This is a genomic window from Rhodobacter maris, from assembly GCF_900217815.1.
Taxonomy (GTDB): domain Bacteria; phylum Pseudomonadota; class Alphaproteobacteria; order Rhodobacterales; family Rhodobacteraceae; genus Rhodobacter; species Rhodobacter maris.
In genome coordinates this window covers 55508-218956 of sequence record NZ_OBMT01000004.1, presented here as the reverse complement: position 1 = coordinate 218956, position 163449 = coordinate 55508, and the positions used below count along the sequence as shown (strand labels likewise).

Here is a 163449-nt window from a genome sequence, read left to right as displayed (position 1 = left end):
GCTTGCCATGGCTCTTCGGAAAGAACGGTTTCAGACGCTCCATCTGCGCCTCGGTCAGCCAGTAAAGATTGCTCATAGATCAGGTCTCCTTGCGGAGCCTGAAACACGCCAGAAGCCTGAAACCAATGGGTCTGCAGCCTAGCCACCTGGCCGGGTTTTGACACAGCCGGCCCTTTCCGGTCATTCGCACATTAGCGATCCGTTCTGCGAAGCCGCCTTTCAAGACCTGCGCAGCGAAATACCTCAGGCGCGCTGAACAATCTCTCTGGTCCATGTGAGCGGCATGCCCGAGAGGCCCGCCCAGCAGTTGGCAAGGCGGAGTGTTCGCCTTACCCTCTCCCCATGCGACGTGATCTTGCTCTTCCTTTCCCCCTTCGCCCCGCGCGTGTCCATGAGGTTTGCGGGCCTGTGGCCTCAAGCTTCGCGGCTTGCCTTGCGGCCGCAGTTCAGGGCCCCGTTCTGTGGCTGCGCGAAAGCTGGCAGGGTGACACGCTCAACCCTGTCGGGTTTTTGCCGGTGTTAGATCCGGTGCGCGTGCTGCTGGCCCACCCAGCCAACCAAACCGATGCGCTCGCCGTTGCGGAAGAGGCGCTGAAGGATGGGGCTGTGGCTCTGGTGGTGCTCGAAATCACCCGCCCACTTGATCTGCGCGAGGGGCGGCGGCTGCAATTGGCGGCGGGGACCGGGGGCACCATAGGGCTGTGCCTGATCCCCGAGGGGATGGGCTCGAATGCTGCCGAAACCCGCTGGCGCGCCACGCCTGTGTTCGATCCAAAGCACGAAGACTCGACTCTGATGCGCTGGGAAATTATTAAGAACAAAATGGGAACATTTGGCGCGTGGAATGTTTGCTGGAACGCACAGGCGCATCGTCTCGATCTGGTTTCCCCGGCTGGCGAGTGACCGGGTTTTACGCGCGCGCCCGGTCGAGGGGCCCTTTGCTCTGTCCCAACGCATCGGCTCCAGCGAAACGATTTATTGCCTGAATGGGGCCGCCGAACGGACCGGGCTGCACCGCGGCATGCGCATGGCCGATGCGCGCAGCTTTTGCCCAAACCTAATTAGCCAGCCCGCAAGGCCCGACCAAGAGGCTCGTTTCCTGCGCCTGTTGCGCCGTTGGGCGGAGCGGTATTGCCCTTGGGTGGGTCTTGAAGGTGCGGATGGGCTGGTGCTGGACATCACCGGAGCCGCGCATTTGTTTGGGGGCGAGGCGGCGATGCTGGCCGATATGCAGGCCCGGCTTGCCCGCGCGGGCGTCACCGCGCAGCTTGGCCTTGCGGCGTCACGCGGGGCGGCCTGGGCGGTGGCGCATTTTGGCGGCAGCGCGGAAACGCTTCTGTCTTTGCCCGTTGCTGCGCTGCGCCTGCCGACGGATACGGTGGTCGCGTTGCAACGGTTGGGCTTGCGCAAGATCGGCGATCTGGCGGCCAGCCCGCGCGCGCCGCTTGCGCGGCGGTTCGGCCAAGACCTGCTGACCCGGCTGGATCAATGCCTTGGCCATGCGCCCGAACCCGTGACGCCAGAGGCTGAGCCGCCGCAATTTGCCACCCGGATGACATTGCCCGAGCCGATCGGCTTGCAGGCGGATGTGCAAGCGGCGCTGGAACGCTTGCTCACCCCGCTGTGCCAAAAGCTCGCCACGCAAGAAATGGGGGCGCGGCGGCTGTGCCTCACCCTGCGCCGGGTCGATCAGGCGAGCCAACAGGTCGAATTGCGCTTGGCTGCGCCGATGCGGGAGCCCGCACGTATCTTGCCGCTTTTTGCCCGCGGGCTCGAAGATGTGGATGCCGGCTTTGGCATTGATCAGATGCGGCTGGAGGCGGTGCAGGTGGAAAGGCTCGCCCCGCCGCAAAGCAATGCCTTGCAAAGCGCCGCACCGGGTCATGCGCCGCCAGAACAACTGGCCGATCTGATCACCCGGATCGGCACGCGGATCGGGCTGGAAAATGTGCTGCGGTTTTTGCCCGCCGAAAGCCATATCCCCGAGCGCGCCTTTTTGCTGGCACCTGCGGCCTTTAGTACCCCGCAGAGCGGCTTCACCGCGCCGCGCCCACGCCCGCTGCGCTTGTTTGCGCCCGAGCCCCTTGCCGCACAGGGGGCGGAGCCGCCGCAGAGTTTCCGCTGGCGGGGGATGCGGCTCACCTTGGGGCGCGCCACCGGGCCCGAACGCATCGCGCCGGAATGGTGGATTGAGGATGAGAATTGGCGCCGGGGCCTGCGCGATTACTGGCGGGTGGAAACGCGCGAGGGGCGGCGGTTGTGGATGTTTTACACCCCGCAAGATCCGGGCTGGTTTGTGCAGGGAGAATTTGCATGAGCTATGCAGAACTTTGCGTGACCTCGAACTTCACCTTCCTCACCGGGGCCTCACACCCCGAGGAATTGGTGGCGCGCGCGGCGGAATTGGGGCTGACGGCGCTTGCCATCACCGATCGCAACAGTTTGGCGGGTGTGGTGCGGGCCTTCTCCGCGCTGAAAACCCTGCGCGAAGAGGCGGCGGGGCTACGCATTCGCTCCAGCGCGCAAATGGACCCATCCTCACGCCAAGAGATGGGCACGCCGCAGGATCTGGCGCGCCCCGAGGTGCTGGGGTTGCCGCGGTTGATTGTGGGGGCGCGGCTGGTGTTGCGCGATTGTCCGCTCGACTGGCTTGCTTTGCCCATGGACCGCGCCGCCTATGAGCGGCTCTCGCGGCTCCTGACCTTAGGCAAGCGCCGTGCCGCCAAGGGGGAGTGCCATCTTGATCTGAGCGATCTGGCGGTGGGCTGCACGGGCATGCTCTTGATCGCTTTGCCGCCAATCGGTGCGCCTGAAACGCTGCAAACTGGGGCGATCCGCGCGCCCCTTCAAACACTCCAGCGCCCCTTTCCCGGCCATGTCTTTCTGGGTGCCGCGCCGCGTTATGATGGCTCCGATCAGGCGTGGTTTCGCGCCTGCGCCAATCTCGCTTTGCGCGCCAATACACCGATGGTGGCGGTGGGTGATGTTCTGATGCACCGCGCCCATCGCCGCCCTTTGGCCGATGTGCTGACCTGCCTGCGCGAGGGGCTGACGATTGATACCATTGGCACCCGCGCGCTGCCCAATGGGGAGCGGCGGTTGAAAAGTGCGGGGGAGATGGCGCGGCTTTTCCGCCACCACCCCGCCGCGATCCGGCGCACGTTGGAAATCGCCGCGCGGTGCAGCTTTGATCTCTCGGAACTCAGCTATGAATACCCTGATGAGGCCAGCGATGGCGAACCCGCTCAAATCCGGCTGGATCGGCTTGCGCGGGAAGGGCTTGCGCGGCGCTACCCCGAGGGGGCCTCGGAACGCGTTTATAAGCTGATGGCCAAGGAATTGGGGCTGGTGGCCGAGCTTGGCTATGCGCCCTATTTCCTCACCGTGCATGACATCGTAACCGAGGCGCGCAGGCGCGGGATTTTGTGCCAAGGGCGCGGCTCGGCGGCCAATTCGATCCTGTGCTACCTGCTCGGCATCACCGATGTCGCGCCCGAGATGATCGGCATGGTGTTTGAGCGTTTCATCTCCCGCCATCGCGGCGAACCGCCCGATATTGATGTGGATTTTGAACATGAGCGGCGCGAGGAAATCATTCAGTGGATTTATGACCGCTATGGCCGCAACCGCGCCGGGCTTTGCGCCACGGTGATCCATTTCCGCTCCCGCGCCGCGATCCGTGAGGTCGGCAAGGTGATGGGGCTGTCTGCCGATGTCACGGCAGCCCTTTCGGGCCAGATCTGGGGCATGTCCAACCAAGGGGCAGACCCGGCGCGGCTGCGCGAAGTGGGGCTTAACCCCGAAGACCGGCGCTTGGCGCTGACCATCCGGCTCATTGGAGAGATCATCGGCTTTCCGCGCCACCTCAGCCAACATGTTGGCGGTTTTATCATCACGCGGGGGCGGCTGGATGACCTCTGCCCGATTGAAAACGCCGCGATGGCGGGGCGCAGCTGCATCGAATGGGACAAAGACGATATCGACGCGCTTGGCATCCTCAAGGTCGATATCCTGAGCCTTGGGATGCTGACCTGCCTGCGCAAAAGTTTCGATCTGCTCGACGCCCACAAGGGCGAGCGGCTCAGCCTCGCCACCGTGCCGCAAGAAGACCGCGCCACCTATGCGATGCTCACCCGCGCCGATGCGGTGGGGGTGTTTCAGGTCGAAAGCCGCGCGCAGATGAACTTTTTGCCGCGGATGAAGCCTGAAACCTTCTATGATCTCGTGATCGAGGTGGCGATTGTCCGCCCCGGCCCGATTCAGGGCGGTATGGTCAAACCCTATATCCGCCGCCGTCAGAAGCTCGAAGCCCCTGAACCTTTCGGCCCCGCACTCGCGGCCGTCACGGCCAAAACCCTCGGCGTGCCGCTGTTTCAGGAACAGGCGATGCAAATTGCCGTTGTCGGCGCGGGCTATTCGGCAGAAGAGGCGGATCAATTGCGCCGCTCGCTCGCCTCCTTCCGGCGCATGGGCACGATCGAGCAGCACCGCGAACGGTTTATCGGCGGGATGCGCGCCAATGGCTATGCGCAAGAGATTGCCGAGGCCTGTTTTGCGCAGATCGAAGGCTTTGCCGATTACGGCTTTCCCGAAAGCCATGCGGCGGCCTTTGCGATGCTGACCTATGTCTCCTCCTGGCTCAAATGCCACCACCCCGAGGTCTTTGCCTGCGCGTTGCTCAATGCCCAGCCGATGGGCTTTTACGCGCCCGCGCAAATTGTGCGCGATGTCCGGGAACATGGGGTAGAGGTGCGCCCCGTTTGCGTGAACCATTCGACTTGGGACAACAGCCTTGAACGCTGCGCCGATGGGCGGCTCGCGCTCCGACTTGGCTTTCGGCAAATCAAGGGCTTGCGGGCCGAGGATGCGGGCTGGCTCGTGGCCGCGCGCGGCAATGGCTACCCCGATATTGAAAGCCTCTGGCTGCGCGCCGGGCTTGCGCCGGCCACGCTGGAACGTCTGGCCGAGGCAGATGCCTTTGCCGGCATGGGGCTCACACGGCGCGATGCGCTCTGGGCGGTGCGCGCGATCCGCGCGCCTGCGCCGCTGCCGCTCTTTGCAAATCCGCTGGATGGCGAGGGGCTGGCCGAGCCTTCTGTGCCGCTGCCCCCGATGCATCTGGGCGAGGAAGTGGTGGAAGATTACATCGCGTTGCGCCTCACGCTCCGGGCCCATCCGATGGAGCTTTTGCGCCCCGGCCTGCCGGGTCTGACATGCCATGACCAATTGGCAACCGCGCCATTGCAGCGCACCACCGTCTGCGGCCTCGTGATCACCCGCCAGCGCCCCGGCACCGCCTCGGGGGTGATTTTCCTCACGCTGGAAGATGAGACCGGGGTCGCCAATGTCGTGGTCTGGCCCAAACTTTACGAACGCTTTCGCCGCGCGGTGATGGGCGGGCGGCTTTTGCGCGTGACCGGGCGGCTGGAGCGCGAGGGGATCGTGGTGCATTTGATTGCCGAGCGTATAGAGGATCTCTCGCATCGGCTCTCAGACCTTGGCCACCCCATGCCCGAACGGATTGGAGGCACGCTGCCCCAAGCCGACGACGCCCCGCGCCCCCCTCGCACAACATCGCGCGCCCGCCACCCGCGCGAGCAGGCCAAGCGGTTGTTTCCAAGCCGGGACTTTCATTGAGCCAAAATAAGGATTGGGGCCCAAGAAGCAAAGGCCGCTATCCTGGGTTCCAGCGAAGAGTGCGCCGCATGTCCGGAATCCGCCCTTGCCGTTGATCGTGTGTCCTGAGCGCCCTCAAAGGTCGTCCCGGAGGTTTTCTTCAGGCTCTGAATCTCTGACATGATGTGATGCGGCTAGAGCTTCGATCTCATCGCCTACCCGAACCTTCGGTGCGTCTCGGCGGCGGCGCGCAGTACATCGCGCAACGCAGCATCATCCAGGCGCCGGTGCCGATACCGCTGACGAGGAAAGGCTCCGACGACGGGGCGAAAACCTGGACCCGCATCGCCGCGCCGATCGGTACCTGCCGCCTCAATGGCATCAACCCCGAGGCCTATATCGCCGCCACGCTCCGCAAGATCCTCGACCCGCACATGCAAAGCGATATCGCCGCGCTCATGCCCTGGAACTTCCGTGAATAGTCAAGCCGCAAGGCAAAGGGCGATGGGCGGGCGGTATGCCAATGGTCCTTGAGATGTGAGGGGCAAATCATTTACCTTCCTGGTGTCAGTGCAAGAAAACTCACCGAGAGTGCTTATTTAATTTAAACGAGATTTGCGATGATCACTTTGGCGCGACAAGCCCTCCTCGTGGCGATTTCTTCCCTTCTCATAACGACCTGCGCGGCGTTGCCGCTTCGCGCCGATCCCCTGGATCAATCCTTCGATCCCGCGGGTCTTGGCCCCAATGATATCCGCCTGATCGAGGCGGCGCTGACGCAGGCGGGCGCTTACGACAGGATGTTCACGGGAGAATGGGGGCCGGGTCTCGATGCCGGCTTCGCTGCTGTAATGGGGTGCTCAAGTGTCGGGTGTAGGCCTGACCTGCGTGCCGTTGCGGGCTTTCTGGACCGCGCGCTTGACCGTTTCGACACCGGGCAATGGGATCTTGTCTATGACCCCGGGATAAACCTCTCCTTCCTAGCGCCTCTGCCGTTCAAAGTGGGTGCGGTCTCGCAAAATGACCATTTCACCCTGCTCTATGATGACGGCACGGTGACGATTGGCGCGATGCAGGGCACAAAGCGCGCGCTCGAGCGCTGGTTCAACCAACTTCGTGAGGCGGCGCTCAAGGACGCGCCGGCGCTTGAGTTGCGCCAGGATGATTACCTGATCTGGTCTGGAGAGGCCCGGATCGATGGTCTTTTCGGGCTGCGCCGGAGTGGTCATGCTCCGGTTCACGCGACTCTCGCGCGCCGCGAGGACAACAGTTGGACCCTCTTTGCGGTCGCCGCCGCCACTTCCGCGGATCGTGCGGCAATGGCGCTTGTGGCGAACAGCATCCAGGGGGGCGAGCAATTTTCGCTGCTCGACCCGCGCGGCACGGAAAATGTTTCGGACTGGTTGAAGGCCCTTCATCTTGAAACGCTCGGGCCCGCTCGAGCTGCGCTGCCCGCGCCAACTCCCGGCGAAGAAAGCCGCTGGATGCTGATGCGGGCCGAGGACGAGCCGCGGCTGGTCTTCGGTCTGCCTGAATCCTCCCAGATGGCCGGGATTGCCGTTGGTTGCCTGGGGTACAAGGACTACACTGTCCAGCTCGTCGCCGCTGACAATAGGCTCGACCCGCAGTTTCGTTTTCCTGATGGTACTGTCATCCGAATGGGGAATCCGGGCTTTCGCAGCACGACAGTGAGCCAGATCGGGCCAGAGTTGCGCCCAGAGAGCGCACGCGCTTTTATCGCCGCTTACAGGCGCGCTGCGGAACGCGCGGAAGGCTCGGTCCGAGTGACGGCCGAGATGCCGGACGGGCGGCGCGAGGTGCTCGAGATCGGCGGGCTCGAGGCGCGGCTTGTTGCCCTGAATGGTATTTGCGAACGCCCGAAGCCGATCAATTTCGAAACTGTCGCGGGTGCGCCGCTTCTGGCGGCACTGCGGCAGCGCGATCTGGCGCGAATGATGCAGCAGATCGAGACGCTTTCGAAGGGTGATATCCGCTGTATGCGCATCGGGCAGACGGGCAGCGTCGAATGTGCCACCGGCAGTGCTTTTCTGGCGGCGATGGGCGACAGCACCTCCGTCTTGGTGCTGTTCGACATGCCTGCACAGACCGTCCACGTCAATCTGACACTGGCGGGCGGGGTGGGGCAAGGGCCGACCGGGCGTCGCTACCTGCAGCATGTCTACCGGTTCTTTTCGGGTCTTGGCTTTCACCCCGAGGAGATCGACGCCTGCCTTGGCGATCTCGCCTTCAAGGCTCTCAAATATGATCACAAGCCGATCACGCAAACTCTGAGCGGCGGGTTCACGCGGCGCTGCAAGGGTGGCTATTTCGGATACCAGACTTATACGGTCGGACTCGGGATGGAGCCGACGCGGCGTTGAGGAGGCCCCTCCGTCACATCGAACTGTCGCAAGTGAGCCGCGCTTCCACCGGATCAATGCTGACGATCGGATCCCATTCGTTAACGCTCTGCTGGCGCGCACGCGCTACCGCGGCGCCAAACCGCAAGACCACCTGTGTGCGCGGCGCGTCAAACTGCACCGACCAGTAATTGATGCCGCTTTCAAGACCCCAAGTGAAAGAGAGCGCGCGCACCGGCACCCCTTGATAGGTGCCCTGAACCGTCATCTCATAGGTGATCACCCGCTCGACCCAGCGGATGTCGACGGCTTCGGGCAGAACCGGAAGCCGCGCTTGCGCGGCGAGCCGAGTGAAGCTTTCAGGCGCCGCGCGATAGCCGCCATTGAAGCTCTCATCGGCAGGATAAATCTCGGCGAGCGCGTCGATCAAAGCGTTGAACCGACGCGAGGGGTGGCAAACTTCGGTGCCGACAAGGATTGGATCGAGCGTTGGCGGATTGGCGGCGACAAGGCCGGGCGCGATCAGGCTGGCAACGAGGGCAAGCAGAAAAGAGCGCATGGCTATGGACTATCTCCGGGGCAGAGGGATCTGGGTTCCGTTCCTCAGGGGGAATACGTGGTTCAAGACGGGTGGTCCGTTACGGTGAGAAACTGCACATGATGAGGGCACGCGAGGAAGGAATCATCGCCAGAACCGGGGGCCGGTAACGGTTGCTGTTCGCGCGGGTCCAGTCGACCGAAGGCCCGAAGACCGAGGCGATCTGCGCCCGGGTCTCGAGGAACTCGACCCCGAAACCGTAAAACTGCATTCCCGGCGCGCCATGCCAGAGTTCGATGTCTTTCACGCGCTGGCCGCGATAAGTGCCTTCGATCTCGAATTTCATCTGCATATGGCCGCTGTCTTCGGTCACAGATGCGGCGCGCAAGCGGCCGGGCAGCAACGCGTCGATGCGGCGCAGCGTCTGGGTGTCGAGCGGGTAGCTCATCACGCCATCGACATTGCGGACCGGGAACATGCGGCTGAGCTTGCGCCGTGCCTCTTTCAACGGGCCAGGTTCGATGCAGAATTCGATCTGATCGAGAAACGCGTCGAGCGAAGCCGCCCTGACAGGCGGAGCGATGACGGGGATCATCAGTGCGACGGCGAGCAGTGAGCGGGCGAGGCGAACAGCAAAGAGCATGACAGCGATCTCCTGCGGGGCGTGAACGGGTTAGTCGATACGGTTGCCCAGCATCACCTCGGTATGGTGATGCCCGGTATGGCCCAGAAACGGCATGCCGGTGACGGTGACCGGCTCGCTAGAGGCCGGGATCGGCGAGACAAGTTGCATCTCGGTGATCTTGCGCACCGCAATCTCCTCCGGGTCGCCCGGAGTCGCATTCAGACAGAAGGGCTCATCAAGCGTGAGGATCGTCGCAACTTCCTCTGCGTCGCCAAGCGCGATATTTTCGTAATTCGGCGGCCCCGGAAAGATCTGTTTGCGCACTGGCCCGGAGACGGTCACCTCCTCCCCCCAGGACCGGCACGGCCCATCCAGTAGGGCGGGCGCCTGCGCACCAGGAAGGGGCATAAGGTTGCCGTTTGCATCAAATCTGCCAAAGAGCCCCGCCGCTGTGCCCGCGCGGATCCCTTGCACGATCTCGCCTGTCTCGGGCAGTTCGATCGGCGCCCCCTCCCCGGGAACGACACTGCCCGCCACCATGGCCATGAGCCCGCGGTTCTCCGCCCCGGTCATCAGCAACAGAGTGTTCCAACCGCGCGGGCTTCGCTCCGAACGCAGATAGAAGATCGTTTCGGAGACATCGCCACTGAGTCCGAGCCCCCTGTCATTTCGAGCAAGAACGGCTGTCACCTTACGGTCGGCCCGGCGCAGGCGATAGCTCGGCGTGCCCGGCTTTGCGCTGGCAAGAAGCTGGTCATGCGTGCCCACGAGTTGGCTCCGGTCGCTCTGCTCGAACGTATAGACGATCGGATAAAACTTGGCGGAAAAACCGAAGCTTGGCCCGCGCAGTTCGATCGGCGTAATCTGCATTGGCGTCAGCAATGAAAAGCCGTACGCATCAAGATAGGTTTCGTGCCAGCCGTCATTTTCAAAGCGGATCTGGTGCTCGGCCGCGCGCAAAAGTACCATAGCGGTCATTGGGACACCCGGCAGGCCCATGTTTGCCATGAACTTTTCGAGTGCAGCCTGACTTGCGGGCCCCCATTTGCCGTCGATCATGCCGTCGTAGCTGCCCTCAAAGGCGATCATGGATTGCAAAAAGCGCAATTCGGTGGCGGACAGACGGCCCGCATCAAACGGATCGGCCAATTCGCTCATATCGAAGGCAAGCGCGGGCGCGGAAAAGACCGCGGCAGCAAGGCAGCCAGCATAAAGAAAAGATCGAAACATGTTTGCACCCAGTAATCTTCGGGATCTGGACAGGCTGCCTCACGGCACTTCGAAGTCAAGGCGGCAAATCGGCGCGGTTGCGCGCCATTGAGATCGTCAGTCTACGGGAGGCATTTTCCGTGCAAGTCGGGCATTCAGATCCTTGACTGCCTCCCAAAGGCGCGTGAAATTACGCGCATTGACTGCGACTTTGCTGATTCTCACACCTGATTTGACCAAACCGGTCTGGAGCGCATTGCCATGAGCATTATCGAAGGTACTTCTGGTTACGATACCCTGACGGGCACTTCCGGCAATGATATTCTCTATGGCTATGGCAGCAGTGACTTGCTCTATGGCGGTGCGGGAAATGACACGCTTAACGGCGGCACCGGGTACGATACGCTCTATGGCGAAGCGGGCAACGACCTTTTCATGGTCTCCGAGCGTATTGGCGGATATTATTATTACAATCAGCAGGTTATTACAATCGCTGATTTCGCGAGCGGCGACCGGATCGATGTATCTGCTTGGGGAATTTCAAGTTTCGACCAGATTCAGAGCATACTTGAGGTCGTGGACGGCACTGACGCATATTTCAATGCCTGGTACGACGCTGTCAACTATTCGATACAGATCAGAGACTTTGCCGCCTCGACCCTCACCGCGTCGAATTTTGTTTTCAGCACTGCAGGGGCGAGCGAGATTACCGGCACGACCGACAATGATCGGTTGTTCGGCACAACTGGCTCGGACCTGATCACTGGCGGGGCAGGCAATGACGCGTTGCGCGGCGGCGACGGCAATGACACACTCAACGGCGGAACCGGTGAAAATACTCTCTATGGACAAGCCGGGGTTGATCTGTTCGTAGTTTCCGAACGCCTCGGCGGGTATTATTATTCCAACCAGCAGATCATCACGATTAAAGACTTTTCGCCCGGTGAACGGATCGATGTCTCTGCCTGGGGAATTTCCAGCTTCGATCAGATCCAAAATATACTCCAGATCGCCGATGGTACCGATGCTTATTTCAATGCCCGATATGATGGTGTCAGTTATTCCATCCAGCTCAGTGGCATCGCGGCCTCGACGCTGACGGCGGCGGATTTCATCTTCAGCACAGCAGGTGCCAGTACGATCATCGGCACGAGTGACAGTGATCGGCTCTTTGGCAGCACGGGCGATGACTCCATTCGCGGCGGTTCTGGCGATGACCGTCTTCTTGGCGGGAGCGGCAATGACACGCTGCGCGGCGACAGCGGGAACGACCTGCTCTACGGTCAATCCGGCAACGATGTTTTTGTCGTCTCGGCGCGCGGCACATCCTACTCAAGCACTCAGAATGTTACGATTGGTGATTTCACCACAGGCGACCGGATCGACGTTTCCGCATGGGGGATTTCGAGTTTCGACCAGATTCAGGAGATTCTCGAAACCGTCGACAGCACCGACGCCTATCTACGGGCCTATTTTTCCGGTTATCTGTATTCGATCCGGATCAACAATGTCGATGCCGCAGCACTTACCGCAAACGATTTCATTTTCGATACTGCGGGCACTCCGATAGACATGGTCGGTAACACCTCGACAGATTATCTCTTCGGCAGCCTTGTCGGGGATACAATCAACGGTGCGGGCGGTGATGACACAATTTTCGGTGGCGATGGGGATGATCGCCTCAGTGGCGGCACCGGCACCAACGTGCTTTACGGGCAATCTGGCAATGACGTTTTCTTTGTCTTTGCGCGTAGCAGCAGCACAAGCGACACTACCACGATCGCCGATTTCACCGCGGGCGACAAAATCGACATTTCCGCCTGGGGGATCTCAAGTTTCGAGATGCTTCAGGAAATCCTCACCACTGTCGATGGCACCGATGCTTACTTCAATGCGTGGTACGGGAGTGAATATCACGCGCTGCGCATCAGCAATGTCACCGCTTCGGCCCTGAGCGCCTCCGATTTCATCTTCGGCCCCTCGACCGCGCTCGACATGGTCGGCACAAGCTGGCGAGACCGGCTCTTTGGCAGCGAGGTGGCCGATACGATCAATGGCGGCAACGGCGACGATCAGATCTTTGGCGGCGGCGGTGGCGACCGGCTTCTGGGCGGCAGCGGCAATGACACGCTCATCGGCGGCGCCGGGACGAACACGCTTTACGGCCATGACGGCTATGACGTCTTCTGCATGTCTTTGCTTGCGGGGAGTTCTGTGAGCACCGATACGGTCGCCGATTTCACGGCTGGATATGACCGGATCGACCTCTCCGCCTGGGGCATCACGAGCGTTGCACAGGTTGCACAGATCCTCGACACGGAGAATGGCACCGATGCGGTGCTCGCCACCACCTGGGGCGGGCTGCAACACAAGATCTTTCTCACCGGCGTCGATGCCGACACGCTCGACGCCTCGGATTTCATCTTCGACACGTCGGGCGCGCGCACGCTTGCCGGCACCGGTTCGGCAGACCGGCTGTTTGGGAGTGCGCTGGGTGACAGCCTCGCGGGCGGCGCTGGAAATGACACGGTGATGGGCGGCGGCGGCGAAGATACGCTTGACGGCGGCGCGGGCACCGACCTTGCCATTCTCGAAGGGAATTTCAATGCTGCCCTGCTCTCGGCGCCCACGTCGAGCTCGCTGCTCTACAACGGCACGCTGCTGAGCGGGTTCGAATATGTGCAGTTTGCCGATGTCTCTTACTCCTGGACAACGCTTGCCGGGCTTGTGGTCAACAGCGCGCCGGTGTCGAACCTGCCCGCCACCCTCTCGAGCTATGAGGGATCGGTCTCCCTTGATTTGGCGGATTATTTCTCCGATCCAGAGGGCGATACGCTGAGCTATTCCGTCAGCGGCCTCGCCTCCGGCCTGAGCCTTTCCGGGCATGTGATTTCCGGTACGATCTCGGCGGTGGCCGGGGGCGCGCCGATGCAAGTGACCGTCACAGCCTCGGACGGCGCGATCACCATTACCGACAGTTTCTCCTGGACGATTACCAACGTGAATGCGGCGCCGACAGGCTCTGTAACGCTTTCGGGCGCGGCGCAGGTGGGTTCCGTGCTCGGTGCGATTTCGACGGTCGCCGATGCGGATGGTATCAATACCGCCACGCGCAGCTGGCAATGGCTGCGCGACGGCGTGGTGATCTCGGGCGCGACCGCGGCCACCTACACGCTTACCTCCGCCGATCAGGGCCATGTGATCGCGGCGCGACTGAGCTACACCGACTTCTTCGGCACGCATGAGAGCGTTACCTCTGCCGTTTCCGCCACCGTCACCCCGGCCGCGCTCGACGTGAACGGCACCACGGGCGCCGACATGATCGCGGGCAGCGACGGAAATGACACGATCAGTGGCTTGGGCGGCAATGACACGCTTTCAGGCGGCAGCGGTGACGATCTGCTCTCGGGCGACAGTGGCAATGACCTGCTCTATGGCGGCGCGGGCGACGACGGGCTTCGCGGCAATGACGGCAACGACACGATCCACGGCGACACCGGCGCGGACAACATTTCCGGCGCGGAGGGTAATGATTCCCTCGATGGCGGCGATGACGATGACCTGATGGGCGGCGGCCTCGACAACGACAGCATGGATGGCGGTGCGGGCAACGATTTCATGGGGGGCGGTATGGGCGATGACACGCTCCTCGGCTCTGCGGGCAATGACACCGTGAACGGCGGCGCGGGCGACGATTCCATGAGCGGTGGGCTCGGCAAAGACGTGATGGGCGCGAGCTTCGGCAATGACACGCTCTTCGGTGGCGATGGCAATGACGCAATGGGCGGCGGCTCGGGCCGAGACAGTCTCTCGGGAGACGCCGGGAATGACACGATTGGAGGCGGCGAGGGCGACGACACGATCCGCGGCGGCACCGGCAACGATTTCCTCGCGGGCGGAGATCGGGACGACCTGATCTATGGCGATGCGGGCGACGACATGATCAATGGTGGCGCTGGCAATGACACGATGTCGGGCGGTGCCGGTCGGGATGTGTTCCTTTTCAACGAAATGATTTCCGGCGACACCGATGTGATCCTCGATTTCGAGGGCGGGCTGGATCTTTTGCGGCTCTCGGGCATCGAAAATGCGCCGGGCTCTGGCCTCAACGGTTATTTCGATGCGCTTGATATCACCAATACTGTCGTCGGCGGCACGCTGGGGGTGTCGCTGAATTACGAGGGGCAGACGATTTACCTTCTTGGTATCAGCGCGGGTGAGCTCACAAAAAATGATTTCCTCTTCATGTGAGCCTGTCACACCTTGAGCCGCTCGCAGGAAGAGGCTTGCTCGTGACGATTTCTTCTTCGATGCTGATTGAGCGGATCTGCACTTCTTGTTGGTCCGCTTGATCAGCCATGCCACACAACCGGCCGTAGCACTGACAAAGGCCGCCAGATCGAACCGATGCTCACGTCGGGCGGTGCTTTCGAGAAGATATCCAACTTTTCTTGGTTTCAGCGGCCTACGCCGAGATCATAATGCATTTCTGTCTCGACCCATCTGAGGGCACCTCGATTTTTCACCGTTCCCGCGGCTCAAAGCCTGTTTGACCGCCTGAAAACTGCCGGAAACGGCTTGCTGTGATGTTTGGGGACGTGATCAGCGACCCTTCCGCCCGGTCCCGGCGCGCTTTGCCCCCCTCGGCCTGAGGTCCACGCCCGGATGGGGGCAGGCGGCGCAGTTGCGTCAGCCGTCGCATGTTGTAGGCAAGGTTCTTCATCCCGATCTTCGCCTTCACCCGCACCAGTCCGATAGTGCGCACCAAAGTGCAGCCCATATCGTTCGCCTGCGCGCCGAAGACACCCGCCTTGATGACTTTCGCCTTGGAACTGGTCCCAGCTTCCCGAAACGCGACCCGAGGCCGCCTGATGGCCGCCATCACTCATGTCTGCACCATCGACTACGTCGCCAACATGCTGGGCGCAGCCCCCGAGCTTCTCGAAGAAATCGTCTGCAATGGCGACAACCCAAGCTGCGGAACGATCATCCGCGTCGACATCGAACCCGACGACACTATCACCGCCCCGACCGATGATGGCATCGATGAGCGAAAAGACATGCTCAGAGGCGCACGTATCAACACCAAAACCTGGCACGCCTTCCTCGACGACTTTGTCAATGACGCGGAACGCGTCGCCCGCATCAAGGCCCAATCCCTGCGGTAACAACCGGTCAGTTACGAATGATCTCGATAACGAGCGCCGTCTTCCGCTTCGCTGTCCAACGTTTGATGCTGTCGTCCATCGTCATACTGATTGCCACGTTCTCCTTTGTCGCATGCGCAGGACTTCACTGGTTCAATACAATCGGACGCGGCTAATGCGCGGATTCGCAATCCTCACTTCGCGGATTGCGCTTCCCAAATACCCAAGATTCCCTGAAACCTTCAGAGCTCCCCCGGTCTTGCGGAACACGAATTCCGGCAGGATCGTTTCCCATTCGTCGCGCTTGACAGAAGTCTGATACCGGTCCTTGTTGTCCGCCTTCGGCCGACATGACACCATGGCCCAGCGCCGTTCCTATTGTACTTCGCTCAATGCTTGCGCTTCCTTTTTGACCTGGGCGCGGCGCTGGTGCAGCACCGGCTCGGTATAGCCAGAGGACTGGATCCGTGCGAGGAACACCAGATCGCAGGCGGCCTGAAAGGCGAGCCCGTCGAAATTGGGCGCCATCGGGCGGTAGGCGGGGTCATGGGCGTTTTGCCGGTCCACCACCTTCGCCATCTTGCGCATCGCCTCCATCACCCGGCCCTCGCTCACCACCCCATGATGGAGCCAGTTTGCGAGCGCCTGCGCGCTGATGCGCAAGGTGGCGCGGTCTTCCATCAGGCCGACATCATGAATGTCGGGCACCTTGGAGCAGCCGATCCCCTGATCGACCCAGCGCACCACATAGCCCAGAATGCCCTGGGCGTTGTTCTCGATCTCGGCGGCGATCTCGGCCTCGGAATAGTTGCGCCCGGCGGCAAGCGGGATCGTGAGCAGGTCGTCAAGCCGTTCGGGCCGGGCCAAGGCCGCGATCTCGCGCTGGCGCGCCTTCACGTCGATGCGGTGGTAATGTGTGGCGTGCAGCGTCGCCGCGGTGGGCGAGGGCACCCAGGCGCAATTTGCCCCGGCCATCGGATGCGCGATCTTCTGGCTCAGCATCTCGGCCATGTTGTCGGGCGCGGCCCACATGCCCTTGCCGATCTGGGCGCGCCCGGCGAGCCCGCATCTGAGGCCAATATCGACATTGCGGTCCTCGTAAGCCGCAATCCAGGGCTGCGATTTCATCTCGCCCTTGCGCAGCATCGGCCCGGCTTCCATCGAGGTGTAGATCTCGTCGCCGGTGCGGTCGAGAAAGCCCGTGTTGATGAAGGCAACCCGGTGCCTGGCGGCGCGGATGCACTCTTTGAGATTGACCGAGGTGCGCCGCTCCTCATCCATGATGCCAAGCTTGACGGTATATTGCGGCAGGCCCAGCACCTCTTCAACATGGGTGAAGACGGCATCGGCAAAGGCCACCTCTTCGGGGCCGTGCATCTTCGGCTTCACCACATAAATCGCGCCGGTCTCGGAATTGCGCGGCCCTTCGGCCTTTTTTAGATCATGGAGCGCGCAGAGCGTGGTGACCATGGCATCAAGAAGCCCTTCGCAGACCTCGCGCCCGTCGCGGCAGCGCACCGCCGGGGTGGACATCAGATGGCCGACGTTGCGCACCAGCATCAGCGCGCGGCCCTTGAGGGTGAGCGTGCCGCCATCGGGCGCGGTGAAGCTGAGGTCGGGGGCGAGCGCGCGGGTGAAGGTTTTCTCGCCCTTGGTGACGGTTTCGGTCAGCGTGCCCTGCATCAGGCCGAGCCAGTTGCGATAGGCAAGCGTCTTGTCCTCGGCATCGACGGTGGCGACGGAATCCTCACAATCCATGATCGAGGAGAGGGCCGATTCCAGCACCATATCGGCAATGCCTGCGGGGTCCGAGGCGCCGATCCGGTGCGCGGGGTCAATCTTCAGAATGATATGCAAGCCATTGTGCTTGAGCAGAATTTCCGTGGGCGCCTCAGGCGCTCCGCGGTAGCCTGCACATTGCGCGGGGCTCGCGAGCCCGGTTTCCTCGCCTGCCACCTCGGCAAAGAGCCCACCGTCCTGGATGCGCAGCTTCGAGGCCCCCGCCCAGGAGCCCGCAACCAGCGGGCAGGCCTCGTCGAGGAACTTTTTCGCCCAGGCGATCACCTTGGCGCCGCGCGCGGGGTCATAGCCCGGCGATTTTGGCGCCTCCCCCAGTGCATCGGTGCCGTAAAGCGCATCGTAAAGGCTGCCCCAGCGCGCATTCGCGGCGTTGAGCGCATAACGTGCATTGGTGATCGGCACGACGAGTTGCGGGCCGCAGAGGCTGGCGATCTCGGGGTCGGTCCCGGCGGTCTCGATGGTGAAACCGGGGCCTTCGGGCACGAGATAACCGATCTCGCTCAAAAAGGCGCGATAGGCGCTCGCGTCATGGCCCTGGCCGCGGTGATGCAGATGCCAGTCGTCGATCCGCGCGCCGAGCGCCTCGCGCTTGTCGAGAAGCGCGCGGTTCTTCGGCCCGAAATCGTGGATCAGCGCGGAAAGCCCGGCCCAGAACCGCCCCGGAGCCACGCCGGAGCCCGGCAATGCCTCGGTTTCGAGGAAGGCGGCCAGCTCTTCGGCCACCTGCAAGCCTTCGCGCTCAACGCGGTTCGTCATACTGCCCTCCCTGTTCTGGGGCGGTATCTTGTGCTTCCAACCGCCCCTGTCCAGCGAAAAGCGAAACCGGGCCTGCGTCCCGCGGTGGCAGGAGGGCATCTTGCCGAAGGCGCGCGCGGCGCCTAGCTTGAGGGCAACATTTGCGCGAGGATGATATGGACGGCGTGACGCTTCTTTCCGAATACAAACCCTATCCTTTTGAGATCGAGAGTATTTCCATGACTTTCCGGTTGGCGCCGGAGGCAACGGTAGTGCGCGCGGAGCTGAAGCTCGCGCCGCGGGCGGGGCGCGCCGATCTGCATCTTGACGGTGAAGAACTGACGTTGCGCGAGATCCTGCTCGGCGGTGCGCCGCTGCCACCGGGGGCTTATACTCTCACCAAGACCGGGCTCACGATCCTGGCGGAACAGCTTCCCGAAGGCCCCTTCACGCTGGAGACCGAGGTTGAAATCGCCCCGGCCAGGAACACGGCGCTCGAAGGGCTTTACATGTCCAACGGCCTTTATTGCACGCAATGCGAGGCGGAGGGGTTCCGCAAGATCACCTTCTACCCCGACCGTCCCGATGTGATGGCGCGCTTCCATGTCCGCATTGAATCGGACCTGCCGGTGCTGTTGTCGAACGGCAACCCGGTCGGGCTCGGCAAGGGCTGGGCGGAATGGGACGACCCCTGGCCGAAGCCCGCCTATCTCTTCGCGCTCGTCGCGGGCGATTTGCGCGCCACCTCGGGAGAGTTCACCACCGCCTCGGGGCGCAAGGTCGATCTCAACATCTGGGTGCGCCCGGGCGACGAGACCCGCTGCGATTTTGCGCTGGCCTCGCTGCAACGCGCGATGAAATGGGACGAAGAGGCCTACGGGCGTGAATACGATCTCGATCTCTTCAACATCGTCGCGGTTGACGATTTCAACATGGGGGCGATGGAGAACAAGGGCCTCAACATCTTCAACTCGAAGCTGGTTCTGGCCTCGCCCGAAACCGCGACCGATACCGATTACGAGCGCATCGAGGCGGTGATCGCGCATGAATATTTCCATAACTGGACCGGCAACCGCATCACCTGCCGCGACTGGTTCCAGCTTTGCCTGAAAGAGGGGCTGACGGTCTTCCGCGACCAGAGCTTCACCCGCGACGTGCGGCTCGGGGCGCTCAAGCGCATCGAGGATGTGGCGGCGCTGCGTGCGCGCCAGTTTCGCGAGGACGCCGGCCCCTTGGCGCATCCGCCGCGCCCCTCAAGCTACAAGGAAATCAACAACTTCTACACCACCACTGTTTACGAGAAGGGCGCCGAGGTGGTGGGCATGCTGGCGCGGCTTCTGGGCCCGGAGGGCTACCGCGCCGCGCTTGACCTCTATTTCGAACGCCACGACGGGCAGGCCTGCACGATCGAGGACTGGATCACGGTGTTCGAGGATGCCTCGGGGCGCGATCTGAGCCAGTTCAAGCTCTGGTATGTGCAGGCGGGCACGCCGCGGCTGCGGGTGGCCGAGCGCTTTGAGAACGGCACCTACACGCTTGACTTTGTGCAGGAAACGCCTCCCACCCCGGGCGAGGCGGAAAAGCCTCCGCGGCATATTCCGATTGCGGTGGGGCTGCTTGGTCCCAATGGCAACGAGCTGCGGCCCACCGAGATGCTGGAGATGACGCAGGCCCGGCAGAGCTTCCGTTTCGAGGGGCTGGCAGTGCGCCCCGTCCCCTCGATCCTGCGCGGCTTTTCGGCGCCGGTGCTGCTTGAGCGCGCCACCACCCCCGCCGAGCAGGCTTTCCTGCTCGCTCATGACACCGATCCGTTCAACCGCTGGGAGGCGGGGCGCAGCCTTGCACGCGAGACGCTGATGGCGATGGCGGAAGGCGGCGCGCCCGCGCCCGATTACCTTGAGGCCGTGGGGCAGATGCTCGCGGATGAGAGCGCCGATCCGGGCTTCCGCGCCGCGTGCCTGCGGCTGCCGGGCGAAGATGAGATCGCTGCGGCGATCGCCTCGAAGGGCGTGGCCGCAGATCCCGATGCAATCCATGCCGCGCGCCGCAAGCTGATGGAAACGCTCGCCCAAAAGCATGAGGCGGCGTTTGTCGCCGCCTATGAGGGGGCGGCGGTGCCCGGTCCCTACAGCCCCGATGCGGGCCCGGCCGGAAAACGCAGCCTGCGTCTGGCAACGCTCGCCTTCCTCGCCACGCGCGATAGCGGCGCGCGCGCCCAGGCGCTCTTCGAGGCGGCGGAAAACATGACCGAGAGCCTCGGCGCGCTCTCGGTTCTCGTGGCCGAGGGCGGGGCGGCCGCGGCGCTCGCGCGCTTTGCCGCGCGCTGGGGCGCCGAGCCGCTTGTGATGGACAAATGGCGCTCCGTGCAGGCCGTGTTGACGCCGCCCGAGGCGGCGGCCGGGCTGGTGGCGCGGCTTGCCGCCGATCCGGGGTTCGAGTGGAAGAACCCGAACCGCTTCCGCAGCCTGCTGGGCGGGTTTGCGGCCAACCACGCGGGCTTCCACCGCGCCGACGGGGCGGGCTATGCGCTTTATACCGATTGGCTGATCCGGCTCGATCCGCTCAACCCGCAGACCGCGGCGCGGATGTCGACGGCCTTTGAAACCTGGCGGCGTTATGACGCCACGCGACAGGCCCATGCGCAGGCCGCGCTCGCCCGCATTGCTGCCACCCCGGGCCTCAGCCGCGATTTGGCCGAGATGGTCGGGCGGCTCGCGGGCTGAAAGCGCCGGGGCGCTGCCCCGGACCCCGGGATATTTGAAGCAAGATGAAACCCGCCCTTTCATCTTGCCATAAATATCCCGGGGGTGTGGGGGCAGCGCCCCCACGCGAGCTTTTCCCAGCGCGCCCCCCGGTGCGCCCGCATCTTGCCCCGCGCCTGCGGCTGTCCTAGAAGGGCTCAAGCCAGATAGGGAACATGCAATGCTCGATCACCTTGCCTTTACCGCCCCCGAGCCGAAAGTCATTGCCGGTGCGAAAAGCGACTGGGAGCTTGTCATCGGCATGGAGGTGCATGCGCAGGTGGCCTCAAACGCCAAGCTTTTCTCGGGCGCTTCGACCACTTTCGGCGCCGAGCCGAATTCGAACGTCGCTTTCGTCGATGCGGCGATGCCGGGCATGCTGCCGGTGATCAACGAGTTCTGCGTCGCCCAGGCCGTGCGCACCGGGCTTGCGCTCAAAGCGGGGATCAACCTGCGCTCGGCCTTTGACCGCAAGAACTACTTTTACCCCGACCTGCCGCAGGGCTACCAGATCTCGCAGCTCTATCACCCGATTGTGGGCGAGGGCGAGATCATCGTCGACATGGGGCCGGGCGTGGCGCGCAAGGTACGTATCGAGCGCATCCACCTTGAACAGGATGCGGGCAAGTCGATCCATGACATGGATCCCAACATGTCCTTTGTCGATCTCAACCGCACCGGCGTGGCGCTGATGGAGATCGTTTCCCGCCCCGACATTCGCGGCCCGGAGGAGGCGGCGGCCTATGTGGCCAAGCTGCGCCAGATCCTGCGCTATATCGGCACCTGCGACGGCAACATGCAAAACGGCAACCTGCGCGCCGATGTGAACGTGTCAGTCTGCCGCTCCGGCCAATATGAGAAATATCAGCAAACGCAGGATTTCTCGCATCTGGGCACGCGCTGCGAGATCAAGAACATGAACTCGATGCGCTTCATTCAGGCCGCCATCGACTATGAGGCGCGCCGCCAGATCGCCATTTTGGAAGACGGTGGCAGCATCGTGCAGGAAACCCGCCTTTACGACCCTGACAAGGGCGAGACGCGGAGCATGCGCTCGAAGGAAGAGGCGCATGACTACCGCTATTTCCCCTGCCCGGATCTGCTGCCGCTCGAGATCGAGCAGGCCTGGGTCGATGACATCGGCGCCTCCATGCCGGAACTGCCCGACGAGAAAAAGGCCCGTTTTGTCAAGGATCTGGGCCTGAGCGAATATGATGCCGCGGTGCTCACCGCCGAGGTCGAGAATGCCGATTACTTCGAGGCCGTGGTCGCGGTCGCCGAAGATGGCAAGCTCGCCGCGAACTGGGTGATCAACGAACTGTTCGGGCGGCTGAAAAAGGACGGGCTCGAGATCGGGCAAAGCCCGGTCGCCCCGGCGCAACTTGGCGCGATCATCCGGCTGATCAAATCCGACAAGATCTCGGGCAAGATCGGCAAGGATCTGTTCGAGATCGTCTTCACCGAGGGGGGCGAGCCCGAAAAGATCGTGGAAGAACGCGGCATGATTCAGGTCACCGATACCGGCGCGATTGAAGCGGCGGTGGACGCGGTGATTGCGGCCAATCCCGATCAAGTGGAAAAGGCGAAGGCCAACCCGAAACTCGCGGGCTGGTTTGTGGGGCAGGTGATCAAGGCCTCGGGCGGCAAGGCCAACCCGAAGGCGGTGAACGAGATCGTGGCGAAGAAGCTGGGATTGTAAAAGAAAAGGCGCTCCTGCGGGGGCGCCTTTTTGTTTGGGGAGAGGCTATTCATTATTGGCCTTTCTCAGTATGAAATCATATGTGAGTGACAGGCCTATGATGGCGGTTATGTTGCCGCGTTTTTGCAGAATCTTGTTTATTGAAATGACGCGCTTGTCAAAATCTGATCTCTTTGTGATAGGGTTTGATAGAAATTCTGCGGAGTTGAAGTCAAAAAATGCAAGATTGTAAAACTCACTTCGTTCCTCGGCTGTCTTTGAATATTTTTTTATTTCATCAGATGTTCTCGTGATCTTGCTGTAGAAGTAGAAATCTGGAAACCCAATTCTGTAATACTCGCGGATTCCGCCAAGAAATGTCGGCAAATTTTCTCTGGATGAAAATGATGCCCCGATTTCTTTAATGCACTCTCTGTTTAGACCGCCGTATATCCTCTCGCGTCCGTCGAAGTCTTCCTCTAGTTCCAACATGTCGTTGCCTTCGATCGTTCCCGAGCAGGATGCGGAAAGCGAGTTTGGTCGGTTTGCCACATTCTTGCTACGCTGTTGCAATATTAATTTATTGTCGGCGGTTTCGATTATGCCCACTACACCCATGTGCCACGTAAGTTCTAGAGAGCCTAAATCCGGCAGCTTCTGATTTTCCGACGCTAGTTTTCTTCGAAGTGTTGTTCCATTTAAAATTACGTCGGCGGAGAAATGCGTTCTAAGGGAATCGAAATAACTGCACCGGGCAATGCAAATTTCTATCTTATTCTTTGATTTTTGGATGGACTTAATGCAGAATGGTTCGCCGTCGAAGATATGTTTTTTCTTCTTGATAGTGGCCTTGCTGAGCTCGTCCAAGAGTGGCGCGGTGAAGTCTGATGTATCTTGTGATAATTTCCTTTTCTCGGCGCTCCAGCGAAGCTTGATAATTCGAGTTTCAAGCTCTTGAGGCTTGATAAAATAGCAGGCGGGAAGAAAATCTGTTTTTCCGGATGCGTGGGAAATTATGTGATCCTCCTTGCCATAAAATTTAAAAAGGTCAGAATCGGATATAAGCTCGGATTTCTTTTTAAATATTTCGTTCCTGTCTCGGAAGGAGCGAAGGCTATGCAAATTTACTCCGCCAGAAAATAATTTATCGAGCGTCTTAGTTATCAGCCATCTTATGGGTGTTTCAATGAGTATTTCATACATCTTTGAGCTTCGCGTTTGTGCGGGTTCGGAATGATCGCGGATGAGGGCTACTGCTGAAAGCGAAACTGAGTGCTTCAAATCGACATGTCAATAAACAACTTAATTGTTGCAGATTCGAATTTGCAGAACAATCGCGGCGGCGTGCGAAGATCAGGCCTTCCCATTGTGGATCCTTATGCGATCTCGTAAGGAAGCAAAAACCTGATTGTAAATCCGGAGCCTCCCATGAGCGGCCTTCTTGCCCTTCTGGATGACGTGGCGGGCATCGCCAAGATCGCCGCCGCCTCGGTCGATGACGTGGCGGGACAGGCGGCCAAGGCCGGCGCCAAGGCCGCGGGTGCGGTGATCGATGACGCTGCGGTGACGCCCAAATATGTGCATGGCTTTGCTGCGGCGCGCGAGTTGCCGATCGTGGGCAAGATCGCGCTCGGCTCGATCCGCAACAAGCTCGTGTTCCTCCTGCCCGCGGCCCTGATCCTCTCGGCTTTTGCGCCCGGCGCGATCACGCCGCTTCTGATGCTCGGGGGGGCTTATCTCAGTTTTGAGGGCGCCGAGAAAGTGCTCCACGCTTTGCGCCCCGCGCATGGTTCTGCCGCGCTTGCGCCCGAGCCCCCCACCGATCCCGCGCATCTGGAGGAGGCAAAAGTCTCTGGCGCGGTGAAGACCGATTTCATCCTCTCGGCCGAAATCATGACGATCGCGCTGGCCGCGCTGCCTGCAGGCGGGTCGGTCAGGACACAGGCGCTGGCGCTCGCGCTCGTGGGCATCGGCATCACCGCCGTCGTTTATGGCGGGGTGGCGCTGATCGTGAAGGCCGATGACATCGGCCTCTTTTTCGCGCGCAGGGGGCGGTGGTCACTGACCCGGGCGCTGGGCCGCGGGCTCGTGGGCGTGATGCCGGGCTTCCTGCAGGCCCTCATGATTGTGGGCACGGCGGCAATGCTCTGGGTCGGCGGCTCGATCCTCACCCATGGGGCATCCGAACTCGGGCTTGGCGCGCCCTATGACGCGATCCATCACCTGGCCGAAGCGGTGGCGCATATGGGGCCCGAGGGGGCTGCTGCGGGGGTTGCCTGGACCGTGACGGCGCTGTGCGACGGGATCGTCGCGCTTTTGCTCGGCGCGGGGCTGGTGGCGGGGATGAACGGTCTCGTGGCACCGCTTCTGCGGCTTTTGAAACGGAGATGAGCGACGCGGTTGCTGTCGTGCTTGGCGCGCGGGTCGCGCCCGATGGCACCCCCTCGGCGGCGGTTTTGCGCCGCACGCGCCATGCGGTGGCGCTTTATCGGGTGGGTGAGGTGTCGGGCCTCGTGCTGACCGGGGCGGCCTTTCCCCCCGCGCCGAGCGAGGCCGAGGCGATGGCGCGGATCTGCCGTGCCGCGGACGTGCCCGAGGCGGCGCTGACGCTTGAGCCTCGCGCGCGCACGACACGCGAAAACCTCGCCTTTTCGGCGGCTCTCGCGCCCGGGGCGCGGCTCGTGATTGTCACCGACACCTATCACGCGGCGCGCGCCGGCCTTGCCGCACGCCAGCTCGGGCTTGCCGTCACGCTTTCCTGTCCGTCCGCACCAGATCTGCCCCTGCGCAAGCGGTTCACGCTTGCGTTGCGCGAAGCGCTGGCGCGGCTCTGGTATCGGCTGCGTTACGGATTTGTCAGCGCGAAACGCTGACGCGGACAAAATCGCCGCGTGCGCCCTTGAAGATCCGCACAAAGACCGTTGCGCCGCCCGCCATGATATTGCGCGCGGCGGCCGGTTCGATCGAGCCGTTCATCACCATGCGCTCCATCAGGGCGCGGTTGTCGACATCGCCGAAGACCGGATCCCATTCGTCGCCGCGCTGGGCGATGCCGAATTCATGGAAATTCGCCCGGTCCTGACGCAGCACCTGCCAGGGGGCGGAGAGGCGCGCGCCCTTCGAGTTGTAAAGATCGTCAGCACCGATATAGGCGGTATAAGCGCCGATCAGCTCCTGTGCCGCAAGTGGCGTGGCCCATGGGAGAGCGACGAGCCCGGCCAGAACAGCGCCGAGCATGCCGGAACGAAGAGGACGCAGGATCATGACAACCTCCTTTGGACTTCAACCGATGGCGCAAGCCTAGGCCCGGAAAGCGCGAAACCCAAGCTGAAAGCGGCCGCCGAGCCGCCGCGCGCCCTAGTCGAGCACGGCGATCTGCCGGGCGAGCTTTTGCAGCGCCTGCCCCTGTGCCGTTGCCACCGCCGCCGGATCGGGGCTTGCGAGCGGCACGGTGATCTCGAAGCGCCGCGCGATGTCGCGCCCCGGCCCGGCGAGCGGGGCGACGAAATACTGGCCGTCCAGATGGAAGACCCCGTCCGCCCCGGCAAGGATTTGCGACACCCGCACCTCGAGGCGACGATCGGGCGGTGTGCTGAGCGGCCAAGGTTCGGCGATGGCCGTGGCTCCGCTCATCGCCGAGATCTGGCGCGCAAGCACGCCAGTGATCGCCGCGCCCGGCGCATCCGCCCAGAGCGCATCCTTTTGCGCGCGCAGCGCGCCGCCCGGCTCCTGCGCCGTCACCTCGGGGGCGGTGGCATATTGCGGCAGCACCACCTCGCGCAGCTCGACCCGGCCGAGCCGGTCGGGCAAGTGTTCGGCGGGCGGGGGCAATTCGATCAGGTAGAGCGCATCATCGTCGCCGCAGGCCGCGAGCGTCGCGCAGAGCACGAGCGGGAGGAGCGCCGGACGGATCAGAGAGGGAAGGGGGCGCATGAAATCTCCTATCGGCCGAGAATGAGCGATTGCGGATTGCGTTGCAGCATCCGCACGAGCGTATCGAATGAGGCGGCGGTGGTGCGGAGCTGGCGCAGGGTCGCCACGGTTTCGGTGTTGAAATCGGAGCGCGCGCCGTAGCTTGCAAGCACCCCGTCGAGATCGCGGATCGTCGCCTCGAGCTTTTCGCTGAGCTGGGGCAGCCTTGCGCTCGCCTCGGCCACGGCATCGGCGGCCTTGCGCGCCGAGCCGAGCGTCTCGTTCAGGTTTCCGGTGGCGCCCCCCGCCTGGAGATCCTTCAGCATGACGCTCAGAGCGTCGAGCGACTGGCTGAGCGCGGCGGGCAACGCGGCCATTTCCTCCGAGCCTGCGAGCCGGTTCAGCGTGGCGGTCAGATCGGCGGCATTGCGGGTGATCTCGTCGAGCGGCAGCGCATTCGCCTTCTCGCCAAGACCGGTGAGCGTTTCGACGAGCCTTGGTACCCCTTCGACGCTCGCGGTCACGGCATCGGCCGCCGCACTCGCGCGGTCCATCGCCCCGCCAACGCTGCCGACGGTGCCGGCGCTGTTCAGATCGGCCATGAATTTCTGCGTTTCCTCAAGCGCCCCGCGCAGCGCCGCCGGGGCGGCCTGCAGATCGGGCGCCGCAATCACGCCGCGCGCATCGGCGATCAGCGCAAGAAGCGCGCCGGGCGCTTTTTGTGTATCGTCCTGACCGATCAGTTTCGTTGTCGAGTCGAGCAGCGAGATCGCAGAGTCCATCACCTGCTCGATGGGCAGCGCATTGAGCCGCGTGATCACCCCCTCCGCAGAGGCCGTGAAATCGGAGATCTCGGGCGCGGTCGAGGGGATCACCGGATTGGGCTTGGCGTCGATCTCGAGAAGCGCGGGGGGCGCATTCTCGACCGAGACGAGGTCCACGACGAGCGAGCCGCCCAGAAGCCCCGCGCTTGCCACCCGTGCGCGCAGGTTCTTTTGCGCCACCTCGTCAGAGAGGAAGGCCAGCACATCGGCGCGGTCCGCCCCTGCGGCAAGTCCGAGCCGCTCGGGCGTGACCGCGAAATCGACTCGCTGCACGACGCTCTGACTGCCCCCCGGCGCGGGCAGGGTGTCGATGCCGATGCTGGTGATCTCTCCCACTTTCACACCGCTGAGGTTGACCGGATCGCCGGTTTTCAGCCCGCGCACCGAACCGTCGAGATAGATCGACAAGGCAACCCGGGTCTCGGTCGTGTCGGCAAAGATGGAGTCGCGCGCGGTGGTCTCGTCGTCGAAAAGCGCGAAGGCCTCTCCGCGGCGGACCGGCTGGCCGCCCGAGACCGGCGTGTCGAATTCCACGCCGCCCTGAATGAGCGACGAGAGGCTGCGCACATTGAGCTTCACCCCCGAGGGGCCGAGCGAGACGGAAAAGCCCGAGGTGTTCCAGAACAGGCTGGAGGTGGTGAGGCGCTTGTCGTAGGGCGCCTTGATGAAGGCGTCGATCACCACGCCATCGCCTGTTTCGTTCACGCGCAGATCGCGCAGCTGGCCCACGGTGATACCGCGGTAAAGCACCGGCGCGCCCTCGATCAGCGAGCCGCCATCGGGCGCGGTGAGCCGCACCCAGCTTCCCGAGCCGGGCGGTGCGCCCAGCGGCTCGCGATTGAGCCCGGTGAATACGGCCGGCGCCGGCCCGGTGAAGGTCTTGTCCCAGAGCCCCTCGATGAAGACGCCCGAAAGCACCGTGTCGAGCCCGGAAATCCCGCTGAAGCCGATCTGCGGCTGTACCACCCAGAAACGCGCGTCCTTGTCGATATAGGGCGCCATCTCCTTGTCGAGGCGCACGGTGACGAGGGTCGCGGTGAGGTCATTGGTGAAGCCCACCTTTTCGACCTTGCCCACCACCACCTGACGATATTTCAGCACCGATTGGCCCGGCACCAGCCCGGCGGCATCGGAGAACGCGATCTGGATCGGCACGCCCCGGTCCTGAAAGGTTTTCCACGCCACGCCAAGCGAGACGACCAGCGCCACCAGCGGCACCACCCAGACCACCGAGATCCTGCTCATGAGCCCCGGCGCGGACACGGTTTGATCCGGGCGGGCCGGGGTGAGGGGAAGATCGGGGTCGTCGTTCATGCCTGCGGGCCTTGATCTTTCTCCCAGATCAGCCTGGGGTCGAAGCTTTGCGCCGCCAGCATGGTGAAGGCGACCGAGAGGGCAAAGAGGGCCGCAGCGGGCCCGGGGTGAATTTGCACGACAAAGCCGAGCTGCACCAGAGAGGAGAGGATGGCGACCACGAAAACGTCAACCATCGACCAGCGGCCGATGAATTCCATGATCTCCAGCAGACGGTGACGGCGGTGGCTTGAGAGTGTCGCATGCGCGCGCAGGCTCAGCGCCAGTACCGCGATGGCGATGAATTTGCCGATCGGCACCAGCACCGAGGCGGAAAAGACGATCAGCGCGATCGCCCATTCGCCCGCATGAACCAGTTCAACCACGCCGCCGAGGATGGTGTTCTCGGCGGGCGTGCTCCCGACGGTGGCGGTGCGCAGCATCGGATAGAGATTGGCGGGAATGTAGCAGATCAGCCCCGCGAGCATCCAGGCCCAGACCCGCTGCAGGCTGAGCGCATGGACCGGGTCGAGCCGCGCGCCGCAGCGCCGGCAGGTCGCGGTGCCGACGGGCGAGACGCAGCCGCAGGCGCGGCAGCCCACGAGCCCCGCGGCGCGCGCAGTCAGCGCTTCTTCTGAGTGTCGAGCACGGTCCATATCGTCCAGTCGTTGAGCAGGTTGTTTTGCAATGTCACGACCGCCACCAGCAGCGCGAAGGCCCAGAAGGCAGGGCCGAGCGTGACGGTGGCGAGCCCGGCGATTTTCACCAGTGCCACCACTGCGCCGACGACGAAAATCTCTGCCATCGACCAGGGCTGTACCGCCTCGGCGAGGCGAAAGGCGCGGCGCGCCAGTGGCCATGCCGGGCGCCCCTGTGCGAGCGGCCAGAGCGTGTAGACCAGAAGCGCGACCCGCAACAGCGGCAGCACCACGATAAGCGCCATCACGGCAAAGGAGAGCGGCAGCAGGATACCGTCGGAAAAGGCCATCGCCGCATCGAAAACCGAGCTTTCGTGGCTGATGCCGCCGGCCGAGATTTCCAGAAACGGAAAAAACACCGCACCGATCATCAGGATCGCCACGGTGAGCGAGAGCGCGATCACCTGTACCACGGTCCGCGCGCGCGGCGCGTAAAGGAGGTGATGGCAGCGCGGGCAGCTTTGCCGGATCCCCTCTTCGAGCGGTGCGCGCAGCAGGAGCAGATCGCAGGCCGGGCAGGCGATCAGCGCATCGAGCGGCGGCAAATCCGCGGGCGCCGGTGCGGCAGGGGGGGAGGCGGGCGAAGACATGGGGCCATGCTAACGGCGCGGAACCTGCGCGAAAAGACCGAAATCCGGGGTCGGCGCGGGCACGGTCTTGCGAGGGGGGCAGGGATGGGACGGGCGACGGCAGCAGGTTTGGGAGACCGTCGAAATCCTGCGCCCACCCGATCCGCTTTCGGGGGCTTTGTGGCCCCCTTGGGCCAAGGCCCCCCTCACGGTCGCCCTGGATCTCGATGCCCGCCACTTTTGCCTTGAAGGCCGTTTTCCATGGTCTTCTCGTCGCCTGCAGCATCATGCCGCTGCAAGAAAATCCACTTGTCCCGGCCGTGCAGATTCTGCAGCCAAAGTTCCTGACGCGGGGGCGTCAATCGCCGTCGCAGCCGGCCGGGACCGTCGTTCTCCACAGCCAGTTCTGCAGATAATAGTCCTCGCTCTCGGCCTCGGGGAGCGTGAGCGAGGACCGGATCGAGATATAGCTTTGCATCGCTTCGGTATCGGCCAGGCGCACCAGCGTGTCGACCCAAAGCTGATCAAGCTCCGCAATCTGCTCCGGACCCGCCATGGCGTAAGACTGGCGCACCATCGCCTCCACCCGACCCGGCGTGCCCGCCGCGGCGACCAGGGCCAGCAAATCCTCGTCCAGCGACGGGCCGCTTTCGGCCTTTTCCAGGCGCGCCCGCAGATCTGACCAGCCCGATTTCACCGAAGCGGGGGGCTGGGACAGCATCGGTGACAGGGCCGCGGCCACGGCCTGCGAGCAAAAGGCGACCCCGGAGAGTGCCAGAACAAAAACGCGCGTCCAGCGCCGATGGTTATTGCTGTGCGACATGGATCAGATCCTTCCGCGTGACGAATCCCGCGACTGAAAAGTCGTTCGACGAATCGAAGGGAGAAAAGAAAACGATCTTGTCCGTCGGGGCGTCTTCCTTGATTGCAACGCCGAGTTCGCCATTGGACCAATCGCCGACGGACCGATCGCGCACCGCGTCCTGCCGCAACACGTTCCAAGCGGACGGCGTTGCGGCAAGTCGTTGAACGGCATCGAAATTATGTGTGCCCTGCAGGAACATGATCGTGCCGCGAAATCCGGCCAGAATGCTCGAAAGATCAATCTCGACGGTTTCAACGCCGTCGAAAATGCCGCGTTTGGCCTGATCAACTTCCCCGAGGGCGGTACTGATCGCGATCGCATTCGCGCCGGTCCCCCGGCCGGCAGAGAGCACCGTGATGATGTCATTGTTGAGCAACAGCCGGCGCCGCAGGTCGCCATCTTCAAGGAAGGTGCCCGAAACATGCTGGTTAAACGGATCCTCGGGCAGCACGTCCTTGCCGGTCACGATGAACCGGGCCTGTTCCTTTTGCCCGGACCAGAGTGCGATCCCGGCGACCTCGACATCGTCTGGCACGCCTTCGATCTTGTCGTTGCCGAGTGCCCCGTAGCGCTTCTCTTCGCCCAGAAACAGATCGCTGAGCCAGATCCTTCCCAGAGAGGTCAGGGCCGTGTCGCTCTGCACGGTCAGACGCTCGTCAATGTCGATCTCGTCGTTTTGTGCGCCGTCCAGAATGCCGATCCCGTCGATCGGGTCCCAGTACAGGGCGGCGGGTTGCCAGCCCAGGCCATCGACGGTTTCCCGTTCCGCGCTCAGCGTCAAGCCGTCCACGGTGCAGGAGGGCAGCCCCATGCAGCGGGCGAAAGCATTGCTGCGCAGGTCGATTCCATGCGCAAGTTCCCGGTCGATCAGGCTCGGATCGGCGTCTTGAGCGCAGAGCGGGTCAGCCAGAAGACATAGCCCGGCAAGGGCAATCGGAAGAACGGAAAGGGAGGGATGGGAAGGCTTCATCTTTTTGGCCTGATTGCAGAAAAACTTCGTGCTCCGGATGATGACAAGCTTACCAAGATGATTAATGTTAACGATAGTCAACACCTCTTGTCAGCCTCTAGCCAAAAGACTTATTCGCAATTCAGAAGCAAAGTGCCTTATTTGGCACGGTAAGGTAGAAACTGGGGACAATGTCGGGTTTCAAGGCAGTGGCGCAATGCGCCTTGGTGCGGTTTGGAGTGGCCCTTGCTCTGGTCGCCCCGTGTGCTGCGCCTGTTGTGGCGCAGGCGCAGGATGTGCTTGCCGGAGAGCAAGCGCGCTATGAAGAGGCCGAAAGCTACCGCAGCGGCAGCAACGGTCCGGTTGATCTGGGCCGGGCGCGGGTGCTGCACGAGGCGCTTGTCGCCGAAGGCTATGCGCCGTCGCTGGTCCGGCTCGCCGATATCTATGAACAGCTTGGTCGGTCAGGCGATGCGATCGCCACCTATGACAAGGCGATCGACGCGGGCAGCGCCTATGCCCGGGTCCGGCTGGCGACGGGCCATCTGCAGGGCCGGTTCGGGACCCTGTCCGACCCGGTGGCCGGGGTTGCGCAATTGCGAGACATCGTCAACCGAAGCGGCGACGAACTGGCGGCGTTGAGCCTCGCCGATGCCTATGTGGCGGGCACGGGGACGCCCCCCGACATCGCGCAAGCAGTGGCGATTTACGAGAAGCTCTCGCAACGGGGCTATGCACTTGCCGATCTGCGCCTCGGCAAACTTTACGCCGAGCCCACGGTGCTGCCGCAGGATCTGCCGCGCGCCATCGACCATTTCACCCGCGCGGTCTCCGAAGGCAGTGATGCGGCACGAGTCGAGTTGAGCAAGGCGCTGATCGCCGCCCACCGCGGCGAGGAGGCGCTGCGGGTGATCGATGCCGCCGTGGCGCGGGGCCTGCCCCGAGCCGAGGCGCTGCGCGCGGTCTGGCACCATCAAGGCGCCTTTGGTCCCCTGTCCGATCCGGCGTTCGGTGCGCGGGAGATGCGTCGTCTGGCCGAGTCGGGCGATGTCTATGCCGCGCGCAATGCGCTGATTGCCCATGAACGGCGTTCCCGGCGCATCCGGGATCTGGATCTGGAAAAAGTGCTGGCGACGCTTCAGGGCGCTGCCGATGCGGGGGACCGGCAGGCGCTGATCTCGCTGGCGCGGGCCTATCGCAAATTGGCCTGGACGATCCCCGGGGCCCGCGAAAAGCAGCGCGCGCTGGTCGAAAACCATGGCGCCGAGCTGGGCGATGAATACGAATCTGCCGAGCGGCTGGAGGTGCTTTATGATCGCGCCCATCCGGTGCGCTCGCGCGAGGCCGCTTATGCCTATCTCGAAACGCTTGACGGTCAGGCCTTTGGCCGCGGCCTGATGCGGCTGCGCGCGATCGAAATGCAAGCTTATGTCTATGTTCTCGAACGTGAACTCGCCGCACACGGCTATGTCACCGGAACCGCAGACGGGATTCTGGATCGGGTGACGCTCACGGCAGCGCAAAAATTCTGCCGTGACGAGGGCATCTGGGATGTCTGCCAGCACGGCCCGCTGACCTATGATTCCTCGACGCGGATTGTCGGTGTTTTGGCCAACGAGCGCCGCCCCCGCTGATTACCCCGTTTCGGGCCGGGCGGGGCCGGTCTCTCAGCGCTGCGCCAGTTGCGTTGTTGGCGCGATGTTCAAAGCTGCGTTCAGATCCTCGCGGCCCCTGCCGGTCGCTGCCAGACAGGCGAGGCCACGCTCGGGCAGCGCCACCAAGATCGACCAGGTGGCGGCATCCGGAGTGGCATAGACCTCCAGCACTGCCCCATCCCCCCGGGAACTCGCGGCATTCGCGATCAGGCTTTCGCCGAACATGCTTTTCAGCTTGCTGACCACGTGATCGCGATCGGCGCAGGTCTCTGCCTGGCAGATGCCTGCCGTGAGAAGGAGTGTGAAGACCGAGGCAAATGCCTGTCCCTTGGTATTCATCCGGCGTGCTCCATCTGGTGCAAGAAGATCCGCAAATGGGGAGCTTCTCGATCTGTTTCATTCGGTAACGCGGAACCTGTCGGACCGATTTGACGTCATCGCGTTGAAAAGATGTCAAAATGATGAGAGAGAGCGCAAAAATCAAGTATTAACGCATTCCGGCCAGAGTTTGTTCCCTCCAAAGAGGTCGACAATCTGCAAACAGCCATAACGGGCCGCAATCCGGCCGCAGAGTCTTGTCACCTCCAGCGGGCCCACGAATTCGTTCGCAAAACCATAGCGCCCCAGAAAGGGTACCGGTCGCAGGCTGGCGCAGAGAAAGACCGGGCGGGCAAAAGGCGCGGTTGCGTGCTGTTTCATCAGATCGCGAAAGCCGTCGCGCCAGTTTTCGGGGCGGTCAGAGACATGGATCGCGATCACCGGCAGGGATTTCGGATCTTCGACCCAGGCGATCTTGCCGAGCGGAACCTCAAGCGGTGGCAGCCGACGCCCGAGCGGGGTGGTCTGGGTGTCAGGCCAGAACGGCTCGGCGTGCGGCAGCCGGGTGCCGAAATCGATTCGCAGATCGAACAGCGCCGGATTCTCCAGATCCGCAAGCAATTCGCGGAATTCAAGTTGCGCCAGCCGCTGTCCCATCCGCTTGTTCTCACGGGCGAGTCGGTTCAACAGGCTGACTTCGGGACGCCGGCCCATCGGGCTTCTCCTTGTTGCAAATTAGCGGTAGCGCGCGGCCAGGGTTGCAATCGCCCGGGCCATTTCATCGGCGCCATACTGTGGATCGGGACGCCCTGCGACACGGGCCCCGCGCCGCACATCGGCCATGAAGCGGGCGACAATCTCTTCTTGCGGCTGCGGGGTGTCGACACGGTAAAGCTCTGCCCATCCGCGCTCGGCGGCATAGCTCGCGCGGGCCACCTGATCGTCCAGCCGGTCCTGATTGGTGGGGGCAAGCAAGACTGGCCCGTCATAGGCAAGCATCAATTCATGGAAGGAATTGTAGCCGGTTGCCGAGATCACCCCGTCGAAAGCCGCCAGGTAGCTGCCAAGCGGATAGAGCTGGCGAATGTCGGTCTGCGCCGAGGTTCCCTTTGGGGCGGGGGCGAGCGGAGAACGCGCCCAGATCAGCCGGACCCGCTGTTGGGCGGCGTGTTTTTCGATCAGTCCCCGCAGCTCTTCCCAGTTTCCGAACGCCCCCCCCAGAGACACCAGACAATGCCGCCCCATGCCAAGGCTGAGCAACCGCTTCGCGCGGCGCCGGTCATAGCTCTGCAGATAAGGCTTGAGCGTCACCGGAGGCACGTAATGATAGCGCGAAAATCCCTTGAACTGGGCTTCGCGGGTGCGCGTCGGCCCCGCGTCGCAGCTGATCGCGACATCGCCCGGCTCCAGCACGAGATCACAATATTCCTCGGCTTCGAGGAGCTGTGCATCCGAGCCCCGCTGCAACATGCCCCTGCGGATCCAGGCCACGCCACAGCGGCCGCAACCGGGCTGGTTCAGCGCATCGATCATGAACGGGTCGAAAGTCGCCCCGTCATAAGTGATGGCGCCGGGGCGGAACTGGCGCAGCGCAGCGGCGAATTCAAGCGTTTCCCATTGCCGCCAGTCTGGCGGATGCGCATCGAGATGGGCCGCGGTCTGGCGCAGGAAAACCTCGAAACCCGCGGCGCGGATGATCTCGGCGGCGCGGGAGAAACTCCAGAAGATCACCCGGGCCCCGCACTCGCGCTGCAGCGCCTTGCCCACGGCCATCATCCGTGTGACATGCCCGAGCCCGACCCCGTTGGGCACCACAGAAATCACGCAGGGCGGGGACGCGGGGCGCGCCGCCGGACCTGCGGCAGCGGTGCCATTGGCATAGGCCACCAGATCGCTCAGATCACGGTCCTGCGCATCGGCGGCGTGCAGCACCGCAAGACGGCGCAACCGGACCCAGTTATACTGATCGATCCGGGTGCGCCGGGTCTCGCGCGGCCCGGAGCCGGTGCCGAAGGCGAAGGTCTGCATCTCCTTGCGCCGGTCGAGCGGAAGGACGGGCCGGTCTGCGGAGATTTTCGGCAAGCCGGGAAGGGGCGTGACCGGATGCCCCATCAGCCCCGATATCTCTTCCGCCGCGGCGGCGCTGAGCGCGGCCAGGCGCCAGCCCGTGGGCAGGCGCGGCCCGAGCGCGGCGGCGAGCCAGTCGAGCCCGCGTTGAAACACGAGCTGATCGGCCGCGGCGCGGGGGCGGCGTAACAACAAAGTACAGGGCAGGCCCGCGCGCAACAGCGCCTCGAAATGCGCCAGCGCCAGATCCTGCGTGCACAGGATCAGATGATCAACGCCCCCGGCATCGGCGATCGGATCGGTGATCTGGATCAGATCCGCTTCGGGATAGGCATCCTCCAGCAACTGCAGGGCAGGATCCCCCCAGGCGCCCATCACTCCCAGTCGTTGCGGCCTTCCCGTCATGGTTCCTCCGCCGTGCCGCAGTAAAGCGCCATCGCCCGGGTGGCGAGCGCTGTGCGCCCGAAACGGCGCTGCGCAAAGGCCACGCGCCGGGCCGGATCGGTGGTCAAGGCCGCGGGCAACCAGGCGGCGAGCGCCGCGGCGGCCGCTTCCGGCGCGGGATCGGCGGGCAGCAGCAGCCCGCTGTCATGCATCGCCTCGCGCACCCCGCCCACATCGCAGGCCGCCACGGGAATTCCGCAGGCCTGTGCCTCGATCAGGATGTTGGGCACCCCCTCGACGCGCGACATCAGCAGCACCAGATCGGCCGATCCGTAGAGGTCTTCGGGCGCGGTGCTGCCGCTGTGGATCTCTATCCCGTCAAGCCCGAGGGCACGCGCCTCGGTGACGATCTCCGGGCCGAGCGGCCCGCTGCCATGGATCACCGGGCAGAGAGGTCGGCCGCATTGGCGGGCAAGCGCCGCCACCGTGCGCAGCCACAGGAGCGGCCGCTTGTTCGGCGCCAGACGAAAGATCCCGACAATGCGCAGGGGCGCCGTGCCCGCCGCGCCGGGGGCGCGCAGCGCCGGGGAAAACCGGCTGTCGTCAACAGCGTTGCGCAGCAGCGTCAACCGCTCCGGAGCGCAACCGATCCAGCCTGCATAATCCGCGATTGCCGCCTCGGCATTGGCGGTCAACCGGAAATGGCCGGTCGCGGCGAAATCGCCGTAAAGGGCGCGCAGCCGGACCAGATCCGGGTCGCGGCGGGTTTCCGGGCTCATGTTGCGCAGGCTCAGCACCACACGCCCGAGCCCCAGCAGATGGCCGACCAGCCCGCAGGCCAGCGCGGACTTGTCCTGCCAGCCGTGCAGGACATCCGGACGCAGCTCGTTGACCAGGTGCCAGATCGCGCGGGTGTCGTCGCGCAGCGGCAGAGGCAGCGCCGAGATCAGCCGCTCGGCCTCGGGCGGCAGCGTGCGGTTGGCGATGCGCCGGGTCATCAGGTTATGCACCGATACCCCAAGGGCCTGAAGTTCTGGCAGAAAACGGTCGTGGCCGCGGTCCCGCGCCAGCGTGAAACAGGCGACATCGATCTGGTCGGGGGTGAGGCGGTCTGCCAGAAGCGCCTTGACCAGCTCGAGCAATTGCCGCTCCGCACCGCCCGCCGCGAGCGAGAAATTCACCAAAAGCAGCTTCTCCGGCGTGCGGCCCTCGCCCGGCCAGCCCGCAGGTTTCGGCGGAAGCTGCAGGAATTCTGCGATCGGCACCATGAAATCGGGGCTGCGCAGCGTGACCGACGTCGCAAAACTGCGCCGCGGCGCGCGTTCGGCCTGCAGCCCCAGCCCGACGGCTTCCAGCACCGTCTTGGCGCGCTCGCTGACGCCAAGCTTCTGGCGGCGCAACCAGTGCACGAGGCCGATGTAGCCGGCGTCGAGCAGCATATCGCCGATTTCCGCCGCCTCGATGGCGCCAAGCGGGTCGGCCGGGTCACCGCCCTGCGAGGCCTGATCGGTCAGGGCCTCGACCATGCCGTGCTGCCCCATCAACAATGCCAGCCGGATCCGTTCGGCCAACGACAGGCGCTCGCGCAAAAGCGCCCCGGCCTCGGCGGTGACGGCATCGCTCCGGCCAAGCCGCGCCTGCGCCGCGATCTGACGAAACAGCGCCTCCTTGCGCGTTGGCCCGGGCTGCCGGGTCACCTCCTGCCACAACGCCAGCGCCGCCGCGATGTCGCCGCGTTGTTCCTGGATCGATGCGGCGCGCATGGTGAGCCGGGGATCGCCGCCGAACCGGTCGGCCGCAGCGGCGAGCTGCGCCAGGGCCGCATCGAACTCACCGGCAAAGCGCAGCAGATCGACGAGCAAAAGCAGATCGTCGGCCGTTTCCGGCGCGATCCCGTCGCTCAGTTGCTGCGCCGCTTCCGCATCGGTTCTGGTCGGGCCCTCCGCCCCGCGCGCGCGCGCCGTTTCCAGATGACAGCGCGCCAGCAGCAGGCGGGCCGCCGGATCTTCGGGCAGCTTGCCGAAGACATGCTCGATCAGGAAGACGGCGGTGACATGATCGCCCGCATCGAGGAAGTGCCGGGCCTCGCTCAGCGCCACATCGGCCGTGCGCCAGCCAGCCTCCCACAGCAGGCGCCGCGCGGCATGGGCCACGGCGGCAACACCCGCTGCCGCGCTTTGTCGTGCCAGATATTCCCAAAGCGCAGGATGGGTTTGCGCGTTGCATCCCGCACCGGCGAGCATAAACTGCGCGGAAGCGTAACGCCCACGTTCACAGAGGTCGATGAGTTGACTGCGGATATTACCGACGTCGCGCAAAAAGACGTTTTTGGACATGCAGTCTGTATCGCTCCCGAGAACAGCGGAAGTATGGATAGCCCCGTGATGGAAGACAAGATCAAACCCGGCGATCTGCCCCGGATGATGGGGGCCGCCGATATGGCGCTGATTTGCCAGATTGCCTCTGCTTTGCCCCCGCGGGCGCGGCTTCTGGAGGTCGGCCCCTGGCTCGGCGGGGTGAGCCGCGTGCTGGCCGAGCGGGGCGAGCTGCATGTGATCGACCGGTTTCTCTGGTCCGAGAAAAACGCGCTGAACCATCCCGGACTGGCCGAACCGGGGGCGTCGTTCCGCCCGATCTTCGAGGCCAATCTGGCGCAGGCGCCACATCCGGTGCAGGTGCACGAGGCCGATTTTCGCAACTTCGTCTGGCGCAACGGCCAGATTGACCTCTGTCTGATCGATGCACCACGCTCCGCGGCGGATCTGTTGGCCTGCCTGCGCGGTCTGCAGTCCGGGCTGACAGTCGAAAGCCGCGTGCTGATCAAGAACGGGCTCAGCCCCGCACATGAGGAACTGCCCGCCATTCTCGAAATCCTGCTCGGGCGGGGCATCCTGAGACCGGTGCCGAGCCGACAGGAAGCCTGGTGCACTATCCTCGTGGTGGCGCCGGGGCCGGACTGGGCGCGGCTCGAAGAGCTTGGCGATGGCGCCGCCGCGCTGCGCGAGGAGCCTTTGGCGGCGGCGGTGCGCGACCCTTGGGGCGGGCTGACGCTGGCCTTCGCGCGCCTTGCCGAGCGGCTGCGCCGCGACGACATGCCGCAGGTGCTCGCGCGTCTGGGTGAGCTTCCGGCCCATCCGCAGGCGCTGCTGACCTGGGATGGGTTCGAGCGGGCGCTGGCAGCGGCCGGGGGGAATGCCACGGACCTTGCGCTTCTGTCCGAGATCCTCGCGGTGCAGACCGATCCCGCAGTGCAGTTGCACCTGCCGCTTCCGGTAAACCGCGGGCCGGTTTCGGCGTTGCGTGGCTATTGGGCGAATGCGGCTGCGCAGCCGTGGCGCGGTGCCGATTTCGATGCCGATCTGTTGATCAAGGCCGCGCAACAGGGCGCAATGGAGGCGCCCGCGGCGCTGCGGGCGCGGCTGTTCGGGCGCCGGGTGCTCGAGATTGCCCCCGAGACCGACCTTTCTGGCGTGGGTTTTCTGGCGGCCGGGGCCGCGGCCTATCTTGGGATTTCCCGGCGCGAGATCAACCGGGTGATGTTGGCAGCCGAAATGCGGATGCGTGCGCTGCGCACCGTGCCGCTGGGGGCCTTCGGCGCGCAGGATCTGAGCGACATGGATCTGGTGGTGCTGCGTGCCGAGACGCGCACCGATCCGGCGGTCGCACAGGTTCTGGCACAATTGCCCCGGTCCCTGCCGCAGCTGGTGCTGCGGCGCAGCCGGAATGGAGCGGGCTTCGAAAGCCTCTGATTTGGGACGCTTCCGACGGTGCGGCCCGCGCATTCGGAGCGTGGGATCAGAACGGCTTGCGGGCGAGGCCCCAATGCGCCTGCGGATATTCGCGCACCTGCTCATAGCCCAGATGCCGCAGGATCGTGTCCCAGACAAGGCGCACCGGCATGGCGTCGATTTCGTCCGCATCGAACTTTTTCGTCAGTTCTGGCGTGGACTGGTAATGCTTCGAGCGGCGCATCGTCCAGTCCATGTCGTCGAGCAGGATCAAGCCGCCCGGACGCAGCAGCATATCGATCAGCAGCACGCCAAAGCCGGTCGAATCCCAGGTATGGCCGCCATCGAAATAGCAAAAATCGAACTGCGGCCGCGCGGGGGCGTTGATCAGGCGTTGCAGCTCCCAAGTATAAGAGCGCTTGCACCAGATCGGTGTGACCCGATGCCCGAGCCCGGCCTTTTCCAGCAACATGTCGATGTTGGGCCGACGTTGCCGCGCATTGGCCATGTCGAGGGTGATCAGATGCCCGTCGCCACCGGCATCTTCGAGCATCGCCCCGATGAAGGCGCTGCTTTTGCCTTGGTAGAAGCCCACTTCGATCACCTTCTGCGGGCGTTCTTCGGCAAAGATACTGCGCAGAATTTCGGCCTCGAACCGCCGCATATACGGGATTTCACCGAACAGCTCGTCAACCAGATCAAATTTGGACATGGCTCGATTGGGTCCGGAATTGGTACTATGGGTCAAGGCCGCTCCGGTCAGAGACGTTGCTTGCGGCGCAGCGCACCGATGGTGCCCAGGCCGCCGAGCAACAACAGAAGGCTTGCCGGCAGCGGCACCGCCGTTGCCGTGATCAGGCTCTGGCTGGCGATGTCTCCGGATTGGTGACCATCATAATAGGTGAGGCGATAATGACCGGTCGCGGCGCCGCCGAGGCCATCGAGATAGGACTGGGCGAGCTCCGCCACGCCATTCGTGCTTGTGACGCTGAAATAGCCGTTCGTAACATCATAGCTGCTGGCGGTTTCAGTCACGATCTCCCAGAGCGCGACCTGGAACGCGGCCGAAGCGATCCGGTCGGTGATCGTGCTGTAGAAAACCGAGAACAGCCGGGAGAGGTTTTCGCGTACCGTCGCGCTGAACGGCGTAACCCCCTGCTCGTAGACGTAAAGGAAGCCGTCCTGATTGAGGTCGGTCATGACATCGGCGCAAAATGCAACGAATTTCTCGCCCAGAACCGACACACCATCCCGTTCCGTCACATCGAAGGCGAGCTCTCCGGCCGCGACTCGGCTGTTGGGGATGTTGGCGGGGGAGACGATGGTGACTGTCGCTTTGCCCTGGCTGAAACCGGTATAGTCCAGCCCGATGGTAGCGGCCGAGGCGCAAGAAACGCTCGCTGTGAGCGCTAGACCTGCAAGCCCGAATAAATGTCGACGCATTCTCAAACTACCTATTCTGAGACAGCGGAATACGACTGCCTGACTTTCATTTTATATCAATGCTCTGTTAACCGCAACTCATGTTCGGGGCGAGACAGGCCGTTGCGCAGCCGCGCGGGCGCACTCAACGAATAGAGGTGCCCCGAGGAGCCGACACGATCACTGGAGCGGCGCTGATCCGTTTCGGGATCGAAGCGAAGGTGGTCGCGCGCCTCCATGGCACCGCATTCGGCCTCGCCTTTTAGTGCACGCGATCTCTCGTGGTGTTCCGGGGATGGGGGCTCGCTTTCGGGGGGGGGGGGTACACCAGCAGGCTGGGGCGCGACATCATGCTGTTCCAGGCAGCGCCACCGATCTCGGGCTCCGGGCGGCAGGACGGCGCCGCTGCATCCAGGAATTCACCATCCAGAAATTCCCCGCGCGTCCCCACCAGATGAGGGGCGGAGACTTTGGTTTCCGGCTCGCGGCGTAATCCTGTTGTGACTCTGCCGGCCGGTTTGCCGGGTGCTGTGCGCGCGGCAAGAGCCGTGCGGTGATCGTCGCGGTTCCGTCGGCGGCACCCGCAAAACGAAGCCGAAATGCCAGTCGCTCGCGCTGCATTGCGCGATTGGCCTCCGGAAGAAACGAATATTGCATAGCGGGCTTGCGGTGGACAATAATCTTGTTTCTTTATATGGAGCGGCTTGGAGCATCGGGAGGTGCATCGAACCAGGGCCGCAGGGCCCGAAGCACGGGTGGAGACTCATGACATTTGGAAAATTTGGCGGGAGCGTTGGAAAGACGGCGCTGGCCGGGCTGCTTGCCGGCGCGATGATGGTCGGCACCGCCGCGGCGGAAACCCTGCGTCTTTCGCAAAACACCGGCGATACGACGACCTGGCAGAAGGGGGCCGAAAAATTCGGCGCGTTGATCTCCGAGGCGACGGGCGGCGATATCAAGGTGCGCGTGTTCCCCAATGCCCAACTCGCCGGCGGCGACCAGATGAAACAGGCCGAGATGGTCGGGCGTGGTGCGCTTGATCTTGTCGTGACTTCCGCGATCAACGTCACGCCCCTCGTGCCCGAGATGGCGGCGTTCTCGCTGCCCTATCTCTATGCCGATTACGCGCAGGTCGATGCCACGACCCAGGGCGAGCCGGGCAAGATTCTGGCCGGGATTCTCAAGGAAAAAGGCATCATCGTTCTGGCCTGGGGCGAGAACGGGTTCCGGGAAGTGACCAACAACACCCGTCCGATCAAGAGCCCCGACGACATGAAGGGCCTGCGCATGCGCGTGGCGGGGCCGATGTATATCGACGTGATGAATGCGCTCGGCGCCAACCCGCAGCAGATGCAATGGAGCGAAACCCTCACCGCGCTGCAACAGGGCGTGGTCGATGGTCAGGAAAACCCGATCGGCGCGGTGATCATCCCGCAGCAGGTCTACGAGATGCAGAAATACCTGACCACCTGGCATTACTCCTATGATCCGATTTTCCTCGGGATCAGTCAGGCGAAATGGGACAGCTTCGACGACGAGATGAAGGCCAAGTTCCAGGCCGCGGCCGACGAGGCGATGGCCTACCAGCGCGAGATCTCGCGCGAGGCCACGGCGACGGGCATCGATTTCCTGCGCGAGAAGGGTATCGATGTCTATGAGCCCTCTGCGGAGGAACTTGCCGCCTTCAAGGCGGCCACCAAACCGGCCTTCGACAAATGGGCCGAGAAGGTTGGCCCCGACCTGGTGGAAACGTTCCAGAGTGCCATCGCCTCCGCTCAGTAATCCACCCAGCGATGCGGATCTGCGGGGCGCTCCGAACCGGGGCGCCCCGCGACCGTCGACAGCCCCGGGAGACCCCATGTCCTTCTTCATACTGCTTCTGCGTGATGCAGAGAAAATCATCTGCGCGGTGATCTTTCTCGCCATGACGCTGCTTGGCTTTGTCAATGTGGTGGTGCGCTATGGCACGCATTATTCGCTGGCCGCCACGGAAGAACTGCTGACCAACGGGTTCCTGCTGCTGACGATTTTCGGCGCAGCCATCGCGGCGCGGCGTGGCGAGCATCTGGCGGTCGAGCTCGTGCACGATCTGCTGCCGCGCCCCTTGCAACGCATGGTGCTGGTGCTCTCGGTGCTGGCCTCCGCCGCGCTTTTGCTGCTCTCGGCCTATTTTTCCTGGACGGCCCTGCAAAATCTCATGACCAACGGCATGCGCTCTTATGCGCTGGGCATTCCGGCCTGGTATTATCAGGCGGCGGTGCCCTTTGGTTTCGCGCTGGTGCTGATCCGCTATCTTCAGCACGCCTGGGAGGAATGGCGCAGCGGGCATGCCTTCGGAGCGATCGGCGATGTTTGATCTGATCCCGGGCCTGTCCACCGGCACCGAAATGGTGCTGTTCTTTTTCATCCTCATGGCCTTGCGGGTGCCGGTCGCGTTTTCGCTTGGGCTCTCGGCGATCTATGCGATGTGGCAGATGGGTTTCGGGCTCGATCTCGTCGGCGACCTGCTGTCCGCCGGGATCACAAAGTTCTCGCTTCTCGCGATCCCGTTCTTCATTCTTGCGGGCACGCTTCTGGGCACGCTCGGGATCGCCGAGCGCATGATCCGGTTTTTCCGTGTGCTGATCGGGAAGGTGCCGGGCGGCATGGGGCTCGTGGGCACGGTGGTCTGCCTCTTTTGGGGGGCGGTGAGCGGCTCGGGGCCCGCCTCGGTCGCGGCAATCGGCCCGATGATCATCAAGGGGATGGAGGAAGACGGCTATCCGCGCGCCTATGCGGCCGGGCTCGTCTGCACCGGTGCCGCGCTCTCGATCGTCATCCCGCCCTCGATCGGGCTGGTGATCTATGGCGTGATCGCCGAAACCTCGATCTCGAGCCTGTTCCTCGCCGCCATCCTGCCCGGCATCTTCATGGGTCTGCTGATGCTGCTCACGCTGCCTTTTGCCAAAGGCAAGGGCGCGGGGGCGTCGTCCGCGCTCGCCGCGCTCAGCCCGATGCCCTATGCGGAGCATGCCTACCCACGCCGGCTCCTGCTCGCGTTCAAGGACAGCTTCTGGGGGCTGATGACGCCGGTGGTGATTCTGGGCGGCATCTATTCGGGCGTTTTCACCCCCACCGAGGCGGCTCTGGTGGCCACCGTTTACGCCCTTCTGGTGGGCGGGCTCGCCTATGGCACGCTGACGCTCGGCGGGCTTTATGCGGCGCTCACCAATGCGGCGGCCTCCTCTGCCATGGTGATGCTGGTGGTCGCCTATGCGAGCCTCTTCGGCTGGGTGGTGTCCGTCGAGGATCTGGTCGGTTCCTATTCCGGCGCGCTCCTTGGGCTTTCCGACAACGAGGGGGTGATCCTCCTTGTGATCATGGTGATCCTGCTGATCGCCGGGATGTTCATGGATGCGATCACGGTGATGTTCATCTGCCTGCCGATCTTCCTGCCGGTGGCGCGGGAGCTGGGCTGGGATCCGGTCTGGTTTGGCGTGCTCGTCATGGTGAACCTCGCCATCGGGCTGATCACGCCGCCGGTTGGGATCAACCTCTATGTTGCGGCCAATGTCGCGCGCCTGCCGATCGAGCGGATCGCCCGGGGCGCGCTGCCCTTCCTGCTGGTGTGCTTGGTGGGTCTGGCGCTGATCGCCGCATTCCCCGTGCTCACCCTGCTTGGGTCGGGGAACCATTGAGCGGGGTCGCAAGCGATTGATCGAGCCTTTGTGACGCGGGCAGGGCGCCGCAGCTTCTCCCTGCGCTCCGGCTTGGGGCGCTTCGCGCCGCGCCGCCCGGTCCGACGCTTCCCAAAATGAGGCCTCGGCCCCTCGGACAGGTGGCTCCTATGTCGAAGCGGCGCGGGCTTTGGGTTCCGCCCGCCCCGCGCAGAAGGTTTCGATCTCGATTGCCGGCAGCGGGCGCGCATACAGGAAGCCCTGAAAGGCGTCGCAGCCAAGCGCCATCAGAGCGGTATGCTGATCGTCGGTTTCAACGCCTTCTGCGATGACACGCAGGCCAAGTCCCTTGGCCATCCGCGTAATCGCCTCGATCAGCGCGTTGCGGCGCGGATTGTCGGGGGGCAGGGTCAGGAAGCTGCGATCGATCTTGAGCGTGTCCCAGGGCAGCACGGGCAGGTAGGACATGGAGGAATAACCGGTCCCGAAATCATCAATGGCAAGCTTCACCCCAAGCGCCTTCAGGCTCTCGAATATCGGCAAAACCTCGCTTTCACGGCCTAAAAACGCACTCTCCGTCAGTTCGAGTTCGAGCTTTTCGGCCGGAAATCCGGTGTCTTCAAGCGATTGCGAGACCTGTTTTACAAAGCCCGGGCTCCGGATCTGCAAGCCGGAGACGTTGACGGCCATGCCGCCGATCGGCACGCCCGCGGCAATCCAGGCGGCCCCGTCATGGCAAGCGCGTCGCAAAACGAATTGGCCGAGCTTGCCGATGAGCCCCTGTTCTTCGGCAAGCGAAACGAATTCTCCCGGAGCGATCTGACCCAGGTCCGGATCAGTCCAGCGGGCCAGGGCCTCCAGCCCGAAGAGCGTTCCGTCCCGGTCTATCTGCGGTTGGTACGCCAGCGTGATCGCTCCATCCTGAGGCGTTCCCTGCGGGCTTGTCTGGGCCTCAAGCGCCCGACGCAGCCTGAGGCTCAAGGCAAGACGGCGCTGCGAGGCGAGGGTGAGCCGATCCTGATAGATCCCGAGCGATCCCTTTTGCCGATGCTTGACATCATAAAGCGCCGCGTCGGCTTCGGCGAACAGGTCATTGCGCGACCGGGCTGTGCCAAGGCTGGCCCCCCAGGTTGCCATCACCGCCACCTCCGCACCGTTCTGCAGTGTGAAGGGGGGGGCCAAAACCTGTTCCAGGCGCGCGACTCTCGTGCGCAACTCCGGTTCCCCGACATCTCGCAGGAGCAGGGCGAATTCGTCCCCCCCGATGCGAAAGAGCGAGCTTGCCTCCTTGGGAGGCAAGGCCGCGTGCAGCCTTTGAGTCACTTTGCGCAGCAGATCGTCGCCCGCAAGATGCCCGTAGCTGTCGTTGACATCCTTGAAGCGATCCAGATCGAGAATGACGAGGGCGACCGGACCGGACGCCTCCGCGAGGGCAGCATCGAGAGCGCGCCGGTTGGGCAGATCGGTGAGGGCGTCGTGCATCGCCATATGATCGAGTTCGGCCTGAACCCGCTTTTGATCGGTAATATCGGCGAGGGTGCAGACGAAGGTCTGCTCGGCGGTTCCGGCGGCGGCAACGGGGGTGATCGAGAAGATGCCCTGTTGCTGCCGTCGCGGGCCAAAGCTCACCTCGCCGCGCCAGGGTTCACCCGTCTCGGGCGGCAGGGTGAGCGCCTTGCCGCGATGCTCGAACCATCGCGCGGCGGGAGTATCCGGGCCCCCGGTCAACCGGACGAACGCGGCGTTGGCGCGCACGAACTTTCCATCCGCGCCCAGCACCGCGAGACCGTCGTTTGCGTCGCGAAACACGGCTTCGGCCTGCCGCAATGCGCGGTCATTTTCTGTCAGCTCGCGGATGAGTTCACTCGACGTGGCAACAAATACCCGCCAGGTGAACACATCCGTCTCGAGGTAATCGACAAAGCGGCGGCGCCAGAACACCATGAACAACAGAAGCGGCACAGAATAGGCTGTGGCGGTCAGAACCTTGCCGTCCAACCCGCCCCAGACGATGGCAACGATCTCGGGAGAAACACCAAAGGCGATGAGCGGGAACATGATCCCGTCAAGGCAGAGTATCGCCACAAAGCCCAAAAGGTAGGCCAGACCCACCAGCGGGGCTGCCACCCGCAAGCGCTTGACCTGTTCAAACCAGAAGAAAAGCGCGAACAACTCCGAGACGATCAACACCCCTCCCAGGATGATCAAGGGCACAGATTGCTCGAAGAGTGCCGCAGGGGTGCCGTGAAGATTGCTTACGCCCGGGTCGGAAAGCGCGGTTGTCGCAAGGAGCGAGAAGGCGATGTTGAACAGATCGACCATCACGACCAGCCGGATCACCCTGCGCAGAATGAAAATGTCGCGCTCGATCAGGACGAACAGAACGGAGGTCATCATGAAGGCGCCGTAACACAGGTTTCCCCCGGAGACCGAAAGCCCCTCGGCCAGTTGCAGGGAATAGGCGTTGCCAAGAAAGCCGCCGATCAACAGGATCAGCGCGAGGTAGAGGTAAAAATACACTCTGCGGGTCAGGGGTTCTATCGTCGCGAAGTAGATCGGAAAGGCGGAAAAAAGTGCTACATGCCCAAGAAACAACGCCAGCATTCACATGCACCTGAAATGTCGAAACAGAATTGGACGCAACCGCCCATGAAGGAACCCGGCGAAGCCGACGCGAATGGCGCCACCGGAGGTCAGGGTATCGCTGCCGATTTCTCGCGTCTACAGGATTGTTTCCCAAAGGGAAGCTTGGTCGGCATCCCTCCGCTTGTCGCGCCGCGCCGGTCCATCGTCTGCCGATCGGCCTTCAGCCCCCCGGCGCCACGGGCAGCGCCGGCCAGGCCAGCCGCCTTGCGGCCCACCAGCTGGCCGCCGCCATCGCGCCTGCCGTGGCAAGGCACAGCGCCAGCCCGCCGATCTGGTAACTAACGCCCGACAAAAGCGTGCCGATCAGCCGCCCCGCCGCATTGGCCATGTAATAAAAGCCCACGTCGCGGGTGATCCGGGTGGCGTCGCCGAAGGCGAGGATCAGGTAGGAATGCACGGAGGAATTGATCGCGAAGACGAAGCCGAAGAGCATCAGCCCGACGAGGATCGTTGCCGTCAGCCAGGGCGCGGGAGTTCCCGCCATGAAGACGGCCACTGCGAGCGCGAAGGGGATCGGGACAAGATAAAGCGCCCAGCGGATCGCCCTTGCCGTGATCGCGGCTTCGGGCTGGGATTTCGCACCGAGGAGACGTGGCGCAAGCGCTTGCACCGCGCCATAACCGATGATCCAGAGCGCCATGAAGCCCCCGGTGAGGAAGAACGCCTCGCGCCGACCCTCAAGAGTGCCATCGGACAGAACAGCCTGAAAATAAACCGGTATCCCGACGACGAACCAGACATCGCGGGCGCCGAACAGGAACATCCGGGCGAGCGAAAGCCGGTTCACGCGCGGGTCCTGCGACCGCCAGCCCCCCCAAGCCTCCGAGGATTTCATCCGCCCCGGCAGGCCCGCGGGCAGGAACGCCACCACCGCGATCAGGATCGCCGCCAGCAGCCCCGCCATGCCCCAGATCGCCGGTTTGAACCCCGCGAGCGCCAGCAGTGCCGCACCAAGGAAGAAGCCCAGCCCCTTCACCGCGTTCTTCGAGCCGGTGAGCGCCGCGACCCAGCGAAAAAGCCCGCCGTCCCCGGCGGGGGCGAGCAGTTTCACCGCCGATTTCGACGACATTTTCGCCAGATCCTTGGCCACGCCCGAAACGCCCTGCACCGCCATCACGAAGGCGACCGAGGCGGGGATCGACCAGCCCGGATCAAGCTGCGCGAGCGCGACCAGCGCCGCCACTTGCAGCCCGAGCCCGCCGTAGAGCGTGGCGGCCAGGCCGAAGCGCGCAGCCAGCCACCCTGCGCCTAGGTTGGTGGCGATGCCGGCGACCTCGTAAAGCAGGAAGAGCCAGGCCAGCGCCACCGGGCTGAAGCCGAGGCCGTTGAACTGCAACAGCACCAGCATCCTGAGCGCGCCATCGGTGAGCATGAAGGCCCAATAGGCGGCGGTGACGGCAGCATAGGCGCGGATCGGGTTTGCGCTCACAGCGACCTCGCAACCATCCGGGCGATATCGGCCAGACGGCAGACATAGCCCCATTCGTTGTCATACCAGGCGTAAAGCTTCAACTGCGTGCCGTTCACCACCATCGTCGAGGGCGCGTCGATGATGGCCGAGCGCGAGTCGTTGGTGAAATCCGACGACACGAGCGGGCGCGTCTCGAAGCCGAGAATGCCCTTCAACGCTCCTTCGGCAGCGGCTTGCAAGAGGTCGTTCACCTCGGCCACGGTGGTCGGGCGGTCGAGTTCGAAGACGCAGTCGGTGAGCGAGGCATTCATGAGCGGCACCCGCACCGCATGGCCATTGAGCCGGCCCTTCAGCTCGGGATAGATCAACGTGATCGCCGTGGCCGAACCGGTGGTGGTGGGAATGAGGTTCATCAGCGCCGAGCGCGCCCGGCGCATGTCCTTGGCGGGGCGGTCCACGATCGTTTGCGTATTCGTCACGTCATGCAGCGTGGTGATCGATCCGTGTTTGATCCCAAGGGCTTCGTGGATCACCTTCACGACCGGGGCGAGGCAGTTCGTGGTGCAGGACGCTGCGGTGATGAGCCGCTGGCTGCCGTCGTAAAGCGCGTGATTGATGCCGTAGACGAGGTTCAGCGCGCCTGCGTCCTTGACCGGGGCAGAGACCACGACCTTGCGCACGCCCGCGTCGAAATAGGGGGCAAGCGTAGCGGCGCTTTTGAAATGGCCGGTGCAATCGAGCACCAGCTCGACCCCCAGCGCGGCCAGGGGCAGGGCCTCAAGCGTCTTTTCCCGCGTCAGGGGGATGCGCTGCCCCGCGATCTCCAGCCCGCCTTCGGTGGCCGCAACGGGGGGAGCCCAGCGGCCATGCACTGTGTCGAATTCCAGAAGCAGCGCATGGGTTTCGGCATCGCCCACCGCGTCATTCAAAAGCACGATCTCGGAGGCATGGCCCAGATCGACCAGCCGCCGCAGCACGAGTTTGCCCATCCGGCCAAGGCCGTTGATCGCAATTCTGGCCATGGTCAGTCCTTTTCAAGCGTTGTGCCGATCGTATCGACGCGGGTTTGCAGGGCAAGACGGTCGAGCGTGTCGAAGGGCAGTTCGACAAAGGCCGCGATGCGGGCCCGCAGCGCGCCATAGGTCTGCGCGAAGACGAGCGCCTTTTCCGCTTCGGTGCCGGTGGCCTTCACCGGGTCGGGCAGGCCCCAATGGCCGGTGATCGGCTGGCCGGGCCAGGGCGGGCAGTCCTCGGCGGCTGCCGTATCGCAAACGGTGAAGACGAAATTCATGTGCGGCGCGGCAGGGCCTTGAAACTCGGACAGATGCTTGGCGCGCAGGCCGGCGGTGTCATGTCCATTGCGCGCGAGCACCTCGAGCGCAAAGGGGTTGATCGTGGTGCCGGGCCTTGTGCCCGCCGAATGGGCGATGAACCTTGCCCCGCCAAGATCGCGCAGAAGCGCCTCGGCAAAGATTGAGCGGGCAGAATTTCCCGAACAGATGAACAGCACGTTAAAGGCGGTGTCGGGCATGAGATTTGCCTTTTGGCTGAGGGCTTTGGGCATCAGGTCGGGGCGGGCACGGCCCAGATCGAGCGCGAGGTAGCCGATCAGCGCTTCGGTTTTGTGCAGATCGACGGCGTAGAACAGCGAGCGCCCCTCGCGGCGCACCTGCACCAGAGAGCAGGCGGTGAGGTCAGCCAGATGATGCGAGAGCGTGTTCTGCTTCAGCCCCAGCGCGGCGGCGATTTCGGTGGGCCGCACGCCCTGCGGCGCAAAGCGCATGAGAAGCCGAAACACGGCAAGGCGGCCGGGATGGCCAAGGCAGGCAAAGGCGGGGGCGATCGTATGTTCCATAATTTAGGAATAATGGATTTTTTACTAGGTGTCGCGTGAAGCTTTCATGACAGGTTCGCTCTGCGCGGACCGTGACGCAGGTCTACGCCGTCCCCCAAGCCTGAGCGCTAGGCCCATTGATTTCAGGTATCCGGCGTGATTCAGGCACCGCAGGGAGACCTGATCATGAGCAATCTTTATTGGCTAGCCGAAGTGCAGATCGAGCGTCTGAAGCCGTTCGTCGGGGCGACGGTCCACTGGACTGTCGTCTGGTCCTGCCAAGACACTCTACAACCGGCGGGAGCGTTGGAGCGAGAACGGGGGGCTTCTCAAAGTCGCTGGCGAGGTCTTTGCCGCTTCGGGTTCGAAAGAGATGCACGGGGTGTCGAGTAACCCTTTGTGCAAACTGCCCCCAGAATGCCCGGGCCGCAAGGGCAAGGGATCTGTTCTTCAACGCTGATCCGGGAGAGTTGGCTGGGGTGCCAGGATTCGAACCTGGGAATGGCGGTACCAAAAACCGCTGCCTTACCACTTGGCGACACCCCAACTCTGTGCGGCGGTGTTTAGCCAAGGCCGATGGGGCGCGCAAGAGGAAAATGCGCGAAATTCGTTGCCTTTTCGCGCGCGCGCAGGCAGGCACGGGGAATGAGTACATTCGATGCAATCATCCTGGGCGCCGGTGCGGCGGGGCTCTTTTGCGGCGTTGAAGCCGCGGCGCGCGGGCGGCGTGTTGTCGTGCTCGACCATGCCGCGCGGCCGGGGGAAAAGATCCGCATTTCCGGCGGCGGGCGATGCAACTTCACCAACCAGTCGCTGACACGTCAAAACGCGCCAGAGCGATTCCTGTCGGAAAATCCGCGCTTTGCGCTTTCGGCCCTGTCGCGCTTCACGGCGCGGGACATGATCGCGCGGATCGAGGCGGCGGGCATCCCCTGGCATGAGAAACACTCGGGCCAGCTCTTCTTTGATGGCAAGGCGCACCGGCTTGTCGAGCATTTCTGTGCCGCCCTGCCGGAGGGGGCGCTGCGCCTTGGCGTGGCGGTCGAGGCGGTGGACCGCGCGGCGGAGGGCTTCGTGGTGAGGACCTCCGAGGGGGAGTTGCGCGCGCCGCGGGTGATCGTGGCCACGGGTGGCAAATCGATCCCGAAAATCGGCGCGAGCGGGCTTGGTTACAAGATTGCCGAAAGCTTTGGGCTCCGCGTCACCGAAACCCGCCCCGGCCTCGTGCCGCTCACCTTTGCCGAGCAGGATCTGGCGCGCACGGCGCCGCTGGCGGGCATCAGCTTGCCCGCACGCGTGCGCGTGGCCAAGCGCGTTTTTGACGAGGCGCTGCTCTTCACCCATCGCGGCCTCTCCGGCCCGGCGATCCTGCAGGCCTCGAGCTACTGGCAGCCGGGGGAGGGGCTCACCATCGACCTCGCGCCGGGTCGCGACCTTGTGGCCGAACTCGCCGCGATCCGCGCCGAGACCGGCCGGATCGCGGTGCAGACGGCGCTGGCGCGGCTCCTGCCGGAAAAGCTCGCGCAGGTTCTGGTGGCCGAGTCGGGGGTTTCCGGGCGGCTCGCCGATCTCTCCAACCGCGCGCTCGGCCCGCTCGTCTCCCGCGCACAGGACTGGCAGATCCGCCCGGTCGGCAGCGAGGGCTACCGCACCGCCGAGGTGACGGTGGGCGGCGTGGCGACCGAGGCGCTCGACGCGAAGACGCTGGAAGCGAAGGCGATCCCGGGGCTCCATTTCATCGGCGAGGTGGTCGATGTGACGGGCTGGCTCGGCGGCTATAATTTCCAGTGGGCCTGGTCTTCCGCCTGGGCGGCGGCGCAAGTGATCTGAGCGGGCAGCGCCCCCGCAGACTTGGTTAGAGGCGGATCGGGTCTTCTTTCGCGAGCCGATCAAAGGCCATCAGCGAGGCCATCAGCTTCGGCATCTGATCCAGCGCGATCATGTTCGGCCCGTCCGAGGGGGCCGTGTCGGGGGCCTCATGTGTTTCTATGAAGACCCCGGCGATGCCAAGGCTCACCGCGGCGCGCGCCATCACCGGCGCCATCTCGCGCTGCCCGCCCGAGGCGCCGCCGAGCCCGCCGGGTTGCTGCACCGAATGGGTTGCATCCATGATCACCGGATAGCCGGTCTTCATCATCGTCGGCAGGCCGCGCATGTCGGCCACGAGCGTGTTGTAGCCGAAAGAACTCCCGCGCTCGGTGAGCAGGATCCGCTCATTGCCGGTCGAGGCGACCTTTTCGGCCACATTCGGCATGTCCCAGGGCGCGAGGAACTGGCCCTTCTTGATGTTCACCACCCGCCCGGTATCGCCCGCGGCGAGCAAAAGGTCGGTCTGGCGGCAGAGAAAGGCCGGGATCTGGATCACATCGACCACTTGCGCCACCACGCGCGCCTGTTCCGCATCGTGGATGTCGGTCAGCACCGGGCAGCCGAGCTTGGCGCGCACCGTCTCCAGCACCGCAAGCCCGGCATCCAGCCCGAGCCCGCGCTTGCCTTTGAGGCTGGTGCGGTTGGCCTTGTCATAGCTGCCCTTGAAGATGAACTGCGCCCCGTTGGCGGCGCAGATCTCTGCCATCCGCTCCGCGATCATCATCGCATGGGCGAGGCTTTCGAGCTGGCAGGGCCCCGCGATCACGGTGAGCGGCTGGTCGTTGCCGATGCGCAGCCGGTCGAGGGCTATCGTCTTCATGGGGCCTCCTGAGGGTCTAGGGCCGGCCGTTCAGCTCGAAACCTGTTCGCGCAGGATCGAGGCGGTCAGCGACAGCATCAGGTAAATACCCGAAAAGATCAGAAAGGCCAGCAGCGTATCCTCGAAAGCGCGCGGATAGGTGGGTTCATCCGGCGCCACCGGCCGCACGCCTGTCTCAAGGTAGCGCACCTGCTTGTTCGCCTCGATCCGCGCCACCTCCATCTGTTGTGCGGCGGCCGCGAGCAATTGCTGGCGCGTGGCCAGCTCCGCTTCGGCGATGCGCAACTGCCCGGTGACGGCTGCGAGCGATTCGGTCGAGCCGGTGCGTTCGGTGAGCTGCTTGCGCAGATCGACAATCAGCCCCTCAAGCCGGGCGATATCGCCTTTCACCCCGGCCACGCGCGCCTGGCTCGGGCTGGCGTTATCCAGAAGCTGGCCGAGTTCGAGCCGTTTCTTCTGCAATTCGGTCTCGAAAGCCGTCACCTGGCTCATCACCGCGCTGCTCTCGGCCAGCGGGTCGAGGATGCCCACCTTCTCTTGCAGATCGAGCACTTTTGCCTGGGCGGCAAAGACTTTTGCCTCGGCATCGGCATAGCTTTCCCGGGCGCCGCGCATCTGGTCTTCGCGCAGCCGCGAGGTGAGTTTGTCGACCTGTTCCTCGGCATAGGAGATCAGCGCTTCGGAAAACGCCTTCGACACGGCCGGATCAGCGGCAACAACCTCCATCCGCACCACCCCCTCGGACGGATCGTAACCGATTTTCACATTGCGTTTGAAGACCTTGTAGGCCGCCTCGTTGGTGGCATCGGTGTCGAGCCGTTGCAGCGGGTCGATGCCGGGCTGCGCGAAATGCTCCTTGAAATGCTTGTCAGCCTCGAGCCGCATCATCGCGTCGCGTGATTGCAGGAAGCTCTGCACCGTCACCGAATCCTGGTTGGTGGCGAGCTGGGTGCCGGAGAAGAGCGAGCCGAGCCCCGAAGCGCCCGACATGCCATCGGCTTTCTGGATCACGAATTCGGTTTTCGTCGCATACATCGGCGTGGCGATGACAAAGTAGTACCAGCCCGCGATCAGCGTCGGCAAAAACACGAAGAAGGCCAGTCGCGCGGCCAGAAGGGCCAGCCGGTGGCGGCGGCGTTTGGCGATGTCGCGCTGGATGCGGATGATTTCGCGGGCCCGTGCGCCCTCGTCGAGAGGTGCGCCCTGCGGCGCGGGAAGCGGTGCGCCCGATGTGGTCTGCGGCAGTTGCACGCGAGAATCGGCCCCCGCACTCTCGATCCGGGCAAGCGCCTGCGAGCCGGTGGAGCCCTGCGTCGCGAGAGCGGGGATCGCGCGCGCGGTCGCCTCTGCCACCGCCACCTCGTTCGCCTTTTCTAGCGCGAGCAGCGCGCCGCGGTCGAACGGATCGATGCCGCGCCGACGCAGGATCCGCACCGCCTCAAAATCAGACGTGGCCTCGATTCCATGTTTTTGCGCGGTGCGGCGCGCGAGCCGCAATTGCCGCCCCGTCAGCCCCTCGGCGCGGATCGCCTCGATCTCCTCTTCGGAGGTTTGCTCCTTCGGCGCGAGGATCTGCGGTTCCGCCGCGTCTTGCGGCTTCACCCCGGCTGCGGCGCCGTCTTCCGTGCCGGTCTCATCGGCCTTGCGCGGCGCGGCGGTGGGAAAGACCTGATCGCCGAAGCCATCGTCTTGCGGCTCGAACAGGCGCATCGGATCGACCGAGGGGGCGGGCTGGTTCGCGGCAGGGAGCGTGGCCGCGTTCGGCCCGGCGGCCTCGGCCCGGCGGCGCAACATGGTTTCGAGCGCATTTCGCCGGATCGCCGGCTCCGGAGCGGCGAGGGGGGCCGGATCCTCGGCACTGGCGATGCGGATGCGGTAACGTGCGGCCTTAGGCATGGTAATCATACATCCGTTTTGCTTCTTCGAGCGTGTCGAACAGGTAAAGCTGGCCGTCGCGCAGCACCGCCGCGCTGCGGCAGAATTTCTCCAGCGTGCTGGCCTGGTGCGAGACGACGACGACAGTGGCATCCTGGAGCCGGTCGCGCAGGATCGAGCCTGCCTTGCGATTGAACTCCACATCGGTGGTCGAGGGCATGCCCTCGTCGATCAGATAAATGTCGAATTCGAGCGCGAGCAGCAGCGAAAACGTCAGCCGCGATCGCATGCCCTGGCTGTAGGTGCCGACCGGCATGTCGAAATATTCCTCGATGCCGCAAAGCCAGCGGCAGAAAGCCTCGACATAATCGGGGTCGAGCTCATAGAGCCTTGCGATATACCGCACATTCTCGCGCGCGGTGTGGCGGTTCACCACCCCGCCCATGAAGCCGAGCGGAAACGACACCCGGCAACTCTTGCGGATCTCCCCCTCATCGGGTTTTTCGAGCCCGGCCATCATGTTGATGATCGTGGTCTTGCCCGCGCCGTTGGGCGCAAGGATGCCAAGCGAATTCCCCAGTTCGACCCGGAACGAGGCCTGATCGAGGATCACCTTCCGTTGTTTTCCGGTCCAGAAGGACTTGCTGACGTTGTTAAACTCGAGCATTGCCCCGGTCCGGTTCCTTGCTGCCTGCGACGCCTTTGCACGGCGCATTGCGCGTAATTTTTCACGCGCTATCGTGGTGATTGTGATCGCAACTGGTGGAGAATTTCTTAGGAAGGGTTTTGGGCGACATTATGTCCGAAACGGAGCGGGCGCGGTACGCCGCGGTATTCTGTTGCGGCTTGCGAAACGAAGCCGGGCAATGAACGGGACGGGAAAAGCGCCGGATCTGGCGCGCGAGATCGAGGGCTGCCGCCTTTGCGCGGCGCGTTTTGCGGCGACGGCCAGCGCGCATACGCCGCGTCCGGTGGTGTGGTTTCGGCCCGGCGCGCGGCTCCTGATCGTCGGGCAGGCGCCGGGGGCGCGGGTGCATCAATCTGGGCGGCCCTTCACCGACCCTTCGGGCGTGCGGCTGCGGGACTGGATGGGGATCGACGCAGACACTTTTTATGATCTCGACCGCATTGCCATTGTGCCGATGGCCTTCTGCTTTCCGGGCTATGATGCGAAGGGCGCCGATCTGCCGCCCCCCAAGCTCTGCGCCGAGACGTGGCGCGCGCGGGTGCTTGCGGCGCTTGGGCCCTTTGAGACAACGCTCTTGGTCGGTGGGGCGGCGATCCGGTGGCATCTGGGCGAGAGGGGGCTGACGCAGGCGGTGGCGGGCTGGAAAACGCATGCGCCCCGCGTCTTTCCCTTGCCGCATCCCTCCTGGCGCAATACGGGATGGCTTAAACGCAATCCCTGGTTTGCCGCGGAGGTGCTGCCCGCCTTGCGCGCCCGGGTGAAGGAGGTGCTCGATGACGCCCTATGACCGCGCCCATGCGGCGATGGAGAACGACCCCGAAAACGAGGCCTTGCGGCTCGCCGTCTATGACCGGCTCGCGGATGCCGAATTGTTCGTCCTGCTGGAAGAAGAACCCGAGGGCGAGGATATCACGCCGCAGGTCTTTGCCACCGAGGATGGCGATTTCATCCTTGCCTTCGACCTTGAGGAGCGGCTCGCGGCCTTTGTCGGCGCGCCCGCGCCCTATGCGGCGCTGCCCGGCCGGGTGATTGCGCAAAACCTCGCAGGCGAGGCGGTGGGGCTCGGCATCAATCTGGGCGTGGCCGATTCTGCGATGCTGCTTCCGCCCGAGGCGCTGGAATGGCTCACCCACACGCTCACCCATGCGCCCGAGGCCACCTCGGCCCGGCCCGTGTCCTTTGAGGCGCCAAGCCTTCCGCCCGCGGTGCTCGGTCTGCTGCTTCCCGCGTTCGAGGCGAAATTCGAGCAGATCGCCGGGCTTGCCACCGATGCGCTTCTGGGCGGCGTGACCTATGAAGGCGGCGGGCGCGGCCATGTGCTCGCCTTTCTTGGGGCGCCCGAACCTGCGCAGCCCGGCATTGCCAAGGCGATGGCCGAGGCTCTGGTGTTTTCGGGGCTTGAGGCCGGGGCGATCGACGTGACCTTTCTGGCCGAGGATGATCCCGCCACGGACGTGCTTCTGGAGAAGGCGTTGGTGCTGCATCTGCCTGAGCGCGTTGAAGAAGAGGTGCAGGAGCTTGGCCGCACGCCCCCCGGCATGGACCCGGATAAACCGCCGATTCTGCGGTGATCCTGCGCTGATCTGCCCCGCCGCCCGGTGACGTTTCAGTTGCGCGAATCCCTTCAATTGGTCATCAAGTTTGACCAGAGTGGGAGGAGAGCTCATGGAAATGCCGGTTCCCAGCGCCAAGGTGCTGGCCGATAAGGCGCGCATCGTCAAACGCCTGCGCAAGGTGCTGCCGCGCGATGCGGTGATCGACGATCCCGCCGAGACGCGCGCCTATGAATGTGATGCGCTTTCCGCCTATCGCTGCGCGCCGCTCGCGGTGGTGCTGCCGCGCACCACTGAGGAAGTCGCCGCCTGTCTCAAGCTTCTCCACGAGTTGCGGGTGCCGGTGGTGCCGCGCGGCGCGGGCACCTCGCTTGCGGGCGGCTCCATGCCCTCCGCCGATGCGGTGGTGCTTGGCCTTGCACGGATGAACCGGGTGCTCGAGATCGACACCGAAAACCGCTTCATCCGGGTTGAGGCGGGGCGCACCAACCTCTCCGTCACCGGCGCCATCGAGGGGCAGGGCTGGTTTTATGCGCCCGACCCCTCCAGCCAGCTTGCCTGCGCGATTGCGGGCAATATCGGCATGAATTCGGGCGGCGCACATTGCCTGAAATACGGGGTGACGACGAACAATCTGATGGGCGTCACGCTGGTCACCATGCAGGGCGAAGTGGTGACGATCGGCGGCCCCTGGTGCGATGCGGGCGGGCTCGACCTTCTGGGCGTGATCTGCGGCTCGGAGGGGCAGCTAGGCGTGGTGACCGAGGCGACCTTGCGGATCTTGCGCCAGCCCGAGGGGGCGCGCCCGGTGCTGATCGGGTTCGGGTCAAACGAAGTGGCGGGCGCCTGTGTCGCGGACATCATCCGCGCGGGCATCCTGCCCGTGGCGATCGAATTCATGGACCGCCCCTGCATCGAGGCGACGGAAGCCTTTTGCCATGCCGGCTACCCCGATTGCGAGGCGCTCTTGATCGTCGAATGCGAGGGCTCAGAGGCGGAGATCGCCGAGCAGCTTGGCCTCATTCGCCAGATCGCCACGCGCCACGATCCGGTCGAGTTTCGCGAGGCGCAAAGCCCGGATGAGGCGAAGCGGATCTGGCTCGGGCGCAAATCGGCCTTTGGCGCGATGGGGCAGAAGGGCGATTACATGTGCCTTGACGGCACGATTCCGGTCTCGGCCCTGCCCGAAGTGCTGCGGCGGATCTCCGAGATCTCGCGCGCCTTCGGGCTCGAGGTCGGCAATGTGTTTCATGCGGGCGATGGCAACATGCACCCGCTGATCCTTTACAACGCCAATGAACCGGGCCAGCAGGAGTTGTGCGAGCGGATGGGCGCGGAAATCCTGAAGCTTTGCGTCGAGGCGGGGGGGTGCCTCACCGGCGAACATGGCGTGGGGCTCGAAAAGCGCGATCTGATGGAGGTGCAGTTTGCGCCCGAGGATCTGGAGGCGCAGATGCGGGTGAAGGATGTGTTCGACCCGGCCTGGCTTCTGAACGCAGCGAAAGTCTTTCCGCTCCGGGTCAGCGCAGCGCGGCGCGGGGGGTAAGGGGGCGCTGCCCCCTCGCCCCCGGGATATTTAAGCAAAGTCGAAGGCGAAACGGCATGAGAGTGACGCGCGAGAGCGAACTGGTCGAAGTGGTGCGGGCGGCGACCGCGCCGCTGCACATCACCGGCGGCGGCACGCGGCCGGTGGGGCGGGGGGAGGGGGCGGCCCTTCAGGTCGCAATCTCGGGCATTACGCTTTACGAGCCGGGCGCGTTGACGCTGATTGCCGGCGCGGGCACGCCTTTGCGGGTTGTCGAGGAAGCAGTCGCGGCCGAGGGGCAGCGGCTCCCGTTCGAGCCGGTGCGCTGGGGCGCCTTGCTCGGCGCCGCGGGGGAGAGCACGATTGGCGGCGTGGTGGCAGCCAATGTCTCCGGGCCGCGGCGCATTCAGGCCGGGGCCTGCCGTGACAGCCTGATCGGGGTGCGGTTCGTCGATGGCACCGGGGCGGCGGTGAAAAACGGCGGGCGCGTGATGAAGAATGTAACGGGCTATGATCTCGTGAAGCTGATGGCGGGCTCCTGGGGCACGCTGGGCGTGCTGAGCGAGGTGGCGTTCAAGCTTTTGCCCGCGGCCCCCGCGCAGGCGAGTTTGGTGATGGATGTGCCCTTGGCCGTGGCGGCAAAGGTGCTGGCGGCGGCGCTGGGATCGCCGTTTGATGTTTCAGGCGCGGGCTGGATGCCGGGTGTGGGCGCGATGGTGCGGCTCGAGGGGCTTGCGGAGTCGGTCGCCTACCGGGCCGGGCGGCTGGCCGAGGTTCTCGCGCCCCATGCGCCGAAGATCTTGCGCGACGAGGGCGCGGGGCTTTGGCGCGATCTGGGCGAGGGAAAGCCCTTGCAGGGGCGCAGGGGCGATCTGTGGCGCTTCTCGGTCAAGCCTTCGGAGGGGCCTCTTGTCGCGGCGCGGCTCGGGGGCGAGGTCGTGCTCGACTGGGGCGGCGGGCTCGTCTGGGCGCTTGTGACGGAGGGCACGGATGCGCGCGCCCTTGCCGCGCCCTATAGCGGCCATGCCACCTGCCTGCGGGGGCCTTTTGCGGCCTTTGAACCCGAACCGGCGCCGCTGGCCGCGCTTGCGCGCGGGCTGCGCGCGCGCTTCGACCCCAAGGGCCTTTTCAACCCCGGAAAGATGGGCTGATGCAGACGTCATTTACCCCCGAGCAACTCGCAGATCCCGGGATTGCGCGCGCCAACGAGATCCTGCGGGCCTGCGTGCATTGCGGCTTTTGCACCGCCACTTGTCCGAGCTATCAGGTGCTGGGCGACGAGCTCGACAGCCCGCGCGGGCGCATTTACCTGATCAAGGAGATGCTGGAGACGGGCCGGCCCGCCGATGCCCGCACCGCCAAGCATATCGACCGCTGCCTCGGGTGCCTTGCCTGCATGACCACCTGCCCCTCGGGCGTGGATTACATGCATCTGATCGACCATGCCCGCGCCCATGTGGAGCGCACCTACAAGCGCCCCGCGGGCGAGCGTTTGTTGCGCTTTTTGCTTGCAAAGATTGTGCCCTATCCGCGCCGGTTCCGCCTTGCGATGAAGGGCGCACGGCTCGCGCGCCCGCTCGCCTTCGTGATGCCGGACAAACGCCTCAAAGCGATGCTCGCACTTGCGCCCGCGCAGCTTCCCAAGCCCTCGAAGAATGACCGCCCGCAGGTCTTTGCTCCGACAGGGCCGCGCCGTTACCGGGTGGCGCTGCAAACGGGCTGCGCGCAAAAGGCGCTCGACACCGATATTAATGATGCGACGATCCGGCTTTTGCGGCGGCTCGGTTGCGAGGTGGTGATCCTGAAGCTTGGCTGCTGCGGTGCGCTGTCCCATCACATGGGGCGCGAGGGCGAGGCCCATGCGCAGGCGGCGGCGAATATCCGCGCCTATGCCGCCGCGGGGCCGCTTGATGCGATCCTCATCAACACCTCGGGCTGTGGCACCACGGTGAAGGATTACGGGGGGATCTTTGAGGGCGATCCGCTGGAAGGGCAGGCGGCACAGGTGGCGGCCCTGGCGAAGGATATCACCGAGTTTCTCGAAACGATTGGCCTGCCGCAAGGCGCGCCCAAAGGCCTGCGCGTGGCCTATCATTCCGCCTGTTCGCTCCAGCATGGCCAGAAGGTGAAAACCGCGCCCAAGGCGCTGCTTGCGGCGGCGGGCTTCGAGGTGGTGGAACCGGCTGACCCGCATCTGTGCTGCGGTTCGGCTGGCACCTACAACCTGCTGCAGCCCGAAATCGCGGGGGAATTGAAGCGCCGCAAGATCGCCACGCTCGAGGCGACGGCGCCGCAGATCATTGCCGCGGGCAATATCGGCTGCATGATGCAGATCGGCTCGGGCATCGGTGTGCCCGTGGTGCATACGGTGCAATTGCTCGACTGGGCGACCGGCGGGCCGAAACCACACGGGCTTGCGGCCTTGCCATAATCTCGCCAAGGCCGCAGGCTAGGCGGAGGACCGGACCGCCCGGAGAGACCCATGCCCCGCCCTGCCTCTACCCTTGTTGCCGCGCTTCTCGGCCTTGCCCTTTGGGCGCCCCTTCCCGGATGGGCCTTCGAGAGCGGGCTGAAGTTGCTCTCCACCGGCACCGACAGCCGCGGCTGGGAGGCGGTGGGGCGGCTTGAGTTGGGCCATGACAGCTTTTGCACCGGCACGCTGATTGCCCCCGATCTGGTGCTGACGGCCGCGCATTGCCTTTACGATCCGGCGAGCGGCCAGATGATCGATGTGGCCGGGATCGAGTTTCGCGCGGGCTGGCGCAATGGCCGCGCCGTGGCCTATCGCCATGCGCGCCGTGCGCTCGCCCATCCGGATTACGTCTATCAGGGGCGCGCGCAATTTGACCGCGTCGCTTGGGATCTGGCGTTGATCGAGCTTGACCAGCCGGTCCACCTGCCGCAGGTGCGCCCCTTCGCCACCGATGCTGCGCCCGAGGAAGGGGCGACCGTGGGCGTGGTCTCCTATGCTCATGACCGTGCCGAGGCGCCCGCGCTGCAAAGCATGTGCAATGTGCTCAAGCGTTCGGGCGAGGTGGTGTTGATGAATTGCGCCGCCGATTTTGGCGCCTCGGGCGCGCCGGTCTTTGCGATGCGGGGCGGGGTGCCAAAAATCGTCTCGGTGGTCTCGGCCAAGGCGGAGCTGCGCGGCGCGCCCGTTTCTCTCGGCACGATGGTCGAAAAAGTCGCCGATCTGCGCGCCGAGATGGAGACGGCAGGGCCCGGCACGCAGGAGATCCGCCGTACGGGCGGGGCGAAATTCGTCCGCCCCTGAGCCTGCGGCGATGGTCCTGAAATTTGAAATTCTCCGCCGCGACAGGTCTTGAAACGCGCCCCGGCGCTTCCCAGATTTTTCTCACCGGGGTGCCACAGAGGGCCCCGGCGCAAATGGCCCGGCCCCGCACGGGGCGGGTCGTGACCCGGAACCTGACATCGCTCAAGAGAGGATGACCCCAATGCGTGCTTTCGACTTTTCGCCCCTCTACCGTGCCACCATCGGCTTCGACCGCGTCGCCGACATGATGGACCGTGTGCTTGCCACCGACATGGCGCAGCCGACCTATCCGCCCTACAATATCGAAAAGACCGATGAGAACGCCTATCGCATCACCATTGCCGTTGCGGGCTTCGGCTCGGATGAACTGGCGGTCGAGCTGCGCGAAGGCGCGCTGATCGTCACCGGCCGCAAGGCCGAGGAGACCGAAGACCGGACCTATCTGCATCGTGGCATCGCCACCCGGGCCTTCGAGCGCCGTTTCGCGCTCGCCGACCACATGAAGGTCACCGGCGCGTCGCACAGCGATGGCATGCTCAATATCGACCTTGTGCGCGAAGTGCCTGAAGCGCTGAAGCCGCGCCGGATCGAGATTGCCGGGCCCGCGCGCCCGCGCGTGAAAACGGTCGAAACCATTCCGGCCCCCGAGGCGCTTGACGCCTGATCGGGGAGCAACCTCCGCGTCTGGGGCGGCCTTCGGGCCGCCCCTTTCGTTTGGCCCATGCACATGCCCCCTTGCACCCGAAGGCCGCCCAAGGCAGCGTGGCACGGCTGCGGGGAGGCGGCGGGTCGGGGAGGGCCGGAGTTTGTATCTGTCGATCGCATTTCTGGTGGCGGGCTATGTGCTCAGCCAGTTTTATCGCGCCTGTCTGGCGGTGCTGACCCCGGTGTTGAAGGCCGAACTGGGCGCCAGCGCCGAAGATCTCGCCATCTCGCTCGGGCTCTGGTATCTCGCCTTCGCGGTGATGCAGATCCCGGTGGGCGAGGCGCTCGACCGGATCGGGCCGCGCCGCACCGTTGGTGTGCTGCTCGCGCTGGGCGGTGGCGGCGGGGCCGCGGCCTTTGCCCTGGCCTCGGGGCCGATGGGCATTCACCTTGCGATGGTGCTGATCGGCATCGGCTGCTCGCCGGTGCTGATGGGCTCTTACTACATCTTCGCGCGCAGTTTTGCGCCTGCGCTTTTCGGCACGCTCGCCGCCGCGGTGATCGGCGTGGGCTCGCTTGGCAACCTTGCCGGCGCCGCCCCCCTGGCTGCCGCGCTCGATGCTTTTGGCTGGCGCCCGACACTCTGGGCGCTCGCGGGGATCACTTTGGCGGTGGCAACCGCGATCTTCACCTTCACCCGCGATCCCGAGCGCATCCTCTCCCGCTCCGGCCCGAAGGGCTCGGTGCTCGACATTTTCCGGCTGCCCGGGTTCTGGCTGATCCTGCCGCTGATCTTTGCCAATTACACCGCCGCCGCCGCAATTCGCGGGCTCTGGGCCGGGCCGTGGCTCAGTGCGCTCCATGGCGCGGATGCGGCGCTGATCGGCACGGTGACGCTCGCAATGGGCGTCGCGATGGTGCTCGGCAATTTCGCCTATGGCCCGGCAGACAAGCTTTTGGGCAGTCACAAGCGTGTGGCGCTTTTGGGCAATACCGTGCTTTGCGTGGCGCTGGGCGCGCTTGCCCTCGCCCCCGATGCGGGGCTGGTGCAGGCAACGGCACTTCTGGCTGCCGTGGGCTTTTTTGGCGCCTCCTTCCCGGTCCTGATGGCGCATGGTCGCGCCTTCCTGCCGCCGCATCTTGTGGGCCGTGGTGTCACCGCGCTCAACCTTGTCTCCATTGCGGGGGCCGGGATCGGGCTCTTCCTCTCCCGCCCGGTCTTTGCCATGGCTTCTGAGGCGGGCGATCCGGTCGCCGCTTACCGCGCGCTTTTCCTCTTTTTCCTCGTGCCGGTGGTGGGGGGGCTCGCGGTCTATCTCTTCGCCCGCGACAGCCGCGATCTTGCACGCTGAGCGCACCGCGCGTTTCCTGCATCACTGACGCGAAATTGGTGCGAATCCCTTTCCAAATCGTGCCATTTCCGTTAGGGGGCAGCGTTCTTTCGAGAAGGAGGCCTAGATGGGCTACAAGGTCGTCGTCGTCGGTGCCACGGGCAACGTTGGCAAGGAAATGCTGAACATTCTCGCCGAGCGCGAGTTTCCGGTCGATGAAATCGCGGCGCTCGCGTCGCGCAAGTCGCTCGGCACGGAAGTCAGCTTCGGCGACCGAACTTTGAAGACCCAGGATCTGGAGCAGTTCGATTTCACCGGCTGGGACATCGCGCTCTTCGCGATCGGCTCGGATGCGACCAAGGTCTATGCGCCGAAGGCGGCATCGCAGGGCTGCGTGGTGATCGACAACTCCTCGCTCTATCGCTACGACCCGGAGATCCCGCTGATCGTGCCGGAAGTGAACGCCGACGATATCGTGCGCTACAAAAACAAGAACATCATCGCGAACCCGAACTGTTCGACCGCGCAGATGGTGGTGGCGCTCAAGCCGCTGCATGACCGCGCGAAGATCAAGCGCGTCGTGGTGGCGACCTATCAATCCGTTTCCGGCACCGGCAAGGAAGCGATTGACGAGCTTTGGGAACAGACCAAGGGCATCTACGTGCCCGGGCAGGAAGTGGCGCCCAAAGTCTACCCCAAACAGATCGCCTTCAACGTGATCCCGCATATCGACGTGTTCCTCGACAGCGGCGAGACCAAGGAAGAGTGGAAGATGGTCGCGGAGACGAAAAAGATCGTCGACCCGTCGATCAAGGTCACCGCAACCTGCGTGCGGGTGCCGGTGTTCGTGGGCCACTCCGAGGCGATCAACATCGAGTTCGAGGACTTCCTTGACTGGGAAGAAGCGACCGAGATCCTGCGCGAGGCGCCCGGTGTGATGGTCGTCGATAAACGCGAGGCGGGGGGCTACATCACGCCGATCGAATGCGTCGGCGAATATGCCACCTATGTCTCGCGCATCCGGCAAGACAGCACGATCGAGAACGGGCTGAACCTGTGGTGCGTGTCGGACAACCTGCGCAAGGGCGCGGCGCTCAACGCGGTGCAGATCGCCGAAGTGCTGGGCCAGCGCTGCCTGAAAAAAGGCTGAGCCGTTCACGGTCGGCTGAGCGAAACGTGAGGGCGCCCGCCGGGGCGCCCTCTTGCTTTTGGCCCGGGCCAAGCGGAACCTGCAGGCATCATTCCCGGGAGGATGCCATGCCCAGACTGCCTTTCGTTTCCGCCATGATGCTGGCCTGTTGCCCTGCGGCGCTTTTCGCCGCGCCCACGGAAGTTTCCGCCCGGATCGAGGCTGTTACGCTCTTTCCCTGGGGGGCACAGGTCACCCGCACGGTGCGCGTGCCCGAGGGCGCAAGCGAGGTGCTAGTGCCGAACCTTCCCGACCACACCGACCCGGCCGCCCTGCGCGTCGCCGCGGATCCGGGGCTGAGCCTTGGCGCGGTGACGCTGATCGATGAGCGACAGCCCGCCGCGGCGGATGTGCCGACACAGGAATTGAAGGCGGCACGCGCCGCGCTGGACGCTGCCGCGGAAGCCTTGGCGGGGCAGCAAGATGACGTCGCGCGACTCAAGGCGGCCGCGACCGCCGCCGCCGCGCAGGTCGATTTTTTCAAAACGATCGACACATCCAGCACCCCGCCCGAGAAGCTGGCCGCGCTTGCGCAAACGGTGGGGGCGGGGGTGCTGGCCGCGCAGCAGGCGCGGGTCGGGGCGCTGGCGCAGGTGCGCCGGGCCGAGGCGGGGCTGAAGCCGGCCCGCGACGCGGTCGAAAAGGCGCGCCGGGCGGTTGAGGCGCTCGAACATCCCGTCACCGGAAGCGATTCGCTCCTGCTCGCGGTTTCCGGCGCCGGGACGTTGACGATCACCACCTATACCGATGCCGCGGGATGGACGCCGAGCTACGATGTGCGGCTCGACAGTGCGGCGGGTCGCCTTGCCTTCGATCGCTTCGTCTCGGTGCACCAGGCCTCGGGTGAGGACTGGTCGGATGTGAGGCTCACGCTTTCGACGGCGCGCCCCTCGGACCGCTCCGAGCCGGGCGAACTCTGGCCCGATCTGCGCCGGATCGCGCCCCCCGAGCTGCCGATGGACCGGAGGGTCAGCATGGCCGCGCCAAAGGTGGCGATGGACGCTTATGAGGCGCCGGTGGTGGAGGCGGCCCCGGTGGCTGAAAACATGGGGGTCGGGATGCAGGGTGAGACGGTTGTCTACACCTATCCGGGCGCGGTCGACATCCGCGATGGAGTGGAGGATCTGCGCCTCAAGCTCGACCGGGTGGACGCGTCTGTCACCGTGCTGGCCGAGGCGGTGCCGATGCTTGAGGAAACGGCCTACCGCGTGGCCGAAGGGGTGAATGGTTCCGAACCGCTTTTGCCTGGCGCGGCCGCGCTCTGGCTCGATGGGGCGATGGTCGGCACGGCGAATCTGCCCTTCACGGCGGCAGGCGACACGCTCCGGCTCGGGTTCGGCGCGATCGACGGGCTGAAACTCAAACGGGTGATCCCGCAGACCAACGAGGGCGACCGCGGCCTGATCTCCAAATCGAACGAGCGCACGGAGCGGGCCGAGATTACCGTGGAGAACCTGACCGGCAAGGCCTGGCCGGTGCGGCTGATCGACCGCGTGCCCTATTCGGAACAGGAAGATCTGCAGATCACGCACAGCGCCACCCCGCCCGAAACGGCATCCGACTGGGATGACAAGCGCGGCCTCCTCGCCTGGGAATTCGATCTCGCCCCGGGCAAGACGCAGGTGGTCACGCTCGAAACGAAAATGCGCTGGCCCGCCGATCAGGATTTGCGCTGAGCGTTCTGCGGCGGCACATGCCGCCGCTTATGGCTTGCGCGGCGGGGGCTTGCCGGGCAGGGGCGGATAGGACGGGGGGGTCTTGAGCCGCTCCAGCATTTGCCGCAAGGTGCCGGGCTGGGGCGGTGCCTCCTCCGGACCGGGCTTGCGGGCCCGCTTGCGCTTGCCTTCCTTGAGCGCAGCGATCTTCTGCGCTGCTTGGCTATAAGGCACCTGAGCGCGGACGTTCTGCGCCTCGCTCAGGTCCTGGCCCCGGACTTTGCGAGGCCGCATGACGCCGCCATTCTGGCGGTGTGGCGGAGTGCCTTCAGGCAGCCCGCCCCGGTCGTCGCCCCAAGCTCGATTGGCTCACCCCGCTAGCGACAAGCCCCGCTTTGCGGGAGAGTGCGCCGGGGAAGGGGGCGCGGAATTGCAACATCAGTTCGGCCAGCGACTGGCCAATCTCTTCGACCCAGAGCACGAAATGGTCGGAGGGCCATTCGTGCAGGCCGAGCCGCTCGCCATCAAGGCGCAGAACGAACCCGCTCTTGCGCAGCTTGGCTTGCAGGTCAAGCCAGCCCTGGGCGCTTTCGAAGGCCGCGGAAATCACGGCCATCTGGCTTTTCTGTACCACGCTCGGCACATCCTGCAACGCTTCGGAAAGCGCGCTGCGGATCAACTCGGCGGGCGTTTCTTCATGCAGCCGTGCCGCGGATTCGATCTTCGCGATGAGGTCGACGGGCAGGCGGAGAGTGACGAGTCGGTGTTGGGTCATGCGCCCAATCTCGCCCGTTAAGCTTAAGAAGCGGTAAAGCGGTTAAGGCTATTTCGCGCCCCCGCTTTTCGCTTTCCCGCCGCGTTCAGAGCACCTCAAAAATCTCGGTTTCCGGGTTGAATTGCCACAGCAGGCCCTCGCCGATATCGTTCCAGAGCCCGTGCAGGCTCATGTCGCCCGCCGCCACGGCATCGCGCACGAAGGGGAAGGTGATCAGGTTCTCGAGGCTGATCACCACCGATTCCCGTTCCAGCGCCGTGACCCGTTCGGGCTCGGGAATGTGCTGGACGCGCTCGAAGCCGGGGCGCAGCAGGCTCAGCCAGGTGCCGACGAAGGAAGTTTTCTGCTCAAGTTCGGGCGCGTGGCCGGTGCACATCGCATGGCAGCCCGCCACACCGCCGCATTGCGAATGACCCAGCACGATCACATGCGCGACCTTGAGCGTGGTGACGGCATATTCGATCGCCGCCGAAGTGCCGTGGTGGTCGCCGTCGGGCGTATAGGGCGGCACGAGGTTGGCAATGTTGCGGTGGATGAAGAACTCGCCCTCGTCGGCGCCGAAGATCGAGGTCACATGCACCCGCGAGTCGCAGCAGGAAATCACCATCGCGCGGGGGTGTTGCCCCTTCTCGGCAAGGTGACGATACCAGGGGCGGTTTTCGGTATAGGCGGTGGCACGCCAGCCCTGGTAGCGGTTGACCAGATAGGAGGGCAAGGGCCGCACATGTGCTTTCATCGTCATCCTCTTTCGAAGCTGGCCCTGAGATAGGCCGCAAGTGCCGCAAATGCGAGGGCTTTTTCGTCGCCTCTCAACCTTTTCTTGAAACTTGCCGGTCAATCTGGCGCTGGCCGTGGGGGCCGGGGATCAAGAAAAGCGGAGGCTCAGGGGTGAGCGCGATCGAGAATTTGCGGGTAGATGAGCCGGTGCGGCTCGACCCGGACCGTCTGGTGGTGATCTATGCGGAGCTGGGCGAGATCGGCGCCGAGCGGGTGATTGCTGCGGCGATGGAGGATCTGGCGGTGCATCTGGTGGCGGCGCAGCTCGCGGCGCGTGATGGCCAGACCGATACGCTGGAGCGCGCGGTGCGCGAGATGGTGACCCTGGCTACCCAGGTCGGTATGGTGCTGCTCACACGGGTGGCGGAAGATCTGCTGGCCTGCATCGCGCGGCGCGATTTTGTCGCGCAGGCGGCAGTGATGGCGCGGCTCGTGCGCATCGCCGAGCGGTCGCTGACCGCAGTGTGGGACATCCAGGACATGCGGATCTAGGGGCCGCCCCAGATCGGGGCTTGCGGGTGGCGGGCGGCGCGTTAGGCTGGCGCGAAATGCCCGGAGAGCCTGATGACCGATCTGTTTCGTTTCCGTTCCGAAATGCGTTTTGCCGACTCGGCTGCAGCGGCTTTGCCGCTTTGGACGGTGGCTGCAGGCGCGGACCTGCCCACGGCGCTGAGCCCGGCACAACGCGCCTTTGCTGCGGCGCAGGGCTTTTCCGGTGCGACCGGCAGCCTGTGTCTGCTTCCCGATGAAACCGGTGCCCTCGCGGGCGCGCTGTTTGGTATGGGAACGGCGCAAAGCCGGGCGCGGATGCGGTTCAGCCTCGCTGGCGCGGCGGCAAAACTGCCCGCAGGCGCGTGGCGGCTGGCTGTCGATCTTCCCGAGGCGGAATGCGCGCGCGAAGCGCTTGGCTGGCTTCTTGAAGGCTATCGGTTCGAGACCTACGCGAAAAACCCGGTCCCGGGGGCGCGGCTTGTTGCGCCGGACGGCGTGGAAGCGCGTCGCCTTGAGGTGATGGCGGAGGCCGAGGCGCTCGCCCGCGATCTTGTCAACACGCCCGCCAATGACATGGGGCCGGAGGAGCTTGAGGCGGCGGTGCGGGCGCTTGGCGCGATTCATGGCGCCGAGGTCAGCGCCATCGTTGGCGAAGATCTCTTGGCCGAGGGCTATCCGCTGATCCATGCAGTGGGCCGCGCCTCGCCCCGCGCGCCGCGGCTCATCGAGCTGCGCTGGGGCAAGGAAGGGCCGGAGGTGGCGCTCGTGGGCAAGGGCGTTTGCTTCGATACAGGTGGGCTCGACCTCAAACCGGCCGCCAGCATGGGACTGATGAAAAAGGACATGGGCGGCGCGGCCAATGTGCTGGCCTGCGCACATATGATCATGGCGCTGGGCGCGCCGGTGCGGCTGCGCGTGCTGATCCCGGCGGTGGAAAATGCCGTCTCCGGCAATGCCTTCCGCCCGCAGGACATTCTCATCTCCCGCAAGGGGCTGAGCGTCGAGATCAATAACACCGATGCCGAGGGGCGGCTGGTGCTGGCCGATGCGCTCGCCGCCGCCGATGAGGAAGCTCCCGATCTGATCGTTTCCATGGCGACGCTGACAGGCGCGGCGCGGGTGGCGCTTGGCCCCGACCTGCCGCCCTTCTATACGGATGATGAAGACCTTGCCGAAGCGCTTGCCGAGGCTGCCGAAGAGGGCGCCGATCCGCTCTGGCGGATGCCGTTCTGGGCGCCCTACGAGACGATGATCGAGCCGGGCATTGCCGATCTCGACAATGCACCCTCGGGCGGCATGGCGGGTTCGATCACCGCAGCGCTGTTTCTGCGCCGCTTCGTCACCGAGACCGACCGTTTCGCCCATCTCGACCTCTACGCCTGGCAACAGGTGGCGGCGCCCGGCCGCGCCAAAGGTGCTTTCGGGCAGGGCGGCCGCGCGGTGCTGGGCGCGCTCACAAAGCTCTTTGCGCTATGAGCGACGCGCGGCTGACCCCGTTTTCGGGAAAGATTGCGCGGGAAAGCCTGCGCGGTCAGGTGGCTGCCGAAGTCTTCGTGCCGGGGGAGGCCGCGCGGGTCATCACTCCCGTCGCCGATCTGGCGCTTGATCCCGCAGGCGGGCGTGACCGGCAGTTGATCCTTGGCGCCGAAGTGGTGGTGATCGAACGGCGTGCGGCGCGCGCTTTCGTGCAGGCCGATCTCGATGGCTATTGCGGCTGGGTCGATGCCGAAACGCTGGGTGCGCCGCAGACGGCCACCCATGTCGTTGCCTCGCGCGGCACGCATCTTTACCGCGCGGCCTCGATCAAGCGCGGCGAGATCTGCGCCCTTTCGATGGGGTCGCGGCTTGCTGTGCTGGGCTTCGAGGGGGAGCTTGCCCGCACGCCCGAGGGATTCGTGCCTGCCACGCATCTGCGCGCGCTCGATGACCCCGAGCCCGACCCGGTCTCGGTGGCCGAGCGACTTGTTGGCACGCCCTACCTCTGGGGCGCGAATGGCGCTTTTGGTATCGACTGCTCGGGGCTGGTACAGCTCGCCTTCACGCTTTGCGGCCGCGCCTGCCCGGGCGACAGCGACCTGCAACGCGCCGCCTTCGGGGATTTCCTGCCTGAGGGCTCCCCGTTTGCGCGCGGTGATCTGTTGTTCTGGCAGGGCCATATCGCGATGGCGCTGAGCGGCGAGGCGATGATCCACGCCACCGGCCACACCATGCGGGTGCTGATCGAGCCGATCGCTCCGGCGCTTGCGCGGATCGAAGCCACGGGCACCGCCCCCTATTTCGGGGCGAAGCGGCCGGATTAATCCACGGCGCGAATGAGCTTGCGCTCGATCACGCGCAGCACGGGCGGCAACTCCTGCCCGCGCTTGAGCACCTGCCCCTCCGGGCCGATCAGCGCATATTGTCCCTGCCGGTTGCGCAGGGCCGGGCGCTTTTCGATCCGGTAGAGCGGTGTTTCCGCGGTGCGCCGGAAAATCGCGAACACGGCATGGTCCCGCAGAAAGCTCATCGCGTAGTCGCGCGCTTCCGCCATCGCCACCATGCGCCCGTAAACCGCGAGGATCGCCCCCAGTTCCGCACGGTCAAAGGTCACCTGCGCGGCGGCAGACGAGAGCGGAAAGGGCGGCGGGGGCTGCAGCGTCATGACGGAATGGTGACATTGCCGGGCGCACAAATCAATGCCCGGGATGGCGGGGGCCGAAACGATTCACCCTGCCCGGGAATTGCCCGAAATTTGTCGGCAAAATACCCCGGCGGCTGCGCAGTTGCGCCCGCTTTGCAAGCGAAAAGGAAAGCAGCGGAAAACGCTGAAGCCCCGGGGAGCGGTCAACAGCCCCCACCCAGTTCGCTCGCCGGGGCGGCTTCCACCAGACTTGACCCTCGCCCTTCAAAGGCGGGGGTTTCTGTTTCGTGATCGCAAGGCCGCGGTTCGGCAGTTGCCAGCGCCCGCCAATCCCCGCATCTTCCGCGCGAAGGAGACCCCGATGCAGCGATTCACCCCCGTTCTTTCTCTTTTCATGGCGCTGGCCCTCGGTGGTGGTGCCGCGCTGGCCGAGGAGGTGAAAGACCCCGATGTGAAGGCCCGCATCGCGCTGATGCAGGATTTCAAGACGCAGATGAAGGTTCTGGGCGAGGCCGGATCGGGCAAGGTGCCCTTCGATGCGGCGCGGGTCGCAGCGGCGATTGACGCGCTCACGGCCGGGGCGGGTGAGATCGCGCCGCGGTTCCGTCCGCAAGCCGATGACCCGGCCTCCGAGGCGTTGCCCGAGATTTGGGCGGCGCCGTCGGAATTCCGTCAGAAAACGAACCGGATGATCCGCGCGACCGGGGCGCTGGACGGGGAGAGCGCCGGGGCGCTCGCCAAGACGCTCGATCCGGTTCAGGCCGCCTGCAAGGATTGCCACGGTCGCTTCAAGATGTGAGCGGAGGAGACGGGCTTCAGCCGCAGTCGATGTTGAAGATGTTGCCCGCGGCATCGAGGCGGAACACGATCCGCTGCGGGTTGTATTCCTGCGGCTCGATCCCGCGCCATTCCACGACGTTGATCGGCCGGGTGATGCCGAGCGTCGGGATCACCGAAGAAGGCTGACCGAGCGCCGAGGTGTATTCGACGGCATGGCAGGTGTCGGGCTCACGCGCCTCGAGCGCGCCGTCCTGCGAGACGGCGGGGGTCATATGCGGCACCGGCAGCGGCTGCTCGGGCAGGGACTCTTCTTGCGAGGAGGCGCAGGCGCCAAGCGCGAGCAGCGCGGCGACGGGAAGCGGGGCGAAACGCGAAACGGTCAAAATCATGGTCGGGTCATCCGTCTGGGGGCCGCGGCATCAGGGCCGGGGCGATCAGTTTGAGCGCTTATACAGTGCTCGCAAGAGCTTGCAAAGCCACGCCTCGGTGAGGGGCGGCTAGGGCCCGAGATAGGCCGCAAGCGCGGGCGGCGGGTTGGCGAGCAGCGCGGCGGTGGGGCGGGGCGGATAGGCCGTTCCTTCGGCCACCAGGACGGTTTCCGGGCAAAGCGCGGTCGCATCTGTCGGATCGTGGCTCACCATCAGAACCGTCGTGCCTTGCTCGCGGGCGATTTCGGCCACAAGTGCCAACATCTCGGCTTTCAGCGCCGGGCCAAGGGCGGCGAAGGGCTCGTCGAGCAAAAGCAAAGGCTTGGCGCGCAAAAGGCAGCGTGCCAATGCGACCCGTCCCTGCTCGCCGCCCGACAGCGCCACGGGTTTGCGCGCGCCAAGCCCCGCAAGCCCGACCCTTTCGAGCGCGGCTTCGATGCGGCGGCTGTCCCCGGTGCTCAGCCGTGGTCGGGGCGAGATGCCAAGCCCGATATTTTGCGACACCGTCAGATGCGGAAACAGGTTCTGGTCCTGAAACAGGATCGAGAGCGGGCGCATTCCGGGAGCGGTGCCGGTGATGTCCGTACCCGCCCAGAGTACCCGGCCGGCGCTCGGTGCAAGAAAGCCCGCGATCGTGGTGAGCAGCGTCGATTTTCCCGCCCCCGAGGGGCCGAGCACCGCCACGCGCGCACCGGGCGCGATGCTGAAATCGGCCTCAAGCGCAAAATCATCCTGCGTGATCCGCAGTCTATCGAGGGTCAGCATGGGCTCCGATCCGGTCGAAGAGGGCATAAAGGCCGAAGGTCAGCGCCATCAGCAGGCAGGCGGCGCCCGCGGCCGCCTCCATCCTGTAACTTCCCATCAGGCTGTAAAGGGCGAGCGGCAGGGTCTGGCTGCGCCCATCGGAAAATAGCGTGATCGCGCCCAGATCGCCCATCGAGAAGGCCGCCGCGATCCCGGCGGAAAAGCCCAGAGGGCGGGCGAGGCGCGGCAGGGTGAGGAGGCGCAGCCTTGCAAGGCCCGAGAGCCCGAGGCTGGCCGCGAGCCGGTCGTAATCGGCCTGCAGGCTGCGGACTTCGGGCAGCAGGAGCCGCAGCGCGAAGGGCAGGGTGAGGGTCGCGTTGACAAGCAGCGTCACCGGCAGAGCGAGGGATGTCGGGGCGAGCCAGGGCCGCACAATCAAAAAGAGCCCGGTGCCAAGGACGAGCGCCGAGGCCGTCATCGGCAGCATCGCCACCGGTTCGGCCCAGCGCGCGCGCGGGGCTGCAAGCGAAAGGGGGAGCGCGAGGGTGAGCGTCAGCACCGTGGCGCCAAGCGCGAGCATGAGCGAATTGGCGGCCGCGCGCCAGACCGAAGCCGGCAGCGCCGGGATCTCGGTTATTCCCCTCAGGGCAATGGCGAGAAGCGGGGCGAGCAGGAAGGCCGCGGCGAGCGTGAGCGTGGCGCCGTCCTTGATCCGGTGCCACCGGTCGGGGGCGAGGGCGGCGGGCGCGGCGCGGTCGAGCCCGGCGCCAAAGCTGCTCGGTAACGTGAGGCGCGCGGCCGCCCCGAGCGCCGCGAGCGCCAGCGCGATCTGCACAAGCGAGAGCGTGGCCGCGCGCCCCAGATCGGCATCAAAGCGGAAGGCCTGATAGATCGCCACTTCGATCGTCGAGGCGCGGGGGCCGCCGCCAAGGGTGAGCGCCACGGCAAAAGAGCTGACACAGACAAGGAAGATCGCGAGGAAGGCGCCGGGCAGCACCGCGCGCAGCATCGGCCGCTCCAGATGGCGCGCCTGCGCGGCGGGCGGCAGACCGAGCGCGAGCGCGAGCCGGAGCCGTTCGGCCGGGATCGCCTGCCAGCCCTGAAGCAGCATCCGCGCCGCCAAGGGCAGGTTCAGGAAGATATGGGCAACGACAACGCCCTGTGCCCCGTAAAGGGAGAACTCCGGCAGGCCGAGCCCCGCGAGCAGCCCGTTCACCACACCCCTGCGGCCAAGGATCGCCAAAAGGCCCATCACCGCCACGATGGTGGGCAACAGGAACGGCGCCCCCAGAAGCGCGATGAAAGCGCCGCGCCCCGGAAAGCGGCGGCGATGCAAGGCGCGGGCGAGCGGGATCGCCAGCGCGCAACTGAGCCCGGCGGAGAGGGCGGCCTGCCAGAGCGTGAAGATCAGCGCGTCAAGGTCAGAGGGGGTGAGCGCCGACACGCCCCCGGCACGGAGGATGACCGCGCCGAGGGGGGCAAGCACGAGGGCTGCAACGAGGGTTGCGGCCAGCGCTGCCGGGATCATTTGCCGAAATTCGCCCGCCATTCCTCAAGCGCCGGTCCGCGCAAGGCCTCGGCCTCCGCCTCCGGGTAGAAATAGGAGGTTTGAGGCCGCGGCAGGGCGGCGAAGCCTTCGGGCAGGAAACCCGGCTTTTCGATGACCGGATAGGACCAGTTCGCCGTCGCGATCATGCCCTGGAAGTCATCCGAGAGGATGTAATCCATGAAGGCCTGCGCGAGTTCGGGGTGTTTCGACCCCTTCAATTGTGCGGCGAGTTCGGCATAGAAGTAATGCCCCTCGGGGAAGATCGCGGCGACCTTGGTGTCATCCCCCTCGGCGATCAGGTGATAGGCGGGCGAGGTGGTGAAGCTCAGCACCATATCGGCCTCGCCATCGGTGAAAAGCCCGTAGCTTTGCGACCAGTCCTGCGTCACGGTGAGCACCTTGGGGGCGAGCTTCGCCCAGGCTTCGCCCGCCTTGTCGCCATAGATATGCTTCACCCACAGAAGCAGCGCGAGCCCCGAGGTCGAGGCGCGCGGATCCTGAATTGCGATCTTGTAGGCATCGGCGGGGGCGTCGAGCAGCTCGGCAAAGGAGCGCGGCGGGGTGGCAAGCCTGGTGCGGTCATAGACGAAGGCGACCTCAGACCAGTCAAACGGCAGGAAGGTCTCGTCCTCCCATGTCACAGGCATGGTGAGGCGGGAAAGATCCTCGCCATGGGGCGCGAAAAGCCCGCTTGCCCGCGCGCGCGCCGAGACATCGGTGTTGAGCCCGATCGCCACATCGGCTTCGGTCGCCTCGCCCTCGAGCAGGATCCGCGGCAGCACATCGCCCGCAACGAAGCGCAGATCGCAGCCACATTGCGCTTCAAAGCCCGCCTCGATCGCCGGACCGGGCCCCCATTCGGAGGTGAAATAGTCGGGCGCGTAGACGGTGAGCACGGGTTTGTCGGCGGCGAAAGCAGTGTTCGCAGCGACAAGGCAACCCGCAAGCATCAGAGTTTTCTTCATCTTTCTCTCCAATGGCTTGACGAGCGGAGTCAGTCCGGGAGAGCCGGCACCTTCCCTCCGCCGGTCTTAACCGGTTCAGGCTCGACGGGTTCGCGCAAGCGCATCTCAGCCTTTGGGGCACCCCGAGGTGGAACCGGACCATAGGCGAAACGCGCAGGCGCGCAAGTGAAAAGGTGATTTGCGCTCGATCACGGCGCGGGGCTAGCGGTGGTGCGAAGATGGCGCAAAGGGAGGGGATGATGCGTGCTCACATGACGGTTTTTGCCCTGACGCTGGCGGGACTTGCGGCCTGTGCGCCGCTTGTTCACGGCCTGCCGCCCGCGGCGCAGGATTATCAGGATTATTGCGCAGGCTGCCACGGGACGGGCGGGGAGCCCGGCCCGATTGCGACGGAGTTGCACCTGCGCCCGGTTTCGCTCGCGGATCTCACCATGATGAACGACGGGAATTTCCCCGAGGCGCGGGTGATGTCGAAGATCGTCGGCCACAAGGAGCATGGCGAGATGATGGGGGCCGAGGCCGGGCAGATGCCGCCTTTCGAGCCGATGCTGGAAGGCCCGACAGTGCTTTACGACAGTGGCGACGGCGTGCCCACGCCCACGCCGCTCCGGCTCGTGCGGCTGATGGAATATGTGAAGGGGATGCAGAAATAGCGAGGTGTTGCTTCGCGAGAAGCAGAGGCCATATACTTCATCATGCAGCTTGAGGACTCGGAAATGGCTCAAAAGGGACAACATGTCGTGCCTTCGGGCGGAAAATGGGCGGTTCGGCGCTCGGGAGCCGAGCGTGCATCAGGGGTGTTTTCTACCCAGGAAGAGGCCGTGAGCCGAGCGCGTGAACTCGCGAAGACCCAAGGGACCGAGCTTTATATCCATGGGCGGGATGGCCGTATCCGTGAACGGAGCAGCTATGGGAAAGACCCCTACCCACCAAAGGGGTGAGGATCCTTCGTGGCTTTCGAAGACGAAGTTTTTATCAATTGCCCATTTGACGAAGACTTTGCTCCGCTGCTGGAGGCGATGCTTTTTTGTATCGTTTCATTCGGCCTCACTCCGCGGCTCGCGACGGAGCGTCTGGAGAGCGGCGAGAACCGTTTCGACAAGATTTATGCGCTGGCCAGAGGTGCCAAATATTCCATCCACGACCTCTCCCGCTGTCGCGCGAAAGAGGCAGGTGAATATGCGCGCATGAACATGCCGTTCGAGTTCGGAGTCGATGTGGGTATCCGGCGGGCTGCGGCGGATCTTCCGAGCGAGAAAAAGTTCCTAGTTTTTGAACGCGAACCCTATGAAATCAAACGAGCACTCTCTGATATTGCCGGGCAGGACATTGAGTTCCATCGCGGAGATTTCCAGCTCGTCATCGAAAAGGTGCGGGACTTTTTCAGAGTGGAAGCTGGTTTGCCAGTGTCTGGCGCTGCGAGGATAGAGGCGGATTATGCGACATGTCTTGCGTGGATGCTGGAAAAGAAGATTCATGAGGGGCATTCCGAGCGCAGGGCACTGAAGCTGCCAACGCAGGAACGGCTCGAAGAGATGAGGAACTGGATCGCGGCGGGCAGACCGGAAACTTTCTCCCCATCTTGACCGCTACACATCCAGTTCCATATCTTCCACGAACTTCGCGTTCTCGGTGATATACTGGAACCGCAGTTCCGGCTTCTTGCCCATCAGGCGCTCCACCAGATCGTCGGTCTCGCCCGCAAACTCGTCGTCGATCGTCACCCGGATGAGCTTGCGCGTCGCCGGGTTCATCGTCGTGTCCTTGAGATCCTTCGCGTCCATCTCGCCCAGACCCTTGAACCGCTGCACGTCGATCTTGCCCTTGCCGCCCAGACCCTTCTTCAGCCAGGTCTCCTTTTCGGCATCATCGGCCACGTAGATCCGCTTGGCGCCCTGCGTGAGGCGGTAAAGCGGCGGGCAGGCGAGGTAGAGGTGACCTTTGTCGATCAGCGGGCGCATCTGCGTGAAGAAAAAAGTCATCAGGAGGCTCGCGATATGCGCGCCGTCAACATCGGCGTCGGTCATGATGATGACCTTGTCATAGCGCAGGTCATCGACGCGGAACTTCGCGCCCAGCCCGACGCCGAGCGCCTGCGCGAGATCGTTGATTTCCTGGTTCTGCCCGAGTTTCGAGCTGGCCGCGCCGAGCACGTTCAGGATCTTGCCGCGCAAGGGCAAAAGCGCCTGGGTGGTGCGCTCGCGCGCCATTTTCGCCGAGCCGCCCGCCGAGTCGCCCTCAACGAGGAAAAGCTCGGTGCCCGCGCGGTTGGAGGCCGAGCAGTCGACGAGCTTGCCGGGCAGGCGCAGCTTTTTCGTGGCGGATTTGCGCGAAGTTTCCTTTTCGGCGCGGCGCCTGAGCCGCTCCTCGGCGCGCAGCACGAGAAAGTCGAGGATCGCGCCCGCGGATTTTGGATCCGCCGCCAGCCAGTTGTCGAAATGGTCGCGCACCGCGCTTTCGACCCATTTTGCCGCCTCTTCCGTGCTCAGCCGGTCTTTGGTCTGGCCGACGAAAGAGGGCTCGCGGATAAAAATCGAAATCAGCGCGCAGCCGCCCGTGAGCATGTCTTCGCGGGTGATCTGCGCGGCCTTCTTGTTGTTGGAAAGCTCGCCGTAAGCGCGGATGCCCTTCAGGATCGCGGCCCAGAACCCGGCCTCATGCGTGCCGCCCTCGGGCGTCGGCACCGTGTTGCAATAGCTGTGAATGAAGCCGTCGCGCGCGGGCGTCCAGTTGATCGCCCATTCGACCGAGCCGGGCACGCCGAATTTTTCCTCGAAACTCACGCGCCCGGCAAAGGGTTTGTCGGCATAGGTCGAGGCGCCGGTGAGGGTTTCGCCCAGAAAATCGGCGAGCCCGTTGGGGAAGTGGAACGTCGCCTCCATCGGCATGTCGCCGTCGGGCAGTTCGCTTTTCCAGCGGATTTCGACGCCCGAAAACAGATAGGCCTTGGAGCGCGCCATCCGGAAGATCCGGGCCGGTTTGAGCGCGAGCGAGCCGAAGATTTCTGGGTCGGGGTGGAAGGTGACCATTGTGCCGCGCCGGTTCGGCGCCGCGCCGATCATCGCAATCGGCCCCTGCGGCACCCCGCGCGAGAAGCGTTGTTCGTAAAGCTCCTTGTTGCGCGCCACCTGCACCACCATCAGGTCGGAAAGCGCATTGACCACTGAAGAGCCCACGCCGTTCAGACCGCCCGAGGTGGAATAGGCCTTGTTGGAGAACTTGCCGCCCGCATGCAGCACCGTCAGGATCACCTCGAGCGCGGATTTGCCGGGAAATTTCGGATGCGGATCAACCGGCATGCCGCGGCCGTTGTCGGTGATCGTCACCGAGCCGTCGGCGTGCATCTCCACCCCGATCCGGGTGGCATGGCCCGCCACCGCCTCGTCCATCGCATTGTCGAGGATTTCCGCCACAAGGTGATGAAGCGCGCGCTCGTCGGTGCCGCCGATATACATGCCCGGGCGCTTGCGCACCGGTTCGAGCCCCTCGAGCACCTCGATCGAGGAGGCGTCATAGGTTTCGGTCGGGGACGAGGACAGAAGATCGCCGGCCATGCTGCTCGCTTTCATTGGTGATTGTAGAGGGAAGAGATACAGCAGCTTGGGGGGGTGGGGCAAGAAGGGCCGGCCCTTGCGCCCCGCCGCGACGGAGCGGGGCAATGCGCTCCTTTCAAGCTTTGCCATTCTGTCGCATCGGTGCCATAAGCTGCCTGCCGCTGCGACCCATTCCGCGGCGCCATCTACCCGAAAGGCCCCCGATGACCCGTATCCTCCGTGCGCTCGACGATATTTCCGACCTGTATGACGCGGTCTTCTGCGATCTCTGGGGCTGCCTTCATAACGGGGTGCGCCCTTTCCCTGCCGCAGTCGAGGCGCTCACCGCCTTCCGGGCCCGCGGCGGCAAGGTCGTGCTGATCACCAATGCGCCGCGGCCGGCGCGCTTCGTGGGCGAGCAACTTGACCGGATGGGCGTGCCGCGGGAAGCCTATGACGTGATCGTGACCTCGGGCGATGCGGCGCAGGATGCGATGTTTGCGGGCGCCGTCGGGCGCAAGGTCTGGCATCTGGGGCCGTCGAAGGACGATGGGTTCTTCACCGAAGTGCCCGCTGCCTGGGCGGGCCGCGCCGAGATCGAGCGCGTGCCGTTCGAGGAGGCGGAAGGGATCGTCTGCACCGGCCCCTTTGATGAGGTGAACGAAGTGCCGGAGGATTACCGGCCGCGCTTCCTTGCCGCCAAGACCCGCGGTCTGCCGATGCTGTGCGCCAATCCCGATGTGGTCGTCGACATGGGCGAAAAGCGGATCTATTGCGCAGGTGCGCTGGCCGCGCTTTACGAAGACATGGGCGCGCGCGCGCTCTATTTCGGCAAGCCGCATCCGCCGATCTACGACATGGCGCGCCGCCGGCTTCTTGAAATCCATGATACCGACGACAGCCGCATCCTTGCCATTGGCGATGGCATCAATACCGATGTGGCGGGCGCGATGGGCGAGGGGCTCGATGTGCTTTTCGTCACCGGCGGGCTCGCCGTTGACCAGTTTGGCCCCGATGCCGAGGAGCCCGATCCCGATCTGCTGGCCGCCTGGCTCGGCGCGCGTCAGCAATCGCCGCAGTATTCGATCGGCAAATTGCGCTGAAATGTGGCGCGTGGGGTAACTATATTGCGCGTATTTCACAGTTTTTGGTCATAAGTTTCGCTGCGCTTGCATTGTTGTGGTCTGCATGCTATGCCGCGCCGCAACATGACCCTTGGCCCGGAGCGCCCCATGACCGACACGATCCACCGCGGCACGATCTGCATCGACGAGCTTGAAATCGGCATGTGCCGCGCGCTCACGAAGGAAATCACCGATCGCGACATCGAGATGTTCGCCGAGGTGTCGACCGATCACAACCCCGTGCATTTGGACGAGGATTTCGCCAAGGGGACAATGTTCAAGGGCCGGATCGCCCATGGCATGCTCTCTGCCGGGCTGATTTCGGCGGTGATCGGCGAGCAATTGCCCGGCCATGGCACGATCTACCTTGGCCAGTCGCTCAAATTCCGCGCTCCGGTGCGCCCGGGCGATGTGGTCACGGCCGAAGTCACCGTTGCCGCGATCGACCCGGTGAAGCGTCGCGTGACCCTTGAAACCCGCTGCCGCGTGGGCGATACGGTGGTGATCGAGGGCGAGGCGCAGGTTCTGGCGCCCGCCTGCAAGGCGGACTGACACGGCAAGGGCTCCGGGCCGCGCCGGAGGCGGGGACGGATGCGAGTTTACAGCACCTGGACGGGGCTTGCGGCCGAGGCGAAGGGCGCCTCGGTGGCGATGGGCAATTTCGACGGCGTGCATCTGGGCCACCAGTCGGTGATCGATCTTGCCCGCGGGCGCGGGCCGCTCGGCCTCATCACTTTCGAACCGCATCCGCGCGAGGTGTTTTCCCCCGAGGCCCCCGCCTTCCGGCTGATGAATGCCGAGGCGCGCAGCCACCGGCTGGAAAAGCTCGGCGTCGAGCGGCTTTACGAGCTTCCGTTCACGATGGAACTGGCCGGGCTTGCGCCCGAGGCCTTTGCGCGTGAGGTGCTCGCCGAGGGGCTTGGCGTTTCTCACGTTGCGGTGGGGGGCGATTTCCGCTTTGGCAAGAAGCGGGCGGGCGGCACGGCAGAATTGATCGCCTTTGGCCGCCGCTTCGGCTACGACGTCACCGTTGCGCCGCTTCTGCATATCGAGGGGGTCGAGGTCTCGTCGACCAATATCCGCCACGCGCTGAGCGAGGGCCGCCCCGAGGATGCCGCGAAGATGCTCGGCCACCTGCACCGGATCGAAGGCGAGGTGATCCACGGCGACAAGCGCGGCAAGGGGCTCGGCTTTCCCACCGCGAACATGTCGGTGGCCGGGCTCCATCTGCCGCGGCTTGGTGTCTATGCGGTCAAGGTCGATGTGCTGACGGGGCCGCAGGCGGGCAGCTATCTGGGCGCGGCAAGCCTTGGCGTGCGGCCGATGTTCGGCACCAACACGCCGAATCTCGAGACTTTCCTTTTTGACTTCGACGGCGATCTTTATGGCCAGCATCTCTCCGTTGCCCTCGTCGCCTATCTCCGCCCGGAGCTGAAATTCGACGGAATCGACGCATTGCTCAAACAGATGGCAGAAGACTGCGTTACGGCCCGTCAGATTCTCGCAACCCTCTGATGCCCCTTTTCATCGCGCTCCGCATGGGGCAGGTTCCCGGCAATGACCACGCTTCGCCCTGATTTCTGGACCCTGCCACTCAAGGCACTTACTCCCGCGGAATGGGAGGCTCTCTGCGACGGCTGCGGCAAGTGCTGCCTCAACAAGCTTGAATACGAGGATACGGGCGAGCTCGAATTCACCCGTGTTGCCTGCAAGCTGCTCGACGGCGAGAGCTGCCGCTGCCGCTCCTATGAGACGCGGCACCGCTATGTGCCCGAATGCGTGCGTCTGACGCCGAAATCGCTGAAGAAAAGCGTGTACTGGATGCCTGTGACCTGTGCTTACCGGCTGCGCTGGGAAGGGCTGCCGCTCCCCGCTTGGCACTATCTGATCTCGGGCTCGACCGAGACGGTGCATGAGGCGGGACAATCGGTGCGGGGCTGGACCGTCTCCGAGGCCGAGGTGCCCGAGGACGACTGGCAGGACTATGTGATCGAGGATCTCTGAATGCACTTTGCCTCTGACAATACCGCCGGGGTCGCGCCCGCGATCCTTGCGGCGCTTTCCGCCGCCAATGCCGGCCACGTCCCCTCCTATGGCGCCGACTCGCTGAGCGCCGAGGTGGTGGCGCGGCTGCGCGCGATTTTCGAGGCACCCGAGGCGGCGGTTTATCTTGTGCCCACCGGAACCGCGGCCAATGCGCTTTCCTGTGCCGCGCTGACCCAGCCCTGGGGCGCGATCTTCTGCCACCGCAACGCCCATATCGAAGAGGACGAATGCGGCGCGCCGGAGTTTTACACCGGTGGCGCGAAGCTCGTGCTCGTTGATGGTGCCGATGCGAAGATGGACCCGGGCGCGCTGCGCCGCATCATCGCCCATACCGGGCGCGGCGGCATCCACAATGTCCAGCGCGGCATGGTTTCGCTGACCAATGCCACCGAGGCGGGGGCGGTCTATACGCCCGCTGAAGTGGCCGCGATCTGTGCGATCGCGCGTGATTTCAAGCTGCCTGTCCATATGGACGGGGCGCGCTTTGCCAATGCGCTCGTCTCGGCGGGCTGCACGCCTGCGGAGATGACCTGGAAGGCGGGGGTGGAGGCGCTGAGCTTTGGCGGCACCAAAAACGGCTGCATGGGGGTGGAGGCGGTGATCCTTTTCAACCCCGCCCGTGCGCATGAGTTCGAAACGCGCCGCAAGCGTGGCGGGCATCTGTTCTCCAAGCACCGCTTTCTGGCGGCGCAGATGGCGGCTTACCTTGAGGGCGATCTCTGGCTCGATCTCGCGCGGCATGCCAATGCGATGGCCGCGCGGCTCTCGGCGGGTATCCGCACCGTGCCGGGCGCGCATCTGCTACACCCGACCGATGCGAACGAGGTTTTCGCGGCCTTCCCGCGCGGGGCGCACCGGCGCCTTCATGCGGCGGGCGCGGCTTATTATCTCTGGCCGTTCGATCAATCGCTCGAAGGCGATGCGGCGGAAGCCCTTTCGGCGCGGATGGTGACGAGCTGGGCCACGACCGAGGCCGAGGTGGAGACTTTCCTTGCGCATCTGAAATGAAGAAGGGGGGCTGCGCCCCCCTTCACCCGGTCAACGGGGCGCGCTCATTGTGCCGAATAGAGCCCTTCATAGATCGGCACCAGCGTATCGGTCTCGAAAAGCGAGCTGACCGAGGTGCCCGACCAAGTGTTGAGGATCGCTTGCGCGAACATCGGCGCGGTCGGCACGATGCGGATATTCGCCGCCGCCTTCACGGCCTCGGTCGGCTCGATCGAATCCGTGATCACCAGCGATTTCATCACCGAGCCGGTGATGCGCCCCACCGCCGGGCCCGAGAGCACGCCATGGGTGATATAGGCATGGACCTCGGTCGCCCCCGCCTCGATCAGCACATCGGCGGCTTTGACGAGCGTTCCCGCCGTGTCGCAGATGTCATCGACGATGATGCATTTTTTGCCGGTCACGTCGCCGATCACGGTCATGCCAGCGACTTCGCCCGCCTTCTCGCGGCGCTTGTCGACGATGGCGAGCGGCACGCCGATGCGTTTGGCCAGCTCGCGCGCGCGCGCCACGCCGCCCACGTCGGGCGAGATCACCATCACATCCTCAAGCTGGCCCTTGAAATTGTGCAAGATGTCGAGCGCGAAGACCGGCGCGGCGTAGAGGTTATCGACCGGGATATCAAAGAAGCCCTGAATCTGCGTGGCGTGCAGATCAAGCGTCAGCACCCGGTCCACGCCTGCCTCGGTGAGCAGGTTCGCCACCAGCTTCGCCGAAATCGGCGTGCGCGCCTTGGCGCGGCGGTCCTGGCGGGCATAACCGAAATAGGGGATGACGGCGGTGATCCGGTCTGCCGACGAGCGCTTGAGCGCATCGGTCATGATCAGCAGTTCCATCAGGTTGTCGTTGGCCGGGTTCGAGGTCGGCTGGATGATGTACATGTCCTCGCCGCGGACGTTCTCATAGACCTCGACGAAGATTTCCTGATCGTTGAACCGTTCGACCCGGGCGTCGACAAGACCCACTGACATGCCGCGATGCATCGACATGCGCCGCGCAATCGCCTGCGCCAGCGGGCGGTTGGCATTGCCGGAAATGAGCTTCGGTTCGGTCATCGCGGGCATCTTCGGTCCTTTCACGCGCGCCGGCGGGGCAGGATTCGCCGGATTGCGCCTGCCTTAGCACCGGGCTAGCCTGCCCGCAAACCTTGCAAGCCGGGGGAGCGATACTATGGCGCATATCGATTACTTTTTCTCTGTCTTCAGCCCCTGGACCTATCTGGCCGGGGACCGGCTGGAGCAGATCGCCGCAAAACACGGGGCGAGCCTCACTTACAAGCCGCTTGACCTGCTCACGCTCTTTGATCGCACCGGGGGCGTGCGGCCCGCGCAGCGCCATCAGAGCCGGCTCGATTACCGGATGCAGGAGCTTGAGCGCTGGTCGAAGCATCTCGGCATGGAGATGGTGCTGAGGCCCGTCGGCTATCCGCCCAATGGCGCGCCCGCCTCCTATGCGGTGATCGCGGCTCAGGCGGCGGGCGGGGGCGATGTCGGCGCGCTCGTGCGCGGCATCCTGCATGCGGTCTGGGTCGAAGAACGCAACATCGCCGAGGATGACGTGCTGCGCGAAAAGCTCGAAGCCGCCGGGTTCGACCCTGGCCTTGTCACCTCGGGGCTCTTCACCGGCGCGATGGCCTATGAAAAGAACCTCGAGGAGGCGGTCGAGCGCGGCGTTTTCGGTTCGCCTTTCTACATCGTGCGCGAGAGTGACCAGCGGTTCTGGGGGCAGGACCGGCTCGATTTTCTCGATGCACATCTGGCGGGCCTCTGATGGCGCATGACCGGCGCATGGGGCATCAGATCTGGTGGCATGAGATCGGGCAGGGGGGGCGCCCGGCGCTGGCGGTGCATTGCACGCTTGGCGCAGCGAGCCTTTGGGCCCCCGTGCTTACCCCGCTCGCCGATCGTCTCACCGTCACAGTCTTCGATCAGCCCGGCCATGGCCAGTCCCCGCCCTGGGAGGATCCGGAGCCGGAGCCCGGAGCCTATCAGCGGCTGGTGACACAGATTGCGGCAAGTTTCATCTCGCGTCCCGTCGATCTGATCGGCCACAGTTTCGGTGCTTCGGTCGCGCTGCGCATCGCGGTGGGGGCGCCCGAGGCGGTGCGTTCGCTCACGCTGATCGAGCCGGTGCTCTTTCGCGCCGTCGAGGGAAGCCCGCAATGGCGCGACCTGCGCGGGCATCAGGACCATTTCGAGGCGCTGATCGACGACGGCGATTACGAGGCGGCGGCGAAAGGTTTCATGCGCGAGTGGGGCGCCGGCGTGCCCTGGGCGGCACTGCCCGAGCATCAGCGCGCGCGGTTTTGCGCCTCGATGCCGATGGTCCGCAACATCTCGGCAGCGAATTTCGAAGATCCGGGGCGGATCTGGCGCGAAGACGGGATCGAGGGAATCGAGGCGCCGGTGATGCTGGTCCACGGCGACAAGAGCCCGCCGATCGTGGCAGATGTCTGTACTGCGCTCGCGGCGCGGATGGCGGATGTCGGCACGGCCTGCATTCCGGGTGGCGGGCATATGTTGCCGGTGACCCATGCCGAGCAGGTGACCGACCTTATTGCGCTCAATCTCGAGCGCAGCTAGGGGCGGGCGGCGCGGCCGCGTCCCCCGCGTTGCCTTCACAGCACGCGGTTGACGTGGCCCATCTTGCGGCCGGGCTTCGCCTCGGCCTTGCCGTAAAGGTGGATCTGCGTGTTCTTCGCCCTTGCGAACTCCGGCACGCGCGCCACATCCGCGCCGATCAGGTTGAGCATCTCGACATCGGCATAGCGGCTGCCGTCGCCCAAGGGCCAGCCGGCAATGGCTCGGATATGCTGCTCGAACTGGTCAACCGCGCAGCCGGCCTGCGTCCAGTGGCCCGAATTATGCACCCGGGGTGCGATCTCGTTCACCAGAAGGCCCCCGGGCGTCACGAAAAGCTCGACGCCGAGCACGCCCACATAATTTAGCGCGTTAAGGATTCGCGCGGCGATCAGCACCGCATCCGAGCGCAGCGACGGCGGGATCTTTGCGGGTACCGTGGTGGTATGCAGGATGCCCGCGCGGTGCACATTCTCGCCCGGGTCATAGCAGGCCACCGCACCATCAAGCCCGCGCGCGGCGATCACCGAGATCTCGGCGGAAAAATCGACGAACCCTTCGAGCACCGCCGTGGCGCCGCCCATAGCCGCAAGCGCTGCAGGCGCGTCTTCGGGGGTCATGATGCGCGCCTGGCCCTTGCCGTCATAGCCAAGGCGCGTCGTTTTCAGGATCGAGGGCGCGCCGATGCTTGCGATGGCCGCCTCAAGGCTTGCGGCATCTGTCACCTCGGCCCAGGGGGCGGTGGTGAGGCCAATTTCGTTGAGGAAGCTTTTCTCGAGAATCCGGTCCTGGCTGATCGCCAGCGCATGGCGGCCGGGCCGGATCGGGCGCAAGCTCTCGAGCAGGTCGAGCGCTGCGGTCGGGATGTTTTCGAACTCGTAGGTGATGACATCGACGCCTTCGGCAAAGGCGCGCAGGCAGCCGGTATCTCCATAAGGTGCGGTGAAGATCCGTTCGGCCACCTGCCCCGCGGGGGCGCCCGCGCCGGGCTCGTAGATATGGCATTTGAGACCCAGCCGCGAAGCGGCGACGGAGAGCATCCGCCCGAGTTGGCCGCCGCCCAGAATGCCGATCGTGGCGCCCGGTTTCAGCATCTCACTCATCCTGCGGCTCATCGGGGATCGAGGCGGAGAGGGCGGCGCGCCACGCATCGAGCCTTGCGGCAAGCTCGGCGTCCTGCAACGCGAGGATACCCGCGGCCATCAGCCCGGCATTGGCCGCGCCTGCCGCGCCGATTGCCATCGTGGCCACCGGGAACCCCTTGGGCATCTGCACGATCGAATAGAGGCTGTCGACGCCCGAGAGCGCGCGGGTCTGCACCGGCACGCCCACCACCGGGACACGGGTTTTCGAGGCCATCATGCCGGGCAGATGCGCGGCGCCGCCCGCGCCCGCGATGATGACCTGAAGGCCGCGGTCGACGGCGGATTTGCCATAGGCCCAGAGCCGGTCAGGGGTGCGATGCGCCGAGACGATCTTTTTCTCGTAGGGCACGCCCAGCTCGTCGAGCACCGTCGCCGCTTCGCGCATGGTCGCCCAGTCGGACTGGCTGCCCATGATGATTCCCACTTTCACGCCCATTCGGCCCCCCAAATTTCGGAACCGGCACTATAGGCGGCCGGTTTGCGGGGGCAAGCGGTTGTGCGGACCCGCTCAGGCGATGATATCGGGGGTGAGGCGGTCTTCGATCCGGGCGATCTGGTCCTTGAGCGACAGCTTCTGCTTTTTCAGCCGTACCAGACGCAACTGGTCGGGGTGCGCCGCGGCGATCAGCGCGGTGATCGCCTCATCGAGGTCACGATGCTCCCGGCGCAACACCTCAAGCTTCACCCGCATCACATCTTCCGGGTTCATCTCCAGCGGCGTGTCGCTATGGGCATTCATGGCGGGTTCCGGAACTGTTGTGACAGGGGTCTTGGATCACGTTCCGGGCGCGCGCGAGTCGCTCCGGAATTCCCGAAGTATAGCGATAACTTGCGGTTGCGGGGAAAATTTCAACCGTCTTGCCGGCCTGCCCCCTCTTGCACCCGTCGCTTCAGACCCCATATCGTCTGCATCGGGCTGCCGCACCGCGGGGCCCTGCTTCGCACGTCGCTTTCCAAAGGGCTTGCCAGATGACGAAACTGAGCTTCGGCGCACATCCTTATCTACTGGGGTTCGATCAACTCGAACGCCTCGTCGAGCGGACCGCAAAATCCTCCGACGCCTATCCCCCTTACAATATCGAGCAATCCGGGCCTGACGAATTCCGCATCACGCTTGCCGTGGCCGGTTTTGCCGAGGCTGATCTTGCGATCACCATGGAAGATCGCGCGCTGGTGATTCGCGGTCGTCAGGCCGACGAGGGCGCCGAACGGGTCTTTCTGCATCGCGGCATTGCCGCGCGCGCCTTCCAGCGCAGTTTTGTGCTGGCCGATGGCGTCGAGGTGTCGGGAGCGGGGCTCGAGAACGGCCTGCTGCATGTTGATCTGAAACGGGCCCAGCCCGAGCCGGTGGTGCAGACAATTCCGATCCGCAAACGTTGAGTGGGGGATATGAGATGAACCATAAATTCGATTTCGGCCCGGAGATGGGGGAGGAGCGCATCCTTTATGTGCGGCCGGTCGCCGTCTCGGACCTGCCCGAAGACATTCGCGCTCAGGCGGGCGGGGCAACGCGGATCTATGCGCTTCATGCCGCGAATGGCGAGCGGCTGGCGCTGGTGAAGGATCGCTGGATGGCCTTTCATCTGGCGCGCGCCAACGAGGCGGTGGCGTTGAGCGTGCACTAACGTGCGCTGGGGCGTCTGCCACGCCCGACCGACCCCGGAATGAGCAAGGGGCGCACGAGGCGCCCCTTTTGTTTCCTGGCTGACCGGTTCAGCCCTTGATCAGGCCCATCGACTCGAGCTTCAGGATCACCTGATGCGCGCAGTGGTCGACATCGACACCGGTCGTGTCGACGGCCAGTTCGGGGTTGCCGGGCACTTCATAGGGGTCGGAAATGCCGGTGAATTCCTTGATCTTGCCTTCGCGGGCGAGCTTGTAGAGCCCCTTGCGGTCGCGCGCCTCGCATTCCTCGATCGGCGTGGCGACATGCACTTCGACGAAAGCGCCGTAAGCCTCGATCATCTCGCGCACGGCACGCCGGGTGGCCGTATAGGGGGCGATCGGCGCACAGATCGCGATGCCGCCGTTCTTGGTGATTTCCGACGCCACATAGCCGATGCGCTTGATGTTGATGTCACGGTGCTCTTTCGAGAAGCCGAGTTCCGAGGAGAGATGCTTGCGCACCACATCGCCGTCAAGCAGCGTCACCGGGCGCCCGCCCATCTCCATCAGCTTCACCATCAGCGCGTTGGCGATGGTCGACTTGCCCGAGCCGGAAAGCCCGGTGAAGAATACGGTGAAGCCCTGTTTGGCGCGCGGCGGCGAGGTGCGGCGCAGCTCGGACACCACTTCCGGGAAGGAGAACCACTCCGGAATGTCGAGCCCTTCGCGCAGGCGGCGGCGCAGTTCGGTGCCCGAAATATCGAGCACGGTGCAGCCTTCGGGCACTTCGTTTGCCGGGAAATAGCTTGCGCGTTCCTGCACATAGACCATGTGCTTGAAGTCGACCATGGTCAGGCCGATTTCCGCCTCATATTGCTTGAAGAGATCCTGCGCATCATAGGGGCCGTAGAAATCCTTGCCCTCGGAGTTCTTGCCCGGACCGGCATGGTCGCGCCCGACGATGAAATGGGTGCAACCATGGTTCTTGCGGATGAGCCCGTGCCAGACCGCTTCGCGGGGGCCGGCCATGCGCATCGCGAGGTTCAGAAGGCTCATCGTCGTGGTCGATTGCGGATATTTGTCGAGCACCGCCTCATAGCAGCGCACACGGGTGAAATGGTCCACATCGCCCGGCTTGGTCATGCCGACGACGGGGTGGATGAGCAGGTTCGCCTCCGCTTCGCGGGCGGCGCGGAAGGTCAGTTCCTGATGCGCGCGGTGCAGCGGGTTGCGGGTCTGGAAAGCGACGATCTTGCGCCAGCCGAGCTTGCGGAAATAGGCGCGCAGCTCGTTGGGCGTGTCGCGGCGGGCCTTGAAATCGTAGTGCACGGGCTGCTGGATGCCGGTCACCGGACCGCCGAGATAGATCTTGCCCGCGGTATGGTGCAAGTAATTCACCGCCGGATGGGCGAGGTCGTCGGCGCCGAACACGTTTTCGGCTTCTTTCGCCTTGTTCGGCTCCCATTTGTCGGTGACCGAGAGGATGGCGAGAATCACGCCTTCCTGGTCGCGCAGCGCAATATCCTGACCGGGGGCGATGCCTTCGGCGAATTTCTCGCTCACATCGAGCGTGATCGGCATCGGCCAGAGCGTGCCATCGGCCAGCCGCATGTTGTCGACGACGCCATTGTAATCCGCCTCGCTCAGAAAGCCTTTGAGGGGCGAGAACCCGCCATTCATCAGCAGTTCGAGGTCGCAGATCTGGCGCGCCGTGAGATCCCAGGATGGCAGGGTGGCGGCTTCGACCTTCAGCTTGAGCGCAGATTCGTGAGAAACGTAAAGCTCCGGAATGGGAGCGAGGTTGGGAAGGGTCATCGCAGGGCCTGCTTTCGAATACAACATCAACGCGCCAAGGCGCTTGCGCCGCGATTTGCCCGCATTGACAGGGTTTTTCAAGTGAAAGCACGGTAAATGGCGCAAAAGAGACGGCTATGACGTGAAATTGCCGCGGCGCAGAATGAGTTTCTGCAAACTGCGTCAAAGCACGCCGTTTGTTGCGGACCGGTGCAGTGCTATCGTGGGAACAATTTTTTCATTCTAGGGGGAAGTCATGGGTCTTAAATCGAGTCTGACGCCGATCGTCGCGGGGTGGATGTGGATCTCCGCCTGCGAATTCGGCATCAATGCCTACTGGCTCAAGGCCGAGTGGGAAGACTATTTCAGCGCTCTGGGGACGGAGTTCCCCGGCACGCCGATGCAGATGCTGGTCTGGGCGGGCTGGGCGCTTGTTTACGCGCTCACGCTGCGCATGTTGCTTGCCCGCTTCGGCGGTATCTTCGCGGGCCTGATCTCGTGGTTCATGGTGTTCGGGCTGACGTTCGTGGCGCTCGGCAACATCAACATGATGTCGACCGAGATGCTGCAACTCGTCGTTCCGGCGACGCTGGTCGAGGCGGTTTCGGCGGCGCTGGTGATGAGCATGTTCGTGGCGATCAACCGCTCGCGCGCGCGGGCGAAGAAGAAAGCCAAGGAAAAGGCGAAGGCCGCCGCCAAGGCCGGAACTCCGGTAGCTGCATAAGCACGATCCCTGCAAACCCTGCAAGGCCGCCCCCGGGCGGCCTTTTGCATGCTCGGCCTATGGGCCGCGCCGTGGCAACTCGCGCATCCCCTTGCGGAAGATCGAGCCCCAGTCGGGATGGTGGCGCTCCTCCGCCTTCATCGCACGCCACCAGCGCCAATAGGCGGCCGGGGGGGCGATGCGGGGAATATGCGCCAATTCCAGATGGAATCCATTGATCGGATCATCGAAGAAAACGGCATAATAGCCCGGCGCATAAAGATCATAGGCTTTGGGTGCATCGGTGACCACAAGCCCGTGGGGCAGCAAGAACTCGGTATGGAAAGCCTTGACCTCGGCGCGCGAGCGTGCCCAAAGGGCCAGATGATGCAGCCCCACCGGGCGTGCGGCAAAGTCGATCTTTGTGCCTGAATGCGCCGGTTGCAGCCCGATGTAGCTGTGCGGAAAGGGTTTCGCGGCCATGTAATAGGTGGAGCGGTAGCCGATATCGAGCGTCGAGAAGCTCATGTAGCCGAGCCAGCCGAACAGCGCATCGTAAAACGCCACCGAGGCCTCGTAGTCGAGCACCGAAAGCTCGATATGGTTCACGCCACGTCCCCGCATGAAGCCAGCTTACCCGATTGGCGTGACAAGGCAATGACGCCGGGCTCGGAGGCCGGGCCCGGGCGGGAGGGGCTGACGCGCCCTGGAGGCTTGCCGTAATCCGCGGCCTTCAGAGGCCGTTAGGAGGCAAATATTTGTAATATAATGAAAATCATTTCTGGCGCCGCATTCGTGCCCTGAAAGATGCGGCAATTGCCCTTCAAGAGGCTCCCAATGCCCTCGTGTTTGAGGCCCGCGGCGGCCCCGAAGAGGCATCGTGCCGCGACCGGAATTAGCCATTTCGTACCGGAGCGGAGGGGGCTAGACAGGCCGGATACGCGGAAAGCCGCATCAGACGACGAGACGACCATGACAAGCTTCCTCCCAGATCCGCCTCTTGCCATGGACTTCCGCGAATGACCCGGGCCGCGCTGCGTTCGCTGATCCGGGCGCGGCTGATGCCGTTGATCGTCGCCGTCGCGCTTTTGATGGAGACGCTCGACGCCAATGTGATCTCGACGTCCTTGCCGCAGATCGCCCGCGACCTCGGCACTTCGCCGATCCACCTCAAACTCGCGCTGACCTCCTATATGCTGGCGCTCGCCATCTTCATTCCGGCCTCGGGCTGGGCCGCCGACCGCTTCGGCGCGCGGCCGATCTTTCGCCTCGCCATCGGGGTCTTTGCGGCGGGCTCGATCGCCTGCGGCGCGGCGGATACGCTGGCCGGGCTGGTCGCCGCGCGCGTGCTGCAGGGCATCGGCGGGTCGATGATGGTGCCGGTCGGACGGTTGATCGTGCTGCGCACGACGCCGCGCGCCGAACTCGTCAATGCGCTCGCCTGGCTTACCGTGCCCGCGTTGATCGGGCCGGTGCTGGGGCCGCTTCTGGGCGGCTTCATCACCACATATTGGGACTGGCGCTGGATCTTCTGGATAAACCTGCCCATCGCCGCGCTCGGCCTCGTGCTGGTGACTTTGTTCGTGCCGCAGATCACCGCCGAGACCCGGCGTCGCTTCGATCTGCGCGGCTTTCTGCTGCTCGGCCCCGGCCTGGGCACGCTGCTGACCGGGGTGACACTGGCGGGGCTCGACCTCTCCGTGCCGCTCTTGATTGCAGGGTTCACCCTCGGCGGCATCGCGCTTGTCGCCGCCTATGTCGTGCATGCGGGGCGGGTCGAGGAACCGCTCGTCGATCTTGGCCTCCTGCGCATCCCCACCTTCCGTATTGCCGCGCTGGGGGGCACCCTGTTCCGCATCGGCGCCGGGGCGCGGCCGTTCCTGTTGCCGCTGCTCTTCCAGCTCGGCTTCGCGATGACCCCGTTCCAGTCGGGCGCGCTGACCTTCGCCTCGGGGCTCGGCGCGATGACGATGAAATTCGTCGCCAAACCGATCCTCGACCGGTTCGGCTTTCGCCGCGTGCTGCTCGCCAATGCGGTGATTTCCTCGGCGCTGATGCTCTTGCCGATCGCGTTTACCGCCACCACACCCTGGGTGCTGATCGTGGTGCCGCTGTTTGTTGCCGGGGTCGGCTGGTCGCTGCAATTCACCGCGATCAACGCCATCGCTTATGCGGAGGTGCCCGCCGAGCGGATGAGTTCGGCCACTTCCTTCACCTCGGTTCTGCAACAGCTTTCGGGCTCGATCGGCATCACCCTCGCGGCCTTCGGTTTGACGGGTACGCAGAGGCTGAGCGGGCATGCCGTGCTCGAGGCGCCAGATTTCGCCCCGGTGTTCGGGATGGTCGCGGCGGTGGCGATGCTCTCTGCGCCGATTTTCGCGCGCCTCGCGCGCGATGCCGGGGGCGGCATGCTGCGGGTGCGGCGCTGATCAGATCGGAAAGGTCGATCCGGCTCAAAATCGGGCGATGCAGCGCAAGCCTCTCTCTCGATGCGATTGCGGAACCGACAAGGGTCAATGCCGTGGTTTTTCTCAGGCTTCGCGGAAGGCTTGAGTAGCATAGCACAGCGGGTCTGCGGGCGTCAGCAGCCCGGGCGAGAGATCGAAGAGTACGAGATGCGCAAGCTCGGGGCGCGAGCGCGAGGAATAGAGCAGCCCCTGCGCGCCGGCCCGGCGCGCCGCATCCGAAAACGCCCAGGTGGGGGAGGGGGCGCCGGTGGCGGCGCGGTCTTCTTGCCAGATCACGGAAAGTGCAGGCTCTCCGCGATGGTCGGCAATCCGCGCGGCCTCCACGCGCAGCGGCACGATCACCCGCGGCCCGTCGCCGGGGGCAAGATACCGCGCAATAGCAACGCCCGCGCCCTCCGCCGTAAGCGAGGCATAAAGCGCGGTCTGCCCTGAATGGTGAAACCGCCCCTCCGGATGACGCGCCGGGGCGGTGGCCTCCCCGGCACGCTCTGCGGCGAGAATGCGCCAGACCGTGCCGGAAAAGGGGATCATTCCGCAAGGCCCTCGGCGGCAAGCCAGCGCTCGGCATCGAGCGCCGCCATGCAGCCCATCCCCGCGGAGGTGACGGCCTGACGGTAGACATGGTCTGTGAGATCGCCCGCTGCGAACACGCCCGGAATGGTGGTGCGCGTGGTGCCCGGTTCAACCGTCACATAACCGCCGTGGTGCAGGTCCAACTGGTCCTTCACCAGCTCCGAGGCCGGGGCATGGCCGATCGCCACGAAGAAGCCGTGGCAGGGGATCTCGGTCTCGGCGCCGGTTTTCACATTTTTCACCCGGCAGCCGGTGACGCCCAAGGGCGCCTCCGTGCCCAGCACCTCCTCGACGACCGAATCCCAGATCACTTCGATTTTCGGGTTTTTCATCAGCCGCTCGATCAGGATCTTCTCGGCGCGGAAGCTGTCGCGGCGGTGAATCACCGTGACCTTGGTAGCGAAATTGGTCAGGAACATCGCCTCCTCGACCGCGGCATTGCCGCCGCCCACCACGACCACTTCCTTGCCACGGTAAAAGAACCCGTCGCAGGTGGCGCAGGCCGAGACACCAAAGCCCTGGAACTTGCTTTCAGAGGGCAGGCCAAGCCAGCGCGCCTGTGCCCCCGTCGCCAGAATCACCGCATCCGCGATATAGCTCGTGCCCGAATCGCCCGTCGCAACAAAGGGGCGGGCGCCCAGATCGAGCTTGGTGATGATGTCGGAGATGATCTCGGTGCCCATCGCGCGGGCATGCTCTTCCATTTGCACCATCAGATCGGGGCCCTGCACCTCGGTGCGGCCGGGCCAGTTTTCCACCTCGGTGGTGATCGTGAGCTGCCCGCCCGGCTGCATCCCCTGCACAAGAACCGGGCTCAGCATCGCGCGCGAAGCATAGACGGCGGCGGTATAGCCTGCCGGACCGGACCCGATGATCAAGAGCTTCGTCCGTTTCGTCTCACCCATCGTCTGCTCCTTGTTGAACCTGCTGCTCATATAAGCGTCACGCAGAGGATGGGAAAGCGCCCGGCGTCGTTTCGCTGGGCTCGCGGCATGATTCGGGAGCGGATTGCGCTTGCGCCGGGCGGGGCGAAACAATATTGCGCCCCAAGGCGCCGATATATAAGGTTTGCGCAACCAAGGAGGGACGCATGGGCACGAGCAAGCTCGACGAGATCGACCGGAAGATTCTGGCCGAGCTTCAGGCTGACGGCCGCATGACGAACGTGGAACTCGCCAAGCGCGTGGGGATCTCCGCGCCGCCCTGTCTGCGCCGGGTGCGCACGCTGGAGGAGGCGGGCTATATCCGCGGCTACCATGCCGATGTGAACCCGCGCGAACTGGGCTTCGAGGTGCAGGTCTTCGCGATGGTGCGGCTGCATTCCCAGGCCGAGACCGATCTGAGCGCCTTCGAGCGCCGCTGCAAGGCCTGGCCGCTCGTGCGCGAATGCCACATGCTCAATGGCGAGATCGACTTCGTGCTGAAATGCGCCGCGCCCGATCTGAGCACGTTCCAGAATTTTCTCACCGGCGAGCTGACCGCGGCGGAAAATGTGGCGAGCGTGAAGACGTCTCTGGTGATCCGCTGCGCCAAAGATGAGCCCGGCGTGCCCTTCGACGTGCTCGAGGAGCGGCTGGCAAAACTGGCCTGAGGAGGAGGGGGCGCCGGGCGCGTCAGATCTCGCCCGCGCGCACCATGTCGATCATCGCCTGACCTTTCCGGGCGTCTTCCAGCGTCCAGGCGAAGGGGACATCTTCGCGGATATGGGCGACAAAGGCCTCCACCTGAAGCACATACTGGTTCACGCCCGGGAAGCGGTGGGTTTCGGTCGTGCTGAAGCCGTGAAGGCTCACCTGGCCCTCGCCGAAGACGCCCGCGTTGAAAGGGGCCGAAAGCGTGATCCGGCCAGTTTCGCCCTGAAAGGTTACCTCCTGACGCGGAAAGAGCCGGGTCGAGGTGAGCGCGGCAAAGCTGAACGGCCCGCCCGGCCCCGCCATATCGCCCCAGACCTGCGTGAACGTGTCGACGCCATTCTCGCGGCGGATCTTCGCCTGCAGTGTCACCGGTTCGGCACGGGCGGCAAAACGCACCGAGGAATAGGCATAAACGCCGATATCGGGGATCGAGCCGCCCCCCACATCGGCGCGGTTGCGAATATTGGCTGGGTCGGGATTGTCGAAAGTGAAGGCCACATCGGCGTGTTTCAGCCGACCGATCCGCCCCTCGTCGAGCCAGCGCCGCACCAGTTGCCATTGCGGATGATGCACGATCATATAGGCTTCGGCCGCGCATTTGCCCGCCCGGTCGCGCGCCGCGATCAGGGGGGTGATCTCCGCGGCCGTCATCGCCAGCGGCTTCTCGATCAGCACATGTTTGCCGGCCTCAAGCGCGCGGATCCCCCATTCCACATGGAGCGTGTTCGGCAGCGGAATATAGACCGCCTCGATCTCGGGATCGGCGAGCAGCGCCGCGTAGCTCTCATGCAGTTTCAGCCCCGGGGCGAAAGCCGCGAAGGGGGCGGCCTTTTCGGCGCTGGAGGTTGCCAGCGCGGCAAGCCGCGAGCCCCGGGCGGCATGGAGCGCGGGCCCCATGCGATGGGCCGCGAAATTCGACGCCCCCAGAATACCCCAGTTCACCGGTTCCATCCTGCCCTCCGTTTGCGCTAACCCGGTCAGGCTAGCGCGCGCGGCAGGGGGCAGCAAGGTGGATCAGCCGAAGAGCGCCATGCCCTTTTCTTTTGCGAGCGCTTTCATGCGGTTTTGCAGCTTCTCGAAGGCGCGCACCTCGATCTGGCGGATCCGCTCGCGGCTCACCTCATACTGGCCCGAAAGCTCCTCAAGCGTCACCGGCTCATCGCGCAGCCGTCGCGCCATCAGAATATCGCGCTCGCGCTCGTTGAGCACATCCATCGCCGCAATCAGCATGGCGCGACGTGCTTCCAGTTCGTCAGCCTCGGCATAGGCCTCGGCCTGATCGGCGGTCTCGTCCTCAAGCCAGTCCTGCCATTGCGTGGCGCTGTCGCCATCGGCCGAGCCCACCTGCGCGTTGAGCGAGGCATCCGATCCCGCAAGGCGGCGGTTCATCTCCACCACGTCATCTTCCGAGACGTTGAGATCCTTGGCGATCTGGGCCACCGCATCGGGGCGCAGATCGCCCTCTTCCAATGCGCCGATCTTCGATTTTGCCTTGCGCAGGTTGAAGAACAGCTTTTTCTGCGCCGAGGTGGTGCCGAGCTTCACAAGGCTCCAAGAGCGCAGGATATATTCCTGGATCGCGGCGCGGATCCACCACATCGCATAGGTGGCGAGCCGGAAGCCGCGCTCCGGATCGAAGCGTTTCACCGCCTGCATCAGCCCCACATTCGCCTCGGAGATCACCTCGGCCTGCGGCAGGCCGTAGCCGCGATAGCCCATGGCGATTTTTGCGGCGAGCCGCAGATGCGAGGTGACGAGCCTATGCGCCGACTGCGGATCCTGATGGTCGACCCAGGCCTTGGCGAGCATGTATTCCTCTTCCGGTTCCAGAAGCGGAAACTTCCGGATCTCCTGCAGATAGCGGTTCAGGCCCTGTTCGGGGCTGGGGGCTGGCAGGTTGGCATAGGTGCTCATCGGCGGTCATTCTCCCTTCGACCCCGGAAAATGGGGCCCGGCGCTCCGGCTTTCAAGGGCAGGCGGGCGGCGGGCATCCGGTCTCGGGGGCTGAACGGACCATGAACCGCTTTCCGGCGCAGGGCAAGCGGGCTTGACGGAACTGTGAGCGCTCAGGGCGTTGCTGAAGCCTGCCGCAGGGTCTCGATCAGCGCGGTCAGATCGGCGGGGAGCGGCGAGGTGAAGCTCAGCTCCTCCCCCGTCACCGGATGGGTGAAGCCGAGCGTGGCGGCATGGAGTGCCTGACGCGGGAAGGCGGCGACGGCGGTGGCCGCCTCAGCCCCGATCAGCCGCGCCGGCAGCTTGCGCTTGCCGCCATAGGTCGGATCGCCGACGAGCCCATGCCCAACATGGGCCATATGCACGCGGATCTGATGCGTGCGCCCGGTCTCGAGCCAGCAATCGACGAGCGCCGCGACACCGGCGAAGCTTTCGACCACGCGGGCGCGGGTGACGGCATGGCGTCCGCCCGTGAAGAGCACCGCCTGACGCTGCCGATCGGTCGGGTGGCGGGCAAGTTGCGAGGTGATCTTGAGGATGTTGCCGGCCTCGAAATTCACGCCGCGGATGCCGCGCAGCCGCGGATCGGCGGCCGAGGGCAGGCCGTAGACGAGCGCGCTGTAATGGCGATGCACCGTGTGCTTTTCGAACTGATGCGCGAGCCCGTGATGGGCGCGGTCGGATTTGGCGACGACGAGAAGACCCGAGGTCTCCTTGTCGATCCGGTGCACGATGCCGGGCCGGGCTTCGCCACCGATGCCGGAAAGCCTGCCGCCGAAATGGTGCAAAAGCGCGTTCACCAGCGTGCCGTCTTCCGAGCCTGGCGCCGGGTGGACGACGAGGCCCGCGGGCTTGTCGATCACGATCAGGTCGTCGTCTTCCCAGAGCACGGAAAGCGGAATGTCCTGCGCCGCGGTCTCGACCGCACGGGGGGCCGCGAGGGTGATTTCATAGATCTCGCCCGCAGCGACCTTCGCCTTGATGTCAGTGACGGCGGCGCCGTCCTTTGTGACGGCACCCTCCGCGATCAGCTTGGCAAGGCGCGAGCGGGAGAGGGCGGCTTCTTCTGGCACAAGCGCGGCCAATGCCTTATCAAGCCGTTCGGCGGGGTTGTCGCCGATCTCGATGCGCAGGAGGTGAGACGCGATGTCCGACATGATGCCTTCCGATCCGGCCCCGCCGCCCGAGGTGAGATTTCTGAAGCTGCTCACCACGACGCTCGCCGGGGTGATGATCGTGGGCCTTGTAACGATCATCGGGCTCCTTGTCACGCGGCTGCCGCGTGCGCCGGTATTGCCAAGGCTGCCCGAGCAGATCGTGCTGCCGGACGGGGTGAAGGCGGAGACGGTCACCTTCGGGCGGGGCTTCACCGTGGTGGTGAGCGATACCGGGCGGGTGCTTGTCTACCGCCCCGACGGTGCGCTGGTGCAGGACGTGGCGCTTGAGTGAGTTTCGTCCCGGCAGGGCCGGGACGACCCGCCGGGGGCTCCGCCCCCGGACCCCCGGGATATTGAGCAAAGTCGAAGGGGGGAGCGGTGTGCTGTTTCGCAGGGGCGGGCAGGCGGGCGAAATTGCAAAGCACCCCGCGCGATCTTGCCGGGGTGCTTCGGGGGCGGCATGGCGGCCCGCTGCCCTCAAGGGGCGGGCCCGTGCGGCTTATTTTGCTTCGAGCGCGTCGAGACGGGCTTTCAGCACCTCGTTTTCCTCGCGCGCCTTGATCGCCATCGCCTTCACCGCGTCAAATTCCTCGCGGGTGACGAAGTCACGTTCGGCAAGCCAGCGGTCCATCCAGCTTTTCATCGCCGTCTCGGCTTCCGTCTTGGCGCCTTGAGCAACGCCCATCGCATTGGTCATCAGTTTCGACATCTCGTCGAAAATCTTGTTCGAAGATTGCATCGCTTTTCCCTCTTGGACCCCGGGCGGCCGCCCGACCTTCGCCCCTATATGGTCGCGCTCGCGCGCGGAGACAAGGCCGTGAGGGGCCGCGAGAGCGGTTGACTTCGCCGCAGCAGGCGGGCCTTTTGGCCGCGCGGCAGATGCGACCGGATCAGCGAGGACCAGATGGCGATCCCATTCCCCGAGATTTCCCCCGACGCTTTCGTGATTCCGGGCCTTGGCCTGCCGATCCGCTGGTATGCGCTGGCCTATATCGCCGGGTTGATCGCGGGCTGGCGCATCGTCATGGCGCTGATGCGGCGGCCCCGGCTCTGGGGCGGCGTTGCGCCGATGCCGGCCGAGCGGGTCGAGGATCTGCTTACCGCAGTGATTCTGGGCGTGATTCTCGGCGGCCGTCTCGGCTATGTGATCTTTTATGACCCCGCGACCTATCTCGCCGACCCGCTCGCCGTGCTCCGCCTCTGGGAAGGGGGGATGGCCTTTCACGGCGGTTTTCTCGGCGTCGTCGTGGCGGGGCTGTGGTTTTGCTGGCGGGGCCGCTATCCGGCGCTCTCGGTGGGCGATGCCTTTGCCCTTGTGGCGCCGATCGGGCTGTTTTTCGGCCGTATCGCCAATTTCATCAAGCCCGAACTCTGGGGGCGCCCGACCGACCTGCCCTGGGGCGTCATTTTTCCGACCGAGGCGGCACAGACCTGCCACGGCTGGGCGGGCCAGATCGACGGGATCTGCGCCCGTCACCCCTCGCAGCTTTACGAGGCCGGGCTTGAGGGGATCTTGCTTGGCGTGATCCTCTGGAGCCTCGCCGTCACGGGGGCGCTGCGTCGCCCGGGGCAGGTGATGGGGGTGTTTCTGGCAGGTTACGGCGCGGCGCGCGCCTTCGTCGAGTTGTTCCGCCAGCCCGATCTTCAATTCACCTCCGCGACCAATCCGATGGGCTATGTCTGGCAAATCGGCGAAGCGGGGCTGACGATGGGGCAGGTGCTGTCGATCCCGATGATCCTGGTCGGGTTCTTCTTTGTCCTGCGCGCCCGTGCCCGCGCCCGGGGCCGGGCATGACGCGGCTTGCAGAAATTTTTCTGCGCCGGATTGCGGCGGAGGGGCCGATCCCGCTGGATGCCTATATGGCCGAATGCCTGCTGCATCCCGAACACGGCTATTATGCTACCCGCGACCCGTTCGGGCGCGGGGGCGATTTCATCACGGCGCCCGAGATCAGCCAGATGTTCGGCGAAATGCTCGGGCTCTGCCTTGCGCAGGTCTGGCTTGATCAGGGGCGGCCCGCCCCTTTCACGCTCGCCGAATGCGGGCCCGGGCGTGGCACGTTGATGGCCGATGTGCTGCGCGCGATCCGCGCTGTGCCGGGGATGGCGGCCGCGGCGGAAGTGCATCTGGTCGAGGCTTCGCCCAAGCTGCGTGCGCTTCAGCGCGACCGGCTCGCGCCCCGTGCCGTGACCTGGCATGAAAACATCGCAAGCTTGCCCGAGGCGCCGCTCTTTCTGCTGGCGAACGAATTCTTCGATGCGCTGCCGATCCGTCAGTTTGTCCGCGTCGAGGCGGGCTGGGCGGAGCGGCAGGTGGGTCTGAGCGCAGACCGTCTCATCCCCGGTCTGGCTCCGCCGACGCGGCTTGCCGCGCTCGAGCCGCGGCTTGCAGACACCCGACCGGGCGATGTGGTCGAGATCTGCCCTGCCGGCCCGCCGATCATGGACGAGATCGCGGGGCGGATCGTGCGCCATGGCGGCGTGGCCCTGATCGTCGATTATGGCCATTGGACGAGCCTCGGCGACACGTTTCAGGCGGTCAGGGACCATGCGCCCTGCGACCCGTTCGCAATGCCGGGAGAAGCGGATCTGACCGCCCATGTCGCTTTTGCGCCTCTTGCCGCAGCCGCACGCGCGGCCGGTGCCGCGGTCTCGGCGATGACCGCGCAGGGCGTGGTTCTGGAACGGCTCGGCATCACCCCCCGCGCCGAGGCGCTTGCCCGTGCGCTGTCGGGGGCGGCCCTGGAGGCCCATGTTGCCGCGCATCGGCGCTTGACCCATCCCGAAGAAATGGGTCAGGTGTTCCAAAGCCTTGCCATCTACCCTGCCACCGCCCCGCTGCCGCCGGGCTTCGACCTTGCCCATCCCTCCTCTCCCCTCCAGGCCTGACCGACCCGACCATGCCCACCACGCTCGAAATCCTGACTGCACCGGCGCTTGCCGGCACGCCGCATGGCTTTTTTACCCGCAAGGGCGGTGCCTCCTCGGGTGTTTTTGCCGGGCTCAACTGTGGCCATGGCTCTTCCGACCAGACCGAAGCCGTGGCGCTCAACCGCGCCCGGGTGGCCGAGGCGATGGGGGTGGCGCCCGCGGCGATGGTGGGGATCTGGCAGGTGCATTCGGCCCATGTGGTCGCCGTTGACGCCCCCTTCGACGGAAAGGTGCAGGCCGACGGGCTGGTGACGGCGACGCCGGGGCTCCTGCTCACCGTGCTCACCGCCGATTGCCAGCCAGTGCTCTTTGCCGACCGCAGGGCCGGGGTGATCGGCGCGGCCCATGCGGGCTGGCGCGGCAGTCTCGACGGCATCCTCGAGGAGACGCTTGCCGCGATGGAGCGGCTGGGCGCGCGGCGCGCACAGATCACCGCGGTGATCGGGCCCTGCATCTCCCAGCGGGCCTATGAAGTGGGCCATGATTTCATGGAAAATTTCCTCGTCGAGGATGCGGAAAACGCACGGTTCTTTGCGGCCGGGCCGAACGGAAAACCGATGTTCGATCTGCCCGCCTACAGCCTCGCGCGGCTGCGGGCCGCGGGGGTGGGCGCGGCCGAATGGACGCGGCACTGCACCTATTCCGACCCCGAGCGGTTCTATTCCTACCGCCGCACGACTCACCTGGGAGAAGTCGATTACGGTCGGCTGATCTCGGCGATCCGGCTCTGATCGCACGCAAAAGCCCTTCCCTGCGGAACGAATGGCGCCACTCCGGGCGGTGTTTGGCCGCACCGATACCCTGGCGCGCCCAAACACCGCCGCAATGAGAGACGAAACCTTGATGCCGAGGAGGCGCGCGGAACGGGCCGGCGTTGCGGGGCCGAGGCCGCGCACCGAGGCGCCGCACCGAGGCCCCGCATTGGCACGGCGCGCCGGGGCGGGGGCACCGGGGGCCGGCGCGGTGATTCGAACCAATTGCGGCGAGATCCGGGCATTGTTGCAGAGGGGGCTTTCAGTCCACCGCGACGCGTGCGGATTGGTCCCCTCGCCCTGCGCAATTCCCGCAGGAATTTGACGGGACCATTTCGGGCGCGCAGGATGGCGATGTCTCTCTGCATCCGGTGGGGGCCGCGCAGATGTGACCAGACCGAAAGGCTGTGCCATGTCGTATTCTCACCCGGGCGGGGCCGGGCAGCCTTTGCCCGCAGCCGAGGCGCTGTCTCCGTCTGGCCGGTCGCGTCATGCGATTCCCGCGCCGCGGCCGGTGCGGACGATGCCGCTTACCCGCCGCTACGAGGCGATCTGGTGCGATAATGCGGGCGAGATTCGGGACAGCATCCGGCTGGCTCCTGCGACGCCGCTGTTCGAGGAGGCTTTCTCGGCGCTCGCCCGGGGCTCGGTCATTGCCACCGAGACCGGGCCGGTGGCTGTCGAGGATCTGGTGCCGGGGATGCGCGCACGCACCGGAGAGGGCGGGCTTGAAACGATCACCTGGGTTGGCTCGATGATGATTTACCCGGAGCACGGTGCGGCTGAGGGGCGCGATACGGTCCGCCTGACACGGATCACCGCCGAGGCTCTCGGGGTGGGCCGTCCGGTGCCCGATCTCGTGCTCGGGCCACGGGCGCGGCTGTGCCTGCGCGATCCGCGGCTCCGGGCTGTGATCGGGGGCGAGGCCGCCTATGTGCCTGCGCGTGCTTTCATCGACGGGGTGAGCGTGATCGAGGTGACGCCGCTTGCGCCGGTCACGGTCTATCATGTGGTGCTGGAAAACCATGGCTCGCTGCGCGTGGCCGGGCTGGAGGTGGAGGCGTTCCACCCCGGCGAGGGGGTGGAGCGGATGATCGATCCGCGCATGCTCTCGCTCTTCGAGGCGCAGTTTCCGCAGCTGGAGGGGCTCGCCGGTTTCGGCCCGCTTGCGCATCCGCGTCTGACCCGGTTCGAGGTGGAGAGCCTCTGGGCGTGAGAGGTTTCGCCCCGGCGGGACCGGGGCGACCCGCGGGGGGCTGCCGCCCCCCGGCCCCCCGCTTGACCGGGGGGCGAGGCCCCCCGCCCCCCCTCCGGGGCATTATCGGGGAAGGGTGTCGCGCAGATAGCGCGCCATATTGGCGCCCATGACCTTGGCGATGATCTCGGGGCTCAGGCCCGCGTCCATCAGCGCCTGGGTCAGGGCGGCGAGTTCGGAGCTGTCGAATTCCGTCTCCACCGCGCCGTCGAAATCCGAGCCGAGCGCAACATGGTCCTCGCCCACCAGCGCCACCGCGGCCACGATCACCTTGGCCACGCCCGCGGGGGAAGCGTCGCAGGTCACATCCTTCCAGTAGCCGATACCGATCAGCCCGCCCTTTGCCGCCACCGCCTGCATCAGATCGTCGGGGAAGTTGCGCTTCACCGGGCAGACCGAATGGAGGCCGCCGTGGCTGACGATCGGGCGCGTGCCCGCCATCGCCAGCACCTCGCGCGCCATCTTTTCGGAGGCATGGGCGAGGTCGATCACCATGTGTTTCTCGACCATCTTTGCCACCACCTCCCGCCCGAAGGGGGTGAGGCCCGCGTCCTCCTCGCCATGCAGGCTGCCGCCAAGCTCATTGTCGAAGAAATGGGTGAGCCCCATCAGCCGGAAGCCCGCATCATAAAGCCGGTCGAGGTTTTTGAGCTTGCCCTCGAGCACATGGCCGCCCTCGGCGCCAAGGATGCCCGCCACGGTTTGAGCCCCGTCCGCGCGCGCGGCCAGCACGCGCTCAAGATCGGCGGCTGTGCGCACCACCACAAGCTGATCGGGCGCGCGCGCGGCCATGGCATTGAGCCTTGCGGCCTGATCGAGGCCCCGCTCCGTGAGGCTGAACCATGTTTTCGGCGGGCGCGCCTCGGCGATCACCAGCGTGGTGATATTGTCGCGCGCATCTTCTGAATTATGCTCGTAATTCTGCCCGGCGGGGGATTTGGTGACGGTGGTGAACACCTGCATCGCCACATGGCCCGCGCGCAACCGCGGCAGGTCGACATGGCCGCGGCTTGACCGGGTCAGCAGGTCGCGGTCCCAGAGCAGCGCGTCGGAATGCAGATCGCCGATGACGAGGCTTTGGTGCAGCTGTGCTGCCTCGGGGCTCACCGGCCAGGGCGCATGCGGCACGACCCGGTTTTGCCCGTTTTCCGCGATCCCGGGGGCGAGCGTGAAAAACGCCGCCGCCCCCAGCACCAAAACTCCGCCCAGCCCGAAGGCAATGCGTTTTCCCCAGCCCATGATCTCCTCCCTTTTGGGAAAGGCTAGCAGGGGCCGGGGAGCAGGCAAAGGAAGACGTTACGCCTCCATCGCCTCAAGCTCGTCGATGAAGCCCGCGATCATGTCGAGCCCCTTGTTCCAGAACGCCGGGTCAGAGGCATCAAGGCCGAAGGGCGCGAGCAGATCCTTGTGGTGCTTCGAGCCGCCCGCCTCCAGCATCTCGAAATATTTCGTCTGGAACTCGGCAAGCCCGCCCGCATAGGTCGCGTAAAGCGCGTTCACGAGACCATCGCCGAAAGCATAGGCATAGACGTAGAAGGGCGAGTGGACGAAATGCGGGATATAGGTCCAGAAGGTCTCATAGCCCTCCATGAACTCGAACGCCGGGCCGAGGCTTTCGCCCTGAACCGACATCCAGAGCGCGTTGATATCCTCGGGCGTCAGCTCGCCCTCGGCGCGCGCGGCGTGGAGCTTGCATTCGAAATCGTAAAACGCGATCTGCCGCACCACGGTGTTGATCATGTCTTCGACCTTGCCGGCCAGAAGCTGCTTGCGCTCGGCGGGCGTTTGGGCGGCATCGAGAAGCGCCCGGAAGGTCAGCATCTCGCCAAAGACCGAAGCGGTTTCCGCCAGCGTCAACGGTGTGTCCGAGAGCATCGGCCCCTGTTTCGCGGCCAGCACCTGATGCACGCCGTGGCCCAGCTCATGGGCGAGCGTCATCACATCGCGCGGCTTGCCGAGGTAATTGAGCATCACATAGGGGTGGACGGTGGTCACGGTGGGGTGGGCAAAGGCGCCGGGCGCCTTGCCGGGCTTCACGCCCGCGTCGATCCAGCCTTTTTCGAAGAAGGGTTCGGCAATCTCCGCCATTTTCGGCGCAAAGCTGCCATAGGCGCCAAGCACCGTGGCCTTTGCCTCGTCCCACAAGATCTTGCGCGGCGTCTCGGTCGGAAGGGGGGCGTTGCGGTCCCAGATCTGCAGTTTTTCGAGCCCGAGCCATTTGGCTTTGAGCGCATAGTAACGGTGCGAGAGCCGCGGATAGGCGGTCACCACCGCATTGCGCAGCGCCTCCACCACCTCGGGCTCGACATGGTTGGAAAGATGCCGCCCGGTCTGGGGGGTGGGCATTTTCCGCCAGCGGTCCTCGATCTCCTTTTCCTTCGCGAGCGTGTTGTGGACGCGGGCAAAGAGCTTCACGTTCTCACCAAAGACGCGGGCGAGCTCGCGCGCGGCCGCCTCGCGTTTGGCGCGGTCATGATCGCTCATCAGCGTGGTCGCGGCCTCAAGGTTCAGCGCTTCGCCATCCACCGTGAAAGTGAGCGCGGCAGAGGTCTCGTCAAACAGCCGGTTCCATGCCGCCGCCCCCACGACGGATTGATCGTGCAGAAATTTTTCCAGCTCGTCGGAGAGCTGATAGGGTTTCATCGCGCGCATCCGGTCAAACACCGGCTTGAAGCGGGCCACCGCCGGATCGGCAAAGACGGCCTCATAACGCGCATCCTCGATGCGGTTGAATTCGAGCGAGAAGAACACGAGCGGCGTGGTGAAGGCGGTGATGCGGTCTTGCGCATCGGCCATGAACTTGGCGCGGCCCGCATCGGTTGTGCATTGGTAATAGCGCAGCCCGGCATAGGACATGATGCGCCCCGCCGTGGTTTCGATCGCCTCGTAACGCGCGATGCAGTCTGCCATCGCGGCGGCATCGAGCGTGGCAAGCTTGCCCTCGTAATCGGCGGCAAAGGCCGCACATTCTTTCTCCAGCCAGCCCATGTCGCGCGCGAACTCGGGCGCATCGGGCGCGGTGTAGAGGTCGCTCAGATCCCAGTCGGGCAGGGCGCCGAAGTCGCCGCCCCCTTTGGTCGCGGCGGACGCGTCGAAAACCGGGGTGGGCAGGGTGATGTTCATGGAAACCTCGCAATCTGTCCCCCCACAGATAGGGTCTGCGGGGGGGGCGGTGCAAGGGTCGCTCAGGCGGCCGCCGGTTTGCGGGCGCGGGCATGGGCGAGGCCGTCGCGCATGTTGAGCCCCAAAAGCCAGAGGTTGACGAGCGCCGCAAGCCGCTCAAGCTGGGTCAGCGCCACGAAGTCGGCGCCGGTGTGCCCGGAGCTCGCACGCCAGGCAAGGAGCGCCGCGAGCGGCACCAGAAGCCCGAGCCCGAGGGCCGCCACCCGCTTCATCCGCGCGCGCTTTTGCGCCACAAAAGCACCCTTCCAGCCCTGCCCGAGCTTGCTGCCCGAGCCGCCCACCATCGCCATTGCGGGCAGGAGCACCAGCGCCACCACCCACAGGATATTGGCGCGCATCGCCGCGATGTCGGCCGGCACGCCGCCCAGTTCATGCGCGAGGATCGTGGCCTGAAGCCCGCAGATTGTCGCCATCGCCACACCGCCCGCAGCGGCATGCAGTTTCGATAAGGGAAGCATCGACTCACTCCATATAAATAGCATGCTATGTAATATGAAATTGAATTGCATGCTATGCAAATGCTATTCCGGGTCATGGACATCGCATCTTTCGACAAGGCCAGTTCCGCCGGGTTTCTGGCCAACATGATGGCGCGGCTTTTTGAGAACCGGCTCGCGGCGGCGATCCGGCCCTTGGGGCTCACGCCCGCGCAATTCATGACGCTGCTGGAGCTTTGGGCCGAGGAGGGCCAGACCCAGGCCGCCCTCGTCGCGCGACTTGCGGTGGAACAGGCGACGATGGCGGGCACGCTGGGGCGGATGGAGCGCGACGGGCTGATCGAACGCCGCCCGCATCCCAGCGACAAGCGCGCCCAGACCCTGCATCTGACGGAACGCGCCCGCGCGCTCGAAGCGCTGGCCACGGAAGCCGCGCAGGCGGTCAATGCGAGGGCACTCGCCGGGCTCACGCCGGAGGAACAGGCGCTTTTTCTCGATCTGATGGCGCGTGTAATCGGGCGCCTGGGAAAATGACGGCGCGAATGCCTGAAATTTAGGCGGAAAGGCGGAAATTGAGCGCCACGCACAACTTCCCCGCGAGAATGGGTGCGGCTCACCTTCCGCTCCGCCCGACCGCTGCCTAGGATTCGATCAAGGCCGGAGGAATCATCGCAATGACGGAATATTTCAACGAGATGTATGAGGGCGGCAAAGTCCGCGAGCCTTACCGGCGGCTCGAGGACTGGACGAAGGCCATGCCCGCCGAATTGCGGGCGATGAAACAGGCGGAAGCCGAGGCGCTTTTTCGCCGCATCGGCATCACTTTCGCGGTTTATGGCGAGGGCGGCGACCCGGACCGGCTGATCCCCTTCGACATGTTCCCGCGGGTTTTCACGCAAACCGAATGGCGCAAGCTTGAGCGTGGCATCAAGCAACGTGCGCGGGCATTGAACGCCTTCCTGCTTGATGTGTACGGCCGTGCCGAGATCGTGCGCGCGGGCAAGATCCCGGGGCGGCTCGTGTTCCAGAACGAGGCGTTCGAGCGCGCGGTGACGGGCTTCACGCCGCCGCGCGGGATCTATTCCCACATCGTCGGCATCGACATCGTGCGCACCGGGCCCGATGAGTTTTTTGTACTCGAAGACAACTGCCGCACGCCGTCGGGCGTCAGCTACATGCTGGAAAACCGCGAGATCATGATGCGGATGTTCCCGCAGCTCTTCCGCGAAAACCGGATCGAGCCGGTCGATGGTTACGCGGATGCGCTGCGCCGCACGCTCGCCTCGGTCGCGCCCTCGAAATGCGACCGCGAACCCAATATCGGTATCCTGACGCCGGGCCATTACAACTCCGCCTATTACGAACACAGCTTCCTTGCCGATCTGATGGGGGTGGAGCTGGTCGAGGGCGCCGATCTTTTCGTCGAGGGCGGGTTTGTCTGGATGCGCACCACTGAAGGGCCGAAAAAGCTCGACGTGATCTACCGCCGCATCGACGACGCCTTCCTTGATCCGCTCTGCTTCCGGCCCGACTCCATGCTCGGCATTCCCGGGCTGATGGATGTCTACCGCTCGGGCGGTGTCAGCATCTGTTCGGCGCCGGGCGCGGGGGTGGCCGATGACAAGGCGGTCTATACTTTCGTGCCGGAGATGGTGCGCTTCTACCTTGGCGAGGAGCCGCTTTTGAACAACGTCCCCACCTGGCAATGCGCCAAGGAGGACGATTGCAAATATGTGCTTGAGCACATGGGAGAGCTGGTGGTGAAGGAAGTGCATGGCTCTGGCGGCTACGGCATGCTCGTTGGGCCGAAATCGACCACCGAGCAGATCGAGGCCTTCCGCGCCAAGGTTGCGGCCCATCCCGAGAATTACATCGCCCAGCCGACGCTTGCGCTTTCGACCACGCCCACCTTCGTGCAGGAAGGGATCGCGCCGCGGCATGTCGATTTGCGCCCCTATTGCCTTGTGGGCGAGAAGATCGAGCTTGTGCCGGGCGGGCTCACCCGCGTCGCGCTGAAGGAGGGATCGCTCGTCGTGAACTCCTCGCAGGGGGGCGGCGTGAAAGATACCTGGGTGTTGGCGGAGTGACAAAATGCTGAGCCGGACCGCTGAAAACCTTTTCTGGATTGCGCGTTACATCGAACGCGCCGAAACCATGGCGCGGCTGCTGGAAGTGGGCGCGCGGATCGCGCTGATGCCCTCGGCCGGGCATGGCTACCGCAGCGAGTGGGAAAGCATCCTGCAAGCCTCGGGCACCGCCGAGGGGTTCTCGGCCAAATATGGCGACCCGGTGCAGCGCAATATCGAGAGCTATCTGTTCTTTGACCGCGACAACCCCTCTTCGGTGGTCTCCTGCCTTGAACGCGCGCGCGAAAACGCGCGGATCGTGCGCACGGCGCTGACCTCGCAGGTCTGGGATGCGCTCAACGGCGCGTTTCAGGAGATGCGCCGGCTCGAGCGGATGCCGCGCTCGGAGCTTGAGGTGACCGAGCTCACCGAATGGGTGAACCGCCAGGCCGCGCTGGTGCGCGGCGCGATCGACGCCACGCTTTTGCGCAACGACGGCTACAGCTTCCTCAACCTCGGCTTCGCGCTCGAACGCGCCGACAACACCGCGCGGCTGATCGACGTGAAGTATTTCGTGCTCCTGCCCTCGGTCGATTTCGTCGGCTCCGGGCTCGACAATTACCAGTGGCAGACGCTTTTGCGCGCGCTCTCGGCGCATCGCGCCTTCCACTGGGCCTATGGCGGCGACATCACTGCGGCGAAGATCGCGCATTTTTTGATCCTCAATCCGCAATCGCCGCGCTCGCTCGTGACCGCCGTGACGATGGCGATGGAACATCTCGATGCGCTGGCGCGCGGCTATCAGAAATCCGGCCCCGCGCAGATGCGCGCCCGCGCGCTGGTGGGCGAGATCGCCGAAACCCGCGTCGAGGAAATTTTCGACGAGGGTCTGCACGAGTTTCTCACCCGCTTCATTCGCGATGTGGGCGAGCTTTCGGACATGGTGCAGGGCATGTATCTGAGCGGAGAAGCGCGATGATCCTGACGGTCAATCACGTCACGACTTACGAATATGACGCGCCGATGCGCGCTGCCGTGCAATCGCTCCGGCTCTTTCCCTCACGGTTCGACGGCCAGCGCACGATCCAGTGGTCGGTCGAGGTGGAGGGCGGTACGCGCGGCGGCTCATTTCGCGACGGGGCGGGCGACAAGGTCGAGGGCTGGTCGATCCGCGGCCCGGTGAGCGCGGTGACGATTTCGGTTTCGGGGCAGGTTGATACCGCCGACACGGCGGGCGTGCTGCGCGGCCACCGCGAGAGCGTCTCGCCGCTTGCCTACCTGCGCGAGACCACCGCCACCTGGCAAAGCGCCGAGATCCGCGATCTGGCGCAGAAAGCGGCCAAGGGGGCGACAGATGCGCTCGACCGCGCGCACCGGCTTTCGAATGCTGTGGCCGAGGCTATCGCCTATCGCCCCGGCACCACCACCGCCCATACTACCGCGGCCGAGGCGCTGGCGCAGGGCGAGGGGGTCTGTCAGGACCATGCCCATGCGCTCATCGCCTGCGCGCGGGTGCTCGGCATGCCGGCGCGTTATGTGTCGGGCTATCTCTTCGCGCGCGAGGACGGCGAGCCGCATGAGGCGGCCCATGCCTGGGCCGAGATCTGGGTCGAGAACATCGGCTGGATCGGTTTCGACCCGGCCAACCAGTGCTGCCCCGATGCGCGCTTCATCCGGCTCGGCTCCGGGCTCGATGCGCGCGAGGCGGCGCCGATCAAGGGCGTGGCGCAAGGCGAGGGAGCCGAGCGGCTCGATGTGACGGTTGCGCTTGAAGCCGTGCAGCAATAGGCTGCGCGGCGGTGCTGTGCCGGGGGGCAGGGAACGGTTATGACCTATTGCGTGGGCCTTCTGCTCGATGAAGGCATGGTGCTGCTGAGTGACACCCGCACCAATGCGGGGCTCGACAATATTGCGACCTATCGCAAGATGTTCATCTTCGAGGAGCCGGGCGAGCGGGTGATCACCATCCTCACCGCGGGCTCGCTCTCGGTGACGCAAACGACGATCGCGCGGCTGCGCGAGGCGATCGAGCATCCGGAGGCGAGTGAAGACGACTCGATCATGCAGGCGCCGACGATGCTGAACGTGGCCGAGATCATCGGCAACACGCTCGCCTCGGTGCGCCAGGACATCGACCACAAGATGAATGCCTCGAAGGTCTCGGTCACCGCCTCGATGATCGTGGCAGGCCAGCGCCGCGGCGGCACGATGCGGCTTTTCCTCGTTTACCCCGAGGGGAATTTCATCGAGGCGACGGAGGACACGCCGTTTTTGCAGATTGGCGAGCACAAATACGGCAAACCGATCCTCGACCGCGTGGTGCGCATGGCGACCACGCTCGAAGACGGGCAGAAGGCGGTGCTTTTGTCGATGGATTCGACCCTGCGCTCGAACCTCTCGGTCGGCATGCCGCTCGATCTTGCGGTGATCGCGCGCGACGACTGCAAGGTAACGCTGAAGCGGCGCATCGAGAAGGACGATCCGCAATTCGCCGCGATGTCGCTGGCCTGGTCAGAGGCCTTGCGCGATGGTTTTGGCCGGATCGAGCTGATCAGCTAGAACCGGCCCGGTCGAAGAGTGCGGTGCAGGCATCGAAGAATCGGGCCTGCCGGGCCGGGCTCTCCATCATCAGTTCGTGTTCGGCGCCCTCGAAAATCTCGAGCCGCCCCTTCGGCCAGCGCTTCATCCGTTCATGCACCCAATGGGTTGCCACGATCCGCTCATTGCCGCCCAGCGCGCAATAGCAGGGCAGATCGGGGGAGGGGAGCGCATCGAGCGCGGCGCATTCGAGGATGCCCTCGCAAACCCAGCGATAGCTCGGTCCGGCCAGCGCGAGCGCCGGCACCGCCTGCAGATGGGTGAGCATGAAGGCCCACATTTCGGCATCAGTGGTCAGCTTGTTGTCGGCAAAGGGCGCGCTCGGCACATAGCTCTTGCGCGAGAAGCCGGGCGGGTAATGGGTGGCGAGCGGCGACGTACGCAGCATCCGCGCCACGAAGGGGCCGATCGGCTGGATCAGCCGCGGCAAGCCAATCGCCCACATCGGCGCGGAAAAGGCGCAAGCTGCAAACGGGTGCTCTTCCATCACCCGGCGCAGGCCAATCGCACCGCCCATCGAATGGCCGAGAATGACCCAAGGGCGCGGCAGGTCCAGCTCGGTCGCCGCCGCCAGAACCGCATCGAAATCGCGCTGATAATCGCCAAACTCCACGACATCGCCCTGCATCGGGTCATGGGCGGGGCGGTCGGCGAGCCCCTGACCGCGCCAGTCCACGGCCAGCATCGCATAGCCGCGCCGGGCGAAAGCGGCCGCCGCCGGGCCATATTTTTCGACATATTCGGTGCGCCCGGGCAGCAGGAACACCGTACCCTTCGCCCCCGCCTTCGGCCACAGGCCAAACCGGATCCGCACCCGGTCGGCGGTGCGCAACCAGAAAGCCACGCCGCCCTCGGGGCCGCGCGCGATCTCGTCATGCAGGGGCGCCGCTTCGATCACGAAAGCGCGGAGCCCAGTTGCATCGCCAGCCCCATCGAGCCGTCGATCTTCAGCTTGCCCTGCATGAAGGCCATGGTCGGGTTCACATTGCCCGAGAGCATGCCGCGGAACGTGTCGGTATCGGCCGTCAGAGTCACATCGGCCTCACCATCGCCTTCACGCACGCCATCGGGATCGGCAATGATCGAACCTTCGCCCTCGATGACGAACTTCGCGACCGAGGGAAACCCGTTCGGAAGCTTCTCCGACAGTTGCTCCACGGCCTTTTCGATGACGATGCTCATGTTCCCTCCAAATCTGATTTGCGGCTCTCGCTTTTCGCGGCGGATCGCCTACATTCCCGTATATGAAGCGCTTGGCCTTGCAAAACAAATGTATCGTTGCGGCACTTGCCGTCTTCGTCAACCTCGCATCTCCGGCCGATGCCGAGACCGCGGGGCTTGAGCGGGCTTTTGCCGAGCTGGCCGACCCGGATTATGCGGGGTGGGAGCGTGCAGAATCGGATATCCGCCGGGCCTGGTCGCGCTCGGGTTCGGCGTCGATGGATCTGTTGCTCAAGCGCGGCGAGGCGGCGCTCGATGCGGGCGATCTGGGCGCGGCCATCGAGCATCTGACTGCGCTCACCGATCACGACCCCGATTTTGCCGAGGGGTTCAATGCCCGCGCCACCGCCTATGCAATGGCGGGGCTCTACGGCCCCTCGATGGCCGATATCGCGCAGGTTTTGCGCCTTGAACCGCGGCACTGGGGGGCACTTGCCGGTCTGGGCGGGATGCTCGCCGATATGGGCGAGACCGGGCGGGCGCTGGCCGCCTATCGCGCCTCTTTCGCCTTGAACCCGCATCAGCAGGATGTGAAAGACGCGATTGCGCGACTGCAAAAGGAGCTCGCGGGCATCACCCTGTGAGGCCCGCCGGAGGAAGCGATGACGGGGCGGATCACCGCGGTCCTCGGGCCGACGAATACCGGCAAGACCCATTATGCCATCGAGCGGATGCTGGCGCATCGCACCGGTGTGATCGGCCTGCCGCTCAGGCTTCTGGCGCGCGAGGTCTATGACCGGATCGTGAAGGCGCGCGGCCCCTCGGTCGTGGCGCTGGTGACGGGCGAGGAGCGCATCGTTCCCGAGCGCGCGCAATACTGGGTCTGCACCACCGAGGCGATGCCGGAACTGGGTGCCGATTTCGTGGCTATCGACGAGATCCAGCTTTGCGCCGACCCGGAGCGCGGCCATGTGTTCACCGACCGGCTGCTTTACATGCGCGGATTGCACGAGACCCTCTTCCTTGGGTCGGAGAGCATGAAGGGGGCGATTGCGGCGCTGGTGCCGAAGGTGCAGTTCACCCGACGCGAGCGATTCTCGAAGCTGAGCTGGGCCGGTTCGAAGAAGATCTCGCGGATGAAGCCGCGCGCCGCCATCGTCGGCTTCTCGGTCGACAATGTCTATGCCATCGCCGAGCTGATCCGGCGGCAAAAGGGCGGCGCGGCGGTGGTGATGGGGGCGCTGTCGCCGCGCACGCGCAATGCCCAGGTGGAGATGTATCAAAACGGCGATGTCGATTATCTCGTCGCCACCGATGCGATCGGGATGGGGCTCAACCTCGACATCGAGCATGTGGCCTTTTCCGCGACGGCAAAATTCGACGGACGGCGGATGCGGCATCTTTTCCCGCATGAGATCGGCCAGATCGCGGGCCGCGCCGGGCGGCACACGCAGGACGGCACCTTTGGCGTGACCGGCGAGGCGCATGCGCTCCCCGAGGATGTGATCGAGGCGGTCGAGGAACACCGTTTTGCGCCGATCCAGCGGCTGCAATGGCGCAATCCGCGGCTTGAATTCGGCACCGTGGCGCGGCTCATCGCCTCGCTCGAAACCGCGCCGCGCGACGAATGGCTCACCCGGGGGCGGGACGCCGACGACCTTCTGGCGCTCAAGGCGCTCGCCGACTTCCCCGAGATCCGCGACCGGGTCCGCGCGCCGGCCGATGTGCGGCTTTTGTGGGATGTCTGCCGGATCCCCGACTTTCGCTCGATTTCCGAGGCCGAACATGCGACGCTGCTGGCGCGGATTTTCGGCTTCCTGCAAACCGGCAAGGGCGTGCCCTCCGATTGGCTGACAGGCCAGATTGCGCGCATCGACCGCACCAGCGGCGACATTGATACGCTTTCGAAACGTCTCGCCTTCATCCGCACCTGGACTTATGTTGCGCAACGCAAAGGCTGGGTGGATGATGAAACCCATTGGCGTGAAGAGACGCGCGCTGTAGAAGACCGTCTGTCGGATGCGCTGCATGGCGCACTGACCCAACGATTTGTGGACCGGCGCACCTCTGTGTTGTTGCGGCGGCTCAAGCAGAAGGAGACCCTCGTGGCCGAGGTGAACGACAAGGGCGAAGTGATGGTCGAAGGCGAATTTGCCGGCCGTCTCGAGGGATTCCGCTTCCGGCAGGACGGCACGTCCTCGCCCGACGAGGCGAAGATGCTGGCGCGCGCCGCTTATGAGGCGCTCAAGCCCGAGTTCAGCCTGCGCTCGGACCGGTTCTACAATGCGCCCGATACCGAGATGGATTTCACCGAACAGGGCGGCCTGATGTGGGGCGAGCTCGCGGTGGGCAAGCTCGTGAAGGGCGCCGAGGCGCTCAAGCCGACGGTCGATGCCTTCGTCGACGAGGAAGCCGGGCCCGAGGTGGTGGAAAAGGTCCGCCGCCGTCTGCAGCATTTCATCGACCGCAAGGTGGCTGCCCTGTTCGAGCCGCTCTTGGCGATGAGCCGGGATGAAGCGCTCACCGGGCTTGCGCGCGGCTTTGCGTTCCGCCTTGTCGAAGGCATGGGCATCCTGCCGCGCGAAGGCGTGGCCGCCGAGGTCAAGGAGCTTGATCAGGAGGCGCGCGGGCTCTTGCGCAAGCATGGCGTGCGTTTTGGCCAATATACGATCTTCCAGCAGGCGCTTCTGAAGCCCGCGCCGACGCGGCTCCGTCTCGTACTCGCCTCGCTTTGGGAGGGTCTGGCCGAATTCCCCGAAAGCCCGCCTCCGGGCCTCGTGACGATCCCCTATATCGCCGAAGTGCCGAGCTCGGCCTATACGCTTTCGGGCTACCGCCCGGCGGGCAGCCGCGCGATCCGCATCGACATGCTTGAGCGGCTTGCGGACATTCTGCGCACGCAAGACAGCAAGGCGGGCTTTGAAGCCACGCCCGACATGCTTTCGATCACCGGCATGACGCTTGAGCAGTTTTCCGATCTGATGGCCGGGCTCGGCTACCGCGCCGAGAAGGCCGAGCGGCCGAAAGCGCGTCCGGCGCCCGAGCCGAAGGCCCCCGAGGCGGAGGCTGGCGCCGAGAACCCGATCCCCGAGGAAAGCTCGCCCGTGGCCGAGGCGGAAGCCGAAGCGCTCGCGACCGAGGCTGAAACCGAAGTGTTCTACACCTTCGCCTGGGCGCCGCGTCCGCGCGCCGATCGCGGGCCGCGCCGCAACCATCAGGGTGGCGGCCAAAGTGGCAACCATCAGGGCGGGGAAGCGCGCCATGGCGGCGGCCCGCGTGAGGGCCGCAACGAAGGGCGTGGCGAGAAGCGGGGCGAGGGCGGTGGCAAACCGCGCCGCCATGAGGGCGAGGGCGCCAACGAACGTGGCGGCGAGCGCGGCGGCAAATTTGGTGGCAAGCCGAAGGGCGGCAAGCACGGCGGACCGAAGGGCGGCAAGTCTGACGATCGTGGCCGTGGCTTCGAATCCCACCCGCCGAAAAAAGACAAGCCGATCGACCCGGATAACCCCTTTGCCGCGGCGCTGATGGGGCTCAAGGGCAAGCTCTAGAGCGGTGGACACGCGCGACCGGCTCCGCATCGACAAATGGCTCTGGCAGGCGCGGTTCGTGAAGAGCCGCCCCTTGGCCGTCGAACTGGTGAGTTCCGGTCATCTGCGGCTCAACGGCCGCAAGATCGACAAGCCGGGCCGCCCCGTCGGCCCGGGCGATGTGCTGACCTTTGCGCTTCAGGGGCAGGTGCGGGTGGTGCGCATCCTCGCCTGTGGCACCCGCCGCGGCCCCGCCACCGAGGCGGCCACGCTTTACGAAGTGCTTGAGGGGCCCGAGACCGCTGCGGAGACTGTCTAAGCCGGGTCGCCCCCGGGCGCTGGAGCGCCGGGCAGCAAGATTCGGGCCTGACCGCCGCGCCCGCGCTCCAAAGGCTAAGCCACATCGCCGCACCTCGTTATTTATGTATCTCTCTCTTGATTGCGGCGGCTCGGGGGGCTAGGAAATCGCAGCGTCGAAGATTGGGGTATCCGAATGACCTATGTCGTCACCGACAACTGCATCGCCTGCAAATACACCGATTGTGTCGAGGTTTGCCCGGTTGATTGCTTCTACGAGGGCGAGAACACGCTGGTGATCCATCCGGACGAATGCATCGATTGCGGTGTGTGTGAGCCCGAATGCCCCGCTGATGCGATCCGCCCCGATACCGAACCGGGGATGGAAGACTGGGTGGAATTCAACCGCCAATATGCCCAGATCTGGCCGGTGATCACGGTCAAGAAAGACGCGCTGCCCGATCACAAGGCGCATGACGGCGAGACCGGCAAACGCGAGAAATACTTCTCGCCGAACCCCGGCACCGGCGACTGAGACCGGTCGGGCTGTCCTGTCGTGATCGCGACAGGTGCAACGGCGTGATTCCCTTGCGCTGGGGGCCGGTGGGCCCCCTTTTGCGCCGCCGCACGCCCACAGCGATTCGGCCACAATACGGGCGGCGCGACAAAATATCCGTTACTTTCTGGCAAGGTTACCCTCGGGAATCCGCCCGCTCACGCGCTTGTTGCGGGGGCGGATGCTATGAATCGGGCAAATTTCGTGCTACACTCCCGTTACAAAGGAGCATGTCCCCACGCAGAACCGCTCGTCTGCGCGTCATTCATCGTAGAACATTCACCGCGGCGCTTTCGGTGCCGTGGGTGTTCTTTGCGCTGAAATGGGGGCAGCCCGGCTGCAAGGAAGCGACTGAATGACCAAGATGAAGAAGACCGAGTTTCGTCCGGACGATTTCGTTGTGTACCCCGCGCATGGCGTGGGCAGGATCATCTCGATCGAGGAACAGGAAATCGCGGGGCTGCGGCTCGAGTTGTTCGTGATTTCCTTCGAGAAGGACAAGATGACGCTGCGCGTGCCCACCCACAAGGCAGTGGATATCGGCATGCGCGGGCTCTCCACCCCCGATGTGGTGACCAAGGCGCTCGAGACGCTGAAAGGCAAGGCCAAGGTCAAGCGGGCGATGTGGTCGCGCCGGGCGCAGGAATACGAGCAGAAGATCAACTCCGGAGATCTTCTGTCGATTGCCGAGGTGGTGCGCGATCTGCACCGCGCCGACGATCAGCGCGAGCAATCCTATTCCGAGCGTCAACTTTACGAAGCGGCGCTGGAACGGCTGACCCGCGAGGTCGCGGCGGTTTCGGGCACCGACGAGGCGGGCGCGGCGAAGAAGGTGGACGAGGTTTTGCTCGGCCGCGCCGCCTGAGCCTCCGGCCCCGCACAGGGTTCACGGGCCCCTTCCGGGGCCCGTTTCATTTGCCGTTCGGTGCAGGACCGAGGCGACCCGGCCCCCGCTCTGGCGCCCAATCTTCACGGGCCCGGAAAGCCGGGCGAAGACATCAGCCGGGAAGCGGGCGCCTGCCCAGATCCTCGAAGAAACGCAGCAGATACCCATCGGGATCGGCGACGAGGAACTGCCGGTTCCCGCTCTCCTCGGTCCCGGCGCGATACCATTTCTCCTCGACGGGGAGAAAAAGCGCGATGTCGCGCGCCGCCAGAGCCTCCAGAAGCGGCAAAAGGGCGGGGACGCGGATTTGCAGGTTCATGCCCCGCCCGAACGGATAGGCCTCAGGCAAATGCCCGCCGTCGAAGCTGCGGCCAAGGCCGATCTGGTCGAGCATCAGCTCGGCCGCGCCGAGGCGCAAGTAGCAAAACCCCTCTTCGGGGCGCTCATAGACGCAGCAAAACCCGAGCAGATCGCAATAGAAGGCCTTTGATCGGCGCCAGTCCGATACCGCGAGTTCAGGCACGAGGGTGTTGCTCATCGAGTTCTCCTGCGCCGCGCCTCAGCCTTCCTTGAGCACATCGGCATCCTGCGGCGCCTTGCCGTCCGCACCGCGGCGCGCGGCGAGCTGTGCGGTCATCTGTGCTTCGAATTCCGCATTGAGCGCCTTCAGCCGCGCCACATAGGCGGCGTTCTTCTCGGCGGCGATGCCCGGTTGCCAAACTTCGGCCAGATCGCGTACCGAGGCGCGGTCGAGCTTCCAGAAGGTGCGCTCCAGCTCATGCGCCTCATAGGCGCTCAGCCCCACATTCTCAAGCACGTAGCGCCCCGCCCGGCAGGAACTGTCGAACATCTCCCGCACGATGTCATTCGCGCCGGCTGCATAAAGGTCGTAGACATGGTAGCGGTCGCGGGCGCGGGCGATGATATGCAGATCCGGCCGTTCCTTGCGGGCGTAGCGCACAAGCGCGGTTGCCGCCTGCTTATCGTCGAGCGCGACCACGAGCACCCGCGCCTTCGAAAGCCCCGCGGCCGCCAGCAGTTGCGGCCGGGTCGGATCGCCGAAATAGGCCTTGTAGCCGAAGGTGCGCATGCGTTGCACCGTGGGCAGATCGGCATCGATCACGGTTGTCGCATAGCCCGACATCGTCACCATCCGGCTCACCACCTGACCAAAGCGCCCCGCCCCCGCGATCAGGATCGGCCGTTGTTCGTCGACCGTGTCGGGGTCGGGGCGGCCGTCGGCCTCGACGCGCGGGGCAAGCCGTTCGTGCAGCAAAAACAGCACCGGCGAAAGCAGCATGCTCAGCGCGATCACGAGAAGTACTTTTTCCGCCACCGCGGGGGGCAGGATCCGCTGCGCCGTGGCGAAGGAAACGAGCACCAGCGAGAATTCCCCGGCCTGTGCGAGGCCGAAGGCAAAAAGCCAGCGGTCCGAGCCGCGCAAGCCGAAGAGACGCCCGAGCCCGTAGAGGATCGCGGCCTTCAGCATCACCAGCGCGAGCACCAGCGTCATGATCTTGAGCGGGCCCGCGAGGAAGACGCGAAAGTCGATCCCCGCGCCCACGGCAATGAAGAAGAGCCCCATCAGGAGCCCCTTGAAGGGTTCCACGCTCGCTTCAAGCTCATGCTTGAAGGCGCTGTCGGCGAGCACGAGCCCCGCGAGGAAGGTGCCGAGCGCGGGCGAGAGGCCGACGAGGTTCATCAGCGAGGCGATGCCGACGACGATCATCAGCGCCACCGCCGTGTTCACTTCGCGCAGCTTCGAGCCCTGCACGAAGCGAAACAGCGGCTGCACCAGAAAATGCCCGGCCGCGACCACTGCGAGCACCGCGCCCAGCGTCACGAGGGTGAGCCCCCAGGCGGGCAACGCGTCGAGCCATTGCGCTGCCATGCCATGCCCGGCGGCGCTGTCGGCGCGGGCGAGCTCGCGCGCGCCCGGCAGCGCCAGCAAAGGCAGAAGCGCGAGCAGCGGGATCACCGCAATATCCTGCATCAGCAGCACTGCAAAAGCGGACCGCCCGCCCGCGGTCTGCAACAATCGCTTCTCGTTCAGGGTCTGCATCACGATCGCGGTCGAAGAGAGCGCGAGGATCGCGCCGAGTGCCACCGCGGCGCGCGGCGGCTGACCCACCGCCATCGTCACCCCGGCCACCGCAAGCGCCGTGAGCAGAAATTGCAGCCCGCCGAGGCCCAGGAGCTTGTCGCGCATCGACCAGAGCGCGCGCGGGTTCATCTCGAGCCCGATCAGGAACAGCATCATCACCACGCCGAATTCGGCGAAATGCTGCAGGTCGTGGGCCTGATCGGCGACAAGGCCGAAGATCGGGCCAATCACCACCCCCGCCAGCAGATAGCCCAGCACAGAGCCGAGCCCGAGCCGTGTGGCGATCGGAACCGCGACCACCATGGCAACAAGATAAAGTGTCGCCTGAAGCAGAAAACCTTCCATCGAAACTCACGGAGCGGGTTGAGGTCTGCGCGGCGGGGCCGGGCAGACCGGAGACAGTGAAAGCAGGGGATGGTGCGAGCCTAAAGCAAAGCCGCCCCCAGACAAGCCGAAATGGGGTGCGTTTGCGCACGGTTGCGAGATCTTTGGGTCTCAGCCGCCGCGCACGAGCTTGAGGGTGATCGGCCGGCTGCCCTTCTGATAGGTCATCTGCGTTTCGCCGATCGCCGTCACCTTGCCGCCGTCGAGCCGGTCGCCCACGGCAACGCGGTAAAACCGCCCGTTCGGCAGGCGCACCAGCGCGCGGCGGTTGTTGGGGGTGCCAAAGAGGCCGATCAGTGTCACCTCGCCAAGGTCGATCGCGTTTTTCTGCGTCGCCTGACGCGCGACCGAGGCCGTGGTCGGCAATTTCGGCGCCGCAGCGGCGGGTTCGGGCTCAGAGCTCTCTTCCGAGCTGGTGAAGACGGTCGGTTCCGGCGCGGGGGAGGGGGCGGCGCGGCGCGGCGCGGGAGCGGGCGTTGGCGCGGGGGCGGCGGCCGCGATGGCGACAGCAGGGGCGGGAGCGGGGGGCGGGATAGCGGCCGGCGCGGCGGGAGGCGGTTCGGCCGCGATCGCGGCGGCCAGCGCGCTTTCGACCGCGGCGGAGAAATCGCGCGGCCGGGCGAGCGGACGGCGCGAGACGGCAACGGCCTGCGCCGAGGCATTTGGGAAGCTCGCCGGTGCCGCTTCGGCGGTCTCGACCGCGGGCGCCGTCACCGGGGCGGCTGCCGCGGCACGCTCCACCGATTGCGGTCGCGGTTTGGGCTGGGTTTTTGTCACGATCGCGGCCTGCGCGGTCGAGAGCCGCGGGCTCGGCCCGGTTGGCATCAGCGCGCCTTCACGGTCCAAGTAGCTGGCCGGAGGCAGCGGTCGGGAGGGGGCCGCTTCGGGGGGAGCCGTGGCGGGGGCCTCCGCCGCGGCTTTCGCCGCAGCCTCTACCTTGGCCGGGCGCGCTTTCGGGTGGTAGCGTTTGAGCGCCGGGTCAGCATAGGGCGCTTCGGCGGCGATGCGCGCGGCTTCGGCGGCGCGGCTGATCCGGGCATCGGGGCGCGGCCGCGGCACCCGCGGCGGCTTGCCGGCGTAGAGCGTGAAGCCGCCGGGCGCCGCCACCCCTTCGCGCGTCGGCACGAGCTCGTCCGCGACGGCGGGCGCTATCGCCGGTGTCGTCTCGGGGACCGTTTCCGCGGGCGGCGCTTCGGGGAGGTCTGCCGCGGTGGCCGCGGGCGAGGAAAACGCGGCGGTCGCGGTTGTGCCGAGCGGGGCGAGAGGCGCAAGCCCCGGCACGACGATCGGCGCGGCTTCCGTTGCAACCGGTGAGGGCGCGAGATCGCCTGCCGTTTCTCCGGGCAGCACATCGGGTGTTTTGGCCCCTGCCTCGGTCTGGGGGGGGAGGGGCGTTTCGGGGGCGGCGTCGCTGTGCGCCACGATCCCCGGCACGGCCACAGGCTCCGCGGGTCCGGCTTGCGGCGTTTCTGACGGGGCGGGCGCCGTTCCCGGGGCTGAAGCCGCTTCTTCTGGCGCGACTTCGGGGGCCGGTGGCGCGGGCACCTGCATGGCCGTGCTGCCCGGCGCCTCCTGCTGCGGGGCGCGGGCCAGTTCCGTCGGCTCATCGCCCAGAAAACCGGCCCAGAGCCCGACGATAGCCAGGAATATCGCAAGCGCGGCGCCCAGCATCAGCCCCAGATGTTTCGGCTTGCCGCCGACCTCAGGCGCCTTGCGTGCGCCAAAGACGGTGCGTTCCGGGTCGATGGTCTCCGGGCTGGCGCTTGGTGTGATTTCCACCCGCGGCCGCATCTCGCGCGCCACGGCGAGCGCCTTGCCCGCGCTGCTGCCCAGGGCCGCAGTGCTTTGCGCGGCGCGGCGCAGCCCCGCCCCGGCCATCTTCCCCGCAACCTGCCGCAACGACTCGCCGCCGCTGTGCTCCTCTTCCCAGGGCAGGGTGAGGCTCGGCGCGGTGACATCGGCTTTTGCGGGAGCTTTCGCGGGGGGGCGGTCGGGTTTCGGCGCGGCCGCTTTCGCTGCAGCAGCCGTCGGGGCGGTCGGGGAGGCGGTCTCCGTGGCCCGGGCCGCCGGAATGGGGGTGACGGAGGTGATGGCGGGCGCGCTGCGCGCGGGGGGCGCCGGGCGCGATGCGGGCGGTTGCGGCGCCGGGCCAAGCTCAGGCAGGCCGGGTTTGATCAGCGCCGTCTTGGGCGGGCTGCGCGGCACGCGCGGCGCGCCGGGCTGGCGCGGCGGTTTTGCCGCGACGGGCGCCGCGCGCGGGGCCTCGATTGGGGCGGTCGTCGCTGGCGCCGGTGCGGGGTCTGCCGCGTCTGTTGCGGGGTCTGCAGGGGCGGGCTCTGTGGGGGCGGGCTCCGCGGCGCTTGCCTGCGCGGGCGCTGGTTCAGCAGGCGCAGATGCGACAGGATCAGGCCCGGCGGGTGCTGCCTCTTCCGGCGCCGTCTGCGGGGCCGTCTGCGGGGATGCGGCCGCATTCCCGTCGGGGGGGAGGGGGAGCGGCTCCGGCTCCGGGGCATCCGTCGCGGCGGCCTCGGCCTCAGCCTCGGTTTCGGCCGGTTCCGGCGCCTCGAGTTTGACCTCCGGGGCGGCAGGGGCGGTTTCGGCCGATGTCACTTCAGGCGCGGGCGCAGCTTCGAGCGCTTCCGCGGGCACAGGCTCGGGCATCGGCTCGGGCTCGGGGGGCTCTGCCGGCTCTGCCGGCGCATCGGGCTGGGCCACCGAGGGGGCCACAGGGGGGGCGTCGCGCGGTTCTTCCCGCGCCTCGGCGGGCCCTGCGTCGGAGGCCGCTATCTCGGTCAGCGCGGAGAGCGGCAACGGATCCTGATCGCGCTCGATCCGCGCCCCGTCGGGCAGATGCACGGGCGCGGCGGCGCTCGGCCCGAACCAGGGCTCCCCGGCGAACTGCCCGGGCTCGGGCACCGCCACGAAAGAGACCGGCGCAAAGCCGCGATCTTCGGCAAAAGCTTCGGCTTCCTCGAGCGTCTCGCGCGCCACCACGGCCACCTGCACCGTCTCGCCATGGCCCGACCAGTCGAACACCAGATCATCGACCGCATAGGGGGTGCGCCCCTCAAGCGCGGCGGCAATCTGGCCGCGGCGTGCCGCCGCCTGCGGCCCGGGGGCGGCGATCTCGGCATAAAGCACCTGCGAGGCGGGAATCACCAGTTTCGAAGTGACGGGCACCGCTCCGGCGCGGGCCTTGGCGGCCCGGCGCAGGGCGCTCAGCCGGTCGTTGAAGTCGGGCGCATCGAGCGCGACCGCGCCCAGAAGTTCCCAGCCACCCTTCGCGCGGAAGAACAGGCTGATTCCGTCATGCGAGAGATTGAGGGCAAAATTCGGTTTCATGCGCGGGCCTTACCACATCACGGGCGGAGAGCGAAATCGGCGGCGGGTCGGGCTCCCTAAGTAAAGCAGAAAACCGCGCATGAAAAGCCGCCCACCGAGACGTGAACCGGTCCCGGGGGGCGGCAAGACAGGGTGCCGCCTCAGGCGGTGGCGGCCGTCAGCGCCTGATCGAGATCGGCGATCAGGTCGGCTGCATTCTCGATGCCGATCGAAAGGCGCACCACATTGGGGCCGGCACCCGCCTTGATCTGCTGCTCTTCGGTGAGCTGGCTATGCGTGGTCGAGGCCGAATGGATGATCAGCGAACGCGCATCGCCAAGGTTCGCCACATGGGAGAAGAGCTTGAGATTGTTGACAAGCTTCACGCAGGCATCATAGCCGCCCTTGACCGCGACGGTGAAGAGCGCGCCGCTGCCCTTCGGGTAGAGGCGCGCCGCGCGCTTCGCCCAGGGCGAGGAGGCGAGCCCGCCATAGGTGACAAAGTCGATCCGCGGATCGGCTTCGAGCCACTCCGCCACGGCCTTGGCATTGGCGACGTGTTTTTCCATCCGCAGGCTCAGCGTCTCGATCCCCATCAGCGTGTAATGCGCGCCTTGCGGGTTCATCGTCATGCCAAGATCGCGCAGGCCCACGGCGATCGAATGGAAGGTGAAGGCCATCGGCCCCAGCGCCTTGTGGAACGCAAGGCCGTGGTAGGCGGGCTCGGGCTCCGAAAGGCTCGGGAACTTGCCGGAGGCAGACCAGTCGAACTTGCCCGAATCGATCACCGCGCCGCCCGTCACCGTGCCATTGCCGGTGAGATATTTGGTCGCCGAATGCACCACGAGCGTTGCGCCATGCTCGATCGGGCGGCACAGGTAAGGCGAGGCGAGGGTGTTGTCGACAATGAGCGGCAGGCCGACCTTGTTCGCGACCGCGGCGACCGCAGGCAGGTCGGTCAGATAGCCCGCCGGGTTGGAGATCGATTCGCAGAAGATCGCGCGGGTGTCCTCATTCACCGCCGCCTCGATGGCTGCGGGATCGTCAAAGTCGACGAAAGTGCACGACCAGCCGAAGCGCTTGATGGTCTGGCTGAACTGGGTGATCGTACCGCCGTAAAGCCGGGTCGAGGCGACGATGTTCAGCCCCGGGCCCATCAGCGGGAAAAGCGCCATGATCTGCGCCGCATGGCCCGAGGAGCAGCACACCGCCCCCGCGCCGCCCTCAAGGGCGGCGATGCGGGCGGCGAGCGCCGAGACGGTCGGGTTCGTCAGCCGCGAATAGATATAGCCCACTTCCTGCAGGCCGAAGAGGCGCGCCGCATGGGCCGCGTCTTTGAACACATAGGCCGTGGTCTGGTAGATCGGCACCTGACGTGCACCGGTGGCGGGGTCGGGTTCGGCCCCGGCGTGGATTTGCAGCGTGTCGAAGGAATAGTCGCTCATCGGGGTCTCCCTGATTGATCGGCGCGACCTTAGCGGGGCCAAAATGGTGCCGCAAACATATTCACTTCGGGAAATCCGAACCGGAACGGGGCGGCTCAGCGCAGCCAGAGCCCCTCCCGGCGGATCGCATTGCGCAGCACCTGCTCACGCCGAGGGAGCGCATTGCGGTCAAATTTTGCACGCAATTTTTGCCCCTTGCCTTGATAGATCAGCTTTTTCGCAGGCTCGTGGAGGCGCAGCACCTTTTTGATCGGTTGCGGGCTCACCGCCGCCTCGAGCGCAGCCACCACCGCATCACTTTCGCGCGCGTAAAGCAGCGGCAGGGCGCGGTAATGGCAACTCACATCGCCGTCGAGCCCGGCCAGCTCCGGCCCCGGACGCCCGCCGCCGAAGGAATGGATCACCAGCGGCAGCGCCACCTGATCGAGCCAGGGATCGAGCGACTGGCAGGCGAGTTCATCGGGCGTGTCCCAGCGGATCGCATGGGCATAATGCAGGAACCGCTCGCCAAAGCACGGCCCATCTGCGCCAAAGAACCAGCCCGCGTTGAAGTAAAGGTAGCGGCGCCAGTATTCATCGGGCTGCGAGCGGTCGAGCGAGCTTTCGAAATCGAGGCCGAACTTGTCGTAAAGGCTCTTCCAGATCTCGGTATAGCCGACCTTGTAAAGCGGCGGTTCGGGCCAGGTGCCCTCGCGGCGCATCGAGGCGGAGGGGCGGGCGAAATCGAAGCCCACCGAGGAGAGCGGGCCGCAAAACACCGTATCGGTATCGAAGAACACGAAGGGGCCGGGGGGCAGCGCTGCCATCGCCTCGATCTTGTTGCCATGCGGGTAGCTCTCGCCGAAATGGCGGTTCTCGAAGGGCAGGATCTCGACGCCATTGTCTTTCAGGAACTTGCGCACCGGGTCCGAGATCGCCACCGGGGTGGACCAGCGCGCGCCTTTGGGCTCCATCGCGAGGAGCCGACCGGCGAAATCGGGGTTCGCGGCGCGAAAAGTTGCGACAAAGATCACCGCCTCGAATTCGAGCCGTCCCGCCTGCACGACAAAGAAGACATTCGGGAATGGACCGGTGCCTGATTTCGTTGTCATGATGATCGGGCTGCGCCTTATGCTCTTTGCTCGGAGATATGCAGTTTCGGCGCGGGGCGGAAGTCCCGCAAGGGGGGAATGATGCGATATACGCTTGGAATGGCAACGGTCGGGCTCGCTTTGCTTGCGGGGGCGGCCGGAGCGGAACAATTCACCACAGCCGCGGAAGTGCGCCCGATCTTGCAGGCCACCAAGGCGCAATGGCTGGCCTTGCGCGAATACGAGGGGCAAGATCTCCTTTATTTCACGCAAGTGCTGAGCTGGCGCTGCGGGCTCTCGCAGGTGTTTTACGGGCTCAATGGCGCCGCGCCGGAGATGCCCTTTTTCCTCGAAACCTGCCACGAGGGCACCGCCGCGCCGAATGCGATCGAGACCGATGCGATTTATGTCGCGCAGCCAGCAGGTTCGGTGCAGTCGATCCGGGTGAGACTGATTTATGACGACGGCACGGAAGATGAGGCGAGCTTCGCGCGGGGACAGATCCTGATGCCCTGAGGCCCGCACGCCGGGCCGGGCGCAGCTGTCTTGTGACGGCGGGCGTTTTGTGCTAGCCCTGCGTCACGGTCGGCAGTTCACCGAGGCGTCGCTGTCCCGCGAGGGAAGCTAAACCTGCTCCTCTTCTCGACAGACCCGGCTTGCCCGGGGCCTTGTCGCAAGCCAGCGACCAGCGATTTCGTGCAGGCCCCCGAGGAACGATCATGCCGAGACAGTCCGTCCCGCTTCCCATTGCGGATCTTTCGCAGTTTTCCCGCGCGCTTGGCGCGCAACTGGCCACCCGGCCCGACGGGGCGCCTTCGCATTTGACGCTGATGAACATGCTTGCGCGCGCGGCGGGGTTTCGCAACTTTCAGCATCTGCGGGCGGGGGCGCCTTGCGCGCCGTCACCACCGCCTGCATCCGCGCCGCAGAGCCCACCCGAACCGGTCGATCTGCGCCGCATCGCCAAGGTGGCGGGCTATTTTGACGCTGAGGGGCGGCTCATGCGCTGGCCGTCACGGCGGGCGCAGCAGATCCTGTGTCTTTGGGGGCTTTGGGCCCGGTTGCCCGCCGCCACGCGCATGAGCGAGCGCGAGATCAGTGACCGGCTAAAAGCGCTGCACGATTTTGGCGATCATGCGATCTTGCGGCGCGAGTTGGTCGGACTTGGCCTCTTTCGCCGCGACGCGAATGGCGCGAACTACCTGCGTCTGGAACAGAGCCCGCCTGCCGAGCCTTTGTGCCTGATCCGGGAGCTTGCGCCCCGGAGCCGGGCGGGGCGCGCGTAAGGCACCGCTACGGCCCTATTCCCACCAGCGGTCGATGCTGGCGATATCGCCATCCGACCAGCCGAAGTGATGCGCCATCTCATGCACGAAGACATGGGCGACGAGCGCATCAAGGTTCACATCGCCGCGCGCCGCCCATTCATCGAGGATCGGGCGGCGGAAGAGCCAGATCACATCGGGGCCGCTCGGGTCGGAGACGGATTTTTCCGTCATCGGCACGCCCTCGTAAAGGCCGGTCAGCTCGAACGGATCCTCGATCCCCATCTCGTCGAGGAGCGCATCGGGGGCAAAATCCTCCACCCGCAGCACCACCGCGCCCGCGGCCGGGCGGAACGCCTCGGGCAGGTCAGCGCGCGCCGCCTCGGCCATTGCCTCGATGTCTTCGAGGCTTGGCGCCTCGCGGCCTGTCCACTGCTCCACCTCACGGCTCCCTTACCAATGCGCAGCCCCGCCGCGCCCTTCCCGATATGGACAAAACGGCCCGCCTGTGAAAGAGGAACTGCAACAGGAGACCGCCATGACCGTTGTGACCCGCTTCGCCCCCTCGCCGACCGGCTATATCCACGTTGGCAACCTGCGCACCGCGCTGATGAACTATCTCGTCGCCCGCAAGGCTGGCGGCACCTTCATCTTGCGCATCGACGACACTGATCTTGAGCGCTCGAAGCAGGAATATGTGGATGCGCTGAAAGCGGATCTCGAATGGCTCGGCCTCACCTGGGATCGGGAGGAGCGCCAGTCGGCCCGGTTCGACCGCTATGAGGCCGCGGCCGAGAGCCTGCGCGGCATGGGGCGGCTTTACGAATGTTTCGAGAGCCCGACCGAGCTTGATCTGAAGCGCAAGAAGCTTCTAAACATGCACAAGCCCCCGGTCTATGACCGCGCGGCGCTGAAACTCACCGAGGATGACAAGGCGAAGTTCCGCGACGAGGGCCGCGAGGGCTATTGGCGCTTTCTGCTCGATCTCACCCGGATCGAGTGGAAAGACGGCATCATCGGAGACATATCAATCGACGCGGCCTCGGTTTCCGACCCGGTCCTGATCAAGGCGGGCGGGCAGGTGCTTTACACCTTCGCCTCTTCGGTCGACGATTTGCAGATGGGCGTGACCCATATCGTGCGCGGCGCCGACCATGTGACGAATACCGCGACCCAGATCCAGATCATCGAGGCTTTGGGCGGCAAGGCGCCCGCCTTTGCCCACCATTCGCTTTTGACCGGGGCGAAGGGCGAGGAGCTTTCCAAGCGGCTCGGCGCGCTCTCCATCCGCGATCTGCGCGCCAGTGGCATCGCCCCCGAGGCGCTGTTGTCGATGATGGCGCGGCTTGGCTCGAGCCAGCCGGTCGAGCTGAAGATGAGCCTTGAGGAAATCGCCGAAGGGTTTGATCTGAGCCAGTTCGGCGCGGCGCCGACGAAATTCGACCCCGAGGACCTGATCCCGCTGACGCGTGCACGCAACCAGCATCTGCCCTATGCGGCAGTGGCCGACGAGATCCGCGCCCTTGGCATTGCGGAGGGGATGGCGGAGCAGTTCTGGGCCGTCGCCTCGAAGAATATCGACAAGCTTTCGGACCTCAAGCATTGGGCCGAGCTGGTGCTCGAAGGCGCCGAGCCGGTGATCGCGCCCGAGGATGCCGAGTTTATCGCCGCCGCGATGGCGCTTCTGCCCGAACCGCCCTTTGCCGCCACCACCTGGAGCGAATGGACGGCGCAGGTGAAAGAGGCGACCGGGCGCAAGGGCAAGGGGCTTTTCATGCCGCTGCGGCTCGCGCTCACCGGGCAGGCGCATGGGCCTGAAATGGCGGATCTCATGCCGCTTTTGCAAAAGGTCCGCGCGAAGGGCTGAGGCCGCGCGCCGGGGGTTTCACACCCCCGGACCCCCGTGGGATATTTGGAGCAAGATGAACAGGGTCGGGCTCCGGCCCTGTTTGCTTTTGCGGTGTCGGTTTTGCGAGATTGGCGCGGTTTTTGCATTTGCGACCTGATCCGTGTCGGTTTTGGCCGCAAAGCGTCGGATTTGCTTTTCCCCCTTGCCAGAGTGTCGCGGCCTCGGCTATGCGGGAGAGGTCAGGATCGGGAGACACTGGCCGCAAGGTCAGGGCCGAAGGAGCAACCGCCCCGGTAAACTCTCAGGCAAAAGGACCGACCCGGCAAGAACTCTGGAGAGAGGCCTCCTAGAGAGGCCCGCCGAAGGGATAACGATCTCAGGCGCCTGAACAGGCAAGGACAGGGGGGGCATCGAGCGGGCGCAAGCCCAGGGATTCGGTGCCGGGGAACCGGCTGGAGGGTGACATGGCCGGGGATACGGGGCTGAAGCGCACGGCGCTTCACGATCTGCATGTGAAACTTGGAGCCAAGATGGTTCCCTTCGCGGGCTGGAGCATGCCTGTGAGCTACCCGATGGGGGTGCTGAAGGAGCATCTGCACACCCGCGCCGCTGCCGGGCTTTTCGATGTCGGGCATATGGGGCAGGTGATGCTGCCCGCGGGGGCCGTGGCCGCGCTCGAGGCGCTGGTGCCGGTCGATATTGCCGGGCTCGAGCTCAACCGGCAGCGCTATGCGATGTTCACCAATGACGCGGGCGGCATCCTCGATGACCTGATGGTGTCGAACCGTGGCGATCATCTCTTTCTCGTGGTCAACGCCGCCTGTGCCGAGGCCGATATTGCACATCTGAACGCGCATGTGCCGGGCGTCACCGTTGTCACCGGTCGCGGCCTTCTGGCGCTGCAAGGCCCGGCGGCGGAGGCCGCGCTCCAACGGCTTCTTCCCGGCGTGGCGGCGATGCGCTTCATGGATGTGGCGACCTTCCTGTGGCAGGGGGAAGATATCTGGGTCTCCCGCTCGGGCTATACCGGCGAGGACGGGTTCGAGATTTCCGTGCCCGATGCGGTGATCGCAGCCTTTGCCGAGGCCCTTCTTGCGATGGAAGAGGTTGCACCCATCGGCCTTGGCGCGCGCGACAGCCTGCGCCTTGAGGCCGGGTTGCCGCTTTATGGCCATGACATCGACACCACCACCTCGCCCGTCGCGGCGGGGCTCGCCTGGGCGATCCAGAAGGCGCGTCGTGCGGGCGGCGCGCGGGCGGGGGGCTTCCCCGGTGCCGAGCGGATTTTGCGCGAGCTTGCTGAGGGCCCCGCCAGCAAGCGCGTGGGGCTGCGCCCCGAAGGCCGCGCGCCGATGCGCGAAGGCGTTGAGATTTATGCCGAAGCGGAGGGCGGAAGCCCGATCGGCACCATCACCTCGGGCGGCTTTGGCCCCTCGATCGAGGCGCCGATGGCGATGGCCTACCTGCCCGCGACCCTCGCCGAGGGCGCCACTGTTTATGGCGAGATCCGCGGCAAACGCCTGCCCGCGCGCATCACGGCCCTGCCTTTCCATCCCACACGCTACAAACGCTGAGGAGCGACCATGACGATCCGTTTCACCGAAGACCATGAATGGCTGCGCCCCGAGGGCGATCTTTTGGTTGTCGGCATCACCGAACACGCCTCCGAGCAACTCGGCGACGTGGTCTATGTCGAGTTGCCCGAAGCGGGGCGCACGGTCGCGCCGGGCGAGGAGATCTGCGTGATCGAGTCGGTCAAGGCCGCTTCGGACATCCTCGCGCCGCTCGCAGGCGAGATCGTCGAGGTGAACGAGGCGCTGCCCGATACCCCCGGCGCGGTGAACGACGATCCGATGTCGGCGTGGTTCTTCAAGATCCGCCCGGCCGATGCGAGTGCCGTCAATGGCTTTATGGACGAAGCCGCCTACAAAGCTTTTATCGGGTAAGATCATGGCCTTCACCCCCACCCGTTACGATACTTACGATTTTGCCAACCGCCGCCATATCGGGCCGAGCCCGGCCGAGATGGAGGAGATGCTCAAGGTGGTGGGGGTGCCCTCGCTCGAGGCGCTGATCGACGAGACGGTGCCGCAGGCGATCCGGCAATCGACGCCGCTTTCCTGGGCGCCGATGACGGAACATGCGCTCCTCGACAAGCTGCGCGAAGTGCAGAAGAAGAACCAGGTGATGACCTCGCTGATCGGGCAGGGCTATTACGGCACCGCGACGCCGCCGGTCATTCAGCGCAACATCCTTGAAAACCCGGCCTGGTATACCGCCTACACGCCCTACCAGCCGGAAATCGCGCAAGGGCGGCTCGAGGCGCTCTTGAACTATCAGACCATGGTGGCGGATCTGACCGGCCTGCCGGTGGCGAATGCGAGCCTGCTTGACGAATCCACCGCCGCCGCCGAGGCGATGATGATGGCGCATCGCGCCTCGAAATCGAAGGCGCAGGCGTTTTTTGTCGATCTCAACCTGCATCCGCAGACGGTCGACGTGCTGGAGACCCGCGCCGCGCCGTTTGGCATCACCATCGTCAAGGGCCAGCCCGACGAGATGCTGCCCGATCAGGTGTTTGGCGCGATCTTCCAATATCCGGGCACCTATGGCCATGTGCGCGATTTCACCGATTACATCGCCATGCTGCATGCCGCCGGCGGCATAGCGGTGATGGCAACGGACCTTCTGGCGCTCTGCCTTCTGAAGGAGCCGGGCGCGATGGGGGCCGATATTGCCGTGGGCTCGGCGCAGCGCTTTGGCGTGCCGATGGGCTATGGTGGCCCGCATGCCGCCTTCATGGCGTGCCGCGATGCGCTCAAGCGCACGATGCCGGGGCGGATCGTCGGCGTGTCGATCGACGCGCGCGGCAACAAGGCTTACCGGCTCGCGCTGCAAACCCGCGAGCAGCATATCCGCCGCGAGAAGGCCACCTCGAACGTGTGCACCGCGCAGGCGCTGCTGGCGGTGATGGCGAGCTTTTATGCGGTGTTCCACGGGCCCATGGGGCTGCGCGCCATTGCCGAGCGGGTGCATTTCAACGCGGTGCGGCTGCATGATGCGCTGGTCGCTGCGGGCGCCGATGTGGCGCCGCAGGCCTATTTTGACACGATCACCGTGCGCGTGGGCGTGGGGCAGATGGGCATCATGGCGGCGGCGCGGCAAAACGGGCTCAACTTCCGCAAGGTGGGCGAGGGGCGCGTTGGCATCTCGGTGGACGAACTCACCGATGACGATGTGATCGCGCGGGTGCTTGCGGCCTTTGGCATCTCCGATCCGCCGCCCGCGGGCACGCATCTGGGCTTCCCCGAGGAGATGCTGCGCGAAACGGACTATCTGACCCATCCGGTCTTTCACATGAACCGCGCCGAGAGCGAGATGATGCGCTACATGCGCCGCCTCTCGGACCGCGATCTCGCGCTTGACCGGGCGATGATCCCGCTTGGCTCCTGCACGATGAAGCTCAACGCCGCCGCCGAGATGGCGCCGCTCACCTGGCACCGCTTCAACTCGCTCCACCCGTTCGTGCCTGCCGATCAGGCCGGGGGCTATGCCGAGATGATCGAGGATCTGACGGCGAAGCTGTGCGAGATCACTGGTTACGATGCTTTTTCGATGCAGCCGAACTCGGGCGCGCAGGGCGAATATGCCGGGCTGATGACGATTGCCGCCTATCACCGCTCGCGCGGCGATACGCAGCGCGATGTCTGCCTGATCCCGATGTCGGCGCATGGCACTAACCCGGCCTCGGCAGCGATGGCGGGGATGAAGGTCGTGGTGGTGAAATCCGCCCCCAACGGCGACGTGGATATCGAAGATTTTGCCGCCAAGGCGGCCGCTGCGGGCGACACGCTCGCCGCCTGCATGATCACCTATCCCTCGACGCATGGGGTGTTTGAGGAAACGGTGAAGACGATCTGCCAGATCACGCATGAGCATGGCGGGCAGGTCTATCTTGACGGCGCGAACATGAACGCGCTTGTGGGGCTTGTGCGGCCGGGGGAATGCGGCTCGGATGTGAGCCACCTCAACCTGCACAAGACCTTTGCCATTCCTCATGGCGGTGGCGGGCCGGGCATGGGGCCGATTGGCGTGAAGGCGCATCTGGCCCCCTTCCTGCCGGGGCATTCGGAAACCGATGGCAAGCCCGGTGCGGTCTCTGCCGCCCCCTATGGCTCGGCCTCGGTGCTCTTGATCTCCTGGGCCTATTGCCTGATGATGGGGGGCGCGGGGCTTGCGCAGGCGACCCGCGTGGCGATCTTGAACGCCAACTATATCGCGGCGCGGCTGCGTGCCTCCTATCCGATCCTCTTCATGGGGAACCGGGGCCGGGTGGCGCATGAGTGCATTCTTGACACGCGGCCCTTTGCAGATGTGGGCGTGACCGTGGACGATATTGCCAAGCGGCTGATCGACAATGGTTTCCACGCGCCAACGATGAGCTGGCCGGTGGCGGGAACGCTGATGGTGGAGCCGACCGAAAGCGAGACCAAGGCGGAGCTGGACCGTTTCATCGCCGCGCTTGAGGCGATCCGCGCGGAGGTGCGCGACGTGGCCGAGGGCCGGATCTCGGCGGAAGACAGCCCGCTGCGCCACGCCCCCCACACGGTCGAAGACCTTGTTGCGGAGTGGGATCGCCCCTATTCGCGCGAGCAGGGCTGCTTCCCGCCCGGCGCCTTCCGGGTCGACAAATACTGGCCGCCGGTGGGCCGGGTCGACAACGCTTATGGCGACCGCAACCTTGTGTGCACCTGCCCGCCGCTGGAGGCCTGGGCGGCGGAATAAGGCTATTTGCTGGCCGGGGGGCGGGCCCCCTCGGCCAGTGCCCTCAATATTTCTCGACGATCACCGAGCCGACCGAATAGCCCGCGCCGAAGGAGCAAATGAGCCCCATCTCGCCGGGCGCAAAATCCTCCGAGAACCGATCAAAGGCGATGATCGAGCCCGCCGAGGAGGTATTGGCGAATTCCTGCAAGATATTGGGTTGCTCGCCCGGCTCCGGGTCGCGCCCGAGCACCTTGCGGCCAATGAAATCGTTCATCGTCTTGTTGGCCTGATGCAGCCAGAGCCGCTTGAGCCGGTTTGCCGCCACGCCGGTGTCGTCCAGATGATGCTGGATATGCGCACAGACAAGCGGCAGCACTTCCTTGAAGACCTTGCGGCCCTCCTGCATGAACTGCATGTCGCGCCGGTCTGCCATCCCGTCGGGCCGGGTGCGGCGCAAAAAGCCGTTGTTGTTGCGGATGTGGTTGGAAAACTCGGTGCCGCAGCGGCTGGAGCGGATCACAAAACCGCTTTGGGCATCGTCGACGCGCTCGATCAGCGTGGCGGTGGCCACGTCGCCAAAGATGAAATGGCAATCCCGGTCGCGCCATTCCAGATGGCCTGAGGTGATCTCCGGGTTCACCACCAGCGCGCGGCGCACAGAGCCCGCGCGGATCATGTCTGCCGCGGCCTGAATCCCGAAAGTGGCCGAGGAGCAGGCCACGTTCATGTCGAAGGCAAAGCCGCCCGCGCCCAGAAGCTGTTGAATCTCGATCGCCACCGCCGGATAGGCGCGCTCCATGTTGGAGGCGGCACAGATCACCAGATCGACCTCGGCGCCGGTCCGCCCGGCCTTGGTGAGCGCCTTTTCGCAGGCATCCACGGCCATTTCCGCCATGATCCCGGGTTCGTCATCCGAGCGCTGGCGCAGATGCGGATACATCCGGGCCGGGTCGAGCACGCCGGTGCGGTCCATCACATAGCGGCTCTCGATCCCGGAGGCCTTGTGGATGAACTCCGAGGAGGAATGGGGCACTTCGGCCAGCGCGCCCGCTGCGATTTCCGCCGCATGTTCGGCATTGAACCGATCCGCATAAGCGTTGAAGGCAACGACCAGTTCGTCGTTCGAAATCGTGTCCGGCGGCACAAAGACGCCGGTGGCGGTGATGGCAGGCTGATGCATGACGGTTCCTCCCGTTTGCCGGTCAAATTCCGCTGGCGGCGCGGGAAGGTCAAGCGCCTAGAGGGCGTTCGGAAGCGGCCTGCCGTCGCGGAAGGCGCGCAGGTTCTCCACCGCCATCATTCCCATCGCGTCGCGCACCTGCTCGGTTGCGGTGCCGAGATGGGGAAGCAGCGTGACGTTGTCGAGGGTGCGGAGGGGCGCGGGCACCTCGGGCTCGTTGGCATAGACATCGAGCCCGGCGCCACCGATGGTGCGCGCTTCAAGGGCTGCGATCAGCGCCGCCTCGTCGACCACATCGCCGCGCGCGATGTTGATCAGATGCGCATGGGGGCGCATCTGCGCCAGTTCCCCCGCACCGATGATGCCGCGCGTTTCCGCCGTGGCGGGCACGGCGAGCACAAGGAAATCGACCGTTTCGAGGAGCGCGGCCAAGGACAGGGGGCACGCCGGAAAGGGCAGATCCTTCGGGCTGCGGGAGGTGTAGAAGACCTCCATCCCGAAGCCGAAATGGGCGCGTTTTGCAATGGCTTGGCCAATCCGCCCCATGCCGAGCACTCCAAGGCGCTTGCCGCTGACATGCGCGCCAAGCATTTGTGTGGGCGCCCAGCCGGTCCATTGGCCTGCGCGCAGCATCCGCTCGCCCTCCGAGGCCCGGCGCGCCGACATCAAGACCAGCATCATCGCAATATCGGCGGTGGCATCAGTGACGGCGCCGGGGGTGTTGGTGACGGCCACCCCCGCCGCGCGGGCGGCGGCAAGATCGATATGGTTCACGCCGACGCCGAAATTTGCCAAAAGCTTGGCGCGGGGGCGGCCCGCAAAGGCCTCTGTGGGGAAACGGTCGCCAAGCGTGGGCAGGAGCGCATCATAATCAGCGAGTGCGGCTTGTGCCTCGCCCAACTGCATTGGCGCATCGATGGTGCGGAACTCGGCGTCGAATTCCCTGCGCAGGATTTCGGTGACGCGGGGCGTCTGGGCACGGGTGACGAGAAGCCGCATCAGAACATCCGCCCGCCGAGCGGCACCTCTTGCCCGGGGCCGATCAACACCACGGCGCCCGCGGCATCGGGCAGGCCAAGGACCAGCGCCTCGGACATGAAGGGGCCGATCTGGCGCGGCGGAAAGTTGACGACGCCAAGCACCTGACGGCCCAGCAGATCCTCGGGCGTATAATGCACGGTGATCTGGGCAGAGGATCTTTTCACGCCGATTTCCGGGCCAAAATCGACCTTGAGCTTGTAGGCGGGTTTGCGCGCCTCGGGGAAGGGGAGCACCTCGACGATCCGGCCAACACGGATATCGACCTTGGCAAAATCGTCATAGCTGATCGGATCGCTCATTTGCCAAGTTCCTTGCCGCGGGCCTCGGCGGCGGCGACGGTCCGGGTGATCAGATCGGTGAGCCCGCCCGGCTCAGCCATCAGCACGGCAAGCCCCGCGGCGGTCGTGCCGCCCGGCGAGGTGACGGCAAGGCGCAGTTGCGCCGGGCTCTCCTCGGCCACTTCGGCCAGCGCGCCCGCGCCGGCGACCGTGGCCTTGGCCAGCGTCATCGCCAGATCGGGGGCGAGGCCGACCGCTTCGCCCGCTGCCGCCATCGCCTCGATCATGTGGAAGACATAGCCCGGCCCCGAACCCGAGAGCGCGGTGACGGCATCCATCTGATGCTCGCCCTCAAGCCGCACCACCTGACCCACGGCAGAGAGCAGCGCCTCGGCTTCCGCAAGATGCGCTGCGGTGGCGACGGCGTTGCCGCAAATTGCGGTGATGCCGCGCCCGATCGCCGCGGGGGTGTTGGGCATCGCGCGCACGATAGGCGTGGTCGGCCCAAGGATCTTCTCATAGGTCGCGAGCGTCGTGCCCGCGGCGACGGTGACAAAGAGCGTGGCCCCGCCCCCCATCATCTGCAAGATCGGCAGGGCTTCCGCCATCATTTGCGGTTTCACGGCAATCAACACCACCGCGGGGGCCGCGGGAAGAGGGGTATTGAGCGCAACGCCCGTGCCCTTCAGCCAGTCCGAAGGATGAGGGTCCACCACATGCACGGCGGCAGGCGCGAGCCCCTCGCCCAGCCAGCCCGCAAGCAGCGCAGAGCCCATCTTGCCGCATCCCAGAAGCACGAGCCCGCGGCTCTCGATATCGCCAAAATCCATTGCAATCTCCTTCGCGGGGAGATTAGGCGCGCCCGTAGGCCTCGGCAATGGCGACTTTCATCGCCTGTTCCGGGCTCTCCTCGCCCCAGGTGGCAAGCTGCATCGCGGGGTAGAACCGCTCCGAAACCATCAGCGCGGCCCGGATCATCCGGTCGACCTGCTCGGGCCCGGCGATCTGGCAGCCCGAAAGCACGAGCCCGTAGCGCCAGACCATGAGCTTTTGTTCCGGCCACCAGGTGAAAGCGCCGGTCCAGCATTGGTCGTTGATGCGGTTCAAAAGCTCGTAAAGCGCGCCCAACCGCGCTGCGGGCGGATCAAGCTCGAAGGTGGAGATCAGCCGCAGCGTCTCGTCCTGTTCGGACCAGTCGAGGGTGAGCGCATAGGAACGCCACTGGCCCTCGACAGACATCGCGATCTGGTCATGCGCGATACGGTCGAACTCCCAGTCATGCGCCTCGGCGAGGGTCTCCACCACATCGATCGGATGGGTATCGGAGCCGTCGAGATAGTCTTCGCTCAGTGCCATGTCATTCCCACCTGCCTGCGCACCTCAGGAAGTTATCCCCAAGAGCTTGGTTTCCTCACTATGAGCGGCAGTTTGAGCTTGCCGTTCTACCATATATCGTGGGGCCAACGGGCGTGGCTGTAAAGCAGATTGTCGTGGATAACTGGGGCGGACGGGTCTTTCCGACGATGTTCTGCGATCCGCCGACGGCGCGGGACTTGTGCCCCGGCACCGCCGGTGGAGACCTGCCGCAAACGCGGCCAAGGCGAGGTTTGCCCAGAAGGCACCTCTCGGCATGCGGGGGATTTGCACGCTTTGTCGTCCCGCCGCGTCCTTCTTCTCAGGGCCTATGCTTTTCAGTCTGCCCCGAAAAGATCGCGGGTGAAGACTTTTTCGGCGACATCGGCGAGTTCGGCGGCATGGCGGTTTGCCACGATCACATCCGCTTCGGCCTTGAAGGCCGCAAGATCGCGTACCACGCGCGAACCGAAGAATCGTTCTTCCGCGAGCGCCGGCTCATAGACGATCACCTCGATCCCCTTGGCCTTCACCCGCTTCATGATGCCTTGAATCGAGCTTTGGCGGAAGTTGTCCGAACCCGCCTTCATCACCAGCCGGTAGACGCCCACGATTTTCGGGCGGCGCATGATGATCTGGTCGGAGAGAAAATCCTTGCGCGTACGGTTCGCATCGACAATCGCGGCGATCAGGTTCTGCGGCACCTGATCGTAGTTTGCCAGAAGCTGCTTGGTGTCCTTGGGCAGGCAATAGCCGCCATAGCCGAAAGAGGGGTTGTTGTAATGCGCGCCGATCCGCGGGTCGAGCCCAACGCCCTCGATGATCTGGCGGCTGTCCATGCCGCGGGCCAGCGCGTAGCTGTCGAGTTCGTTGAAAAAGGCAACCCGCATCGCCAAATAGGTATTGGCGAACAGCTTGATTGCCTCGGCTTCGGAAGGATCGGTGAAAAGGACCGGAACCTCTTTCTCGAGCGCGCCTTGAAGCAAGAGGTCGGCAAAACGGCGCGCGCGCTCGGAGCGCTCGCCGACGACGATCCGCGAGGGGTGGAGGTTGTCGTAAAGCGCGCGCCCCTCGCGCAGGAATTCGGGGCTGAAGATCACCTGCCCGGTGCCGAGATCGGCCCGCAGGCTCTCGACATAGCCCACCGGGATCGTCGATTTGATCACCACCGTCGCGGTGGCGTTGAGGGCGATCACCTGCCGCACCACCGCCTCGACGCTCGATGTGTCGAAGGTGTTGGTGGCGGTGTCATAGTTCGTCGGCGTGGCGACGATCACGAACTCCGCCCCCGAAATCGCCGCCTGCGCCTCCGTCGTGGCACTCAGGTCAAGACCGCCCGCGGCAAGTGCCGCCTCGATCTCGGTATCCTGGATCGGGCTTTGCGCGGCATTGACCGCCGCAACGCGCGCCGCCGAAATATCGACCGCCATCACCTGATTGTGGCGGGCCAGCAGAACGGCCATGGAAAGCCCGACATAGCCGAGCCCGAAAACGGCAATCTTCATCCTTTTGCTCCCTGACCGCGGGCATAGACATCGTCGTAACGGATGATGTCATCCTCGCCCAGATAGGAGCCGGTCTGCACCTCGATCAGCACCATCGGCACCTTGCCGGGGTTTTCCATCCGGTGGATGGCCCCGAGCGGTACATAGACGGATTGGTTTTCCGTCACCAGTTGCACCGTCTCATCGACCGTGACCTTGGCCGTGCCCTGCACAACGATCCAGTGTTCGGAGCGATGGTGGTGGCTTTGCAGGCTGAGCGCGGCGCCCGGATGCACGACGATGCGTTTGACCTGGAAACGGTCGGCGAGCGCCAGCGTCTCGAACCAGCCCCAGGGGCGGTGGTCTTTCGGAAATTGCACGGCCTGCGGCGCCTTGCGGGCCTTGAGCGCCTCCACGGCCTTTTTCACATCCTGCGCGCGCGACATGTCGGCCACCAGCACCGCGTCATTCGTGGCCACGGCGATGATGTTGTCGAGCCCGATGCCGACGAGTTCGAGCCCCTCGCTCTCGGAGCGCAGCAGGCTGGCGGTGCAGTCGATCGCCGTTGCCGCGCCGGAAGTGACCGTTCCCGTCGCATCCTCGGGGCCGGCGGCGCGCACCGCATCCCAGCCGCCGAGGTCGGACCAGGCGCCTGAAAAGGGCACGGCGGAGAGGTTTGCGGCGCGCTCCATCACCGCGTAATCGAGCGAGATCTCGGGGGCGAGGCCCCAGGGCTCGGGGGCGAGGCGCAAAAAGCCCAGATCCGTCTGCGCGCCCGCGAGGGCTGCGCGCACCGGGGCCAGCACCTCGGGCGCATGGGCCTCGAACGCGGCGATCATGTCGGCGGCGCGGAACAGGAAAATACCCGCGTTCCAGAGAAAGCTTCCGGCGGCGACCATCTCTTCGGCGCGCGCCAGATCGGGCTTTTCGACAAAGCGCGTGAGTGCCACCGGCGCTTCGCTCGCCTCGGGGGCATGCGCCAGCTCCAGATAGCCGTAGCCGGTTTCGGGTCGGGTGGGGGTAATGCCGAAGGTGACGATCTGCCCCTGATCCACCGCGGCCAGCCCGCGCTGGACGGCGGCCTGAAATGCCGCGGCATCGGGGATCGCATGATCGGAGGGGGCGACGAGCAGCACGGCCTCTGCATCGATGGCATGCAGATGCAGTGCGGCGGCCAGCACCGCGGGCGCGGTGTTGCGCCCCTCGGGTTCGATCAGGATCGCGCCCGGGTCGATGCCGACCGCCGCGAGTTGCTCGGTGACGATGAAGCGGAAGTCTGAATTGGTCAGCACCACGGGCGCGGCATAGCCCGCCCCGGTGAGGCGCCTGGCAGAGGCCTGAAACAGGGTCTCCTCCCCCAGCAGCGGCACGAATTGCTTGGGATAGCTCTTGCGGGAGAGCGGCCACAGGCGGGTGCCGGAGCCACCGCAGAGGATTGTGGGGTAAATCAAGCGCACCTCCATGCGAATCTATGTTCAAAAAATGCCAGCCGCTGCAAGGCGGCAAGCCCTAGCATGGCGCGAGCGCCTGAGCCACCATCGTCAGCGCCCGGCCGAGCAATTCCTGTGCCGCCGCAGGGGTTTCCGCCTCGACATAAACCCGGAACTCGGGGGCATTGCCCGATGGGCGCAAATGCAAGACGCGCGTTCGCCCAAGCGTGATGCGCAGCCCGTCGGTGTTGTCGAGCGCGCATTCCTCCCCCAGCGGTGCAAGGAATTCGGCCCGCGCCTGTGCATTCTCGCGCAAGGACGCAAGAAAAGCGGCGCTCGCCTCGGTCGGCATCTCGGTAAGCCGGTCGGCAGCGGTGAAGCGGGCCGGAAGCGCCGCCACCGCCTGCGCGAGGCTCTGCCCCGCGGCGCGCGCCGCAACGAGCGGCGCCACGATCGGCAGCACCGCGTCGCGCGTCATCAGCGCGGGCAAGGGGCCCGCGGGCGCCTTGGCCTCGAAGCCGAGCAGAAAGCCGCCATTCGCCTCGAACCCCACCACTTTCGCGGAAGGATCGGCGGCAAGTGCGGCCTCCATCGCCGCGATCACGAAGGGCGAGCCGATCTTTGTCAGATGCAGCGCCCGGAAGGCTGGGATCTCGGCGACCATCGAGTTGGAGGAAACCGGGGTGCAGATCACCTCGGCCCCAAGCGCGCGCGCTGAGCACGCCGAGCACATCCCCCGGCACAACCAGACCCGTCGCATCGGTCAAGAGCGGCCGGTCGGCATCGCCATCGGTCGAGAGCACGGCATCGAGCCCCTGCGTCGCGCACCAGTCCTTGAGATCGGCGCGGGTTTCGGGCGCGACCGCCTCGGTATCGACGGGAATGAAGGTCTCGGAGCGGGCAAGCCGCACCACCTCGGCGCCAAGGGCGGTCAGCAGCTCCGCCAAGAGGTCGCGCGCCACCGAGGAATGCTCATAAAGCCCGAGCCGCAGCCCCGCGAGCGCATCGGCGCCAAAGGCCGCACCATAGCGCGCCACATATTCCGCCCCGGCATCGGGGGCTGTGGCAAGCGGGCCCTCCGCGCCGCTGGACGCGCCCGAGGTGGACAGAGCCGCCAAAATCGCCGCCTCGTCCGCCTTGGAAATCTCGCCGGTCGGCAGGTAGAATTTGAGCCCGTTGCGGTCTGCCGGAATATGGCTGCCTGTCACCATCACCGCGCCCGCACCCGCCCGCATCGCGGCGAGCGCCAGCGCCGGGGTCGGCAGCGCGCCGCAATCGGTCACGGCCAGTCCGCAGGCGCGGCCCGCAGCCATGACATCGGCGGCGATGCGGGGCGAGGAGGGGCGCAGATCGCGCCCGACAAAGAGGCCGGTGCCGGTCGGACAGGCGGCGACAAAGGCCGCCACATGCGCCGCGACCAGCTCCGGGGTGAGCTCCACCACGAGGCCGCGCAGGCCGCTCGTTCCGAATTTCGGCGCCATTTCCCGTTCCCTGTGCTGGGGTCGTTGCGTCGTTCTTAAGTTTTCGGGCGCGCGGTGTCGATAGTCGGCTGCGTCGGCAGATCGCGCAGAGTTGTGCTGCGCGCGCATTGCCGCGGCGCAGAATCATTTCTGTCATCGCCGCGATATGTTCCCTTCATACGGCGGGGGCAGGTTGCGGGCGCAGGCCGGTCCGGGCGCCCCGCGTGCCAGGCAAAGAGAAGGTTCGAGGATGTTTTCACTGGAAGGGCAGAAAGCGTTGGTGGTGGGCATCGCCAATGCGCAGTCGATCGCCTGGGGCATCGCCCGGGCACTGAAGGCCCAGGGCGCCGAGATCGCGGTGACCTGGCTCAACGAGAAGGCCGAACCGCATGTGCGCCCGCTGGCCGAAGCGATCGGGGCCGAGATCATGGCTCCGCTCGATGTCTCGCAGCCGGGCCAGCTTGAGGCGGTGTTCGCCGGGATCGAGGGCCGCTGGGGCCGTCTTGACACGCTGGTGCATTCGATCGCCTATGCGCCGAAAGACGACCTGCACGGCCGCGTCGTTGATTGCTCGGCCGAAGGTTTCGCCCGTGCGATGGACACGTCAGTCCATTCCTTCCTGCGCATGATCCGCCTTGCCGAGCCGTTGATGACGGAGGGGGGCACCTGCCTTTCGGTCTCGTTCTTCGGGTCGTCGCGCGTGGTGCGCCATTACAATCTGATGGGGCCGGTGAAAGCCGCGCTTGAGAGCACGGTGCGCTATGCCGCCGCCGAACTTGGCGAAAAGGGCATCCGCGTGCATGCGCTCTCGCCCGGGCCGCTTGCCACCCGTGCCGCGAGCGGGATCGACCATTTCGACGAGATGATGGCCGAGGCGGCCGCGCGCGCGCCCACCCATCATCTTGCCACGATCGAGGATATCGGCGCGATGGCGGCTTTCCTTGCCGCGCCCGAGGCGCGCAACATGACCGGTGGCATCCACGAAATCGACGGCGGCTATTCGATCACCGCATGACTGAAAGCCGGTCTCAGGCTTGCGCCGAACGCGCAATTCCCGCACCTTCGGCGCATCTTATCCGGTGAGGCTGCGCTCCGGCCGCACCGAACACGCAGCAGCGGAAAGGCAAGGGCGATGACCGAAACGATACAGGCAGACAGCCGCGCCTTTCTGGCGCTCAACGCCGGGTCTTCCTCGCTGAAAGTGGCGCTTTTCGGCGCCACGGGTGACCGCGCGCTCGTCACCGGGCAGGCCGAGCGGATCGGCCCCGAGGGCGTGATCAAGCTCAAGGATGCCGACGGGCGGGCGCTGCCGGTCGTCTCGGGCGATATTTCGAACCATGACGCAGCGCTTGCGGCGATCATCGCCACGGTGCGCGCGGCCTTCCCCGGGCTCAAGCTTGCCGCGGTGGGGCACCGGGTGGTGCATGGGGGCGTGAACTTCACCGCGCCGGTCGAGGTGACCGAAGCTGTGCTGGCCGAACTGACCGAGCTTTCGCCCTTCGCACCGCTTCACCAGCCGCACAATATTGCAGGCATCCGCGCCGCGATGGAGGCCTTTCCGGGCGTGCCGCAGGTGGCGTGCTTCGACACCGCCTTCCACCGCGGCCAGCCTTTCGTGAACGACACGTTCGCGCTGCCGCACCGCTATTACGAGCAGGGCGTGCGCCGCTATGGATTCCACGGGCTGAGCTATGATTATGTGACCGGCGAAGTGGCCCGGATCGCGCCGCATCTGATGGCGGGGCGCGTGGTGGTGGCACATCTGGGCAATGGCGCCTCCACCTGCGCGATCATGCGGGGCCGCTCGGTCGCCTCCTCGATGGGGTTCTCGGTGCTTGACGGGCTGCCGATGGGCACGCGCTGCGGTCAGGTTGACCCCGGCGTGATCCTTTACATGCTCGAACGCGAGGGGCTTTCGACCGCCGAGATCCGCGACATTCTTTACAACAAGAGCGGGCTTCTGGGCCTTTCGGGCGGGCTTTCGAACGACATGCGCACGCTTGAAGAAGCCGACAGCCCCGAGAGCCACCGCGCCATCGACTATTTCGTGTTCCGCGTGCAGCGCGAACTCGGTGCCATGGCGGCGGTGATGGGCGGGATCGACGCGCTCGTGTTCTGCGGCGGCATCGGCGAGAACTCCCGCGTGGTGCGGCGGCGCATCTGCGAACGGCTCGGCTGGATGGGGGTGGAGATCGACCACGGCCGCAATGCCGAAAGCGCGACCATCATCTCGTCGGAATTCGCCCGCACCGCGGTGATGATCGTGCCGACGCGTGAGGAACTGGTGATCGTGCGCGCGGCCCGCAAGGCGGTGGGGATCGCGACCGAAGCGGCCTGAGCCCGCCGCGCGTCGCCGCGACTTGCTGAAAGCTTGGGCAGATGACCGCGCTCTGGCCGGTTTCTTGCGCCCCCGTCCCCGGTGTATTTCCCGTTTCCGTCCGACTGTGTTAACTTTTCCTCAGGGAGAGAATCTGAACGATCCAGTTTTGGAAGGTGACAGATGAAAAAGACCCGATATCCGGCGGCTGCGGTGGTGACACGGCTTGCGCGGATGAAACATATCGACCCGGACACCCCGACCCATGCCGAGATGCTCGCGCCGCTCACGCAACATGTTGCGGAGGGGGTGGGGCTGGACGATACCGACCGGCTGGTGGTGGTGCTCAAGCATCACGCGCATATCTCCGCCCGCTCGATGGTGACGCTGTTGCGCCGCCATCAGCGTGATCACGGTCTGCGCGCCTGAGCGCCGCCGGGCGAGGGCTCAGGGCTTCCAGGCCAGGAAATTGGCGATGAGCCTGAGCCCGGTGCGCTGCGATTTCTCCGGGTGGAACTGGGTGCCGACAATATTGTCGCGCCCGACGATTGCCGTGGTCGCGCCCGCGTAATCCACGTGTGCGAGGCGCTCTGCCGGATTTTCCACCACGAAGTGGTAGGAATGCACGAAATAGGCGTGATCGCCGGTGCCGATGCCTTCAAGCACGGCATGCGGGGTGTCGATGACAAGATCGTTCCAGCCCATATGCGGCACCTTGAGCGCCGGATCGGCGGGGGTGATCCGCACCACCTCGCCGCCAATCCAGCCAAAGCCGGGCGTCGGCTCGAATTCGAGCCCGCGAGTGGCAAGCATCTGCATGCCGATGCAGATGCCCAGAAATGGCGCGCCGCGGCGGGTTACCGCCTCGTCGACCGCCTCGAAAAGCCCGGTGTGGCGAATGAGCGCCGCGCGGCAGGAGGGAAAGGCGCCGTCGCCCGGCAGCACGATCCGGTCGGCGCGCGCCACCACATCGGGCTCGGCGCTGACGACGACTGTGCCGGTGCCCGCCTCGCGCGCCATCCGCTCAAACGCTTTTTGCGCCGAATGGAGGTTGCCGCTGTCGTAATCGACCAGAACCGTGAGGCTCATCACAGCGCTCCCTTGGTCGAGGGCAGCATGTCCCCCATACGCGGATCGGGTTCGACCGCCATGCGCAGCGCGCGGGCGACGGATTTGAACGCCGCCTCTGCGATGTGGTGGCTGTTGATCCCGTGCACGCGGTCGACATGGAGCGTGAGGCCGCCATGGGTCGAAAGCGCCTGAAAGAACTCGCGCACCAATTCGGTGTCAAAGGTGCCGATCTTCTGGGTCGGGAAATCGACGTTCCAGACGAGGAAGGGCCGGGCCGAGAGGTCGAGCGCGGTCGCCACCTGCGCATCGTCCATCGCCAAGACGAAATGGCCGTAGCGGCGAATGCCGCGCTTGTCGCCGAGCGCCTGAGTGAGCGCCTGGCCGAGCGCGATGCCCACATCCTCGACGGTGTGATGATCGTCGATATGCAGATCGCCCTTGGCGGTGATGGTGAGGTCGATCAGCGCATGGCGCGAGAGCTGGTCGAGCATATGGTCGAAGAAGCCCACGCCCGTGGCATTCGCGTAAGTCCCGGTGCCGTCGAGCGTGACGGTGACCGAGATATCGGTCTCGGCGGTCTTGCGGGTGATCGTGGCCTTGCGCATCGGAGGCTCCTTTCGCGTTCAAGGCCTTATAGGGCCTGCAACCGTGCTTGTTAAGCGGGAACGGAAAAGACAAAACCCTCCCCGAAGGGAGGGTTTTTGTTGGAGCGGGCGATGAGATTCGAACTCACGACCCTAACCTTGGCAAGGTTATGCTCTACCCCTGAGCTACGCCCGCATCCTGGCTTTGACCCTTGCGGGTCCGGGTTCCGAATGGAGCGGGCGATGAGATTCGAACTCACGACCCTAACCTTGGCAAGGTTATGCTCTACCCCTGAGCTACGCCCGCGCTGCCGTTCGGTGCAGGCGATTTAGGCAATCGCGCGCGGACCCGCAAGAGGAAAATGCGCGCGGGCGCGAAAAACTCGGCCGGGAACCAGGACGGGGCGGAGCGCGTTGGTCTGGCAGGTGCGGAAGGGAGCCCGCACGCAACGCCTAACCGAAGGGAGACGACCATGAACACCGATATGATCGAAGGCAAATGGAAAGAACTCAAGGGCAGTGTGCGCGCCAAATGGGGTGAGCTGACCGATGACGAGATCGAACAGGTCGCGGGCGAGCGCGAGAAGCTCGAAGGCCTCGTGCAGCAGAAATACGGCAAGACGAAAGAAGCGGCAAAACGCGAGGTCGACGATTTCTTCGATTCGATCTGACGGGCCGCCCCCCTCGCGACCGGAGGATGCCGAAACGGAACCGGGGGCCTTGCGGCCCCCGGTCTCGTTCCGGCCGAAGAGGGGGGCTCTGCCCCCCTTTGCGCTGCGCGCAAATTCCCCCCGGACCCATGCTCAATGTTGCGGCGCATGACGCCGGGCAATGGCTTTGTCCGGATCTGCCGGGGGCGTCTTTGCTCGCCGACGGGGAGCGTGCCGCTATTCCAGCTCGATCAGCAGGTCTTTCGCGTCGATCTGTGCACCGGGGCCCACATGCAGCGCCTTCACCGTGGCGGCGCGATCCGCATGAAGCCCGGTTTCCATTTTCATCGCCTCGATCGTCAGCATCAGATCGCCCGGATGCACCTTCTGGCCGACCTTGATCGCCACCGAGGCGATCGCGCCGGGCATCGGCGCGCCGATATGGGCCGGGTTGCCGGGGTCCGCCTTGGGCTTGGCCCTGGTCGCCGCTTTCACCGCACGGTTCGGCACGCGCACCGCGCGCGGCTGGCCGTTGAGCTCGAAGAACACCTTCACATCGCCCAACTCGTCGGTCTCCGAGGCCGCCTGATAGCGGATCTCGAGCGTCTTGCCGGGGTCGATCTCGGCGGAGATCTCGTTGCCCGCCTGCATGCCGTAGAAGAAGACGGGCGTGGGCAGCGTGCGCACCGGCCCATATTGTCTGTGCCGCCCCATATAGTCGAGAAACACCTTGGGATACATCAGATAGCCCGCGAGATCTTCGTCATCGACCGTGAAGCCGTTGAGTTCGGCCGAAAGCTTCGCGCGCGTCTCCTCCAGATCGACGGGTGGCAGATGCAGGCCCGGCCGCTCGGTCGAAGGGGCCGCGCCCTTGAGCACTTTCGTTACGATCGCCTCGGGCCAGCCGCCGGGTGGTTGGCCGAGATTGCCCTTGAGCATATCGACGACCGAGTCCGGGAAGGCCATGTCTTTTGCCGGGTCGAGCACATCGGTCATGGTCAGGTTCTGCGCCACCATCATCAGCGCCATGTCTCCCACCACTTTGGAAGAGGGCGTGACCTTGACGATATCGCCAAAGATCTTGTTGGCATCGGCATAGGCCTGCGCCACCTCGTGCCAGCGTTCTTCGAGCCCGAGCGAGCGCGCCTGCGCCTTGAGGTTGGTGAACTGCCCGCCGGGCATCTCGTGCAGATAGACCTCGGAAGCGGGGCTCTCGAGCCCGCTTTCGAAGGCGGCATATTGATGGCGCACCGCCTCCCAATAGTTCGACATCAAGCGGATGGCGGCAATATCAAGCCCGGTGTCGCGCTCGGTGTGGTGCATCGCTTCCACGATCGAGCCAAGGCAGGGTTGCGACGTGCCGCCCGAGAAAGCGTCCATCGCCGCATCGACGGCATCGACCCCGGCATCGGCGGCGGCGAGCACAGTGGCGCCGGCGATCCCCGAGGTGTCATGGGTGTGGAAGTGGATCGGCAGGCCGACCTCTTCTTTCAGCGCCGTGACAAGCGCGCGCGCGGCGGCGGGCTTGAGAAGCCCCGCCATGTCCTTCAGTCCGAGCACATGGGCGCCCGCGGCCTCCAACTCCTTCGCCATGCCGACGTAATATTTCAGGTCATATTTCGCGCGGTCGGGGTTCAGAATGTCGCCGGTGTAGCAGATCGTGCCTTCGCAGACCTTGTTCGCCGCGATCACCGCATCCATCGCCACGCGCATGTTCTCGACCCAGTTCAGGCTGTCGAACACGCGGAACACGTCGACCCCCGATTTTGCCGCCTGATGCACGAAGAACTGGACCACATTGTCGGGGTAGTTCGTGTAGCCGACCCCGTTCGAGGCGCGCAAAAGCATTTGCGTGAGGATGTTGGGCATCTGCGTGCGGATGTCGCGCAGCCGCTGCCAGGGGCATTCCTGCAAGAAACGGTACGCCACGTCGAAGGTCGCGCCGCCCCAGCATTCGACCGAGAAAAGGCCCGAGAGGTTCGCAGCATAGACGGGTGCGGCCTTGATCATGTCGATCGAGCGCATGCGGGTGGCCAGAAGCGACTGGTGGCCGTCGCGCATCGTCGTATCGGTGATCAGGAGCTTTTTCTGCGCGCGCATCCAGTCGGCGACGGCCTTCGGCCCCTGCGCCTCGAGCAGATCGCGCGTGCCGGGCACGACCTGGCCCTTGATCTCGGGAAGACGGGGTGGCTTTGCCTCGGCGGCGGGCTTGGGGCGCCCCGCCGTTTCCGGGTGCCCGTTCACCGAGATGTCGGCGATATAGGTGAGGATCTTCGTAGCCCGGTCGCGCCGCTTGCGGAACTGGAAGAGTTCGGGCGTGGTGTCGATGAACTTCGTCGTGTAGCTCATGTCGAGGAAGGTCGGGTGCTTGAGCAGGTTGATCACGAAATCGATGTTCGTGCTCACGCCGCGGATGCGGAACTCCCGAAGCGCCCGGTCCATGCGGCGGATCGCCTGATCGGGGGTCTGCGCCCAGGCAGTGACCTTGACGAGCAGGCTGTCATAATAGCGCGTGATCACGCCGCCCGCATAGGCCGTACCGCCATCGAGCCGGATCCCCATGCCGGTCGCGGAGCGATAGGCGGTCAGCCGCCCGTAATCGGGGATGAAGTTGTTTTGCGGGTCTTCGGTGGTGACACGGCATTGCAGCGCGTGACCCGAGAGGGTGATGTCTTGCTGTTTCGTGACGCCGGTGGCCTCGGCCAGCGTGGCGCCTTCGGCGATGCGGATCTGGCTTTGCACGATGTCGATGCCGGTCACTTCCTCGGTGACGGTATGTTCCACCTGCACGCGCGGGTTCACTTCGATGAAGTAGAAGTTCTGGCTCTCCATATCCATCAGGAACTCGACCGTGCCCGCGTTCTGATAGCCGACGGCATTGCCGATTTTCAGCGCCAGCGCACAGACCTCGGCGCGTTGTTCCTCGGTCAGATAGGGGGCGGGCGCGCGCTCGACCACCTTCTGGTTGCGGCGCTGCACGGTGCAGTCGCGCTCAAAGAGGTGATAAAGGTGGCCATGCGTGTCACCGAGCAGTTGCACCTCGACATGGCGCGCGCGGGTGATCATCTTTTCCAGATAGCCCTCGCCATTGCCGAAAGCGGCCTCGGCCTCGCGGCGCCCCTCGCGGACCTTGTCGACCAGCTCGTCCGGGCTGTTGATCGGGCGCATGCCGCGCCCGCCGCCGCCCCAGCTTGCCTTCAGCATCAGCGGATAGCCGATCTCGGCGGCCTCGCGCTTGATCGCGTCGAAATCGTCGCCCAGCACCTCGGTGGCCGGAATGACCGGCACGCCCGCCGCCATCGCCACCTTGCGCGCCGAGGCCTTGTCGCCAAGGGCGCGCATCGTTTCCGCCTTCGGGCCGATGAAAGTGATGCCCGCATCCGCGCAAGCCTCGACGAAATCAGGGTTTTCGGACAGGAGCCCATAGCCGGGGTGGATCGCGTCCGCGCCCGATTCCTGCGCCACGCGGATGATCTCGGGGATACTCAAATAAGCGCCGACAGGCGAGAGACCCGCGCCGATGCGGTAGGCCTCATCGGCCTTGAAGCGGTGCAGCCCGAGCTTGTCTTCCTCGGCATAGACGGCGACCGTCTTCTTGCCCAGCTCGTTCGCCGCCCGCATCACACGGATTGCGATCTCGCCACGGTTGGCGACCAGGATTTTCTTGAACATGTGAGGTCTCCCCGAAAACGCACCCTGAAAAGGGGGTTGCGGCAAAACCTAGCGGCGCTGCATCGCGGCGCAAGGGCTATCTGCGAAATCGGGCAAATTTACTGTCCAATTTGCCCGAGTTTGCAAAGTCTGTTCACTTCCAGCATTCGACCTGAACGGTGAAGCCCTGCGCGCGGGCCGCGATGTCTTCGGCGGCCAACGCATTGGCATTTTCGGCGGCATGGGGGGCAAAGCCCGCCTCGGCCAGCACCGGCACCAGTGCCGCTGTCTGCACCGCCACTGTCATCTCGGCGGGCAGAAGGCGGCTCGCATCGCCGTCATGCGGCAGCACGAGCCCCGCCACCGCGCCGGTCGGGTCCAGCACCGGCCCGCCCGCATCGCCCGGAAGCGTGGTGACGGCGAGGCGCGCGAGGCTTTCTTCGCCCGCAAGGCCGCTGAGGTCAGAGAGCGTGCCGAAGTTCAGCACCGGCGCCGAGAGCGCCTCTGGGTAGGAATAGCCCGCCACCGTGATCGTGGTGCCGGGGCGCGGGCTCTCGGTCTCGAAAGCGGCGACGGCGGGCGGGGCGAGCTTCGCCTCGGGGGTGAGCACGGCGATGCCGAGCCCCGCGTCCTTGAAGGCGACGCGCGCGGGCAATCCCTCGATCGTCACCCGGCCACACTGGCCGAGCCCGGCGGCGGCGGTGAGCACGGCGCCCGCTTGGTTGATGAAAAAGCCCGAGCGGGCGAATTCGGGGTGACGGGTATCAAGCCCGCCGATCAGATCGGCCCGGCCCACCGCCATCGGTTGGCCCAGCGTCGGGTCAAGCGCGCTTTCGCCCACGGGGCGGAAGCTCGCGCGCATCGCCGCGACCACGCGCACCATCCGCGCTTCCTCGGTGGCCGGATACACGATGGTGAAGCCCTTGATCAGCCCCTTCGAGAGTCCGACCTCGGTCACCGAATGGCGGCGCGCATCCTCGCCAATGATCTTGAAGCCTGAGTTGGAGCGCTCGCGCGGGCCGTTTTGCGGCACGATTTCAAGCGTTTGCATCGCGTCGTAAAGGCCGAAGAGCGCATTCTGGTCGCCCGGTTCGGAGATCAGCAGCACCTGCACGCCGGAGGCACCCTTGGCGCGGTAATGCACGAAGGGCGGGTCATAATGGTCGAATTCGACGAGACCGAGCGGCAGGTCGATAGCGATGCCGGCGCGAACCTCGTCGACCGGCGTGATGCCGAGGCTGGCGCGGTCCTGTGCGACCGTTTCGAGCAGATGCGCTTGTTGGGCGGAAGACAGGACGCCGGTGGGTTCCACGCCCTGCGTATCCTGCCAGGCCGAAATCGAGCCGCGCGTGCCCGCGCCAAAAGCCCCGTCGATGCCGCCCGCATAAAGGCCAAGCCATTGCAAGGCCGATTGAATCTCCATCCGTCCTTCAAGGGAGAGCGCCGCCTCGAATTGGCGGGACTCCGCCAGCGTCTCGACCGGCTCAGCCGGGGCAGAAAGGGCTTCGGGCGCGGGGCTCTGCGGGAGAGGCGCCGGCGTGGCGGTTTCTGCGGTGGTTTCGGCAGGCGTTTCCGGGCTTGGCGTCATCGGCACCTGCGGCGCGGCCAGATTGGCCCCAACCGGCCAGAACTGGTTGCGGAAGGTTTTCGGGTCTGCCACATAGCTGTCCCCCGGGATCTGGCCTTGCGCCCGCATCGTTGCAAGCGCGGATTGCGCCGCCTCCGGGCTCGGATAGGGGCCGAGCGCGATCCCGTACCAGCCGCCCGCAAGCGCAAAACCCGCAATGTCGGGGAAGCCTGTAGAGAGCTCGCGCAGCCGGCTTTCGGCCTGATCGAGGGTCGGCAGGGCCTGGATCTGCACCCAGGCCGCCTCAGCCCCGGCCTGACCCGCGCAGATCACCACCGCCAGCCCCAGCGCGCCTGCGCGAAGCTTTGCCCCAATTCCTGCCTGCATCTCTTCCTCGAAATCGTTCCGTGACAGCTTTGCGGCAAACTAGCATCTCGCGCGCGGGCGTCACCCCCAAAAGCGGCCAAAACGCGCTTTCGCGCCGCAGGGCCGGGCGCGGCCCGTTGACCGCCCCGCGGCCCTTGCCTAGAGAGGGGCGTCACGAACAGATCGGTGAGAGACCATGGCAGACGCGCCCCGCTCGTTTCAGGAAATCATCCTGCGGCTTATGACCTACTGGGCCTCGAAAGGCTGCGCGGTGCTGCAACCTTACGACATGGAGGTGGGCGCGGGCACGTTCCACCCGGCCACCACGCTGCGCTCGCTCGGCTCGCGCCCCTGGGCGGCAGCCTATGTCCAGCCCTCGCGCCGCCCGACCGATGGCCGCTACGGCGAAAACCCGAACCGGCTGCAGCACTATTATCAATATCAGGTGCTGATCAAACCGAGCCCGCCTGACCTTCAGGCGCTCTACCTCGGCTCGCTCGAGGCGATCGGCATCGACCTTGGCCTGCACGACATCCGCTTTGTCGAAGACGACTGGGAAAGCCCGACGCTCGGCGCCTGGGGCCTCGGCTGGGAGGTCTGGTGCGACGGCATGGAGGTGAGCCAGTTCACCTATTTCCAGCAGGTGGGCGGGCATGACTGCCGCCCGGTGTCGGGGGAGCTGACCTACGGGCTCGAACGGCTCGCCATGTATGTGCTCGGCATCGATCATGTGATGGAGATGCCTTTCAACGACCCGGCGAGCCCGATCCCGCTCAAATACGGCGGCATCTTCCGCCAGACGGAAGAGGAATATTCGCGCCACAATTTCGATGCGGCGAATACCGAGGCGCTGCTGCGCCATTTCGAGGATGCGGAAGCCGAATGCGAGAAGCTGCTCGCTTTCCCGGCGGAGGATGCCAATTCCGGCAAGCGCATCATCATGGCGCATCCGGCCTATGACCAGTGCATCAAGGCGTCCCACCTCTTCAACCTGCTCGATGCGCGCGGGGTGATCTCGGTGACCGAGCGGCAGGCCTATATTGGCCGCGTGCGCGCGCTCGCCAAGAAATGCGCCGATGCCTTTGTGCAGACCGAGGCGGGCGGCTGGGTGGCGGAGGCCGAGGCGTGAGACACGCCGCATTCCCTCTCGGCCTCGTCTTTGCCGGGGCGGCGGCGGCTGCGGTGCCGCAAACGGTGGAGCTGACCTCGCTCATCACCGGGCGGCCCGAGCCGATCCTTTCGGAGAACTGGCAGGCGGTGGGGGAGCAAAGCGCGCCCATCGACTTTCGCGCCTGTTTCCGCACCCCCCTGAGCCTCGGCCTTCTGACCGAGACCTTCACGATTTACGACGCCGCCCATCCGCTTTCGGCCCCGCCCGGCTTTGCCTGCTACGATGCGGGCCGGATCGGGGCTGATCTCGCCACCGGCGCGGCGGTCGCCTTTTTGAGCGCGCGCGACATCGCCCCCGGCGTTGACCGCGTTGTCGCCGTCTATCCCGATGGCCGGGCCTATGTCTGGCAACAACCAAGCGACCTTGCGGGGACCCAGTAATGCCCGAGCTTCTGATCGAACTTTTCTCCGAAGAAATCCCCGCCCGCATGCAGGGCGCGGCGCGCGAGGCGCTGAAAAAACTCGTCACCGACGGGCTTGTCGAAGCCGGGCTCACCTATGGCCATGCGGAGGCGTTTTCCACGCCGCGGCGGCTGACGCTGGTGCTGACCGACCTCACCGCCGAAAGCCCGACGCTTCAGGAAGAACGCAAGGGCCCCTCCGTCTCCGCCCCCGAAAAGGCGATCGAAGGGTTTTTGCGCGCGACCGGGCTCCGCCTCGATCAGCTTGAAAAACGCGCCGATAAAAAGGGCGAGGTCTGGTTTGCTCTGATCGAGAAACCGGGCCGCAAGGCGCCCGAGATCATCGCCGAAGTGCTTGACCGGACGATCCGCAATTTCCCTTGGCCAAAGTCGATGCGCTGGGGCAATGGCACGCTGAAATGGGTGCGCCCGCTGCATTCGATCCTCTGCATCCTCTCTTCCGAGGCGGGCACGGAGGTCGTGCCGCTTGAGGTGGAGGGTATTGCCGCGGGGGACACGACCGCCGGCCACCGCTTCATGGCGCCCGCGCGCTTTTCGGTCACGAATTTCGAGGATTACGCAGCGAAATTGAAGGCCGCCAAGGTCGTGCTCGACCCCGCCGAGCGCGCAGAGATCATCTGGCATGATGCAAGCCAGCTCGCCTTTGCGCAGGGCCTTGAGCTTGTCGAGGACAAGGGGCTGCTTGCCGAGGTGGCGGGGCTGGTCGAATGCCCGGTCGCGCTGATGGGCGCGATTGCGGAAGACTTTTTGCACCTGCCGCCCGAGGTGCTGCAAACCTCGATGAAGGAACACCAGAAGTTCTTCTCGGTCAAAAACCCGAAAACGGGCCGGATCGAGGGCTTTGTGACGGTTGCCAACCGCGAGACCGCCGACCACGGCGCAACGATCCTGAAAGGCAATCAGAAAGTGCTGTCGGCACGGCTTTCAGATGCGCGCTTCTTTTGGGAGCATGATCTGCGCGTGGTGAAGACCGAGGGGCTCGAAGGCATGGGCGCGGGGCTCGCCAATGTCACTTTCCACAACAAGCTCGGGAGCCAGGCCGCGCGGATCGCCCGGATCGAGGCGCTCGCGCGCGAGATCGCGCCCCATGTCGGCGCCCAGCCCGACCTTGCGGCGGAGGCTGCGCGGGTGGTGAAGTCTGACCTGCGCTCCGCGATGGTGGGCGAATTCCCGGAGCTTCAGGGCCTGATGGGCAGCTACTATGCCCGCGCCGCGGGGCTGCCCGAACCGGTCGCCGCCGCCTGCAAGGATCATTACTCGCCGCTTGGCCCCTCGGATGCCGTGCCCTCCGAGCCGGTCTCGGTCGCCGTGGCGCTGGCCGACAAGATCGACACGCTGACGGGTTTCTGGGCGATTGACGAAAAGCCCACCGGCTCGAAAGACCCCTTCGCGCTGCGCCGCGCCGCGCTGGGGGTGATCCGGCTGGTGCTTGAGAATGGAATGAGAGTCGGAATGAGGATGCAATTCTTCATTCCTATGCTTGGTCATCTGATCTCGATCAAAACTCAAGGTAAGGGATTGCTGGCTCGCAGTGCGATTGAAACGATTAAGAGCCTTGGCTTCCCACGTGAAGCGAGCCTCGCTCAAAAGTCAATCGAGGCTGCGGCGGTCCACATGAGTGACGAGTTGACTAATATCGCCATTAACGAAGGAATGACGAAGTGCGATGACCTCCTCTCCTTCTTCCATGACCGCCTCAAGGTGTTCCTGAAAGACGAGGGCATCCGTCATGATGTGATCGACGCCGTCTTGGCCATGCCGGGCAATGACGATCTCACCCTTGTCGTCAAACGCGCCGAGGCGCTTTCGGCCTTCCTCAAGACCGAAGACGGCACCAACCTGTTGCAGGGTTTCAAGCGGGCGAACAACATCCTGACGCAGGCCGAGGCGAAGGACGGGGTGGAATACAGCTACGGCGCCGATCCCAAATTTGCCGAAAGCGACGCGGAACGCGCGCTCTTTGCCGCGCTCGATGCCGCCGAGGCGGCGCTGGCCCCGGCGATGCAGGCCGAAGCCTTCGCAGAAGCGATGGCCGAGATGGCAAAACTCCGCTCCCCGATCGACGCGTTTTTCACCGCGGTGCAGATCAACGCCGAAAACCAGATCGTGCGGCGCAACCGGCTCAATCTTTTGTCGCGCATCCGTCAGATCTGCCTGTCCGTCGCCGATCTGACCAAGCTCGAAGGCTGAGCCCCAAAGCGGCTGTTACGTTCCGTTCACACTTGCGCGGCGCGGCAGGAAGCCTATCCTGCCCGCCGAGGACAGGGACCAGCCGGAATGCAGAAGATTGCCGATGTGAGCGAGTTCGTTGAACTCACGCCCGCAGCCGAAGTGAAGGCCGCGCGCCATGGCTGGCGCGCGAAATGCCTGCAACGGTTGATCCGGCTCGATCTGCCGGTGCCGGCGACCGTGGCGCTGCCGGTCGAGACGGTGCGGGCGATTGCGGCGGGCGTGATGCCGGACACGGCGCGCATCGCCGCACATTTCGGCCCGGATTTCCTCGTTTCCGTGCGCTCCTCCCCCGAAAACCCCGAATGGGGCGGGCCGGGCACCGTGCTGAATGTCGGCATGAACGATGCGATGCATCAAAAGCTTGTCGCAAGCCACGGGCAGGAGGCGGCGGATGCGCTCTACCTGCGCTTCGTGCAGAGCTACGCCATTCATGTCGCGCGCCTTGACCCGGACATGTTCCACGGCGGCCCGGGGCCGGGGGCGCTTGCCGCGGCGCTCGCCGCGTTTGAAAGCGAGACCGATGAGCCCTTCCCGCAAGCGCCCGCGCGCCAGCTTGCCGAGGTGCTGCGCTCGATGGCGCGCGCCTGGGAGGGCACAACGGCGCGGCTTTTGCGGCAGGCGAAGGGCGCGCCGCCCGATGCGGTGCTGGGGCTTTTGGTGCAGCGCATGGCGCTGGGCATCGGCCCGGGGATTTCCGGCTCGGGGACGATGCAGTTTGTCGACAGCGTCACCGGCGCCCCGCGCATCACCGGGCGGTTCCGCGGCCAGAGCCAGGGGCGGCGCAATGCGCAGGACACGTTCTATCTCACCCGCGACCCGCGTGGCCCCTCGCTTGAGGAACTTGCGCCCGATGTCTTTGCCGAGCTGCGTGGCTATGGCGCGGTCTGCCGCGCGAAGCTGCGCGAGGAGATGCAGGTGGAGTTCACCGTCGAGGGGGGGCGCGTTGCGGTGATTGATGCGCTGCGCGTGGTGCGCTCTTCCCGTGCCGCGGTGAAAATCGCCGTGGCGCTAGCCGAGGATGGGGTGATCCCGCGCGAGGAGGCGCTTTTGCGCGTTGAGCCGCGCGCGCTCTCCGAGCTTTTGCACTATCAGGTCGACCCGCGCGCGCCGCGCGAGCCTTTTGCCCGTGGCATCGCCGCCTCGCCGGGCGCCGCGGTCGGGCGGATCGTCTTTACCGCCACCGCCGCGCAGGCCTCGGCGGCGCGCGGCGAGCCCTGCATTCTCGTGCGCCGCGAGACCGGGCCGGAGGATATTCGCGGCATGCATGCCGCCGTCGCTGTGCTCACCGAGCGTGGCGGCATGACCTCCCACGCCGCGGTGATCGCGCGCGGGCTCGGGCTTCCCTGCATCGTCGGCTGCTCGGAGATCCAGATCTCGGGGCGCGAAAAGGTGCTGCGCGGCCCGGGCGGGCAGAGCTTTTCCGAGGGTGAGCTGATCACCGTTGACGGCACCAATGGCGAGGTGCTCTCGGGGGCGGCCGAAATGCTCGAACCCGCGCTGGATGACGGCTTCCGCACGCTTTTGCGCTGGGCGGAAACGGTGTGCGACATTGGCATCCGCGCGAATGCCGACACGCCCGACGATGCCCGCACCGCGCGGATGTTCGATGCCGATGGCATTGGGCTGTGTCGCACCGAGCACATGTTCTTTGACGAGGACCGGCTCACGGTGATGCGCGAGATGATCTTTGCCGATACGCCGACGGACCGGCGCATCGCGCTCGAACGCCTGCTGCCGATGCAGCGCGCCGACTTCATCACGCTGTTTGACATCATGGCGGGCCAGCCGGTCTGCATTCGCCTGTTCGACCCGCCGCTGCATGAATTCCTTCCCCATGACCGTGAGGGGATGCGCGAGCTCGCCGAGGCGCTTGGCCGCTCGCTCTCGGAAGTGTCGCGCCGGGTCGAGGCGCTTTCCGAATTCAACCCGATGCTGGGGATGCGCGGCGTACGGCTCGGCCTCACCGTGCCCGAAATCTACGACATGCAGGCGCGTGCGATCTTCGAGGCGACGGTGGAGGCCTCGCGCCGCGGCGCGCCCGTGGTGCCCGAGGTGATGATCCCGCTTGTTTCCGCCGCGCGCGAGGTGGAGATTGTCAAAACCCGCATCGACGCGGTGGCGGCGGCCGTGCGCACCGAGATGAAGACCGATTTTGCCTATCGCCTTGGCGTGATGGTGGAAACGCCGCGCGCGGCGCTGCGCGCGGGCGAGATTGCCGAACATGCGCATTTCCTCAGCTTCGGGACGAACGACCTGACGCAGATGACCTATGGGCTTTCGCGCGACGATGCGGGGCGGTTCATGTCGGCCTATGTCAATCAGCATGTCTATGCCGAAGACCCGTTCCACATTCTCGATGTCGAGGGGGTGGGGGAGCTTTTGCTGATGGGGGCCTCGCGGGGCAAGGCCGCGCGCAAGGATGTGACGATCTCGGTCTGCGGCGAACATGGCGGCAACCCCGAGTCGATCGCCTTCTGTCGCGCTGCCGGGTTTGACTATGTGTCCTGTTCGCCTTTTCGCGTGCCGGTCGCGCGCCTGGCTGCCGCACATTTCGCCTTGCTCGCGCCGCGCAACCGATTCTGAACGGCGCAAAGGGGTAAAATCAGGGTTAATGAAACAAAGGCTCTGGTAATTCTTTCTCGATACGATTAGTCGCAGACTATAGGGACAGCGAGGGAGTCGCCCCGAGATTTGCGCGGATTTTCGCCGCTTTTTAGCGGTGAGAGTTTCTGCGCGGTTTTGCTTTGTGGACATCTTTGCCCATCTTCGATAAGCCCCCTGCGTCGCGGCTTGTGCCGGGGCGATTGCACTTATCGAAAGAAAACCATGTCAGTGCTGAAAAGCTGGACAGGGGGAGCGCTGATCCTCCTCGCCCTCGCCGGAGGCTCGCGTGCCGATACGACGGTAAGCCAGTCGAACGATCCGACCCAGGTGCCCGAACAAGGGCTCATGGCGCTTCTGGTTCAGGAGCGCACCGGGCTCGAACAGGTTCCCGCAGAGCGGGTAGAAGCCCTGACGGAGGCGCCCAAGGCGCGCCGTGGCTTCTGGCCCTGGTCGCGCAAACGCGATGAAAAACCCGCCGAAATAACCGCCACATGGCTCGCGGCCCAGCCTCAGCCCTCGGGCGACGCGCAATTTCAATGCCTCGCCCAGACGCTTTATCACGAAGCCCGCGGCGAGGGCATTCCGGGCCAGGTCGCCGTGGCCGAAGTGGTGCTCAACCGGGTCGACGATCCGCGCTTTCCGCGCACGGTCTGTGGTGTGGTGAAACAGGGCTCGAGCCAGGGATGCCAGTTCAGCTGGACCTGCGACGGCCGCTCGGACCGGATTGGCGACCGCGTCGCCTGGGACCGCGCCGCGCGTATCGCCCGCGCCATGCTCGATGGCGCGCCGCGCGCGCTGACGGACGGCGCCACCTTTTTCCATACCCGCGCCGTGAAGCCCGCTTGGGCGAAGCGGTTCGAGCAGACGGTACGGATCGGCGGGCATACCTTCTACCGCCGCCCGGAGCAAACTGCCGATGGCTTGCTCGCGCAGACTGCGCTCAACTGACGTCGCAAGCGCGGCCGCAAATGACGTTTCGGGGTGGGCTCCGGCCCGCCCTTTTTCTATATCAGGGGCAAAAAGGCGGCCCGATGACATCCGACACTTCCCTTGCCTTCGCCCATCCTGAAGAGCGTGCGCTGGCCTCCGCGCCCGCTGATCCGCGCGACCGGATCAGCCTGCGTGACCATGTGGTAGAGGCCGATATCGGCGCTTTCCAGCAGGAACGCGGCCACAGCCAGCGGCTGAATTTCAACGTTGTCGTCGAGGTGCGGCCGGAGGCCGGGCCGCTTGAGGATGATGTCGACCGCATCCTCTCCTATGACCGCATCACCGAGGCGATTGCCGCCGAATTGGCCGCCGAGCGGCTCAACCTGCTGGAAACGCTGGCCGAACGGGTGGCGGAGCGGATCCTTTTCGAGCCGCGCGCGATGCGAGTGTTCATCCGCATCGAAAAACTCGACCGCGGCCCCGGCGCGCTTGGCGTTGAGATCGTGCGGGCGCGCGCCTCGGCCCCCACCCACACGCTCGACGAGGAGTCGAGCGCGTTGCATCCGATCGTGGCATATCTCTCGAATGCGGTGATCACCGCGCCCGATCTTGCCGCCCGGCTCGACCGGTTGGCCGCTTCCGGTGCGCCAGTGATTCTGGCTGTGGGCATGCCCGATGTGGCGCCGCCCGAAACCGGGCACCGCCCGACCCAGCGCCGCATCGACCTGCTGGCGATCGAGCAGAACGCCTGGGTGCTGGCCGCGCGCGATCCGCGTTGCGTGGTGGTGGCCACCCGCACCGAGATCGACTGGGCGATGCGCAACGGGCAGATGGTGGTCTGGGCGCCCTCGAAGCTCGTGCTCGACGCGGTCGACGGGCCGAAGGGCGCGGTGCGCGAGGCGGGCAACCTGATCCTCTGGCTCGCCGAGCAGATGGCGGCCACAAGGCTTGAGCTTCACGGCGATGTTTCAGCTCCGGCGGGAAGTCGCGTGCCGCTCGCCAGCGTCGCGGGTTAACCTCTCCTTGACCTTGCCAAGCTCGCCCCGGCGCGCCAAGACAGGCGCATGATGCTTTATTATCGCCCCATCGCCCAGACCGATGTCGCTCGCCCAGCGGGGGCGTTTTCGCTCGCCGGAGGCTGGTGCTGGTTCGACACGGTCGAAGTGCTCTCCCGTGCCGGATCGCAGGGGCGGATGCCCGCGGCCGATCTGCCCGCCGAAGTCCTCGCCCGCCTCACCGCGCCGCGTTCCGCGCTGGCGGGTGTCAGTTTTGACCGCCCCTCGATCATGGGCATCCTCAACGTCACGCCCGACAGTTTTTCCGATGGCGGGAAGTTCGATGCGCCGGAAGCGGCGCGCGCCCGGGCGCAAACACTTCTCGCCGCGGGCGCGGACATGCTCGATATCGGGGGCGAATCCACCCGCCCGGGTGCCGCAGAAGTTCCTGTTGAAGAAGAGATTTCCCGCACCGCCCCGGTGATCGCCGCGCTTGTGGCGCAAGCCTTCCCCGCGCCGATCTCGATTGATACGCGCAAGGCGCCGGTTGCGGCGGCGGCGGTATTGGCGGGGGCGGGGCTCGTCAACGATGTTTCGGCGATGCTCTTTGACCCGGCGATGGCCGCCACGGTGGCCCGCACCGATGCCGCGCTCTGCCTGATGCATGCGCAGGGCCGGCCCGAAACGATGCAGGCCGCGCCTGCTTACGACGATGTATTGCTCGATGTTTACGACCACCTTGCCGAAAGGCTTGCGGCGGCCGAGGCGACCGGCATTGCCCGCGCCCGGGTTTTGCTCGACCCCGGCATCGGCTTTGGCAAGACGCTCGATCATAATCTCGCGCTTCTGCGCGGCCTGAGCCTGTTTCATGGGCTTGGCTGTCCGCTCCTGCTGGGCGTCTCGCGCAAGCGCTTCATTGGCACGATTGGCGGCGCCCCCGAAGCTGAGGCCCGCGCGCCCGGTACGCTCGCCGTCACGCTTGCCGCAATCGCCCAAGGGGTGCAGATGCACCGCGTGCACGACGTCGCGGAGATCGCCCAAGGCATCCGTCTATACGGTTCAATAACAAGAGGTTACACAGCATGACCCGGAAGCTTTTCGGCACCGACGGGGTGCGCGGCGAGGCCAATACCGCGCCGATGACGGCGGAACTCGCGCTGCGCCTTGGCGCGGCTGCGGGGCGCTATTTCCGCCGGGATGGCCGCAACGGGCATCGCGTGGTGATTGGCAAGGACACGCGGCTTTCGGGCTACA

The 163449-nt window shown here is 65.2% G+C and carries 145 protein-coding genes, 3 tRNA genes, 3 pseudogenes and 2 riboswitches (1 of these 153 running past the window's edge); of the genes and pseudogenes, 79 read left to right on the top strand and 72 right to left on the bottom strand.

The window, feature by feature from the left end:
• The first annotated feature begins 528 nt into the window (after positions 1 to 528).
• From CRO22_RS08805 to CRO22_RS08785, 5 genes and pseudogenes are all read left to right on the top strand, one after another.
• Positions 529 to 903, top strand: a complete 375-nt coding sequence (locus CRO22_RS08805) for an ImuA family protein (protein ID WP_394341486.1) — start codon at positions 529 to 531, stop codon at positions 901 to 903.
• Positions 845 to 2317, top strand: coding sequence for a Y-family DNA polymerase (locus tag CRO22_RS08800; RefSeq protein ID WP_097069765.1), 1473 nt, complete (start codon positions 845 to 847; stop codon positions 2315 to 2317). Before CRO22_RS08805 ends, CRO22_RS08800 begins: the two co-directional genes overlap by 59 nt.
• Positions 2314 to 5637 carry an error-prone DNA polymerase gene (locus tag CRO22_RS08795; RefSeq protein WP_097069764.1) on the top strand — a complete coding sequence of 1108 codons (3324 nt, stop codon included), beginning with the start codon at positions 2314 to 2316 and terminating at the stop codon, positions 5635 to 5637. Before CRO22_RS08800 ends, CRO22_RS08795 begins: the two co-directional genes overlap by 4 nt.
• Positions 5638 to 5906: 269 nt before the next feature.
• Positions 5907 to 6098 (top strand): annotated as a pseudogene (locus tag CRO22_RS08790) (transposase domain-containing protein); the annotation flags it as partial.
• 138 nt (positions 6099 to 6236) lie between these two features.
• The gene (locus CRO22_RS08785) at positions 6237 to 7997 is read left to right on the top strand and encodes a hypothetical protein (protein ID WP_097069763.1); all 1761 of its coding nucleotides are present in this window, start codon (positions 6237 to 6239) and stop codon (positions 7995 to 7997) included.
• Between the two features lie 13 nt (positions 7998 to 8010).
• Here CRO22_RS08785 and CRO22_RS08780 read toward each other — a convergent pair whose 3' ends face one another.
• The 3 genes from CRO22_RS08780 to CRO22_RS08770 form a co-directional block, all read right to left on the bottom strand.
• A complete protein-coding gene (locus tag CRO22_RS08780) occupies positions 8011 to 8535 on the bottom strand; it encodes a hypothetical protein (protein WP_097069762.1) in 525 nt (174 codons plus the stop codon).
• 79 nt (positions 8536 to 8614) lie between these two features.
• Positions 8615 to 9157: a hypothetical protein gene (locus tag CRO22_RS08775; RefSeq protein WP_097069761.1), complete on the bottom strand. Its 543-nt coding sequence runs from the start codon at positions 9155 to 9157 to the stop codon at positions 8615 to 8617.
• 30 nt (positions 9158 to 9187) lie between these two features.
• A complete protein-coding gene (locus tag CRO22_RS08770) occupies positions 9188 to 10369 on the bottom strand; it encodes a hypothetical protein (protein WP_097069760.1) in 1182 nt (393 codons plus the stop codon).
• 240 nt (positions 10370 to 10609) lie between these two features.
• Between CRO22_RS08770 and CRO22_RS19320 the strand changes: the two genes are divergently transcribed.
• Positions 10610 to 14599: a M10 family metallopeptidase C-terminal domain-containing protein gene (locus CRO22_RS19320; RefSeq protein WP_097069759.1), complete on the top strand. Its 3990-nt coding sequence runs from the start codon at positions 10610 to 10612 to the stop codon at positions 14597 to 14599.
• Positions 14600 to 15014: 415 nt separating this feature from the next.
• On the opposite strand, the pseudogene CRO22_RS08760 reads toward CRO22_RS19320, so the two are convergent.
• A pseudogene (locus tag CRO22_RS08760) lies at positions 15015 to 15155 on the bottom strand (IS5/IS1182 family transposase); the annotation flags it as partial.
• 64 nt (positions 15156 to 15219) lie between these two features.
• Here CRO22_RS08760 and CRO22_RS08755 point away from each other — a divergent pair.
• Positions 15220 to 15516 carry a hypothetical protein gene (locus CRO22_RS08755; RefSeq protein WP_097069758.1) on the top strand — a complete coding sequence of 99 codons (297 nt, stop codon included), beginning with the start codon at positions 15220 to 15222 and terminating at the stop codon, positions 15514 to 15516.
• A gap of 354 nt (positions 15517 to 15870) precedes the next feature.
• Here CRO22_RS08755 and CRO22_RS08745 read toward each other — a convergent pair whose 3' ends face one another.
• The gene (locus tag CRO22_RS08745) at positions 15871 to 18051 is read right to left on the bottom strand and encodes a malate synthase G (protein ID WP_097069757.1); all 2181 of its coding nucleotides are present in this window, start codon (positions 18049 to 18051) and stop codon (positions 15871 to 15873) included.
• 155 nt (positions 18052 to 18206) lie between these two features.
• Here CRO22_RS08745 and pepN point away from each other — a divergent pair, with 155 nt between their 5' ends.
• Both pepN and gatB read left to right on the top strand, forming a co-directional pair.
• Positions 18207 to 20753 carry an aminopeptidase N gene (gene pepN / locus CRO22_RS08740; RefSeq protein ID WP_097069756.1) on the top strand — a complete coding sequence of 849 codons (2547 nt, stop codon included), beginning with the start codon at positions 18207 to 18209 and terminating at the stop codon, positions 20751 to 20753.
• Between the two features lie 199 nt (positions 20754 to 20952).
• Positions 20953 to 22470, top strand: a complete 1518-nt coding sequence (gene gatB / locus CRO22_RS08735) for an Asp-tRNA(Asn)/Glu-tRNA(Gln) amidotransferase subunit GatB (RefSeq protein WP_097069755.1) — start codon at positions 20953 to 20955, stop codon at positions 22468 to 22470.
• A gap of 45 nt (positions 22471 to 22515) precedes the next feature.
• Here the strand turns inward: gatB and CRO22_RS18655 are convergent, their stop codons facing one another.
• Positions 22516 to 23652 carry a hypothetical protein gene (locus tag CRO22_RS18655; protein WP_141399431.1) on the bottom strand — a complete coding sequence of 379 codons (1137 nt, stop codon included), beginning with the start codon at positions 23650 to 23652 and terminating at the stop codon, positions 22516 to 22518.
• 225 nt (positions 23653 to 23877) lie between these two features.
• On the opposite strand from CRO22_RS18655, the gene CRO22_RS08730 reads away from it, so the two are divergent.
• Both CRO22_RS08730 and CRO22_RS08725 read left to right on the top strand, forming a co-directional pair.
• Positions 23878 to 24840 (top strand): DUF808 domain-containing protein, encoded by a 963-nt coding sequence (locus tag CRO22_RS08730; protein ID WP_097069754.1) that lies wholly within the window; start codon positions 23878 to 23880, stop codon positions 24838 to 24840.
• Positions 24837 to 25322: a YdcF family protein gene (locus CRO22_RS08725; protein WP_097069753.1), complete on the top strand. Its 486-nt coding sequence runs from the start codon at positions 24837 to 24839 to the stop codon at positions 25320 to 25322. Before CRO22_RS08730 ends, CRO22_RS08725 begins: the two co-directional genes overlap by 4 nt.
• On the opposite strand, the gene CRO22_RS08720 is transcribed toward CRO22_RS08725, so the two are convergent.
• The 7 genes from CRO22_RS08720 to CRO22_RS08690 form a co-directional block, all read right to left on the bottom strand.
• Entirely contained in the window at positions 25306 to 25713 is a 408-nt protein-coding gene (locus CRO22_RS08720; RefSeq protein WP_245860922.1) for a hypothetical protein, read from the bottom strand. The two genes, CRO22_RS08725 and CRO22_RS08720, sit on opposite strands and share 17 nt — an antisense overlap.
• Before the next feature lie 93 nt (positions 25714 to 25806).
• Positions 25807 to 26382 carry a PqiC family protein gene (locus CRO22_RS08715; protein WP_097069752.1) on the bottom strand — a complete coding sequence of 192 codons (576 nt, stop codon included), beginning with the start codon at positions 26380 to 26382 and terminating at the stop codon, positions 25807 to 25809.
• Between the two features lie 8 nt (positions 26383 to 26390).
• Positions 26391 to 28430, bottom strand: coding sequence for a PqiB family protein (locus tag CRO22_RS08710; RefSeq protein ID WP_176518597.1), 2040 nt, complete (start codon positions 28428 to 28430; stop codon positions 26391 to 26393).
• A 65-nt stretch (positions 28431 to 28495) separates the two neighbouring features.
• The gene (locus tag CRO22_RS08705; RefSeq protein WP_097069750.1) at positions 28496 to 29134 is read right to left on the bottom strand and encodes a paraquat-inducible protein A; all 639 of its coding nucleotides are present in this window, start codon (positions 29132 to 29134) and stop codon (positions 28496 to 28498) included.
• Positions 29101 to 29766, bottom strand: coding sequence for a paraquat-inducible protein A (locus CRO22_RS08700; RefSeq protein ID WP_097069749.1), 666 nt, complete (start codon positions 29764 to 29766; stop codon positions 29101 to 29103). Before CRO22_RS08700 ends, CRO22_RS08705 begins: the two co-directional genes overlap by 34 nt.
• Positions 29767 to 30103: 337 nt before the next feature.
• The gene (locus tag CRO22_RS08695; RefSeq protein ID WP_097069748.1) at positions 30104 to 30568 is read right to left on the bottom strand and encodes a hypothetical protein; all 465 of its coding nucleotides are present in this window, start codon (positions 30566 to 30568) and stop codon (positions 30104 to 30106) included.
• Entirely contained in the window at positions 30552 to 31661 is a 1110-nt protein-coding gene (locus tag CRO22_RS08690) for a hypothetical protein (RefSeq protein WP_097069747.1), read from the bottom strand. Before CRO22_RS08690 ends, CRO22_RS08695 begins: the two co-directional genes overlap by 17 nt.
• Before the next feature lie 89 nt (positions 31662 to 31750).
• Between CRO22_RS08690 and CRO22_RS08685 the strand changes: the two genes are divergently transcribed.
• Positions 31751 to 33193 (top strand): tetratricopeptide repeat protein, encoded by a 1443-nt coding sequence (locus CRO22_RS08685; RefSeq protein ID WP_097069746.1) that lies wholly within the window; start codon positions 31751 to 31753, stop codon positions 33191 to 33193.
• A gap of 33 nt (positions 33194 to 33226) precedes the next feature.
• On the opposite strand, the gene CRO22_RS08680 is transcribed toward CRO22_RS08685, so the two are convergent.
• From CRO22_RS08680 to CRO22_RS18845, 4 genes are all read right to left on the bottom strand, one after another.
• Complete coding sequence (locus tag CRO22_RS08680; protein ID WP_097069745.1) at positions 33227 to 33553, bottom strand: hypothetical protein; 327 nt, start codon at positions 33551 to 33553, stop codon at positions 33227 to 33229.
• A gap of 141 nt (positions 33554 to 33694) precedes the next feature.
• Positions 33695 to 34246: a hypothetical protein gene (locus CRO22_RS08675; protein WP_097069744.1), complete on the bottom strand. Its 552-nt coding sequence runs from the start codon at positions 34244 to 34246 to the stop codon at positions 33695 to 33697.
• Between the two features lie 21 nt (positions 34247 to 34267).
• Complete coding sequence (locus CRO22_RS08670) at positions 34268 to 36004, bottom strand: glycosyltransferase (RefSeq protein WP_141399430.1); 1737 nt, start codon at positions 36002 to 36004, stop codon at positions 34268 to 34270.
• Positions 36001 to 38319, bottom strand: a complete 2319-nt coding sequence (locus tag CRO22_RS18845) for a glycosyltransferase (RefSeq protein ID WP_176518595.1) — start codon at positions 38317 to 38319, stop codon at positions 36001 to 36003. The genes CRO22_RS08670 and CRO22_RS18845 overlap by 4 nt, the downstream gene beginning before the upstream one ends.
• A 48-nt stretch (positions 38320 to 38367) precedes the next feature.
• Here CRO22_RS18845 and CRO22_RS18840 point away from each other — a divergent pair, with 48 nt between their 5' ends.
• A complete protein-coding gene (locus CRO22_RS18840; protein ID WP_176518594.1) occupies positions 38368 to 39732 on the top strand; it encodes a hypothetical protein in 1365 nt (454 codons plus the stop codon).
• 46 nt (positions 39733 to 39778) lie between these two features.
• On the opposite strand, the gene CRO22_RS08660 is transcribed toward CRO22_RS18840, so the two are convergent.
• Entirely contained in the window at positions 39779 to 40423 is a 645-nt protein-coding gene (locus CRO22_RS08660) for a class I SAM-dependent methyltransferase (RefSeq protein ID WP_097069742.1), read from the bottom strand.
• 47 nt (positions 40424 to 40470) lie between these two features.
• Complete coding sequence (locus CRO22_RS19150) at positions 40471 to 41154, bottom strand: VPLPA-CTERM sorting domain-containing protein (protein WP_097069741.1); 684 nt, start codon at positions 41152 to 41154, stop codon at positions 40471 to 40473.
• Positions 41155 to 41898: 744 nt separating this feature from the next.
• Here CRO22_RS19150 and CRO22_RS08650 point away from each other — a divergent pair.
• The 3 genes from CRO22_RS08650 to CRO22_RS08640 all read left to right on the top strand — a co-directional run bounded on the left by CRO22_RS08650 (position 41899) and on the right by CRO22_RS08640 (position 44810).
• A complete protein-coding gene (locus CRO22_RS08650; RefSeq protein WP_097069740.1) occupies positions 41899 to 42915 on the top strand; it encodes a DctP family TRAP transporter solute-binding subunit in 1017 nt (338 codons plus the stop codon).
• A gap of 76 nt (positions 42916 to 42991) precedes the next feature.
• Positions 42992 to 43489: a TRAP transporter small permease gene (locus CRO22_RS08645; RefSeq protein WP_097069739.1), complete on the top strand. Its 498-nt coding sequence runs from the start codon at positions 42992 to 42994 to the stop codon at positions 43487 to 43489.
• Positions 43482 to 44810, top strand: a complete 1329-nt coding sequence (locus CRO22_RS08640) for a TRAP transporter large permease (RefSeq protein WP_097069779.1) — start codon at positions 43482 to 43484, stop codon at positions 44808 to 44810. The genes CRO22_RS08645 and CRO22_RS08640 overlap by 8 nt, the downstream gene beginning before the upstream one ends.
• A 147-nt stretch (positions 44811 to 44957) precedes the next feature.
• On the opposite strand, the gene CRO22_RS08635 is transcribed toward CRO22_RS08640, so the two are convergent.
• The 5 genes from CRO22_RS08635 to CRO22_RS08615 all read right to left on the bottom strand — a co-directional run bounded on the left by CRO22_RS08635 (position 44958) and on the right by CRO22_RS08615 (position 51226).
• Entirely contained in the window at positions 44958 to 47309 is a 2352-nt protein-coding gene (locus CRO22_RS08635; RefSeq protein WP_176518593.1) for a putative bifunctional diguanylate cyclase/phosphodiesterase, read from the bottom strand.
• A gap of 286 nt (positions 47310 to 47595) precedes the next feature.
• Positions 47596 to 48864 carry an organoarsenical effux MFS transporter ArsJ gene (gene arsJ, locus CRO22_RS08630; protein ID WP_176518592.1) on the bottom strand — a complete coding sequence of 423 codons (1269 nt, stop codon included), beginning with the start codon at positions 48862 to 48864 and terminating at the stop codon, positions 47596 to 47598.
• Positions 48861 to 49868, bottom strand: coding sequence for an ArsJ-associated glyceraldehyde-3-phosphate dehydrogenase (locus CRO22_RS08625; protein ID WP_097069736.1), 1008 nt, complete (start codon positions 49866 to 49868; stop codon positions 48861 to 48863). The genes arsJ and CRO22_RS08625 overlap by 4 nt, the downstream gene beginning before the upstream one ends.
• 2 nt (positions 49869 to 49870) lie before the next feature.
• The gene (locus CRO22_RS08620) at positions 49871 to 50701 is read right to left on the bottom strand and encodes a metalloregulator ArsR/SmtB family transcription factor (protein WP_097069735.1); all 831 of its coding nucleotides are present in this window, start codon (positions 50699 to 50701) and stop codon (positions 49871 to 49873) included.
• A 450-nt stretch (positions 50702 to 51151) separates the two neighbouring features.
• A tRNA-Gln gene (locus CRO22_RS08615) sits at positions 51152 to 51226 on the bottom strand.
• A gap of 99 nt (positions 51227 to 51325) precedes the next feature.
• On the opposite strand from CRO22_RS08615, the gene CRO22_RS08610 reads away from it, so the two are divergent.
• Positions 51326 to 52510, top strand: a complete 1185-nt coding sequence (locus tag CRO22_RS08610; RefSeq protein ID WP_097069734.1) for a BaiN/RdsA family NAD(P)/FAD-dependent oxidoreductase — start codon at positions 51326 to 51328, stop codon at positions 52508 to 52510.
• A 25-nt stretch (positions 52511 to 52535) separates the two neighbouring features.
• Here the strand turns inward: CRO22_RS08610 and kdsA are convergent, their stop codons facing one another.
• The 3 genes from kdsA to CRO22_RS08595 are packed head-to-tail and all read right to left on the bottom strand — an operon-like array spanning position 52536 to position 55911.
• The gene (kdsA, locus tag CRO22_RS08605; RefSeq protein ID WP_097069733.1) at positions 52536 to 53369 is read right to left on the bottom strand and encodes a 3-deoxy-8-phosphooctulonate synthase; all 834 of its coding nucleotides are present in this window, start codon (positions 53367 to 53369) and stop codon (positions 52536 to 52538) included.
• A gap of 30 nt (positions 53370 to 53399) precedes the next feature.
• Positions 53400 to 55274 carry a capsule biosynthesis protein gene (locus CRO22_RS08600; protein WP_097069732.1) on the bottom strand — a complete coding sequence of 625 codons (1875 nt, stop codon included), beginning with the start codon at positions 55272 to 55274 and terminating at the stop codon, positions 53400 to 53402.
• Positions 55258 to 55911, bottom strand: coding sequence for an ABC transporter ATP-binding protein (locus CRO22_RS08595; protein WP_097069731.1), 654 nt, complete (start codon positions 55909 to 55911; stop codon positions 55258 to 55260). Before CRO22_RS08595 ends, CRO22_RS08600 begins: the two co-directional genes overlap by 17 nt.
• A 199-nt stretch (positions 55912 to 56110) precedes the next feature.
• Between CRO22_RS08595 and CRO22_RS08590 the strand changes: the two genes are divergently transcribed.
• From CRO22_RS08590 to CRO22_RS08545, 10 genes are all read left to right on the top strand, one after another.
• Positions 56111 to 56719 (top strand): uracil-DNA glycosylase family protein, encoded by a 609-nt coding sequence (locus tag CRO22_RS08590; protein ID WP_097069730.1) that lies wholly within the window; start codon positions 56111 to 56113, stop codon positions 56717 to 56719.
• Positions 56706 to 57503, top strand: a complete 798-nt coding sequence (locus CRO22_RS08585; protein ID WP_097069729.1) for an SseB family protein — start codon at positions 56706 to 56708, stop codon at positions 57501 to 57503. The genes CRO22_RS08590 and CRO22_RS08585 overlap by 14 nt, the downstream gene beginning before the upstream one ends.
• A gap of 94 nt (positions 57504 to 57597) precedes the next feature.
• Positions 57598 to 59031 carry an FAD-linked oxidase C-terminal domain-containing protein gene (locus CRO22_RS08580; RefSeq protein ID WP_097069728.1) on the top strand — a complete coding sequence of 478 codons (1434 nt, stop codon included), beginning with the start codon at positions 57598 to 57600 and terminating at the stop codon, positions 59029 to 59031.
• Between the two features lie 56 nt (positions 59032 to 59087).
• A complete protein-coding gene (locus CRO22_RS08575) occupies positions 59088 to 60161 on the top strand; it encodes an FAD-binding protein (protein WP_097069727.1) in 1074 nt (357 codons plus the stop codon).
• A complete protein-coding gene (glcF, locus tag CRO22_RS08570) occupies positions 60161 to 61441 on the top strand; it encodes a glycolate oxidase subunit GlcF (protein ID WP_097069726.1) in 1281 nt (426 codons plus the stop codon). Before CRO22_RS08575 ends, glcF begins: the two co-directional genes overlap by 1 nt.
• A gap of 51 nt (positions 61442 to 61492) precedes the next feature.
• Complete coding sequence (locus tag CRO22_RS08565) at positions 61493 to 62284, top strand: trypsin-like serine peptidase (protein WP_097069725.1); 792 nt, start codon at positions 61493 to 61495, stop codon at positions 62282 to 62284.
• Positions 62285 to 62465: 181 nt separating this feature from the next.
• Positions 62466 to 62948 (top strand): Hsp20 family protein, encoded by a 483-nt coding sequence (locus CRO22_RS08560; RefSeq protein ID WP_097069724.1) that lies wholly within the window; start codon positions 62466 to 62468, stop codon positions 62946 to 62948.
• Positions 62949 to 63090: 142 nt separating this feature from the next.
• Positions 63091 to 64281, top strand: a complete 1191-nt coding sequence (locus CRO22_RS08555; protein ID WP_097069723.1) for an MFS transporter — start codon at positions 63091 to 63093, stop codon at positions 64279 to 64281.
• A 106-nt stretch (positions 64282 to 64387) separates the two neighbouring features.
• Positions 64388 to 65410: an aspartate-semialdehyde dehydrogenase gene (locus CRO22_RS08550; RefSeq protein ID WP_097069722.1), complete on the top strand. Its 1023-nt coding sequence runs from the start codon at positions 64388 to 64390 to the stop codon at positions 65408 to 65410.
• Between the two features lie 107 nt (positions 65411 to 65517).
• Entirely contained in the window at positions 65518 to 67125 is a 1608-nt protein-coding gene (locus tag CRO22_RS08545) for a DUF4139 domain-containing protein (RefSeq protein ID WP_097069721.1), read from the top strand.
• Positions 67126 to 67432: 307 nt separating this feature from the next.
• On the opposite strand, the gene CRO22_RS08535 is transcribed toward CRO22_RS08545, so the two are convergent.
• Positions 67433 to 67879, bottom strand: a complete 447-nt coding sequence (locus CRO22_RS08535) for a hypothetical protein (RefSeq protein WP_097069719.1) — start codon at positions 67877 to 67879, stop codon at positions 67433 to 67435.
• An 85-nt stretch (positions 67880 to 67964) separates the two neighbouring features.
• Complete coding sequence (locus tag CRO22_RS08530; protein WP_097069778.1) at positions 67965 to 68615, bottom strand: carbonic anhydrase; 651 nt, start codon at positions 68613 to 68615, stop codon at positions 67965 to 67967.
• A 152-nt stretch (positions 68616 to 68767) separates the two neighbouring features.
• On the opposite strand from CRO22_RS08530, the gene CRO22_RS08525 reads away from it, so the two are divergent.
• The 3 genes from CRO22_RS08525 (at position 68768) to CRO22_RS08515 (ending at position 71448) form a co-directional block, all read left to right on the top strand.
• Entirely contained in the window at positions 68768 to 69148 is a 381-nt protein-coding gene (locus CRO22_RS08525; RefSeq protein WP_097069718.1) for a hypothetical protein, read from the top strand.
• A 72-nt stretch (positions 69149 to 69220) separates the two neighbouring features.
• Positions 69221 to 70624, top strand: coding sequence for a leucyl aminopeptidase family protein (locus tag CRO22_RS08520; protein ID WP_097069717.1), 1404 nt, complete (start codon positions 69221 to 69223; stop codon positions 70622 to 70624).
• Positions 70621 to 71448 (top strand): C40 family peptidase, encoded by an 828-nt coding sequence (locus CRO22_RS08515; RefSeq protein ID WP_097069716.1) that lies wholly within the window; start codon positions 70621 to 70623, stop codon positions 71446 to 71448. Before CRO22_RS08520 ends, CRO22_RS08515 begins: the two co-directional genes overlap by 4 nt.
• Here the strand turns inward: CRO22_RS08515 and CRO22_RS08510 are convergent.
• A complete protein-coding gene (locus CRO22_RS08510; protein WP_097069715.1) occupies positions 71445 to 71789 on the bottom strand; it encodes a DUF2794 domain-containing protein in 345 nt (114 codons plus the stop codon). The genes CRO22_RS08515 and CRO22_RS08510 overlap by 4 nt on opposite strands.
• Positions 71790 to 72129: 340 nt before the next feature.
• Here CRO22_RS08510 and CRO22_RS18835 point away from each other — a divergent pair, with 340 nt between their 5' ends.
• The gene (locus tag CRO22_RS18835; protein WP_176518591.1) at positions 72130 to 72567 is read left to right on the top strand and encodes a c-type cytochrome; all 438 of its coding nucleotides are present in this window, start codon (positions 72130 to 72132) and stop codon (positions 72565 to 72567) included.
• A gap of 16 nt (positions 72568 to 72583) precedes the next feature.
• Here the strand turns inward: CRO22_RS18835 and CRO22_RS08500 are convergent, their stop codons facing one another.
• The 4 genes from CRO22_RS08500 to CRO22_RS08485 all read right to left on the bottom strand — a co-directional run bounded on the left by CRO22_RS08500 (position 72584) and on the right by CRO22_RS08485 (position 76234).
• Positions 72584 to 72937 (bottom strand): I78 family peptidase inhibitor, encoded by a 354-nt coding sequence (locus CRO22_RS08500; protein ID WP_097069713.1) that lies wholly within the window; start codon positions 72935 to 72937, stop codon positions 72584 to 72586.
• Between the two features lie 108 nt (positions 72938 to 73045).
• On the bottom strand, positions 73046 to 73741 hold the full coding sequence (locus CRO22_RS08495; protein WP_097069777.1) for a thiamine ABC transporter ATP-binding protein: 696 nt from the start codon (positions 73739 to 73741) through the stop codon (positions 73046 to 73048).
• Positions 73725 to 75269, bottom strand: a complete 1545-nt coding sequence (locus CRO22_RS08490) for an ABC transporter permease family protein (RefSeq protein ID WP_097069712.1) — start codon at positions 75267 to 75269, stop codon at positions 73725 to 73727. Before CRO22_RS08490 ends, CRO22_RS08495 begins: the two co-directional genes overlap by 17 nt.
• Complete coding sequence (locus CRO22_RS08485) at positions 75245 to 76234, bottom strand: thiamine ABC transporter substrate-binding protein (protein ID WP_097069711.1); 990 nt, start codon at positions 76232 to 76234, stop codon at positions 75245 to 75247. The genes CRO22_RS08490 and CRO22_RS08485 overlap by 25 nt, the downstream gene beginning before the upstream one ends.
• A 35-nt stretch (positions 76235 to 76269) precedes the next feature.
• Positions 76270 to 76369: riboswitch (TPP riboswitch) on the bottom strand.
• Positions 76370 to 76473: 104 nt separating this feature from the next.
• Here CRO22_RS08485 and CRO22_RS08480 point away from each other — a divergent pair.
• Genes CRO22_RS08480 through CRO22_RS08470 form a run of 3 tightly spaced genes read left to right on the top strand, consistent with a single transcriptional unit; the run spans position 76474 to position 77820 of the window.
• Complete coding sequence (locus CRO22_RS08480; protein ID WP_141399429.1) at positions 76474 to 76887, top strand: cytochrome c; 414 nt, start codon at positions 76474 to 76476, stop codon at positions 76885 to 76887.
• Between the two features lie 42 nt (positions 76888 to 76929).
• Positions 76930 to 77175 (top strand): DUF2188 domain-containing protein, encoded by a 246-nt coding sequence (locus CRO22_RS08475; protein WP_394341485.1) that lies wholly within the window; start codon positions 76930 to 76932, stop codon positions 77173 to 77175.
• A 9-nt stretch (positions 77176 to 77184) separates the two neighbouring features.
• Positions 77185 to 77820, top strand: a complete 636-nt coding sequence (locus CRO22_RS08470) for a hypothetical protein (protein WP_097069709.1) — start codon at positions 77185 to 77187, stop codon at positions 77818 to 77820.
• Positions 77821 to 77823: 3 nt separating this feature from the next.
• Here the strand turns inward: CRO22_RS08470 and parE are convergent, their stop codons facing one another.
• A complete protein-coding gene (gene parE / locus CRO22_RS08465) occupies positions 77824 to 79788 on the bottom strand; it encodes a DNA topoisomerase IV subunit B (protein ID WP_097069708.1) in 1965 nt (654 codons plus the stop codon).
• 203 nt (positions 79789 to 79991) lie between these two features.
• On the opposite strand from parE, the gene CRO22_RS08460 reads away from it, so the two are divergent.
• The 5 genes from CRO22_RS08460 (at position 79992) to CRO22_RS08440 (ending at position 83945) form a co-directional block, all read left to right on the top strand.
• A complete protein-coding gene (locus CRO22_RS08460) occupies positions 79992 to 80870 on the top strand; it encodes a TIGR01459 family HAD-type hydrolase (RefSeq protein WP_097069707.1) in 879 nt (292 codons plus the stop codon).
• Positions 80871 to 80999: 129 nt separating this feature from the next.
• On the top strand, positions 81000 to 81443 hold the full coding sequence (locus tag CRO22_RS08455) for a MaoC family dehydratase (protein ID WP_097069775.1): 444 nt from the start codon (positions 81000 to 81002) through the stop codon (positions 81441 to 81443).
• 39 nt (positions 81444 to 81482) lie between these two features.
• Positions 81483 to 82406, top strand: a complete 924-nt coding sequence (locus CRO22_RS08450) for a bifunctional riboflavin kinase/FAD synthetase (protein ID WP_097069706.1) — start codon at positions 81483 to 81485, stop codon at positions 82404 to 82406.
• 42 nt (positions 82407 to 82448) lie between these two features.
• The gene (locus CRO22_RS08445) at positions 82449 to 82895 is read left to right on the top strand and encodes a YcgN family cysteine cluster protein (RefSeq protein WP_097069705.1); all 447 of its coding nucleotides are present in this window, start codon (positions 82449 to 82451) and stop codon (positions 82893 to 82895) included.
• Positions 82896 to 83945 carry a threonine aldolase family protein gene (locus tag CRO22_RS08440; RefSeq protein ID WP_097069704.1) on the top strand — a complete coding sequence of 350 codons (1050 nt, stop codon included), beginning with the start codon at positions 82896 to 82898 and terminating at the stop codon, positions 83943 to 83945.
• Between the two features lie 44 nt (positions 83946 to 83989).
• On the opposite strand, the gene CRO22_RS08435 is transcribed toward CRO22_RS08440, so the two are convergent.
• A complete protein-coding gene (locus CRO22_RS08435) occupies positions 83990 to 85009 on the bottom strand; it encodes a ribose-phosphate pyrophosphokinase (RefSeq protein WP_097069703.1) in 1020 nt (339 codons plus the stop codon).
• 106 nt (positions 85010 to 85115) lie between these two features.
• On the opposite strand from CRO22_RS08435, the gene CRO22_RS08430 reads away from it, so the two are divergent.
• Both CRO22_RS08430 and CRO22_RS08425 read left to right on the top strand, forming a co-directional pair.
• Positions 85116 to 85715 carry a 2-hydroxychromene-2-carboxylate isomerase gene (locus CRO22_RS08430; RefSeq protein ID WP_097069702.1) on the top strand — a complete coding sequence of 200 codons (600 nt, stop codon included), beginning with the start codon at positions 85116 to 85118 and terminating at the stop codon, positions 85713 to 85715.
• Positions 85715 to 86527: an alpha/beta fold hydrolase gene (locus tag CRO22_RS08425; RefSeq protein WP_245860921.1), complete on the top strand. Its 813-nt coding sequence runs from the start codon at positions 85715 to 85717 to the stop codon at positions 86525 to 86527. The genes CRO22_RS08430 and CRO22_RS08425 overlap by 1 nt, the downstream gene beginning before the upstream one ends.
• Before the next feature lie 35 nt (positions 86528 to 86562).
• On the opposite strand, the gene CRO22_RS08420 is transcribed toward CRO22_RS08425, so the two are convergent.
• From CRO22_RS08420 to CRO22_RS08410, 3 genes are all read right to left on the bottom strand, one after another.
• Positions 86563 to 87627, bottom strand: coding sequence for a 5-(carboxyamino)imidazole ribonucleotide synthase (locus tag CRO22_RS08420; protein ID WP_097069701.1), 1065 nt, complete (start codon positions 87625 to 87627; stop codon positions 86563 to 86565).
• Positions 87620 to 88105 carry a 5-(carboxyamino)imidazole ribonucleotide mutase gene (gene purE / locus CRO22_RS08415; RefSeq protein WP_097069700.1) on the bottom strand — a complete coding sequence of 162 codons (486 nt, stop codon included), beginning with the start codon at positions 88103 to 88105 and terminating at the stop codon, positions 87620 to 87622. Before purE ends, CRO22_RS08420 begins: the two co-directional genes overlap by 8 nt.
• A gap of 72 nt (positions 88106 to 88177) precedes the next feature.
• Positions 88178 to 88408, bottom strand: a complete 231-nt coding sequence (locus CRO22_RS08410) for a YdcH family protein (protein ID WP_097069699.1) — start codon at positions 88406 to 88408, stop codon at positions 88178 to 88180.
• 230 nt (positions 88409 to 88638) lie between these two features.
• On the opposite strand from CRO22_RS08410, the gene CRO22_RS08405 reads away from it, so the two are divergent.
• Positions 88639 to 89049 (top strand): Hsp20 family protein, encoded by a 411-nt coding sequence (locus CRO22_RS08405; protein ID WP_097069698.1) that lies wholly within the window; start codon positions 88639 to 88641, stop codon positions 89047 to 89049.
• Positions 89050 to 89063: 14 nt separating this feature from the next.
• Positions 89064 to 89294, top strand: a complete 231-nt coding sequence (locus CRO22_RS08400; RefSeq protein WP_097069697.1) for a DUF1150 family protein — start codon at positions 89064 to 89066, stop codon at positions 89292 to 89294.
• A gap of 88 nt (positions 89295 to 89382) precedes the next feature.
• Here CRO22_RS08400 and CRO22_RS08395 read toward each other — a convergent pair whose 3' ends face one another.
• Positions 89383 to 91089, bottom strand: coding sequence for a bifunctional sulfate adenylyltransferase/adenylylsulfate kinase (locus tag CRO22_RS08395; RefSeq protein ID WP_097069696.1), 1707 nt, complete (start codon positions 91087 to 91089; stop codon positions 89383 to 89385).
• 235 nt (positions 91090 to 91324) lie between these two features.
• Here CRO22_RS08395 and CRO22_RS08390 point away from each other — a divergent pair, with 235 nt between their 5' ends.
• Positions 91325 to 91792: a hypothetical protein gene (locus CRO22_RS08390; protein WP_097069695.1), complete on the top strand. Its 468-nt coding sequence runs from the start codon at positions 91325 to 91327 to the stop codon at positions 91790 to 91792.
• 57 nt (positions 91793 to 91849) lie between these two features.
• On the opposite strand, the gene CRO22_RS08385 is transcribed toward CRO22_RS08390, so the two are convergent.
• On the bottom strand, positions 91850 to 92395 hold the full coding sequence (locus CRO22_RS08385) for a VOC family protein (RefSeq protein WP_097069694.1): 546 nt from the start codon (positions 92393 to 92395) through the stop codon (positions 91850 to 91852).
• A 395-nt stretch (positions 92396 to 92790) separates the two neighbouring features.
• Here CRO22_RS08385 and CRO22_RS08375 point away from each other — a divergent pair, with 395 nt between their 5' ends.
• Positions 92791 to 94200 (top strand): DHA2 family efflux MFS transporter permease subunit, encoded by a 1410-nt coding sequence (locus CRO22_RS08375; protein WP_097069692.1) that lies wholly within the window; start codon positions 92791 to 92793, stop codon positions 94198 to 94200.
• Between the two features lie 102 nt (positions 94201 to 94302).
• Here CRO22_RS08375 and CRO22_RS08370 read toward each other — a convergent pair whose 3' ends face one another.
• Both CRO22_RS08370 and trxB read right to left on the bottom strand, forming a co-directional pair.
• On the bottom strand, positions 94303 to 94770 hold the full coding sequence (locus CRO22_RS08370; protein WP_097069691.1) for an RES family NAD+ phosphorylase: 468 nt from the start codon (positions 94768 to 94770) through the stop codon (positions 94303 to 94305).
• A complete protein-coding gene (gene trxB, locus CRO22_RS08365) occupies positions 94767 to 95717 on the bottom strand; it encodes a thioredoxin-disulfide reductase (RefSeq protein WP_097069690.1) in 951 nt (316 codons plus the stop codon). The genes CRO22_RS08370 and trxB overlap by 4 nt, the downstream gene beginning before the upstream one ends.
• A gap of 185 nt (positions 95718 to 95902) precedes the next feature.
• Between trxB and CRO22_RS08360 the strand changes: the two genes are divergently transcribed.
• The gene (locus CRO22_RS08360) at positions 95903 to 96403 is read left to right on the top strand and encodes an Lrp/AsnC family transcriptional regulator (protein WP_097069689.1); all 501 of its coding nucleotides are present in this window, start codon (positions 95903 to 95905) and stop codon (positions 96401 to 96403) included.
• A gap of 22 nt (positions 96404 to 96425) precedes the next feature.
• Here the strand turns inward: CRO22_RS08360 and CRO22_RS08355 are convergent, their stop codons facing one another.
• From CRO22_RS08355 to CRO22_RS08345, 3 genes are all read right to left on the bottom strand, one after another.
• Entirely contained in the window at positions 96426 to 97397 is a 972-nt protein-coding gene (locus CRO22_RS08355; protein WP_097069688.1) for a Gfo/Idh/MocA family protein, read from the bottom strand.
• Between the two features lie 63 nt (positions 97398 to 97460).
• The gene (rpoH, locus tag CRO22_RS08350; RefSeq protein WP_097069687.1) at positions 97461 to 98360 is read right to left on the bottom strand and encodes an RNA polymerase sigma factor RpoH; all 900 of its coding nucleotides are present in this window, start codon (positions 98358 to 98360) and stop codon (positions 97461 to 97463) included.
• Positions 98361 to 98512: 152 nt separating this feature from the next.
• Positions 98513 to 99556, bottom strand: coding sequence for an RluA family pseudouridine synthase (locus CRO22_RS08345; RefSeq protein ID WP_097069772.1), 1044 nt, complete (start codon positions 99554 to 99556; stop codon positions 98513 to 98515).
• On the opposite strand from CRO22_RS08345, the gene CRO22_RS08340 reads away from it, so the two are divergent.
• Positions 99546 to 99848, top strand: a complete 303-nt coding sequence (locus tag CRO22_RS08340) for a DUF6476 family protein (RefSeq protein WP_097069773.1) — start codon at positions 99546 to 99548, stop codon at positions 99846 to 99848. The two genes, CRO22_RS08345 and CRO22_RS08340, sit on opposite strands and share 11 nt — an antisense overlap.
• Before the next feature lie 207 nt (positions 99849 to 100055).
• On the opposite strand, the gene CRO22_RS08335 is transcribed toward CRO22_RS08340, so the two are convergent.
• On the bottom strand, positions 100056 to 100295 hold the full coding sequence (locus CRO22_RS08335) for an accessory factor UbiK family protein (protein WP_097069686.1): 240 nt from the start codon (positions 100293 to 100295) through the stop codon (positions 100056 to 100058).
• A 165-nt stretch (positions 100296 to 100460) separates the two neighbouring features.
• On the opposite strand from CRO22_RS08335, the gene lgt reads away from it, so the two are divergent.
• From lgt to CRO22_RS08315, 4 genes are all read left to right on the top strand, one after another.
• Positions 100461 to 101351: a prolipoprotein diacylglyceryl transferase gene (gene lgt, locus CRO22_RS08330; RefSeq protein ID WP_097069685.1), complete on the top strand. Its 891-nt coding sequence runs from the start codon at positions 100461 to 100463 to the stop codon at positions 101349 to 101351.
• Entirely contained in the window at positions 101348 to 102445 is a 1098-nt protein-coding gene (locus tag CRO22_RS08325) for a class I SAM-dependent methyltransferase (protein ID WP_097069684.1), read from the top strand. Before lgt ends, CRO22_RS08325 begins: the two co-directional genes overlap by 4 nt.
• Before the next feature lie 11 nt (positions 102446 to 102456).
• Positions 102457 to 103218 (top strand): peptidoglycan editing factor PgeF, encoded by a 762-nt coding sequence (pgeF, locus tag CRO22_RS08320; protein ID WP_097069683.1) that lies wholly within the window; start codon positions 102457 to 102459, stop codon positions 103216 to 103218.
• A 544-nt stretch (positions 103219 to 103762) separates the two neighbouring features.
• Positions 103763 to 104455 (top strand): Hint domain-containing protein, encoded by a 693-nt coding sequence (locus CRO22_RS08315; RefSeq protein WP_176518590.1) that lies wholly within the window; start codon positions 103763 to 103765, stop codon positions 104453 to 104455.
• Between the two features lie 102 nt (positions 104456 to 104557).
• On the opposite strand, the gene CRO22_RS08310 is transcribed toward CRO22_RS08315, so the two are convergent.
• From CRO22_RS08310 to CRO22_RS08300, 3 genes are all read right to left on the bottom strand, one after another.
• On the bottom strand, positions 104558 to 105733 hold the full coding sequence (locus CRO22_RS08310) for a dipeptidase (RefSeq protein ID WP_097069681.1): 1176 nt from the start codon (positions 105731 to 105733) through the stop codon (positions 104558 to 104560).
• 57 nt (positions 105734 to 105790) lie between these two features.
• Positions 105791 to 107617 (bottom strand): M3 family oligoendopeptidase, encoded by a 1827-nt coding sequence (locus CRO22_RS08305; protein ID WP_097069680.1) that lies wholly within the window; start codon positions 107615 to 107617, stop codon positions 105791 to 105793.
• 62 nt (positions 107618 to 107679) lie between these two features.
• Entirely contained in the window at positions 107680 to 108135 is a 456-nt protein-coding gene (locus CRO22_RS08300) for a hypothetical protein (protein WP_097069679.1), read from the bottom strand.
• Between the two features lie 75 nt (positions 108136 to 108210).
• Here CRO22_RS08300 and CRO22_RS08295 point away from each other — a divergent pair, with 75 nt between their 5' ends.
• From CRO22_RS08295 to CRO22_RS08275, 5 genes are all read left to right on the top strand, one after another.
• Positions 108211 to 108648 (top strand): MarR family winged helix-turn-helix transcriptional regulator, encoded by a 438-nt coding sequence (locus CRO22_RS08295; RefSeq protein ID WP_097069678.1) that lies wholly within the window; start codon positions 108211 to 108213, stop codon positions 108646 to 108648.
• Positions 108649 to 108788: 140 nt separating this feature from the next.
• A complete protein-coding gene (locus CRO22_RS08290) occupies positions 108789 to 110201 on the top strand; it encodes a circularly permuted type 2 ATP-grasp protein (protein ID WP_097069677.1) in 1413 nt (470 codons plus the stop codon).
• 4 nt (positions 110202 to 110205) lie between these two features.
• Positions 110206 to 111159 (top strand): alpha-E domain-containing protein, encoded by a 954-nt coding sequence (locus CRO22_RS08285; protein WP_097069676.1) that lies wholly within the window; start codon positions 110206 to 110208, stop codon positions 111157 to 111159.
• Positions 111156 to 111968, top strand: coding sequence for a transglutaminase family protein (locus CRO22_RS08280; RefSeq protein WP_097069675.1), 813 nt, complete (start codon positions 111156 to 111158; stop codon positions 111966 to 111968). The genes CRO22_RS08285 and CRO22_RS08280 overlap by 4 nt, the downstream gene beginning before the upstream one ends.
• Positions 111969 to 112007: 39 nt before the next feature.
• Complete coding sequence (locus tag CRO22_RS08275; protein ID WP_097069674.1) at positions 112008 to 112739, top strand: peptidase; 732 nt, start codon at positions 112008 to 112010, stop codon at positions 112737 to 112739.
• Here the strand turns inward: CRO22_RS08275 and CRO22_RS08270 are convergent.
• The gene (locus CRO22_RS08270; RefSeq protein WP_097069673.1) at positions 112732 to 113676 is read right to left on the bottom strand and encodes an alpha/beta hydrolase; all 945 of its coding nucleotides are present in this window, start codon (positions 113674 to 113676) and stop codon (positions 112732 to 112734) included. The two genes, CRO22_RS08275 and CRO22_RS08270, sit on opposite strands and share 8 nt — an antisense overlap.
• Positions 113673 to 113960, bottom strand: a complete 288-nt coding sequence (locus tag CRO22_RS08265) for an SCP2 sterol-binding domain-containing protein (protein WP_097069672.1) — start codon at positions 113958 to 113960, stop codon at positions 113673 to 113675. The genes CRO22_RS08270 and CRO22_RS08265 overlap by 4 nt, the downstream gene beginning before the upstream one ends.
• A gap of 62 nt (positions 113961 to 114022) precedes the next feature.
• Between CRO22_RS08265 and CRO22_RS08260 the strand changes: the two genes are divergently transcribed.
• The 5 genes from CRO22_RS08260 (at position 114023) to CRO22_RS08240 (ending at position 119184) form a co-directional block, all read left to right on the top strand.
• A complete protein-coding gene (locus CRO22_RS08260) occupies positions 114023 to 114583 on the top strand; it encodes a tetratricopeptide repeat protein (protein ID WP_097069671.1) in 561 nt (186 codons plus the stop codon).
• 18 nt (positions 114584 to 114601) lie between these two features.
• A complete protein-coding gene (locus CRO22_RS08255) occupies positions 114602 to 117487 on the top strand; it encodes a helicase-related protein (protein WP_097069670.1) in 2886 nt (961 codons plus the stop codon).
• Positions 117488 to 117491: 4 nt separating this feature from the next.
• On the top strand, positions 117492 to 117785 hold the full coding sequence (locus CRO22_RS08250) for an RNA-binding S4 domain-containing protein (RefSeq protein ID WP_097069669.1): 294 nt from the start codon (positions 117492 to 117494) through the stop codon (positions 117783 to 117785).
• Positions 117786 to 117959: 174 nt separating this feature from the next.
• A complete protein-coding gene (gene fdxA / locus CRO22_RS08245; protein ID WP_097069668.1) occupies positions 117960 to 118298 on the top strand; it encodes a ferredoxin FdxA in 339 nt (112 codons plus the stop codon).
• A 376-nt stretch (positions 118299 to 118674) separates the two neighbouring features.
• A complete protein-coding gene (locus tag CRO22_RS08240) occupies positions 118675 to 119184 on the top strand; it encodes a CarD family transcriptional regulator (protein ID WP_097069667.1) in 510 nt (169 codons plus the stop codon).
• A 133-nt stretch (positions 119185 to 119317) separates the two neighbouring features.
• Here CRO22_RS08240 and CRO22_RS08235 read toward each other — a convergent pair whose 3' ends face one another.
• The 5 genes from CRO22_RS08235 to CRO22_RS08215 form a co-directional block, all read right to left on the bottom strand.
• Entirely contained in the window at positions 119318 to 119743 is a 426-nt protein-coding gene (locus CRO22_RS08235) for a bleomycin resistance protein (protein WP_097069666.1), read from the bottom strand.
• A gap of 21 nt (positions 119744 to 119764) precedes the next feature.
• Positions 119765 to 121654: a cation:proton antiporter domain-containing protein gene (locus CRO22_RS08230; protein WP_097069665.1), complete on the bottom strand. Its 1890-nt coding sequence runs from the start codon at positions 121652 to 121654 to the stop codon at positions 119765 to 119767.
• Between the two features lie 150 nt (positions 121655 to 121804).
• The gene (locus CRO22_RS08225) at positions 121805 to 125035 is read right to left on the bottom strand and encodes a hypothetical protein (protein WP_097069664.1); all 3231 of its coding nucleotides are present in this window, start codon (positions 125033 to 125035) and stop codon (positions 121805 to 121807) included.
• A gap of 140 nt (positions 125036 to 125175) precedes the next feature.
• Complete coding sequence (locus CRO22_RS08220; RefSeq protein ID WP_097069663.1) at positions 125176 to 126459, bottom strand: O-acetylhomoserine aminocarboxypropyltransferase/cysteine synthase family protein; 1284 nt, start codon at positions 126457 to 126459, stop codon at positions 125176 to 125178.
• A 95-nt stretch (positions 126460 to 126554) separates the two neighbouring features.
• Positions 126555 to 127550, bottom strand: a complete 996-nt coding sequence (locus CRO22_RS08215) for a hypothetical protein (protein WP_097069662.1) — start codon at positions 127548 to 127550, stop codon at positions 126555 to 126557.
• Positions 127551 to 127631: 81 nt separating this feature from the next.
• On the opposite strand from CRO22_RS08215, the gene CRO22_RS08210 reads away from it, so the two are divergent.
• Together CRO22_RS08210 and CRO22_RS08205 are read left to right on the top strand one after the other, a co-directional pair.
• The gene (locus CRO22_RS08210) at positions 127632 to 128045 is read left to right on the top strand and encodes a hypothetical protein (RefSeq protein WP_245860920.1); all 414 of its coding nucleotides are present in this window, start codon (positions 127632 to 127634) and stop codon (positions 128043 to 128045) included.
• 203 nt (positions 128046 to 128248) lie between these two features.
• Positions 128249 to 128815: a DUF2087 domain-containing protein gene (locus CRO22_RS08205; protein ID WP_097069661.1), complete on the top strand. Its 567-nt coding sequence runs from the start codon at positions 128249 to 128251 to the stop codon at positions 128813 to 128815.
• Positions 128816 to 128830: 15 nt separating this feature from the next.
• Here the strand turns inward: CRO22_RS08205 and CRO22_RS08200 are convergent, their stop codons facing one another.
• Positions 128831 to 129184 carry a metallopeptidase family protein gene (locus CRO22_RS08200; RefSeq protein WP_097069660.1) on the bottom strand — a complete coding sequence of 118 codons (354 nt, stop codon included), beginning with the start codon at positions 129182 to 129184 and terminating at the stop codon, positions 128831 to 128833.
• Positions 129185 to 129332: 148 nt separating this feature from the next.
• Here CRO22_RS08200 and gltX point away from each other — a divergent pair, with 148 nt between their 5' ends.
• From gltX to gcvP, 4 genes are all read left to right on the top strand, one after another.
• A complete protein-coding gene (gene gltX / locus CRO22_RS08195) occupies positions 129333 to 130661 on the top strand; it encodes a glutamate--tRNA ligase (protein WP_097069659.1) in 1329 nt (442 codons plus the stop codon).
• 218 nt (positions 130662 to 130879) lie between these two features.
• A riboswitch (glycine riboswitch) is annotated at positions 130880 to 130970 on the top strand.
• A gap of 137 nt (positions 130971 to 131107) precedes the next feature.
• Positions 131108 to 132217 carry a glycine cleavage system aminomethyltransferase GcvT gene (gene gcvT / locus CRO22_RS08190; RefSeq protein ID WP_097069658.1) on the top strand — a complete coding sequence of 370 codons (1110 nt, stop codon included), beginning with the start codon at positions 131108 to 131110 and terminating at the stop codon, positions 132215 to 132217.
• A 15-nt stretch (positions 132218 to 132232) separates the two neighbouring features.
• Positions 132233 to 132589 (top strand): glycine cleavage system protein GcvH, encoded by a 357-nt coding sequence (gcvH, locus tag CRO22_RS08185; RefSeq protein WP_097069770.1) that lies wholly within the window; start codon positions 132233 to 132235, stop codon positions 132587 to 132589.
• A gap of 4 nt (positions 132590 to 132593) precedes the next feature.
• A complete protein-coding gene (gene gcvP, locus CRO22_RS08180; protein ID WP_097069657.1) occupies positions 132594 to 135428 on the top strand; it encodes an aminomethyl-transferring glycine dehydrogenase in 2835 nt (944 codons plus the stop codon).
• Between the two features lie 43 nt (positions 135429 to 135471).
• Here gcvP and CRO22_RS08175 read toward each other — a convergent pair whose 3' ends face one another.
• The 8 genes and pseudogenes from CRO22_RS08175 to CRO22_RS08140 all read right to left on the bottom strand — a co-directional run bounded on the left by CRO22_RS08175 (position 135472) and on the right by CRO22_RS08140 (position 143657).
• Complete coding sequence (locus CRO22_RS08175; RefSeq protein WP_097069656.1) at positions 135472 to 136590, bottom strand: beta-ketoacyl-ACP synthase III; 1119 nt, start codon at positions 136588 to 136590, stop codon at positions 135472 to 135474.
• A 57-nt stretch (positions 136591 to 136647) separates the two neighbouring features.
• The gene (locus CRO22_RS08170; RefSeq protein WP_097069655.1) at positions 136648 to 137589 is read right to left on the bottom strand and encodes a 2-hydroxyacid dehydrogenase; all 942 of its coding nucleotides are present in this window, start codon (positions 137587 to 137589) and stop codon (positions 136648 to 136650) included.
• Positions 137589 to 137930: a tRNA-binding protein gene (locus CRO22_RS08165; protein ID WP_097069654.1), complete on the bottom strand. Its 342-nt coding sequence runs from the start codon at positions 137928 to 137930 to the stop codon at positions 137589 to 137591. Before CRO22_RS08165 ends, CRO22_RS08170 begins: the two co-directional genes overlap by 1 nt.
• Positions 137927 to 138739: a pyrroline-5-carboxylate reductase gene (gene proC / locus CRO22_RS08160; protein ID WP_097069653.1), complete on the bottom strand. Its 813-nt coding sequence runs from the start codon at positions 138737 to 138739 to the stop codon at positions 137927 to 137929. The genes CRO22_RS08165 and proC overlap by 4 nt, the downstream gene beginning before the upstream one ends.
• 22 nt (positions 138740 to 138761) lie before the next feature.
• Positions 138762 to 139265 (bottom strand): type III secretion system chaperone family protein, encoded by a 504-nt coding sequence (locus tag CRO22_RS08155; protein WP_097069652.1) that lies wholly within the window; start codon positions 139263 to 139265, stop codon positions 138762 to 138764.
• Between the two features lie 335 nt (positions 139266 to 139600).
• A complete protein-coding gene (locus CRO22_RS08150; protein ID WP_097069651.1) occupies positions 139601 to 140767 on the bottom strand; it encodes a nucleotide sugar dehydrogenase in 1167 nt (388 codons plus the stop codon).
• A complete protein-coding gene (locus CRO22_RS08145; RefSeq protein ID WP_097069650.1) occupies positions 140764 to 142209 on the bottom strand; it encodes a mannose-1-phosphate guanylyltransferase/mannose-6-phosphate isomerase in 1446 nt (481 codons plus the stop codon). Before CRO22_RS08145 ends, CRO22_RS08150 begins: the two co-directional genes overlap by 4 nt.
• A gap of 46 nt (positions 142210 to 142255) precedes the next feature.
• Positions 142256 to 143657 (bottom strand): annotated as a pseudogene (locus tag CRO22_RS08140) (phosphomannomutase).
• 229 nt (positions 143658 to 143886) lie between these two features.
• On the opposite strand from CRO22_RS08140, the gene fabI reads away from it, so the two are divergent.
• From fabI to CRO22_RS08125, 3 genes are all read left to right on the top strand, one after another.
• Positions 143887 to 144651: an enoyl-ACP reductase FabI gene (gene fabI, locus CRO22_RS08135; RefSeq protein WP_097069649.1), complete on the top strand. Its 765-nt coding sequence runs from the start codon at positions 143887 to 143889 to the stop codon at positions 144649 to 144651.
• Between the two features lie 117 nt (positions 144652 to 144768).
• The gene (locus tag CRO22_RS08130; protein WP_097069648.1) at positions 144769 to 145974 is read left to right on the top strand and encodes an acetate/propionate family kinase; all 1206 of its coding nucleotides are present in this window, start codon (positions 144769 to 144771) and stop codon (positions 145972 to 145974) included.
• 162 nt (positions 145975 to 146136) lie between these two features.
• Positions 146137 to 146382 carry a hypothetical protein gene (locus CRO22_RS08125; RefSeq protein WP_097069647.1) on the top strand — a complete coding sequence of 82 codons (246 nt, stop codon included), beginning with the start codon at positions 146137 to 146139 and terminating at the stop codon, positions 146380 to 146382.
• A gap of 18 nt (positions 146383 to 146400) precedes the next feature.
• On the opposite strand, the gene hisH is transcribed toward CRO22_RS08125, so the two are convergent.
• From hisH to CRO22_RS08105, 4 genes are all read right to left on the bottom strand, one after another.
• Entirely contained in the window at positions 146401 to 147042 is a 642-nt protein-coding gene (gene hisH, locus CRO22_RS08120; RefSeq protein WP_097069646.1) for an imidazole glycerol phosphate synthase subunit HisH, read from the bottom strand.
• Positions 147042 to 147629: an imidazoleglycerol-phosphate dehydratase HisB gene (gene hisB, locus CRO22_RS08115; protein WP_097069645.1), complete on the bottom strand. Its 588-nt coding sequence runs from the start codon at positions 147627 to 147629 to the stop codon at positions 147042 to 147044. The genes hisH and hisB overlap by 1 nt, the downstream gene beginning before the upstream one ends.
• A 100-nt stretch (positions 147630 to 147729) precedes the next feature.
• Positions 147730 to 147804: transfer RNA gene (locus CRO22_RS08110), tRNA-Gly, on the bottom strand.
• A 36-nt stretch (positions 147805 to 147840) separates the two neighbouring features.
• Positions 147841 to 147915 (bottom strand) — tRNA-Gly (locus tag CRO22_RS08105).
• A 166-nt stretch (positions 147916 to 148081) separates the two neighbouring features.
• Between CRO22_RS08105 and CRO22_RS08100 the strand changes: the two genes are divergently transcribed.
• Complete coding sequence (locus tag CRO22_RS08100; RefSeq protein WP_097069644.1) at positions 148082 to 148279, top strand: CsbD family protein; 198 nt, start codon at positions 148082 to 148084, stop codon at positions 148277 to 148279.
• Between the two features lie 216 nt (positions 148280 to 148495).
• Here the strand turns inward: CRO22_RS08100 and CRO22_RS08095 are convergent, their stop codons facing one another.
• The gene (locus CRO22_RS08095) at positions 148496 to 151930 is read right to left on the bottom strand and encodes a pyruvate carboxylase (protein WP_097069643.1); all 3435 of its coding nucleotides are present in this window, start codon (positions 151928 to 151930) and stop codon (positions 148496 to 148498) included.
• Positions 151931 to 152063: 133 nt separating this feature from the next.
• The gene (locus CRO22_RS08090) at positions 152064 to 153863 is read right to left on the bottom strand and encodes a trypsin-like peptidase domain-containing protein (RefSeq protein ID WP_097069642.1); all 1800 of its coding nucleotides are present in this window, start codon (positions 153861 to 153863) and stop codon (positions 152064 to 152066) included.
• A gap of 175 nt (positions 153864 to 154038) precedes the next feature.
• Here CRO22_RS08090 and CRO22_RS08085 point away from each other — a divergent pair, with 175 nt between their 5' ends.
• The 8 genes from CRO22_RS08085 to glmM form a co-directional block, all read left to right on the top strand.
• Entirely contained in the window at positions 154039 to 154971 is a 933-nt protein-coding gene (locus tag CRO22_RS08085; protein ID WP_097069641.1) for a glycine--tRNA ligase subunit alpha, read from the top strand.
• On the top strand, positions 154968 to 155393 hold the full coding sequence (locus CRO22_RS08080) for a DUF6446 family protein (protein ID WP_097069640.1): 426 nt from the start codon (positions 154968 to 154970) through the stop codon (positions 155391 to 155393). Before CRO22_RS08085 ends, CRO22_RS08080 begins: the two co-directional genes overlap by 4 nt.
• Positions 155393 to 157624, top strand: a complete 2232-nt coding sequence (gene glyS / locus CRO22_RS08075; protein ID WP_097069639.1) for a glycine--tRNA ligase subunit beta — start codon at positions 155393 to 155395, stop codon at positions 157622 to 157624. The genes CRO22_RS08080 and glyS overlap by 1 nt, the downstream gene beginning before the upstream one ends.
• 87 nt (positions 157625 to 157711) lie before the next feature.
• Positions 157712 to 160249: a putative PEP-binding protein gene (locus CRO22_RS08070; protein WP_097069638.1), complete on the top strand. Its 2538-nt coding sequence runs from the start codon at positions 157712 to 157714 to the stop codon at positions 160247 to 160249.
• 243 nt (positions 160250 to 160492) lie between these two features.
• Entirely contained in the window at positions 160493 to 161218 is a 726-nt protein-coding gene (locus CRO22_RS08065; protein ID WP_097069637.1) for a cell wall hydrolase, read from the top strand.
• Between the two features lie 83 nt (positions 161219 to 161301).
• Complete coding sequence (locus CRO22_RS08060) at positions 161302 to 162216, top strand: dihydroneopterin aldolase (RefSeq protein ID WP_097069636.1); 915 nt, start codon at positions 161302 to 161304, stop codon at positions 162214 to 162216.
• A gap of 51 nt (positions 162217 to 162267) precedes the next feature.
• Positions 162268 to 163281: a dihydropteroate synthase gene (folP, locus tag CRO22_RS08055; protein WP_097069769.1), complete on the top strand. Its 1014-nt coding sequence runs from the start codon at positions 162268 to 162270 to the stop codon at positions 163279 to 163281.
• A protein-coding gene (gene glmM / locus CRO22_RS08050) for a phosphoglucosamine mutase (RefSeq protein ID WP_097069635.1) crosses the window boundary here: on the top strand, positions 163278 to 163449 show its 5' end (the start). 1175 nt of this gene lie beyond the right edge of the window; only the first 172 of its 1347 coding nucleotides appear in the window; its start codon is at positions 163278 to 163280; the stop codon falls past the right edge of the window. The genes folP and glmM overlap by 4 nt, the downstream gene beginning before the upstream one ends.

Bases quoted from the DNA above. Each gene is read 5' to 3' on its own strand.
- CRO22_RS08265 (WP_097069672.1), bottom strand. From the start codon at position 113,960: ATGAGCATCGTCATCGAAAAGGCCGTGGAGCAACTGTCGGAGAAGCTT.
- CRO22_RS08440 (WP_097069704.1), top strand. From the start codon at position 82,896: ATGCACTTTGCCTCTGACAATACCGCCGGGGTCGCGCCCGCGATCCTT.
- CRO22_RS18845 (WP_176518595.1), bottom strand. From the start codon at position 38,319: ATGTCCAAAAACGTCTTTTTGCGCGACGTCGGTAATATCCGCAGTCAA.
- CRO22_RS08395 (WP_097069696.1), bottom strand. From the start codon at position 91,089: ATGACCCTTCCCAACCTCGCTCCCATTCCGGAGCTTTACGTTTCTCAC.
- rpoH (WP_097069687.1), bottom strand. From the start codon at position 98,360: ATGAGCACCTATGCCAACCTGCCAGCCCCCAGCCCCGAACAGGGCCTG.
- CRO22_RS08550 (WP_097069722.1), top strand. From the start codon at position 64,388: ATGGGCTACAAGGTCGTCGTCGTCGGTGCCACGGGCAACGTTGGCAAG.
- CRO22_RS08400 (WP_097069697.1), top strand. From the start codon at position 89,064: ATGAACCATAAATTCGATTTCGGCCCGGAGATGGGGGAGGAGCGCATC.
- glyS (WP_097069639.1), top strand. From the start codon at position 155,393: ATGCCCGAGCTTCTGATCGAACTTTTCTCCGAAGAAATCCCCGCCCGC.
- CRO22_RS08480 (WP_141399429.1), top strand. From the start codon at position 76,474: ATGCGTGCTCACATGACGGTTTTTGCCCTGACGCTGGCGGGACTTGCG.
- CRO22_RS08520 (WP_097069717.1), top strand. From the start codon at position 69,221: ATGACCGATCTGTTTCGTTTCCGTTCCGAAATGCGTTTTGCCGACTCG.
- CRO22_RS08155 (WP_097069652.1), bottom strand. From the start codon at position 139,265: ATGGCACTGAGCGAAGACTATCTCGACGGCTCCGATACCCATCCGATC.
- CRO22_RS08755 (WP_097069758.1), top strand. From the start codon at position 15,220: ATGGCCGCCATCACTCATGTCTGCACCATCGACTACGTCGCCAACATG.
- CRO22_RS08545 (WP_097069721.1), top strand. From the start codon at position 65,518: ATGCCCAGACTGCCTTTCGTTTCCGCCATGATGCTGGCCTGTTGCCCT.
- CRO22_RS08300 (WP_097069679.1), bottom strand. From the start codon at position 108,135: ATGCTTCCCTTATCGAAACTGCATGCCGCTGCGGGCGGTGTGGCGATG.
- hisB (WP_097069645.1), bottom strand. From the start codon at position 147,629: ATGCGCAAGGCCACGATCACCCGCAAGACCGCCGAGACCGATATCTCG.
- glcF (WP_097069726.1), top strand. From the start codon at position 60,161: ATGCAGACGTCATTTACCCCCGAGCAACTCGCAGATCCCGGGATTGCG.
- CRO22_RS08370 (WP_097069691.1), bottom strand. From the start codon at position 94,770: ATGATCCCCTTTTCCGGCACGGTCTGGCGCATTCTCGCCGCAGAGCGT.
- CRO22_RS08405 (WP_097069698.1), top strand. From the start codon at position 88,639: ATGACGAAACTGAGCTTCGGCGCACATCCTTATCTACTGGGGTTCGAT.
- CRO22_RS08620 (WP_097069735.1), bottom strand. From the start codon at position 50,701: ATGGAACATACGATCGCCCCCGCCTTTGCCTGCCTTGGCCATCCCGGC.
- CRO22_RS08485 (WP_097069711.1), bottom strand. From the start codon at position 76,234: ATGAAGAAAACTCTGATGCTTGCGGGTTGCCTTGTCGCTGCGAACACT.
- CRO22_RS08130 (WP_097069648.1), top strand. From the start codon at position 144,769: ATGACCGAAACGATACAGGCAGACAGCCGCGCCTTTCTGGCGCTCAAC.
- CRO22_RS08425 (WP_245860921.1), top strand. From the start codon at position 85,715: ATGGCGCATGACCGGCGCATGGGGCATCAGATCTGGTGGCATGAGATC.
- CRO22_RS08200 (WP_097069660.1), bottom strand. From the start codon at position 129,184: ATGGCCGAGGCGGCGCGCGCTGACCTGCCCGAGGCGTTCCGCCCGGCC.
- CRO22_RS08685 (WP_097069746.1), top strand. From the start codon at position 31,751: ATGTCGGGTTTCAAGGCAGTGGCGCAATGCGCCTTGGTGCGGTTTGGA.
- CRO22_RS08775 (WP_097069761.1), bottom strand. From the start codon at position 9,157: ATGCTCTTTGCTGTTCGCCTCGCCCGCTCACTGCTCGCCGTCGCACTG.
- CRO22_RS08170 (WP_097069655.1), bottom strand. From the start codon at position 137,589: ATGCGGCTTCTCGTCACCCGTGCCCAGACGCCCCGCGTCACCGAAATC.
- CRO22_RS08495 (WP_097069777.1), bottom strand. From the start codon at position 73,741: ATGCTGACCCTCGATAGACTGCGGATCACGCAGGATGATTTTGCGCTT.
- kdsA (WP_097069733.1), bottom strand. From the start codon at position 53,369: ATGAAGACGATAGCCCTCGACCGGCTGCGCATCGGCAACGACCAGCCG.
- CRO22_RS08430 (WP_097069702.1), top strand. From the start codon at position 85,116: ATGGCGCATATCGATTACTTTTTCTCTGTCTTCAGCCCCTGGACCTAT.
- CRO22_RS08575 (WP_097069727.1), top strand. From the start codon at position 59,088: ATGAGAGTGACGCGCGAGAGCGAACTGGTCGAAGTGGTGCGGGCGGCG.
- CRO22_RS08065 (WP_097069637.1), top strand. From the start codon at position 160,493: ATGTCAGTGCTGAAAAGCTGGACAGGGGGAGCGCTGATCCTCCTCGCC.
- CRO22_RS08770 (WP_097069760.1), bottom strand. From the start codon at position 10,369: ATGTTTCGATCTTTTCTTTATGCTGGCTGCCTTGCTGCCGCGGTCTTT.
- CRO22_RS08325 (WP_097069684.1), top strand. From the start codon at position 101,348: ATGACGCGGCTTGCAGAAATTTTTCTGCGCCGGATTGCGGCGGAGGGG.
- CRO22_RS18835 (WP_176518591.1), top strand. From the start codon at position 72,130: ATGCAGCGATTCACCCCCGTTCTTTCTCTTTTCATGGCGCTGGCCCTC.
- CRO22_RS08610 (WP_097069734.1), top strand. From the start codon at position 51,326: ATGAGTACATTCGATGCAATCATCCTGGGCGCCGGTGCGGCGGGGCTC.
- CRO22_RS08625 (WP_097069736.1), bottom strand. From the start codon at position 49,868: ATGGCCAGAATTGCGATCAACGGCCTTGGCCGGATGGGCAAACTCGTG.
- CRO22_RS08335 (WP_097069686.1), bottom strand. From the start codon at position 100,295: ATGCAATCTTCGAACAAGATTTTCGACGAGATGTCGAAACTGATGACC.
- CRO22_RS08675 (WP_097069744.1), bottom strand. From the start codon at position 34,246: ATGGGCCGGCGTCCCGAAGTCAGCCTGTTGAACCGACTCGCCCGTGAG.
- CRO22_RS08450 (WP_097069706.1), top strand. From the start codon at position 81,483: ATGCGAGTTTACAGCACCTGGACGGGGCTTGCGGCCGAGGCGAAGGGC.
- CRO22_RS08645 (WP_097069739.1), top strand. From the start codon at position 42,992: ATGTCCTTCTTCATACTGCTTCTGCGTGATGCAGAGAAAATCATCTGC.
- CRO22_RS08695 (WP_097069748.1), bottom strand. From the start codon at position 30,568: ATGTCGCACAGCAATAACCATCGGCGCTGGACGCGCGTTTTTGTTCTG.
- CRO22_RS08165 (WP_097069654.1), bottom strand. From the start codon at position 137,930: ATGAGCGATCCGATCAGCTATGACGATTTTGCCAAGGTCGATATCCGT.
- CRO22_RS08565 (WP_097069725.1), top strand. From the start codon at position 61,493: ATGCCCCGCCCTGCCTCTACCCTTGTTGCCGCGCTTCTCGGCCTTGCC.
- CRO22_RS08435 (WP_097069703.1), bottom strand. From the start codon at position 85,009: ATGCCCGCGATGACCGAACCGAAGCTCATTTCCGGCAATGCCAACCGC.
- CRO22_RS08800 (WP_097069765.1), top strand. From the start codon at position 845: ATGTTTGCTGGAACGCACAGGCGCATCGTCTCGATCTGGTTTCCCCGG.
- gatB (WP_097069755.1), top strand. From the start codon at position 20,953: ATGCTCGATCACCTTGCCTTTACCGCCCCCGAGCCGAAAGTCATTGCC.
- CRO22_RS08445 (WP_097069705.1), top strand. From the start codon at position 82,449: ATGACCACGCTTCGCCCTGATTTCTGGACCCTGCCACTCAAGGCACTT.
- fdxA (WP_097069668.1), top strand. From the start codon at position 117,960: ATGACCTATGTCGTCACCGACAACTGCATCGCCTGCAAATACACCGAT.
- CRO22_RS08600 (WP_097069732.1), bottom strand. From the start codon at position 55,274: ATGATTACCATGCCTAAGGCCGCACGTTACCGCATCCGCATCGCCAGT.
- hisH (WP_097069646.1), bottom strand. From the start codon at position 147,042: ATGAGCCTCACGGTTCTGGTCGATTACGACAGCGGCAACCTCCATTCG.
- CRO22_RS08315 (WP_176518590.1), top strand. From the start codon at position 103,763: ATGCCGCTTACCCGCCGCTACGAGGCGATCTGGTGCGATAATGCGGGC.
- CRO22_RS08345 (WP_097069772.1), bottom strand. From the start codon at position 99,556: ATGTCGGACATCGCGTCTCACCTCCTGCGCATCGAGATCGGCGACAAC.
- gcvT (WP_097069658.1), top strand. From the start codon at position 131,108: ATGGCCGGGGATACGGGGCTGAAGCGCACGGCGCTTCACGATCTGCAT.
- pgeF (WP_097069683.1), top strand. From the start codon at position 102,457: ATGCCCACCACGCTCGAAATCCTGACTGCACCGGCGCTTGCCGGCACG.
- CRO22_RS08500 (WP_097069713.1), bottom strand. From the start codon at position 72,937: ATGATTTTGACCGTTTCGCGTTTCGCCCCGCTTCCCGTCGCCGCGCTG.
- CRO22_RS08085 (WP_097069641.1), top strand. From the start codon at position 154,039: ATGGCAGACGCGCCCCGCTCGTTTCAGGAAATCATCCTGCGGCTTATG.
- CRO22_RS19150 (WP_097069741.1), bottom strand. From the start codon at position 41,154: ATGCGTCGACATTTATTCGGGCTTGCAGGTCTAGCGCTCACAGCGAGC.
- CRO22_RS08280 (WP_097069675.1), top strand. From the start codon at position 111,156: ATGATCCTGACGGTCAATCACGTCACGACTTACGAATATGACGCGCCG.
- gltX (WP_097069659.1), top strand. From the start codon at position 129,333: ATGACCGTTGTGACCCGCTTCGCCCCCTCGCCGACCGGCTATATCCAC.
- CRO22_RS08710 (WP_176518597.1), bottom strand. From the start codon at position 28,430: ATGAGCAGGATCTCGGTGGTCTGGGTGGTGCCGCTGGTGGCGCTGGTC.
- CRO22_RS08510 (WP_097069715.1), bottom strand. From the start codon at position 71,789: ATGACGCTGCAGCCCCCGCCGCCCTTTCCGCTCTCGTCTGCCGCCGCG.
- CRO22_RS08530 (WP_097069778.1), bottom strand. From the start codon at position 68,615: ATGAAAGCACATGTGCGGCCCTTGCCCTCCTATCTGGTCAACCGCTAC.
- CRO22_RS08715 (WP_097069752.1), bottom strand. From the start codon at position 26,382: ATGCGCCCCCTTCCCTCTCTGATCCGTCCGGCGCTCCTCCCGCTCGTG.
- CRO22_RS08310 (WP_097069681.1), bottom strand. From the start codon at position 105,733: ATGGGCTGGGGAAAACGCATTGCCTTCGGGCTGGGCGGAGTTTTGGTG.
- CRO22_RS08650 (WP_097069740.1), top strand. From the start codon at position 41,899: ATGACATTTGGAAAATTTGGCGGGAGCGTTGGAAAGACGGCGCTGGCC.
- lgt (WP_097069685.1), top strand. From the start codon at position 100,461: ATGGCGATCCCATTCCCCGAGATTTCCCCCGACGCTTTCGTGATTCCG.
- CRO22_RS08385 (WP_097069694.1), bottom strand. From the start codon at position 92,395: ATGCGGGGACGTGGCGTGAACCATATCGAGCTTTCGGTGCTCGACTAC.
- CRO22_RS08585 (WP_097069729.1), top strand. From the start codon at position 56,706: ATGACGCCCTATGACCGCGCCCATGCGGCGATGGAGAACGACCCCGAA.
- CRO22_RS08460 (WP_097069707.1), top strand. From the start codon at position 79,992: ATGACCCGTATCCTCCGTGCGCTCGACGATATTTCCGACCTGTATGAC.
- CRO22_RS08125 (WP_097069647.1), top strand. From the start codon at position 146,137: ATGAAAAAGACCCGATATCCGGCGGCTGCGGTGGTGACACGGCTTGCG.
- CRO22_RS08240 (WP_097069667.1), top strand. From the start codon at position 118,675: ATGACCAAGATGAAGAAGACCGAGTTTCGTCCGGACGATTTCGTTGTG.
- CRO22_RS08230 (WP_097069665.1), bottom strand. From the start codon at position 121,654: ATGGAAGGTTTTCTGCTTCAGGCGACACTTTATCTTGTTGCCATGGTG.
- CRO22_RS08100 (WP_097069644.1), top strand. From the start codon at position 148,082: ATGAACACCGATATGATCGAAGGCAAATGGAAAGAACTCAAGGGCAGT.
- CRO22_RS08390 (WP_097069695.1), top strand. From the start codon at position 91,325: ATGGGTCTTAAATCGAGTCTGACGCCGATCGTCGCGGGGTGGATGTGG.
- folP (WP_097069769.1), top strand. From the start codon at position 162,268: ATGCTTTATTATCGCCCCATCGCCCAGACCGATGTCGCTCGCCCAGCG.
- CRO22_RS08340 (WP_097069773.1), top strand. From the start codon at position 99,546: ATGTCCGACATGATGCCTTCCGATCCGGCCCCGCCGCCCGAGGTGAGA.
- CRO22_RS18840 (WP_176518594.1), top strand. From the start codon at position 38,368: ATGGAAGACAAGATCAAACCCGGCGATCTGCCCCGGATGATGGGGGCC.
- proC (WP_097069653.1), bottom strand. From the start codon at position 138,739: ATGGATTTTGGCGATATCGAGAGCCGCGGGCTCGTGCTTCTGGGATGC.
- CRO22_RS08640 (WP_097069779.1), top strand. From the start codon at position 43,482: ATGTTTGATCTGATCCCGGGCCTGTCCACCGGCACCGAAATGGTGCTG.
- CRO22_RS08095 (WP_097069643.1), bottom strand. From the start codon at position 151,930: ATGTTCAAGAAAATCCTGGTCGCCAACCGTGGCGAGATCGCAATCCGT.
- CRO22_RS08785 (WP_097069763.1), top strand. From the start codon at position 6,237: ATGATCACTTTGGCGCGACAAGCCCTCCTCGTGGCGATTTCTTCCCTT.
- CRO22_RS08235 (WP_097069666.1), bottom strand. From the start codon at position 119,743: ATGAGCAACACCCTCGTGCCTGAACTCGCGGTATCGGACTGGCGCCGA.
- parE (WP_097069708.1), bottom strand. From the start codon at position 79,788: ATGGCCGGCGATCTTCTGTCCTCGTCCCCGACCGAAACCTATGACGCC.
- fabI (WP_097069649.1), top strand. From the start codon at position 143,887: ATGTTTTCACTGGAAGGGCAGAAAGCGTTGGTGGTGGGCATCGCCAAT.
- CRO22_RS08410 (WP_097069699.1), bottom strand. From the start codon at position 88,408: ATGAATGCCCATAGCGACACGCCGCTGGAGATGAACCCGGAAGATGTG.
- CRO22_RS08205 (WP_097069661.1), top strand. From the start codon at position 128,249: ATGCCGAGACAGTCCGTCCCGCTTCCCATTGCGGATCTTTCGCAGTTT.
- trxB (WP_097069690.1), bottom strand. From the start codon at position 95,717: ATGGGTGAGACGAAACGGACGAAGCTCTTGATCATCGGGTCCGGTCCG.
- CRO22_RS08070 (WP_097069638.1), top strand. From the start codon at position 157,712: ATGCAGAAGATTGCCGATGTGAGCGAGTTCGTTGAACTCACGCCCGCA.
- CRO22_RS08680 (WP_097069745.1), bottom strand. From the start codon at position 33,553: ATGAATACCAAGGGACAGGCATTTGCCTCGGTCTTCACACTCCTTCTC.
- CRO22_RS08145 (WP_097069650.1), bottom strand. From the start codon at position 142,209: ATGGAGGTGCGCTTGATTTACCCCACAATCCTCTGCGGTGGCTCCGGC.
- CRO22_RS08210 (WP_245860920.1), top strand. From the start codon at position 127,632: ATGCGATATACGCTTGGAATGGCAACGGTCGGGCTCGCTTTGCTTGCG.
- CRO22_RS08560 (WP_097069724.1), top strand. From the start codon at position 62,466: ATGCGTGCTTTCGACTTTTCGCCCCTCTACCGTGCCACCATCGGCTTC.
- CRO22_RS08535 (WP_097069719.1), bottom strand. From the start codon at position 67,879: ATGACCCAACACCGACTCGTCACTCTCCGCCTGCCCGTCGACCTCATC.
- CRO22_RS08150 (WP_097069651.1), bottom strand. From the start codon at position 140,767: ATGAAGATTGCCGTTTTCGGGCTCGGCTATGTCGGGCTTTCCATGGCC.
- CRO22_RS08725 (WP_097069753.1), top strand. From the start codon at position 24,837: ATGAGCGACGCGGTTGCTGTCGTGCTTGGCGCGCGGGTCGCGCCCGAT.
- CRO22_RS08420 (WP_097069701.1), bottom strand. From the start codon at position 87,627: ATGAGTGAGATGCTGAAACCGGGCGCCACGATCGGCATTCTGGGCGGC.
- CRO22_RS08295 (WP_097069678.1), top strand. From the start codon at position 108,211: ATGGACATCGCATCTTTCGACAAGGCCAGTTCCGCCGGGTTTCTGGCC.
- CRO22_RS08375 (WP_097069692.1), top strand. From the start codon at position 92,791: ATGACCCGGGCCGCGCTGCGTTCGCTGATCCGGGCGCGGCTGATGCCG.
- CRO22_RS08285 (WP_097069676.1), top strand. From the start codon at position 110,206: ATGCTGAGCCGGACCGCTGAAAACCTTTTCTGGATTGCGCGTTACATC.
- CRO22_RS08360 (WP_097069689.1), top strand. From the start codon at position 95,903: ATGGGCACGAGCAAGCTCGACGAGATCGACCGGAAGATTCTGGCCGAG.
- CRO22_RS08225 (WP_097069664.1), bottom strand. From the start codon at position 125,035: ATGAAACCGAATTTTGCCCTCAATCTCTCGCATGACGGAATCAGCCTG.
- pepN (WP_097069756.1), top strand. From the start codon at position 18,207: ATGGACGGCGTGACGCTTCTTTCCGAATACAAACCCTATCCTTTTGAG.
- CRO22_RS08175 (WP_097069656.1), bottom strand. From the start codon at position 136,590: ATGCATCAGCCTGCCATCACCGCCACCGGCGTCTTTGTGCCGCCGGAC.
- CRO22_RS08745 (WP_097069757.1), bottom strand. From the start codon at position 18,051: ATGACGAACCGCGTTGAGCGCGAAGGCTTGCAGGTGGCCGAAGAGCTG.
- CRO22_RS08490 (WP_097069712.1), bottom strand. From the start codon at position 75,269: ATGGCGGGCGAATTTCGGCAAATGATCCCGGCAGCGCTGGCCGCAACC.
- gcvP (WP_097069657.1), top strand. From the start codon at position 132,594: ATGGCCTTCACCCCCACCCGTTACGATACTTACGATTTTGCCAACCGC.
- CRO22_RS08595 (WP_097069731.1), bottom strand. From the start codon at position 55,911: ATGCTCGAGTTTAACAACGTCAGCAAGTCCTTCTGGACCGGAAAACAA.
- CRO22_RS08090 (WP_097069642.1), bottom strand. From the start codon at position 153,863: ATGCAGGCAGGAATTGGGGCAAAGCTTCGCGCAGGCGCGCTGGGGCTG.
- CRO22_RS08455 (WP_097069775.1), top strand. From the start codon at position 81,000: ATGACCGACACGATCCACCGCGGCACGATCTGCATCGACGAGCTTGAA.
- CRO22_RS08780 (WP_097069762.1), bottom strand. From the start codon at position 8,535: ATGCGCTCTTTTCTGCTTGCCCTCGTTGCCAGCCTGATCGCGCCCGGC.
- CRO22_RS18655 (WP_141399431.1), bottom strand. From the start codon at position 23,652: ATGTATGAAATACTCATTGAAACACCCATAAGATGGCTGATAACTAAG.
- CRO22_RS08795 (WP_097069764.1), top strand. From the start codon at position 2,314: ATGAGCTATGCAGAACTTTGCGTGACCTCGAACTTCACCTTCCTCACC.
- CRO22_RS08670 (WP_141399430.1), bottom strand. From the start codon at position 36,004: ATGACGGGAAGGCCGCAACGACTGGGAGTGATGGGCGCCTGGGGGGAT.
- CRO22_RS08475 (WP_394341485.1), top strand. From the start codon at position 76,930: ATGCAGCTTGAGGACTCGGAAATGGCTCAAAAGGGACAACATGTCGTG.
- CRO22_RS08215 (WP_097069662.1), bottom strand. From the start codon at position 127,550: ATGACAACGAAATCAGGCACCGGTCCATTCCCGAATGTCTTCTTTGTC.
- CRO22_RS08290 (WP_097069677.1), top strand. From the start codon at position 108,789: ATGACGGAATATTTCAACGAGATGTATGAGGGCGGCAAAGTCCGCGAG.
- CRO22_RS08720 (WP_245860922.1), bottom strand. From the start codon at position 25,713: ATGATCCTGCGTCCTCTTCGTTCCGGCATGCTCGGCGCTGTTCTGGCC.
- CRO22_RS08355 (WP_097069688.1), bottom strand. From the start codon at position 97,397: ATGGAACCGGTGAACTGGGGTATTCTGGGGGCGTCGAATTTCGCGGCC.
- CRO22_RS08705 (WP_097069750.1), bottom strand. From the start codon at position 29,134: ATGGACCGTGCTCGACACTCAGAAGAAGCGCTGACTGCGCGCGCCGCG.
- CRO22_RS08580 (WP_097069728.1), top strand. From the start codon at position 57,598: ATGGAAATGCCGGTTCCCAGCGCCAAGGTGCTGGCCGATAAGGCGCGC.
- CRO22_RS08590 (WP_097069730.1), top strand. From the start codon at position 56,111: ATGAACGGGACGGGAAAAGCGCCGGATCTGGCGCGCGAGATCGAGGGC.
- CRO22_RS08275 (WP_097069674.1), top strand. From the start codon at position 112,008: ATGACCTATTGCGTGGGCCTTCTGCTCGATGAAGGCATGGTGCTGCTG.
- CRO22_RS08060 (WP_097069636.1), top strand. From the start codon at position 161,302: ATGACATCCGACACTTCCCTTGCCTTCGCCCATCCTGAAGAGCGTGCG.
- CRO22_RS08260 (WP_097069671.1), top strand. From the start codon at position 114,023: ATGAAGCGCTTGGCCTTGCAAAACAAATGTATCGTTGCGGCACTTGCC.
- CRO22_RS08220 (WP_097069663.1), bottom strand. From the start codon at position 126,459: ATGAGCGACTATTCCTTCGACACGCTGCAAATCCACGCCGGGGCCGAA.
- CRO22_RS08730 (WP_097069754.1), top strand. From the start codon at position 23,878: ATGAGCGGCCTTCTTGCCCTTCTGGATGACGTGGCGGGCATCGCCAAG.
- CRO22_RS08660 (WP_097069742.1), bottom strand. From the start codon at position 40,423: ATGTCCAAATTTGATCTGGTTGACGAGCTGTTCGGTGAAATCCCGTAT.
- purE (WP_097069700.1), bottom strand. From the start codon at position 88,105: ATGGGCGTGAAAGTGGGAATCATCATGGGCAGCCAGTCCGACTGGGCG.
- CRO22_RS08305 (WP_097069680.1), bottom strand. From the start codon at position 107,617: ATGAACATCACCCTGCCCACCCCGGTTTTCGACGCGTCCGCCGCGACC.
- CRO22_RS08515 (WP_097069716.1), top strand. From the start codon at position 70,621: ATGAGCGACGCGCGGCTGACCCCGTTTTCGGGAAAGATTGCGCGGGAA.
- CRO22_RS19320 (WP_097069759.1), top strand. From the start codon at position 10,610: ATGAGCATTATCGAAGGTACTTCTGGTTACGATACCCTGACGGGCACT.
- CRO22_RS08700 (WP_097069749.1), bottom strand. From the start codon at position 29,766: ATGTCTTCGCCCGCCTCCCCCCCTGCCGCACCGGCGCCCGCGGATTTG.
- CRO22_RS08255 (WP_097069670.1), top strand. From the start codon at position 114,602: ATGACGGGGCGGATCACCGCGGTCCTCGGGCCGACGAATACCGGCAAG.